The sequence below is a fragment of the Shinella sp. S4-D37 genome (assembly GCF_040812195.1).
Taxonomy (GTDB): Bacteria; Pseudomonadota; Alphaproteobacteria; order Rhizobiales; family Rhizobiaceae; genus Shinella.
In genome coordinates this window covers 3920382-4082808 of record NZ_JBFNXL010000005.1, presented here as the reverse complement: position 1 = coordinate 4082808, position 162427 = coordinate 3920382, and the positions used below count along the sequence as shown (strand labels likewise).

Sequence of the window (162427 nt, the reverse complement as noted above, 5' to 3'; positions counted from 1 at the left end):
GTTTTGCTTAGAGCGCTTCGGAATCGGTTTCGCCGGTGCGGATGCGCACGGCATGGTCGATCGAGTAGACGAAGATCTTGCCGTCGCCGATCTGGCCGGTCTTGGCGGCGGATGCGATCGCTTCGACGGCCTTGTCGACGACGTCGCCGGGCACGGCGATCTCGACCTTCAGTTTCGGCAGGAAGCTGACGGCATATTCGGTGCCGCGATAGATTTCCGTATGCCCCTTCTGGCGTCCGTAACCCTTCACCTCGGTCACGGTCAGGCCCTGGATGCCGACAGCGGTGAGGGCCTCGCGCACCTCATCGAGTTTGAACGGCTTGATAATGGCCATCACAATTTTCATCTGGTTTCCCATCCTTCGTGCTTGTCCCCAGCCGGGGCCATCTCTCCTCATCGTTGGCGACATCGCGTCGGCCACGACTGGGAACTACACATTCAAGGGGCGTGCCAGATTCGAACGGGAAATCTAAGACATTGAAATAAAACGAATAAAATTTGAATACATGCGACGGCGCAAAAAATCGCCACCGCATATGGCCAAAAAATAGGCGCGAATAGGATGTTGAGTAAAAATTAGTCAGTTGCCTTTTTCCGAATCAGCCCTTCCTGGGCGACGGAGGCAATGAGGGTGCCGTCACGGGTGAAAATCGCGCCGCGGGTCATGCCGCGCCCGCCGGAGGCGGAGGGACTGTCCTGGCTGTAGAGCAGCCAGTCGTCGACAACGGGCCGGCGGTGGAACCACATGGCATGGTCGAGACTGGCGACCTGCAACGAGCGATCGAGCACCGAGGTGCCGTGCGCGAAGAGCGAGGTATCGAGCAGCGTCATGTCCGAGAGATAGGCGAGCACGGCGGCCTGCAGAGGACGCTCGGCCGGCACCGGACCGGTGGTGCGCACCCAGATGTTCTGCCGCGGCTCCAGCTTCTCGCGCGAGAAATAATGGTCGAGCGAAACGGGCCGCAGTTCGATCGGCCGCGGGCGCTGCCAGTAGGCGCGGATATGCTCCGGCGCCTCGGTCATGAAGCGCTCCTTCAGATCCGCCTCGCCGATGAGGCTTTCCGGCGGCGGCACGTCCGGCATCGCCGCCTGGTGCTCGAAACCGTCCTCCTCGTCCTGGAAGGACGCCGTCATGAAATAGATGGGCTTGCCGTGCTGGATGGCGACGACACGGCGCGTGGCGAAGGAACCGCCGTCGCGGACGTTCTCCACGTCGTAGATGATCGGCACGGACGGATCGCCCGGCCGCACGAAATAGGCGTGCAGCGAATGGGCGAAGCGGCCCGCCTCCACCGTGCGGGTCGCCGCGACCAGCGCCTGGCCGATCACCTGCCCGCCGAACACCCGCTGCCAGCCGACCTGCGGGCTCTTGCCGCGAAACAGCCGGCTTTCCAGGCGCTCCAGGTCCAGCGTCTCCAAAAGGACATCCATGGCGGGGTTCTTCGCAGGCTGACGCGACATTTGGACGTGGCTCCGACGGTAGGAATACGGTTCCTCCTCCTCTATATAGAGGGGCAGAAGACCTCAAGCGGCCAGGAGTGCACCATGCCCGAAGCAACCATGCTCGACGTTCTTGTCGCCGGCGGTGGTTATGTCGGCCTGTCGCTGGCCGTCGCCATCAAGAAGGCCGCCCCGCACCTTGCCGTCACCGTGGTCGACGGCGCACCGGACCATGCCTGGCAGAAGGACGAGCGCGCCTTCGCGATCGTGGCGGCTGCCCGCAACCTCCTCGACGTCATCGGCGTGTGGCCCGAGATCGCCCCCGAGGCCGAACCGATCCGCCGCATGGTCATCACCGATTCGCGCACGGCCGATCCCGTGCGCCCCGTCTTCCTCACCTTCGACGGCGCCGGCTCCGGCGACGACGGCGAGCCCTTCGCCCATATGGTGCCCAACCGCGCCGTGACGCGCAGCCTGCTCGGCCAGGCCGAGGCGCTCGGCATCCCCGTGCGCTGGGCGACGTCGGCGGAGGGTTTTGCCACCGGCCAGCACGCCACGACGGTGCGCCTGTCCGACGGGACCGAATGCCGGACCCGCCTCCTCGTCGCCTGCGACGGCGTGCGCTCGAAACTGCGCGACATGGCCGGCATCAAGACCGTGCGCTTCGACTACGGCCAGTCCGGCATCGTCACGACGGTCGAGCACGAACGTCCGCATGAAGGCACGGCGGAGGAACATTTCCTGCCCGCCGGCCCCTTCGCCACGCTGCCGCTCGCCGGCAACCGCTCCTCGCTCGTCTGGACCGAGCGCACGGAGGATGCCCGCCGCCTCGTCGAGAGCGACGACCTCGTCTTCGAGGAGGAACTGGAGCGCCGCTTCGGCCACAAGCTCGGCGCGCTGAAGGTCGTCGGCGGTCGCCGGGCCTTCCCGCTCGGCCTGACGCTCGCCCGCGCCTTCGTCGCGCCGCGCTTCGCGCTCGCAGGAGACGCCGCGCACGGCATCCACCCGATTTCCGGCCAGGGCCTCAATCTCGGCTTCAAGGACGTGGCGGCACTCGCCGAGACCGTCGTGGAAGCCGACCGCCTCGGCCTCGATATCGGCGCGATCTCCGTGCTGGAACGCTATGAAAGCTGGCGCCGCTTCGACACGGTGCGCATGGGCGTCACCACGGACGTGCTGAACCGCCTGTTCTCCAACGACGCAACGCCGCTGCGCGTGCTGCGCGACGTCGGCCTCGGCGTCGTCGATCGCCTTCCGGGGCTGAAATCCTTCTTCATCCGCCAGGCGGAGGGCACCGCCGGCAGCGGGCATCCGCGCATGCTGGTCGGGCAGCGGATCTGATCGGCCTCATCGGCCGCCCGCGGCCTAGTCCTTGATTTCCCGCGCCTCGGAAATCAGCATGATCGGGATGCCGTCGCGGATCGGATAGGCGAGCTTCGCCTTTTCCGAAACGAGTTCGCCCGCGGCGGCATCATAGGTCAGGCGCCCCTTGGTCAGCGGGCAGACGAGAAGCTCGAGCAGCTTGGGATCAACGCGGCTGGTGCTGGAATTCATCACGACCGCCCTATTGCAGCATCGTGTCGACGTCGCCGTAGCCGCGCGCCAGCACGATCTCGGTGATGGCGATCAGCGTCTCGGCCCGCGTCCTCAGATCCGGCGCCTCCAGCAGCGCCTGCTTTTCCGCAGGGCCATAGGGCGACATCATCGCCATGGAATTGACGAGCGTCGCGTTGCTGGCGCGCTCCACGCTCTCCCAGTCGGCCTCCAGCTTGTTGGCGTCGAGATAGGCCTTGAAGGCGGAAAGCAGCGCCTCGCGGTCGACGCTCTGCTCGTCGTCGCGCCCCGAAAGGTCGGTGATGAAGGGCGCAATGCGGAAGCTGCGATAGGACCTGTCGCTGCGCAACTCCTCCAGCAGGCGGTAGCGGCAGACGCCGGTGAGCGACACGATGTAGCGCCCGTCGCCGGTCTCGGCGAAGGACGTGACGCGGCCGATGCAGCCGACCTGGCAGAGGGCCGGCGTCCCGCTCGCCACGTCGTCCACCCGCTCGGTGCCGAAGACGGGCTGCACCATGCCGATCAGCCGGTGGGTTGCGAGAGCGTCGTCGAGCATGGAGAGGTAGCGCGGCTCGAAGATGTTGAGCGGCAACTGGCCACCCGGCAAGAGGAGAGCGCCCGTCAACGGAAAGACGGGGATGGCCTCAGGCAGGTCCTCCGGCTTCAGGTAACGCGCATTTCCCACATGCATGACGGTGCCTTCCCATTGCGCGCGGCGCGGCGAACCGGCTTTCGCCCCCATCGACGCGCCTCCCCCGAATGTGGGGTAGGCGCGGCATTTCTCAAGGGATGCCGCGCCGTTCTCCCGGAAAAAGCCTCAGGAAAACAGGATCGACGACAGCTTGCGCCGCGCGGCGATCGTCGCCGGATCCTTCGGGCCCCAGACGTCGAAGAACTGCAGAAGCTCCCGGCGCGCGCCGTCGTCGTCGAAGGCGCGATCGCGCTTCATGATAAAAAGTAGGTGGTCGGCGGCCGCCTGCCGGTCGCCCTCGACATTGCGGATCTTGGCGAGCTTCAGCCGGGCCGCATGATCGTCCGGATCGAGCGCCAGCGCCTGTTCGAGCGCCGCGGGATCGCCGAGCTTGCGCGCCTCCTCGATCTGGTCGAGCTTCTTCAGCACCGCCGCGACGGCCGGATCGGCCGCAACGGCCTCCGGCAGGCTGCCGAGGATCTGGCGGGCGTTTTCCGGCTGGCCGGCGGCGATCATGCATTCGGCGATGCCGGCAAGGGCTACCGGATTCTCGGGATCGGCCTGCAGCAGCGCGCCGTAAAGATCGGCCGCGCCGGCAAGGTCGCCCGCGTCGAACAAAGTCTTCGCCTCGGCCAGCAGCGCCTCGATCTCGGCCTTCTCATCCGCGCCGGCGGGACCTGCGACCTTGTCGATGAAGTCGCGGATCTGGCTTTCCGGCACCGCGCCCATGAAGCCGTCGACCGGGCGGCCGGCGACGAAGGCGACGACGGCGGGGATCGACTGGATGCCGAGCTGGCCGGGAATGGAGGGATGATCGTCGATATTGAGCTTGACGAGCTTCACGCGGCCCGCACTCTCCCGCACGACCTTCTCGATGACCGGCTGGAGCTGCTTGCAGGGGCCGCACCAGGGCGCCCAGAAGTCGACGAGAACGGGCTGCTGGCGCGAGGCCTCCAGCACGTCGCGGGAAAAGTTCGCCGTCGTCGTATCCGTGACGAGGTCATCCGCCGGCGCAGCGCCGCCGAAGCTCGCCGAGACGTTCATCTGGCCGCCATAGGACGATGCGTAGGGGTTGTCGCCTGCACTCATGGGTCTCTCCTGTGGCGCCGAGCGCCTCGATGTCGTGTCTGTACCCCAGATCGTATGTCAGGCCGTGACTTTCAAGACAAGCGGCGCGTGGCCGGTCGCCTCGATGAAGCGCAGCAGGTCCTTCGAAGCGATCGAGGTCGTCGCGTCGTTCCTGAGCGGATGGCCGTTGATCGTGTCGAAGGCCATCAGGTCTGCGTCGACGATGATCTTCACCTTGCCTTCCGTGTCGTTGATCACCCCGAAGGCGGTGACGGCGCCGGGAATGACACCGAGATATTCCATCAGCTTCTCCGGCCTGCCGAAGGAGACGCGGCTCGCCGCGCCGATGAGCGAATGCACGGTCTTCAGGTCCACCGTCGCATGCTCCTCGACGGTCATCAGGAAATAGTTGTCCTTCTTGTCCTTCACGAAGAGGTTCTTCGTGTGGCCGCCGGGGATCTCGTCGCGCAGCGCCACCGATTCGGCGACGGTGAAGACCGGCGCATGCTCCTTCGTGCTGTGGGCGATGCCCAGATCGTCGAGAAACCGGAAAAGATCCCTGTCGGTCTTCGGCTGCGCTTCACTCATTGTCCTGCTCGTCCCCGCTCCGTTGCTGTCCTTCCGCTGATAAGGCTTCGCCCCCGCAAGCGCAACCGCCCGGAAATCCGGGGCTTTGAAACTCTCTCCATTTTTTTCTTCAAAATCCGACATTTCCCTGTTGCATTTGAAAAAGCCTTGGGCCATATACCGCCCGTCGCCGCAACGCAGCGACCTTCGGCCACCAACTACCCCAGGCCGTCGACGATGAGCGGGTGTAGCTCAGGGGTAGAGCACAACCTTGCCAAGGTTGGGGTCGAGCGTTCGAATCGCTTCACCCGCTCCATTTTCTCCAAGATGTCGCAAGCCTCGGTTCGCCGGGGCTTTTGTGTTTTCTGCGGCTGAAAACCTTGCCGGGTCTCACCCGGCCTACGTCGCGGACGGCCTGAAGGACTCTGATCCGCAACGAAGAAGGGCCGGTGACTGAACCGGCCCTTCTTCGTTGCGTTGCGGGACTGCGCCCTACGCGGCCCGACGCTGGTAGCTGGCGCTGGCCGATGCCTCGCCGATATGGAACTGCGAAAGCGCGGTCTGGAGCTGGGCGGCTTCGCTGGCGAGCATCTGGCTTGCGGCCGTCGTCTCCTCCACCATGGCGGCGTTCTGCTGGGTCATCTGGTCCATCTGGTTGACGGCCGTGTTGATCTCGCCGAGCGCTGCGGACTGCTCCTGCGCCGCGCGGGTGATCGAGACGACATGATCGTTGACGCGGTTGACGAGGTCCTTGATTTCCGAGAGCACGTCGCCGGTCGACAGCACCAGCGAAACCCCGCCCTTCACCTCGCCGGCCGAGGCGTTGATCAGCGTCTTGATCTCCTTGGCGGCATTGGCCGAGCGCTGGGCAAGCTCGCGCACTTCCTGGGCGACAACCGCAAAGCCGCGGCCGGCCTCGCCCGCGCGGGCCGCCTCGACGCCGGCATTCAGCGCCAGAAGATTGGTCTGGAAGGCGATCTCGTCGATGACGGAGATAATCTGGTTGATCTTCTGCGAGGACTGCTCGATGCGGCCCATGGCGTCGATGGCGTTCTGGACGATACTGCCGGACTTGTCGGCACTGTCCTTCGCCTCGCGCACGATCTCGGAGGCTTCGAGGGCGCGGGCCGTCGAGGTCTTCACCGTGGTGGTGATCTCCTCCAGCGCGGCGGCGGTCTCCTCCAGCGAGGCGGCCTGCTGCTCCGTGCGGTGGGCGAGCTGGCCGGCGGCGGCCGAAAGCTCGCGGGAATTGCCGGTGATCGTGCCGGCGGTGGACAGGATGCCGGTCATCGTGCTGCGCAGCGTCAGCATGGCGCCGTTGACGTTTGCCTGGAGCTCGGCGAAGTCGCCCTCGAAATGGCCGGCCATCTCCTGCGTCAGGTCGGCATGGGAGAGCGAGGCGATCACGCGGCGCACTTCGCTGACGCCCCGATCGACATTCTCGACCAGGTCGTTGACGCCGGTGGCGAAGCGGCGAAGGTCCTCGTCCTCGTAGGACTTGGTGATGCGGCGGGAGAAGTCCCCGGCGGCAGCGGCGGCGACGATCGTGCTGATGTTCGATTGCAGGTCCTTGCTCTGCGTCTGCAGGGCCGCTTCCTGCGCCTCCATCTCGCGCATCTGCATCTCGTTGGCGCGGAAGACGTCGAGCGTGCGCGCCATCGCGCCGATCTCGTCCTTGCGGTCGGTGCAGGGAATGGCATCGTCGAGCTTGCCGGCGGCAAGGTTGGACATCACGCCGGTCAGGAGCCGGATCGGGCGGACGATGCCGTTGCGGGCGAACAGGGTGCTGAACAGCATGCCCGCGACGATGCAGACGAGGGCGGTCGCAAGCAGCACGGCCTGGGTGGTCGTCGAGCGCGAAATGGCGTCGGCGCGCGATTGCGAGAGGGTTTCGGCCGAATAGGTCGTGTAGAGCTTGAGGGCGGCGGTGACGGCCTTCTGGCCTTCCAGCGCCGTGTCGAGCGCGGCGAGCATGGCGGCGCGGTCCTGGCCCTGCGGCGAGCCGGCGACGGCCACCATGGCCCGGATCTGCTCGAAATAGGAGGCCAGCGACGCGCGCACGCCGTCGAGCAGCTTGGTTTCCTCGGCATCGGCGGTCGAGGCGATCTTCGGCAGGCGGTCGAGCATTTCCTTGGAGCGCGTCTCGGTCTCCGCGGCAAAATCGGCCGCCTTTTCCGGCGCAAGCGCGAGCTGGTAGGTCATGCGGCTGATGGCGATGACGTCGATGCGCAGATCCATGGCTTCCCGCGCCACCTCTTCACGCGCACCGGTGTCCTGGAGCGCGGAGCCGAGGGCGCGCAGGCCACCGCCGCCGACGACGGCGATCGTGCCGGCCGCAATGCCCATGAGAAGCACGAGAAGACCGACTTTTCGGGAAATGGAAAGATCCGAGATTTTCATCGACAACGTCCCTTGAGGCCGAGCGGCGCTGTCCTGGCGCGTTCAATCCCACACAACCCGGCGTCATACCGGGTCCATGAGGCCGGTTTTCTGGCACAAAGGTTTCGATTTTGTTGCCTTCCCGTACCCCGATCCGGATTTCATCCCTTGCGGAAGACGTAGTCCGTCTCCTGCCGCACCGTTTCACCGGGCCTGAGGACGGCATTCGGGAAATGGCCGTGGTTGACGGCGTCCGGCCAGACCTGCGTTTCGAGGCAGAAACCGGCGAAAGCGCCGTAACGGCGGCCCTCCAGGCCCGGAACGGCCGGTGCGACCTTGGCGCCGGTATAGAGCTGCACGCCCGGCTCGCTCGTGCGCACCTCCAGCGAGATGCCGGACAGCGGGCTGCGGACCTCGGCGACCGGTCGTTTCGCCTGGCGCTGCGGCGAGAGGCAGAAATTGTGGTCGAAGGCGACCCCGCCCTCCTCCGTCTGCCGGCGCAGCGGCGTCCACTCCCGGAGGTCGAAGGGGGTGCCGGCGACGGCACGGACCTCGCCGGTCGGGATCAGCCTTTCGTCGACGGGCAGGTAGTGCTCCGCCGCGACGCGAATGTCATGGCCGAGCGCGTCGGCGCCGCCGTCGAGGATGAAATAGCTGTGCTGGCAAAGGTTGACAGGGGTCGGCGCATCCGTCGTCGCCTCATAGACGACGGAGAGCACGCCCTCGCCGGAAAGACTGTATGTACAGGTGATGGCGCAATTGCCGGGATAGCCGGCGCGGCCGTCGGGATCGGTCAGCGCCAGGGTGACGGTATCCGGGCCCTGCGCGGCGATCCGCCAGTTCTGCCGGCCGATGCCGTCGCTGCCGCCATGCAGGTGGGTGACGCCGCGCTCGTTGCATTCGAGCTGGAAATCCGCCCCGTCGATCGTGAAGCGCCCGTCCTTGATGCGGTTGGCGCAGCGCCCGGGTGTCGCGCCGAAATAGGGCGAGTGCGCGAGATAGCCGGCAAGGTCCTCGAAGCCGAGCACCAGCGGCGCATCGTGCCCGTCGAGCCTGAGGTCCTGGATGACCGCGCCCCAGGTGAGGACATGTGCCGTCAGTCCGCCGCCGGCAAGGCGGATGCGCTCGACCGTTTCGCCATTCTCCAGCCGCCCGAAGATTTCATTTCCGCTGCGCACGCTTGCCTCTCCTTCACTGCTCGCCCGGTTCCGCGCGGCAACCTGCTGCAATTCCGCTCCATCCGCAACCAAAAAGTCATACTTTTCGACGGTCCTGTTCAGAAGGATTTCTGGTAGACGATGAAGGGCGTCTTGTCGGCGATGCGGTCATAGAGCCGGCGTGCCGTCGCGTTGAACTCCTGCGTCATCCAGTAGACCTCGGGCGAGCCCGCCTCCTTTGCCTTGGCATAGACGCCCTCGATCAGCGCCCGACCGATGCCGGAACCGCGCACGTCGGGATCGGCAAAGAGATCCTGCAGATAGCAGACATTGCCGATCGTCCAGCAGGAGCGATGGAACAGGTAATGCGCAAGGCCCACGGGCTTGCCGTCGAGCGTGGCAAGGAGGCCGCGATACTCGCCCTCCGCCGCCCCGCCCGTCAGCCGGGCGAAGGTGGAGACGTAGGTCTCTTCCGGCAGAACCGTCTCGTAGAAGGCGAGATAGGCTTTCCACAGGCGCCGCCACTCGCCTTCATCATCTTCATGCAACGGGCGAATGACGACACGGCTCATGGGTCAGGCTCCTGTTCCGATCTTTTCCAGGTCATAGGACGTGGTCTGATAGATTTCGTTGATCCAGTTGCCGAAGAGCAGGTGCGCATGGCCACGCCAGCGGTTCTGCGGCGGCAGCGACGGATCGTTGTGCGGGAAATAGTTCTTCGGCAGCTTGATCGGCACGCCGGCCGAGACATCGCGGAAATATTCATCGGCAAGCGAGGTGGAATCGTATTCCACATGGTTGAAGATATAGAGGCGATTGCCGGCCTGCTCGCGCACGAGGCAGACGCCCGTCTCGTCGGAATCGAGCAGGATGTCGAGTTCCGGCACCGCCCGGATATCCTCGATGCGGATTTCCGTCCAGCGCGAGACCGGCACCTCGAAATTGTCGGAGAAGCCGTTGAGATAGACCGAGGACGGCTTGCGGTTGTGATGGCGGTAGACGCCGAAGGCCTTTTCCTCCAGCGTGTGCTTCGGCACGCCGTGGAAATGGTAGATCGCCGCCATGGCGCCCCAGCAGACATTCAGCGTCGAATGGACGTTCGTTTCGGTCCAGTCGAGAATCTGCTTCATCTCGTCCCAGTAGGTGACGTCCTCGTAGTCGAGCGTCTCGACGGGCGCGCCGGTGATGATGAAGCCGTCGAACTTGCGGTGCCGCACCTCCTCCCACGTATCGTAGAAGGCGAGCAGATGCTCTTCCGAGGTGTTCTTCGCCCGGTGGCCGCCGACGCGCACCAGCGACAGCTCGACCTGCAACGGCGAGGCGCCGACGAGGCGGGCCATCTGCACTTCCGTCTTGATCTTGTTCGGCATGAGGTTGAGCAGCCCGATCTGCAAGGGGCGGATATCCTGCCGGATCGCCACCGTCTCGGTCATCACCCGCACCCCCTCCTGAACGAGGGTTTCGAAGGCGGGAAGCGTATCGGGAATCTTGATGGGCATGTCACACTCGATCGAAAAACAAAACCGGCCGCAACAGTGTCGCAACCGGTCCACGGAAGGTTTTTCCTCGCGCGGCCCTTTAGCGACTTGTTTAACGTGGCTGCAAGCCGGCCGGCCAAATCACCACGAGCAATGTAGATAGCGCTCCTTGCGCCCCGAATCAATCCATGGCCGGAAACGGGCAAGGCCCGGATGCGGCGGCATCCGGGCCTTGCTTCTTCGGTAGAAGGCGGGCCGCTCAGTAGTAGTTGTAGTGGCGCTTCTTGTAGTAGACCTTGCCGCCCCAGTCGCCGCCCCAGCGGTGGCCGTAGTAGCCGCCGTAGTGACGCTTGACGCGGTAGTGCTTCTTGTAGCCGTGGTGGCCGTGGCCGTAACTCTTCCAGCCGTAGCTCTTGTGACCGTAGCCGTAGTAGCCGGCCTGCGACGGGGCGGCGAAGGAAACGGCGGCGACGACGGCGACGACGGCCGAAATGATGAACTTGCGCATGGGACTCTCCTGATCTCTTTCGGGTTACAGGATGAGCTCCTCTCATCCAGTGACCAGACTGTCCCACATCGCCGGGCGCGGCGCTGTTTCGGATGGAACAGGGCGCTCAGCCCTCCAGTTCCTCGCGCAGCATCTCCAGTTCCAGCCATTCCTCTTCCATCCTGGCAAGGGAGGCGCGCAGTTTCTCCATCTCCGCCGCCAGCCTGTTGAAGGTGGCGGGATCCCTGGTGAAAAGGGCGGGATCGGCCATCTTCGCCTCGCGGGCGGCGATCTCCTTTTCCACCTTCTCCATTTCCTTCGGCAGGTTCTCGAGGGCGAATTTCTGCTTGTAGGAGAGCTTCGACTTGCCCTTGCTTTCGGCGGCGGGCGGCGCCTCGGCAGCCTTCGCCTTTTCCGCCTTCTCCGCCTTGCGCTTCTCCTCGATCGCACCGCGGCGCTGCGCCATCATGTCGGAATAGCCGCCGGCATATTCGATCCAGCGCCCGTCGGGGCTTTCCGGGTCGGCCGGCGCGATGGTCGAGGTGACGGTGCGGTCGAGGAAGTCGCGGTCGTGGCTGACGAGCAGCACCGTGCCGGCAAAGCCTGCGACGATCTCCTGCAACAGGTCGAGCGTCTCGATGTCGAGATCGTTGGTCGGCTCGTCGAGGATGAGCAGGTTGGTCGGCCGCGACAGGATGCGCGCCAGCATCAGCCGGGCGCGCTCACCGCCGGAAAGGTTGCGGATCGGCGTGCGGGCCTGCTCGGGCTGGAACAGGAACTCCTTCATGTAGCCGGTGACGTGCCGCTGCTCGCCGTTGACGAGCAGCGTCTCGCCGCGTCCGTCGGTCAGGTAGTGGGCGAGCGTGTCGTCGAGGTTGAGGTCCTCGCGGCGCTGGTCGAGCGTGGCGATCTCCAGGTTCGTGCCGAGCTTGACGGTGCCGCTGTCGGGCTCCAACTGCCCGGTCAGCATCTTGAGCAGCGTCGTCTTGCCGGCGCCGTTCGGGCCGACGAGACCGATGCAGTCGCCGCGGTGGACGCGGATCGAGAACGGCGCGACGATGCTGCGCTCGCCATAGGCCTTGGTGATCTTCTCCGCCTCGATGACCAGCTTGCCCGATTCCTGCGCATCCGAGGCGCTGGCCTGCACGCTGCCCTGCGGCCCCTTGTGGCCGCGATAGCGGGCGCGCAGGTCGTGCAGCGCACCGAGACGGCGCATGTTGCGCTTGCGGCGGGCGGTGACGCCGTAGCGCAACCAGTGCTCCTCGCGCTCGATCGCCTTGCCGAGCTTGTGCTGCTCCAGCTCCTCGGCCTCCAGCACCTCGTCGCGCCAGGCTTCGAAATGGCCGAAGCCGCGGTTGAGCCGGCGGGACTGGCCGCGGTCGAGCCAGACGGTGGCGTTGGACACCTTTTCGAGGAAACGGCGGTCGTGCGAGATGACGACAAGGGCGGAGCGGGTCGATTGCAACTCGCCTTCGAGCCATTCGATGGTCGGAAGGTCGAGATGGTTGGTCGGCTCGTCGAGGAGGAGAATATCCGGCTCCGGCGCCATCACCCGGGCGAGCGCCGCCCGGCGCGCCTCGCCGCCCGAAAGCGACTGGGGATCCTCGCTGCCGGTGAGCCCGAGATGTTCGAGCAGATAGGTGACGCGGTAGGGATCGTCACTCGGCCCGAGGCCCGCCTCCGCATAGGCCGCGACCGTATCGTAGCCGTCGAAATCCGGCGCCTGATGCAGGTAGCGGATCGTCGCGGAAGGATGGCGGAAGACCTCGCCGGACTGCGCCTCGGCAAGGCCGGCGGCGATCTTCATCAGCGTCGACTTGCCCGAGCCATTGCGGCCGACGAGCGATATGCGGTCGCCCGGCTCCACCTGGAGGCTGGCGCCGGCAAGCAGCGGCGTGCCGCCGAAGCTCAAGGTGATGTCATCGAGTTTGAGAATGGGCGGTGCCAAGGGTCAGGCTCCTGAAAGGTCATAGGGCCGGGCGACGAGAATGGCGCGGCCGGCGGCGAGCGAAAGGCGGATCGGGCCTTCCGCCACATTGGAGATGGTGCGCGAGGAGCCGAAGGGCAGCGAGAAGTCCTTCAGCGGATAGCGCGCATTGTCGATGGTGAGGCCCGAAAGCGGCGCAAGGCCGAGGATGGAGAAGAGGCTGCCCTTCGGCAGGTCGATCTCGCGGCGGCCCGGCAGCAGCGGCCAGGCCTCCTCCTCGCCGGAGGTGAGCTTGACGGCAAAACCCTGCGCCTCCAGCGAAACGGCATGGAGGAGATGCATCAGCGCATGGTCGCTGCGCTCCCCGCCGAGCGCGCCGGCGAGCACAATGGCGCGTGCCCCGCGCTCGGCCGCGACCGAAACGGCAAGCGCCCCGTCGGTCTCGTTCTTGGCGGCGGGATAGGGCTGGCGCTCGACATGCGGCCAGGCCGCGATGAGATTGGGCGGGGTCGAATCGAAATCGCCGACCCAGAGTTCCGGCAGGGCGTCGAGGCTTTCCGCATGCCGCATGCCGCCATCCGCCGCGATGACGCGCGCCCCGGCCACATCCGTGCGAAGGCGCGGCGTCACCGTGAGCGCGCCCCCGAGAAGGACGACGAATTTCGGGTCTGTCGATACCGGCATGGTCATGGCTGATGCCCTTAGCGCATGTTCTCCCGAAAGGGAAAGATTTTGCGGCCGAAGGCAGGGAACGACCGGCAGGAACGCAAAAAGCGCGGGCTCTACCCGCGCTTTGTCTTGGTGAGGATCGCAGCCCTGTCAGGCGGCCTTGCTCACCGCCGCAGCCTTCGGCGAGAAGAGCAGCCGGTCGGAACCGGCAGTCACCTTGACGGTCGAGCCGTCGAGGATCTCGCCGGAAAGGATCTTCTCGGCCAGCGGATCCTGAAGGTGCTTCTGGATCGCCCGCTTCAGGGGACGCGCACCATAGACGGGGTCGTAGCCCTTCTCGGCCAGCCAGTGCACGGCCTCCTCGTCGAGGTCGAGGACGATCTTGCGATCGACCAGAAGCTTGCGCAGCCGCGCAAGCTGGATATCGACGATCGCGCCCATTTCCGACCGCTTGAGGCGGTGGAACAGGATGATCTCGTCCACCCGGTTCAGGAACTCCGGCCGGAACGCCATCTTCACGACATCCATGACCTGATCGCGAACCGTATCGCTGTCCTCGTTCTCGCCGAGCGCCGTGAGGTACTCCGCGCCGAGGTTCGAGGTCATGATGATCATCGTGTTGCGGAAGTCCACGGTGCGGCCCTGGCCATCGGTCAGGCGGCCGTCGTCGAGGACCTGCAAGAGCACGTTGAAGACATCCGGATGCGCCTTCTCGATCTCGTCGAACAGCACGACCTGATAGGGCCGGCGGCGGACGGATTCGGTGAGCGCACCGCCTTCTTCATAGCCGACATAGCCGGGAGGCGCGCCGATCAGCCGGGCCACGGAGTGCTTCTCCATGTATTCCGACATGTCCATGCGCTGGATCGCCGTCTCGTCGTCGAAGAGGAAGCGGGCGAGCGCCTTGGTCAGCTCCGTCTTGCCGACGCCGGTCGGGCCGAGGAAGATGAACGAGCCGATCGGCCGGTTCGGATCCTGCAAACCGGCACGCGCACGGCGGACGGCGCGAGACACCGCCTGTACGGCATCACCCTGGCCGACGACCCACTTGCCGAGTTCATCTTCCATGCGCAAGAGCTTGTCGCGCTCGCCTTCCAGCATCTTGTCCACGGGGATGCCCGTCCAGCGGGAGACGATATGCGCAATGTTGTCGGGGGTCACGACCTCCTGCACCATCGGATCGACATCGCCGGCATCGCGGCCTTCGGCCTCTTCCAGCTCCTTTTCGAGCTTGGGGATGATGCCATAGGCAAGCTCCCCGGCGCGCTGGAACTCACCCTTGCGCTGGGCAATGGCAAGCTCGTTGCGCAGCTCGTCGAGCTGACGCTTGAGGTCGGCGGCGCGGCCGAGCTTCGACTTTTCCGCCTGCCAGCGCGCGGTGAGCGCCGAGGCTTCCTCTTCCAGCGCGGCAAGATCGATCTCCAGCTTTTCGAGCCGATCCTGCGACGAGCGGTCGGTTTCCTTCTTCAGGGCCTCACGCTCGATCTTGAGCTGGATGATGCGGCGGTCGAGTTCGTCCAGTTCCTCGGGCTTGGAATCGACCTGCATGCGCAGCCGCGAAGCGGCTTCGTCCATTAGGTCGATCGCCTTGTCCGGCAGGAAACGATCCGTGATGTAGCGGTTGGAGAACGTCGCGGCGGCGACAAGGGCCGAATCGGAGATCCGGACCTTGTGGTGCTGCTCGTATTTCTCCTTGAGGCCCCGCAGGATCGAGATCGTATCCTCGACGGTCGGCTCGTCCACCATGACGGGCTGGAACCGGCGTGCGAGCGCCGCGTCCTTCTCGACATGCTTGCGGTATTCGTCGAGCGTGGTCGCGCCGACGCAGTGCAGTTCGCCACGGGCGAGCGCTGGCTTCAGCAGGTTCGAGGCGTCCATCGCCCCGTCCGCCTTGCCGGCCCCGACCAGCGTGTGCATCTCGTCGATGAACAGGATGATCTCGCCGTCTTCCGCCTGCACTTCGGCCAGCACGGCCTTCAGGCGCTCCTCGAATTCACCGCGGTATTTCGCCCCCGCGATCAGCGCGCCCATGTCGAGCGCCATCAGCTTCTTGTCCTTGAGACTCTCCGGCACGTCGCCGTTGACGATGCGCAGCGCAAGGCCTTCGGCGATCGCCGTCTTGCCGACGCCGGGCTCGCCGATGAGGACGGGGTTGTTCTTCGTGCGGCGCGACAGGACCTGGATCGTGCGGCGGATCTCGTCGTCGCGGCCGATCACCGGGTCGAGCCGGCCTTCGCGCGCATCGGCAGTCAGGTCACGGGCGAATTTCTTCAAGGAATCGAAACCCTGCTCGGCGCTCGCCGTGTCGGCGGTGCGGCCCTTGCGGATATCGTTGATGACCTGGTTGATCTTCGCCGGCGTCACCCCGGCCTTCGCCAGGATATCAGACGTCGCGGCGGACTTTTCGATCGCCAGCGCCAGGAGCAGGCGCTCGACCGTGACGAAGCTGTCGCCTGCCTTCTTGGCGGCCTCTTCGGCCGTGGAGAAGACCTTCGCAAGCGGCTGGGAAAGGTAGACCTGCCCGTTGCCGCCGGACACTTTCGGCTGCTTGGCAAGTGCGGCGTCGTTGGCGAGCCGCGCGTCGCGCGCATTGCCGCCGGCGCGCTCGATCAGCGATGCGGCCATGCCCTGCTCGTCGTCGAGCAGCACTTTCAGGACGTGTTCGGGCGTGAACTGCGGATTGCCATCGGCCAGCGCCTTCGTCTGGGCGGATTGCAGGAAACCGCGCACGCGCTCGGAGTATTTCTCAATGTTCATCATTCACCTCCAGGACTCGGCCGGCCCTTTCGAGGCACCGGTCGACGTTTCAGGATAAGGCCCCCGTCAAGGCGAGCCTTTCATGCCTGCGGCCCGCCGGCCTTGCGACCGGCCACCGCCTGAAGCGAATATGGTGGAGGTTTTCGCGAATTAAAGGGAGCGTCCGGCCGCCGGTCGAGATTTTTCGCGGGCGCCTTCGCAAAACGCAAGAACCCGGCGCAAGGCCGGGTTCTGCAAGTCCGGTGGATGCCGTTATTCCGAGGCTTCGAGGGCCGGAGCGGCGTCGTCCGCGGGCTGTGCGCCCTCGCCGGCTGCCTCGGCCTCGCCGCGGCGCGGACGGCGCGGGCGGGGCGTGCTGCGGCGGCGCGCCGGGGCACGGCCGGTGGCGGGAGCTGCCGCTTCGTCCTCGATCGAAACTTCGGCCGGCGTGCCTTCGATCACCGGCTGCGGGCCGGTGCCGTCGATGACGGGCTGCTCGGCGGCAACGGGAGCGGGCGCAACCGGAGCCGGCGCGGCGACCGCGACCGGTGCAGGCTCGTCGACGGCCGTCGAATCGATCTCGTCGGAATCCTGGTCGAAACCGTCACGGTCGTTGAAATCGCTCCGCTCGGCATTGTCCGAACGCTCGTCCCGCGGGAAGCGGTCCTGCATCTGCGCCTGCGCTGCGGCAATGATGCGGTTGTAATGCTCTGCGTGCTGCAGATAGTTTTCCGCCATGACGCGGTCGCCGGCGCTATGGGCGTCACGGGCAAGCGCTGAATATTTCTCGGCGACATGCTGGGCCGTGCCCCTGATCTTCACGTCCGGACCCGAACTGTCGTAGGTCCTCGTCAGGGGATTTCCACCCTTGCGGTGGTTATTGTTGTTATTGTTATTGTTGTTACTATTGTTGTTGTTACGCCCGCGGCCGCGCTTGTTTTGCTGTCCTGGCCTCATATGTCACTCACCTAACGTATCGTGTCTTGATGATCATGTGTCTTGACGCCTGATCGGGCCACGCCAGATCAAGCATCCTTACCCGCGGGCAAACCACGCCGGTCGGTGGTCCTGTCGCCGTAAGACGTCAAATTAACAGGTACCCGCACTAGGCAGTCTTCAACCCTAGCAACTCTTCGAGAGAGCAATCCTCGCGATCGGGTCATGCAGGAACGAATCCTCTGTGTCATGACCGCTTGCCCAGTGCGTGCCCGCAACCTAGCCCGCTTCCTTCCCGATTCCAAGCCTTTTCTTTGCAGTCGCAGAATTTGCTGTGCTCACGCAGCAAAATCACAGGACAGCGGCTTTCGTAAAGAGAAGAGCACGGTCGTTGCCGCCGAAATCCTTGATCGCTGCAATCGGCGAGAAACCCTTCTCGCGCATGATCGCGGTGACCTGGTCCTTCTGGTCGTAACCGATTTCGTAAGCCACCAGGCCGTTGTCCCTGATATGATCGCCCGCCCCGGCGGCGATGGCGCGATAGGCGTCTAGCCCATCTTCCCCGCCATCCAGCGCCAGTATCGGATCGTGGAGCCGGACCTCGTCGTCCAGCGTTCCGACCACGGAGCGGACGATATAGGGGGGATTTGACACGATGATGTCGAACACCCCGGTCACGGCTGCAAACCAGTCGCTCTCGATCGTCTCGAAGCGGTCGGCGATACCGTTGATATCGGCATTGCGGCGCGCGGTTTCAAGGGCCCCGGCCGCAAGATCCGCGCCGACCCCATGCGCGCCGGGCACGAGATCCAGCAGGGCGAGACAGATCGCACCCGTTCCGGTTCCAAGATCGAGGATGCGGCAGCCACCCGTCGCGCGCACGATCCGCTCCGCATGGGGCACGAGCGCATCGACAAGCACCTCGGTGTCCGGCCGCGGCTCCAGCGTCTGCGGCGACAGCGTCAGGTCGAGCCGGGAAAAGGCCCGGCGGCCGAGGATGCGATGGACAGGCTCGTGTGCGATACGGCGAGCGATCGCACCGTGGATCGCCTGCCGCTCGGCCTCCCCCAGGGCGCGATCGCCCTCGGTTATGAAGGATGTCGGCGTCAGGTCCAACAGGCCCATGAGCAGGGTTCGCGCATCGCCGGCTGGGTCGGTGATGCCCGCCTCGGCAAGCCGGCGCCGCGCGGCGGCCAGCACCTCGGCGAGCGTCGCGCCGTTCATCGGCCCTGTTCGCCGAGTTGCGCGAGGAGGCCCGCCTGGTAGTCGGCCACCAGCGCATCGACCACCTCGTCGATCTCGCCGACCATCATGCGGTCGAGCTTGTAGAGCGTCAGGTTGATGCGGTGGTCCGTGACGCGACCTTGAGGGAAATTGTAGGTGCGGATGCGCTCGGACCGGTCGCCGGAGCCGACCTGGCTCTTGCGGTCGGCGGAGCGCTCGCTTTCCGCCCGCTGCCGCTCGATGTCGTAGAGCCGCGAGCGCAGCACCTGCATGGCCTTGGCGCGGTTCTGGTGCTGCGACTTCTCCGAACTCGTCACGACGAGGCCGGTCGGCAGGTGGGTGATGCGCACGGCCGAGTCGGTCGTGTTGACGTGCTGGCCGCCGGCGCCCGAGGAGCGCATCGTATCGACGCGGATATCCTCCGGCCGGATCTCGATGTCGATCTCTTCGGCTTCCGGCAGCACGGCGACGGTCGCCGCCGAGGTGTGGATGCGCCCGCTGGCCTCCGTCTCCGGAACGCGCTGGACGCGGTGCACGCCCGATTCGAACTTCAGCTTGGCAAAAACGCCGCGCCCGGTGATCGTCGCAATGATTTCCTTGAAGCCGCCCGCCTCGCCCTCGCTGGAGGAGAGCACCTCCACCTTCCAGCCATGGGCCGCTGCATAACGCTCGTACATGCGGAAGAGGTCGCCGGCGAAAAGCGCGGCTTCCGAGCCGCCCGTACCGGCGCGGATTTCGAGGATCGCGCTCTTCTCGTCGGCCGCGTCCTTGGGAAGAAGCAGGATCTGCATCTCCTTTTCAAGGCCCTCCAGCCGCTCCCTCAGTTCCGGCAGCTCCATGTCCGCAAGGTCGCGCATCTCGCGGTCGGTCGCCTTGTCGGAAAGCAGTGCGTCGAGGTCGGCGATCTCGCCGCTGACCTTCTGGTATTCGCGGATCTTCGCGACGACCGGCTGAAGCTCGGAATATTCGGAGGCGAGGCGCACATAGGTCTCTGAATCCGGCCCCGCCGACATGCGCGCCTCGATCTCGCCGAAACGGCGTTCGAGTTCGCGCATCTTTTCAACGGGAAGCTTCGCCACCGTTCAAACTCCCGTTAAAACAATCAAAGCGGAACGCCGTTCTCGGCCGCGAAATCGGTGAGAATCTGGCGGATCGAGGCCGTCGGTCTGGTATCGTCGAGCGCCGGCGTCAGCACCGCCTCCAGCTTTGCCGCATCGAGCGACAGCAGCATGGACTTGACCGGGCCGATCGCCGCCGGCGACATCGAAACCGAGCGGAATCCGATGCCGATGAGCGCCATGGCGGAGATCGGCTTGCTCGCCATCTCGCCGCACAGCGTCACCGACGTGTCGTTGCGGATGCCGGCCCTGACGATATCGCGCAGGATGCGCAGGAACGGTCGGCCGAGCGTGTCGAAGCGATCGGAGACGCGGGCATTGCCGCGGTCGACCGCCATGGCGAACTGGAAGAGGTCGTTCGAGCCGACGGAGACGAAATCGACCTCCGCCATCAGCTCGTCGAGCTGCCAGAGCAGCGCCGGCACTTCCAGCATGGCGCCGAACTGCAGCTTCTTCGGCAATTGCTCGCCGATCTTCGATTGCCGCTGAATCTCCTTCTGGAGAAGATCGCGGACCTCCTTCAGCTCGGAAACCTCGGTCACCATCGGCAGCATCAGCCGGAGATCGGCACCGGCCGCGGCGCGCAGCATGGCGCGAAGCTGGGTGCGCAACAGGCCCGGCCGGTCGAGCGACAGGCGGATGGCCCGCCAGCCGAGCGCCGGGTTCTCCTCTTGCGCCGCGCGGAAATAGGGCACGACCTTGTCGCCGCCGATATCGAGCGTACGGAAGGTCACGGGGCGGCCGCCGGCCTGTTTCAGCACATTGCGGTAGAACGCCTCCTGCTCCTCCGCCTTCGGCATGGTCGAGGCGATCATGAACTGGAGCTCGGTGCGGAAGAGGCCGATGCCGGATGCGCCGGATTCGTTGAGATGCGGCAGGTCGACGAGCAGGCCCGCATTCATCTGGAGATTGATCGCGCAGCCGTCCTTCGTCATCGGCTCGACGGCGCGCAGCGCCCGGTACTGCTCCTGCCGGCGGGCACGGAAGCGCACCTTTTCCTCATAGGAGCGCTGGAGATCCGGCAGCGGCCGCAGATGCACCCGGCCGTCGTCGCCGTCGATGATGATCGGATCGCCATTCTCCGCCAGCGCCACGGCGCCCACCGCCTGGCCGACCACGGGAATGCTCATGGCGCGCGCGACGATCACCACATGGCTGGTGACGGCACCCTCCTCAAGAACGAGGCCGCGCACGTTCTGGCGCGGATAATCGAGCAGCTCCGCCGCGCCCATGGCGCGCGCCACGACGATCGCATCGTTGGGGAAGCTGCTGGCCGAGAGCTTCGCGCCGTAGCCGGTGAGCTGGCGCAGCAGGCGATTGGCGAGATCGTCGAAATCGTGCATGCGCTCGCGAAGATACGGATCCGTCAGGCGGATCATGCGCGCCTTGGTCTCGCTCTGCACCCGCTCGACCGCCGCTTCCGCGGTCAGGCCGTTGCGGATCGCCTCTTCGAGCTTGCGCACCCAGCCGCGGTCATGCGCGAACATGCGATAGGTTTCCAGCACCTCGCGGTGCTCCCCCTCCATCGACACCTCGCGGCGCGACAGCATGTCGTCGATGGAGATGCGCAGCGACCCGAGCGCTTCGGCAAGCCGGCCGAGCTCGTGCTCGGAATCCTCGTTCAGAAGGTTGGTGACGACGATGCGCGGCTCGTGCAGCACGACATAGCCGAGGCCGATCCCCTCGCCGAAGCTCGATCCCTCGATCGCGACGGGGCGGGACAGGTCCAGCTCGAGGCCGGGCTTGGTGAGCTTCTTCAGCTCGCCGGTCGCCACCATTTCCGCAATCACCATCGCCGTCGTCTCGAGCGCCTCCAACTCGTCTTCGCGGTAGGTGCGGCTCGCCTTGTTCTGCACGACAAGCACGCCGAGCGCCCTGCCGGTGCGCAAGATAGGAACGCCGAGGAAGGAGTGGTAGATCTCCTCGCCCGTTTCCGGCAGGTAGGTGAAGGCGGGATGCGACTGGGCGTCGGACAGGTTCAGCGGCCGCGCCGAGGCGGCAATCGTGCCGACGAGGCCCTGGCCCATCTTGAGCTGGGCAAGGTGGACGGCACCGGGATTGAGACCTTCGGTCGCATAGAGTTCGAGGACGCCGTCGGAACGAAGCACGTAGACGGAACACACTTCCGCGACCATGTTCTGCGCGATCTGGCGCACGATCTGGTCTAGGCGCTCCTGCGGCTCGAGTGGCTCCGCCATCAACTCGCGCAGCCGCTTGAGAAGAACGCGCGGACCCGCGGAGAGGTCTCTCATCGCGTGGCGTCTCCCGAAAATGACATTACCCTGCCGGCGCGGGCCACGCCAGCGATCCCTGGGATCGGCGCCGAGTCGGCCGGTCCCTACTTCTTATCGAGACCGTAGACGGAATGCAAAGTCCGAACGGCGAGTTCGGCATAGGCGCCGTCGATCAGGATGGAAATCTTGATCTCGGACGTGGTGATCGCCTTGATGTTGATGCCCTTCTCGGCCAGCGCCTGGAAGGCGGAGGCGGCGACGCCCGCATGGCTGCGCATGCCGATGCCGATGACGGAGACCTTGACGAGGCCCGTCTCGTGCTGGATCACGTCGAAGCCGACCTGCTCCTTGGCGCCTTCGAGCACCTTGAGCGCCTTCTCCATGTCGCCCGAGGGGACCGTGAAGGTCATGTCGGTCTTGGAGCCGTCCTCGGAGATGTTCTGGACGATCATGTCGACATTGATGTGGGCTTCGGCGAGCGGGCCGAAGATCGCGGCCGAAACGCCCGGCCGGTCGGCGACGCGGCGGAGCGAGATCTGCGCTTCATCCTTGGCATAGGCGATGCCGGTTACGACTTCCTGTTCCACGATCTCATCCTCATCACAAATCAGCGTACCGGGCGGGTTCAGAAGATCGCCCATGCCCGGCGCATCGGGATCCACGAAAGACGAGCGGACGAAGGTGCGCACCTTGTGCACCATGGCAAGCTCGACCGAGCGCACCTGCAGCACCTTGGCGCCGAGCGAGGCCATTTCGAGCATTTCCTCGAAGGCGATCTTCTTCAGGCGCCTGGCCTTCGGCTCGATGCGCGGGTCGGTCGTGTAGACGCCGTCGACGTCGGTATAGATATCGCAGCGGTCGGCCTTGACGGCGGCGGCGATGGCGACGGCCGACGTGTCGGAACCGCCGCGGCCGAGCGTCGCCACGCGATTGTCCGGGCCGAGGCCCTGGAAGCCGGCGACGACGGCCACCTGGCCCTCGCCCATGCGGCGGACGATTTCGCCGCCCTCGATGTCGAGGATGCGCGCGGCGCCGTGGGCGTTGTCGGTGCGGATCGGGATCTGCCAGCCCTGCCAGGAACGGGCATTGATGCCCATCGACTGGAGCGCGACGGCCAGAAGGCCGGCGGTCACCAGTTCGCCGGAGGCGACGATCGCGTCATATTCGCGCGCATCGTAGAAGGGCGAGTTGGCGCCCGTCACCTTCGGCATGCCCTGCACCCAGGCGACCAGCTCGTTCGTCTTGCCAGACATGGCGGACACGACGACGGCCACCTCGTGGCCGGCCTCGACCTCGCGTTTCACATGGCGGGCCACATTGTGGATACGGTCGAGGTCAGCGACGGACGTTCCGCCGAATTTCATCACGATGCGTGCCATGGCTGTGTACCGCTATTTTCGAAGTTCGCGCGCGAGCGCGGGAGAAACCGCGGGGTCTCTTAGCGGAAGACCCAGCGCTGCGCAATGCAGGAATCCCTCGAAACGAAAAGACCCGCGCGCCTTGCGGCACGCGGGCGAGAGAATGACGACCGCGGGCGAACTCGCGCCCGCGGTCAAAGGATCGAGAGGGCCGCCTTACTTCTGCCAGCTCTTGACGAGTTCGTCATAGTTAACTGTGAGCGGCTTTTCCTTCTCGTTCTCGATCTTGAGCTGCGGCGCGAGGTTGCCCTTCTCGACGGCATCCTTGTTCCAGTATTCGAGATCGTGCTCTTCGGCGAGCTTGGGACCCATGTCGCCCATGACGCCGGCGCGCTCGAGACGCTCCAGCACCTTCTCCTGCTCGGCGCACAGCGAATCCATGGCTTCCTGCGCGGTCTTGGCACCAGAGGACGCATCGCCGATCGCCTGCCACCACAGCTGGGCCAGCTTCGGATAGTCCGGGATGTTCGTGCCGGTCGGCGACCACTGCACGCGGGCCGGCGAACGGTAGAACTCGATGAGGCCGCCGAGCTTCGGCGCCCGTTCCGTGAAGGACGGGTGGGCGATCGAGGATTCGCGGATCAGCGTCAGGCCGACATGGCTCTTCTTGACGTCGACCGTCTTGGAGACGACGAACTGCGCATAGAGCCAGGCGGCCTTGGCGCGGTCGTCCGGCGTCGACTTCAGAAGCGTCCAGGAACCCACGTCCTGGTAGCCGAGCTTCATGCCGTCCTTCCAGTAGACGCCGTGCGGCGACGGGGCGAAGCGCCATTTCGGCGTACCGTCCTCGTTGACGACCGGCAGGCCTTCCTTCACGAAGTCGGCGGTGAACGCCGTATAGGTGAACATCTGCTGGGCGACCTCGCCCTGCGAGGGGACCGGGCCGGATTCGGAGAAGGTCATGCCGCCGGCAGCGGCCGGTGCATAGGCCTTCAGCCAGTCGAGGTACTTCTGGATGGCGTAGACGGAAGCCGGGCCATTGGTGTCGCCGCCACGAGCGACGCACGAGCCGACCGGACGGGAGTTCTCGTCGACCTTGATGCCCCATTCGTCCACCGGCAAGCCGTTCGGGATGCCCTTGTCGCCGTTGCCGGCCATCGACAGCCAAGCATCGGTGAAGCGCCAGCCGAGCGACGGGTCCTTCTTGCCGTAGTCCATGTGGCCATAGACCTTCTTGCCGTCGATCTCGCGGCCGGTGAAGAACTCGGCGATGTCCTCGTAAGCCGACCAGTTGACCGGGACGCCGAGGTCATAGCCGTACTTCGCCTTGAAGTCCGCCTTGTTCTTCTCGTCATTGAACCAGTCGTAGCGGAACCAGTAGAGGTTCGCGAACTGCTGGTCGGGCAGCTGGTAGAGCTTGCCGTCCGGCGCCGTCGTGAAGGACTTGCCGATGAAGTCGTCGAGGTCGAGCGTCGGGTTGGTGACGTCCTTGCCTTCATTCGCCATGAAGTCGGTCAGCGAACGGGCCTGCTGGTAGCGCCAATGGGTGCCGATGAGATCCGAATCGTTGACATAGGCGTCGTAGATGTTCTCGCCCGACTGCATCTGCGTCTGGAGCTTCTCGATGACGTCGCCTTCGCCGATCAGGTCATGGGTGATCTTGATGCCGGTGATCGCGGTGAAGGCCGGAGCCAGCACCTTGGATTCGTATTCATGCGTGGTGATCGTTTCGGAAACGACCTTGATCTCCATGCCGGCGAAGGGCTTCGCGGCATCGATGAACCACTGCATTTCGGCTTCCTGGCCGGCGCGGTCGAGCGTCGACAGGTCGGCGATCTCCGCATCGAGGAATTTCTTGGCGGCATCCATGTCCGCGAATGCGGAGCCGGTGAACGCCAGCAGCAGGACTGCCGTCGTCGTCAGAAGTTGCTTTCGCATATCGATCCTCCCTTGGGGTTTTTGCGATTGCATGCGTGAGGGCCCCCAAAATTCTCCCCGGGGCCCCCATTCCTTTGCCTTACACGAAGCGGAAAACGCCGATGGCGTAGACCACGGACAAGGCAAGAGCCCACCACAGGTTGGGTCCAATAAGGCCCAGCCATGCGAGATGAATGAACGCCGAGCCGAGCAGCGACACGAAGAGCCGGTCGCCGCGGGTCGTCTCGAAGCGCAGGATGCCGACGCGCGGGGACCCGCCCGGACGGGCATATTCCCAGACCGCCATCAGCGCGATCAGCGTGAAGATCGTCAGGAAGAACATGGCCGTCGGGAACGACCAGGCCATCCAGCCGCCCGGGATGAGCGAGGCGAACCAGTCGCGCGCACCCTCCTTGACGGGAACGGCCACGACGAGGAGGCCGACGATGACGGCATAGGCGACGAGCACGGCGGCGAGCGCCACCGGCCAGCGGTTGGTGCGGCTTGCGACAGCGGCCATCGGACCCTCCCCTTCAAACCCGGCCAAGGGCAAAACCCTTGGCGATGTAGTTGCGGACGAAATAGATGACGAGCGCGCCGGGAATGATGGTGAGCACGCCGGCTGCGGCAAGTACGCCCCAGTCCATGCCCGAGGCCGAGACCGTGCGCGTCATCGTGGCGGCGATCGGCTTGGCGTCCGTCGTCGTCAGCGTACGGGCGATCAGCAGTTCGACCCAGGAGAACATGAAGCAGAAGAAGGCGGCGACGCCGATGCCCGAGGCGATCAGCGGAACGAAGATCTTGGCGAAGAACTTCGGGAACGAATAGCCGTCGATATAGGCGGTCTCGTCGATCTCCTTCGGCACGCCGGACATGAAGCCCTCGAGGATCCAGACGGCGAGCGGCACGTTGAACAGGCAATGCGCGATGGCGACGGCGATGTGCGTGTCGATCAGGCCGAAGGCCGAATAGAGCTGGAAGAACGGCAGCGCGAAGACGGCCGGCGGCGCCATGCGGTTGGTCAGGAGCCAGAAGAACAGGTGCTTGTCGCCGAGGAAGCGGTAGCGCGAGAAGGCATAGGCCGCCGGCAGCGCCGCGCAGACCGAGATGACCGTGTTCAGAACCACATAGAGGATAGAGTTGATATAGCCGGAATACCAGGCCGGATCGGTGAAGATCACGGCATAGTTCCGGAGCGTCGGCGACTGCGGCCAGAGCGAGAAGACGCCGGTGATCTCCTGGTTCGTCTTGAAGCTCATGTTGACCAGCCAGTAGATCGGCAGCATCAGGAAGACGATGTAGAGCGTCGGCACGAGCCAGGAAAGGCTGCGCCTGGAGCCGGCGCTGCTGGCGCTGACCGGCTGGACGGTACTTGCGGTGATTGCCTGTGCGGTCATGGTTTCCTCCCTCACGCCTGTTCGTCGCTGCTGGTCATGACCGTGTAGAAGATCCACGACAGCAGGAGGATGATCAGGAAGTAGATGATCGACATGGCCGCGGCCGGGCCGAGGTCGAACTGGCCGATCGCCATCTTGACGAGGTCGATGGACAGGAATGTCGTCGAGTTGCCGGGGCCGCCGCCAGTGACGACGAAGGGCTCGGTATAGATCATGAAACTGTCCATGAAGCGCAGCAGGAAGGCGATGAGCAGCACGCGCTTCATCTTCGGCAACTGGATGTAGCGGAACACGGCCCAGCGCGACGCGCCGTCGATCTTGGCGGCCTGGTAATAGGCCTCCGGGATCGAGACGAGACCGGCATAGCACAGCAGCACGACGAGGCTCGTCCAGTGCCAGACGTCCATGACGATCAGCGTCATCCAGGCATCGAAGACATTGTTGACGTAGTTGTAGTTGATGCCGAGCGCATCGAGCGTACGGCCGAGCAGGCCGATGTCGACGCGGCCGAAGACCTGCCAGATCGTGCCGACGACGTTCCACGGAATGAGCAGCGGCAGCGCCATCAGGACGAGGCAGACAGGCACGCCGAGACCCTTCTTGGGCATGTTGAGCGCGATCAGGATGCCGAGCGGGATCTCGATGGAAAGGATGATGCCGGAGAAGAGAAGGTTGCGGCCGAGCGCCTGCCAGAAACGGTCGGATTCCAGGACGTCCGAGAACCAGCCGACGCCGTTCCAGAAGAACTGGTTGTTGCCGAACGTGTCCTGCACCGAATAGTTCACCACCGTCATCAGCGGGATCACCGCGGAGAAGGCGACGAGCAGCAGCACGGGCAGGACCATGAACCAGGCCTTGTTGTTCCAGGTCTTGTTCATCGTCAGTCCTCCCTGCCGACACGCCAACTATCGGCGTAGATGTTGATGGCCGCGGGATCGAAGGTCATGTGCGGGTCGGCCGGGATTTCGCCGTCCTCGGGCACGACGATGGCGATCGGCCCGCCGGCGAATTCGGCGCGCACGATCTTCTGCCGGCCGATATCCTCGACCTTGCCGATCGTGACCGGCATGCCCTCGCGCGACAGCGAGATGAATTCCGGGCGGATGCCGAGTTCCGTCTTCGCGCCGGCGGCGACCTGCGGCGCATAGCCGAGGTCGAGCCTCGTTTCGCCAACCCTGATGCTGCTGCCCTCGATGGAGGCCGGCAGCACGTTCATGCCGGGCGAGCCGATGAAGTAGCCGACGAAGGTGTGGCTCGGCTTTTCGAAGAGTTCGGCCGGCGTGCCGATCTGGACGATCTGGCCGTCATACATGACGACCACCTTGTCGGCGAAGGTCAGCGCCTCGGTCTGGTCGTGCGTGACATAGACCATGGTGAAGCCGAACTGGCGGTGCAGCTTCTTCAACTGCGAGCGCAGCACCCATTTCATGTGCGGGTCGATGACGGTCAAGGGCTCGTCGAAGAGGATCGCGTTGACGTCGTTGCGCACGAGGCCGCGGCCGAGCGAGATCTTCTGCTTCTGGTCGGCGGTCAGCCCGCGTGCGGTCTTCTTCGCCCAGCCGGCAAGGTCGATCATCTCCAGTATCTCGCGCACGCGGCGGTCGACTTCCGGCTCCGCCACGCCGCGGTTGCGCAGCGGGAAGGCCAGGTTGTCGTAGACCGTCATCGTGTCGTAGATGACCGGGAACTGGAAGACCTGGGCGATGTTGCGCTGCTGCGTCGACAGATAGGTCACGTCCTTGCCGTCGAACAGGATGCGCCCTTCGGACGGCTGCAGGAGGCCCGAGATGATGTTGAGCAGCGTGGTCTTGCCGCAGCCCGAGGGGCCGAGCAGCGCATAGGCGCCGCCGTCGTTCCACTCGTGATGGACTTCCTTCAGCGCGTAGTCCGCTTCGGATTTCGGCTTTTCGCCGTAGGCGTGACGGATATGGTCGAGGGTGATGCGTGCCATGGTCTTCTCCTCAGGCCGCCGCGGCCGCGGGTTGCGCGATCGCCCTGCCGTGCGTGCCGAAGGCCATCAGGTGGCGCGTGTCGACATGGACGGTGATGACCGCGTCCGGCTCGATGTCGTGGATGCCCGGAGAGAGCATGACCCAGTGGCTGCCCTCGAATTCGATGTAGATGAAACTTTCGGACCCGGCGATTTCCGAGATCACCGTCCGGGCCTGAACGCTCGCCGAAGCCGGATTCTGGCTGGCGAGCGACAGGTGATGCGGATGGAAGGCGATGGTGCAGGGACCATCCTCAAGCGCGGCAAGATGCGCCGGAACCGGCAGCACCGGCCTGTCGCCGATTTCGAACTGCGCGCCGTTCTTCAGCACCTGCATCGTGTTGAGCGGCGGATCGGCGAAAGTGCGCGCCGTCAGCAGGTCGCGCGGGCGGCGATAGACGTCGATGGTGCGGCCGAACTGGGTGACGCGGCCTTCGGAGAGGGTCGCCGTATTGCCGCCGAGCAGCAGCGCCTCGGAGGGTTCCGTGGTCGCATAGACGAAGATCGCGCCGGACGCGGCGAAGATCTTCGGCAGTTCGAGGCGCAGTTCCTCGCGCAGTTTGTAGTCGAGGTTGGCGAGCGGCTCGTCGAGCAGAACGAGGCTGGCATTCTTGACGATGGCGCGGGCGAGCGCCGTGCGCTGCTGCTGGCCGCCCGACAGGTTCAGCGGCGTGCGGTCGAGATAGGGCGTCAGCTTGAGAAGGTCGGCCGCCTTGCGCACTTCGCGGTCGACGCTCGGGCTGTCGGCGCCCTTGATGCGCATGGGCGAGGCGATGTTCTCGTAGACGGTCAGCGCCGGATAGTTGATGAACTGCTGGTAGACCATGGCGACGCCGCGATCCTGCACGCGCACGCCCGTCACGTCCTTGCCGTCGAACCAGACGGAACCGGATGTCGGCTTGTCGAGGCCGGCCATCAGCCGCATCAGCGAGGTCTTGCCCGAGAGCGTCGGGCCGAGCAGCACGTTGAGCGAGCCGCGCTCGAACGCGAGGCTGGTCGGATGGATGTGCGTTTCCGCCCCCGCCACCTTCGCGATGTTCCTGAGTTCCAGCATTCCTGTCTCCGTTGTTCCTCCCAGCCACCGGAAAGGGTCGCTAGTGGGGGGCCGCCCGTGCGGCCGCCATGTAGTCTTCCAGCGCCGCCGCTTCGTCGGCCGTCAGATGCAATCCGCGTTTGGTCCGCCGCCACAGCACGTCCTCGGCGTGCTGGGCCCACTCCTCCTTCATCAGCCAGCGCACCTCGCGTTCATGGAGGTCGCTGCCGAAGTGCCGGCCAAGATCGTCTATCCCCGTCGCGCCGTCCAGCATCGCCGCCGCTCGCGTGCCGTAGAGCCGCACGAGCCGGCGGGCATGGGCCGGCGCAAGGAAGGCGAACCGCGCCGAAAGCGCCTTCACCTCGGCATCGAACCCGTCGACCTTGAAATCGCCGCCGGGCAGGCGCGAGCCGGCCGTCCAGCGCGCCCCCTTCGCGCCGATCGCATCCCCGATCTTCTCCAGCGCCGATTCGGCGAGGCGCCGGTAGGTGGTGAGCTTGCCGCCGAAGATGTTGAGCAGGGGCGCCTGGCCGTCGCCGCCCTCGACCTTCAGCACGTAGTCGCGCGTCGCCTCCTGCGCCTTGCTGGCGCCGTCGTCGAAGAGCGGGCGCACGCCGGAATAGGTCCAGACGATATCGTCCCGCACGACGGGTTCGGCGAAATACTCGCTCGCCGAGGCGCAAAGATAATCGATTTCCGCGTCGCTGATGCGAACATCTCGGGGATCGCCCTGATAGTCCCGGTCGGTCGTGCCGATCAGCGTGAACTCTTCCTGATAGGGAATGGCGAACATGATGCGCCCGTCCGGGTTCTGGAAGAAATAGGCGCGCGGGTCGGAGAATTTCTTCTTCACGACGATGTGGCTGCCCTGCACGAGGCGGACATTGTGCACGTCGTTGCGCACGAAGGCGGAGGACAGCACCCTGTCCACCCAGGGACCCGCCGCATTGACCAGCATGCGCGCCCGGAAATTCTCGCGCGTGCCCGTCTCGACATTCTCGGTCTCGACGGTCCAGTGGCCGTTTTCGCGGCGCGCATTGACCACCTTGGTGGCGGTGCGGATATCCGCGCCGCGATCGGCGGCATCGCGCGCGTTCAGGACGACGAGGCGCGCATCGTCCACCCAGCCGTCGGAATATTCGAAGGCCTTGCGGAAGAATTTCTTCAGCGGCCCGCCGGCCGGGTCGCGGGCAAGATCGAGCGTCGCCGTCGCCGGCAGCAGCTTCCGGCCGCCGATATAGTCGTAAAGGAACAGGCCGAGGCGGATGAGCCAGGCCGGGCGCAGGCCGCCCTTCTGGAAGGGCAGCACGAAGCGCATCGGCCAGATGACGTGCGGCGCCATCGCCCAGAGCACTTCGCGCTCCATCAGCGCCTCGCGCACCAGGCGGAATTCATAATGTTCGAGGTAGCGCAGGCCGCCATGGATGAGCTTGGTGGAGGCCGAGGAGGTGCCCGACGCAAAGTCCTTCATCTCGGCAAGCACGACCGAATACCCGCGGCCCGCCGCATCGCGCGCGATGCCGCAGCCGTTGATGCCGCCACCGATGACGAAAATATCGCGGATCACGTCGCCGTTCAAAGTCCCCTCCCATTTCGCATCGCACAAATTTGCGCAGTTGCGAAAGCCAGTGGAGTTAAAACGAAAACATTTCGAATGTCAAACGAATGTGCGTAGAGGCATCGTCGCCCCCGTTCAGGCGGGGGAGGAAGTCTCCATGAGACGCACGTCATGCTCCTGGCAAATGCTGCGAATGCCCTCGAAAGGACAGGTGTCGGTGATGAAGGTGTGGACCTGCGAGAGGTGGCCGATGCGCACCGGCGCGGTCCTTTCGAATTTCGTCGAATCCGAAACCAGGATGACGTGGCGCGCATTGGCGATGATCGCCTGCGCCACCTTCACCTCGCGATAGTCGAAGTCGAGCAACGCGCCGTCCTCGTCGATCGCGGAAACGCCGATCACCGCGTAATCCACCTTGAACTGGCGGATGAAATCGACCGCCGCCTCGCCGACGATACCGCCGTCCGCGCCGCGCACGACACCGCCGGCAATCACCACCTCGATCGAGGGGTAGACGCGCAAGCGGTTGGCGACGTTGATGTTATTGGTGATGACCATCAATTCCTTGTGTTCGAGCAGCGCTTCGCCCACAGCCTCCGTCGTCGTGCCGATATTGATGAAGAGCGAGGAATTGTCGGGGATCAGGGCCGCGGCAGCGCGACCGATCGCCTGTTTTTCCGGCGCGGCGATGGAGCGGCGCGCCTCGTATTTCACGTTCTCGTTGCCGCTCGGGAACAGCGCCCCGCCATGGATGCGCGTCAGGACCTTGTTGTCGCAGAGATCGTTGAGATCCTTGCGGATGGTCTGCGGCGTCACGGAGAAGCGCGCCGCGAGGTCCTCCACGAGCACGCGGCCCTCGGCCTTGGCGAGATCGAGGATCTCCGCCTGGCGACCTGTCAGAAACATCGGCTCCTCCCAATTGCTTTCGTTTGCTTTCATAATATGCAAAAACGAAAGCACATCAATTGATCCGCCGTGCCTTCTTGGAGCGCGCCCCGCTTTTTGTGATACTGGGCGAGAGCAGATCGCGGCCAGAATCGGGAGGAAAGCACATGTTTCATCCAGCCTTGTTCAAGGGGGCGAATGTCGTCGTGACGGGCGCGGGGCGCGGCATCGGACTGGAAATCGCCCGGCAGTTCCTCGATTGCGGCGCCCATGTGCTGCTGCATGGCGGGCGGACGCCTTCCGGCTCGTTGCCCGATTTCCTGGAAAACGCCGTCGCCGAGGCCCGCGCCCATGTCGTCCATTCCGACTTCCTCGTCGAAGGCGGCATCGGGGCGATCCTGCAGCGGGTGGACAGCCTCTTCCCGCATGTCGACGTGCTGATCAACAATGCCGGCACGATGGTCGGCCGCTTCCCGGCCGCCGAACTCACGGACGAGCAGTACGAGACGGTCGTGCGCCTCAACCAGACCTCCGTCGTCGAGGTGACGCGCGCGCTGCTGCCCTCGCTGCGCCGGGCGCCCGGCGCCGCCATCGTCAACACGGTCTCGATCTCGGCGCTGACCGGCGGCAGCCCGGGCTCGGCGATCTATTCGGCCACCAAGGCCTTCGTCTCGACCTATTCCAAGGGGCTCGCGCGCGAGCTTGCGCCCGACGGCATCCGGGTCAACTGCGTCTCGCCGGGCACGATCACCACCGATTTCCATTCGCGCTATTCCTCGGCCGAAAAGCTGGAGGCGACGCGCAAGACGATCCCGCTGCAGCGGCTCGGCACGGCGGAGGACTGCGCCCCCGCCTATCTCTTCCTCGCCTCCAAGGCGCTTTCCGGCTACATCACCGGCCAGGTGCTGGAGGTGAACGGCGGCCAGCTCATCTGCTGAGCCCCGTCGAGACGCCGGTCAAGCGTTGACGTCGATGACGACGCGGCCCTTGACCTTGCCCTCCAGGATCCGGCCGGCGAGGTCCGGCAGGTCGGACAGCCGGTGCTCCGCCACCATCGCCTCCAGCTTGTCCGTCGGCAGGTCGGCGGCGATGCGGTTCCAGGCGTCGACGCGCTGGTCGTAGGGCCGCATGACCGAATCGATGCCGAGCAGGCTGACGCCGCGCAAGAGGAACGGGATGACGGTGAAGGACGGCACCGCGGCCCCGGCGGCAAGGCCGACGGCGGCGACGGCGCCGTCATATTTCATCTGCTTGAGCACCCGCGCCAGCATATCGCCGCCGACCGCATCGATGGCGCCGGCCCAGCGCTCCGATTCGAGCGGCTTGCTGCTCGCCTCCGCCAGTTCGCCGCGGTCCACGATGGTTTCGGCGCCGAGATCCTTCAGGTAGCCCGCCGTTTCCGGCCGCCCCGTGACGGCGGCGACGGAATAGCCGAGCCGAGCCAGCAGCGCGACCGCCACCGAGCCGACGCCGCCGGCCGCCCCCGTCACCAGCACCTCCCCCTTCAGCGGCGAAAGGCCGGCCTCTTCCAGCGCGATGACGGACATCATCGCAGTGAGTCCCGCCGTGCCGATCGCCATGGCCTGCCGGGTCGAAAGCTCCTCCGGCAGCGGCACCAGCCAGTCGGCCTTGACCCTCGCCCGCGTCGCATAGCCGCCCCACCAGACCTCGCCGACCCGCCAGCCGGTCAGCACCACCCGGTCGCCCGGCCGGTAGCGCGGGTCGTCCGAGACTTCGACCGTGCCGGCGAAATCGACGCCCGGCACATGCGGGAAGGTACGAACCAGGCCGCCCTTGCCGGTGATGCACAGCCCGTCCTTGTAGTTGAGCGTCGAATATTCGACGGCGACGGTGACGTCGCCGGCCGGAAGCCGCGCCTCGTCCAGTTCCCGGATCGACGCGGAGACCGCACCGTCCGCACCCTTTTCGACCAACAATGCCCGGAACGTCATGGCTTCCTCCTCGTGCGCATCCATGCATTCCAGATATAGGGCGCGGGGCATTGGTGCCGCCACTGTTCTTTTGTATCAAGGGCAAGGAGGCACGGGATGATAGACAAGCTCGAATATTTCATTGCGCTCGTCCGCGAAAAGCATTTTGCCCGCGCGGCCGAGGAGCTCGGCATCTCGCAGCCGACGCTCTCGGCGGCGATCCGCCAGCTCGAGGACCAGCTCGGCGTGATGCTGGTGGTGCGCGGCTCGCGCTACCAGGGCCTGACGCCGGAGGGACAGCGCGTGCTGGAATGGGCGCGCCGCATCGTCGGCGACACCCGCACCATGCGCGAGGAGATGCGCGCGGCGCGCAAGGGCTTGTCCGGCCACATCCGCCTTGCCGCCATCCCCACGACGCTCGCCATGGTGCCGCGCATCACCGCGCCCTTCCAGGAAAAGCATCCCGACGTCACCTTCTCCATCCTCTCGACGACCTCGATCAGGATCCTCGGCCTTTTGGAAAACCTGGAGATCGACGCCGGCCTCACCTATCTTGAAAACGAGCCGCTCGGCCGCGTCACCAGCGTGCCGCTGCTGCACGAGCACTATTGCCTCGTCACCGCCCGCGGCACGCCCTTTGCCGATCGCAAGACGGTGACCTGGCGGGAGGCCAGCGGCGTTAGGCTTTGCCTATTGACCGCCGACATGCAGAACCGCCGCATCATTAACCGGCACTTCGCGGAGGCCGGCGTTTCGGTGGAGCCCTCGCTGGAAGCGAACTCGATGATCGTGCTGTTCTCCCATGTGCGCACGGGACGCTGGGCGAGCATCATGCCGCGAAATGTCGCAAAAACGTTTGGATTTCCTGACGAAATAAGTATAGTTTCTCTTGTCGATCCCGAGCCGCACCACACGGTCGGCCTCGTCGCGACCCATCGCGAACCCTTCACCCCGCTCGTCTCCGCCCTGCTGCACGAAGCGCGCGTGCTGGCCGAGAAGGGGATAGATTGATAGGATTTTCCTATCGACCAACGGCTTTGCTTTATTGACCGGTCGTCTCCCGGCTGAGAAGCTGCTAGGATGATCGCAGGGATCGACGGGGTTCCGGTTTTGGCCGAGCAGTTTCTAAAGGCATCGGCGCCACGGACCCCTTTCGACCTTGCGGTTCATTCGTGTGGGGTGGGAGGCCTGGCCATGAATGTGCACGTATCCGACAGCGACGTCGGCGCAAGAACGCTGGCGATCGTCGGCGAATTGAAGGGGCTCGAAGGGCCGCTTCTGCCCATCCTGCATGAAATTCAGGCAGAGTTCGGCTTTGTCCCGCAGGAAAGCCTGCCGGTGATCGCCCGCGAGCTCAACCTGTCGCGCGCCGAGGTGCATGGTGTCGTCACCTTCTATCACGACTATCGCGACCACCCGACCGGGCGGCATGTGCTGAAGCTCTGTCGCGCCGAGGCCTGTCAGTCGATGGGCGGGGATGATCTGGCCGAGCGCGTCAAGGCGCTGCTCGGCATCGATTTCCACCAGACGACGCTGGACGGCGCCGTCACACTCGAACCCGTCTACTGTCTCGGGCTCTGTTCCTGCGCACCCGCCGCGATGCTCGACGGCGAGGTGCATGGACGGGTCGATACTGATCTGGCGAGGGAACTCGTCGCGGAGGCACGCCGATGACCGTTCGCATCTATATTCCCCGCGATGCCGCGGCGCTGGCACTCGGCGCGGACCGCGTCGCCAAAACCTTCTCCCGCGAGGCGGAGGCACGCGGGCTCGACGTCACGATCGTGCGCAACGGCTCGCGCGGCATGCACTGGCTGGAGCCGCTGGTCGAGGTCGAGACGGCGGAGGGCCGCATCGCCTACGGCCCCGTCAAGCCCGCCGACGTGCCAGCGCTGCTCGACGCCGGCCTGCTGGACGGCAAGGTCCACCCGCTCTGTCTTGGCGGGACGGAAGAGATCCCGTTCCTGAAGAACCAGACCCGCCTGACCTTCGCCCGCTGCGGCGTCATCGATCCCGTCTCGCTTGCGGACTACAAGGCCCATGGCGGCCTCCGCGGCCTTGAAAAGGCCATCGCGATGGCGCCGGCCGACGTCGTCAAGGAAGTCACCGACAGCGGCCTGCGCGGTCGCGGCGGTGCGGGCTTCCCGACGGGCATCAAGTGGAAGACCGTTCTCGATGCGCCGGGTGACCGGAAATACATCGTCTGCAACGCCGACGAGGGGGACAGCGGCACCTTCGCCGACCGGATGATCATGGAGGGCGATCCCTTCGTGCTGATCGAGGGTATGGCGATCGCGGGCCTCGCCACCGGCGCCACCAAGGGCTACGTCTACACCCGCTCCGAATATCCGCACGCCATCGCCGTGATGAACGAGGCCGTCGCCGTCGCCCGCGCCGCCGGCGTGCTCGGCCCGTCCGTGCTCGGCTCGGGCAAGGCGTTCGACATGGAGATCCGCGTCGGCGCGGGCGCCTATGTCTGCGGCGAGGAGACGGCGCTGCTCAACAGCCTGGAAGGCAAGCGCGGCGTCGTGCGCGCCAAGCCGCCCCTGCCGGCCCTGCAGGGTTTCCTGGGCTGTCCCACGGTGGTCAACAACGTCATCTCGCTCGCCTCCGTGCCGGTCGTGATGGACAAGGGCGCGGCCTATTACCGCGATTTCGGCATGGGCCGCTCGCGCGGCACCATCCCGATCCAGATCGCCGGCAATGTGAAGCGTGGCGGGCTCTATGAGACCGCCTTCGGCCTGACGCTCGGCGAGATCGTCGATACGATCGGCGGCGGCACCGCGTCCGGTCGGCCGGTCCGCGCCGTGCAGGTCGGTGGCCCGCTCGGCGCCTATTTCCCGCGCGCCCTGTTCGATACGCCCTTCGACTACGAGGCCTTCGCCGCGAAGGACGGCCTCATCGGCCATGCCGGCATCACCGTCTTCGACGACACGGTCGACATGCTGAAGCAGGCCCGCTTCGCGATGGAATTCTGCGCCGTCGAAAGCTGCGGCAAGTGCACGCCCTGCCGCATCGGCTCGACGCGCGGCGTCGAGACCGCCGACAAGATCGCAAGAGGCATCGAGCCGGAGAAGAACCGCGAACTGCTCGCCGACCTTTGCAACACCATGAAGTTCGGTTCGCTCTGTGCGCTCGGCGGTTTCACGCCCTATCCCGTCATGAGCGCCATGACGCATTTCCCGGAAGATTTCTCGCCGGCGCCGATCGCCGAAGCAGCGGAGTAAGCCCATGCCCCTCGTTTCTGAAATCGACTTCGGCACCCCGGCCTCCCGCGCGGAAAAGATGGTGACGCTCACCATCGACGGGAACGAAATCACCGTTCCCGAGGGCACCTCCATCATGCGCGCCTCGATGGAGGCCGGCATAAAGGTGCCGAAACTCTGCGCCACCGACATGGTGGACGCCTTCGGTTCCTGCCGGCTCTGCCTCGTCGAGATCGAGGGCCGCAACGGAACGCCCGCCTCCTGCACCACGCCGGTGGCCCCCGGCCTCGTCGTCCACACGCAGACGGGCCGGCTGAAGGACATCCGCAAGGGCGTGATGGAGCTCTACATCTCCGACCACCCGCTCGACTGTCTCACCTGCGCGGCGAACGGCGACTGCGAGTTGCAGGACATGGCCGGAGCCGTGGGCCTGCGCGACGTGCGCTACGGCTACGAGGGCGACAACCACGTCAAGGCCCGCAGCAACGGCGAGGCCAATGCCCGCTGGATGCCGAAGGACGAATCCAACCCCTATTTCACCTACGATCCGTCGAAATGCATCGTCTGCTCGCGCTGCGTGCGGGCCTGCGAGGAGGTGCAGGGCACCTTCGCGCTGACCATCGAGGGCCGCGGCTTCGACAGCCGTGTCTCCCCCGGCATGCACGAGCATTTCCTCGAATCCGAATGCGTCTCCTGCGGCGCCTGCGTGCAGGCCTGCCCGACGGCGACGCTGACCGAGAAATCGGTCATCGAGATCGGCCAGCCGGAGCATTCCGTCGTCACGACCTGCGCCTATTGCGGCGTCGGCTGCTCCTTCAAGGCGGAAATGCGCGGCGAGGAACTGGTGCGCATGGTGCCCTGGAAGGACGGCCAGGCGAACCGCGGCCATTCCTGCGTCAAGGGCCGCTTCGCCTATGGCTATTCCACCCACAAGGACCGCATCCTCAACCCGATGATCCGCGAGAAGATCTCGGACCCGTGGCGCGAGGTGACCTGGGAGGAAGCCTATGCCCATGTCGCCGCCGAGTTTCGCCGCATCCAGTACCAGTACGGCCGTGATTCGGTCGGCGGCATCACCTCCTCGCGCTGCACCAACGAGGAGACCTTCCTCGTCCAGAAGCTGATCCGCGCCGGCTTCGGCAACAACAATGTCGATACCTGCGCGCGCGTGTGCCATTCGCCGACCGGCTACGGCCTCGGCCAGACCTTCGGCACCTCGGCCGGGACGCAGAATTTCGACAGCGTCGAGCATACCGACGTCGTCATCGTCATCGGCGCCAACCCAACGGACGGCCACCCGGTCTTCGCCTCGCGCCTGAAGAAGCGCCTGCGCCAGGGCGCCAAGCTGATCGTCATCGATCCGCGTCGCATCGAGCTCGTCTCCTCGCCGCACATCAAGGCCTCCCACCACCTGCCGTTGAAGCCCGGCACCAACGTCGTCGTCGTCACGGCGCTCGCCCATGTCATCGTGACGGAAGGGCTGCACGACGAAAGGTTCATCCGCGAACGCTGCGACTGGTCGGAATTCGAGGACTGGGCCGCCTTCGTCGCCGAGCCGCGCCACAGCCCCGAGGAAACCGAGGCGCTGACCGGCGTACCGGCGGAAACGCTGCGCGCCGCCGCGCGCCTCTTCGCCACCGGCGGAAACGGCTCGATCTACTACGGCCTCGGCGTCACCGAACACAGCCAGGGCTCGACGACCGTCATCGCGATCGCCAACCTCGCCATGGCGACCGGCAATATCGGCCGCGAGGGCGTCGGCGTGAACCCGCTGCGCGGCCAGAACAACGTGCAGGGCTCGTGCGACATGGGCTCCTTCCCGCATGAACTGCCGGGCTACCGCCACATCTCGGACGATGCGACGCGCGAGATCTTCGAGAAGCTGTGGGGCGTGACGCTCAACAACGAGCCGGGCCTGCGCATCAACAACATGCTGGACGCCGCCGTCGAGGGCACGTTCAAGGGCCTCTACATCCAGGGCGAGGACATCCTCCAGTCCGACCCGGACACCAAGCACGTCTCGGCCGGCCTTGCCGCCATGGAATGCGTCGTCGTGCAGGACCTCTTCCTCAACGAGACGGCCAACTACGCCCATGTCTTCCTGCCGGGCTCGACCTTCCTCGAGAAGGAGGGCACCTTCACCAATGCCGAGCGCCGCATCAACCGGGTGCGCCGCGTCATGACGCCGAAGAACGGCTATGCGGACTGGGAGGTCACCCAGAACCTCGCCCGGGCCATGGGCCTTGCCTGGAACTACAGCCACCCCTCCGAGATCATGGACGAGATCGCCGCGACGACGCCGAGCTTCGCCCTCGTCTCCTACGACTACCTGGAGAAGAACGGCTCGGTGCAGTGGCCCTGCAACGAGAAGAACCCGCAGGGCTCGCCGATCATGCACGTCAACGGCTTCGTGCGCGGCAAGGGCAAGTTCATCCGCACGGAATATGTCGCGACGGACGAGAAGACCGGTCCGCGCTTCCCGCTGCTCTTGACCACCGGCCGCATCCTCAGCCAGTACAATGTCGGCGCCCAGACGCGGCGCACCGACAATGTCGTCTGGCACGCGGAGGACAGGCTGGAAATCCACCCGCACGACGCGGAGAACCGCGGCATCCGCGACGGCGACTGGGTACGTCTCGCCAGCCGCGCCGGCGAGACGACGTTGCGCGCCCTCGTCACCGACCGCGTCGCGCCGGGCGTCGTCTACACGACCTTCCACCACCCGACGACGCAGGCCAACGTCATCACCACCGATTTCTCCGACTGGGCGACGAACTGCCCGGAGTATAAGGTGACCGCCGTGCAGATCACCCCGTCGAACGGTCCGTCCGACTGGCAGGTCGAATATGACGAACTGGCCCGCCGTTCGCGCCGGATCACGGGCAAGCTGGAGGCGGCGGAATAGGTAGGGATAGAGGCGTGCCGGGTTTTTCCACCACGACCAAGGTTGCCGAGATCGCCCGCCGCAACGGGCGGCTGGCGGAGGGCGAACGCTTCGTGCCGGAGGAGACCCCGGTCGCCTTCTCCTATGCCGGCTCCACCCATGCGGTGATGATGGCGACGCCCGCCGACCTTGAGGATTTCGCGGTCGGCTTCAGCCTGACGGAAGGTATCGTCACCGGGCCCGGCGAGATCGAGACCATCGAGGTCCTGGCCGAGGACAAGGGCATCGACGTGCAGATTCGGCTGGTGGACGCGCAGAACGACGCGCTGACCGCCCGCCGCCGCCACATAGCCGGCCCGGTCGGCTGCGGCCTGTGCGGCATCGAATCGATCGAGCAGGCCGTGCGGGTGACGCCTTCGGTGCGCGCTTCCTCCCTCACGCTCCGTGCAGACGACGTGGTCGAGGCGGTGCGCCTGCTGAACGGCCAGCAGCCGCTGCACAGGGTGACGCGCGCCGTGCACGGCGCCGGGTTCTACATCCCGGGCAAGGGCCTCATCGCCGTGCGGGAGGATGTCGGCCGGCACAATGCGCTCGACAAGCTCGTCGGCGCGGCGCGGCGGGCGGGGCATGCGGGCGACGCCGGCGCCGTCGTCGTGACGAGCCGCGTCTCCGTCGAGATGGTGCAGAAGACGGCGATCATCGGCAGTCCCTTCATCATCGCCATATCCGCACCGACGGCGCTCGCCATCCGCACGGCCGAAGAGGCCGGCATGACGCTGATCGCGCTGGTGCGCGGCGAGGAATTCGAGATTTTCACCGGCGCGCAGCGCGTCGTGTCCGGCGCGGAACGCCGGATCGGCAATGGTTAGGAGACAGGAATGTCGGAAGGCAGCAAGCTCGTCAGGATGGCAAACCAGATCGCCACCTTCTTTCACTCGCAGCCGAAGAGCGGGGCGGCGAGCGGCGTGGCGACCCATATCAACAAGTTCTGGGAACCGCGCATGCGCCGGCAGTTCTTCGACATCGTCGACAACCACGGCGGCGCGGGCCTCGATCCGCTCGTCCTCGAGGCGGTGCCGATGATCCATCGCCCGCCACCCGCCGAGATTCCGCCCGCGGCCCGGCCGAGCGCGCCCCCGGCGCCCTGACCGAACCCCGAACGCGAACGGCCGGCAGCGATGCCGGCCGTTTCTCATGGTGCGGGCAGACTCAGAATTCTTCCCAGCTCTCCGCGGCCTGCGCCGCGGAGGCGCGTGGCGCGCGCATCGTCCGCGCCACGGCATGAAGCTGCGACGCAGGGGCGGGCGACGGCGCCTGGCGGACCGGCTGGGCGGCATCGCCGGCAAGCTGGAACCGGCGGATGAGGGCATGCAGCGCATCGGCCTCGCGCGCCATGGCATGGCTTGCCGCCGTGCTCTCCTCCACCATGGCCGCATTCTGCTGCGTCGCCTGGTCCATCGCATTGACCGACTGGTTGATCTCGCGAAGCCCCGTCGACTGCTCGCGCGAGGCCTCGACGATCGCCGCCACGTTGGTGTGCACCTCCTGCACCTGCCCGAGGATTTCCCTGAGGGCCCGCCCGGTCTCGTCGACCAGCGCCACGCCGCTCTTGACCTGCTCGCTCGACGTGGTGATCAGCGCCTTGATGTCCTTGGCGGCGCTTGCCGAGCGCTGCGCCAGTTCGCGCACCTCCTGCGCCACGACGGCGAAGCCCTTGCCCGCCTCGCCCGCCCGCGCCGCCTCGACACCGGCGTTCAGCGCCAGGAGGTTGGTCTGGAAGGCGATGTCGTCGATGACGCCGAGGATGTTGGAGATTTCGCGGGAGGACTGCTCGATCTGCCCCATCGCGTCGATCGCCTTCTTGACCACCGCGCCGGATTTTTCCGCGCCCGCCCGGGTCTTGCCGACCAGCGTGCCGGCCTCGTCGGCCCGGCGGCTCGAATCGCCGACCGTGGTGGTGATCTCGTCGAGGGCGGCGGCGGTCTCTTCAACCGAGGCTGCCTGCTGCTCGGTGCGCTTGGCAAGGTCGTCCGCCGCCGAGCGGATCTGCTGCGCGCCCGACGCGATCGCGTTGGCATTGGTCTCGACCGTGCGCATTGCGTCGTGCAGGCCGGCGACCGCCTCGTTGAAGTCCTTGCGCACCGTCTCCATCGACGGCACGAAGGCCATGGCGAGGTTCTGGGTCAGGTCGCCGCCGGCCAGCGCCTTCAGGCCGGCGCCGAGCGCATTGATCGCCGACATGCGCTCGGTCACGTCGGTCGCGAACTTGACCACCTTGTAGACCCGGCCGGAAAGGTCGAGGATCGGGTTGTAGGCCGCCTGGATCCAGATTTCGTTCCCGTCCTTGCCGTAGCGCACGAACTCGCTGGAGATGAAGCGGCCCTCGGCAAGGCTCTTCCAGAAATCCGCATAGGCCGCGCTCTGCACATAGGCCGGATCGCAGAACAGGCGGTGATGCTTGCCGCGGATCTCGGAGAGATCGTAGCCGAGCGCGGCGCAGAAATTCTCGTTGGCGGTGAGGATCTCGCCGGTCGGCGTGAACTCGATCACGGCCTGCGAGCGGGAGATCGCATCGAGCTTGCTGGCATCCTCCGCCGCCCGCTTCTTCGCCTCGGTGATGTCCGTGGCGAACTTGACGACCTTGTAGGGCTTGCCGCCCCGCAAGACCGGATTGTAGGTGGCCTGGATCCAGACCTCGCCACCGTCCTTGCGCAGCCGCTTGTAGCTGTTCGAATCGTATTCCCCCGCGCCAGGCGCGCCCAGAACCGGCGGTACTCCTCGCTCGCCGTGAAGGCGGCATCGCAGAACATGCGGTGATGCTTGCCGACGATGTCCTTCAGTTCATAGCCGAGCACCCGGCAGAAATTCTCGTTGGCGGTGAGGATCGTACCGGTGAGATCGAACTGGATCACGGCCTGCGAGCGCGACAGCGCGTCGAAGATATGGCCTGCATCCATGGATTTTGCGAATGAGAACATGACCTGTCCCTCTGTGCGATGACCACGGCTTCCCTGGGGTCGTGCGGGCGGTGGTCGTCGTGTGTTGCATTCAGGCACGGCGCCCCGACGCCGCGGGCTGGCAATGATGAAAACAGTCTTCGCGAGAGGCTTCATGCCGGAGCGACGAGATACGCATCTACAATCAAAGATGGCGTGACAAGCTTAACAACTGATGAAAACAAAGGGACGAAATTTTATACTTGTTATATAACAATGGCTTACATAGCCACATCGGATGTATCGCTCACGTAACGTAAAGCTATCGCTACATTATAAGCCATTAATTAATGCAAAAGTTGCAGAAAGAATCGGCAATAAAAAACCGCCGTACAATCGCACGGCGGTCTGTATTTCGCAGCGATATGTCGGCCCGATCAGGCCGCCAGGTCTTCCATGTCGCGCTCCTTGAACATGCGCGCCAGGTTGAGGAAGCAGATCATGCCGTTCTCATGGGCGATGATGCCTTCCGCATAGGCCTTGTCGAAGGAGGTCGTCACCTCCGGCACCGGCTGGATCTGCTCGCTGCGGATGGTAAGGATGTCGGAGACGCGGTCGACGACGAGGCCGACGACCATGCTGTGCACTTCGGCGACCACGATGGCGCTGCGCTCGTTCGCCTCGGTGCTCTTCATGCCGAGCTTGTGGGCAAGGTCGATGATCGGGATCACCGTACCACGCAGGTTCATCACGCCGATGACGTCGGGGGGCGAATGCGGGATCGGCGTGGACGGCGCCCAGCCGCGGATTTCGCGGATCGTGGTCGTCTTCACGCAGAATTCCTGCTCATGCAGGCGGAATGCGATGATTTCGAGCGTGTCGCCGGCAAAGCCGGCCGTCTTGATGGATGTCATCGGGATCTTTCCAGTTTCATCTGCTTCATGTCCCGATCCTATGCACGTCCTGGTTAAAATCTTTCAAACATGCCCGGGTTTATCGCGCTCGGGGTGGAAAAGGCCGCGCATGGCCCGGAGCCGCCGGCGGTTCCGGCGATCCCCTCAATATTCCTTCTCGTAGAAGATGCCCGCCCCGGCGCTGCCGCCGCTGCCAGCCTCGCCGCGCAGCTTCAGGCCGCGGCCGACATCGAGGTTGATGACGGCCTTGGCGCCGTTCGTCTCCGGATCCTGCTTCAGCTCGATATAGGTCCGCTCGTTGAGGTATTTTCCCGCCGAGACCGCCGCCCGGCCTTCCGCATCCGTCGTGATGTCGAGGTCGTCGACGCCGAGCTTGCTGCGCAGGCTGTCGAGCAGGCCGGTGGAGCTGCCGCCGGCAAGCTGGCTGGCGGCGGAGGCGAGCTGGGCGATCTGCACCGCAGAGAGGTTCGACATGGAACGGTTGAAGATGAGCTGCGCCAGGATCTCGTCCTGCGGCAGCGAGGGCGAGGAGGCGAAGGTCACCGTCGGGTTGTTGGCAAGGCCCGCCACCGTCACCGTGATTTCCGTCGAGCCCGCCGTGCTGGCGGCCACCAGGTTGACCGTCGGCACCAGACCGCCCGCAAAGCCGATATGGGCGCTGGTGAAATCCAGCCGGCGCGTCAGGATCTCCATGCGTCCGCGCTCCAGCTCGAAGCCGCCGGACACGACCGGCGAGGCGGAGGTGCCGGTGATCTTCAGGCTGCCGCCGAGTTCGGCATTGATGCCGCGGCCGCGCACGAAGAGCTGGCCGGGCGCCTCGATGGTGAGGTCGAGCGCGATGCCGCGCGAGGCGCCGCCGCCGCCCTGCTCGCGCTGCACGTCCGACGTCATGCGCTTGACGTCGGCCGGTGCGTTGCGGTGCTTGATGTCGATCTCGGAGAGCGAGGCCGGCAGTTTCTGCGGAATGGTGACGTTCGCCTTGTTGATGCGCAGCTTGCCGCCGAGCGAAAGCCCCGCCACCGGCCCTTTCAGCGTCAGATCGCCCGTCACGTTCGCCGTCACCAGCGTGCCGTCGACATAGGTGATGTCGCCAAGCTTGATGGCGACATCCACCGGAAAACCGCTCGCCGGGTCGATGCCGACGCGGCCGCTGGCCGAAAGCTGGCCGCCGCTGGCAAGCTTGCCGGAGACCGTCTCGATGACCGCCTGCCGCCCGTCCATGGTGACGCGGATCGTCAGGTTCTCGACCGCAAGGTTGCGGCGCACGTCGACGAGCCGCGCGCCGCCGGCCGTGATGCTGCCGGTGATCGAGGGCGCCGCCGCCGTGCCGCCGATGGTGACATCGACAGCGGCATTGCCGGTCAGCACGAAACCCTGGGCGGAAAGCTGGCCCTGCAAGAGACCGAACGGCACCGTGCCCTTGAATGTGAGCCCGAGCGGCGTCGCCCCCCCGATGCCGACCGTGCCGCCGCCGCGGAAGGACAGGCCGCCGGCGCCCGAAAGCACCGTATCGAGCCGCACCCGGTTGTTCGCGAATTCTCCCTTGGCATTGATGGAGAGCGCGCCGATGCCCGCGCCGCGGGTCTGGCTCGTCACCGCACCGTCCCAGTCCAGCGCATAAGTGACGACGGGCGCCGCCGCGCGGCCCTTCACCGTGACCGTGCCGCCGATCATGCCTTCCGCATCGAGCCCGGCGGCGAAATTGTTGACGAGCGCGGCCGGCAGCGCCGTGAGGCGGACGGAAAGGTCGAGCGTTTCGCCGGCCCGGCCGGAAACCGCGACGGAGCCGCGGCCGGCCTGGATCGTCAGCCCGTCCAGCGTGGCGACACCGTCTGTGACGCCGATCGTCGTCGGCTTGGCCAGCTTCAGGGCGATGCGCCGCGGCGCCGCCTCGAAGGCCCGCAACGCGACATCCAGCCCGCCGTCGCGCTGGATGACCTGACCCTTCGTCAGGAGCGGCGCGCCGTCGAGGCGGCCGGTCAGGTCGAAATTGGTCGCCTGCCCCTCGCGCGAGAAATCGAGCTTCAGCGCTTCGAGCCGGTTCTCGCCCGAGGCGACCTTCTCGGCGCGCACCGTGCCGGTGATCGCCGCGGTGGAAAGATCGAGGACGGTGAGATCGACCGCCGGACCGGTGATGCTCAGCGTATCGCGCCGGATGGCGGAGCCGGACGCCTGGACGGTCGCCGACGTCCGGCCGTTGCCGGTGGCGATTTCCACCTGGCCGGAAAGATCGCCGGCCGCCTGCTGCCCCGCCATGGCGGCGAGCAGGCCGAGATCGGGGAAGTCGAAACGGATCGTGCCGTCCGGCATGAAGTTCTCCGCCAGCGCGAGCGAGCCCTTCAGCGTGTTGGGGCCGATTTCCGCCTCCAGCACCGGCACGGAGATGCGCCCGCCCTCAGAGGTGATGCTGGAGCGCACATTGATCGGCTGGCCGTCGAGCGCGCCGGTCGCCGTCAGCTCGCCGGACGGACTGTCGGCGACGGCCTTGCCGGTGAGCGTCACGACGAGATCGCTGAGCGTGCGGCCGGAAAGGGTCGCCCCGCTCGACGTGACCTTGGCGGACACGTCGAGCCCCGCGACGGGGCCGGTGGCGGAAAGCTCGAAGGCCGCCTCGCCCGCCGCGTCGGCGAGCAGCTTGCCGAGGTCCAGCACCTTGCCGCTCAGCGCTGCGTCGAGCGTGCCGTTGCCGAGCGAGACCGTGCCCGCCGTCTCCAGCGTGCCGGACTTGACCTCCAGCCCGGAGACCTGAACGGCGCCGTCGCCCGCAAGCTCGACCCGCCCCTCCATCGCGATCGTCGTGTCGAACTTGGCGGCCAGAGCCGGCGGCAGCACGGCCGGCAGCGCGAAGAGCCGGAAAGCGACGTCGGCCTCGCGGCTCCTGAGCCCGTAGCGGCCCGACAGCGTGCCGCCGACGCTGGCGCTTTCGAGCGTCGCGGGATCGAAGGCGATCTCGTCGGGCGAGACGGTGAGCGTCGCCACCAGCTTTGCCGGTCCCTTCACCATGCGGTCGATATCGGCGCTGGCAAAGGCGGTCGTGCCGGTTTCGACGACGGCATCGATGCGGCCGGACTGGCTGGCGACGTTGAACGCCTCGCTTCTGGCCGTCAGGCGGATATTCTCCACCCGGCCGGCCGGCAGTTCGGCCGAAACGACCGTGGCATCGGCTTCGAGCGCCGCCGCGGTCGCCTCGCCGGTCAGCGACAGGTCGGCGCCCTCGATCAGCACGCGCGCATCGCCCTCGGCAAGCGGCCAGCGGAAATCGATCGGCCCATCCCTGCCGGAAAGCCTGACGTCGAGATCGTTGGCGCCCTTGGCGCTGACGGTGCCCGAGGCGGTGAGCGTCATGGCGCCCGTCGAGATCGATCCCTTCTCGACGCGCAGCATGTCCGAACCGTCGAAGGCGGCGACGACGTCGATGCCCGTCTCGCCGGCAAAGAGCGGGCGAAGCTGCGGCGGCATCAGCGCGTCGAACGTGCCGCCGCCGCTGAGGGCGATCGTGTGCAAGCCGTTCGCCGAAAGATCGTGGCGCCCGTCGACCCGCAGCATCTCCGTGCCGTCGAGCGCGGCGGACAGCCGGCCCGTCCATTCGGAGAGCGGACCGTCCCCCGTCAGCCGGATCACGACGGCGGGATCGTTCGGCAGCTTGAGCAGCGCCGCGAGCAGCCCGCCCTTCGGCTCGGCGACGTCGGCTTCGAGGCGAAGCTCGTTGTCGGCGGGATCGAAGACGATATCGGCGGCGACGCGCGCATCCGGCCGCGCCTTTTCCGAGGCGGAGAGCTTTATCGCGACGCTCTCGGCGGTCGCATCCCCGCTGCCGGCGACGACGAGGCGCTGGTCGCGGCCGGCCACCGCGCCGGAGACGAGCAGCTCCGGCACGTCGAGCGCATCGACATGCACCTCCACGGGCAGCGTGAACGGGGTGTCGGAGGGCTCGGCATCCGCCTTCGGCTCCGGCAGGCGCAGGAGCGAGACGGAGGAAGCGGAAATGCGCTCGGCGTCGAAGCTGAAGAAAAGGAGTTCGAGCGGCGACCAATCGACGGCAAGATCGCGGATTTCCGCATAGGTGCCCTTCGCATCGCCCAGCGTGATCGTGCCGGCGCGGAGCCTGCCGGTGAGGAGGCCGGAAGGCTCGCTGACCGAGATCACCTGGCCGCTCGCCGCCGCGATCTTCTCCGCCTGCGAGACGGCAAAACGCGCGCCGGCATCGGTAAAGCCGACAAAGCCGACAAGGCCTGCAAGAAGAACCACAAGAACGGCAAGGCCATAACCGATGAAGCGGAGCGTGGCGCGGAGAATTCGGGACAGCCTGTTCATGCGTCATCCATTTCGCGTGCGGGGGAGCGCCGGGGTCGCTCCACAACGTCTTGAATCCGAATCGCGCGAGCGATCAAGAGTCTGGACGAAAATTGGGGCGATAGTCAGAAGGACTGGCCGATGCCGGCATAGACCCCGAAGGACGTTCCACCGGGATATTTCTTCAGCGGCACCGCGACGTCGAGGCGAAGCGGGCCGAACGGCGTCGCATAGCGCAGGCCGATGCCTGCCCCGGCCCGGATATCCTTGAAATCGGGCACTTCGTCTGTCGAGACCGTGCCGACATCGATGAAGGGCACGACGCCGATCGTTTCGGTGACGCCGATGCGCGCCTCTGCCGTGGCCGCGACATAGGAGCGGCCGCCGAGCAGCTTGTTGCGGCCGTCGCGCGGAGAGATCTCCTGGTAGCCATAGCCGCGCACCGTGCCCCCGCCGCCGAGGAAGAAGCGGCGCGTCGCGGGAATGTCGGACAGCTCGTCGCCGCCGATGATCGTGCCGGCGGCGAGCTTCCCGGCCAAGACGAAGCGCTTTTCCTCGCCGAAGGCCTGGTAGCCGGTGATCGCGCCCTCGAAGCTGGAGAAGAAAGTGCCGCGCTCGATCTCGTAGCTCGGCTTGGCATTGATCATCGCGCGATAGCCTTCCGTCGGGTTCAGCTTGTCGTCGCGCGTGTCGCGCACATATTCGATCGGGATGGCGACGGTGAGATAATCGTTCTTGCCGAAGGCGTCCTCGACCTTGCTCCACATGACCTCGCCGCCCGCGCCGACCGTGTCCCTGTCGGAGAGCTCGATGCTGACGCCGGCAGCCGCCGTGGTGGTGAACGCCTTGTAGGCGTCGGGATCGACGATCGAGGCCTTGAGGCTGGCATTGAAGGTCGAGGCCGGGCCGAACGCGCCGGGCTTGGAGAAGAGGATGCCGGCCGAATAGTCGAGATTGCCGATATCCGACTCGCCGATCCGGTTGACCGATCCCTCCACCCGCAGCGATTCGGCCTGGCCGAAAAGATTGCGGTGGCCCCAGTAGCCCTGCAGGCCGAGGCCGTCCGTATTGGAATATTGCGCGCCGACGCCGAAATAGCGGTGCTTGCCTTCCGAGACCTCGATGGTCATCGGCAGCGAACCGTCCGGCGCCAGCTTGTCGGCCTCGCGGATCGTCACGCTGGAGAAGACGCCGAGCGTGCGCAGCCGTTCGGCCGCCTTGCTCAGCGCTTCCGGCGAATAGGGCTGGCCGGCATTGATGCGCGAATAGCGCTGCACGAAGGCCGGATCGACGGTCTTGGTGCCGGAAACGCCGACCGCACCGACGGGCGCGACCGGCCCGCCCTCGGCGGCGATCACCACGTCGACGGTCTGCGTCTTGTGGTCCGCCGTCGCATTGCGCTCGGTGAGCCTTGCCAGCGGCCGGCCCTCGGCCTTGAGGTCGACGACGACCTTCTCGCCGGCCTTCAGGATGAGAGTGGAATCGGCCCGCGCGCCGGGCACCAGCCCGTAGTCGGCCGGATTGCGCCCCTCCGCGTCACCGGAAAAGGCGACTTCGCCGAAGGTGAAGGCCGGGCCGGGCTCGACGCTGATCGTCACCGGAATGGCGCCGCTCTGGTTGAACTCGGGATTGGGCGGCAGCGAATCGAGGTTCTGCCCGCCGATCGTCACGGTCACCACGCCGCCGTAGCGCGCCTTCTCGTAGAGCGCGGCGAGGATGCGGTCGCGGTCGTCGCGCGCCTTGATGACGAGGCCGAGATCGCCGGAGACCGGCGTGCCCTCGTCCTGTTTGAGGCGGGCGGTGTTCTCGATCGCTTCCTTGAGGTCCGCGTCGTCCGTGCCGGGATCGAGCGTCAGCGTATAGTTGACGGGATCGATGACGGCGGCGGCGGCCTCCTCGTCGTCCTCGAAGAACTTCATGCCGAAGATCTCGAAGGCGAAGGCCGGCGCGGCGGACAGGGGGCCGCACACCAAGGCAGCCGCGACCGCAAGCGCGGTGCCAGCTCTCAGAAACGCAAAACTCTTTTCCGGCCGGTTCACTTTATCCCGCATCCGCAGCTATCCGTCGCCTTTCTCCTTCAGGTGCGGTGCGCGCGGCAAACCGACAGCTTCCGTCACAGACTTCGGGCGCCCCGTCTCATACGGAGCTTTCAGGCAGGAAAAGACCCTAACGCGTTAGGTTTTCCGTAGTGTTAACGGCGGTTTTACACGGATGGGAACAAGATTTGAAGCGCTGGAACGGTGATTTTACATCACAGTCCTGAAAGCAAAAGCCCCGGAGAGACTCCAGGGCTTCGCATAGGTTGCATGGTGCGGGTTTCAGTAACCCGAGGGGCAACGGTCGATATAGCGGCGGCCGTAGCGGTCGCGATAGTAGCACTGGCCCGGCTGTTCCGAGACGGAGCCGATGACGGCGCCCGAAACGCCGCCGATAGCCGCGCCGACGGCCGCACCGCGAACGTTGCCCGTGACGGCGCCACCGATGATCGCGCCGGAGACGGCGCCGATACCCGCACCCTTTTCCGTCTGCGTGCAGCTGGCCACGGCCAGACCGACCAGAACGAGCGCAATGACTTTTTTCATGAAGATGTTCTCCAAAGTTGAGCGGCGGCCGCGTTTGCCGGGTCCGCCCTATCCCCTTCTACTCAGGCAACATACCGCGGCCGTCTTCAACGGTGAGGTTTGTCCGGGATCGAAAATATAGCTGGAAATCGGGAAGTCCATGGCATTGAACTATTTTTTTGGGGCGCGAATAAATCTCGCTTCCGCTTCGTTTGATAGGCCCCGACACCTCGACCGGTCACGAGAAATTTCGCGCTCGCCTGAAAGTACCGGTTGATCGCCGCCGCAAAACATCAAATGATATGACTGTTGATGCCGCGCCGGCGGTCGGAGGAACGGCCGGCGGCATCCCGCTACGAATATGCAGTGCACGCGAACAGAATGCTGGTGTCGTTTGATCCCAGGCCCGCGTCGTGAGGACGCCAGCTGCATGTGATGTCGGATCGATCGCCCCAGCGGACAATGAACCGCCAGGGAGGAACGCATGGCGAAAGTGGCAATGACCGTCAATGGCAGGAAGGTGAGCCGCGAGTGCGAGGACCGCACGCTGCTCGTCCACTTCATCCGCGACCAGCTCAGTCTCACCGGAACCCATGTCGGCTGCGATACCTCCCAGTGCGGGGCCTGTGTCGTGCACATGGACGGCAAGGCGGTGAAGAGCTGTTCGATCCTGGCGGCCCAGGCCGCCGGCGCCGAGATTCTCACCATCGAGGGTCTTGCCGCGAACGGCGAGCTGCATCCCGTCCAGGCCGCCTTCAAGGCCAATCACGGCCTGCAATGCGGCTTCTGCACGCCCGGCATGGTAATGACCGCGGTCGACATGATCGACCGCTACGGCGCCAAGCTGGACGAGAAGACGGTGCGCGACAATCTCGAAGGCAATATCTGTCGATGCACCGGCTATCACAACATCGTCAAGGCCATCCTGGCCGCCGCCGAGGAAATGGGCGCGGCAGGCCGGCAGGCGGCGGAATAGGCGTTAGGCAATAAGGCAGTAGCCAATAGGGCGGCCAATTGCGCGACGGTGAAATCCCGAACGCCTATTGGCCAACGCCTGCTGCCTCACTTCTCTGGAGGAGATGAAGATGGGTGTCGAAGGCATCGGCGCGCGCGTCGCGCGAAAGGAAGACAAGCGGTTTCTCATGGGCCAGGGCCGCTACACGGACGACATGTCCGTGCCGGGCATGCGCTATGCGGCCTTCGTGCGCTCGCCGCATGCGCATGCGAAGATCAAGAACATCGATACGGCGGCAGCGGAGGACATGCCCGGCGTCATCGCCGTGCTCAACGGCAAGCAGATGCTCGACGACGGCATCGGCAACCTGATCTGCGGCTGGATGATCCATTCCAAGGACGGTTCGCCGATGAAGATGGGCGCCTGGCGGCCGATCGCGCACGAGACGGTGCGCTATGTCGGCGATGCCGTCGCGGTGGTTGTCGCCGACAGCGTGGGCGAGGCGCGCGACGCGGCCGAGGCCGTGGTGGTCGATTACGAGGTGCTGCCTGCCGTCACCGACGCGGTGAAGGCGCTGGAAGCCGGCCAGCCGCAGCTTCACCCGGAAGCCCCCGGCAACCTCATCTATGACTGGGAGATCGGCGACGGCGCCGCGACCGATGCCGCCATCGCCGCGGCCGCCCATGTCACGGAGATGAAGATCGTCAACAACCGGCTCGCGCCGAACCCGATGGAGCCGCGCGGCGCGCTCGGCATCTACGATTCGGCCGAGGACCACTACACCTGCTACACGACGAGCCAGAACCCGCATGTCGCGCGCCTCGTCATGAGCGCCTTCTACAATGTGGCGCCGGAAAACAAGCTGCGCGTCATCGCGCCCGACGTCGGCGGCGGCTTCGGCTCGAAGATCTACATCTACCCGGAGGAGATCGTCTGTCTGTGGGCCTCCAAGCGCTCGGGCGTGCCGGTGAAATGGACGAGCGACCGCACCGAGGCCTTCCTGACCGACGCGCACGGCCGCGACCATGTCTCGACCGTCAAGATGGCCTTCGACGCAAACAACCGCGTCACGGCCCTGAAGGTCGACACGATCGCCAATTTCGGCGCCTACATGTCGCTGTTCTCCTCGGCCGTGCCGACCTATCTTTATGCCACGCTGCTTTCCGGCCAGTACGATTTCCCGGCCATCCACGCCAATGTGCGTGCGGTCTACACCAACACCGTCGCCGTCGACGCCTATCGCGGCGCCGGCCGGCCGGAAGCGACCTATCTCCTCGAACGCACCATGGAGACGGCGGCGCGCGAACTCGGCGTCTCGCCGGCGGAGCTTCGCCGCATCAACTTCATCCGCTCCTTCCCCCACCAGACGCCCGTCATCATGAACTATGACGCGGGCGACTACGAGGCCTCGCTGGAAGCGGCCATGGCGGCCGCCGACTGGAACGGCTTTCCCGCCCGCAAGGCGGAGGCCGCAGGCCGCGGCATGAAGCGTGGCATCGGCATGAGCTGCTATATCGAGGCCTGCGGCATCGCGCCGTCGGCGGCGGTCGGCTCGCTCGGCGCCGGCGTGGGCCTCTGGGAATCGGCCGAGGTGCGCGTCAACGCCGTCGGCACGATCGAGGTGCTGACCGGCTCGCACAGCCACGGCCAGGGCCACGAGACGACCTTCGCCCAGCTCGTCGCCGACCGCTTCGGCGTGCCGATCGACAGCGTCTCCATCGTGCACGGCGACACCGACAAGGTGCAGATGGGCATGGGCACCTACGGCTCGCGCTCGGGCGCCGTCGGCATGTCCGCCGTCGTCAAGGCGCTCGACAAGGTGGAGGCGAAGGCCAGGAAGATCGCCGCCCACCTGATGGAGGCCGACGAGAGCGACATCGTCATCGAGAACGGCGCGCTGAAGGTCGCCGGAACCGACAAATCGGTGCCGTGGTTCCAGATGGCGCTGGCCGCCTATACGGCGCACAACCTGCCCTCCGGCATGGAGCCGGGCCTGAAGGAAGGCGCCTTCTACGACCCGTCCAACTTCACCTTCCCCGCCGGCTGCTACATCGCGGAAGTCGAGGTCGACCCCGAAACCGGCAAGACGACGATCGTCCAGTTCGTCGCCGCCGACGATTTCGGCAACATCATCAACCCGATGATCGTCGAGGGCCAGGTGCATGGCGGCATCGCCCAGGGCATCGGCCAGGCGCTGCTGGAGGGCGTGCACTACGATCCGGAGACGGGCCAGCTTCTGACGGCAAGCTACATGGACTACACCATGCCGCGCGCCGACGACCTGCCCTCCTTCCAGGTCTCCCACCAGGTGACGCCCTGCCCGAACAACCCGCTCGGCATCAAGGGCTGCGGCGAGGCGGGCGCCATCGGCTCGCCCCCGGCGCTGATGAACGCCATCACCGACGCCATCGGCAACAACGACCTCACCATGCCCGCGACGCCCCAGAAGGTCTGGGCGGCGCTGGCAGCCGGCAACTGACGGAGGAAGCCATGTACGCCACGAACTACCATCGAGCCTCCTCGGTCGACGAGGCCGTCAAGCTGCAGTCGTCTTCCGGCGAGGCGAAATACGTCTCCGGCGGCATGACGCTGATTCCCACCATGAAGCAACGGCTGGCGGCGCCGTCCGACCTCGTCGACCTGCGCCACATAGCCGACCTCAAGGGCATCTCCGTCAACGGCAGCCGGGTGCGCATCGGCGCCGGCACAACGCATTACGAGGTGTCGACCTCGGCGGAGCTGAAGGCGGCCTGCCCGGCGATCTGCCACCTCGCCTCCCATATCGGCGACCCGCATGTGCGGCACATGGGCACGATCGGCGGCTCCATCGCCAACAACGACCCTGCCGCCGACTACCCTTCCGCCATGCTGGCGCTGGGTGCGACGATCGTCACCAATGCCCGGGAGATCCCCGCCGACGACTTCTTCACCGGCCTCTTCGAGACGGCGCTGGAGGACGGCGAGATCGTCGTGGCGGTGACCTTCGACGCACCGGCAAGGGCTGCCTATTCCAAATTCCCCAACCCGGCCTCGCGCTATGCCATGGCCGGCGTCTTCGTGGCGAAGGCGGGCGACGGCAGCGTGCGGGTGGCGGTGACGGGCGCCGGCTCTGACGGCGTCTTTCGCCATGCGGGGCTGGAAAGCGCGCTTGCCGCCGACTGGTCGGCCAATGCCGCGGCAGGCGTGTCCGTCGATGCCGGCGACCTGCTTTCCGATATCCACGGCAGCGCGGAATACCGCGCCAATCTCGTGAAAGTCATGGCCAAGCGGGCCGTCGCCGCCGCCTGACCCCTCGAAAAACTGAAACAGTTCGATTAAAAGGGCGGTTGAGGCCGTCCTTTTTTCATGCAGACTTGACATGCATCAACAGGGAATGGCCTTTTGGGGCTTAAGATACATTGGAATGGTTCAAAGGTGGCGCCGATTTGCCGCAGCACGGGACGTTGCGGGAACAGGGCGTCTGATATAGCCGATTGAACGACCGCCAACGACGATGATGTCCGGGTTTCCGCCGGACAGGAGACTCTGGATGGACTTCGAGACCTACTTCAAGAACGAACTGGACGGCCTGCATCAGGAAGGCCGCTACCGCGTTTTCGCCGACCTGGAACGCCAGAAGGGCAATTTCCCCAAGGCGACCCGCCACACGGCGAACGGGCCGCAGGACGTCACGGTCTGGTGCTCGAACGACTATCTCGGCATGGGCCAGCATCCCAAGGTGACCGAGGCGATGAAGCTCGCCATCGACCACTGTGGCGCCGGTGCCGGCGGCACCCGCAACATCTCCGGCACCAACCATTACCACGTCCTCCTGGAGCGCGAACTCGCCGACCTGCACGGCAAGGAATCCGCGCTGCTCTTCACCTCGGGCTACGTGTCCAACTGGGCCGCGCTCAGCACGCTCTGTTCGAAGATTCCCGGCATCATCTGTTTCTCCGACGCCGGCAACCACGCCTCGATGATCGAGGGCATCCGCCACTCGAAATGCGAGCGGGTGATCTTCAAGCACAACGACCTGAAGGATCTGGAAGCCAAGCTTTCCGCCGCCGACCCGAAGGCGCCGAAGCTGATCGCCTTCGAATCGGTCTACTCCATGGACGGCGACATCGCCCCCATCAAGGAGATCTGCGATCTCGCCGACAAATACGGCGCGATGACCTATCTCGACGAAGTGCACGCCGTCGGCATGTACGGCCCGCGCGGCGGCGGCATCGCCGAGCGCGAAGGCCTGATGCATCGCCTCACCCTCATCGAGGGCACGCTCGGCAAGGCCTTCGGCGTCATGGGCGGCTATATCACCGGCTCGGCGGCGCTCTGCGACTTCGTGCGCTCCTTCGCCTCCGGCTTCATCTTCACGACCTCGCTGCCGCCGGCGATCGCCGCCGGCGCGGCCGCGGCCATCCGCCATCTCAAGGAAAGCCAGGTGGAGCGCTTCGCCCACCAGGAGCGCGTGCGCAAGCTGCGCGGCCTGCTCGACCGCAACGGCATCCCGCACATGCCCAATCCGAGCCATATCGTGCCGGTGATGGTGGGCGATGCGGCCAAGTGCAAGTGGATCTCGGACCTGCTGCTCGACAATTTCGGCATCTATGTCCAGCCGATCAACTATCCGACCGTGCCGAAGAAGACCGAGCGCCTGCGCATCACGCCGACGCCGCTGCATTCGGATGCGGATATCGAGCACCTCGTCGGCGCCCTGCATTCGCTCTGGTCGCGCTGTGCGCTCGCCCGCGCCGTCGCCTGACGGCACGGCGCAAGCGAGAACTATCCGACGAGCCCGGCGGCCACCCGCCGGGCTTCTTCGTCCGCGGCGAAGACATCGTCCATGGACGCGGCCGGCGGCAGGTGGGTGAGCCGGTCCATCACCGCCTCGGCGATATCGGCCATCGCGAGGAAACCGATGCGCCCCGCGACAAAGGCATGGAACGCCACCTCTTCGGCCGCATTCATCACCGCCCCCTGCAGGCCGCCGCGCGTGAGCGCCGTGCGGGCCAGCCTCAGCGCGGGGAAGCGCTCCTCGTCCGGCGCCTCGAAATCGAGCCGCGACAGTTTTGCGAAATCCAGCCGATCGACATCGAGCGGCGAGCGCTCGGGATACGTCAGCGCATAGCCGATCGCCGTGCGCATGTCGGGCGCGCCGAGCTGCGCCAGCACCGACCCGTCGACATAGCCGACCATCGAATGGATAATCGACTGCGGATGCACCACCACTTCGATCTGCTCCGGCCTGACGTCGAAGAGGTGCTTCGCCTCGATCATCTCCAGCGCCTTGTTGAACATGGAGGCGCTGCCGATCGAGATCTTCAGCCCCATCGACCAGTTGGGATGGGCGCGGGCGATATCGGCGGTGACGCCCGCCATCTGTTCGCGGCTCCAGGTGCGGAAGGGCCCGCCCGAGGCCGTCAGCACGATACGCTCGACCGCGTGGCGCTGGTCGTCCTCCAGCGCCTGGAAGATCGCGCTGTGCTCGCTGTCGACGGGAATGAGCCGCCCGCCGCCCTTCGCAACGGCCTCGACGAAGAGATCGCCGGCCGAGACGAGGCATTCCTTGTTGGCGAGCGCGATATCCGCGCCCCGCTTCGCCGCCGCCAGCGTCGGTGCAAGACCCGCCGTGCCGACGATCGCCGCCATCACCCAGTCCGCCTCGCCGGAAGCCGCATCCAGCAGCGCCGAGCGTCCGGCTGCCGCTTCGATGCCGCTGCCGGCAAGCGCGTCTTTCAGCGCGCCGTAGCGGCTCTCGTCCGCCGTCACCGCCATCCGCGCCCCGCAATCCTTCGCCTGCGCGGCGAGAAGATCGACATTGCCGTTGCCGGTCAGCGCCAGGACCTCGTAGCGCTCCTGCCCGCCAAGCTGGCGCACCACGTCGAGCGTGCTGGTGCCGATGGAGCCTGTCGAGCCGAGAATGGTGATACGGCGCTTTTGCCGCGCGTCGGGAGCCATGGTGAAGTCCGCGATTTTCTTGTTATCGACAAAAGGCTCTACAGGCGAAAGACGCCTGCAACAAGTCATGGAAATACTGTAAAGCGAAGGCTGCACCCGTCTTCGCAAACCCGCGCTTGACCTTTTCGCCCGGACGGCCATAACGTCCCGGCAAAGCGGTCTTCCGCCCCGACGCGATTGGAGAAATCTGTGTACCGACGCCTGAGAGTATGGACCCTCGCCTGCCTCGCCTTCGCGGCGGCAGCTCCGGCCTATGCCGAGGAGCCGGTCCCGGGCGGTCTTAGCGGCACCTGGCTGGCCGAGGACATCGGCGGCGACGGTGTGATCGACGACCTGCAGACGACGCTGGAGGTCAAGCCGGACGGGTCCTATGGCGGCAATGGCGGCTGCAACACCTATCGCGGCAAGCTGAAGGTGCAGAACGGCAACATCGCCTTCGCCCCCGCCGCCGCCACGCGCAAGATGTGCGCGCCGGCCATCATGGACCAGGAGCAGAAGTTCTTCGATGCGCTCGGCACCGTCACCTCCTGGAAGCTCGAGAACGGCATCCTGCACCTGACGGGCAAGGAAGGCGCCCCCGCGATCCGCCTTGCCGGCCTCAAGAACAACACCGACATCGTCATCCGCCTGCCGGGCCCGGAACAGAGCGTGGCGCGCGAAACGATCAACTACCAGTGCGACGCCGAGCAGCGCGTCGTCGTCGAATATATCAATGCCGGCAGCAATGCGCTCGCCGTCTTGAAGATCGGCGAGGAGACGGTCATCGCCGCCAACGTGCTGTCGGCCTCGGGCGCCAAATATGCCGGCGGCCGCTATGAATGGTGGACGAAGGGCGACGAGGCGACGCTCTACGACCTGACCAAGGGCGGCGAGAACGCGCCGGGCGTCAACTGCCGCAAGACCGGCTGAGCCGGCGGCCACTGGAGGGGGACATCGCATGCCCACGTTCCGCGTCGGACAGAAGGTCGTCTGCATCAACGACCGCTTCAAGAACGTCTCGATCGACCAGGGCATCCGCAAGGGACAGGTCTACACCGTCCGCTGGACCGGCCATTACCGCCACTATGTCGACGGCGACTTCTACGGCATCAAGCTGGTGGAGATCTACCGCGGCAAGGACGACGGCCCGGAAGGCTACGGCGCCGACGACATGCCCTTCCGCGCCACCCGCTTCCGCCCGCTGGTCAGCGACCGGATCCGCAGCATGCTCGGCATCAAGGCCCCGCAGCCGAAGGTCGTCGCCAAACCCTCCACCATCCCCTCCGTCCGCCCGAAGCCCCGCATCGCCATGCCGGAGCGCGAGAAGGAAGACGTCTGACATTTCCTTTGGGGGCGCGGCGGCAAGCCGCCGCATCGACAGGCAAGCGCAGACAAAACCCGTCCGACGGAGAGCCCATGCGCCCCATCCTTCTCCTTGCCATCCTCGCCTCGCTCGGCGCCTGCGCAACCGACCGCACGGCAAACTGCATCGTCACACCCGCAGACCTCGTCGAGTGCCAGGCAAATTGAGAGCCTCGCCCGAACGGGAAGGCCAGGGCGCACGACAAGAAAGAGGGTTCAGGAGCAAGTGGTGATCCCGCCGCGATTCGAACGCGGGACCCCCAGATTAGGAATCTGGTGCTCTATCCTGCTGAGCTACGGGACCACTGACTGCACCCATACAAAAGCCGGGGCTTTTAGCCAAGCGATTTTCAGGCGGGAAGGCGGCTTTCGGCGAGCTTGACCCAATAGCTCACTCCATGGGGTATCGCATCGTCGTTGAAATCGTAGGCCGGGTGGTGGAGGCCCGCACTGTCGCCGTTGCCGAGGAAGACGAAGGCGCCGGGGCGGGCGAGCATCATGTAGGAAAAGTCCTCGCCGCCCATCATCGGGTCGAGCGCCGCATCGACCGCCGCCTCGCCGGCGATCTCGCGCGCCACGGCGACGGCGTGGCCGGTCTCCTCGGGGTGATTGGCGGTGACGGGGTAGTTGCGATGATAGCCGACCGTGATCTCGGCGCCGTGCGCGGCGGCAAGGCCGCCGCAGATCTGGCGGATGCGGGCCTCGGCCTCCTCGCGCATCTCGGCGCTGAGGGTGCGCACCGTGCCGGCAAGCTGCGCCGTCTCGGGGATGACGTTATGGGCGAAACCGGCGTTGAACTTGGTGACGGAGACGACGAGGGAGGCGATCGGATCGGCAACGCGCGAGACGATCGTCTGCAGCGCCGAAACCACCTGTGCGCCGATGACGATCGGATCGACCGTCTTGTGCGGCAGCGCGGCATGGCCGCCACGACCTGTCACCGTGATGGTGAACTCGTCGGTTGCCGCCATGATCGGCCCGGGGCGCGTGCCGAAAGAGCCGACCGGCATGCCTGGAAGGTTGTGCATGCCGTAGACCTCGGATATCCCGAAGCGCTCCATCATGCCGTCCTTGACCATCTCGTTGCCGCCGCCGCCGCCCTCTTCGGCCGGCTGGAAGATCACCGCGACATTGCCGGAGAAATTGCGCGTCTCTGCGAGATATTTCGCCGCGCCGAGCAGCATGGCCGTGTGGCCGTCATGGCCGCAGGCATGCATCCTGCCCTTGACGGTCGAGGCCCAGGGCCTGCCGCTCGTCTCCTCGATGGGCAGCGCGTCCATGTCGGCACGAAGGCCGATCGTGCGGCCCGCGCCCGTGCCGCGGATGAGGCCGACGACGCCGGTGCGGCCGATGCCGGTGACGACGTCGTCGACGCCGAACTCGCGCAGCTTCTCGGCCACGAAGGCGGCGGTCTTCTCCACCGCGAAGAGGATTTCCGGCTGCCGGTGGAGGTGCCTGCGCCATTCGGCGATTTCATCCTGCATCTGTGCGGCGCGGTTGAGGATGGGCATGCAACACTTCCTGTCATTTCGGCCGCAAAACGGACCATCTGCATTCGATGGCTTTGCCATCACGGTGCCATATAGGTTAAATAGGGCGACGGTTCGAGACAACTCCCGATTTCGAGGACACAGCCTTGCAGATGAACGGACGAACGACGCGCCGGAGCGCATGGTCTTTGGGCTCCGGCCTGCTGCTCGCAGCCTCCCTCCTGGCAACCGCGGCAACCGCCGCCCCGCGCATCCTGGTGGACGTCAACTCGCTGAAGGTCATCGAGCACGAGGATGCCTTCCAGCGCTGGTATCCGGCCTCGCTGACCAAGCTGATGACCGCCTATACCGTGTTCCGCGCCGTCAAGGCCGGCGAGGTCTCGCTGGAAAGCACGGTGACGATGACGAAGAACGCCGCCGCCGAGCCGCCGAGCAAGATGTATTACAAGCCTGGCCAGAAGATGACGCTCGATAGCGCGCTGAAGATCATCCTCGTCAAATCGGCCAACGACGTCGCCGTGGCGATCGGCGAATCGATCGCCGGCTCGGAGCAGGCCTTCGTCGCCCGCATGAACGCCGAAGCCGCCCGCATCGGCATGAGTTCCTCGCATTTCATCAATCCGCACGGCCTGCCCGGCAAGGGCCAGTACACGACGGCGCGCGACCTAGCCGTGCTCGCCGTGACGCTGAAGCGCGAATTCCCGCAATACGCCTCCTATTTCGCGCTGGAAGGCTTCACCACCGGCAAGAAGCAATATCCCAACTTCAACATGCTGATCGGCCGCTTCGACGGCGCGGACGGCATGAAGACCGGCTTCATCTGCGCATCCGGCTTCAACCAGGTGTCGTCTGCCACCCGCAACGGCCGCAGCGTCGTCTCGGTCGTACTCGGCTCCGACAGCCTCGGCGCGCGCGCGGATATTTCCGCCGGCATGCTGGAAAAGGGCCTGACGATGCGGGCGGGCAATGTGCCGACCCTCGGCCAGCTGCGCCCCTATGGCGAGACGCGCGACATCGTCGCCGACGTCTCGAAGGAGATCTGCTCGAAGCACGCAGCCAAGGTGCGCAGCGAAAGCCGCGACGAGGCCGGGCGCCAGAAGCTCGTCTCGCCCTATATCCACGAATTGAACCGGCCGCTGAAGCTGGTCTTCGCCGGCCTCATGGGTGGCGACACGGCCAAGCCCGCCGGCAACGACGAGGTCGCCGCCGGCGACACCGGCCTTGCCAACGTGCCGATCCCGATCCCGCGCCCCACGACCTTCTGATTGGAAAAGACCATGACCCTTGCTGAGCGGCGCGTGCCGGTTTCCGTGCTGACCGGATTTCTGGGCGCGGGCAAGACGACCCTGCTCAACCGCCTCCTGAAGGATCCGACGCTCACGGACACGGCCGTCATCATCAACGAGTTCGGCGAGGTCGGCATCGACCATCTGCTCGTCGAGCAGTCGAGCGACGGCGTCATCGAGCTTTCCGACGGGTGCCTGTGCTGCACGATCCGCGGCGAACTGGTCGATACGCTTGCCGACCTGATGGATCGCATGCAGACGGGCAGGATCCAGCCGCTGAAGCGCGTGGTGATCGAGACCACCGGCCTTGCCGATCCCGCCCCGGTGCTGCAATCCGTCATGGGCAATCCGGTGCTCAGCCAGTCCTTCAGCCTCGACGGCGTGATCACCGTGGTCGATGCCGTCCACGGCCTGTCGACGTTCGAGAACCATCCCGAGGCGGTCAAGCAGGTCGCCGTCGCCGATCGCGTGCTGATCAGCAAGGTGCCGCTTGCCGATGCCGCGGCGGTGGAAGCGGTGAAGCGGGAGATCGCCGCGCTCAATCCGCGGGCGAGCGTCTCGGACATCGATACGCCCGGCCTCGTCGGCCCTGCCCTTCTCGCCAACGGGCTCTACGATCCCGGCAGCAAGATCCCCGACGTCCGCCGCTGGCTGCACGAAGAGGCGCACGACCATCATGATCATCACCATCATGGCCATGACCACGGGCATCACCATGGTCACCAGCACGCCCATGACGTGACCCGCCATGACGCGACGATCCGCTCCTTCAGCATCGTGCACGACCGGCCGATCGACCCGATGGCGCTGGAAATGTTCATCGACCTCCTGCGCTCGGCGCATGGGGAAAAGCTGCTGCGCATGAAGGGCATCGTGCTGATGGCCAACACACCGGAGCGGCCGCTGGTGCTGCAGGGCGTGCAGAGCGTCTTCCATCCGCCCGAGCGGCTTTCCGCCTGGCCCGACCCGGCCGACCGCCGCACGCGGCTGGTGCTGATCACCCGGGACCTGCCGGAGGCCTTCGTGCGCGATCTCTTCGACGCCTTCACCGGGACGCCGAAGATCGACCGGCCGGACCGCGCCGCGCTGTCCGACAATCCCCTCGCCATACCGGGCCTGCGCCTCTGATCCGGACGGGGCGGCAGGCAGCCCCGCCTCCCCAAGCCCCTAGAAGCGGGCGCCGGCGAAATGGGCGATCTGCGCGCCGAGTTCGTAATAGCCCTCGCGCATCGCGCGGAAGGACTGCGCCTCGGGCTCGCTTACCGGCAGCGGCAGGTCCCCTTCGGTGACCGCGCCGGAAACGAGGTCCGCCAATGTGCGGCCGAAGACGGTGCCCGGTGCGATGCCGCGGCCATTGTAGCCGGAAAAGCCGATGACGTTCTCGGCAAGGCGGTGGAAGCGCGGCAGGTTGTCCGTCGTCATGCCGATCTTGCCGTACCATTCCGCCTCGAAGGCGACGTCGCCGATAGCGGGGAAGAGCTTTTTCAGTGCGCGCCGCGCCCAGGCCTTGTGGATGCCGGTGCCCGCGCCGCGCAGCGCCCCGACGCTGCCGAAGACCAGCCGGCCACGCGTGTCGAAGCGGAAGGAGGAGAGCACCTCCTTCGTGTCCCAGGCGCCCTGCCGCTCCGGCAGGATCTTCGCCTGCATCTCGGGCGAAAGCGGCACGGTGGCGAAGTTGAAATAGGGCAGGTGCACGAGTTCGGTCCGCACCTCGTTCCAGGGCGCGACCGTATAGGCATTGGTGGCGACGACCACCCAGTCCGCCGTGACGGCGCCGCGCGCGGTCTTCACCGTCCAGCGTTTTCCCATCCGCTCGGCGCCCGTCACCGGGCTTGCCGTGAAGACCGCAGCGCCGGCCGCGATCGCCGCGCGGGCAAGACCGCGCACATAGGCGAGCGGCTGGATCGTGCCGGCCCGCATGTCGAGAAGCGCACCCGAATAGGCCTCGGTGCCCACCTTCGCCGCCGTCTCGGCGGCATCCAGCAGGCGCACCGGCGCGCCGCGGCGGGCCCATTGCTCGGCGCGCTGCTTCAGTTCGTCGAGGCCCGCGGTTCCGACGGCGCAATGCAGCGTGCCGGCCGGATTGATCTCGCAGTCGATGGCATGCTTTTCCACGAGGTCGAACACCGCGCGGGGCGCATTGCCGAGAAGCTCCAGCAGCCGGCTGCCGTAGAGGTCGCCGAGCACGCCGGGCAGTTCGTCCGGCATCACCCACATGCCGGCATTGACGAGGCCGACATTGCGGCCCGAACCGCCATAGCCGATCTCCGCCGCTTCCAGCAGGATGACTCGCGTGCCGCGCTCGGCAAGGTGCAGCGCGGTCGAGAACCCCGTATAGCCGCCGCCGACGATGACGACATCCGCCTCCGCCGTGCCCGAAAAGGCCACGGTTTCGGGGGCAGGCGGAGCGGTCATCTCCCAGAGGCCATGGGAGCGGGGATCGTTGAGCATGGGCGTCGGTCTTTTCCGGAGGAGGAGGGTTTCTCACCGCACAATCGGCGATGCGGCACCGCGACTAAAGCAAAAAATGAGAACGGGGTCATGCCCCCGCCGCATGATCGGCCGCGAAAATCCTATGCCGGGACCTGCCGGGAGATCCAGGCCCGAAACGCCTGGCTCAGCGGGTTTTCGAGCTTTCCTTCCGGCACGACGAGATAATAGCTGTTCTCCGTCTCCATCGGCCGGTCGAAGACGACGGCGAGCCGGCCGCTCGCCAGCTCCTGCTCGATCAGGTAATGCGGCAGGAGCGCGAAGCCGAGCCCGGCGACGGCCGTCTCGATGACCATGGAGAACTGGTCGAACCGATGGCCGCGATAGGCGGTATCGGCCACACCGCCGTTCAGCTCGAACCATTGCGCCCAGAGCTTCGGCCGGGTCGCAAGATGCAGGAGCGGCGCCCTTTCCAGGTCCTTCGGCTCGGCAAGGTTCCAGGATTTCACCAGCTCCGGGCTCGCGGCGGGCAGGATGACCTCGCTGCACAGATAGGAACAGGCCGCCCGCGCCCAGACCGGCTGGCCGTAGTGGATCGCAAGGTCGAAATTCTCCTCGTCGAAATCGAACGGCGCCGAGCGCGAGGCGATGTTGACGATCGTGCCCGGATTTTCCGCAAGGAAGCCCGGAATGCGCGGCGTCAGCCAGCGGCTGCCGAAGGTCGGCAGCGTGGCGATGGAGAGGCTGTGCTCGGAGGAGGCCGACGCCATGGCGCGCAGCATGGTCTCTTCCGTCTGGTGCAGGAGCTTGCGAACCTCCGGCAGGAAGCGGCGGCCGTCGTCGGAGAGCACCACACGCTGGCGCACGCGCTCGAAGAGCAGCACGCCGAGCTGTTCCTCCAGGTCCTTGATCTGGCGGCTGACGGCGCTCTGGGTGAGGTTGAGCTCATGGGCCGCCTGCGTGAAGCTGCCATGGCGGGCAGCGCATTCGAACGCCTGCAGCGTGGTGACGTCAGGGATCAGCCTACGACTGAGCTTCATTCTTTCCTCGCATCAACATAGTCAGAACGGTCGCGATCGCTTGGAAAAACGATCGGTTATGATCCGTTTTGAGAATGAACAGGGCCTTCCCACCCTTGTAGGATGAGACCGCTTCCCATGAAAGCAAATTCGTATGTTTGCGCGGACAAGATCCGCTCGGATTTCTCTGCCGCCATGTCCGCGATGTATCGCGACGAGGTGCCTGCCTATGGCACGCTGATGGCGCTGGTCGCCACGGTCAATGCCGAGACGCTTGCCGCCGACCCCGCCCTCAAGGCGCGCCTCGAGGCGACCGACACGCTGGAGCGCATCTGCGAGGAGCGCCACGGCGCCATCCGCCTCGGCACGCCGGACGAGCTTTCCATGATGCGGCGCGTCTTCGCCGTCATGGGCATGTATCCGGTCGGCTACTACGATCTCTCCACGGCCGGCGTGCCGGTGCATTCCACCGCCTTCCGCCCGATCGACGCCGAAAGCCTCAACCGGAACCCCTTCCGCGTCTTCACCTCGCTGTTGCGCCTCGATCTCATCGCCGACGAGAAGCTGCGGCAGGAAGCGGCCGAGGTGCTCGCTGCGCGAAAAATCTTCACGGACGAAGCCGTCGATCTCGTCGGGAAGGCCGAGCGCGACGGCGGCCTCGATGCGGTCGATGCCGCCCGTTTCGTCACCGAAGTGCTGGAAACCTTCCGCTGGCACGACCAGGCCATCGTCAGCGCCGACATGTACAAGCGCCTGCACGACGCCCATCGCCTGATCGCCGACGTCGTCTCCTTCAAGGGTCCGCACATCAACCACCTGACGCCGCGCACGCTCGATATCGACAAAGTCCAGGCCCGCATGCCGGAAGACGGCATCGCGCCCAAGGCCGTCGTCGAGGGCCCGCCGACCCGCGCCTGCCCGATCCTCCTGCGCCAGACCTCGTTCAAGGCGCTGGAAGAGGCCGTCTCCTTCATCGGCGCCGACGGCGCCTGGCAGGAAGGCTCGCACACGGCCCGCTTCGGCGAGATCGAGCAGCGCGGCGTGGCGCTGACGCCGAAGGGCCGCGCGCTCTACGACAGGCTGCTCGCCGAGACCCGCGCCCGCGTGCACCCCACTGCCGACGGCTCCAACGCCGCCGAATACGAAGCTGCACTCGCCGACGTCTTCAAAGCCTTCCCCGACGACTGGGATGGCATCCGCAAGGCGGGCCTTGGCTATTTCACCTACGCCCTGACGGAGAAGGGCAGGTCCGCCACCGGCCGCAACGCCGATCTCGAAACGGCGATCGAAGCCGGCCTCATCCGCTTCGACCCGATCGTCTACGAGGATTTCCTGCCGGTCAGCGCCGCGGGCATCTTCCAGTCGAACCTCGGCGACGACGCCACCCAGGACTTTGTCGCAAGCCCGAACCAGGTGATGTTCGAGCGCGATCTTGGCAGCGCCGTGCTCGACGAATTCGCCCATTATGCCACCATCCAGCGCGCATCGCTTGAAATGTGCCTTGGCATCGTCAACATGGCTGCCGCTGCGGAGTGACGAAAGAGCGCATGATCGAGGCACGCCATATCGAAGCGCTGAAGGGCCTTGCCGGCGAGAAGGGTCTTCTCACCGAAGAGGCCGACATGGCCGCCTACGAGACCGGCGCGCGCTACGACAAAGGCCGCGCCGCCTTCGTCGTCCGCCCGGCCACCACGGCCGAGGCCTCCGCCGTCGTCTCCTATTGCGTGCGGAACGCCATCGCGCTCGTGCCGCAGTCCGGCAATACCGGCCTCGTCTCCGGCTCGACGCCCGACGGGAGCGGCCGTCAGGGCGTGCTCAGCCTCGACCGCCTGACCGCCCCCTTCGACCTCGACCGGGTGAACCGCTCGGTGAAGGCCGGGGCGGGCCTGCGCCTTTCCGACCTCAACGGCCGGCTGGAAGACAGCGGCCTGTTCTTCCCGATCGACCTCGGCGCCGATCCGCGTCTCGGCGGCATGATCGCGACGAACACCGGCGGCTCGCGGTTCCTGCGCTACGGCGACGTGCGCCGCAATGTTCTCGGCCTCACCGTGGTGCTCGCCGACGAGGCCGGCACCGTGCTCGACCTTTCCTCGGACCTGCGCAAGAACAATACCGGCGTGGACTGGAAGCAGCTCTTCATCGGCACGTCGGGCGCCTTCGGCATCGTCACCGAATGCGTGCTGAACCTCGAACCCGCCCCGAAACAGTCCGCCGCCGCCTTGCTCGTGCCCTCCTCCGCCGAACAGGTAGCCCCCCTCCTCGTCGCCATGGAAGACGCGCTCGGCAGCTACCTTTCGGCTTTCGAGGGCATGTCCGGCAATGCTGTCAGCGCCGCGCTCGATCATGTGCCGTCACTCCGCAATCCCTTCCGGGGCGGCGTGGTGCCCGATTTCGTCATCCTCGCCGAAATCTCCCGCTCGACCCCGCCGCGCGAAGGCGAACAGCCGCTCGACGCGGTGCTGGAGGAGGTGCTCGCCGCGATCTGGGAGCGCGAGGACGCGCCGCTCGCCGACGCCTTCGTCGGCCCGCCGCACGAGACCTGGGCGCTGCGCCATGCGCTGTCGGAGGGCGTGAAGCATCGCGGGCGATTGATCGCCTTCGATCTGTCCTTCCGGCGGGGTGACATCATGCCCTTCCTCGCCCATATGAAGGCGCAGATGCCTGACCACTTCGAGGATGTGACGATCTGCGATTTCGGCCATATCGGCGACGGCGGCGTGCATTTCAATCTCGTCGTCGCGAAAGACGATCCGCGGCTTGCCGATCCCGATTTCGAGGCGGACCTGCGCGACTTCGTCTTCACCATGGCGGTCGAACAGTTCGGCGGCAGCTTTTCGGCGGAACACGCCATCGGCCGCAAGAACCAGGCCTTCTACGACAGATACACCCCGGAAAAGATCCGCGACCTCGCGGCCGGGCTGAAGACCATCACCTCGCCGGGACCGCTCGGCGCCATCGAATTCTAGAAACCGACAGGGAGACACCCCATGACGAAAGTCGACGTGAAACAGGAAACCGCAGCCCTCCTCGACAAGCTCGGCGTCGCCAGCAGCGCGTGGAAGGGCGGCGACATGGCCTCCTACAGCCCCGTCAGCGGCGAGGAGATCGCAAAGCTGAAGACCGTCTCGGCCGCCGGGGCAGACAAGGCCATCGACGCCGCCCACGACGCCTTCAAGGCCTGGCGCCTCGTGCCCGCCCCCAAGCGCGGCGAACTCGTGCGCCTGCTCGGCGAGGAGCTGCGCGCCGCCAAGGCCGATCTCGGCCGTCTCGTCTCCATCGAGGCCGGCAAGATCACCTCCGAAGGCCTCGGCGAAGTGCAGGAGATGATCGACATCTGCGATTTCGCCGTCGGTCTCTCCCGCCAGCTCTACGGCCTCACCATCGCCACCGAGCGCCCCGGCCACCGCATGATGGAAACCTGGCACCCGCTCGGCGTCGTCGGCATCATCTCGGCCTTCAACTTCCCGGTCGCCGTCTGGTCGTGGAATGCCGCGCTCGCGCTCGTCGCCGGTAATTCCATCGTCTGGAAGCCCTCGGAAAAGACCCCGCTGACGGCGCTCGCCTGCCAGGCGATCTTCGAGCGTGCGCTCGCCCGCTTCGGCGATGCCCCGGCAAACCTCAGCCAGGTCCTCATCGGCGACCGCACGATCGGCGAAGCCCTCGTCGACAACCGCAAGGTCGCGCTCGTCTCGGCCACCGGCTCCACCCGCATGGGCAAGGAAGTCGGCCCGCGCCTGGCAAAGCGCTTCGCCCGCTCGATCCTTGAACTCGGCGGCAACAATGCCGGCATCGTCTGCCCGTCGGCCGACCTCGACATGGCGCTGCGCGCGATTGCCTTCGGCGCCATGGGCACCGCCGGCCAGCGCTGCACCACCCTGCGCCGCCTCTTCGTGCATGACAGCGTCTACGACCAGCTCGTGCCGCGCCTGAAGAAGGCCTATACCAGCGTTTCCGTCGGCAACCCGCTGGAAACCTCGGCCCTCGTCGGCCCGCTCGTCGACCGCCAAGCCTTCGACGGCATGCAGAAGGCTCTCGCAGCCGCCAAGGCCGAAGGCGGCACCGTCACCGGCGGCGAGCGCGTCGCAGAGGCCGGCAAGGACACCGCCTATTACGTCAAGCCCGCCATCGTCGAAATGCCGAAGCAGGCCGGCCCGGTTCTCGAAGAGACCTTCGCGCCGATCCTCTATGTCATGAAGTATTCCGACTTCGACGCCGTGCTGGATGACCACAACGCGGTGGCCGCCGGCCTCTCCTCGTCGATCTTCACGCTCAACGTCCAGGAGGCCGAGCGCTTCCTGTCGGTCGACGGTTCGGATTGCGGCATCGCAAACGTCAACATCGGCACCTCGGGCGCCGAGATCGGCGGCGCGTTCGGCGGCGAGAAGGAAACCGGCGGCGGCCGCGAGAGCGGCTCCGACGCCTGGAAGGCCTATATGCGTCGCGCCACCAACACGGTGAACTATTCGAAGGCCCTGCCGCTCGCCCAGGGCGTCTCCTTCGATATCGAGTAAGCCGCGATGGACAGCCAGAACAAGACAGAGGAGGCGGGCTTTACGCCCGCCTCGCGCATCGCCGCCATCGGCGTCTCGAAAATCCTGCAGATCGGCGCCCGTGCGAACGCCATGAAGAAGGACGGCCTGCCGGTCATCATCCTCGGCGCCGGCGAACCCGACTTCGACACACCTGATAACGTCAAGGCAGCCGCCAAGGCCGCCATCGACCGTGGCGACACCAAGTATACCGCGCTCGACGGCACGCCGGCGCTGAAGAAGGCGATCTGCGAAAAATTCCGCCGCGAAAACAACGTCGACTACACGCTCGACGAAGTCACCGTCGCGACGGGCGCCAAGCAGATTCTCTTCAACGCCTTCATGGCGACGATCGATCCGGGCGACGAGGTGATCATCCCGACGCCCTACTGGACCTCCTATTCCGACATCGTGGAGATCTGCGGCGGCGTGCCGGTGCTGATCCCCTGCGATGCCGAAGCCGGCTTCCGACTGAAGGCCGAGCAGTTGGAAAAGGCGATCACGCCGAAGACCCGCTGGATACTATTCAACTCACCCTCGAACCCCTCGGGCGCCGCCTATAGCAAAGCTGACTACCGTCCGCTCCTCGACGTGCTGCTGAGGCATCCGCATGTCTGGTTGATGGTCGACGACATGTACGAACACATCGTCTACGATGGATTCAAATTCGTCACCCCCGTCGCCATCGAACCGCGCCTGAAAAGTCGCACGCTGACCATCAACGGCGTCTCCAAGGCTTATGCCATGACCGGCTGGCGTATCGGCTATGCCGGCGGCCCGAAGGCGTTGATCAAGGCCATGGCCGTGATCCAGAGCCAGGCGACCTCCTGCCCCTCCTCCGTCAGCCAGGCCGCCTCGGTCGAGGCCTTGAATGGCCCGCAGGATTTTCTGAAGGAGCGGCAGGCGAGCTTCAAGCACCGCCGCGATCTCGTCGTCTCGGCGCTGAACGCCATCCCCGGCCTTGCCTGCCGCACGCCCGAAGGTGCCTTCTACACCTTCTCCGGCTGCGCCGGCGTGATCGGCAAGGTGACGCCCAAGGGCAAGCGCATCGAGGCCGACAGCGACTTCACGGACTATCTCCTGGAAGACGCCCACGTCGCCGTCGTGCCGGGCTCTGCCTTCGGCCTCTCCCCCTATTTCCGCATCTCCTACGCGACATCGGAAGCGGAACTGGCGGAGGCGCTGAAGCGTATCGCGGACGCCTGCGCCCGGCTCGCCTGATCAGCAGCAAAAAGCCGGCAAAAGAAAAGGGGCCTCGCAAGAGGCCCCATTTTTATGTGTCCGCGCCTTTCCGGCGTTCTCTACTTCCCCGCGGCCGAGCCACAAATGCGAAAACGCCCCGGCCTTTTTGACCGGGGCGTCTGATGGCTTGGAAAATCAGGCGGCGCGGGCGCCGTGGTGTTCCTGGGCGTAGTAGTGGCCGAAACGGTTGGCGAGGAAGGTATCGAGAGCGATTTCCTCCTGGCGGACGAAGCCTGCCGCGCGCAGCGAGCCGTCGGCGAGCATGTCGAGCACGGCGCAGATCGAGCCGGCCGTGGTGATCTGGATGGCCGAATGCAGGCTGCCGGCGACGGGGGCGCTGTAGACCTTGTTGGCGTAGGTCTCCTGGATCAGGCGGCCGCCCTTGCGGCCCGAGACGGTCACGAAGATGATGACCACGTCCTGCGTGGTGGTCGGCAGGGCGTTCTCGAAGATGTCTTTCAGGACTTCGCGGCGGTGACGCAGGCCGAGGTCGTTCAGGAGCGCCTTCATGATGGCGGCGTGGCCGGGATAGCGGATCGTCTTGTAGTTCAGCGTACGCACCTTCCCCTTCAGCGTCTCGCAGAGCGTGCCGAGGCCGCCCGAGGTGTTGAAGGCTTCATAGGTCACGCCGTCGAGCGAGAATTCCTCACGCTCCTCGAGGGCCGGAACCTCGATCAGCGCGCTCTCGACGATGGCCTCGCAGGGCTCGATATATTCGTTGATGACGCCGTCCGTGCTCCACGTCAGGTTATAGTTGAGCGCGTTGGACGGGTACTGCGGCAATGCGCCGACGCGCATACGCACGCTTTCGAGCGAATCGAAACGGCTGGCGAGGTCGTTGGCGACGATGGAGATGAAGCCCGGCGCAAGGCCGCACTGAGGGATGAAGGCCGTCTTGGCGTTTTCCGCGATGCGCTTGACCTGGCGGGTGGATTCGACGTCTTCCGTGAGGTCGAGATAGTGCAGGCCGGCGTCCGCGGCAGCTTCCGCGATGGCGACCGTCAGGTGATAGGGCGCGGCGGAGAGGACGGCGAACTTGCCGGCAAGGAGCGCGCGGAGTGCAGCACCGTCGGCAATGTCGACCGCGGCGGTCGAAACGGCATCGTGGCGCTCGATGGCGGCGAGCTGCTCGTCCGAACGGTCCGCGACGGTGACGCGGTAATCCCCGCTGTGAGCCAGCATGCGGGCGATGGTCGAGCCGATCTTGCCTGCGCCGATGACGACGATGTCCTTCATGTGATTTCCCTCCGGCATGAATTGATGCTGATATTTTGAGGGCCAGTGGTGTCGATTTAAAGCGCCGTATCCGGCATAATACATTATCGGTATCGGCAGAATGACGGTGAAAATGAGCATTTCGACGCTAGGCGCCAAGGATCGGGAGCTGCTCGCCATCCTCAGCGAGAACGCCCGCGAACAGACCGCGACCATCGCCCGCAAGCTGGGCCTGTCGCGTACGACCGTGCAGGCGAAGATCGACCGGCTGGAGCGGGACGGGGTGATCGCCGGCTACGGCGTGAAACTGTCCGACGCCTATGAGAGCGGCATGGTGAAGGCGCATGTGCTGATCACCATCGCGCCGAAGACGCTGGCACGCATCACCACGGAGCTGCGTGCCATCTCGGCCGTGCGGACGCTGCATTCGGTCAGCGGCAGTTTCGACCTGATCGCCGTGGTCGAGGCCGCCTCGATCGCCGAACTCGACCACCTGATCGACCGCATCGGCGCCATCGACGGCGTGGAACGCACGCTGTCGTCCATCATCCTGTCGACGCGGATCAGGCGATGAACCGCTCCGGCCGGTAAGGCCCGATATTGATCACCGTGCGCTCGCCCAGCATCTTTTCCGCCAGCACGCGGCCGGTGATGGGTCCGAGCGTCATGCCGTGATGGGCGTGGCCGAAGGCGAACCAGAGGCCGGCATGGCGGGGGGCCTTGCCGATGATCGGCATCATGTCGGGCGTGCAGGGGCGGCAGCCCATCCAGGGTTCCTCGTCGCGCCGTTCGGCGAGCGGGAAGAATTCGCGCGCCACCTTTTCCGCCCGGCGAAGCTGGACGGGCGTCTTGCGGGTATCGCGCCTGGCGAATTCGGCACCGGTGGTCAGGCGAATGCCGCGCTGCATGGGTGCGAGGAAGTAGCCGCGCTCGGCATCGAGCACCCAGTTGTTGAGCTTCGCGCCCTCTTCCGCGCCGTAATGCATGTGGTAGCCGCGCTTGACGGCGAGCGGGAAGCGGTAGCCGAGCTTGCGCGTCACCGTATCGGCCCAGGGGCCGAGCGCGACCACGACTTCCTTGCCTTCGAGCAGGCCCTCGGGCGTTGCGATGCGCCACCCCTCGCCTTCCAGCACATGCTCGATGGTCGCCGCGTCGCCCGATTTCAGTTCGCCGCCCAGCGACTGGAAATAGGCGAGGTAGCGTTTCAGGAGGCTCTGCGGATCGAGGATCGACCACGGATCGGTCCAGCGCAGGCCGCCAGTGAGGTCGGCGCGAATGGAGGGCTCGGCCTCGGCCACCTCCGCCGTCGTCAGCTTCTGGTGATTGACGCCGAAATTGGCGGACAGCTTCTCTGCGTCCGCATAGGCCTTGTCCCTCTCCTTCTCCGTGCGAAAGACCTTCATCCAGCCGTCCTTGCGGATGAGGTCTTCCGCGCCCGAGGCGGCGATGAGGTCGGCATGCTCGGAAATCGAGTTCTCGATGAGCGGCGCATAGAGATGGGCGATGCTCTGGTGCTGGCGAAAGCCGGAATGCCACCAGTAGCGGGCGAGGAACGGGATGATGCCGGGGATCGCCGAGGGGTGGTAATGCGCGTCGATCGTGTTGTTCAGCGCATAGCGGAAGAGCGCCCCAAAATCGTGCGGGAAGCCGTAGGGGAAGACGCCCTCGCGCTGGATGAGGCCGGCATTGCCATAGGAAGTCTCTTCCGCCGCTCCGCGCCGGTCGACGAGCACCACCGACCGGCCGCGCCGGATGAGATGGATCGCGGTCGATATGCCGATCACGCCCGCGCCGAGAACAATGACATCCGTCTTCATGAGCCTGCCCCAAGGAAATTTTCGTCTGCGCATCAATGCATGCGGGCTGCCGGCAAGGCAAGGCGCCGGCTATTGGCCCGCCAGCCGCAGCAGGTTCTCGATCGCCGCCCGCTCGAAGCCACCGATTCCCTCGGAAATATCGGCCTTGATCGCCGCCGCAACGGCATCCTCGTCACGCTTGCGCAGCGCCACGATGGCCTCCTGGTGGCGGTCGACGAAATAGAGCTGGGCGACATGCTCCATGGCGATGCCGAGGAAGGGGCCGAGCTGGAGCCAGACGCTCTCCACCATCGGCAGGATCACCTGCTCGGGATTGGCGGTGTAGAGCGTGCGATGGAATTCCTGGTTCAGCAGCAGGGCATTGGCATTGTCCTTGCGGGCGATCGCCTCGTCCTGCGCCTTGTCGATCTCCTCCAGCTTGTCGATCCGGCGCTCCGTGATATGCGGGACGGCCCGGCGGGCGGCGTGCTGCTCCAGCACGGAGCGCAGCGAGACGAGTTCGCTGAACCGGTCCGCGGTCATGCGCGGCACCATGATGCGGCGGTTGTCCAGCACGCGCAGCGCGCCTTCGGACGAAAGGCGGCGCAGCGCCTCGCGCACCGGCGTCGGGCTACTCTCCATCGCTTCGGCGATACCGCGGATCGTCAGCGATTCCCCCGGCCGGATCGAGCCGACCATGATCGCCTGGCGCAGGCGCCGATGCGCATATTCATGCGTCGTCATGCCGTCCGGCCGGTCAAGCGGCTCAAGCGCCAAATTGCCCAATCCATCCCTCCTCAAAGGCTGCGACCTGCTACCCTGTCCATTGTGACAGGTTCTAGCAGCTTGACCCCCGACAAGAAAGTGTGCATATTTTGAAAATGTGATCACAAAAATAATTATGTGATACGGAAGGGAACCATGACTCCGAACGACGATGCCAATTGGCTGATCAATGCCGACGGCGTGGAGAGCATCCAGGCCGTGGTCTGCGACCTGAACGGCATCCTGCGCGGCAAGCGCGTGCCCGTGGGGCAGGCGGAAAAGGTGCTGAAGGGCGGCATCCGCATGCCGCTTTCCATCGTGGGCGTGGACGTGTGGGGCGAGGATATCGTCGGCTCCAGCCACGTCTTCGCCTCGGGCGACATGGACGGCATCTGCAGCCCGACCGGCCGCGGCGCGCTGCCCGTCAACTGGACGCTGAAGCCGTCGGCCGTCGTGCCGCTCTGGCTGTTCAAGGAGGACGGCAACCCCTTCCTCGCCGATCCGCGCCAGGCGCTCGCCCATATCGTGCGGCAGTACCATGAACTGGGCCTGCACCCCGTCGTCGCCTCGGAAATGGAATTCTACCTGATCGACGCCGAGCCCGACCACGCCGAGCCGCCGATCTCGCCCTATACCGGCAAGCGGCTCGATTCCGACGCCATCCTCTCGATCGACGAACTCGACGATTTCGGCCAGTTCTTCTCCGACGTCTATGCGGAATGCGAGCGGCAGAACGTGCCGGCGGATTCGGCCGTCGCCGAAAACGGCATCGGCCAGTTCGAAATCAACCTGATGCATTCCGACGACCCCTTGAAGGCCGCCGACGACGCGCTGTTCTTCAAGCGCATCATCAAGGGCGTCGCGCGCAAGCACGGCTTTGCCGCCACCTTCATGGCAAAGCCCTACGGCATGCGTTCGGGCAGCGGCATGCACATGCATTTCAGCCTCATCGACGAGGACGGCAACAACGTCTTCGACAACGGCACGCCGGAAGGCTCCGACATCATGAAACACGCCGTCGCGGGCCTGACGCGCGGCATGGCGGAATCGACGCTGCTCTTCGCGCCGCATTTCAACTCCTATCGCCGCCTGCGGCCGGACACGCACGCGCCGACCTCCGTCTCCTGGGGTTATGAGAACCGCACCGCCGCCATCCGCATTCCCGGCGGCAACAACAAGGCACGGCGCATCGAGCACCGCGTCGCCGGCGCGGACGCCAATCCCTATCTGGTCATGGCCGGCATTCTCGGCGCCGCCCTCGTCGGCATCCGCAACAACTGGGAGCCGCCGGCGCCGGTCTCGGGCCGCGCCTATCTCTCGCAACTGCCGCGCATTCCCTCGGAATGGGGTTCGGCCGTCACCGCCTTCGAGAACGGCTCGATCGTCTCGGAGATCTTCGACGCCGACCTCCGCTCCATGCTGATCGCCTGCAAGCGGCAGGAAATCGCCGGCTTCGCCGAACAGGTGACCGACTTCGAATTCAGCGCCTACCTGGAAATCGTCTGATGGCCAACAACGTCTCCTATGCCGGCAACGGCGCCTATCCCGACAGCTACTACGCCGCCTCCCGCAACATCATCCGCACCCCGAAGGTGCTGGAGGGCGCGGTCACGGCCGACGTCGCCGTGCTCGGCGCCGGCTATTCCGGCCTTTCCACCGCCATCCACCTTGCCGAGAAGGGCTACAAGGTGGTGATGGTCGAGGGTGCCGGCATCGGCTGGGGCGCCTCCGGCCGCAACGGCGGGCAGGTCGTCAACGGTCTCAATGCCAGCCTCGACACCATCAGGCGCCGCTACGGCGATGAAGCCGGCGCCTTCGTCGGCGGCCTGGTGCAGGAGGGCGGCAGGATCATCCGCCGCCTGGTCTCGCAGTATGATATCGATTGCGACCTGAAGGACGGCAACATCTACGCCGCCTACACGCCCGCCCACATGAAGGAGCTGGAGCAGAAGAAGGCCCTGTGGAAGAGCTACGGCATGGACGACCACCAGATGCTCGACAAGGCGGCGATCCAGAAGCTGGTGAAGACCGACGCCTATATCGGCGGCATGCTGGACACGACCGGCGGCCACATGCATCCGCTCAACCTAACGCTCGGCGAGGCCAGGGCGCTGGAGACGCTCGGCGGCGTCATCTACGAACAGTCGCCCGTCACCCGCGTCGAGCACGAAGCGGAAAAGCCCGTCATCCACACGGCGAAAGGCAGCGTGACGGCCAACGTCGCCGTCATCTGCGGCAATGCCTATCTCGGCCATGTCGTGCCGAAACTGGTTTCGCGCGTCATGCCCGTCTCCACCCAGATGGTCGCCACCGAACCACTCGGCGCCGAACGCGCCGACGCGCTGATCCCGAGCGACATGTGCGTGGAAGACGTGCGCTACATCCTCGATTATTTCCGCCTGTCGGCCGACAAGCGCATGATCTTCGGCGGCGGCACCGTCTACGGCGGCACGGACCCAGCTGACGTGCGCGCGAAAATCCGCCCGAACCTCGAAAAGGTCTTCCCTTCGCTGAAGGGCGTGAAGATCGACTATGCCTGGAGCGGCAATTTCGCGCTCTCCTTCTCGCGCGTGCCGCAGATGGGCAAGATCGGCAGGAACACCTATTTCGCCCACGGCTACAGCGGCCACGGCGTGACCGGCTCTCACCTTTTCGGCCGCATCCTCAGCGAGGCGGTCGACGGCGACCTTTCTCGCTTCAGCCAGTTCGAGAAGCTGCCCTGGATCCCCTTCCCGGGCGGGCGCCTGTTCCGCGCACAATATTCCACCATCGGCTCCTGGTGGTATCAGTTCAAGGACGCCTTCGGTCTTTGAGGCCTCACACATTTCAGAACGACAGGGCCGGCGTTCCCGCCGGCCTTTTGTTTGCAACGCCACCGACCGCCAAACCCCTTGCGCACCGCCGCAAGCGGGATTATGCCTTGCCTTGCTCTAACGGGGTGCCCGCGGGTTTCGATCCACCGGCTGAGAGGCGATTTCGCCAACCCGAAGAACCTGATCCGGCTCGTACCGGCGGAGGGATTAGACGGCACATCCAGCGCCCTACTCCCGTTTTGTGAACAGCAAGGAGGCGCAGATGCGCAAGACCCTTTTCTCCACCATCGCGGCACTCGCCGTTTCCCTCGCGTCTCCCGCGCTCGCGCAGGAAAAGACGCTGACCATCTATACCTATGAGAGCTTCGTCGCCGAATGGGGGCCTGGCCCCAAGGTAAAGGAAGCCTTCGAAAAGACCTGCGACTGCACCGTCGAATGGGTCGGCGTCGCCGACGGCGTGGAACTGCTGACGCGCCTGAAGCTTGAAGGCGAAGGCACGAAGGCCGACTTGGTGCTCGGCCTCGACACCAACCTCATCACCGAGGCCAAGGCGACCGGCCTCTTCGAGGCGCATGGCCTTTCGCCGGCCGACCTCACCGTGCCGGGCGGTTTCTCCGACGACACGTTCCTGCCCTACGACTACGGCCATTTCGCCGTCGTCTATGACAGCGAGACGCTGAAGACCCCGCCGGCGAGCCTGAAGGACCTCGTCGAAGGCGACCCGTCGCAAAAGATCGTCATCGAGGACCCGCGCACCTCGACGCCGGGCCTCGGCCTGCTGCTCTGGGTGAAGTCGGTCTATGGCGACAAGGCGGGCGAGGCCTGGGGCAAGCTCAAGGATCGCGTGCTGACCGTCACGCCCGGCTGGTCGGAAGCCTATGGCCTCTTCACCAAGGGCGAGGCGCCGATGGTGCTGTCCTACACGACCTCGCCGGCCTACCACGTCATCGCGGAGAAGAGCGAGCGCTACAAGGCCGCCGCCTTCTCCGAAGGCCATTACGTGCAGATCGAGGTCGCCGGCCTGACGCGCACCGCCGACGACAAGGATCTCGCCCGCCAGTTCCTGACCTTCATGACCGGCCCGGAGTTCCAGTCCATCATCCCGGAAACCAACTGGATGATGCCGGCCGCCAAGACGAAGGACCCGCTGCCTGCCGCCTTCGACGCGCTGGTGAAGCCGGAAAAGACCTTCCTGATGCCCTCGGACGAGGTCGCGGCCAACCGCAAGGCCTGGATCGACGAATGGCTGACGGCGATGAGCGCCAAGTAACGTGATCTTCGCGCGCGCCGAACGACGGACGCTGCGTGTCGCCGGGGGCCTTGCCCTCGGCACCGTGGTCGCTTTCGTCGGCGCGGCGACGGCCGTGCTTCTCGCCTATGCCGGTCCCGGCGCCGGTGCGCCGCTGTTCGATGCCTATATCGGGCGCGTCGCGCGGTTCACACTGCTGCAGGCGACGCTCTCGACGCTGCTCTCACTCCTTCTCGCCATTCCCGTCGCCCGGGCGCTCGCCCGGCAGCGGGATTTTCCGGGCCGCGTCTGGATCATCCGGCTTTCCGTCGTGCCGCTCGGGCTACCGGCGCTGGTCGCCGCGCTCGGCGTCGTCGAGATCTGGGGCCGGCAGGGCGTCGTCAACGACCTCCTGGGGCTTGCCGGGCTGCAGAACCCCGTCAGCGTCTACGGGCTCGCCGGCATCCTGATCGCCCATGTCTTCTTCAACCTGCCGCTCGCCGCGCGCTTCCTGCTGGCGGCGCTTGACCGCATTCCGGCGGAATACTGGCTGACCTCCGCCAATCTCGGCATGGGCGGCGGCGCGGTCTTCCGGCTCATCGAATGGCCGGTGATCCGGCGCATCCTGCCGGGCATTGCCGGGCTCGTCTTCATGCTCTGCGCGACGAGCTTCACCATCGTGCTGACGCTCGGTGGCGGGCCGGCGGCAACGACGATCGAGGTGGCGATCTACCAGGCGCTGCGCTTCGATTTCGATCCCGAGCGCGCCGTGCTGCTCGCCGTCCTGCAGATCCTCGTCACGGCGAGCCTGCTCTGGCTGATCTCGCTGTTCGGCCGGCCGCCGGAGGAGGGCATGACGGCCGGCCGCACCATCCGCCGTTTCGACGGGCGCCGGCGCCGCCTTCCCGACGGTCTCGTCATCCTCGTCTTCACCCTCTTCACCGCCGCCCCGCTCGCCGCCACCCTCGTCTCGGGCCTTTCCGCCGATCTCGGCCGGCTGGCGCTCGATCCGCTGCTGCACCGCGCGCTCCTCACCAGCCTTGCCATCGCCTTCGCCTCGGCCTGGCTCAGCCTTGCGATCGCGCTGCCGATCGTACTCGTGCCGCGGCTTGCGGAAACGGGCGAGGCCGGCATCGCGACGCGGCTGATGGGCCGCGCATTGCCGGCGGTCGGCTCGCTCATCCTGCTCGTGCCGCCGGTCGTCGTCGCCACGGGCTGGTTCCTCGTGCTGCGGACCTTCGGCGAAACCGGGCGCTTCGCCCCCGCCGTCGTCACCGTCCTCAACGCGCTGATGGCGCTGCCCTTCGTCGTGCGCGTGCTGGAGCCGGCCTACCGCACGCATCTTGCGCGCACCGCCCGGCTCGCCCTCAGCCTCGGCGTCACCGGACTGCATCGCCTGCGATGGATCGACCTGCCGGCCCTCCAGAAGCCGCTGCTCACCGCCTTCGCCTTCGCCATGGCGCTGTCGCTCGGCGATCTCGGCGCCGTCGCCATCTTCGGAGCGGAGGGGTTCACCACCCTGCCCTGGCTGCTCTTTTCCCGCATGGCGAGCTATCGTACCGCGGATGCCGCCGGCATCGCCCTGCTGCTCGGCACGATATGCCTTCTCCTGACGCTGCCCTCGACGGCGGCGGAGCGCCCGACCGAAAGACAACGCGCCGATGCCTGACCTCGCCATCCGCCTCACCGATGTCACCGTCCGCTTCGAGGAGAAGCGGCTGTCCTTCGACTGCGCCATTCCCACCGGGGCCGCGGTCGCCGTTTCCGGCCCCTCGGGCGCAGGAAAATCGACGCTGTTCAACGTCATCGCCGGCTTCCAGGCGTCGGCCTCCGGCGCCGTCCGGCTGCTCGGGAAAGACATGGCGGGGCGGGACCCCGCAGAACGGCCGGTCTCGATCGTCTTTCAGGACAACAATCTCTTCGCGCACCTGACGATCGCCGACAATGTCGGCCTCGGCATCGATCCGGCCTTGCGACTGGATCCGCCGGCACGCCAGCGCGTGTTCGCCGCGCTGGCCCGCGTCGGCCTCGGCGGCTACGAGCGGCGCCTGCCGGGCTCGCTCTCCGGCGGGGAACGGCAGCGCGTGGCACTCGCCCGCGCCCTCGTGCGGCGCCGGCCGATCCTGCTGCTCGACGAACCCTTCGCCGCGCTCGATCCGGCCATGCGGGCGGAGATGGCAAAACTCCTGGCGGAGCTGCGCCGCGAGACGAAAAGCACCATGCTTTTCATCACCCACCAGCCCGAGGACATCCGCCGGCTGGCCGACCGGGTGATGTTCCTCGAAGCGGGCACGGTCCTTCTCGATGAGCCCGCCGACGATTTCCTCTCGCGGCGGGAGCCGCCGGCCGTTGCGAAATTCCTCGGTCATTCCACGCTTTAGCGGCACGGCCGGCACCGCGCCCCGGCGATGCGCCACAATTTGGACGCCCCCCTGTGTCACCGGAGCCACAAGGGAAGCGTTTGTCGAATCGGGAGTTGCCGGCCAGGTATGGTGCGTCTATCTCATCCATTCGAGGACCCGGTTCGGGCTATGGGCAAGAGATATGGCGAGAGCAATGCAGGACGCTGCAATGGTACGCGGGCGCCGGGTTTCAAAACCCGTTGCGGCGCTGATGCTTGCCGGCATGCTGCTTTCCGGCTGCCAGTCGATCATCGAGCAGACCTATGAGCCGACGATCTCGCCCTCCTCCAATCCGCAGATCGTCGAAGAGGTGCAGAAGAACGACCCGCGCGCCCAGATGGGCGCCCGCGAGCACCCGCGCATTGTCGCAAGCTACGGCGGCGAATACAAGGACGCCAAGACCGAGCGGCTGGTCGCACGCATTGCCGGCGCGTTGACGCTCGTTTCGGAAAACCCCAACCAGTCCTACCGCATCACCATCCTGAACTCGCCCGCGATCAACGCCTTCGCGCTGCCGGGCGGCTATCTCTATGTCACCCGCGGCCTGCTGGCGCTGGCCAACGACGCCTCGGAGGTCGCCGCCGTGCTGTCGCACGAAATGGCGCACGTCACCGCCAACCACGGCATCGAGCGGCAGAAGAAGGAAGAGGCCGAGGTCATCGCCAGCCGCGTCGTGGCTGAGGTTCTTTCCAGCAACATCGCCGGCAAGCAGGCTTTGGCGCGCGGAAAGCTGCGCCTTGCCGCCTTCTCGCGCAACCAGGAGCTCCAGGCGGACGTCATCGGCGTGCGCATGCTGGGCGAGGCGGGCTACGACCCCTATGCCGCGGCGCGCTTCCTCGATTCCATGGCGGCCTATGCCCGCTTCACCGCCGTCGATCCCGACAGCGACCAGAGCCTCGACTTCCTGTCGAGCCATCCGAACGCGCCGCAGCGCGTGGAACTGGCCCGCCTGCACGCCCGCGCCTTCGGGGCGGAAGGCTCGATCGGCGACCGCGGCCGCGACTACTACCTCGCCGGCATCGACGGCCTGCTCTACGGCGACGCGCCGGAGGAGGGCTATGTGCGCGGCCAGACCTTCCTGCACGGCAAGCTCGGCATCCGCTTCGACGTGCCGGCCGGCTTCCAGATCGACAACAAGGCCGATGCGGTGCTGGCGACGGGACCCGGCGATGTCGCGATCCGTTTCGACGGCGTCGCCGACAGCCGCAAGCAGGGCCTCGTCAACTATATTTCGAGCGGCTGGGTGACCGGCCTCCGGCCGGAGACCATCCGGCCCGTCATGATCAACGGCCTGGAGGCGGCGACGGCCAAGGCTGCGGCCGACCGCTGGGAGTTCGACGTCACGGTCGTGCGCATCGACAACCAGATCTACCGCTTCCTGACCGCCGTGCCGATGGGCTCGAAGGCGCTGGAGCCGACCGCGGCGATCCTGAAGGCCTCCTTCCGCAAGCTGACGCCGCCCGAGGTCGCCTCGCTGAAGCCGCTGCGCGTGCGCGTCGTCACCGCGCGGGCGGGCGATACGATCGCTTCGCTCGCCGGACGGATGATGGGCACGAACCGCAAGCTCGACCTCTTCCGCCTGATCAATGCGATGACGGCGACAAGCACCATCCGCCCGGGCGAAAAATTCAAGATCATCAGCGAATAGCGCGATCCCGGCCGAATGGCGCCGTCAGGGCGCCAGATGCGCGAAGGCCGCGACGACCTCCTCGTAGACCTTGCGCTTGAAGGGCACGATGAGGCCCGGCAGGTCGCGCATCGGCTTCCACTCCCAGGCGTCGAATTCCGCGTCATGGCCGCCCGGCGGCGGGTTGATCGCAATCTCGTCCTCCGCGCCTTCGAAGCGGAAGGCATACCAGCGCTGCGTCTGGCCGCGATACTTGCCCTTGAGGCCGATGCCGATCAAATGCGGGGGCAGGTCGTAATTGATCCAGCGGCCGGCATCGCCGAGCAGCGAGACGTTGCGGATGCCGGTTTCCTCATAGAGTTCGCGGTAGGCGGCTTTCAGCGGGTCCTCGCCCTTGTCGATGCCGCCCTGCGGCATCTGCCAGAGCTGCGGCGAGCCGTCATATTCGGAATTGCCCACGGGAATCCGCCGGCCCGCCCAGACCTTGTTGTCGGCGTTCAGCACCATGATGCCGACACAGGGGCGGTACGGCAGGTCCTCGGCCCGAACCACCCTGTCCTTTTCCTTGCCCATCGAAATGTCCTATTGCTTGGCGGGAACGGCTGCGAGCGACGCGACGCCGACGATCTCGATGCCGCGGCCGCCTGCTTCCTCGCACCATTCGCGGATGGCGTCCACACTTTCGTCGAAGGCCGAAGCCATGCCGATCGCCGTGCCGTTGCGCCGGGCGATGCGTTCGAGCTCGTCGAGCTTCTTCAGGATCGCCTCGCGCGAAAGGTCGCCGTCGAGCTGGAGGTCGGCAAAGGCATGCGGGGCCTCGACGGCGCCGGCAAGCGTGCCGGACAGCGACTGCGCCGAACTGCCGTCGTCGAGGAAGAGGAGGCCGCGGCTGGAAATGTCGCGGATGACGGGTTCCAGCGCGTCGGCATCGGAGAGGAAGCGGCCGCCCATGAAATTGACGATGCCGGTATAGTTGGTGATCTGCGCCATGGCGCGGTGCAGTTCCGCAAGGTTTCCGGCTTCGCCACGATCGGTGCGCAGCGTGTAGGGACCGGGATCGTTCTGCGGATAGTCGAAAGGCTCCAGCGGCATCTGCAGCAGGATCTCGTGGCCACCGCGGCGCGCCTCCTGCATCCAGCGCGGCAGGCTGTTGCCGCTGGCGGCAAAGGCAAGCGTCACCTCGCCCGGCAGTTCGCGGATGGCGCGTTGCGTGCCCGTCTGGCTGAGGCCGAGCCCGCCGACGACGATGGCGAGGCGCGTGCCGCGCGCCCCGGACCAGGGCCGCGCGTACTGATCCATCGGCCGCGTGCCGTCGAGGCCGATGATCGGGATCTTGCCGTCGGAGGTTTCCTCCAAGAGATCCTCGTTGGGGAAGGCGGCGGAGCGCGCGTCCTGGCCGATGCGGTTCGCCTCGATGATGAGGGGGCCGGTGCCGCTGCGCGTGCCCGGCGTGTAGGTGCGCACCACATTGCCGTCGTCGGTCAGCGTTTCCTCGACGCGCGCGCCGGAAAGGCCGTTCGCACGGCGTACCCCGTTGCTCGCCTCGGCCGTCTTGCGGTCGGCCTTGTCATTCGCCTCTGCGGCGGCGTCTTCCGCCGAGACGGTGTAGGGGGTGGTGCCGAGGCCGCTCGGGGCGGTTGCGGTCCAGCCGGAAAAGCCGAGGAGCGCGAGGACGGCAAGGGTGAACAGCACGGTGCCGGCCGAAAACCGCGAGGGTCCCGCCGATCGGGGCCTTGCCTTGCGGTCCTGGCCGAGAGGTGCGTGAATGTCTGTGCCCAAGGTCAGTCCGCGATCGCGACAGGCGTCTGGTGCAGGGGGAAATCCGGGCCCGTGCGGTAGCGGGCCCGGAGGAGGCGGGTTACTTGTTCAGCTCGGCCTTTTCCGGATTGGCCGGGAAGGCCTTGTCGGTCTTCTGGCCGCGCAGCAGTTCCAGCGCGTACTGAAGCTGGAGATCGTCCTTGGCTTCCGGCGGGACATAGGCGGAAGAACCGGAGCCGGCCTCCGTCTCGCTCTGGCCCTGGATGTGACCGCGCAGGTTCGATTCGCCGGCGGATTCCAGCTTGCCCTGCAGTTCGGGCGGCAGCGGCTGCTCGACGGCGATGTCCGGCGTGATGCCGGTGCCCTGGATCGACTTGCCGGACGGCGTGTAATAGAGCGCCGTCGTCAGGCGCAGCGCGCCGGCATCGCCCATCGGGATGATGGTCTGGACGGAGCCCTTGCCAAAGGAGCGCGTGCCGAGCACGGTGGCGCGGCGCAGGTCCTGCAATGCGCCGGCGACGATTTCCGAGGCCGAGGCCGAGCCGCCATTGACCATGACGATGACCGGCTTGCCATCGGTGATATCGCCCGGCGTTGCGTTGAAGCGACGGGTCTCGTCCTCGTTGCGGCCGCGGGTCGAAACGACCTCGCCGCGCTCCAGGAAGGCGTCGGAGACGTTGATCGCCTGGTCGAGCAGGCCGCCCGGGTTGAGGCGCAGATCGAGCACGTAGCCCTTCAGCTTGTCGGCGGGGACCTCTTCCTTGATCTTGGTAATCGCGGCTTCCAGGTCGTCATAGGTCTTCTCCGTGAAGGAGATGACGCGCAGGTAGCCGACATCGTTCTCGACGCGGGACTTGACCGCCTTCACCGCGATGATGTCGCGCACGACGGTCAGCTCGATCGGCTTGTCGGCGCCCTTGCGGATCAGCGTGAGCTTGATCGGCGTGTTGACAGCGCCGCGCATCTTCTCGACCGCTTCCTCCAGCTTCAGGCCGCGCACGTCCTGGCCGTCGATTTTCGCGATGAAGTCGCCGGCAAGGACGCCGGCGCGGGCGGCCGGCGTGTCGTCGATCGGGGTGATGACCTTGACGAGCTCGTCCTCCATCGTGACCTCGATGCCGAGGCCGCCGAATTCGCCGCGCGTCTGGGTGCGCATGTCCTCGGCGTCCTTGGCATTCATGTAGGAGGAATGCGGGTCGAGCGAGGTGAGCATGCCGTTGATGGCATTCTCGATGAGCTGGTCTTCCTTGGGTGGCGTCACATATTGCGCGCGCACGCGCTCGAAGACGTCGCCGAAGATGGAAAGCTCGCGATAGGTCGACGAGCCGGCGGCTTCGGCCGGCAGGGTGGCCGTGTTGATGACGCTCATCGCCGTGGCACCCATGAGTGCACCGACGAGAACAAGAGAAGCCCTACGTATCATTGCGTGCCTTTCCAGAATTTTTTGCGGACCACCACGGCCGGGAATCAACCGGTTTTCCGTTCTTTCGGAATTCAATGTAAAGTGTCGGCTTGTCCGTTTCCAGCGTCAAAGCGTTGACACTCGCCACCCTTTTTTCACCCATCACGGCGAGCGGCTCTCCCGCCACGACGAACTGACCCTCCCGCACGCTTACCCGGTCCATGCCCGAAAGGACCAGATGGTAGCCCTCCCCGGCGTTCAGGATGATCATGCGCCCATAACTGCGGAACGTGCCAGCGAAGACGATCCATCCATCGGCGGGGGCCGTGACGAGCGCGCCCGGATTGGCCGCCAGCGTCAAGCCTTGCGAATCATGGCCGGTGCCGTCCGCTTCGCCGAATTGGCGCAGAACGTCGCCGGCCACGGGAAAGTCCAGTTTCGCCTGCAGTTCGGAGAATTCATATGCCGGAGCAATGCGGTTTTTGTCGGGCACGCTGTCGCGGGCGAGCGCCCGCGCCCTCTCCCGCTCGGCCTCGCTCTGGCTCCGCCGTTCCTCTTCTTTCGCCCGGGCGAGCGCGGCGGCGTCGCGCACCGAACCGATGTCGCGCTCCAGGCTGCTTATCAGCCCTTCCAGGCTGGTCGCGCGGGCGGCAAGCTCCTCGGCGCGGCGGCGCTCGGCGGCGAGCGTGCGGTTGTTGGTCTGCGCCAGCGCCTCGTTCTGCGCGACCAGCAGTTCGGAGCGCTTCTCCTCCTGGATGCGCAATTGCATGGCATCGGTCAGTTCCGTGCGCTCGCGGTCGATGTCGCTCTTGATCTCCATCAGCGCCGCCAGGTCGTCGACCAGCTCATCCGTCTCCCTGCGGATGCCCGGCACGACCGCGCCGAGGAGAATGGCGCTGCGGACCGAAGAGAGCGCGTCCTCCGGATTGACGAGCAGGGCCGGCGGCGGGTTGCGCCCCATGCGCTGGAGCGCGGCCAGCACTTCCGCCAGCAGGCCGCGGCGCTCGTGCAGGGAGGCGCGGACGCCCGCTTCCCGCTCGCGCATGCCTTCCAGGCGCTTCTCGCCGGCAAGAATCTTCTCCTCCATGCTCTTGCGCGTGGCGGCCGACTTGACGATTTCCTCGCGCAGGGTCTGGCGGGTCTTCTCCAGCTTGGCGATCTCGGCTTCCAGCTCTTTCGTCTTCTCCTCGGAAACCGTGATCGACTGGGAGAGCGTTTCGAGTTCGCGGCGCGTGCTGTCGCGGCGCAGCGCCAGGGCGGCGGCGGGATCGGGCTCGGCCCTCGGCAGCGATCCCGTCTTTTCCTGCGCGATGCCGGTCTCGTCCGGCTCGGCGGCGACCGGGTGGGAAAGAAGCGCCAGCACCAGGGCAGCACAAAGCCCCGCCGGCCGCAGCAGGCGGCCGACGCCTTTCCCCGGATCGACTGTGTCGGCTTTCCTCATCGCTCCCCGAACGTGTTTCCCTACCGCTCTATGCTGATTTGCTGCTTTCGCCAAGAATGTCCCTTGGCCACAAACCGCGCCGAAAATACGGCTGCGGCCCATCCTGCGCCTCCAGCCTTGCGCGGCGGTGATGCTTGCGCCGTCAGCTGCGGTGATAGGGGTGCCCGGAAAGGATGGTGACCGCGCGATAGAGTTGTTCGGCGACGAGGATGCGCACGAGCTGGTGCGGCCAGGTCATCTTGCCGAGGCACAGCGTGGCGTCGGCGCGCTCGTAGAGGGCGGGATCGAGCCCGTCGGCACCGCCGATGGCGATCATCAGGTCGCGTTTTCCCCCATCGCGAAAGCCGCCGATGAGATCGGCGAAAGCGGGGGAATCGAGCGCCTTGCCACGCTCGTCGAGCAGGATCAGAACGGCGCCGTCGGGCAGCGCCTTTAGCAGCAGGGCCGCTTCCTCGCGCTTGCGCGTCTCGGCATTGCCGGCACGGCTTTCGCCGACCTCGGCAAGCCTGCCGAGGTCGAGGCCGATCGCCGGGCCGGCCTTGGCGAAACGGTCCATGTAGCGGGCCGCAAGATCCTTCTCAGGGCCGGCCTTCAGCCGTCCAACCGCAAAAAGTCCAACCCGCATCGACCCAAGCCCTGTCCGTTCGGGTGACACTCAAGCCGCGTCACCGTTTTTCCTCGCCGGACAGGCGCCCGGCGTCATCTCAATGGACGGTGCCGTCCTCGATCTCGGGAGCCGCCCACATCCGTTCGATGTTGTAGAACTCCCGGACTTCCGGCCGGAACACGTGAACGATGATATCGCCCGTGTCGATCAGCACCCAGTCGCCCGCCTCGAGACCTTCGACGCGGGCATTGCCCAGGCCCTCGTCCTTGAGATCGGAGATGAGGTGATCGGCAATCGCCATGACATGACGGTTCGAGCGGCCGGATACGACCACCATGTAGTCGCCCAGCGCCGATTTGCCGGCAATGTCGATGGTAACGATATCTTCTGCCTTCGAGTCCTCGAGGCTTGCGAGGACCAGTTGAAGGGCACGGTCGGCGGCATCGTCGCCCCTTCCCGCGCTCCTGGAGAAAACGCCGATGACGTTTCCCTTCGCGTGCACTGTTGTCAGGTTCGTTCCTTTCTGTGTAACAGGACAAGCACGTCTTGTACCGGCGTGTCGGGCCGGCACCTACCAAATGTAGGCATCAAAGGTTACCACTTTCAAGACGTCACTTCTGAGGGATGGTTTTCTCTAGCGCCGCCTGGCTGCGCAGCGCCGTGGAACTGAGCGGCGAGCGAGGGCCGTGGATGAAGGTCCAGGCCGGCGCCCGGTGGCGGGCAAGCGACATCGCATCCTCCTCGTCGATGCGCGCATAGTCGAAGGTTTTCGCCATGCGCGAAGAGAGATAGGCGAGCGTCGAGCCGGGCCGGTCGATGACGGCGATGGGGAAGGTGCAGGCGATCTTCTGCCAGTTCTGCCAGCGGTGGAAGGTGCCGAGATTGTCGGCCCCCATGATCCAGACGAAATGGACGCCGCGGTTCAGCGCCTGCACGCGCTGGAGGGTCCTTGCCGTATAGCTCTGCCCGAGCCGCTTCTCGAAGGCCGTCACCTTGACGCGCGGGCCGGGAGCGATGTCCTCGCTGAGGCGGATGCGCTCGGCGAGCGGGGCGAGCTCGCGGTGATCCTTCAAGGGGTTGCCGGGCGTCACCATCCACCAGAGCTGGTCGAGGCCGAGGCGGCGCAGGGCGATTTCCGCGACCAGCGCATGACCCTGGTGCGGCGGGTTGAACGAGCCGCCGAACAGGCCGATCGCCATGCCCTTTTCCGCATGCGGCATTCTCAGGTAGCGCTCTGCAACCGCGTCCGACGTCACTTAGGGCCGCACCTGTCCGGTGCCGCGCACGCGGTATTTGAAGGAGGTGAGCTGCTCCACGCCGACGGGGCCGCGCGCATGCATCTTGCCCGTCGCGATGCCGATCTCGCCGCCCATGCCGAACTCGCCGCCATCGGCGAACTGGGTGGAGGCGTTGTGCAGCAGGATCGCCGAATCGATCTCCGTGAAGAAGCGTTCCACGACGTCGGGATCCTCGGCGATCACGGCTTCCGTATGGGCGGAGGACCAGCGGTTGATATGCTCGATCGCGCCGGAAATGCCGTCGACGAGCGAAACGGAGATGATGGCGTCAAGATATTCCGTCGACCAGTCCGCCTCCGTCGCGGCAACGAGATTTTCGATGCGGGCGCGAATCTCGTCCGTCGCGCGCACCTCGCAGCCGGCGGCGGCGAGGCCTTCGAGAAGCGGTGCGAGATGCGTGTCGGCGACAGCGCGGTCGACCAGCAGCGTCTCGGCAGCGCCGCAGATGCCCGTGCGGCGCATCTTCGCGTTGACGACGATCGTCTTCGCCATGTCGAGATCGGCGGATCTGTCGACATAGATGTGGCAGAGGCCTTCGAGATGGGCGAAGACCGGCACGCGCGCCTCGCTCTGCACGCGGGCGACGAGGCTTTTTCCCCCGCGCGGCACGATGACGTCGATGGTGCCGCCGAGACCGGACAGCATGGCGCCGACAGCGGCGCGGTCCGTCACGGGCACGTACTGGATCGCGTGTTCCGGCAGGCCGGCGGCCTTGAGGCCGGCGACCAGGCAGGAATGGATCGCCTGCGATGAATGCACGCTGTCCGAGCCGCCGCGCAGGATGACGGCATTGCCGGCCTTGAGGCACAGCGCCCCGGCATCCGCCGTCACGTTCGGCCGGCTCTCATAGATGACGCCGATGACGCCGAGCGGCGTGCGCACGCGCTCGATATGCAGGCCGTTCGGCCGGTCCCATTCGGCGGTGACGTCGCCGACCGGGTCCTTGAGGCCCGCGATATCGCGGATCGCGCTCGCAATGCCCTCGATGCGCTCGGCCGTCAGCGTCAGCCTGTCGATGAAGGCGGCGGCGACGCCGCTCTCCCGGGCATTGGCGAGGTCGATGGCATTGGCGGCGAGGATGGCATCGCGGCCGGCGAGGATTTCCGCGGCCATCGCTTCCAGCGCACGGTTCTTCGCATCGGCGGTGGCGATGGCCAATGGCCGTGCTGCCGCGCGGGCATCGCGGCCGATCCCGGCCATCAGGCTGTCGATGTCGGTCCTGACCTGGTCAAGCATGGCTGACGTCCTTTTCCGCCTCGACGGCGAACGGCGCGGAAAGGCCGGTCACCACGAGGTCATCCCTGTGCACCATGGCGGCGCGGCCGGCATAGCCGAGGATGGCGGCGATCTCCGCCGATTTCTTGCCGATGATCATGCGGGCCTCGTCCGCATCGTAGCCGGCAAGCCCGCGGGCGATCTCGCGCCCGCTCGTGCCGTAGATCGAGACCGTGTCGCCGCGCGAGAACGTGCCCCGGACGCCGCGCACGCCGGCGGGCAGCAGGCTCTTGCCCGAGGTCAGCGCCGTTTCGGCACCGGCGTCGATCTCCAGCCGGCCGGCCGGCTGGAGCTGCCCGGCGATCCAGGTCTTGCGCGCCGTCACCGGCGAACCCGAAGGCGCGAACCAGGAGGAGCGTGCACCGTCTTCGACGGCACGCAGCGGATGGTCGACCTTGCCGGACGCGATGATCATGGCGCAGCCCGCGCCCGTCGCGATCTTGCCGGCATCGATCTTGGTGCGCATGCCGCCGCGCGACAGTTCGGAGGCAGCACCGCCGGCCATGGCCTCGATCTCGGGCGTGATCGCCTCGATCGTTTCGAGGAAGCGTGCCTCGGGGTCGAGATGCGGCGGGGCGGTATAGAGCCCGTCGATATCGGAGAGCAGCACCAGCAGGTCGGCGCCGGTCATGGTGGCGACACGGGCGGCGAGCCGGTCGTTGTCGCCGTAGCGGATCTCCGTCGTGGCGACCGTGTCGTTCTCGTTGATGATGGGCACGGCGCCGAGCTTCAGGAGCTGGTTGATCGTCGCGCGGGCGTTGAGGTAGCGTCGCCGCTCCTCCGTGTCGCCGAGCGTCAGGAGAATCTGGCCGGCGACGATGCCGTCCGTCGAGAGGCTCTCCGACCAGGCGCGGGCGAGCGCGATCTGGCCGACGGCGGCCGCCGCCTGGCTCTCCTCCAGCTTCAAGGCACCCGCGGGCACCTTCAGCACGGAGCGGCCGAGCGCGATGGCGCCGGAGGAGACGACGAGCACCTCGGTGCCGCCGGCCCGCAGCGCCGCGATATCGCGGCACATCGCGTCGAGCCACGCCTTCTTGAGGCCGCTCGCGCGGTCGACGAGCAGGGCCGAGCCGATCTTGATCACAATCCGGCGGTGTTTTCCGAGCGGTTTGCGGTGCTTCGTCATCTCAGTCGTCGGATCCGGAGTTCTTCGCCTCAACGATGACGTCGCGTAGCGCCCTCAGCGTGCTCGTCATGCCGACATGGGCGACGGCCGAGATCTGGAACGGCGTCTGGCCGCTCGCCTTCTGGAGCGCCTTGGTCTTCTTCTTCAGTTCGTCCTCGTCCAGCAGGTCGATCTGCGACAGCGCGACGATCTCCGGCTTGTCGGTGATGCCGCCGCCATAGGCTTCCAGCTCGTGCTTGACCGTCCTGTAGGCCTTGGCGACGTCCTCCTCCTGCGCGGAGACGAGGTGCAGCAGCACGCGCGTGCGCTCGACATGGCCGAGGAACCGGTCGCCGAGCCCGATGCCGTCATGCGCGCCCTCGATGAGGCCGGGAATGTCGGCGAGGATGAACTCGCCGCCGTCGATCGTCGCGACGCCGAGGTTCGGGTGCAGCGTGGTGAAGGGATAGTTGGCGATCTTCGGCCGGGCCCGCGTGCAGGTGGCGAGGAAGGTCGATTTCCCGGCATTCGGCAGACCGACGAGGCCGGCATCGGCGATCAGCTTCAGCCGGAGCCAGATGGTCTTCTCGTCGCCCTCCAGGCCCGGATTGGCCCAGTTCGGCGCCTGGTTCGTCGCCGACTTGAAATGCGCGTTGCCGAAGCCGCCATTGCCGCCGGCGGCCAGCTTGAAGCGCTGGCCTTCCGCGACGAGATCGACGATCAGCGTCTCGTTGTCTTCTTCGAAGATCTGCGTGCCGACCGGTACCTTCAGGGTCACGGAGGCGCCGTTCGCGCCGGTGCGGTTGCGGCCCATGCCGTGCGTGCCGGTCGCGGCCTTGAAATGCTGCTGGAAGCGGAAGTCGATCAGCGTGTTGAGGCCGTTGACGGCCTCCACCCAGACATCGCCGCCGCGCCCGCCGTCGCCGCCGTCGGGGCCGCCGAATTCGACGAATTTTTCACGACGGAACGAGACAGCCCCTGCCCCGCCGTCACCGGACCGGATATAGACTTTTGCTTCGTCCAGGAACTTCATCGGCTCGCCGTTCGCTTTTCTCGTATTTTCATAGTGCCGTCTTCGATATAGCCGCTTCCGTGAGAGGTCAAAGACTATCGTGAAATTCGTCAGCTACAACGTTCAGTACGGCATCGGTCTCGACGACCGCTTCGACTTGCCGCGCATCGTCTCCAGCATCCACGGCGCCGATATCATCGCGCTGCAGGAAGTCACCCGCGGTTTTCACCGCAACGACCACGTCGACATGGTTGCCGAGTTGCAGACGCTGCTGGCCACCCACCATTCCGTCTTCGGCGCGGCCTGCGATCTCGATGCGGGCTCGGCGATCGAGCAGGGCCGCGTGGTCAACCGCCGTTTCCAGTTCGGCAACATGATCTTCTCGCGCTGGCCGATCCTGTCGACCCGCACCATCCTTTTGCCGCGCACGCGCACCCTCGACAAGCTGAACCTGCAGCGCGGCGCGACCGAGGCGGTGATCGCGACACCCAGGGGGCCGCTCCGCGTCTATTCCGTGCATCTCGACCATGTCCACCGCGACGAGCGCATCGCGCAGATCCGGTATCTGAAGGACCGCGCCCAGCTCTACCCCGTCGAGGGCGGGGCGATTTCCGGCGCCCACGAATTCGATCTTGCCGAGCCGCCGGTGCCGGAGGACTACGTGCTGATGGGCGATTTCAACATGGTGCCGGAATCGCCGGAATATTGCGAGATGGTCGGCGGCGTCGACGCGCTCTACGGCCGGCAGATCCGCGCCACCCATCCGGTGGACGCGCTGGCCGGACTCGGCAAGCGCCATGCCGCCAGCTACAGCTGGGTCGATCCGAAGAACCATGCCGAACGCCTCTTCCTCGATTACTGCTTCCTCAGCCACGGCCTCGTGGAGCGGCTGACGGACGCCTGGGTCGACGAGACCGCCTTCGGTTCGGACCACATGCCGGTCTGGTTCGAACTGTCGTGAGCGTCAGGGCCGGGACGGATCGCTCCGCCCCGCTCCTTTTCAATGCCGGGGTGCCGCCGGGCGGAAATCGCCCGGCTCCAGCCGCGTTTCGATATGCGGCACCATCGCGCCGCGGGCGACGCAGAAGAGATCGCTGCATCCGGTGATGCGGAAACCCGCCTTCTCCTGCACCCTGAGCGAGGCGACGTTGTCGGCGAAGATGCCGGAACGGATATCCGTGCCGGGCATCCGCATCAGGAAGCGCGCCGTCGCGGCATGCACGGCCTCGCTCATATAGCCCCGCCCCCAGTAGAAGCGGTTCAGCCAGTAGCCGAGCTCCCAGCCGCCGCAGTTGCGCTCGAAGGAGAGGCAGCCGATATGCACGTCGTCGCCCGCCGTGATGGCGAAGGCCCAGCCCTCGTTGAGATCGCTGGCGGCGACGGAAAGCCATTCCGTCGCATCCTGCCGGTCATAGGGGGCGGGCACCCGCGCCAGCATGCGCGAGACCTGGAAGTCGTTCAGCGACTGGGCGATCGCGTCCGCATCGCCCATACGGTGCGGGCGCAGGACGAGGCGGGGCGTCGCGACGGTCGGGCAGGGCCCGGGGCCGGTGACGCGCTCGCGTTCGATCCGGGTCTGCATGGCGTTCATCGCATGCCTCCCCAGCTCTTCAGCGAGACCCAGGTCTTGCGGTCCAGCCTGTACCATTCGACGGGCACCATGCCGCCAACGGCAAGGCTCTGCACCATGCCGGTCGCCTGGAACTGGAAGCCGCACTTCTGGATGACCCGGCGCGAGGGGATGTTCATGACCCGGCAGCGCGCGTCGATCTGCTCGATATCGCGGGTGCGGAAGACCATGTCGATCAGCGCGTGCGCCGCCTCGGTGACATAGCCCTGGTTCCAGTAGGGCTCGCCCAGCCAGTAGCCGAGTTCGACGGTGCGTCCGTCCTCGTGCGGCTCGATCCCGCAGCAACCGAGGAAGGCGCCGTTATCGGCTTTCGTAATGGCATAGACGCACTTGCCAATCGCGCCGGCGCGTGTGCGTCGCACGAAATCGGCAGCATCCGCGACCGTATAGGGGTGCGGCATGCGGGCGACCATGTTGGCGATATTGGCGTTGTTGGCGAGATGGGCAAGGGCGTCGATGTCGTCTTCGTGCGGGGCTCTCATGACGAGCCTCTGCGACAGCAAGATCGGGCAATCGGTCCTCGACCGTTCGGGCCTCAGCCGTTCCTTGGGAGACCGTGATTGGTCTTCCCGTAACAATTCGGTCTGCATGGCTCAGTCCTCCAGAGCAAAAAGGGGAGATAAGGTCTTGCCTCATCTCCCCTTTTTTCTTCAGGCCTGAACCTGTAGCGTCAGCCGGGTCGATGAGACGCCGGCTGTTTTAGAGCGCTACCGGCTTATTCCGCTGCTTCCGCTTTCGGGGCTACAGACACGTAGACGCGACCGTTGGCCTTCGTACGGAAATTCACATTGCCAGCTGTAAGGGCGAAGATCGTGTGATCCTTGCCGAGGCCGACATTGGCACCGGGATGCCACTGCGTGCCGCGCTGGCGAACGATAATGTTGCCTGCGAGGACGGCTTCGCCGCCGAACTTCTTCACGCCGAGGCGCTTGGACTGGGAATCGCGACCGTTGCGCGAGGAGCCGCCAGCTTTTTTGTGTGCCATGGGAGTTCTCCTTTACCTGTCCGGATTATTCGGCTGCAGCTTCAGCGGCGGCTTCGGACTTCTTGGAAGCCTTCTTCGCCTTGCCGGCTGCGGCGATGTCGATGATGCGGACGGTCGTGTTGTGCTGACGATGGCCGCGCGAGCGCTTCGAGTTCTGGCGGCGGCGCTTCTTGAAGGCGATGACCTTCTTGGCGCGGCCATGCTCGACGACTTCGGCCGTCACGACGGCGCCTTCGACGAAGGGCGCGCCGATCGTGGCGTCGGCGCCGACGCCGACCATCAGCACTTCGGTGAATTCGATCTTGGCGCCTGCGTCGCCCGACAGCTTTTCAATCGTCAGGACGTCGTTGGCGGCCACGCGGTACTGCTTACCGCCGGTCTTGATGACTGCGAACATATTTTATCCTTTCATGTTCGTGCCGGCTCTTTGTCCCGAAAAGGGCAAGGCCGTCTTTTTGTCAGTCGGTGATGGCGATGCATTGGCGCACCGCCGGCTCAATCGGTTCGTTGTAAACAGCCGCATGGCGTGGCACAAAGAACCAGCGTCGCGGCACAAGTGAGACCTGTGCCACTGCACCTTGCGCAATAGGTGAGGCGATGAAAACTGTCAAGGGGATTTCCGTCACCATGACAAATAGATGAACTTTCGGTCGCCTGGCCCCCTTGCAAGGCCGCCCGACACCCGCTATGTACCGCCCGCGCTCAAAAGGCGCCGACCCGATGCGGAGAGGTGGCAGAGAGGTCGAATGCACCGCACTCGAAATGCGGCATACCTGCAAGGGTATCGTGGGTTCGAATCCCACCCTCTCCGCCATTTTCCTTGATTTCATTGCATTTTTCGGGATTTTTCGCCGATTGCCATAACCTTGAAAGAAAGGTCGGCCAGCGCGCGTCGAGTGCGGGTGACGTGGTATCGCGCTGGCCTGTGGTAACTAAATAAAAGGCGGCGACGGCGATCTTCTTCAGCGCCCATATGTCGAAGCACATAAGGCCCCTTAAGTACTTCTATCCGGTAGTTTGAAAATCATAACGTGGCGTCCGGCTGCGCCTATGTCGCAATGCCACCGCCCTCCATGGCGACGCGCTAGGGCCCGCGCCAATTGCTCCGCGAGTTCTTCCGGCGTCGGCTCATCCACCTGATCGCCTTGATGGGCGAGCGCCCCAGCGCCTGCCCAAGGACCCAAAACTCCCGCACCTAGTGCGCAGAGTGCTTTGCGTCTGCTCCCATTCATTTTGTTCCCCCTTTGTGCTGAAAACAATACCGTCTGGCCGCCCTCTCAATGTTGAGGAGCTGCGGCGCGCGGCCGCTTCCCGACCGGATATGAATACGGTCGGGAAGGAACTGGAGCCCCTGGCGAGATTCGAACTCGCATCATCCGTTACGGCTTCGCGGGGTAGAACTCCCGGACCGGTACAGGGGCGATAGGTTTAGGAAGCGGGATAAACCGCGTATTCGGCGCGCTCGACCCAGGCATATGCGCGGTCGCCCGCACGATTCTCCTCGACCCACTCGTCGACGGCTTCCTTCGCGTGCTCGAAGCTGAGCGCGACACCAAGGCAACCGACCTGACCGTTGCGGCACGTCATCATCACGAATCTCGGCTGGGTCATGCCGTCACCTCCGGATACTTGATTCCACTCGCAATCACCGGAACGTATTCCGGGGCGATCGTCATGACACGCTGGTCGCCTCTGTAGAGGTCGACGCCGAGGTCATGCTCGTTGTGACGCAGCATGTACTGCTCGCGGCCGATGAAGACGGTGCTGCCTTCTGGATACCAATCGCGCCAGTTCATGCCGTCACCTCCCTGTAAATCTCGCCCGCACGGACGGTCTTGTACGTCAGCCAGTCCATTGCGCCGCGACCGGTGTTGCATTCGCTGCAAGCCAGCGCGAGGTTGTCGGGAGCGTTTGTCCCGCCATCGGCCTTGCGGCGCAGGTGCTCGATCGTTTCGCTCGAAGGATGTGGCTTTTTGTTCTTGTGTGGCGGCCCCATCTGGCGAGCGCAGTAGCAGCACATCCCGCCCTGCGCTTCGCGGAGGCGGCGGCGTACCCTCATGAACTTTGCCATCAGGCTGCCTCCTCTCCGCACAACATCCCGAACCCCTGCTCGATCAGCCCGTCGTGGTCGGCGATGCCGCGTTCGGAAGGATCCTCTTCCCGCTCGTCGTCCTCCAGATCCGGATCGCCGTCAGCGGCGTCCAGGAGCGCTATGAGAATGTCGATGGCCTTTTCGATCTTGTGGCGGTGCAGGACGGTGGTCATGCTGCGACCTCCTCGACCGGCAGACCGACGAGCGCGCGGTACATTGCGATGGTCTCCTCGCTGCTGGCTTCGACCTTCGTGATCCGCAGCGCTTCGAGCGTGGCGACCTTGAGGCGAACCAGATGCGGATTTCCGTCATAGCAGATGACGTCGGCGGCATCGCCGCGGATGCCCAGGATCATCAGGGGCCACTTGCGGCCGCCCTCCTTTTCGAAGTCGACGACATCACCGGCCTGGAACTTCGGCGGGTTCTGGCATCGCAGATGACGCCGGAAGGCGGCAATCGACTTCGGGTTGTTGGCGTTCCTTAACGGACTGGTAACTGCGTTTCGTTTCGGCATGGGACACCTCGTTGCGTCTTTCGTATCTAGGTGATACCTTTAGATCACGACGATCCCGATGTCAATACCAAAAGGTCATAGTGATACCAATGGATCAGAATAACCTATCTGGCCGACAACTTGCGGCGGCAAGAACGCTCCTCGGAAAGACGCAGGCTGAGATTGCCTCGGCGGCGAAAATCAGTGTGCCCACTTTGAAGCGAATGGAGGCGAGTGAAGGAAGTGTGTCAGGCATGACGAACAACGTCGCGGCTGTTGTTGCCGCCCTGCTAGACCTTGGAATCGTCTTCATCCCGTCCAACGGCAACGGCCCAGGCGTGCGTCTGAGGGATCGGCAGGAATAGCCTCGCGCGTGCGCGCGAGGTGAGACGGCCCGCCGCAAGGTGCTGTATGAGTTGGAATTTCCTGAGACTAAGCAGGGGGCCAGCGGAGGAAGCAACGCTGGCAAGAGCAGGAGTGAAGTCGCCATTGTGGCGAGTTCGGTTGATCGCTTCACCAAAACCGCCGCCATCCCCTTGATTCTAAACGGCACGGATCGGTGCCATCCCCTTGGTTTCCAACCACAACGCAAAATTGCATTGAATGCTCAGCCCAAAACCGGACTCACCCCACCATCCGCAATGCCTCCTCCAGATCCGGGCAGACGGGCCGCGCCAGCCCTCGTGTCGCCTCGACGGCCACGCGCAGCAACTCGGCTTCCTGCACCGCACTGAGCGGCGCAGGTCGCGACGGCTCCCCGACTCGCGGGATCGACAGCACATAGCCGTCGCCACGGCGGATCAGCGCGCAGCCAGGAAGCACCAGTTCGCCGACTTCCGCCGTGAAGGTCGCCGCCACTCGGCCGCGCGCCTGATGTAGATTCGATATCTTGATCATGCGGCAAGCACCCTATGGAGACCTGCGTCGTCGGCTTCGTGCCGGTCCAGCCAGTTGGAGATGACCGGCCTGGTCGGAGCATCCGACTTGTTCCAGCCGGTACGCAGGCGCTCGCCGGTCAGGGATGCATGCATGTCGACGGCCATTTGCAGGATCGCCGAATAGCCGCGGTGGGTGAAGTTGCAGACGCGCGCGCCAGTGTATTGCGCCTTCGGTATTCGCACGAATCCGTCGGCCGCGCGCTGCCGGTGACGGCAAAGCATGAGCCCCATGATGGTCAGGTGGCCGAATGCAAGGTCAAACGTTGCGACGACGCTGTTGACCTCTTCGGCCGGCTGGTTCCAGTTTTCGATCTTCATCCTGTCAGTCCTTTTATCCAGTCGCTTTCGATCACCCGCGGCCTTGGTGCGGCCTGGGGTTCCATGCGGAGCTCGGAGGCCCGCTGATCCCAGTTGATATTGAGGGTCTTGTGCGCGGCCATTCCGTAGACCACGCAGTCCAAAACTTCATGCCTGCGTCCGGCAACGGGCACGAATTCGAGCACCTTCACGCCCGCCTTGCGCTTTTCGACCAGGCGCTCGCCGTTCAGCTGCTCGAAGAATTCGAGATCCAGGTCTTGTGAGAAGCGATAGAAGCCGCCAGCCTTGAGGCGTTCAAACAAGGCCCCCTTGATGCCGTCGACGCCTACCTGCCATAGCGTGCCGGCGCGCTTGCGCTGCGCGTGGGCGACGATCCACGGTACGTTACCGGCGCGGCCCTTGATGGCCATCACCTTGCGGCGCCAGCGTGGAAAGCAGAAGTCATAGACGCGATCCATGGTCGTACCGTCGGAACTATCCACGCAGGCCGCATCGACACCTATGGAGCCGCCCAGCGGGTGTTTCCAGCGCGACTTCAGGAGAGCATCAAGCTCCAGCCAGGTTTCGTTATCGTCCCACCGGCCATAGATGATCCGGTGCGCGAGGATGTACGCGACGCCATGCCGGTCATATCCGATCAGCGTCACCTCGAGACGGTCGTGCTGGACGTCGACGCCGCAGACGATGGCGAGCACGTTTTCCGGAATGGCGTCGAGGCCGAATCCCTCACGGCTGTTGAAGAGCGCGGTTTCGTCGACGCCTTCGCCTTCAGCAGCATCCCAACCCTCACCTATGATGGTGTTGAAAAACGCCTGCAGAAGTGTCGGATCCTTGCCGCACCGCAAGAACTCGGTGGCAATCTTCGCCCAGGTGGCCTGCGGCAAAGGGCTAATCAGCGCGTTGACCTTGAAGCCGGCATGCCCGATCACTTCCGGCTTGGTCGCGCGCCAGCGGCCCTTCTCGATGAGGTCTAACTTCTGATCCTCTTCGACGACCGTGCCGCAGCATGGCGTGCACCAGAACGCTTTGCTCGGTTCATCTTTCGGCCATTTGATGTCCTTCCACTCGATTTCGCAGTGGTCTCCGCAGCCGGGGCACGGCACTTCGTATATGCGACGGTCGGATTCGTTATAGGCCGCGATGACGAAGCTGGTCTGCGTGAACCTAGGTGTCGAACCGACGAGGATCTTACGGTTCCGGAAGGTCAGGGTGCGCTTCTCGGCGAGCGCGAGCGGGGAGCCTTCGACGGTGGGCTCCATTCGGTCCACCTCGTCGGCGATAACGATCCGGCTGGTATGTGCATCCAGATGACGAGGAATGGCAGAGACGGCCCGCAACTCGCCGCCTGGGAATCGCTTCGCCAGGATGCGGTTGCGGCTCTTCCGGCTCTTGTCGGCTTGAAATGCGTTCCGTAGGGAGGGAGAAGCCGCGAACATCGGCTCGAGGTCGGAGACAACAAACCGGCTTGCTGCCTCATCGGTCGGAAAGACCGAAAGCACGTTCGCTGGGTCGTTGACCACGAAGTTCGCAATCGCGACGGACAGCAACATACTGTAGCCGATGCGGGCAGATTTTAGGATCGAGATCCGTTCGTATTGCGGGTCGGTGATGGCGTCGGCGATGCCGCGCTGGTAGGCGTAGAGGCGGAGCGGGCCAGGGACAGCAGTGCCGGCAGGAAGCCGAATGTTCTGCTCAGCCCACTCGCTCAGCCTCAGTTTCATCGGCGGCCGGAGGCTGGCTGCGGCCAGTCGGCGAGCCCTCCTCATAGTCGGCAAGCTCATTAAGACTCTCTCGAATTTCGCGGTCAAAGGCCTGCGTGATGTCGGCGGGAACTGACATGCGGGCCGCGACACGGTCGCCGACGGCGACCAGTCTTGCGGTGAAGCGGCGGTAGATGTCCGACCATGTGGCGACCACCTCGTCGACATGCAGAAGCTCAGCGCGTAGCTGCGCGTTCTTCAATTCTTGACCATCCGCCTGTTCTTTCGCCAGGCGGGCGCGTTCGGCTGTCAGGTCAAGGATTTGACGCTCGCCACCGCGGCCGGCGGAGACTTCGCGAAGATGGCGGACGTGGTTGATGATAGACTGCTTCAGATCGTAGCGGCCGCGGCCAGTCCGGACCGCGATCCCCTTTTCGGCAAGCTCGCGCACCGTTCTTTCGGACGTGTCGAGCCATTCGCCGAGCGCCTTGGCGCTGACGTTGCTTCCGGTCATTGGCGGCGGAACCCCCTGTAGGTGTTTCGGCGGGTAGCGATATTCGGCACTCGCGCTGACCCGCTCCCCCCGCCGCTGGGGAGGACCCGTTGGCAAGGGGATGGGTGTTGCCTCAGCGCAACAGCTTGGTGATGGCCTTGTCGACGCGCTCTTGAAGGAGAGGTGCTGCGATCTTATCGAAGGCCGCACCAGTTGCACCCGTCGTCATCTCATCGGGGATGACGACGCCCGATCGAACGAACGTGATCTTCGTGCCGCGCGGATTGAGGCGGTAGAAGGCGTGGCCCTTGAAGCGAGGCACGTCGGTACGGTTAGGGAATACCCCTCCCTTCATGAAGGCGCCTTCATAGGTGGCCGTCTGCCCGAAGGGCTTGGCAACCACGCCATCTTCGGTTTCCTTAGCGTTGAGGTACTTGACCCTGATGTTACCCCCACGGGTGATCATCTCGTAGGAGAGCTTCCCCCCATGCGCACGGCGAGGATCACCGACGGCGGCAACGATGACCCTGCGATCCAGGCCGGTCTGCTTGGTCAATGTGCGAATAACCTGCGTCTTTGCCCGGTCCCCCACCTGATTGACGATGCGGGGCAGGACTTTGGGGAATTCGCGACTGAGACGGTCGATGTCCTTGGCGAACTGCATAAGGTGCTTGTCCGCCCATTTGATGCTTATGGTCATATTATGTCCCCATCCCAGGATTCTATTACAGCCTTGCTGCTCTGCCCAAGCTCCGCGACAGTGCGCTTCGCGAACTCCTCCGGATCGATGGCGGACGTCACGTTCATGACGGGTGCCATCGTGAGGTAGTAGTTTTTGGTGGACGCTTGCTGATTAGCGGCAGCGCCGGCAGAGGCTGCCCTGTAGGCTGCATGCGGCGAGATCGCACCGGAACGGCCTGGCGAGAACAACTCCGGCCCGCGCTCGCCCACCAGGTATGTCTTGCCTGCTCCAACAGGCCCACCCTTGGCGCGTGCGCCGTCGACGGCGGGTTCGGAAGATCCGCCGAAGAGGGAGGGCATCTTGGGCCAGCTGATGATGCCCGACAGGTCAATTCTACCGACAGCCTCGCGGATCTTGCTTGGAAGATCGCGAAACCAGTTCAGGAGTTCCGTAGCCTTTGCCGTGACGCCATCGATTACTGACTGGATCATGTCAATGCCCGCCTGGAACATGGCGGAGTTCACGGCCTTGAAAGCCGCTATGACTTTCCTTGTCGTGCTGTAGGCCGAATCCTCCAGCATCATTTCATGCTGTCTAGTTAAATCGTCCCGCTGGAAGAGCGAGCCGAACCAGGTCGCCAATTCTTTGACTTGCTGCCACGCCCACTGGGCGCCGTCACCGAGGGCGCGGAAGGACTGGGCGAAGGGGTCAATGACTGGTTGCAGGAAGTCGATCACAGGTTTGAGTTCGTCGCCAAGCGCACGCGCGACACCTATTACTGTGCTGCTAACCCTATCCCAGTTTCGATAAAGCCATGCACCGGCCGCACCAACGACGGCAACGGCCGCACCGATAGCAAGGAGGGCGGGTGCGGACACAGCAGCAACGGCAGCGCCAAGGGCGGTGAGCGCCCCAGACACGCCGGTGAGAATAGCCGACGCACCGCCAAGTGCGCCGATGCCAGCAGATAGGACCGAGCCGAACGCGAAGAGGCCAGCGAACCGCAGAGCAGTAACAGCAACGCGGAGAGCGATGAAAGCGCTCGTTATGCCGACAATAGCCTGCGTGGCGACAGGGAAACGCTGCGCCAGACTCGAGATGTCGGTGACGATCGGACCGATCTTCTCCAGGATACCATTCAAGGCTGGCAAGAGCGCGTCGCCAACACTGATGCCGAGATCGTTCGCGCGGTTCTTGAAGAGCTGCAGGGCGTTCGCGGTGCGCTTGCTGGCAACCGTGTACTCCTTGCTGGCGGACCCTGCATATTTGCTCTGATCGGATATGAGGGCGAGCGTGTCGGCCAGAAGCTTGCCGTTGCTTATCAGCGGACCGAGAGCGCGTGCTTCGTCGCCGAAAAGGTCGGAGATAGCCGCGGCGCGTGTCTCGGCAGGGAGCTTGTTGATCCTCGCCAGCACGTCCTGCAGCGTCCCGACGGCGTCTTTCTGCATCGTCTTCGCGACGGTCTTCGCCGACAGCCCGAGCTTCTTAAACGCCGCGACCTGCCTGTCAGATGCCGACCCGCCTTTCGTCAGCGCCTTGCCCATATTGAGGATCGACGTCGCTGCCACTTCGCTGCCGAAGCCGGAACCGGTCATTGCGGCGCCAAGGGCGGCGACCTGCTCGGCTGTCATGCCGAACTGGCTGGCCATCGGGGCAACGCGCTTGACGACGTCAAGGATCTGCGGCGCGCTGGCTGCGCTGTTATTACCAAGATGGTTGATGGCGTCGGCGAGCAGGCCAGTGTCTTCGACCGATCGACCAAGCGCGGTCTTCAGCTTGGCCATCGACTCGCCGGCCTCGCCTGCGGTGATATCCCACGCGACGCCGACCTTCGCGGCCATTTCGGCAAACTTGGTGAGCTCGTTAGTCGCAATGCCGGACTGGCCGGCGGCGGCAACGATCTGCGCCAGGCCGTCGGCGGCAATGGGGATTTCGAGCGCCATGCCACGGATATCGGCGCCCATCTTTTGGAACGCTTCAGGCGTCGGAAAGTCTACAACCTTCTTGACGTCGGCCATCGCCGACTCGAATTCGATAGCCGCATTCACGGGTGCGGCCAGCCCCTTATAGAGCGCGTAACCGGCGCCGACGGCGTCGAGCATTTGCCCGCGGACGGCGTCCAGCCGGGCCGCGTTTGTTGCGGCTAGGGCATTCATGCGACCCATTGCGGACGAAATCGCACGGGATGGACCCGTCAGCCTGTCGAGCAGGCTGACGATAAGTTTGCTTTCACGGACCGCCATCGGATGCTCCCGCCTTTGCCTTGATCAATTTCTCGGCAGCGCCGAAGTACCGGATTGCCTTCTCCGGCGGCCACGCTTCGACCACCGGAATAGGCGTGGAGAGTTCGCTAGCGACGACTGCTATTATGTCGGTCCAGCCGCCGCTGCCGGCTCCCCCATAAGCGGGGCCACCTGCGCCATCAGCGGGCCGAGGTCGCGGGCGCGGATCTTCTTGACAACCTGGATAGGCACATCGGCCAGGCTGGCGATGATGGCGAATGACTTGTTCATGTCACCCGTCACCATGTCAGCAGCGGCGAGATCGCCGGCCAGTGCTTCGCGAAGAGTCAACGTGGTGTAGGTCGTGCCGCCATGTTCGACGGCCTTGGACAATGCGAAAGTTACGGTTTCATCGGTCATGCGTTTTCTCCTTTGAGAAGGCGGGCAATTGTGGCCGTGTCATAGACAACGGCTTCAGGGTCGGGCTCGGGGAGGTACTTGCGCCACCCGTTGATGAGCTCGGCGAAGCGGTTCACGGCGGCGAAGATGTCGGGGCCGGCGATGGAGATGGCGACCGCCGAGTCCGGGAAGTCGATGGTGGCGTCGAGTTGCGCGCCGTCCTCGTCTTCGATTGCCTCAAGGTGCCAAGTGGGTTGGTTGGTCATGCTTCGGTGAGCTCCAATATGATAATGCCGGAGTGCCGGTCCGAGATCTTTGAGACTTCGTACCAGGGGCTGCCAGGCCGGGCAGTGGCGCGGACCTTGTCCTTGCTGCGCAAGACGATGTTGGGATAGGCGGCGCGGCTTATGACCAGGGCGTGCGCGCTGGCCGACACCGTCGTGATCATCCCATTGCCCAGCGAGATCGAGCCGTCGACCGAAGGGCTATGAAGGATGGCCATAAGGTCGGTCAGCGGGCGGGATGGGTCGGCCGTGCCGCTTTTCATTGGTGCATGACGGACGAGCTCCGCGAAAGCGGAGGAGACGGCCGCGTCAACGGCCGCCTCTACAGATTGCCAGTCCATTATGCGTCGCCGGCGTCCATCTGGGCGGCAGACGGTGCGGCGAAGATTCCATTGAGCCTGACGATGCCTGTGTCCGACGGGTTGGCGGCGACGGCGAGGTTGACGCCGATCAACTTGTTGGTCGAGGCCGTGGTCGTGACCACCTTGCCGCTTGCGTCCCAGTAAATCGGAAGGCCGACAGAGGCCCACGCCTGCGCGCTGGTCTTGGCTAGTTCCCAGACCTCGTCGACCTTGATCTCGACAGGCGCACCCGAAAGCGCGTCATGCTGAGCTACGCCGAAGATGTCGCCGACGAGAACGCCGCCGCCCGAAAGAACGTCTGCGGGGGCGACAACAGTAATCGTGCTGCCGCGCTGAATATGGTTTTTTGCCATTTTAGAATCCTGACTTGAAAATTGGGAGGAACGTGGTGACGCGCTTGCCCTGGAGGGCGGCGATGTCACGATCGATGGCAGCGATTGCCCGCTCGATTTCCGCAATGCTGCGGAAGATCAGCCGGCGGCGCGTGCCACCGGACGTAAACTCGACTTCGAGCTGGCCACTGCCACGGGCCGCCACAAGGGCGACCCGTTGAGCTAGCAGGGCTTCCATTAAGCGCCGACGTTGCGCTGAAATGCGCGCCAGTCGATAAAGCCGGCGCCGAAATCGGTACGGGCTTTGATCTGAACGCCATCGACTTCCCAGCCGGCGCGGGTCTCTACCTGGACACCCTCTTCGCCTTCGAGGTACGCGTATTCCAGGCCATCGACGCTAGCCGGATCAGCAGCGAGGTAGTAGCCGGTGGCCGAGACGAAGCGGGGTTCGACGACGATCTCAAGAGAGCGCATCGATTCCGGTGCGGCATTGGCGCTTGCGGCCGGGTAGAGAACGGTGCGCAGCTTCTGTTCCGCTGTCGTTTCCAGGTCAGCCGGGATGATCAAGAATTTCGGCTCGATGGCGATGAGTTCGCCGGTCAGGCCGACCTGCTTGCGCATGGCGGTTCGCATGATCGACAACGGGGCAATGTCGAACGCTGCCGCCGTCTGAAGGTTCTTGTGGTCGGCATGCCAGACTGCCTTGCCGTCACTCATTGTCGGGCCGGCGCCGGAGTTGGCGAGCCAGAGATCGACCAGCAACTGCGCTTCCGTCGCTGCTGCTGCCTGACCCATACGTCGCGCCAGGTCGTTGAACGCGCCCAAATCGTCGTTGATAATCGCCTGACGGGTAATCCCAAACATCTTCCCGTAAGTCGCGAGACGGTACGACTCTTTTGCCTCCGTCAGGGTTCCGCTCTTAAATTCTCCCGACTCTCCCACCTTCTCCAGGCGAGGAGCTTCGGAGAGCTGCAGGCGGTGCTTGTCCTTGAAGTCCTTGGCCGTGGTCTGGCGGCCGACACGCTTCAAGCCAGACGGCGCGGCGTTGTATCCGGCGCGCAATGTGCGGCCTACGCTGTCCCCAAGAATGAGGCTGAAATCGGAAGCGCTGTGAAGCGCGCGCTCGACGATGGCCGATGCGGACATGCCGGTCGTGACGATACCGGCGTGACGCAAGGACTCGCGGGCGAGATCAACGGTCCCCATGCCGACGAAAGCGCGGGCCTGTTCAGAGAGTTCGTGTCCGCGATTGGTGCGGGCATAGAGAGCTTCACCGGCGGCGCGGACACGGACTTCAGGATTGTCGATCGTCGTCTCGTTATGCGGCGCACGCACGGTCGCGGTGACGATCGTCCGAGCCTGCATCGCGGCAAGGGCGGCAGCGCGTACCGAGTTCAGGTCGATTTCGTCTGCGTCCGTCTGGGCATTGACCCAGTCCTGGGGCAGGCCGGTCTTGGCCGCAATGGCGCGAACCTCGGCTGCCAGTTCGGCGCGAGTCTGGGTGGTGGTGGTTTCGGTGGTCTGGGTGGTCATAGGTTCACTCCGAAGGCCGGCGCCGCGATCTGCGGGGACGGTTGTGAGACTGGCTTCAAGAAGCTCTAGGGTTTGGGCAGTCAGCGTTCGCTTGCCGCCCGGTTTGCTTTCCGCCCATTTGGTGACGGAGTAGCCTATCGAGACGGCATAGGTGGCGCCGTCGCTTAGTTCTGCCGCTACGCGCTTGGCGCGCTCGTTGTGGCGGGAGAGCTTAACCAGGCCGACGACCTCACCGTTTACGGTGCGGATGTCGACAACCTCGCCGAGGCGATCGTCCACTGAACCCCTCGAGTGAGAATCCAACAATGGGATACTCGCGGGCCAGGTCTGGTTGAGGTCGAGGACCTCCTGGAATTCGCCGCGGCTGTCGTATCGAGTGACAGCCGCGCCGGTGGATAGCACCGCCTGGACGGTGTATTTTTCCGCGTCCCATGTGGAGGCGCGCAGAGGCGCGGCGCGGGTGAGCACGCCGTTCTGATCGGTCATGTTATGCTCCGATGATTATGCCGCGATGGCGGCGGGAGGGGTGTTGTCGTTTGCCGGTGGCGTGCCGAACGTGAGGCCGAGTCCGTCGGCACGGGCCTTGTCCGCGGCCATCTCCGCGTCCAGCGCCTCAATGTCGAGCCCGCGGCTTGCGACGATTTCCCGCCTCGACTTCATGCCGTTGTTGAACAGAAGGATTTCCGCTTCAGCGTCCTTGAGGGGATCCACCCATGCCTGCCTTGGTGTTACCCATATGGCTGGTAGAGCGGCATCAATTGTCGTGGACACCTTACCGTCCAGCACTTCGAGCGTCACCCAGCGCTCGTAAACACGCCGCAGAAACTGGAATACCAGGACTGAGTGCTGAAGAGCCTCGACGCGCTCACGGAAGGATATCAAGCCCGCCCGGATCGAGCTGTAATTCACGTCGCTCAAGTCGCCGTTGAGCAGGTAGGCAGGGACGCCCAAGCCTACGGCGATCTCCTTCTCCGTGAGCCGCATGAATGCTATCGCATCCATGCCGATCGTCGGTGGGCTGCTGAATACGATTTCCTCGCCGGGTGCCAAATATTTCAGCGTGCCGGGCTCGAGGCCACCGACGAGAGTGTTGCCCGCCTGCTCGCCGTCCATGGGCGGACCAGAGGCATCCGTCGAGCGAATGAAACCTGCTAGAGCAGCCCCGACACGTTGCCTGACCTGCTGCGAATCCCGGCTTCCTTCGTGATCGGCCATCCGCAACAGAACGGGAGCGAAGAAGCTTATCCCGCGTATCTGCCCCGGCCAAAGGGGCCGGTAGAGATGGCAAATGTCATCAGATGGGATACGACTGCGCTGGCGGGTGAAGCCCGTCATATGGCCTGGTCGATCGACGAAGACGTGGTAGGCGCGACGCTTGCCCTCTGCGTCCATCTCGACGCCCTGGACAACCTGCCCGCCATCGGAGAGAGCAACCGTATAGCTGCTGTCGACCTGTTCCGGATCAAGGAGCCTGAGCCTCAGGCCGCTAGCAGTGTTGAGCATGAGGATGAATGCCTCGCCGGCAACAATCATACTTCGGACAGCCGAAGCCTGGATGCCGTAAAAATCGGTCGCCTCATCCGCGTCCGCTGAATCTGTCCAGGCTTCGAAACGAGCCGAAAGGGTTTCGCGGATCGACGTGTCGGCGTGCCGCGATTGCATCTTCACGCCGGTTCCGACGAGACTCGTCACCCAGCTTTCAAGGCCGGAACAGGCCAACGGATTGTTGGCGACGGCGAACCTGGCGCGAGCGGCTAGGGTATGACGGGCAGCATGTGCGGACGAAACCGGCGCCGGCATAGACTGCGCACCGGACCAGCGCCTGCCGCCCGCTGCGCCGGTGTAGCTGCGCTTGCCGGTGAAGAATGAACGTAGGCGATTAAGCATGGGCAGTACCATGCGTCTTAGTTGCCCATGCCCTCACTGCCGTCCAGCAAAGCCAGGCTGGCACGGTCAGGCTGGCATCGTCATCGAAGACCACCCAGTCACCATTGCAGGGAACCGGCCGTGGACCGGGAAGGCCGGCAAAGCCGAACGCTGCCACGACCACGTCCGCATTGATCCGAACGCGCCGGATACGCAACTTCGCCAAAAGCGACAGGGCGAACACGGTATGGCAAGAGTAGCTGATGCGGTTCCCGCTGTGGTCGCCGACCTCGAGGCCAGCAGCGCGAGCCAGGGTCAGCCAGTAGCTTACGGTGCTGATCGGCATCCCGAGGAATTGCGACACCTCAGAAAGATTGAACGTGGGCTTCGTCCACCAAGCAGGCACGACGAAGCAGCCGCCAGAAGGCGGTGAAGGGTGGGCCACTACAGCCTCCTGTCATTTATTGGTTGAAAGATAGTTCGCTAAAAAAAGCCGCAGGCCGAAGCCTGCGACTGGATTGATGCCGGTCGTGTCGGCGAACCAAACACGACCGGCTATCCCACCGGAAGGACCAACCGCCGGGAGGGAACTGAAGCTGGCCCGGATCGCCGTGAGGCGCTCGACGGGCTGATCGCGCCGGAGGAGAATGACAACGGCGGCGATGCTGGAAACTAATTTGGGGGATCTCACTAATACCGCACGGGACGGCAATCAGGTTATACCCTCTAACCCCTCGGGGAGTTGAATGCGAGTGGCGGTCCCTACATGGATACTCACCATGGGGCGGCGGGAAATCGTATCCCTTCACTGATACACCCGGCGAGATCGCAAAAAGTGTACATTTCGAAGGAAAAAAGTAGTGGCGCAAGCGACCGACTATCAGTGAATGTTGCGGGAATGCAACAAGTGCGCTACGGCACCCGCTATCTACCTCACCCCTCGGGGACCTGAGTGCGCATGGCATACGGTCAATGATACTCACCATGGCAAGGGCAGAAAGTGCCACCCCTTCACTAATACACCCGGCGAAAAGGGCGATTTCCTACCCCTCACTGGAAAGTTTCGGGCATTCGGCGCATGCGTGCGGTTCTCCGTGGGTGGTTGTCGTTGGCGGCTTCTAGGACTTTGCCAGAAGCCAGCCTGTAGGCGCCATTGCGATCCTCGTTGGTGGCGCAATTTGAGCCACCAACGGCCAGCCGCCTCAGCTCGGCGACCAGTTCCGACTTCTCCTCGTGGAAGCGGTGCGGATCCCGATGGCTAGGTGCCAGCCTCGCCAGCCGATCGGCAAGGTCCATAAGTTGTGTTTTCGCGTCATGCATCAAAAAGTTTCCACACCACCACTTCTGTATTTTCCCTACACCACACCCACCCACCCCACCATAAAGGTGAGGTGTGGGTGGTGTGGAGTGCAGTTTTACCCACACCTCCACACCTGCTCCACACCTCAATCACTCGAGGTGTGGAAGACTGGAACGAGGCACGGGCGCTCGACGCCCTTGTAGTCCGGTCGCTGCTCGATGGTGAAATGACCTTGCCGCTTCCACGCTTCCAGCATGCGTCGCACCTCCTTCTTCTCGGCGGGATTGGCCATGTTCATCTGCAAAGCTTCAGCGACTTTGTACCCTGCCCACTGCGACGACTGGACATTGTCGCGGCAATCAGAGCCGTTGATTTTGCGCTTGATGGCGTGCAGCGCTTCTTCGGAGACGCCTGCCACCGCGTCCGCCGCCGCCGGCCAGCGCCACGCCTCTACCACGCCTATCTCGTCGCCTCTATCGAGCAGCCCTGAGCCGTTCATCAGCGGCACGTTCGCGAATCGGCGCCACTCGGAACGGCCCGATGCAACAAGGTTGACCTTACCGTTGTCGATCCGGAAGTACCCGTCCGGCGTGTCAAGGCCAGCCTTGTCGGCTTCCTCGCGAGTCATTGCATTGATAACCCGCATGCCACGCGTCTTATCCTTCAGCGCGCCGCCTCCACGGGCCGAATCCGCAGTGACCTCACCGCTGTTTTTGACGACGTGGTGGATGACCTCGACGCAGCAGTTGCCGCGATCGGAAACCTCGAGCCAAGCCTTCGCAACTCGCTGCATCGCGCCGTTGTCATTCTCCGGCACCTCATGGGTCGAAACCAGGGGGTCGACGATCACAACGTCGATCTCTCGACGCCTGATCTCTGACACCATCTCGTCGATGAGCGGCTGGCAAACCTTAAGGTCGCGGCCCTCCTGGCGCATAATGACGAACTCCTGATCTCGACCCGAGTCCGTGTACAGGCGATCAGCGATCTGATCAGGCGTGACATCAAAGTGTTTTGCAGCCGCGTGGAAGCGGCGATCGATTTCCTCTTGGGGGTCTTCGGCATTGATGTACCAGACCCGCAAAGGCTTCGTGAGTGGTCCTTCTGGATCCAGCAGAGGCCGGCCAGTCACCATCGCCAGGATCTCCGATATTGAGTGCGCGGACTTGCCGCCACCACCAGCGCCTACGGTCGAGGTAAGGAACTTACGGATGTAGTGCCGAGCAAAGAGCCAATCACGCGCGGGCAGGCTCGATGGGTCGCGTAGCGCGAACGGCGTTGCCTTGATCGCTGGCCGAGGTTGGGTGGCATAAGCCTTGAACCTAGGTTGGCCATCTGGGCCAATCTCCGCAACGCCGACCTTGCCGTCATGCTTGCAGTTGGCGAGGAAGTGCTTACCCGTGTTCTGGTCCACGCCCATTTGACCATCGCCGAAGAGCTCACGTAGGCGAGCATCATCCGTGCGATTGTCGTTTGCCGGCGAGGGCGGATCGACACTCAACTCTTCGAGCCGGCGCCGGGCCTCGCGTTCAAGCCATTTCGGACGGTGCCCTGCAGAATAGCCCTTCTGGTATGCCAGCTTCTCGATTTCAGCCTCCAGCGGCGGAAGGCCGACCCACTTCTCGGAGAGTGCTTTCTCACCTGTAATAGCGTCCATGACCAAGTCCGTCACGGCCTCACAGGGGGCGCCGTCGATCTGCCTGACCAGTGGGGCTCCATCCCGCCAGATCGCGATGACGGATGCGTCCTGGCCCTCGTCGATGAAGCGGAAGAAAGAGTCGGTCAGTACGGCGAGACGCGGAATGTCCGCATCCGTCATGTCGGACCAGTGCGAAATTTTCGTCAGATCGTCGCGAGTTACGTCGTCGATATTATCGGGGTCTGGCACTAGCACCACATCGCCGGCGAGTTTCCATTGAGCAATGGAGCTGATTTCTCGGAAGGCGGCCTGATGTGGGCGCGGGTCGGCTTCAGGCTGCTTGCTGAGTAATGCCATCTTGGTGGATCTCTCCCATAGCCAACGCAATCAGCGCGGCGGAAATTTCAGGTGTGAAAGTGACCGCAGCCGAGCCGAATGCCGACGGCGCAAAGACGCGCAGGCCAACGCCCGTTTGTTTTAGCGAAAGGTTGAATAATCTCATGCCGTCTAGCTGCACGTCGAAACGCGCGAGGGTCTTGCCGCCCGGCCCCGCCGGGCGGATTGATATGATTTTCATGGTGGTCCTATTTGTTAGGCGGCGCGCTCGTACATTTCGGGATCGTCAAACATGTCGTGCATTTCCTGCATCATGCGCGCAGCTTCAGTTATTCGCGCCATGTCGCGGTGCAGGACTTCACGATCGACCATGTCGGCAACATCTTGGTTGTGTGTGCCGTCTAGGTTGAGGATGTTTTCCCAACCACCAAACTCAACAGCGCGCAGAAGCGAATCGGCCTTCGTTCTCTTTGATATGAAAGCCAGCGCAGCCTTGATGCCTCCCAAATCGGACACGGTGTCCGATTTCAGTCCCGATTGAGCAAGCTGCATTAGCCGCCGTGCCTGACGTTCATGGACCCCGGCTCGTTCGAGGAACGGCAACCACTGACCATGCGGGCATTGCTCCTTGGCGGAAACCAGTGAATGACCGGCCTCGATGGATTTCTCTACCGAGGTGCGCGCCGCGGCGTCGGCTTCCGCGATTTGCTCCTTGATTACGTCGGCGGCGAGGGTCAGCGAGTTCGAGAGGATAGGGCTCATGCTGCAGACCTCGCTGCAATGGTACGATCAATCCACGCTTCGACCTCGGCGCGTACATAGGCGGTGCGACGCTCTCCAATCTTCACGGGGCAGGGGAACCGACCCTCCTTCGCCATCAGCGACAGGAGCACGCGCGACATGGTCGTCGATGCCGCTGCTTCCTTGGGCGACATGAGGCGGGGAACGTTGTCATTGTCGTGCTTCAATTTTTTTCTCCTCTGGGGTTGACATTGATGTCAAAAACTGCGACTTTCATTTGACGGTGAGATTAACATCGTCGTACACGTGTAAACGTGAATTACCATTGTAGTACCGTTTGACATTTTTGTCAATGAGGTAAACTCGGTTTATTTTACCGGCGAGCAGAACGCCGCCCAATCCTCCATCAACGCCCGCCGCTTCTCCAACGCATCGCTACGGCGATAGGCTTGCTCAACGGCATTGCCAACGATGTGGGCGAGGGCAGCTTCAGCTACATCTCTGGGATGGTGCGTTGCATCGCCGGCCCAGTCCCTGAAGCTGCTTCTCAGGCCGTGCAGGGTGGCGCCGCCCGCGCCAGCAGCGCGCAGAGCCTTCACCATTGCCGTGTCGCTGATGGCCGAGCCTTCCTTGCCGCCCTCAAAGACCAGATCACCGGTAGCGACCTGCTTGCGCGCCTCCAGGATCTCGATCGCTCGCTCCGTCAACGGCACTCTGTGCTCGCGTCCCGACTTCATCCGTTCGGCTGGCACCACCCATAACGAATCGTCGAAGTTAATCTCGGTCCAGACCGCGCCACGCGTCTCACCGGATCGGGCAGCTGTGAGGCACGTGAACTCCACGGCACGCGCCGAGACACCAGATGCCTCTCGAAGTTTCGCTATGACGGCGGGGAGCTCACGATAGTCTAGTGCTGCATGGTGACCACGTGAGAGCTTCCTACGTGCGGGCAGCAGTTCCTTCAGGCCACCCCGCCAGTCCGCCGGATTGTCGCCCGTGTAGAGCCCGCGCGCCTTCGCATGATCGATCACGGCAGCGATGCGCATCCTCGTCCGGTCAGCTGTCTCGGGGACCTTCGTCCAGATCGGCTTGAGGGTATCTACAACATCGTCACGAGTTATATCGGCGATCGGCATTTTATGCAGATGCTTCGTATATTGGCGCAGCGTCATGATCCACTGCGCGCGGTGCTTGTCGTTCCGGAAGCTGCCCTCCTTCACGGCGAGAACGTCCTCCATGACATCCGAGAAGGTCTTTCGCTTGGCGATGTCCTCGCCTCGCGCGAGCCGCTCCCTGATCCCTTCAGCCTTCTCGCGTGCCAGCGCCAGCGACACTGGCGCCGTTCCCTGGCCGTATCCGCCTAGGCCGATCTCGGTGCGCTGACCTGAACGCTTGTAGATGAAGAACCATTGCTTTGATCCGCCAGCCCTTACGCGAAGGAAGAGTCCGTCGCCGTCGCTGTAGATCCCAGGCTTGCTGAGGGTTCGAATCCGTGTTTCCGAAAGCTTGTTCCGCGCCATCACATTTCCCGGTGCCATAACTTAATAAAAGAAATTAGGGAAAATACGGCAATTTGCAACGGAAACCGCTCAACAATTTCAATAGTTTACAAGTACAGGCGGACACCCTCTCCGCCATTTTCCCTTCCCGAGCTTTCTTTGCCCGCTTTCCTGCCGCGGGCGCATGGACTTGGTGCGGTGCGTCGTGGCATAGGGCGCGGGACACGACGAGGCCCGGTTTTTCATGATCCGCATCGAGAATATCAGCAAGTCCAACAGCCATCGCATTCTCTTCATCGAGGCCGCCGCCGCTTTGAACCGTGGCGAGAAGATCGGGCTTGTCGGGCCGAACGGCGCCGGCAAGACGACGCTCTTTCGCATGATCACCGGGCAGGAGGCGCCGGACGAAGGGCAGGTCTCGGTCGAGAAGGCGGTCTCGATCGGCTATTTCAGCCAGGATGTCGGCGAGATGGAAGGGCGCAGCGCCGTCACCGAGGTGATGGACGGGGCGGGACCGGTGAGTTCGGTCGCCGCGGAACTGCGCGAACTTGAGGCGGCGATGGTGGATCCGGACCGGCTCGACGAGATGGACGCGATCATCGAGCGCTACGGCGAGGTGCAGGCGCGCTACGAGGAACTCGACGGTTACGGGCTGGAGAGCCGGGCGCGCGAGGTTCTGGCGGGCCTCAGCTTCAGCCAGGAGATGATGGACGGCGATGTCGGCAAGCTCTCGGGCGGCTGGAAGATGCGCGTGGCGCTGGCGCGCATCCTCCTGATGCGGCCGGACGTCATGCTGCTCGACGAGCCGAGCAACCATCTCGATCTCGAAAGCCTGATCTGGCTGGAGCAGTTCCTGAAGGGGTATGACGGGGCGCTTTTGATGACCTCGCACGACCGCGAGTTCATGAACCGCATCGTGACGAAGATCATCGAGATCGATGCCGGGTCGCTGACGACCTATTCCGGCGACTACGGCTTCTACGAGCAGCAGCGGGCGCAGAACGAGAAGCAGCAGCAGGCGCAGTTCGAGCGCCAGCAGGCGATGCTCGCCAAGGAGATCAAGTTCATCGAGCGCTTCAAGGCGCGCGCCTCCCATGCCGCGCAGGTACAGAGCCGGGTGAAGAAGCTCGACAAGATCGAGCGCGTGGAGCCCCCGCGCCGCCGCCAGACGGTCCTGTTCGAGTTCCAGCCCGCGCCACGCTCCGGCGAGGACGTCGCCAACCTCAAGAATGTCGACAAGGCCTATGGCAGCCGCGCGATCTACCGGGATTTCAGCTTCCTCATCCGCCGGAAGGAGCGCTGGTGCGTGATGGGCGTCAACGGGGCCGGCAAGTCGACGCTCCTGAAGCTCATCGCCGGCGCGACGAACCCGGACCAGGGCAGCGTGACGATCGGGGCGAGCGTGAAGGTCGGCTATTTCGCACAGCATGCTATGGATCTGCTCGACGGGGACCTCACCGTCTTCCAGTGGCTGGAAGCGGAGTTTCCGCGCGCGGGGCAGGGGCCGCTGCGCACGCTGGCCGGCTGCTTCGGCTTTTCCGGCGACGACGTGGAGAAGAAATGCCGGGTGCTGTCCGGCGGCGAGAAGGCGCGGCTGGTGATGGCGGCGATGCTGTTCGATCCGCCAAATTTCCTGATCCTCGACGAGCCGACCAACCATCTCGACCTCGACACCAAGGAAATGCTGATCAAGGCGCTTTCCGAATACGAGGGCACCATGCTTTTCGTGTCGCACGACCGCCATTTCCTCGGCGCGCTGTCGAACCGCGTGCTGGAGCTCAACGGCGACGACGTGCATCAATATCCGGGCGGCTATACCGAATATGTCGCCCAGACCGGCCACGAGGCGCCCGGCCTACCGAACTGATCCAAAGGGGCGGGCGGACGGTTCTCAGGCCTTGCCGAGATATTGCGCGTCCGTCACCTGCTCCAGCCAGGTCACCGGGGAACCGTCCTGTGCCTCGGCGATGGCGACATGGGTCATCGCGGTCCTGTCCGTCGCGCCGTGCCAGTGTTTCTCGCCGGGCGGGAACCAGACGACGTCGCCCGGGCGGATCTCCTCGATCGGCCCGCCCTCGCGCTGCGCCCAGCCGAGGCCGGCAGTGACGATGACGGTCTGGCCGAGCGGGTGGGTGTGCCAAGCGGTGCGGGCGCCGGGCTCGAAGGTGACGATGGCGCCGCCGGCGCGGCCGGGGGCTTCCGCCTTGAAGGGCGTGTCGAGGCGCACCTTGCCGGTGAAATACTCGGCCGGGCCCGGCGTCGAGGGGCTGCTGCCGTTGCGCTTGATGTCCATGTCCGTCTCCTGATTCTGCTCTGCGCACTATATACCGGCACGAACGCTGGCGGAGCCGCCGGGAACGATTTATGAGAACGGCGCAGGGTTTCAAGGCGGATGCGGAATGGACAAGCGGCGCATAGGGATCGTCGGTGGCGGGCCGGCCGGGCTGATGGCCGCGGAGGTGCTTTCGGCGCGCGGCCATGCAGTGCGCGTGCTGGAAGCCATGCCGACCATCGGGCGGAAATTCCTGCTGGCCGGGAAATCGGGCCTCAACATCACCCATTCCGAGCCCTATGACCGTTTCGCCGCCCGCTTCGGCGCAGCGGGCGCGCATCTGCGGGCGGCGCTCGATGCTTTCACGCCCGCGGATCTGCGGGCCTGGGCGGAGGGGCTCGGGACAGAAACCTTCGTCGGGTCCTCCGGGCGGGTGTTCCCGGTCGCCATGAAGGCCTCGCCCTTGCTGCGGGCCTGGCGGGCGCGGCTGGAAGCGCAGGGCGTCGATATCCGCGTGCGCCATCGCTGGACGGGATTTGCGCCGGAAGGGCTGCGTGTCGAGACGCCCGAGGGCGCCGCCGTGATGGCGTTCGATGCGGTCCTCATGGCGCTCGGCGGCGCGAGCTGGCCGCGGCTCGGCTCAGATGCGGGCTGGGTCGATTGCCTTGCGGAACGGGGCATCGGCATCGCGCCGTTCCGCCCGGCCAATTGCGGCTTCGACGTGGACTGGACGCCGTTCCTCGTCGAGCGTTTTGCGGGCGCACCGGTCAAGGGCGTGACGGCGCGGTCCGCGGCGAGTGCGATCCCCGGCGAGTTCGTCATCTCGAAGACCGGCATCGAGGGCAGCCTCGTCTATGCCCATGCGGCGGCACTGCGCGACGCGCTGGAAGCGACGGGCGCGGCATGCCTCACGCTCGACCTTGCGCCCGGGCGGAGCGCCACGCGGCTTGCCGCCGATCTCGCCCGGCAGGGCGGCAAGGCGAGCTTTTCCAGCCGGCTGCGCAAGGGGGCCGGCCTCGATGGGGTCAAGGCGGCCCTGCTAAGGGAATGCGTCCGGGATGTGCCGGCCTTGCCGCCGGACGCGCTGGCCGCGGCGATCAAGGCCCTGGCCATCCCCCTTGTCCGGCCGCGGCCGATCGCGGAGGCGATCTCCGTGGCGGGCGGCATCCGGTTCGATGCCATCGACGCGGACTATGGGCTGAAGGCCCTGCCGGGCGTTTTCGCAGCCGGCGAAATGCTCGACTGGGAGGCGCCGACCGGCGGCTACCTGCTGACGGCCTGCCTTGCGACCGGCCGGGCAGCTGCGGAAGGGATCGATCGCTGGCTATCCAATCGGGCGGATTGAGCCGGTACGGTCAGCCGCGCTTCGGCCGCGTCGGCGCCTGGCTGAGGCTGGCGGCGGCGTCCTTGAGGCAGGCAAGATAGCGGTCGCGGTTGGCAAGCCCGTCGTCACGCGGGGTGACGAGGCAGAGCGTGGCGGCGGCATGCCCCTCGTCCATGACCGGCACGGCGAAACAATGGGTGAAGCTGTCGACGATGCTGTTGAAGGTGAAGAAGCCTTCGCGTTCGGCCTGGCGCACCTCGGCGAGGAAGGCCTGCGGATCGAGCCATTCGCCGCCCGGCAACTGGAAATCCTGCGGCGGGATGAAGGCGAGGATCTCCTCGTTCGTCATATGCGCAACGAGCAGGCGGCCCGAGGCCGTCCACGGGATCGGCACCGACTGGCCGATATCGGTGGAGATGCGGAAGGGCCGCGCGCCCTCGCGCATGCGCACGACGGTGTATTTGTCGCCGTCCAGCATGCAGAACTGCGCCGTCTCGCGCGTTTCGTCCGCCAGCCGCTCCAGCGCCGCCTCGCATTCGCGGGTGAAGTCGAAATGGTTCTCGTAGGCCGCGCCGAGGAAATAGAGTTTCCGCCCGAGATAGACGCGGCCGTCGCCGCCGGTGAACTCCAGGATGCCGTTGCGCAGGAGGAGGTTCACCAGCTCGTAGACCGATGAGCGCGGCGCACCAATCTGCGCGGCGATCTCGTTCGGCTTCAGCGCCTGCCGCTTGCGACGCAGGAAATCGAGGATTTCGAAGGCGCGATCCAACCCCCGGGCCCGCTTGCCGCCTGCATCGTCCACAATAGCATCCATCTCGTCCGTCCTTGCCCTTCGTCCCCGTCAAGCTTCTCTCGCCGCCCGCGCGATCTGTCAACGCGCAAGGGTCCGCCATCGCCGTGCCGCGAAATTTCCGAAGCCCCCTCTTGCGAGGCGGGAAATTCGGCATAAGATCACGCAAGTCCGATATAAAGATCATATGTTCGATATATTGGACAAAGACGGATGGCAAGCCCGTACCTGCTGCCGCAAAAAAGGGGAACGACATGAAAACGATTCAAGACAATCCGACCGTTTCGCGGAGCTGCCGCCTTCTTGCGGGTGCCGCCGCCGCTGCAGCCCTCCTCGTCCTTTCCGCCGGCACAGCCTCTGCCGCTGCCAATTGCATCAAGGGCGACCGCACGGCGCCCTATACGGTCGGCTGGGCGAACATCTATTCGGTGCCGACCTGGATGAAGCAGACGGAAGGCACCATTTCCGCCGAGGTCGAGGCGCTGAAGACGGCCGGCCTCGTGAAGGACCTGATGATCACGGACGCGCAGGGCAACGCCCAGACGCAGATCCAGCACATCCAGTCGATGATCGACGCCAATGTCGATGCGATCGTGGTCATCGCGGGCTCCTCCAACGCACTCGACCGCGTCATTTCGGATGCCTGCGACAAGGGTATCGCGGTGGTGAACTTCGACAGCCTCGTCAACACGGACAAGGTGACGGCGAAGATCAACACCGATTCCGGCGAATGGGGCGCGGGCGCCGCCAAGTGGCTTGCCGACCAGCTCGGCGGCAAGGGCAAGATCATCGTCATGAACGGCCCGGCCGGCATTTCCGTCAGCGATGACCGCCGCAAGGGCGCCCAGCCGGTGCTCGACGCCAATCCGGGCCTCGAAATCATCACCGAGACCAACACGGAGTATAATTCCGCCCCCGCGCAGGAGGCGATGACAAGCCTGCTCTTCGCCAATCCGGAGATCGACGGCGTGCTCTCGCTCGGCGGCGCGATTTCGGCCGGTTCCGTCATGGCCTTCGATCGCCAGGGCCGCGAGCAGGTGCCGATCACCGGCGAGAACGCCCGCCAGTTCCTCGAACTGTGGAAGGAGAAGGGCCTGAAGGGCTGGGCCACCATGCAGCCGAACTGGCTGGGCGCGCTCGCCGTCTACACGGCCGTGCAGGCGCTGGAAGGCAAGGACGTTCGGGCCTTCGTCAAGGTGCCGCTGCCCGTCATCGACGACAGCACCATCGACACCTACCTCGCCCGCGCCGACCAGTTCCCGGCCGACGGCTACATCTACTCGGATTACGACAAGGCGCTGTTCGACAAGCTGCTCGCCCAGTAATTTCGTGCCCGTAATTCCGTGAAGGATGCCGTCATGACGGAAACACGACCCCTGCTGGAGGCCCGGCAGGTGTTCAAGGGATTTTTCGGCAATCCCGTTCTGAAGGGCGTCGATATCGCCCTTCACCCGGGCAGGGTGCATGCCCTGCTCGGGGAGAACGGCGCGGGGAAATCCACGCTGATCAATCTCCTTTCCGGCGCTCTCCAGCCGGACAGCGGCGCCATCCTCGTCGACGGCCGGCCGGTCGGGCGTTTCAGCCCGGCCGCCGCGCGCTCGGCGGGCATCGCCGTGGTGCAGCAGGAGCTGAGCCTTGCCGCCGACCTGTCGATTGCCGAGAATATCGGGCTCGGCGCCTTTCCGCGCCGTTTCGGCCTCATCGACTATGCCGCGCTTCACAGGGGCGTGCGGGAGGTCTGCGCCATGGTGGGACTCACCGAGCCGCTCGACATGCCGGTCGCCGATCTTTCGCTCGGCCGCCGGCAGATGGTGGAGGTCGCCAAGGCGCTGTTCCGCAAGCCGCGCGTGCTGATCCTCGACGAGCCGACCTCCTCGCTTTCCGCGCATGAGGCCGGCATTCTCGCCCGCCTCGTCGAAACGCTGCGCGATCGCGGCACGGCGCTCCTCTACATCTCCCACCGGCTCAACGAGGTGCAGGCGCTCTGCGCCCATGTCACGGTGCTGAAGGACGGCGGCGTCACGGCGGACCAGTCGCTGGCCGGCATCGACGGCGAGGGCCTGGTGCGTCTCATGGTGGGCCGCGAGACGGGCGATCTCTTCCCGCCGCGCCCGGCGCTCGAACCCCGCGCGACGCGCATCAGCGTCGAAAAATTCTCGGCCGGCCTCGTGCGCGAGATCGGCTTTTCCGCCCGTGCCGGCGAGATCGTCGGCATCGGCGGCCTTGTCGGGCAGGGGCAGGAAGACCTGCTTCTCGGCCTTTACGGCGCCATTCCCGCGCGGGCCGGCCAGGCCGAGGTCTGCGGCCTTCCCCGCCTGCCGGCCCATGTCGGTGAGGCGAATGCCGCGGGCATCGTCTATGTGCCGGCGGATCGCAAGCATGAGGGGCTGGTCCTGCCCCATTCCATCGCGTCCAATCTCATCCTGCCCTCGCTCGGCCGCCTCGCCCGCCGCGGTTTTCGCGACCGCGCGGCGGAGGCCGGGCTGATCGCCTCCCTGGCGCGGCGCCTGACGATCAAGGGCGACACCGCCCGGCCGGTGCAGGCGCTCTCCGGCGGCAACCAGCAGAAGGTGGCACTCGCCAAGTGGCTGCCGCTCGATCCGTCCGTGCTGCTCCTCAACGATCCGACGCGCGGCGTCGACATCGAGACCAAGCGGGAGATCTACCTCATGCTGCGCGCGTTTGCCGCCGAAGGGCGGCTCGTCATCCTCGCCAGTTCCGACACGCCGGAACTCGTCCACCTCTGCGACCGCGTCGTCGTCTTGCGCGAGGGGCGCGTCGCGGCCCGGCTTTCCGGCACGGCGATCACCGAAGAGGCCATCGTCGGCGCTGCCATGGGCATCCACGAACAGAAAGAGACCGCATGAGCGCCGTTCCGTCTTCCGGCTGGCTCTACGGCGCCATCCAGCGCGGCCGCAATCGCGGCCTCGGCGGCCTCTATCTGGTCGTCGCCGCCTTCCTCGTCCTCTATGCGGTGCTCTTTCCGGGCCTTCTCACGGTTGGCGGCTTTTCCAAGTTCACGCAGAACTGGTTCCCGCTGGCACTCGTCACCATGGCGCAGGCACTCCTGATGCTGAACGGCGGCATCACGCTCGCCATCGGCCCGCTGGTGAGCCTTGGCGCGGTAATCGCGGCGACGACGATGGGCGGCATGCTCGGCGTGCCCGGCGGCATTCTCGCCGTCGCGCTTGCCGGCCTTGCCATCGGCGCCGTCACCGGCGCCATCGTCGCCCATCTGCGGCTGCCGGCCATCATCGTCACGCTGGCCGGTTCCTTCATCATCACCGGCGTCGCGCTGATCCTCCTGCCGCGTCCGGGCGGCTTCATTCCGGACTGGCTGTCGACGACGCTCGCCGGCCATACGCCGGTCGCCTTCCTGCTGCTCGTCCTCGTCCTCCTCGCCTGGAAGGGGTTCCTGGCGACGCCGCTCGGCATCGGCATCTATGCCGCCGGCGACAACCCGATCGGCGCCTTCCGCTCCGGCGTTCCGGTCGAGCGGGTCAAGATCGTCGCCTTCGCGCTGTCCGGCCTGCTGACGGCGCTGGCCGGTCTCTTCGTCGCGGCGCAGACGGGCTCGGGCGATCCGGTCATCGGCACGCCCTTCACGCTGAATTCGATTGCGGCGGCCGTGCTCGGCGGCGTCGGCTTCCTCGGCGGCAAGGGCACGATGCGCGGCGCGATCTGCGGCAGCCTGCTGCTCTCGGTCATGATCAACGTGATGTTCTTCCTCGGTTTCCCGCCAGTGGCCCAGTACGTCGCACAGGGCCTGATCATCGTCGGCGCCGTCGCGGTGCCGGAACTCTTGCAGCAATGGAGGAGAAGGCGATGAAGGCCGTGTTCCGCAATCCGCCGCTCCTGACCTTCCTCCTGGTGGCGCTCGTCTGGCTCGTCGCCAGCCTCACCCTGCGCGGCTTCGGCGCCTACGGGCACCTGCGCTACCTCCTGGAGCTTGCCGCCGTCATCGGCATCGTCGCGGCCGGGCAGACGCTGGTCATCCTGATGGGCGGCATCGACCTCTCCGTCGGGGCCGTCATCACCGTCACGGCGATCCTGCTGCCGCTGATCTCGCCGGCCGCCGACCCGACAGGCCTCGTCGGGATCGTGCTCGCCCTTGCCATCGCCACCGGCATCGGCCTCCTCAACGGGGCGGGCGCGGCCTATCTGCGCGTGCCGCCGATCATCATGACGCTCGCCATGGCAACGCTTCTCCAGGGGCTGCTCGTCATCGTCGCCGGCGGCAGCGCCGTCACGCTCGGCAATCCGGCGGTCATCCTGCTCGGCCAGGCCCGTCCCCTCGGCATTCCCGCCGGCATCCTCCTGTGGATCGCCGTCTCGGTCGTCGTGCTCCTCATCATCCACCGCATGCCGCTCGGCGCGCGCTTCCTCGCGCTCGGGGCCAATCCGCTGGCCGCCCGGCTTTCCGGCGTCAGCGTGGCCAAGAATACGCTGCTTCTCTATGCGCTGTCCGGTTTCTTCGCGGGCCTTGCCGGCATCCTCGTGCTCGGCATGAACCGGCAGGGCTATGTCGGCATCGGCGATCCCTATCTCCTCTTGTCGATCGCCGCTGTGGTTCTCGGCGGCACCTCCATCCTGGGCGGGCGCGGCACCTATGCCGGCACCATTCCCGGCGCCATCCTGCTCGTCACCACCACGGCGCTGATCACCGTCGTCAATGCCTCGCCGGGCTGGCGCTCCATCATGTTCGGCTCGCTCATCCTCGGGCTCCTGCTGATTTCGGGCCGCGAGGCGCGCCGATGACGGTGCGTTACGACGGGCCGGTGATCGACCCGCACCACCATCTCTGGGACCTCTCGCTGAAGCGCCATCCCTGGCTGGAAAAGGCGCGGACAGAGGGCGGGGAAATGGTCTACGGCAGCCTCGCGCCGATCCTGCGGGACTACGGCGTGGAAGATTACCGACGGGACGCCGCAAACCAGAACGTGGTCGCCACCGTGCATGTCGAGGCCGGCTGGTCCGACGCCCATCCGCTGGAGGAAAGCCGCTGGCTCGCCGGCCTCGACCGGACGTCCGGCGTGGCGAAACGGCGCATTGCCCGTGTTCCGCTCGATAGCCCCGACGCCGCCCGCCTGATCGAGGCGGAGGCGGCCGATCCCGATGTCGTCGGCATCCGCGATATCGTGAGCTGGCATCCCGAACCGGCGAAGAGTTTTGCATCGCGCCCCCACCGCATGGCCGATCCCGCGTGGCGGGCCGGCCTCGCCCACCTCGCGCGGCACGATCTCGTTTTCGACCTCATGCTCTATCCCTGGCAGATGGTCGAGGCGCTCGACCTCGTGCGCGCCTTTCCGCAGACGCTGTTCGTGCTCAACCATGGCGGCAGCCCGGCCGACCGCAGCGCGGAGGGCATGGCGCTGTGGCGCGACGGCCTTGCGGCGCTCGGCCGCGAGCCGAATGTGCGGCTGAAGATCTCCGACCTCGTCGCCTATGACAACGATTGGACGCCGGAAAGCCTGCATCCGGTGACCGCGCATTGCCTCGCGTGTTTCGGTCCTCACCGCGCGATGTTCGCCAGCGATTTCCCCGTCGCCGGCCTGCATGCCTCGTTCGACGCGATCTACGCCGTTTTCCGTGCCGCGGCCGGACCGCTCTCGCCCGACGAACAGCGCGCCCTCTTCTTCACCACCGCCAACGACACCTATCGCCTCGGGATCGCCGATCCCGTCGCGGCCAGGGGAGGAAACCATGCCTGACCTTTCCGTGACCGGCCCGGACAATCCAGTGCTCAATCCGGTGCTCGACGACCGTATCCGCGGCTTTCCGCCGGGCCATGCGCCCCTCCCCCTCGATGCCGTCGGCAGGCAGGGCTGGAAGCCCTATGACGGCGCGATGGCGCTGCCGCTGATCTCGCTCGACCAGGACGCCTTCGCCGGCAATGTCGCGCTGATGATGGACTATGTGCGCGATCACGGCATCGCGATTGCGCCCCATGCCAAGACGCCGATGTCGGCGGCGCTTGCCGGCGCGCTGCTGGCGGCCGGCGCCTGGGGCACCACGGTGGCCGATATCCGCCAGGCCGCCGTCCTGCTGAAGGCCGGCCAGCGCCGGCTGATCCTCGCCAACGAGATCGGTGGTGCGGCGGCCGCGCGCCGGCTCGCGGCGCTTGCCGCAAACTATCCCGATGCAGAACTGCACGCCTTCGTCGATTCGGTCGACCTGGTCGACGGCCTGCGGGCCGCCTGGCAGGGCCGCGACGGCCTGCCGCCGCTCGGCCTCCTCGTCGAGCTCGGCGCCGGCCGCGCCGGGGCACGCAGCGCCGAAGCGGCGGGTGCGATCCTCGATGCCACCCTTGCCGCGGAAACGCCCGCCTTCCGGCTCACCGGCATCGCCGCCTATGAGGGCGCCGCCGCGACGGCCGACCCGGAAGAGACGCTGCGCCGGATCGACAGGCTGGTGGCGATGACGGCGGCCTTCCTGCCGGAGGTGCGCGCCCGCATCGGCGATGCGCGGCCGCTGATCGTCACGGCGGGCGGCTCGGTCTTCTTCGACCTGGTTGTCGCCGGCCTCTCCGCCGCCGTCGCCGCCGATTCCGACAGCCTGCTCGTGCTGCGCAGCGGGGCGATCTTCTTCCACGACCACGGCGTCTACGAGCGCGGCCTTGCCGGGCTGGATGCCCGTGCGGGCTTCCGCTTCGGCGGTGAGGTCCGCTCGGCCGGCAGCGGCTTCAGGCCGGCGCTGCGGGTCTGGGCCGAGGTGCTCTCGCTGCCCGAGCCGGGCCTTGCGATCTGCGGCATGGGCCTGCGCGATGTCGCGATGGACCAGGGCCTGCCGCGGCCGCTGGCGCTCTATCGCGACGGCGCGCCGCTCGGCCGCCTTGCCGGGGCCGCCGTGCTTCACCTCAACGACCAGCATGCCTTCGTGTCGCTTCCCGCCGGCAGCGACATGCGCATCGGCGACGTGGTGGAGTTCGGTATCTCGCATCCCTGCACCTGCCTCGACCGGCACGCGATCCTCTATGGCCTTGCCCCCGACCACTCGGTCACGGCGGCCTATCCCACCAGCTTCGGCTGACCCTCCCCAGAAGAAAGGAAAACACCCCATGATCCAGCGTTACCAGAAGGGTTCGCGCATGAGCCAGGCCGTCAGCTATGGCGGGCTCGTCTATATTGCCGGCCAGGTCGCGGAGAACCGCAAGGCCGGCATCGAGGACCAGGTACGCGACGTGCTCGGCAAGATCGATGCCCTCCTGAAGGAAGCCGGCACGGATCGCTCGAAGCTGCTCGCCGTCAATGTCTTCCTACCGGCGATCGTCGATTTCGAGGCGATGAACGGCGTCTACGATGCCTGGATCGACCCGGAAAACCCGCCGGCCCGCGCCTGTGTCGAAGCCCGCCTTGCCGACCCGGACCTGCGCGTCGAAATGACCGCCGTCGCCGCGCTCTGACATCCCCCGCCCGAACTGGAGCCCCCATGCACAGCGGCCTCGTCAATCCGATCGATCTTTCCCGGGACGGCCGGCAGGCCGGGCATCTCGCCATCCCCTATTCGGTCGACCGCTCGCCCTACTACCAGATCCGCATCCCCATCCTGCGGCTGAAGAACGGCGAGGGGCCGAGCCTGCTGCTGATGGCGGGCAATCATGGCGACGAATACGAGGGCGAACTCCAGCTCGGGCGGCTGATGCGCCGGCTCGACGTGACGAAAATCCGCGGCGCCGTCACCATCCTGCCGATGGCCAACCTGCCGGCGGTAATGGCGGCGAGGCGTTGCTCGCCCTTCGACGGCGGAAATCTCAACCGCGCCTTTCCCGGAGATCCGGCCGGAACGCCCACGGCGCGGCTGGCGCATTTCCTCGAACACGAGCTGTTCCCGCGCCATGACGCGGTGCTCGACCTGCATTCGGGCGGCACCTCCATGGCGCATCTGCCCTGCACATTGATCGAGCGGGAGGCGGATGCCGGGCGCTTTGCGCGCTCGGTCGCGCTGATGCGGGCGATGGGCGCCGCGCATGCCTTCATCGCCGACAACGGGCCGGCGGCACCGACCTCGATGGGCGCGGCGGGCCGGGCCGGCACGATCGGCCTTTCCGGCGAATTCGGCGGGGGCGGCACGGTGACGCCGCAGAGCATGTCGTTCACCGCGACGGCGATCGACCGGCTGCTCGGCGCGCTCGGCATTGCGGATGCGCCGGTGCTGTCGCGCGCGCCGCTTGCCGCGCCGCCAGCGCTTCAGCTCTTGTCCCTCTCCCGGCACAGCCAGGGCATCTATGCGGACCGGCGCGGCTGGTTCGAGCCCGCAGTGCCGCTCGGCGCGACCGTCTCGGCGGGGGATCTCGCCGGCTGGTATCACGATCTCGAACGGCTGGAGCAGCCGGAGGAAGCGTTGCGCTTTGCAGAAGGCGGCATCGTCATCTCCCACCGGCTGCACTGCGACAGCCAGGCCGGCGACTGCCTGATCCAGGTCGCCGAGCCGATCGACGGCTGAGCCCCTACGCGATCGCGCCGACGGCTTCCTTCACCCAGTCGAGGCGCTTTGCCGGAATGAGCCCGTAATTATAGAAGTTCACGCCGTCGGCGCCGGCCTCGACGGCCGCCTTCGCGCGGGCGGAAAGGATGGCCGGCCCGTCCACCTCGGGATAGAAGACGCGCAGGCCCAGCCCCAGGAACTTGTCCGGACCCAGCATCGCCCGGCCGGTGCGGATGACATCGCCGACGGCCTCCGGCGCCATGTCGTAGCAGCAGAGAATCGCGCCGTCGCAGAGCTTGCCGGCCGCTTCGAGGTCGACGCCGCCGAGCCAGCCGTCCTTCAGGTCGATCAGCACGATGCGCGTCGCGGGGTCGGCGGCCGCCTTGATCTCGCCGATCAGGCTCGTCACCGGCTCGGTGCGCCAGGCGAGGAAGGCGTGCAGTTCCGGGTGGTCCCGGAAGGCATCGATGCCGGCGGCGGGAAAATCGGGGAACTGCCTTTCTGGCACCGCCCGCTCGCACAGTTCGGCGATGAAGCGCGCCAACGTCTTCTGCGCGCCGTCGACCGGTATGCCTGCCTTCCGGGCACGCGCGGTGCAATGGTCGCAGAAGCAGAGCGACAGGAGGAAATCGTCCTCGGCATTGAGGCCGACGCCGTCCTTCTCGTGGTGGTATTCGTGGGCGAAGCCCATGAAATTCGGGCTTTCCAGCTCCAGCATGTCGGGCTTGTGGTTCACCGTGATGTCGCGCACCAGCGTCACGACATAGTCGCGCGCGGCCGGGCTGGAGGGGCAGAGATTGTAGTAGTTGGCATTGCCGAAGGCGTTGCGGGTCACATGGTCGGGATGCAGCATGCCGAGGCGGCTGTTGTGCAGGCAGACCGTCCAGCAGGAGACGGCAAGGCCCGTTGCCCCGCGCGCCCTGGTCAGCGCGTCCAGCATGTCGCCGCGCTCGGTGACGTTGCGCGCCATGAGGGGACGGATTGTCTTACCCTGCCATAAAGCTTCATCCGGCCGGAAATAGACCGTGCCGTCTTCCGGGAAATAGGCCTTCTGCCCGGGGCTGCGCGGCTGGAGGAAGCGGCCGGCGTGATAGGAGGTCGCAAGGCTCACCGTGTTGAGGCCGGCGCGGCCGGAAAGATCGGCGGCGAAAGCCGCGACGCCCTGGTCCTGGATGTCCCAGGGATAGGTCCACATGGAAAGATGCATGGCGTGCTCCCATCGAGTATGTCCGCTTTATAGAACATGCGTCCAGAATAGTGTCCAGGCGGATTTTGGCTCCCGAATCGCCCGGCTTGCATTGATGAAAGAATCGCCGCCTGTATCCGTCAGGCGGGATCGAGCCGGAGGCACCCGACAACCCCGGCGGCGCGTCAGAACGGGCCTATTGGTATTTTCGACGCATTGAATGTCGCGAACCGGAGGGATTCCTTGCAAGAGCGGGGGTAGCTTCTCGCCATTGCAGGGGCTTGCACAGAGGCGAGCGGCCTGAAATATGCGCGAGCCGTCCATGCGGCGTATGAAGAGGGATCCGCCGGTGCCCGCCCGCCGCATCGGCCGAACGCGAGAAACGAACCGATGAAGACCTATGTGCTGACCGTATCCTGCCAATCGACCCGCGGCATCGTCGCCGCGATCACCGGCTACCTGGCCGAGAAAGACTGCAACATCGTCGACAGTTCGCAGTTCGACGATCTGGAGACGGGTCTGTTCTTCATGCGCCTGACCTTCAAGAGCGAAGGCGGCGCGAAGCAGGACGATATCGATGCAGGCTTTGCGCCGGTCGCCAAGGCCTTCGCGATGACCTACGAGTTCCACAACAGCGACGAGCGCATGAAGGTGCTGCTCATGGTCTCGCGCTTCGGCCATTGCCTCAACGACCTGCTCTACCGCTGGAAGATCGGCGCCCTGCCGATCGACATCGTCGGCGTCGTCTCCAACCACTTCGACTACCAGAAGGTCATCGTCAACCACGACATCCCCTTCCATCACGTCAAGGTGACGAAGGAGAACAAGCCGCAGGCCGAGGCGCGGCTGATGGAGATCGTCGAGCAGTCCGGCGCCGAACTCATCGTGCTCGCCCGCTACATGCAGGTGCTGTCCGATGCCGTCTGCAAGAAGATGTCGGGCCGCATCATCAACATCCACCACTCGTTCCTGCCGTCCTTCAAGGGCGCCAACCCGTACAAGCAGGCCTTCGAGCGCGGCGTGAAGCTGATCGGCGCGACGGCACACTACGTCACCGAGGACCTCGACGAAGGTCCGATCGTCGAGCAGGACGTCGCGCGCATCACCCATGCGCAGTCGGCGGACGACTATGTCTCGATCGGCCGCGACGTGGAGAGCCAGGTTCTTGCCCGCGCCGTGCACGCCCACATCCATCACCGCGTCTTCATGAACGGCAACAAGACCATCGTCTTCCCGCCCTCGCCGGGCTCCTACGCCTCCGAGCGCATGGGGTGATTCCAAAAGGCCGGCGGTTTCGCCGGCCTTTTCATTTTCGGCTCAGCGATGCGCCGGCAGGCGCGGCAGGAAGATCGTCAGGATGCCGAGCAGCGGCATGTAGGAGCAGATCCGGTAGACGAAGTTGATGCCGTGGCTGTCGGCGAAGATGCCGAGCACCGCCGCGCCGAGGCCGCCCGCCCCGAAGGCGAAGCCGAAGAAGATGCCGGCGATCATGCCGACGCGGCCCGGGATCAGCTCCTGTGCGAAGACGACGATGGCCGAGAAGGCGGAGGAGAAGACCAGCCCGATCAGCACCGTCAGCACGCCCGTCCAGAACAGGTTCGCATAGGGCAGCAGCAGCGCGAAGGGGATGACGCCGAGGATCGAGAACCAGATGACGAAGCGCGCGCCGAACCGGTCGCCGATCGGCCCGCCCATGAACACGCCGAGCGCCGAGGCTCCCAGGAAGAGGAACAGCATGAGCTGCGCGTCGCGCACGCCAAGGCCGAAATTCTCCATCGTGTAGAAGGTGAAATAGCTCGATATGCTGGCGAGATAGGCGTTCTTCGTCGTCGTCAGCAGCACCAGCACGGCAATCGCCCAGGCGACCTGTCCGCGCGGCAGCGGTAGCGCGCGACTGACGGCGGGCCGGCCGGCCGCAAGGCGCCGTTCGCCGGCATACCAGTTGCCGACCCAGGTGAGGATGACCATGCCGAGAAGCGCGACCGCCGAGAACCAGGCGACGCTCGTCTGGCCGAAGGGCAGGACGATGAAGGCGGCGAGCAGCGGGCCGAGCGCCGTGCCGGCATTGCCGCCGACCTGGAACATGGACTGGGCGAGCCCGTGGCGACCGCCGGAGGCGAGACGGGCGACGCGCGAGGATTCCGGGTGGAAGATCGCCGAGCCGAGGCCGATCAGGCAGGCGCCGACGACCAGCACCGGGAAGCTGTGCGCATAGGCCAGCATGATGAGGCCGACGAAGGTGCTGCCCATGCCGATCGGCAGCGAGAAGGGCATCGGCCAGCGGTCCGTCACGATGCCGACGGCCGGCTGCAGCAGCGAGGCAGTGACCTGGAAGGCCATGGTCAGAAGGCCGATCTGCACGAAATCGAGCGCGTAGTTCTCCTTCAGCAGCGGATAGAGCGACGTCAGCAGCGACTGCATGATGTCGTTCAGCATGTGGCAGGCGCTGACGGCGACGATGATGGAATAGGTGGTGGTGGCGGCGCTGCGGGGCGCTGCGGGAACGACTGTCGACATGATGGCCTCGAATGATGCGCGTGGATTGCGCCCTCTTGTCGCATCCCATACAGGGATTGCCTGCGGCCTGCTTTCGTGCTGAGGTCCACTTCTTACGCGAGTGGGCCAAAGATGGAAAAACTGACCGATGCGCGCCGCAAAGCGCTCGATGACGACCACATCCGCAACCTGTCCCACATGGAACAGGCCAATACGGACGTCCTGGTCCACAGTTCGGACATTCCGGGCGGCTACACCGTGCCGCCGCACCGCCACCGCCGCACGCAGTTCCTCTGCGTCTTTTCCGGCGTGGTGCTGGTGGGGACGAAGCGCGGGCGCTGGATGATCCCGCCCGGCCATGCGCTGCTCATCCCGCGCGGCCTGGAACATTCCGTCGAGATGGTCAGCGACGTCAGCATGCGTTCGGTCTACATCTATTCGCCGGAGGGCCGGGCCGCCTCGCTGGAACCCGCCGTGCTGGAGGTGACCGATCTCGCACGCCACCTCATCGCGGAAACCGTGCGGCATGGCGACCCGGCGGAGGGCCGCGCGCGCAGCGAACTCGTCATGGCGCTGCTGCTCGACGAGATCGGCCGCCTGCCGGAGCGCCGGCTCGGCCTGCCCTTCCCCGCGAGCGGAAGGCTGGCGGGCCTCTGCCGCGATTTCGTCGAGCAGCCCTCGCCGGCGACCAAGATCGACGACTGGGCAAGGCGCCTCAACATGAGCCGGCGCACCTTCACGCGCTTCTTCCGGCAGGAGATGGGCGTCAGCTTCGTTACCTGGCGCCAGCAGGCCTGCCTTTTCGCCTGCCTGCCGCGCCTTGCGGCCGGCGAGCCGGTGACGCGCGTGGCGCTCGATGCCGGCTATGAGAGCGTGCCGGCTTTCACCACCATGTTCAAGCGCATGCTCGGGACCTCGCCGCGGGCGTACCTGACGAGCCGCGCCGCCGCGTGAGTCTCAAAAAGACCGGCAAAGGACGCGATCCGGGGGCTGTTTTCCGCCGGCTTTTGGGATTAGGAAGAGGTGCGGGACCCAACTCGGGCCGCGAACCGGGAGCGCCAGGTCGCACGGGAGACGGGCTTTTGAGAAAGATACTGGTCATCGGGATCGGCGCGGGCAATCCCGAGCACATGACCGTTCAGGCGATAAATGCGCTGAACCGGGCCGACGTGCTGCTCATTCCGACGAAGGGCGACGAGAAGGCCTTTCTGGCCGATGCGCGCCGCGAGATCTGCGACCGGTTCCTCGACAATGCCGCTTGCCTCATCCTCGACTATGCCGTGCCGGTGCGCCGCGCCGACGGCAGCTACGAGGACGGCGTCAACGACTGGCACCGCGCCATCGCCGCCATCTACGAACGCACCCTCTTGAACGACGTCGGCGAGGACGAGACGCTCGGCCTGCTCGTCTGGGGCGATCCGATGCTCTACGACAGCACGCTGCGCATCATCGACCATGTGCGCACGGCCGGCCGCGTCGCCTTCGAGATCGAGGTCATCGCCGGCATCACCAGCGTCCAGGCGCTCTGCGCCAGCCATGCCATCACGCTCAACCGCATCGGCCTGCCCGTAGAGATCACCACCGGCCGGCGCCTCGCCGCGGCCGGGCCGGACGCCGCGCGCGACGCGCTCGTCATGCTCGACGGCATCGAGGCCTTTCGCACGGTGGAGGATCCGGGCGCGGAAATCTGGTGGGGCGCCTATCTCGGCACGCCGCACGAGATCCTGCTGTCCGGCCGGCTCGCCGAGATCGCCGACACCATCAGCGAGACCCGCCGCCGGGCGCGTGCGCAGCACGGCTGGATCATGGACACCTACCTGATCCGCCGCCCGGCGCCCGTGGGCGAGGAGGGCGGGTCATGACAGCGACCTGCGCGATCCTCCCGTCGTCCCTCGGCGACACCGGCACGCTGCGCCGCGGCGCCTGCCCTTCCATCGCCGCCCCGATGCGGACCGGCGACGGCCTTCTGGTGCGCCTGCGCCCGGCCGCGACAGCGCTGACGGTACAAGACCTCCTTGCCCTCGCATATCTGGCCCGGGCACATGGCAACGGCCTCGTCGAGATCACCGCGCGCGGCAATCTCCAGCTTCGTGGTCTTACCGAGACCTCCGTCCCGCCCCTTGCCGCCGGCCTTGCCGCGGCCGGCATCGTCCCGCAGAGGGGCGTCGCCATCGAAGTGCCGCCGCTTGCCGGCATCGATCCGACCGAGCTTGCCGATGCCGCGCCGATCGCCGATGCGCTGCGTGCGGCCCTCGCCGATGCCGCCCTTTCCCTGGCGCCCAAGCTCGCCGTCGTCGTCGACGGCGGGGGCGTACTGTCGCTTGCCGACATGGTCGCGGATATCCGCCTCGACACGGTCGCCGGCACGCAAGGCCTTGCCTGGCGGCTTTCCGTCGGCGGCGATCGAGTGACGGCGCGGCCCGTTGCGCTGCTCCCCCGCGAAAGGGTCGTCGAGGGCGTGATGGCAACCGCCGCCGCCCTTGCCGCCATCGGCCCGGCGGCGCGCGGGCGCGATCTTGATCCGGCGGTGCTGGCCGCCGCACTCGGCGCGGATCCGGCGCCGCCGCTTGCCGCCGTCGCGCCCGCTCATCCGCTCGGCGCGCACCGGATCGGCACCGAAACCGTACTCGGGCTCGCCCCGGCCTATGGCCAGATCCACGCCGACCGGCTTGCCGCGCTGGTGCACGCGCTTGCCGGCTGCGGCGCGACGGAATTCCGCCTTGCGCCGCACCACACGCTGCTGGTGCGCGGGCTCAGCACAGAAACGCTCGCCGCCGCCGAGGCCGCCGCGATGCGGGAACATGTCTGGAGCACGCGCGAAGCGCCCGGCCGCACCGTTTCCGTCTGCACCGGCTCTGCCGGCTGCGCCTCGGCCAGCTTCGATACCCATGCCGCCGCCGATGCCCTCGTGGCGGAGGCCGGCGATCTCTTGGACGGCTCCTTCGACGTGCACGTCTCCGGCTGCCCGAAGGGCTGCGCCCATCCGGCCGCCGCCGCCGTCACGCTCTGCGGCACCGCCGCCGGCGTCGGCCTCGTTCTCGGCGGACGGGCGGGCGATGCCGCCGCCGCGATCCTGCCCGCCGGGGCGCTGGCGCCCGCCCTCGCCCGTCTCGGCACGCTCCTGCGCGCGCGCCGCGCCGACGGCGAGACGGTGGGAGGCCTCATCGACCGCACCGCGCCCGACACCCTTGCTTCCGCTTATCAAGGCCGACAATGACCGATTACGACTACATCAAGGATGGCACGGCCATCTATGAGAAATCCTTTGCGATCATCCGCGCCGAGGCCGATCTCTCGCGCTTTTCCGAAGAGGAATCCGATGTTGCCGTGCGGATGATCCATGCCGCCGGCCTTGTCGAGGCGGCGCCGCATTTCGTGTTCTCTACGGGCTTCGTCACGGCGGCGCGCGGTGCGCTGCAGGCCGGCGCGCCGATCTTCTGCGACGCGGAAATGGTCGCACGCGGCGTGACGGCCGCCCGCCTGCCCGCCGGCAACGACGTGCTCTGCACGCTGCGCGACCCGCGCACGCCGGACCTGGCGAGGGAGACCGGCAACACCCGCTCGGCCGCCGCCATCCGCCTGTGGCTGGAGCGCCTGGCCGGCTCCGTCGTCGCAATCGGCAACGCGCCGACGGCGCTGTTCTACCTGCTCGAACTCCTGCGGGACGGCGCACCGAAACCGGCGGCGATCCTCGGCATGCCGGTCGGCTTCGTCGGCGCGGCCGAATCCAAGGATGCGCTGGCCGAGAATTCCTACGGCGTGCCCTTCGCCATCGTGCGCGGCCGCCTCGGCGGCAGCGCCATGACGGCCGCCGCGCTCAATTCGCTGGCGAGGCCGGGGCTATGAACAGGATGGCGACGGTGACGGGACGACTTTACGGCGTGGGCACGGGACCGGGCGATCCGGAACTCTTGACGCTCAAGGCGGTGCGGGCGATCGGCGAGGCCGATGTGCTCGCCTATTTCGCCAAGGCCGGCCGCGCGGGCAACGGACGGGCAATCGTCGAGGGCCTCCTGAAGCCCGGCATGGCGGAACTGCCGCTCTACTATCCGGTGACGACGGAGATCGACAAGGAGCACGACGACTACAAACGCCAGATCACGGCCTTCTACGACGCCTCGGCCGAGGCCGTCGCGGCGCATCTTGCCGCCGGCCGCACCGTCGCCATCCTCTCGGAAGGCGACCCGATGTTCTACGGTTCCTACATGCATCTCCATGTGCGGCTCGCCGACCGCTTTCCGACCGAGGTCGTTCCCGGCATCACGGCCATGTCCGGCTGCTGGTCGCTGTCGGGCCTGCCGATCGTGCAGGGCGACGACGTGCTCTCCGTGCTGCCCGGTACGATGGGCGAGGAGGCGCTGTCGCGCCGCCTTATCGACACCGAGGCCGCCGTCATCATGAAGGTCGGCCGCAACCTGCCGAAGATCCGCCGGGCGCTGGAAAAGGCCGGCCGGCTCGGCGAGGCGATCTATGTCGAGCGCGGCACCATGCCGGCAAGCCGCTCCATGCGGCTTTCCGAAAAGCTCGACGACAGCGCGCCCTATTTCTCGCTGGTCCTCGTGCCGGGCTGGAGCGACCGCGCATGACCGGCCGGCTCTTCGTGATCGGCACCGGGCCGGGCAATCCGGACCAGATGACGCCGGAGGCTCGGCAGGCCGTCGAGGCCGCGCGCGAATTCTTCGGCTATTTCCCCTATATCGACCGGCTGAACCTGCGCCCCGACCAGATCAAGGTCGCTTCCGACAACCGCGAGGAGCTGAACCGGGCCGAGGCCGCGCTGAAGCGGGCGGCGGACGGCATCGATGTCTGCGTCGTCTCGGGCGGCGATCCCGGCGTCTTCGCCATGGCGGCCGCCGTCTGCGAGGCGATCGATGCAGGGCCGGACGAATGGAAGACGGTCGATCTCACCGTCGTGCCCGGCGTCACCGCCATGCTGGCGGTCGCCGCGCGCATCGGCGCGCCGCTCGGCCACGATTTCTGCGCCATCTCGCTCTCCGACAACCTGAAGCCGTGGGAGATCATCGAGAAGCGGCTGCGCATGGTGTCCGAGGCAGGGCTTGTCGTCGCACTCTACAACCCGATCAGCAAGGCGCGGCCCTGGCAGCTCGGCCGGGCCTTCGAGATCCTGCGCGAAACGCTGCCGGCGACGACACCCGTCATCTTCGGCCGCGCCGCCGGCCGGCCGGACGAGCGCATGCTGGTCATGGCGCTCGGCGAGGCCGAGGCGGAGCGCGCCGACATGGCGACCTGCGTCGTCATCGGCTCGCCGGAAACGCGCGTCATCTCCCGCCCGGGCCTGCCGGATCTCGTCTATACGCCGCGCTTCCTCGAAGAGCCGACGAGATGATCGGCGAGCCGCACCGCATCCTCGACGGTTCCGGCATGGTGGAGATCCTGCGTCTCTGCCCGTTCGACCAGGACGACGGGCAGGCCGAGGATGCGCGCGGCGACGATCTTGCCATAGGTGGCCTCGCCGCCGGAATTCTTGCTGACGACGATATCGATGCGATGCTCGCGCAGGAGCGCGACCTCCGCCTCCACGGCAAACGGGCCGCGGGCGAGCAGGTATTGCACATCGCAGGCATCGAGCGGCGGATCGACGGGATCGACACTGCGCACGAGATAATGGTGCTGCGGGGCGGCGTCGAAGGCCTTCGCCTCCTGGCGGCCGATGGCGAGGAACACGCGGCGCGGCGCTTCGCCGAGCGCGGCGACGGCACCGGCCATCGAGGCGACGCGCGTCCAGCGGTCGCCCTCGGCCGCCTCCCAGCCGAGCCGTTCGACGCGCAGGAGCGGAACGCCGGTCGCGGCGCTGGCGGCGCGGGCATTGGCGGAAATCTGCCGGGCGAAGGGATGGGTCGCGTCGATGAGAAGGTCGATCGCTTCCTTTTCCAGATAGGCCGCCAGCCCGAAGGCGCCGCCGAAGCCGCCGGTGCGCACCGGCACGGGCTGCGGGGCGGGATCGAGCGTGCGGCCGGCGAGCGACAGCGTGACGGCAAGGTCGGCCCTGCCGGCGAGCACACCCGCAAGGTCGCGCGCCTCCGCCGTGCCGCCCAAGATGAGGATGCGTCGCTTGTCCACGCCTGATCAGCCCCTTTCGACAGCCGCCCCCTGGCTTTCCATCATCGGGATCGGCGAAGACGGTCTAGCGGGTCTCGGCGACGAGGCCAAGGCCGCGATCGGCCGCGCCGAAATCGTCTTCGGCGGCGCACGCCACCTGGAGCTTGCCGATGCGGCGATCCGCGGCGAGCGCCACGGCTGGCGCAGCCCCTTCGAGCGCTCGGTGGAGGCGGTCCTTGCCGCGCGGGGCCGGTCCGTCGTCGTGCTCGCCTCGGGCGATCCCTTCTTCTACGGCGTCGGCGTCACGCTCTCGCGGCGCATCGCACGCGCGGAGATGCGCGTCTTCCCGGCGCCATCCGCCTTCAGCCTTGCCGCATCGCGCATGGGCTGGGCGCTGCAGGACACGGCCTGCGTCTCGCTGCACGGCCGCCCCGTCGATCTCATCCGCCCGCACCTTCACCCCGGCTGGCGCATCCTGGCGCTGACCTCGGACAGCGACGGGCCGGCGGCGCTCGCGGCCTTGCTGACGGAAAGCGGTTTCGGGGCCTCGGCCCTCACGGTGCTGGAAGCGCTCGGCGGGCCGCGCGAGCGGGTGAGCCGCCATCAGGCCGCGCGGTTTACCCTTGCCGATGCCGATATGCTGAATGTCTGCGCGGTGGAGGTTTCCGCCGGAGACGGCGCGCGGGTGCTCGCCTGTACGCCGGGCCTCGACGACGGGCTGTTCGAGCATGACGGCCAGATCACCAAGCGGGAGGTGCGCGCGCTGACGCTGTCCGCCCTTGCGCCGCGCCGCGGCGAGCTTCTCTGGGATATCGGGGCCGGCTCGGGTTCGATCGGCATCGAATGGATGCTGGCCGATCCGTCGCTCCGGGCCATCGCCATCGAGGGCCATGCGGATCGCGCCGCCCGCATCCGCCGCAATGCCGGGCGCTTCGGCGTGCTGGGCCTTGCCGTGGTCGAGGGGGCGGCGCCGGAGGCGCTTGCCGGATTGGCCGCGCCGGACGCGATCTTCATCGGCGGCGGCGGCAGCGAGGCGGGCGTCATGGCAGCGGCGATCGACGGCCTGAAGCCGGGCGGCCGGCTTGTCGCCAATGCGGTGACGACGGAAATGGAAGCCGTGCTCCTTTCCCTTCACGCCCGGCTCGGCGGCGCGCTGATCCGGATCGACATCGCGCGGGCATCGCCCGTCGGGCAGATGACGGGCTGGCGACCGGCCATGCCGGTCACGCAATGGCGCTGGATGAAGCCGGCTAAACAAATCGAGGATTGAGGGATGACCGTTCATTTCATCGGCGCCGGCCCCGGCGCTGCCGATCTCATCACCGTGCGCGGCCGCGACCTCATCGCCGCCTGCCCGGTCTGCCTTTATGCCGGCTCCATCGTGTCGCCGGAACTGCTGCAATATTGCCCGCCGGGGGCGCGCATCGTCGATACGGCGCCGATGTCGCTCGACGAGATCGAGGCCGAGTATCTGCGCGCCGCCGCGGCGGGCGAGGATGTGGCGCGGCTGCATTCCGGCGACCTCTCCGTCTGGAGCGCCGTCGCCGAGCAGATCCGCCGGCTGGAAAGACACGGGCTCGCCTACACGCTGACGCCGGGCGTGCCCTCCTTCGCCGCCGCCGCCGCCGCGCTCGGCCGCGAACTCACCATTCCCGCCATCGCGCAGAGCCTCGTGCTCACCCGCGTCTCCGGCCGCGCCTCGCCCATGCCGAACCGCGAGACGCTGGAGAATTTCGGTGCGACGGGCGCGACGCTGGCGATCCACCTCGCCATCCATGCGCTCGACAAGGTCGTCTCGGACCTGACGCCGCTCTACGGCGCGGATTGCCCCGTGGCGATCGTGGTCAAGGCCTCCTGGCCGGACGAGCGCGTGGTGCGCGGCACGCTGGCCGATATCGCGGCCAAGGTCGCCGAGGAGCCGATCGAGCGCACGGCGCTGATCTTCGTCGGCCGCACGCTCGGCGCGCAGGATTTTCGCGAGAGCGCGCTCTACGATCCCGCCTACCAGCGGCGGTTCCGGGGGCGTGAGGGGCTTTAGGCTGTGGTGACGATTTAACTATTTGATCCATAACATGATGCTTGCAAGCTTGATGAAGCCTAAGAAATTGGCGGCAAGCTTGTCGTAGCGTGTTGCGATGCGCCGCCATTGTTTGAGCTTGGCGAAGAAGCTCTCGATACCCCACCGTTGGCGGTAAGCGATACGATCGTAAGCGTGCTGGTATTTGCGATGACGACGCGGCGGTATGACCGGTTCGCCGCCTTGGTCCAGAATGACGTCATGCAGACTGTCGGCATCGTAAGCTCTATCAGCGAGCACCTGCTTGGCTGGCAGCCCTCGAACAAGGTCGCAAGCCGGTGCCATGTCGTTTTGTTGTCCGGGACCGATCCGAAAGCGAACGGGCAATCCCAGCGCATCGACTACAGCATGGATCTTGCTGCCGAATCCACCACGGGAACGGCCGAGCGCCTGGGCTTGCGCTCCCCCCTTTTTCGAAGTCCGCCAGCGGCTTGCGCCTGCGCCCGGATAACTGTGGCGTCGATGGACAGCCATTCCATGTCTGGGTCTGCAGCGACGGCTTCGAAGATCTGGTCGAATATGCCCTGTTCGATCCAGCGGTAGTAGCGCCGCTTAATCGTCTGATAGGGGCCGAAGCGATCTTCAGGCAGATCGCGCCAGCGTGCGCCAGAACGGGCAAGCCACAGTATTGCGTCGAAGAAACGGCGACCATCGCTGCGCGGACCGCGCCTGCCCTTACGACCACCGGGTACAAACGGCTTCAGCAACTCCCATTGGTCGTCTCGAAGTATCTCCCCATCCATCGCCAAACTCCAAAAGCCAGCGTTGAATCTGATTTGAGACGCAAAGGGAACCTCAGATCCTTAATTTGTCACCACAGCCTAGAGCATTTCCGCATTTCCGGACGCAAAACCGCTTCGCACTTTTGCTGGAAATGCTCTAGATTCTTGTTTGTATCGCATTATCCGACGCCGAAGCGATCTCGCTTCGACTGGAAATGCTCTAGGCCGCGTTTTCCCGCGCGGTCACCGGCACGTAGTTGAGCACGGGCCCGAGCCAGCGTTCCACCTCCGCGACGGCCATGCCCTTCCGGCGCGCGTAATCCTCCACCTGGTCGCGTTCCACCTTGGCGACGCCGAAATAGTAGCTTTCGGGCGAGGCGATATAGAGGCCGGAAACCGACGAGCCGGGCCACATGGCATAGCTTTCGGTAAGCTCCACGCCGATTTCCTTCTCTGCGTCGAGCAGGCGGAAGAGCGTCGTCTTTTCCGTATGATCCGGCTGGGCGGGATAGCCCGGCGCCGGGCGGATGCCGGCATAGGGCTCACCGATCAGTTCGGCCGGCGTGAAGGTCTCGTTCGCCGCGTAGCCCCACAGTTCCTTGCGCACATATTCGTGCATGCGCTCGGCGAAGGTCTCGGCGAAACGGTCGGCCAGCGCCTTGACGAGGATCGAGTTGTAATCGTCGTTCGCCCGCTCGAAGCGCTCGGCGATGGCGATCTCGCCGATGCCCGCCGTCACGACGAAGCCGCCGAGATAATCCTGCCTGCCGCTGTCGACGGGCGCGACGAAATCGGACAGCGCCACGTTCGGCCGCCCGTCGCGCTTGGAAAGCTGCTGGCGCAGGGTGAAGAAGGTCGCAAGCTCCCTGTCGCGCGCCTCGTCGGTGAAGAGGCGGATATCGTCGCCCACGCTGCCCGCCGGCCAGAAGCCGACGACGGCCTTCGGGGTGAACCACTTTTCCGCGATGATCTTCTCCAGCATCGCCTGCGCGTCGGCAAAAAGCTGGCGCGCCGCCGGGCCCTGCTTCTCGTCGTCGAGGATCCTCGGATAGACGCCCTTCAGCTCCCAGGTCTGGAAGAACGGCGTCCAGTCGATATAGCGGGCAAGCTCCGCCAGGTCCCAGTCCTGGAAGACGCGGGTACCGAGGAAGGAAGGCGTCTTCGGCGTATAGGCCGACCAGTCCGCCCTGAACGCATTGTCGCGGGCCCTGGCGATCGGCAGGCGCTGCTTCTCCGCCTCGTTCCTGGCGTGAGCCTCGGCGACCTTGCGGTATTCCGCCTTCAGCGTCTCGACGTAACCGGGCTTCATCTCCGCCGACAAGAGGCTGCTCACCACGCCGACGGCGCGGCTGGCATCGGTGACGTAGACGGCCTGGCCGCGCTCGTAGCGCGGATGGATCTTGACGGCGGTGTGCACGCGGCTCGTCGTCGCCCCGCCGATGAGGAGGGGAATGTCGAACCCCTCGCGCTCCATCTCTGAGGCGACATGCGCCATCTCGTCGAGCGAGGGCGTGATGAGGCCGGACAGGCCGATGATATCCACCTTCTCGGCCTTGGCCGTCTCGAGGATCTTCGTCGCCGGCACCATGACGCCGAGGTCGACGATCTCGTAATTGTTGCAGGCGAGCACGACGCCAACGATGTTCTTGCCGATATCGTGCACGTCGCCCTTGACGGTCGCCATCAGGATCTTTCCCGCGCTCTGCCGTTCGCCACCGCCGCCATTGGCAAGCTTCTCGGCCTCCATGTAGGGCAGCAGCACGGCGACGGCCTGCTTCATCACGCGGGCGGACTTCACCACCTGCGGCAGGAACATCTTGCCCGCGCCGAACAGGTCGCCGACGACGTTCATGCCGGCCATCAGCGGGCCTTCGATGACATGCAGCGGACGCTCGGCGTTCTGCCTTGCCTCTTCCGTGTCTTCCTCGACGAATTCGGTGATGCCGTTGACCAGCGCATGTTCCAGCCGCTTTTCGACCGGCCATTCCCGCCAGGCGAGGTCGCGCTCCTTGGCCTCCTTGCCACCGGCGCCCTTGAAGCGCTCGGCGATCTCCAGCATGCGCTCCGTCGCCGTGCCGCCGACCGTAGGCACGCGGTTGAGTACCACGTCCTCGCAGGCCTCGCGCAATTCCGGCTCGATCGTGTCGTAGACGGCGAGCTGGCCGGCATTGACGATGCCCATGTCCATGCCCGCCTGGATGGCGTGGTAGAGGAAGACGGCGTGCATCGCCTCGCGCACCGGCTCGTCGCCTCGGAAGGAGAAGGAGAGGTTGGAGACGCCGCCGGAAATATGGACGTGCGGCAGGCGCGCGGTGATCTCGGCCGTCGCCTCGATGAAATCGACGCCGTAATTGTCATGCTCCTCGATGCCGGTGGCGATCGCGAAGATGTTCGGGTCGAAGACGATATCCTCCGGCGCAAGGCCGGCGACCTCGGTGAGCAGCCTGTAGGCGCGGGTGCAGATCTCCACCTTGCGCGCCTTCGTGTCGGCCTGGCCCTTCTCGTCGAAGGCCATGACGACGACGGCGGCGCCATAGGCGCGCACGAGTTTCGCGTGGTGCAGGAAGGCTTCCTCGCCCTCCTTCAGCGAGATGGAATTGACCAGCGGCTTGCCCTGCACGCATTTCAGGCCCGCCTCGATCACCTCCCATTTCGACGAATCGATCATAACGGGGACGCGGGCGATATCCGGCTCGGCGGCGATCAGGTTGAGATATTCCACCATCGCCCTGGTGGAATCGATCAAGCCCTCGTCCATGTTGATGTCGATGATCTGCGCGCCGTTCGCCACCTGGTCGCGGGCGACGTCCAGCGCCGCGGCGTAGTCGCCGGCGGTGATCAGCTTGCGGAATTTGGCCGAGCCGGTGACGTTGGTGCGCTCGCCGACATTCACGAAGGGAATGGCCTCGGTCAGCGTGAAGGGTTCGAGGCCCGAAAGGCGCATGTGGCGCGGGATATCCGGGATCTCGCGCGGCTTGTGGCGCGTGGCGGCCTCGGCGATGGCGCGGATATGGTCCGGCGTCGAGCCGCAGCAGCCGCCGACCACGTTGACGAGCCCGTCGCGCATGAAACCCTCGATCTGGGCGGCCATCTCCTCCGGGGTCTCGTCGTACTGGCCGAAGGCATTGGGCAGGCCGGCATTGGGATAGGCGCAGACGAAGGTCTGGGCGACGGACGAGATTTCCGCGAGATGGGCGCGCATGGCGTTGGCGCCGAGCGCGCAGTTGAGGCCGACGGAGAAGGGGTCGGCATGGCGCACCGAATTCCAGAAGGCCTCCGGCGTCTGGCCGGACAGCGTGCGGCCGGAAAGGTCGGTGATCGTGCCCGAGATCATGACGGGCAGCTCGATGCCCTTTTCCTCGAAGATCGCGCGCGTCGCGAAGATCGCCGCCTTGGCGTTCAGCGTGTCGAAGATCGTCTCGATCAGGATGATGTCGGCGCCGCCGTCGACGAGGCCGCGCACCTGTTCGGCATAGGCGACCCTGAGATCGTCGAAGGTGACGGCGCGGTAGCCGGGATTGTTGACGTCGGGCGAGATCGAGGCGGTGCGGTTGGTCGGCCCGAGCGCGCCGGCGACGAAGCGGCGGCGGCCGTCCTTTTCCTGTGCCCTGAGGCCGGCGCGGCGGGCAAGGCGCGCGCCGTCACGGTTCAGCTCATAGACCATGTCCTCCATGCCATAGTCGGCCTGGGCGATGGTGGTGGAAGAGAAGGTGTTGGTCTCCAGGATGTCGGCGCCCGCCAGCGCGTAGCGGTAGTGGATGTCCTCGATCGCGCCCGGCTGGGTCAGCGTCAGGAGGTCGTTGTTGCCCTGCTGGTGACAGGCGCAATCGCCGAAGCGTGCTCCGCGGAAATCGTCCTCGGCCAGCTTCAGCGTCTGGATTTCCGTGCCCATGGCGCCATCGAGCACCAGGATGCGCTCGCGCGCGGCGGCCTGGAGAGCAGCGCGAATCTCGCCTCCGTCGCGCGGCGGTAGTTCGGGTCCGAACAGGGTCTCCAGGTGCGATTTGGCCATGGCAAAGCCCTCCGGTGCAGCAATCCTGCACCGGAGATCACATAAAGATATCTTTATGTCAATATGTCTTTATGCGTTTCCGATCAGTGCATCGACCGGTCCGAACCCGCCAGCGAGGCGAAAAGCGCCTTCAGCCGGGCAATATCGGGATCGACCTTTTCGTAGCGCGCCAGCTTCTGCACCTCCTTCAGCGCCTCGCTGGCAAGGTCGACGCCGCGCGGCTGCCAGAGCAGCCAGGAGATGAAGATGGATTCCGGCCTTCCAGCGCCGGCAAGATCGTCATTGATGATGGCAAGCATTTCTTCCCCAATCGGAAAATTGGGGGATGACCGGACGCACGCTGCTGGAACGTCGCCGAAAGGCGACAGCAAGCGCACCACTGGGACACCCCGCCCATGGACGTTACGACTGTCAGGGCAGGTCTCCTGGCTTGCGGGTCATCGCGTCTGTCTCGCCTTCCCGGTGAAGATCCACCAGTGGCATGGAGCGACAGCAGCTCGCCGTTCACAGTTGCGGGGGCAGCGCCGGTCTTGGCGCTCCTTTCGGAGCATCGCACCGGCTTCCCTCTTAGCCTCCGAGCCGAATTGACCCGGAAGACCCTGACGGCGCCAGAGTGGCGTGGCGAAGGCGACAAGTCAATGGCGCGAAAGCCTCCTGGGACGGGTTGGACACAAGCTGGAGCGCCCGCAGGACAGGGCCGGGAACTTTTCCCCGCCTCGCCCATTTGGCATTTTCCTGCTTCTTGCGTCCGCTCGCCTCGTGCGAGAGGCGTGCGATTCACCAAAACCGCAGATGAGGGTCGATGCTGCGCCATCCGGTCATGTTGACATGTTGCAAGTCTCTGTCCTTACGGCTAAAAAATGCCGTTTTCATGCACCACGCGGCCAGGATGCCGATCAGCGTGTCGCTTGAGCCATGTCCACCCCGATCGCGCCGTCCTGGCGCTGTTTGGTCGCATGGCTGATCGCGGCACCGAGATGAAGCCTGCCCGCAAAAAACCGTTCGGCGCAATGGCCGTCGCCGGATGGTTCAACATGGCCGGATCCAGAATCAGAAACATGCCCCTTCATAATACGCCGCAAGCCTCCTCGCGCGATGCTGACGCCAAGCAGATCGACTATAACGATTCGATCCGCGCCACCTATCTGACGCTGGAGGAGCTGGCCGATTGCGGCGAGGCGCTGGCGCGCGACAAGCGCGCGCCGCTGCCCGGTTTCCATCCCTTCGAGTTCCGCGCCCGGCACAAGGAGAACGAGAAGGAAATCTTCCGCGTCTACCGCGCGACGGCCAAGGACGTCGAGGCGGGTGCGCAGATCACGCCGGCGGCCGAATGGCTGCTCGACAACTACTATGTCGTCGAGGAGGCGATCCAGGAGGTCCGCCGCGACTTCCCGCGCCGTTTCTATCGCCAGCTTCCGACCATCGAGGTCGAGGGACAGGTGATGCCGCGCACGCTCGCGCTCGCCTGGCTCTATGTCGCCCATACCCACAGCGGCGTCTCGCACGAGGGCCTGACGGCCTTCGTGCAGGGCTTCCAGAAGGTCGACGCGCTGAAGATCGGCGAGCTGTGGGCCCTGCCCTCCTTCATCCGCTTCGTGCTGCTGGAGAACCTGCGCCGCATTTCCAGCCGCGTCGAGCGCTCGCGCAAGATGCGCTTCAAGGCCAACGAGGTAGCCGACGAACTGGTCCGCCTCAACGATCCGGAAAAGTCCATCGCGCATCTCCAGACGCTGGAAAGCTTCATCGCGGACAACACCTTCGTCATCCAGCTGCTCTATCGCCTGCGCGACGGCCTTCAGGCCTCCGGCGCGGTGATCCAGTGGCTGGAGCGCAAGATCGAAAGCCGCGGCAGCGACCTGGAAGAGCTGATCGTGGCGGAGAACAACCGCCTCTCCTCGGGAAACGTCACGATGAGCTCGCTCATCAAGAGCCTGCGCGCGGTCGACGATACCGAATGGCCCGTCTGGTTCGAGAGCGTCAGCCGCCTCGACGAGGCGCTGCGCCAGGGGTCGGACTACAGCGACCTCGACTTCGGTTCGCGCAACAAGTATCGCAACACGATCGAGCGCTTCGCCCGCCGCTCCGGCAAGACCGAGCTGGAAGTGACCGAGACGGCGCTGGCGATGACAGCGGAAGACGCCGCGGCGCATGTCGAGGACCTCGACTACGAGGCCAATGTCGCCGCCTTCCTCGTCGGCAAGAAGCGCAAGCTGCTGGAAAAGCGCATCGGCTACCGCCCGTCGATCGTCCAGCGCGCCGTTCGCTTCGGCCGCAAGCTCGACTGGTTCGCCATCGCCGGGCCGAACATCATCCTGACGCTGCTCGCGATGATCGCGGTCTATTATTTCCTCGACCAGATCGACATTCCCGACGGCGCCTGGCTGATCATGCTGGTGCTCTTCGCGCTGCCGGCCTCCGAGGGTGCGACGGGCCTCTTCAACACGCTCGTCACCTTCTTCGTCACGCCCTCGCGCCTCGTCGGCTACGAGTTCAAGGACGGCATTCCCGAGGATGCCCGCACGCTCGTCGTCGTGCCCTGTCTGATCTCCAAGCGCGACCATGTCGACGAACTCGTGCGCAATCTCGAAGTCCACTACCTCGCCAATCCGCGCGGCGAGATCTATTTCTCGCTGCTCAGCGACTGGGCCGACAGCGAGGCGGAGGAGACCCCCGCCGACCTCGACGTGCTCGACTATGCCAAGCGCGAGATCGCGACGCTTTCGGCGCGCTATGCCTATGACGGCCGCACGCGCTTCTACTTCCTGCACCGCCGCCGCCTCTACAATCCCTCCGAAGGCTGCTGGATGGGCTGGGAGCGCAAGCGCGGCAAGCTGCACGAGCTGAACCTTCTCCTGCGCGGCGACGGCGACACGACTTTCCTGCCGGGCGCCAACATCGTGCCGGCGGACGTGAAATACGTCATGACGCTCGATTCCGACACGCGCCTGATGCGCGATGCGGTGACGAAGCTCGTCGGCAAGCTGCACCACCCGATCAACCGTCCGGTCATCGACGCGGAAAAGGGCGAGGTCACCGCCGGCTACAGTATCCTGCAGCCGCGCGTCACCCCGTCGCTGACGACGGGCAAGGAAGCCTCGACCTTCCAGCGCATCTTCTCCGCCGACCGCGGCATCGATCCCTATGTCTTCACCGTCTCCGACGTCTACCAGGACTTTGCCGGCGAAGGCACCTTCACCGGCAAGGGCCTCTATCACGTCGACGCCTTCGAGGCGGCGGCGAAGGGCCGCATCGAGGAGAACTCCGTCCTCAGCCACGACCTGCTCGAAGGCTCGCTGGCGCATTGCGCGCTGGTGACGGATGTCGAGTTGGTCGAGGACTTCCCGACCCGCTACGGCACCGAAACCTCGCGCCAGCATCGCTGGGCGCGCGGCGACTGGCAGTTGCTGCCCTACATATTCGGCCCGTCGAGCGGTATTTCCATGCTCGGCCGCTGGAAGATGTACGACAACCTGCGCCGCAGCCTCATCCCGATCGGCTGGCTCGTCGCCTCCGTCATGGGCTGGTACTACATGGAGCCGCGTCAGGCGCTGGTCTGGCAGCTCGTGCTGATCTTCCTGCTCTTCGTCGCCCCGACGCTCTCGCTGATCTCCGGCGTCATGCCGCGCCGCAACGACATCGTCGCGCGCGCCCATGTCCATCGCGTGATCTCCGATATCCGCGCGGCGAACGCGCAGGTCGCGCTGCGCATCGTCTTCATCGCCCATTCGGCGGCGCTGATGGCCGATGCCATCGTGCGCTCGCTCTACCGCACCGTCATCAGCCGCAAGCTGATGCTGGAATGGCGCACCGCCGCGCAGGCCGACAGCACCGCGCGCGGCGGCATCGCCGCCCACTACAGGTCGATGTGGCAGGCGCCGGCGCTTGCCGTGCTTTCCGTGGCGCTCGCCATGATCTCGGATACCGGCCTTCCCTATATCGGCATTCCCTTCGCCCTCGTCTGGGCGCTGTCGCCGATGATCGCCTGGTATGTCAGCCGGACCGCCGAGACCGAGGACCAGCTCGTCGTCTCCGACTATGTGGCGAGCGAACTGCGCAAGATCGCGCGGCGCACCTGGCGCTATTTCGAGACCTTCGTCACCGCCGAGCAGCATTTCCTGCCGCCGGACAATTTCCAGGAGACGCCGCAGCCGGTGCTGGCCGAACGCACCTCGCCGACCAATATCGGCGTCTATCTCCTCTCGGTCATCTCGGCCCGCGATTTCGGCTGGATCTCGTTCGAGGAGACGGTACGCCGGCTCGAACAGACGATCGCCACGATCGACGGCATGCCGAAATATCGCGGCCACCTCTACAACTGGTATCGCACCAACACGCTGGAAACGCTGGGTCCGCGCTACGTCTCGGCGGTCGACAGCGGCAACCTGGCCGGCCATCTCATCGCCGTCTCCTCCATGTGCCGCGAATGGGCGGAAGCCCCCTCGGCCCATCTCCAGGGCAGCCTCGACGGCATCGGCGACGTCGCCTCGATCCTGTCGGAGACGCTGAAGGACCTGCCGGACGACCGCAAGACCGTGCGCCCGCTGCGCCGCCTCATCGAGGAGCGCATCACCGGCTTCAAGAATGCGCTGGCCGCCGTCAAGCGCGAGCACGAATTCGCCTCCATCCGCGTCATCAACCTCTCGGTGCTGGCGCGCGACGTCAACAAGCTGATCGTCAACTTCGACCACGAGATCAAGTCGGCCGAGAGCGGCGAGCTTGCCAAATGGGCGGGCGCGCTGGTCGCCACCTGCGAGGCGCATATCGCCGACAGCGTGTTCGACCTCGGCAGCATCGAGGGCCTGCGCGACCGCCTCGTCGTGCTGCGCGACCGCACGCGCGACATCGCCTTCTCGATGGATTTCGGCTTCCTCTTCCGCCCGGAACGCCGCCTCTTGTCGATCGGCTACCGCGTCGAGACGAACGAGTTGGACGAGGCCTGCTACGACCTGCTCGCCTCCGAGGCGCGCCTCACCAGCCTCTTCGCCATCGCCAAGGGCGACCTTCCGACCGAGCACTGGTACAAGCTCGGCCGCCCGGTCGTGCCGGTCGGCTCGCGCGGGGCGCTGGTCTCCTGGTCGGGCTCGATGTTCGAATACCTGATGCCGCCGCTCGTCATGCAGGAGCGCCAGGGCGGCATCCTCAACCAGACGAACAATCTCGTCGTGGTCGAGCAGATGAACCACGGCCGCCGCCTCGGCACGCCCTGGGGCATTTCGGAAGCGGCCTTCAACGCCCGCGACCACGAACTGACCTACCAGTACACCAATTTCGGCGTGCCGACACTCGGCCTGAAACGCGGTCTCGGCCAGAACGCCGTCATCGCACCCTATGCCTCGCTTTTGGCGACGCAATATGCGCCGAAGGCAGCGCTGGAAAACCTAGAACGCCTGCGCAAGCTCGGCGCGCTCGGGGTCTACGGGTTCCACGATGCCGTCGACTTCACGCCGACCCGCGTGCCCGAGGGCAAGACCTGCGCCGTCGTGAAGAACTACATGGCGCACCATCATGGCATGTCGATCGCCGCCGTCGCCAACGTCGTCTTCAACGGCGCGCTGCGCGAGCGCTTCCACGCCGATCCCGTCATCGAGGCGGCCGAACTGCTGTTGCAGGAAAAGGCGCCGCGCGACATTCCGGTCATCAATGCCAAGCGCGAGCCGGAGACCGTCGGCAGCACGCAGGCCGACCTGTTGCGCCCGGAAATCCGCATCATCAAGGAACCCTTCCTGAAGGAACGCGAGACCGTCTTCCTGTCGAACGGCCACTATGCCGTGATGCTGACGGCGACGGGCGCGGGCTATTCGCGCTGGAACGGCCAGTCCGTCACCCGCTGGAAGCCCGATCCGACCGAGGACCGCTGGGGCTCCTTCCTCTTCCTGCGCGACACCGCGACGAACGACTGGTGGTCCGCCACCGCCGAGCCGAGGCGCGCGGAGGGCGAGGTGACGAAGACCCAGTTCGGCGACGACAAGGCCGAGTTCATCAAGACGGTCGGCACGCTGACCAGCGAGGTCGAGTGCATCGTCGCCACCGAGCACGATGCCGAAGGCCGCCGCCTGACGTTGCTCAACACCGGGCCGGAAGACCGCTTCATCGAGGTGACCTCCTACATGGAGCCGGTCATCTCGACCGATGACGCCGACAACGCCCACCCGCTGTTCTCGAAGATGTTCATCAGGACGGAGATCGGCAAGCGCGGCGACGTCATCCGCGCCGAGCGCCAGAAGCGCAATCCGAACGAACCGGACATGGTGATCGCCCACCTCATCGTGGACAATGCCGGTCCCTCGCGCCGCACCGAGATCGAGACCGATCGCCGCCGCTTCATCGGCCGCGGCCGTTCGCTGGCGACCGCCGCCGCCTTCGATCCGGGCGCGCAGCTTTCCGGCACGGACGGCTTCACGCTCGATCCGGTCCTGGCGCTGCGCCGCGTCGTGCGCGTGCCGGCGGGCAAGAAGGTCAAGGTCATCTTCTGGACCATTGCCGCGCCGAGCCGCGCGGAGGTGGACGCCGCCATCGACCGCTACCGCCATCCGGACAGCTTCAACCACGAGATGATCCATGCCTGGACGCGCTCGCAGGTGCATATGCGCCATGTCGGCGTCACCTCGCAGGAGGCGGCGAGCTTCCAGATGCTCGGCCGCTACCTCACCTATCCGGACATGCACCTCAGAGCCGACACCGGCACGATCGAGAACGGCCTTACCGCCCAGTCGGCGCTCTGGCCGCTGGCAATCTCGGGCGATTTCCCGATCTTCGTGCTGCGCATCAACGACGAGATCGACGTGGAAGTCGCCCGCGAGGCGCTGCGCGCGCAGGATTACCTGCGCCATCGCGGCGTCGTCGCCGACCTCGTCATCCTCAACGAACGCGCCGCCTCCTATGCGCAGGACATGCAGCACACGCTCGACCATATGTGCGAGAACCTGCGCATCCGCAGCCAGTCCGACGGTGCGCGCCAGCATGTCTTCACCGTGCGCCGCGACCTGATGGACGTCACCACCTGGCAGGCGCTGCTGGCGACGGCCCGCGCCGTCTTCCATGCCCGCAACGGCACGCTCTCCGACCAGATCGCCCGCACGGTCTCCCTCTTCGCGACACCCCGCGGCGAGGAGGAGACGAAGGCGGAAACGGCACCGGCACTACCCGCGCCGAAGCCGCCGGCTCCCGCAGGCGAGCCGGTGGAGATCGACGGCAAGGGCCTTGCCTTCTGGAACGGCTTCGGCGGCTTCAACGAGGAACGCCGGGAATATGCCGTGCGCCTTCGCGGCGGCGAGGCGACGCCCCAGCCGTGGATCAACGTCATCGCCAACCCGCATTTCGGCTTCCACGTCTCGGCGGAGGGCGCGAGCTACACCTGGAGCCGCAATTCACGCGACTTCCAGCTCACCCACTGGACCAACGATCCGGTCATCAACCGCCCCGGCGAAGCCTTCTATGTCAGGGACAACGAGCGCGGCACGGTCATCGCGCCCTTCGCGGCCCTGTCGCGCAGGAACACCGTGAAGTTCGAGACCTGGCACGGCCTCGGCTACACGGCCTTCCGCAGCTGGGAGGACGGTATCGAGCTCGATCTCGTGCAGACGGTCGATCCCGAGGAGCCGGTCAAGTATTCCCGCCTCGTCGTCAAGAACACCGGCGACACGGAACGCAGCCTGACGGTCTACGGCTATGTCGAATGGGTGCTGGGCAACAGCCCGGCGAAAACCGCGCCCTTCGTTCTGACCAGCCATGACGAGGAGAGCGGCGCGCTCTTGGCCACCAATCCCTACAGTTTCGATTTCGCCGGAAGGACGAGCTTCTTCGCCGTCGATGCGCCGGTCGCCAGCTTCACCGCCCGGCGCCGCGATTTCATCGGCCGCGGCGGCGATATCGTACTGCCGGATGCCGTCGCGGCCGGGCAGCCCCTTTCGGGATCGGCCGAAGGCATCGGCGATCCCTGCGCGGCGCTTGCCGTCGATATCGCGCTGAAACCGGGGGAGAAGCGCGAACTCGTCTTCGTGCTCGGCGACACCGACGATGCGGAAGGCGCCCCGGCGCTTGCCGAGAAAAGCCGCAAGACCGATTTCGACGCCGTCATGGCCGCCGTGCGCACCTATTGGAGCGATTTCACCGGGACATTGCAGGTGAAGACGCCGGATGCCGCGCTCGACCGGATGGTCAACGACTGGCTGCCCTACCAGGCGCTCGGCTGCCGCATCCAGGCCCGTTCGGCCTTCTACCAGGCGAGCGGCGCCTTCGGCTTCCGCGACCAGTTGCAGGATACGCTGGCCTTCGTCCTGCACCGGCCGGAGCTTGCCCGCCGCCAGATCCTCAACGCGGCCGCGCGCCAGTTCGTCGAGGGCGACGTGCAGCACTGGTGGCTGCCCGACAGCGGCGCGGGCGTGCGCACCATGATCTCCGACGACGTGGTCTGGCTTGCCCATGCGGTGGAATATTACTGCCGCACCACCGGCGACCGGGCGATCCTCGACGAGACGCTCGCCTTCATCGAAGGCGCGCCGCTTGCCGAAGGCCAGCACGACGCCTTCTACACGCCGGAGCGCTCGGCCGAGGAAGCGCCGCTCTACGAGCATTGCGCCCGGGCGCTCGACCTCGCGCTTTCCCGCACCGGGGAGAACGGCCTGCCGCTCATTCTCGGCGGCGACTGGAACGACGGCATGAACCGCGTCGGCCAGGCGGGCCGCGGCACGAGCGTCTGGCTCGGCTGGTTCCTGGCCGGCACGCTTTCCGGCTTCATCTCCGTCGCCCGCGAGCGCGGCGACCATCAGCGCGCCGACCGGTGGCAGGAACATCTCGGCCATCTCAAGGTGGCGCTGGAAACCGCGGGCTGGGACGGCGCCTACTACCGCCGCGGCTATTTCGACGACGGCACGCCGCTCGGTGCGGCCGAAAATGCCGAATGCCGGATCGATTCCATCGCCCAGAGCTGGAGCGTCCTGTCCGGCGTCGGCGATGCGGCACGCTCGCGGCAGGCGATGGATGCGGTCATGGACCAGCTGGTCGACCGGGAGGCCGGCATCATCCGCCTCTTCGCCCCGCCCTTCGTCGAGACGCCGCAGGACCCGGGCTATATCAAGGCCTATCCGCCGGGCGTGCGGGAAAATGGCGGACAATATACCCATGCCTCGACCTGGGTCGTGCTGGCGCTCGCCCGCCTCGGCCGGGCGGAGGCTGCCTGGACCTGCTTCAACATTCTCAACCCCGTCAACCACACGCTGACGCCGGAAGCCGCCGAGCTTTACCGCGTCGAACCCTATGTCGTCGCCGCCGATGTCTACGGCGAAGGCGAGCGCACGGGCCGCGGCGGCTGGTCCTGGTACACGGGCTCGGCCGGCTGGCTCTACCGCGCGGCCGTCGAGGGCATCCTCGGCATCCGCAAGGAAGGCGGCCGCCTCTTCGTCGATCCGGTGCTGCCGGCGGCGTGGGACGGCTACGAGGCGACGCTCGATCTCGACGGCCGCACGCTGTCGATCCGGGTGGAGCGGGCCGACGGCGGTGGATGGCGGACGAGCGTGAACGGCACTGTCATCAAATCTTCAAGCGAGGGCTATTTGCTCTGATCCACGCCATCCGGATCAGAGCATCATGACAGACGGACATGGACCGACGGGCGTCGTGCCGCGGCAACGCGACACGCGCCTCGACGTCTTCCGGGCCCTCGCCCTCCTGACGATCTTCGTCAATCACGTTCCCGGCCAGTACCTGGAGCACCTGACGCACAAGAATTTCGGCTTCTCCGATTCGGCCGAGGCCTTCGTGCTGATCTCGGGCATGTCGGTGGGCCTTGCCTATGGCGCGCGCTTTGCCGTCGGCGAACGGCTGGCCGTGACGCTGCGCATCCTTCGCCGGGCGCTCACGCTCTATGTCGCCCATATCATGACGAGTGTCATCACCTTCGCCATCTTCGCCGGCGGCGCGCTGTGGTTCGCCCGGCCGGACCTATTGTCGGAAATCAACCTGCGCGCCGTCGTCGACCGCACGGAGCAGGGCGTCGTCAGCATGGTCCTGCTCGGCCACCAGTTCGGCTACAACAACATCCTGTCCATGTATGCCGTGGTGTTCCTGATGCTGCCCGGCTTCCTCTGGCTCTACCAGCGTAGCGCCCTGCTGCTGCTCGCCGTCTCCGGCACGCTCTGGCTGTGCGCCGGCATCTGGCAGATCGCCCCGTCGAATTTCCTCGACGACGGCTATTGGTTCCTCAACCCGCTGTCCTGGCAGTTCCTCTTCGTCATCGGCTTCGTCGGCGTGCTGCGGGCGAGGGGCAAGGGATTTCCGCGCAACACCGTCCTTTCGGCGCTGTCGGCCGCCTATCTCGGCCTCTCCTTCGCCTGGGTCGTCTTCTCCTGGTGGAACATCGACTTCTCCCACGGCCTGCCGGCGGTGCTGACGGGCTTCGACAAGACCTTCCTCTCGACGACGCGGCTGCTGCATGTGCTGGCGGGGGCCTATCTGGTCGCGACGATCCCTGCCCTGTCCAACTGGGCCGCACTGCCGCTTTCCCATCCGCTCGCCGCGATCGGGCGGCATTCGCTGGCGATCTTCATCTTCGGCACGATCCTCGCCATGGCCGGGCAGGTGATGCTGTTCGTGACGGGCAGGGACCCCGTCATCGGCACGCTCTATGCGCTCGTCGGCATCGCGCTGCACGTCGCCTATGCGCGCTATCTCGACTGGCAGGCCGCCGTCATCGCCGAGAACGCGAGACGGCAGGGCCTGAAGGCCCTGCCGGTCAAGGGGAGCGATGCGCCGCCGTAAGGGCGGCTCAGGCGGCCGTGTGGCTCCGGCGCACGTCGTCGTCCGTCAGGATGCCGCTGGCGCGCAGCAGGGCGGCGAAGCGGCCGTTGCTCTGGCTGAGATCGTCGAACGTACCCATCTCGGCGATCTTGCCGTGGTCCATGAAGACGACAAGATCGGCCTCGCGGACCGTCGACAGACGATGCGCGATGATGAAGGTCGTGCGGTTTCGGCGCAGGGAATCGATGGCCGCCTTCACGCGCGCCTCCGTCTCCACGTCCAGCGCGCTCGTCGCCTCGTCCAGCACGAGGATCGGCGCGTTCTTGAGGATCGCGCGGGCGATCGCGATGCGCTGGCGCTCGCCGCCCGACAGGCGGTTGCCGCGTTCGCCGACATGCGTCTCGTAGCCACCCTGGCGCGAGGTGATGAAGTCGCCCGCCGCGGCCGCTTCCGCCGCCGCCTCGATCTCCTCCTGCGTCGCGCCTTCGCGGCCGAGGCGGATATTGTCCGATATCGAGCGGTTGAGCAGGCCCGCATCCTGGAAGACGGTGGCGATCGAGCGGCGCAGGGACCGGCGCGTCACGGTCGAGATATCGACGCCGTCGATGAGGATCTGGCCGGATTTCGGCTCGTAGACACGTTGCAGGAGGTTGACGAGCGTCGTCTTGCCGGCGCCCGTCGGGCCGACGATGGCGACGGTCTGGCCGGCCTCCACCGTGAAGGAAACGTCGCTGACGCCCTGGGTGGCGTTGGCGAAGTCGAAATCGACGTTGCGGTATTCGACCTTGCCCTTGACCTCGCCGAGATCGCCGGCGCTGGTCGGCTCCTCGCGCTCCTTGACGGCGTCCTCCAGCGAGAAGAAGTCCTCCAGCTTGGCGCGGGCCTCGAAGATCTGCGTGGCGAAGGCCTTCATCTGGTCGAGGCGGCCGATGAGCAGGCCGGCGAAGCCGATGAAGGCGATGACGTCGCCCACCCGGATCTCGCCCTGCTGCACGAGCACCGTGCCGATGACGAGGATCGTCATCATCGAGATCGTCGAGGCGATGCGGTTGAGGGCGCTGGCCAGCGCCCACCAGTCGAGCACCGGATATTGCGCATTGATCAGCCGTTCGGCAAAGCGCTTCAGTTCCCGCGTTTCGGCCTCGATGCGGTTGTAGCTGTGCACCACCGAGACGTTGCTGATCGAATCGGACACATGGGAAAAGACGGTGTGATAGTGGTTCTCGACCGAAGCCTGGCCTTCGCGCGTGCGGTTCATCACCACCTTGCCGATGATGACATAAAGTATGCCGAGCACCACGAGCACCAGCGAGAGGCGATAGTCCATCGCAAAGGCCGTGGGGATGAGCAGGACCAGCGCGACGGCCGTAGCAAGGTGCGTGCGCATGAATTCGAGCCAGAGGCCGAACAGCGTCTCGCAGGCGCGCAGCAGCGTATGCAGCGCATTGGACGTGCCGCGCTGGCTATGCCAGGCGAGCGGCATGGAGATGATGCGGCCGAAGGCTTCCGTCAGAAGGCTCGCCCGCCGGCCATGGGCCAGCCGGTCGGCCTCGCGCGCGACGAGCACGAAGGCGATCGTGTTGAACAGGCCGAAGCCTGCCCACAGGAAAAGCATGGGCGTCACGTCGCCCTTGGTGGAGATGGCGTCGATGATGCGGCCGAACAGGATCGGCTCGGCGATGGCGATCACCGCGAGCACGATATTGGCCGCGACGACCGAGCCGACGCGCAGCTTGTAGACGCCGAGATAGCGGAGGGCTCTTGTATAGACCTGAAACAAAGACACGAATGCGGGCCTTTCCGGCGATACCTGTTGTGCGGTGCAGCGTTGGCACCCTCTGTCCCTTGGCTCAGCCTATTAATCAGTGGAAGGGGCAAAAGTTCTTCACGGGCGAGCAAATTTCATGACTCGCCTGAAATCTTGCGTGATTGTACGATTTCAGGTCAGCCATGCGTGCAAAACGATTGATTTTCGCACCACCTTCCTGCCATCTATCAGACGGGGACGATGAACGGGGCGCTTGGGCCGATTGCGGCCGGGTTCAGCTTTATCAGTTGGTTAACAAAGCTATTCAAGCGCGGGGCACATGAAGATCAACTTGCTGGTGCAGTTTCTTGCACTGATCGACGAACTGCGCGGCCGGGAGGAAACCACGGCGGAGTTCGAGCGTCTCATCAAGTTGTACGGGTTCGACTACTACGGCCTTCTCCAGGCGCCGAGGCCGGTGGAGAGCCCGCCGGGTCTGCTGCTTGCCGGTCATTGGCCCAATGGCTGGCCGGAAACCTACCTGCGCAAACGCTATATGCAGGTCGATCCGACGGTGCGCTATCTCGGCCATGCGCAGGCGGGTTTCCGCTGGCGCGACACGCTGGGCGCGTTCCGCCTCAGCCCGCATCGCAAGCGCATGGAGCGCATGATGGTGGATGCCCGCCAGAACGGGCTGGAGGACGGCTATGTCTTCCCCGTCCATGGCCGGCGGGGGCTTCTCGGCAGCCTCAGCCTCGGCGGCAAGCCGGTCGACCTGGAAAGCGTGGAGGTCGGGCTGTTCGACAGCATCGCGCGGCGGCTCTACTGGAAGCTCATCCATGCCGCCGATCCTGAGGCCGCCGAGCGCCTTTCCGCCATCGTGGACGTGGAATTGACGCGCCGCGAGATGGAGGCGCTGAGCCTGCTTTCCGAAGGCATGACCTCCCACGACATCGGCCGGGTGCTCGGCATTTCCAGCCACACGGTCGACTGGTACATGAACGGCATCCAGGAGAAGCTGGGCGCGCGCAACCGCCACCACGCCATCGCCATCGCCTTCCGGCTGGGCCTCGTCTCCTGAGACCTTGCCGCACCGCGCTTTAGGAAAACGCCGTGTCCCGCCCCCGCTGCGCAACACCGTTGCGCCGGCTGCGGACGCGCCTTCGCGGAAATTGCGTCCATCGCTGCAAATCTTTTGCCCGATGACGACTCCAAAATTGAACTTTGAAAATAACCCGCTAATAATTCTCTTCGCGGGTGCAGCATTTCCCGCTTCCAAGTCATTGAGGAGTCCGACTTGCCCATTTCCAAGATCCTTGTCGCCAACCGTTCAGAAATCGCCATTCGCGTGTTCCGCGCGGCCAATGAACTGGGGCTCAAAACGGTCGCGATATGGGCGGAAGAGGACAAACTGGCACTGCACCGTTTCAAGGCGGACGAGAGCTACCAGATCGGCCGCGGCCCGCATCTTTCCCGCGATCTCGGGCCGATCGAGAGCTATCTGTCGATCGACGAGGTGATCCGCGTCGCGAAGCTCTCGGGAGCCGACGCCATCCACCCCGGCTACGGCCTTCTGTCGGAAAGCCCGGAATTCGTCGATGCCTGCGATGCGGCCGGCATCACCTTCATCGGCCCGCGGCCCGACACGATGCGCCAGCTCGGCAACAAGGTGGCCGCGCGCAATCTCGCCATTTCCGTCGGCGTTCCGGTCGTGCCGGCGACCGATCCGCTGCCGGACGACGAGGCGGAAATCCACCGTCTCGCCGCCACGATCGGCTACCCCGTCATGCTGAAGGCCTCCTGGGGCGGCGGCGGACGCGGCATGCGCGCCATCCGCGATGCCAAGGACCTGATCCGCGAGGTGACGGAAGCCAAGCGCGAGGCCAAGGCCGCCTTCGGCAAGGACGAGGTCTATCTCGAAAAGCTCGTCGAGCGCGCCCGCCATGTCGAAAGCCAGATCCTCGGCGATACACACGGCAATGTCGTCCATCTCTTCGAGCGCGACTGCTCCATCCAGCGCCGCAACCAGAAGGTCGTCGAGCGTGCGCCCGCGCCCTACCTTTCCGAGGCGCAGCGCCAGGAACTGGCCGGCTATTCGCTGAAGATCGCCCATGCCACCAACTATGTCGGCGCCGGCACGGTCGAATACCTGATGGATGCCGACAGCGGCAAGTTCTACTTCATCGAGGTGAACCCGCGCATCCAGGTCGAGCACACGGTCACGGAGGTCGTGACCGGCATCGACATCGTCAAGGCACAGATCCACATCCTCGACGGCGCGGCGATCGGCACGCCGGAATCGGGCGTGCCGGCGCAGGACGATATCCGCCTCAACGGACACGCCTTGCAGTGCCGCATCACCACGGAAGACCCGGAACAGAACTTCATCCCCGACTACGGCCGGATCACCGGCTATCGCTCGGCCTCGGGCTTCGGCATCCGCCTCGACGGCGGCACGGCCTATCCGGGCGCGGTCATCACCCGCTTCTACGATCCGCTGCTCGTCAAGGTCACGGCCTGGGCGCCGAACCCGCTGGAAGCCATCACCCGCATGGACCGCGCGCTGCGCGAATTCCGCATCCGGGGCGTCGCGACCAACCTCACCTTCCTGGAAGCGATCATCGGCCACGAGGCCTTCCGCCACAACAGCTACACGACCCGCTTCATCGACACGACGCCGGAGCTCTTCCAGCAGGTCAAGCGCCAGGACCGCGCGACGAAGCTCTTGACCTACCTCGCCGACGTCACCGTCAACGGCCATCCGGAGGCCAAGGGCCGCCCGAAGCCGCCGGCCGACGTCGCAAAGCCCGCCGTGCCCTTCATCGAGGGCGAGATCGTCGCCGGCACCAAGCAGAAGCTCGACGAGCTTGGGCCGAAGAAGTTCGCCGAATGGGTGCGCGGGGAAACCCAGGTCTTCCTCACCGACACGACCATGCGCGACGGCCACCAGTCGCTGCTGGCGACGCGCATGCGCACGCACGACATCGCCCGCGTCGCCGGCACCTATGCGCGGGCGCTTCCGCAGCTCTTCTCGCTGGAATGTTGGGGCGGCGCCACCTTCGACGTCTCCATGCGGTTCCTGACGGAAGACCCGTGGGACCGCCTCGCCCGCATCCGCGAGGACGCGCCGAACCTGCTTCTCCAGATGCTGCTGCGCGGGGCGAACGGCGTCGGTTACAAGAACTATCCCGACAATGTCGTGAAGTATTTCGTCCGCCAGGCGGCGAAGGGCGGCATCGACGTCTTCCGCGTCTTCGACTGCCTGAACTGGGTCGACAACATGCGCGTCTCGATGGACGCGGTTGCAGAAGAGAACCGGATCTGCGAGGCGGCGATCTGCTATACCGGCGATCTCCTCAACTCCGCCCGTCCGAAGTATGACCTGAAATACTATACCGCGCTTGCGAGCGACCTGGAAAAGGCCGGCGCGCACATGATCGCGGTCAAGGACATGGCGGGCCTCCTGAAGCCGGCCGCCGCCCGCGTGCTCTTCAAGGCGCTGCGCGAGGCGACCGACCTGCCGATCCATTTCCACACCCATGACACGTCGGGCATTGCCGCCGCGACCGTCCTTGCCGCCGTCGAATCCGGCGTCGACGTGGTGGATGCCGCCATGGACGCGCTGTCGGGCAACACCTCCCAGCCCTGCCTCGGCTCGATCGTCGAGGCGCTGAAGGGTTCCGAACGCGATCCGGGCCTCGATCCGGAATGGATCCGCCGCATCTCCTTCTACTGGGAGGCCGTGCGCTTCCAGTACGCCGCCTTCGAGAGCGACCTCAAGGGGCCGGCCTCGGAGGTCTATCTCCACGAGATGCCCGGCGGCCAGTTCACCAATCTCAAGGAACAGGCCCGCTCGCTCGGCCTCGAGACCAAGTGGCACAAGGTCGCCCAGGCCTATGCCGACGCCAACCGGATGTTCGGCGACATCGTCAAGGTGACGCCGTCCTCCAAGGTGGTGGGCGACATGGCGCTGATGATGGTCTCCCAGGACCTCACCGTCGCCGATGTGGAGAACCCGGCGAAGGACGTCTCCTTCCCCGAATCCGTCGTCTCCATGCTGAAGGGCGACCTCGGCCAACCCCCGGGCGGGTGGCCGGCAGCACTCCAGAAGAAGGCGCTCAAGGGCGAGCAGGCCTATACCGCCGTGCCGGGCTCGCTGCTGCCGCCGGCCGATCTCGATGCCGAGCGCAAGGCCATCGAGGACAAGCTGGAGCGCAAGGTCGACGATTTCGAATTCGCCTCCTACCTGATGTACCCGAAGGTCTTTACCGACTACGCGCTGGCCGCCGATACCTACGGCCCGGTCAGCGTGCTGCCGACGCCGGCCTATTTCTACGGCCTTGCGCCGGGCGAGGAGCTCCAGCCGGAAATCGAGAGGGGCAAGTCGCTCGTCATCCTGCACCAGGCGAGGAGCGAGCCGGATGCGCAGGGCATGGTGAAGGTGTTCTTCGAGCTGAACGGCCAGCCGCGCCTCATCAAGGTACCGGACCGCAACCGCGCGGCCACCTCGGCCGTCCGCCGCAAGGCCGATACCGCCAATACCGCCCATCTCGGCGCGCCGATGCCGGGCGTCATCTCGACGGTCTCGGTCTCGGCCGGCCAACAGGTCAAGGCCGGCGACGTCCTGCTCTCCATCGAGGCCATGAAGATGGAGACGGCGCTGCATGCGGAAAAGGACGGCACGGTCTCCGAGGTGCTGGTCAAGGCCGGCGACCAGATCGACGCCAAGGACCTCCTCATCGTCTACGGCGCCTGAGCGGCTGAAAAACATGGATAAGGATGTGGGATGGGCGCGCCATTCCACATCCGTCTCTTGTCTTCGGACGATTTCGGAGGCAAAACCGGCGCTCGCTTTTCCCGAATTCTGTCATGAACCTGAGGCTTCCGTGAGCTTCGTCATCCGCACCGCCGCCCTTGGCGATATCTCCGCCTTCACCGAGATCTATCGCGACTCCGTGCTGAACGGGGTGGCGAGCTACGAGATCGACCCGCCGTCGCTCGACGAGATGGAGACGCGCTTCAAGGCGATCACCGACAAGGGCTATCCCTATATCGTGGCCGTCGAGCAGACCGGGCTCATCCTCGGCTATGCCTATGCATCAGCCTTCCGCACGCGGCCGGCCTATCGCTGGCTGGTGGAGGATTCGGTCTATCTGGCGCCGGAAGCGCGCGGCAAGGGTGTCGGCAAGGCGCTGCTGGCCGAACTGATCCGCCGCGCGACGGAACGCGGTTTCCGGCAGATGGTGGCCGTCATCGGCGGGGCGCACCCGGCCTCCATCGCCGTGCACAGCGCGGCGGGTTTCGAACACAGCGGCCGCATGACGGCGACCGGCTTCAAGCACGGCCGCTGGCTCGACACGGTGTTCATGCAGCGCGCGCTCGGCGAAGGTGCGGGAACCGAACCGTCGGCGACGGATTTTCCGGGAACGCTGGTGTAGAGCATTTCCAGCCGAAGCGTGATCGCTTCGCGTCGGACAATGCGGCAAAAACAAGAAGATAGAGCCGTTACGTCTCGACGAGGCGCAGCACCTTGTCGAAGACCTTCAGCACCTGCTTCAGCTCGTGGCCGCGCTTCAGGATGGTGCCGTGCGTGTTGATGACGCTGTAGGCGCCCTGCTTGGCGGCGAGCTTGGGGTTCTTCTCGATGCGGTAGAGCGGCATTTCGCCGGAGCGCTTGAAGACGGAGAACACCGCCCTGTCGCGCAGGTGGTCGATAGCGTAGTCGCGCCATTCCCCTTCACCGACCATGCGACCATAGACCCAGAGGATTGCGTCGAGTTCCCGTCGATGGAAGGTTACCGGCAAGGGATCCTTGTTGTTCCGGTAGTCCATGAGGTCGACCACGACGTTGGAAGCCTGCAAATCCGGCTGATCGGTCATCGAATCTCCGCGCTTCCTCCATGACGGCTCGATGACAGTGTGCCTGAGCGGTGTCGAAATGCAAGGCGGATGGTCGGCGCGGGCGTTTTCGCAAAAATCCGTCTCGCCGCAATTCAGACAAACAGACGCCCAAATTAAAAGCGAGAGTTCGGCCGTCGCAGCCTGTACCGGCCCGCTGCCTTGTGCGGGAAGCCGGCCTGTCCGGGAAGCGTCTGTCGAAGTCGCCCCTGTATTCCGTTGCCGGTGACTTCGTCCAGGTCCGGTCCGTCTTTCTTCGAACCCTCAAGCCCCAAGCCCCTCGAAGAAGCCGGACCGGACCTCCCCTGAACGCTTGCGCGCCCCGGGTTGTTCGTTT

Annotated in this window: 143 protein-coding genes, 4 tRNA genes, 1 pseudogene and 3 riboswitches; of the genes and pseudogenes, 55 read left to right on the top strand and 93 right to left on the bottom strand. The window is 65.7% G+C overall.

The window, feature by feature from the left end:
- Window positions 1-7 precede the first annotated feature (7 nt).
- Complete coding sequence (locus AB3G45_RS27435; RefSeq protein WP_367833530.1) at window positions 8-358, bottom strand: P-II family nitrogen regulator; 351 nt, start codon at window positions 356-358, stop codon at window positions 8-10.
- Between the two features lie 218 nt (window positions 359-576).
- A complete protein-coding gene (gene tesB, locus AB3G45_RS27430; RefSeq protein ID WP_367833529.1) occupies window positions 577-1461 on the bottom strand; it encodes an acyl-CoA thioesterase II in 885 nt (294 codons plus the stop codon).
- A 99-nt stretch (window positions 1462-1560) separates the two neighbouring features.
- Between tesB and AB3G45_RS27425 the strand changes: the two genes are divergently transcribed.
- Window positions 1561-2781 (top strand): ubiquinone biosynthesis hydroxylase, encoded by a 1221-nt coding sequence (locus AB3G45_RS27425; protein ID WP_367833691.1) that lies wholly within the window; start codon window positions 1561-1563, stop codon window positions 2779-2781.
- Window positions 2782-2805: 24 nt separating this feature from the next.
- Here the strand turns inward: AB3G45_RS27425 and AB3G45_RS27420 are convergent, their stop codons facing one another.
- From AB3G45_RS27420 to AB3G45_RS27405, 4 genes are all read right to left on the bottom strand, one after another.
- Complete coding sequence (locus tag AB3G45_RS27420; protein ID WP_367833528.1) at window positions 2806-2994, bottom strand: Trm112 family protein; 189 nt, start codon at window positions 2992-2994, stop codon at window positions 2806-2808.
- Between the two features lie 10 nt (window positions 2995-3004).
- On the bottom strand, window positions 3005-3685 hold the full coding sequence (locus tag AB3G45_RS27415; RefSeq protein WP_367833690.1) for an LON peptidase substrate-binding domain-containing protein: 681 nt from the start codon (window positions 3683-3685) through the stop codon (window positions 3005-3007).
- 126 nt (window positions 3686-3811) lie between these two features.
- Complete coding sequence (trxA, locus tag AB3G45_RS27410) at window positions 3812-4774, bottom strand: thioredoxin (RefSeq protein WP_367833527.1); 963 nt, start codon at window positions 4772-4774, stop codon at window positions 3812-3814.
- Between the two features lie 57 nt (window positions 4775-4831).
- The gene (locus AB3G45_RS27405; RefSeq protein ID WP_367833526.1) at window positions 4832-5341 is read right to left on the bottom strand and encodes a prolyl-tRNA synthetase associated domain-containing protein; all 510 of its coding nucleotides are present in this window, start codon (window positions 5339-5341) and stop codon (window positions 4832-4834) included.
- A 220-nt stretch (window positions 5342-5561) separates the two neighbouring features.
- On the opposite strand from AB3G45_RS27405, the gene AB3G45_RS27400 reads away from it, so the two are divergent.
- Window positions 5562-5636, top strand: a tRNA-Gly gene (locus AB3G45_RS27400).
- Between the two features lie 176 nt (window positions 5637-5812).
- On the opposite strand, the gene AB3G45_RS27395 is transcribed toward AB3G45_RS27400, so the two are convergent.
- The 21 genes from AB3G45_RS27395 to AB3G45_RS27295 form a co-directional block, all read right to left on the bottom strand.
- The gene (locus AB3G45_RS27395) at window positions 5813-7720 is read right to left on the bottom strand and encodes a methyl-accepting chemotaxis protein (RefSeq protein WP_367833525.1); all 1908 of its coding nucleotides are present in this window, start codon (window positions 7718-7720) and stop codon (window positions 5813-5815) included.
- A 140-nt stretch (window positions 7721-7860) separates the two neighbouring features.
- A complete protein-coding gene (locus tag AB3G45_RS27390) occupies window positions 7861-8877 on the bottom strand; it encodes an aldose epimerase family protein (RefSeq protein ID WP_367833524.1) in 1017 nt (338 codons plus the stop codon).
- 98 nt (window positions 8878-8975) lie between these two features.
- Complete coding sequence (locus AB3G45_RS27385; RefSeq protein WP_367833523.1) at window positions 8976-9428, bottom strand: N-acetyltransferase family protein; 453 nt, start codon at window positions 9426-9428, stop codon at window positions 8976-8978.
- 3 nt (window positions 9429-9431) lie between these two features.
- A complete protein-coding gene (gene metA / locus AB3G45_RS27380) occupies window positions 9432-10355 on the bottom strand; it encodes a homoserine O-succinyltransferase (protein ID WP_367833522.1) in 924 nt (307 codons plus the stop codon).
- Window positions 10356-10414: 59 nt separating this feature from the next.
- Window positions 10415-10492: riboswitch (SAM riboswitch) on the bottom strand.
- A 101-nt stretch (window positions 10493-10593) separates the two neighbouring features.
- Window positions 10594-10842 carry a hypothetical protein gene (locus AB3G45_RS27375; protein WP_367833521.1) on the bottom strand — a complete coding sequence of 83 codons (249 nt, stop codon included), beginning with the start codon at window positions 10840-10842 and terminating at the stop codon, window positions 10594-10596.
- 106 nt (window positions 10843-10948) lie between these two features.
- A complete protein-coding gene (locus AB3G45_RS27370; protein ID WP_367833520.1) occupies window positions 10949-12769 on the bottom strand; it encodes an ABC-F family ATP-binding cassette domain-containing protein in 1821 nt (606 codons plus the stop codon).
- A 3-nt stretch (window positions 12770-12772) separates the two neighbouring features.
- Window positions 12773-13432 (bottom strand): thiamine diphosphokinase, encoded by a 660-nt coding sequence (locus tag AB3G45_RS27365; protein WP_367833689.1) that lies wholly within the window; start codon window positions 13430-13432, stop codon window positions 12773-12775.
- Between the two features lie 135 nt (window positions 13433-13567).
- Window positions 13568-16174 (bottom strand): ATP-dependent chaperone ClpB, encoded by a 2607-nt coding sequence (gene clpB / locus AB3G45_RS27360; protein ID WP_367833519.1) that lies wholly within the window; start codon window positions 16172-16174, stop codon window positions 13568-13570.
- 252 nt (window positions 16175-16426) lie between these two features.
- The gene (locus AB3G45_RS27355) at window positions 16427-17110 is read right to left on the bottom strand and encodes a DUF4167 domain-containing protein (RefSeq protein ID WP_367833518.1); all 684 of its coding nucleotides are present in this window, start codon (window positions 17108-17110) and stop codon (window positions 16427-16429) included.
- A 330-nt stretch (window positions 17111-17440) separates the two neighbouring features.
- Window positions 17441-18313: a peptide chain release factor N(5)-glutamine methyltransferase gene (prmC, locus tag AB3G45_RS27350; protein WP_367833517.1), complete on the bottom strand. Its 873-nt coding sequence runs from the start codon at window positions 18311-18313 to the stop codon at window positions 17441-17443.
- Window positions 18310-19392, bottom strand: a complete 1083-nt coding sequence (gene prfA / locus AB3G45_RS27345) for a peptide chain release factor 1 (protein ID WP_367833516.1) — start codon at window positions 19390-19392, stop codon at window positions 18310-18312. Before prfA ends, prmC begins: the two co-directional genes overlap by 4 nt.
- 23 nt (window positions 19393-19415) lie before the next feature.
- On the bottom strand, window positions 19416-21683 hold the full coding sequence (gene ptsP, locus AB3G45_RS27340; RefSeq protein ID WP_367833515.1) for a phosphoenolpyruvate--protein phosphotransferase: 2268 nt from the start codon (window positions 21681-21683) through the stop codon (window positions 19416-19418).
- Window positions 21684-21769: 86 nt separating this feature from the next.
- Window positions 21770-23044 carry an aspartate kinase gene (locus AB3G45_RS27335; RefSeq protein WP_367833514.1) on the bottom strand — a complete coding sequence of 425 codons (1275 nt, stop codon included), beginning with the start codon at window positions 23042-23044 and terminating at the stop codon, window positions 21770-21772.
- Between the two features lie 195 nt (window positions 23045-23239).
- Window positions 23240-24961, bottom strand: coding sequence for an ABC transporter substrate-binding protein (locus AB3G45_RS27330; RefSeq protein WP_367833513.1), 1722 nt, complete (start codon window positions 24959-24961; stop codon window positions 23240-23242).
- Window positions 24962-25040: 79 nt separating this feature from the next.
- On the bottom strand, window positions 25041-25460 hold the full coding sequence (locus tag AB3G45_RS27325; RefSeq protein ID WP_367833512.1) for a DUF2160 domain-containing protein: 420 nt from the start codon (window positions 25458-25460) through the stop codon (window positions 25041-25043).
- 13 nt (window positions 25461-25473) lie between these two features.
- Window positions 25474-26337 (bottom strand): carbohydrate ABC transporter permease, encoded by an 864-nt coding sequence (locus tag AB3G45_RS27320; RefSeq protein ID WP_367833511.1) that lies wholly within the window; start codon window positions 26335-26337, stop codon window positions 25474-25476.
- 11 nt (window positions 26338-26348) lie between these two features.
- Window positions 26349-27215 carry a carbohydrate ABC transporter permease gene (locus AB3G45_RS27315; protein WP_367833510.1) on the bottom strand — a complete coding sequence of 289 codons (867 nt, stop codon included), beginning with the start codon at window positions 27213-27215 and terminating at the stop codon, window positions 26349-26351.
- Between the two features lie 2 nt (window positions 27216-27217).
- Complete coding sequence (locus AB3G45_RS27310; RefSeq protein WP_367833509.1) at window positions 27218-28288, bottom strand: ABC transporter ATP-binding protein; 1071 nt, start codon at window positions 28286-28288, stop codon at window positions 27218-27220.
- 10 nt (window positions 28289-28298) lie between these two features.
- Entirely contained in the window at window positions 28299-29381 is a 1083-nt protein-coding gene (locus tag AB3G45_RS27305; protein ID WP_367833508.1) for an ABC transporter ATP-binding protein, read from the bottom strand.
- 40 nt (window positions 29382-29421) lie between these two features.
- Window positions 29422-30939, bottom strand: a complete 1518-nt coding sequence (gene glpD, locus AB3G45_RS27300; protein ID WP_367833507.1) for a glycerol-3-phosphate dehydrogenase — start codon at window positions 30937-30939, stop codon at window positions 29422-29424.
- A gap of 114 nt (window positions 30940-31053) precedes the next feature.
- A complete protein-coding gene (locus AB3G45_RS27295) occupies window positions 31054-31824 on the bottom strand; it encodes a DeoR/GlpR family DNA-binding transcription regulator (protein WP_367833506.1) in 771 nt (256 codons plus the stop codon).
- 146 nt (window positions 31825-31970) lie between these two features.
- On the opposite strand from AB3G45_RS27295, the gene AB3G45_RS27290 reads away from it, so the two are divergent.
- Window positions 31971-32741, top strand: coding sequence for an SDR family NAD(P)-dependent oxidoreductase (locus tag AB3G45_RS27290; RefSeq protein WP_367833505.1), 771 nt, complete (start codon window positions 31971-31973; stop codon window positions 32739-32741).
- Between the two features lie 18 nt (window positions 32742-32759).
- Here the strand turns inward: AB3G45_RS27290 and AB3G45_RS27285 are convergent, their stop codons facing one another.
- The gene (locus AB3G45_RS27285; protein ID WP_367833504.1) at window positions 32760-33755 is read right to left on the bottom strand and encodes an MDR family oxidoreductase; all 996 of its coding nucleotides are present in this window, start codon (window positions 33753-33755) and stop codon (window positions 32760-32762) included.
- 96 nt (window positions 33756-33851) lie between these two features.
- Here AB3G45_RS27285 and AB3G45_RS27280 point away from each other — a divergent pair, with 96 nt between their 5' ends.
- The 6 genes from AB3G45_RS27280 to AB3G45_RS27255 all read left to right on the top strand — a co-directional run bounded on the left by AB3G45_RS27280 (window position 33852) and on the right by AB3G45_RS27255 (window position 40972).
- Complete coding sequence (locus AB3G45_RS27280; RefSeq protein WP_367833503.1) at window positions 33852-34745, top strand: LysR family transcriptional regulator; 894 nt, start codon at window positions 33852-33854, stop codon at window positions 34743-34745.
- Window positions 34746-34928: 183 nt separating this feature from the next.
- Entirely contained in the window at window positions 34929-35408 is a 480-nt protein-coding gene (locus AB3G45_RS27275; protein ID WP_367833502.1) for a formate dehydrogenase subunit gamma, read from the top strand.
- On the top strand, window positions 35405-36961 hold the full coding sequence (locus AB3G45_RS27270) for a formate dehydrogenase beta subunit (protein WP_367833501.1): 1557 nt from the start codon (window positions 35405-35407) through the stop codon (window positions 36959-36961). The genes AB3G45_RS27275 and AB3G45_RS27270 overlap by 4 nt, the downstream gene beginning before the upstream one ends.
- A 4-nt stretch (window positions 36962-36965) precedes the next feature.
- The gene (fdhF, locus tag AB3G45_RS27265; protein ID WP_367833500.1) at window positions 36966-39845 is read left to right on the top strand and encodes a formate dehydrogenase subunit alpha; all 2880 of its coding nucleotides are present in this window, start codon (window positions 36966-36968) and stop codon (window positions 39843-39845) included.
- Between the two features lie 14 nt (window positions 39846-39859).
- Entirely contained in the window at window positions 39860-40693 is an 834-nt protein-coding gene (fdhD, locus tag AB3G45_RS27260) for a formate dehydrogenase accessory sulfurtransferase FdhD (RefSeq protein ID WP_367833499.1), read from the top strand.
- A gap of 9 nt (window positions 40694-40702) precedes the next feature.
- Complete coding sequence (locus tag AB3G45_RS27255) at window positions 40703-40972, top strand: formate dehydrogenase subunit delta (protein ID WP_367833498.1); 270 nt, start codon at window positions 40703-40705, stop codon at window positions 40970-40972.
- Window positions 40973-41033: 61 nt separating this feature from the next.
- Here AB3G45_RS27255 and AB3G45_RS27250 read toward each other — a convergent pair.
- The 5 genes and pseudogenes from AB3G45_RS27250 to AB3G45_RS27230 all read right to left on the bottom strand — a co-directional run bounded on the left by AB3G45_RS27250 (window position 41034) and on the right by AB3G45_RS27230 (window position 50549).
- Window positions 41034-42802, bottom strand: a pseudogene (locus AB3G45_RS27250) (methyl-accepting chemotaxis protein).
- Window positions 42803-43197: 395 nt separating this feature from the next.
- Entirely contained in the window at window positions 43198-43674 is a 477-nt protein-coding gene (locus AB3G45_RS27245; RefSeq protein WP_367833497.1) for a chemotaxis protein CheW, read from the bottom strand.
- A gap of 144 nt (window positions 43675-43818) precedes the next feature.
- On the bottom strand, window positions 43819-47988 hold the full coding sequence (locus tag AB3G45_RS27240) for a translocation/assembly module TamB domain-containing protein (protein ID WP_367833496.1): 4170 nt from the start codon (window positions 47986-47988) through the stop codon (window positions 43819-43821).
- A gap of 104 nt (window positions 47989-48092) precedes the next feature.
- Window positions 48093-50018 carry an autotransporter assembly complex family protein gene (locus AB3G45_RS27235; protein WP_367833495.1) on the bottom strand — a complete coding sequence of 642 codons (1926 nt, stop codon included), beginning with the start codon at window positions 50016-50018 and terminating at the stop codon, window positions 48093-48095.
- Between the two features lie 267 nt (window positions 50019-50285).
- Entirely contained in the window at window positions 50286-50549 is a 264-nt protein-coding gene (locus AB3G45_RS27230; protein ID WP_064331830.1) for a YMGG-like glycine zipper-containing protein, read from the bottom strand.
- 463 nt (window positions 50550-51012) lie between these two features.
- On the opposite strand from AB3G45_RS27230, the gene AB3G45_RS27225 reads away from it, so the two are divergent.
- From AB3G45_RS27225 to hemA, 4 genes are all read left to right on the top strand, one after another.
- Complete coding sequence (locus tag AB3G45_RS27225; protein WP_367833494.1) at window positions 51013-51504, top strand: (2Fe-2S)-binding protein; 492 nt, start codon at window positions 51013-51015, stop codon at window positions 51502-51504.
- 109 nt (window positions 51505-51613) lie between these two features.
- On the top strand, window positions 51614-53962 hold the full coding sequence (locus AB3G45_RS27220; protein ID WP_367833493.1) for a xanthine dehydrogenase family protein molybdopterin-binding subunit: 2349 nt from the start codon (window positions 51614-51616) through the stop codon (window positions 53960-53962).
- Between the two features lie 11 nt (window positions 53963-53973).
- Window positions 53974-54771: a xanthine dehydrogenase family protein subunit M gene (locus AB3G45_RS27215; protein ID WP_367833492.1), complete on the top strand. Its 798-nt coding sequence runs from the start codon at window positions 53974-53976 to the stop codon at window positions 54769-54771.
- 241 nt (window positions 54772-55012) lie between these two features.
- On the top strand, window positions 55013-56227 hold the full coding sequence (gene hemA, locus AB3G45_RS27210) for a 5-aminolevulinate synthase (protein WP_367833491.1): 1215 nt from the start codon (window positions 55013-55015) through the stop codon (window positions 56225-56227).
- A 20-nt stretch (window positions 56228-56247) separates the two neighbouring features.
- Here the strand turns inward: hemA and dxr are convergent, their stop codons facing one another.
- A complete protein-coding gene (gene dxr / locus AB3G45_RS27205; RefSeq protein ID WP_367833490.1) occupies window positions 56248-57423 on the bottom strand; it encodes a 1-deoxy-D-xylulose-5-phosphate reductoisomerase in 1176 nt (391 codons plus the stop codon).
- A 189-nt stretch (window positions 57424-57612) separates the two neighbouring features.
- Between dxr and AB3G45_RS27200 the strand changes: the two genes are divergently transcribed.
- Together AB3G45_RS27200 and AB3G45_RS27195 are read left to right on the top strand one after the other, a co-directional pair.
- On the top strand, window positions 57613-58332 hold the full coding sequence (locus tag AB3G45_RS27200) for an META domain-containing protein (RefSeq protein WP_367833489.1): 720 nt from the start codon (window positions 57613-57615) through the stop codon (window positions 58330-58332).
- A 28-nt stretch (window positions 58333-58360) separates the two neighbouring features.
- Entirely contained in the window at window positions 58361-58741 is a 381-nt protein-coding gene (locus AB3G45_RS27195) for a CAP-Gly domain protein (RefSeq protein WP_367833488.1), read from the top strand.
- A gap of 250 nt (window positions 58742-58991) precedes the next feature.
- Here AB3G45_RS27195 and AB3G45_RS27190 read toward each other — a convergent pair.
- Together AB3G45_RS27190 and AB3G45_RS27185 are read right to left on the bottom strand one after the other, a co-directional pair.
- Window positions 58992-59068, bottom strand: a tRNA-Arg gene (locus AB3G45_RS27190).
- A 46-nt stretch (window positions 59069-59114) separates the two neighbouring features.
- Window positions 59115-60275: a M20 aminoacylase family protein gene (locus AB3G45_RS27185; protein WP_367833487.1), complete on the bottom strand. Its 1161-nt coding sequence runs from the start codon at window positions 60273-60275 to the stop codon at window positions 59115-59117.
- Window positions 60276-60406: 131 nt separating this feature from the next.
- On the opposite strand from AB3G45_RS27185, the gene AB3G45_RS27180 reads away from it, so the two are divergent.
- Both AB3G45_RS27180 and AB3G45_RS27175 read left to right on the top strand, forming a co-directional pair.
- Window positions 60407-61519 carry a D-alanyl-D-alanine carboxypeptidase family protein gene (locus AB3G45_RS27180; RefSeq protein WP_367833486.1) on the top strand — a complete coding sequence of 371 codons (1113 nt, stop codon included), beginning with the start codon at window positions 60407-60409 and terminating at the stop codon, window positions 61517-61519.
- Between the two features lie 12 nt (window positions 61520-61531).
- A complete protein-coding gene (locus AB3G45_RS27175; protein WP_367833485.1) occupies window positions 61532-62668 on the top strand; it encodes a GTP-binding protein in 1137 nt (378 codons plus the stop codon).
- 39 nt (window positions 62669-62707) lie between these two features.
- Here the strand turns inward: AB3G45_RS27175 and AB3G45_RS27170 are convergent, their stop codons facing one another.
- Together AB3G45_RS27170 and AB3G45_RS27165 are read right to left on the bottom strand one after the other, a co-directional pair.
- Window positions 62708-63991 (bottom strand): NAD(P)/FAD-dependent oxidoreductase, encoded by a 1284-nt coding sequence (locus AB3G45_RS27170; protein WP_367833484.1) that lies wholly within the window; start codon window positions 63989-63991, stop codon window positions 62708-62710.
- 122 nt (window positions 63992-64113) lie between these two features.
- Entirely contained in the window at window positions 64114-65010 is an 897-nt protein-coding gene (locus AB3G45_RS27165; RefSeq protein WP_367833483.1) for a LysR family transcriptional regulator, read from the bottom strand.
- Between the two features lie 117 nt (window positions 65011-65127).
- Here AB3G45_RS27165 and AB3G45_RS27160 point away from each other — a divergent pair, with 117 nt between their 5' ends.
- Genes AB3G45_RS27160 through AB3G45_RS27145 form a run of 4 tightly spaced genes read left to right on the top strand, consistent with a single transcriptional unit; the run spans window position 65128 to window position 70739 of the window.
- Window positions 65128-66525 carry a VOC family protein gene (locus AB3G45_RS27160; protein ID WP_367833482.1) on the top strand — a complete coding sequence of 466 codons (1398 nt, stop codon included), beginning with the start codon at window positions 65128-65130 and terminating at the stop codon, window positions 66523-66525.
- An 11-nt stretch (window positions 66526-66536) separates the two neighbouring features.
- A complete protein-coding gene (locus AB3G45_RS27155) occupies window positions 66537-67955 on the top strand; it encodes an FAD-binding oxidoreductase (RefSeq protein ID WP_367833481.1) in 1419 nt (472 codons plus the stop codon).
- A gap of 21 nt (window positions 67956-67976) precedes the next feature.
- A complete protein-coding gene (locus AB3G45_RS27150) occupies window positions 67977-69500 on the top strand; it encodes an aldehyde dehydrogenase family protein (RefSeq protein ID WP_367833480.1) in 1524 nt (507 codons plus the stop codon).
- A gap of 6 nt (window positions 69501-69506) precedes the next feature.
- Window positions 69507-70739: a pyridoxal phosphate-dependent aminotransferase gene (locus AB3G45_RS27145; protein ID WP_367833479.1), complete on the top strand. Its 1233-nt coding sequence runs from the start codon at window positions 69507-69509 to the stop codon at window positions 70737-70739.
- 156 nt (window positions 70740-70895) lie between these two features.
- Here AB3G45_RS27145 and AB3G45_RS27140 read toward each other — a convergent pair whose 3' ends face one another.
- Window positions 70896-71996 carry a saccharopine dehydrogenase NADP-binding domain-containing protein gene (locus AB3G45_RS27140; protein WP_367833478.1) on the bottom strand — a complete coding sequence of 367 codons (1101 nt, stop codon included), beginning with the start codon at window positions 71994-71996 and terminating at the stop codon, window positions 70896-70898.
- 112 nt (window positions 71997-72108) lie between these two features.
- Here AB3G45_RS27140 and AB3G45_RS27135 point away from each other — a divergent pair, with 112 nt between their 5' ends.
- Window positions 72109-72549 carry an Lrp/AsnC family transcriptional regulator gene (locus AB3G45_RS27135; RefSeq protein ID WP_367833477.1) on the top strand — a complete coding sequence of 147 codons (441 nt, stop codon included), beginning with the start codon at window positions 72109-72111 and terminating at the stop codon, window positions 72547-72549.
- Here AB3G45_RS27135 and AB3G45_RS27130 read toward each other — a convergent pair.
- Both AB3G45_RS27130 and AB3G45_RS27125 read right to left on the bottom strand, forming a co-directional pair.
- Window positions 72539-73792, bottom strand: coding sequence for an NAD(P)/FAD-dependent oxidoreductase (locus tag AB3G45_RS27130; protein WP_367833476.1), 1254 nt, complete (start codon window positions 73790-73792; stop codon window positions 72539-72541). The genes AB3G45_RS27135 and AB3G45_RS27130 overlap by 11 nt on opposite strands.
- Window positions 73793-73861: 69 nt before the next feature.
- A complete protein-coding gene (locus AB3G45_RS27125; protein ID WP_367833688.1) occupies window positions 73862-74515 on the bottom strand; it encodes a GntR family transcriptional regulator in 654 nt (217 codons plus the stop codon).
- A gap of 177 nt (window positions 74516-74692) precedes the next feature.
- On the opposite strand from AB3G45_RS27125, the gene AB3G45_RS27120 reads away from it, so the two are divergent.
- The 6 genes from AB3G45_RS27120 to AB3G45_RS27095 all read left to right on the top strand — a co-directional run bounded on the left by AB3G45_RS27120 (window position 74693) and on the right by AB3G45_RS27095 (window position 82627).
- Window positions 74693-76042 carry a glutamine synthetase family protein gene (locus AB3G45_RS27120; RefSeq protein ID WP_367833475.1) on the top strand — a complete coding sequence of 450 codons (1350 nt, stop codon included), beginning with the start codon at window positions 74693-74695 and terminating at the stop codon, window positions 76040-76042.
- Complete coding sequence (locus tag AB3G45_RS27115; RefSeq protein ID WP_367833474.1) at window positions 76042-77349, top strand: NAD(P)/FAD-dependent oxidoreductase; 1308 nt, start codon at window positions 76042-76044, stop codon at window positions 77347-77349. The genes AB3G45_RS27120 and AB3G45_RS27115 overlap by 1 nt, the downstream gene beginning before the upstream one ends.
- A 111-nt stretch (window positions 77350-77460) precedes the next feature.
- Window positions 77461-77573, top strand: a riboswitch (TPP riboswitch).
- Window positions 77574-77611: 38 nt separating this feature from the next.
- Window positions 77612-78619 carry a thiamine ABC transporter substrate binding subunit gene (gene thiB, locus AB3G45_RS27110; protein ID WP_367833473.1) on the top strand — a complete coding sequence of 336 codons (1008 nt, stop codon included), beginning with the start codon at window positions 77612-77614 and terminating at the stop codon, window positions 78617-78619.
- 1 nt (window position 78620) lies between these two features.
- A complete protein-coding gene (gene thiP, locus AB3G45_RS27105; protein WP_367833472.1) occupies window positions 78621-80246 on the top strand; it encodes a thiamine/thiamine pyrophosphate ABC transporter permease in 1626 nt (541 codons plus the stop codon).
- A complete protein-coding gene (gene thiQ / locus AB3G45_RS27100) occupies window positions 80239-80958 on the top strand; it encodes a thiamine ABC transporter ATP-binding protein (RefSeq protein WP_367833471.1) in 720 nt (239 codons plus the stop codon). Before thiP ends, thiQ begins: the two co-directional genes overlap by 8 nt.
- 190 nt (window positions 80959-81148) lie before the next feature.
- Window positions 81149-82627, top strand: coding sequence for a M48 family metalloprotease (locus tag AB3G45_RS27095; protein WP_367833470.1), 1479 nt, complete (start codon window positions 81149-81151; stop codon window positions 82625-82627).
- Window positions 82628-82651: 24 nt separating this feature from the next.
- Here the strand turns inward: AB3G45_RS27095 and AB3G45_RS27090 are convergent, their stop codons facing one another.
- The 10 genes from AB3G45_RS27090 to obgE all read right to left on the bottom strand — a co-directional run bounded on the left by AB3G45_RS27090 (window position 82652) and on the right by obgE (window position 92525).
- Window positions 82652-83179 (bottom strand): RNA pyrophosphohydrolase, encoded by a 528-nt coding sequence (locus tag AB3G45_RS27090; protein WP_367833469.1) that lies wholly within the window; start codon window positions 83177-83179, stop codon window positions 82652-82654.
- A gap of 9 nt (window positions 83180-83188) precedes the next feature.
- Window positions 83189-84385: a divergent polysaccharide deacetylase family protein gene (locus tag AB3G45_RS27085; protein WP_367833468.1), complete on the bottom strand. Its 1197-nt coding sequence runs from the start codon at window positions 84383-84385 to the stop codon at window positions 83189-83191.
- A gap of 79 nt (window positions 84386-84464) precedes the next feature.
- On the bottom strand, window positions 84465-85787 hold the full coding sequence (locus tag AB3G45_RS27080; protein ID WP_367833467.1) for a S41 family peptidase: 1323 nt from the start codon (window positions 85785-85787) through the stop codon (window positions 84465-84467).
- Window positions 85777-87207: a murein hydrolase activator EnvC gene (locus AB3G45_RS27075; RefSeq protein WP_367833466.1), complete on the bottom strand. Its 1431-nt coding sequence runs from the start codon at window positions 87205-87207 to the stop codon at window positions 85777-85779. Before AB3G45_RS27075 ends, AB3G45_RS27080 begins: the two co-directional genes overlap by 11 nt.
- A 142-nt stretch (window positions 87208-87349) precedes the next feature.
- Window positions 87350-87832 carry a 23S rRNA (pseudouridine(1915)-N(3))-methyltransferase RlmH gene (gene rlmH, locus AB3G45_RS27070; RefSeq protein ID WP_367833465.1) on the bottom strand — a complete coding sequence of 161 codons (483 nt, stop codon included), beginning with the start codon at window positions 87830-87832 and terminating at the stop codon, window positions 87350-87352.
- Between the two features lie 79 nt (window positions 87833-87911).
- Window positions 87912-88316 (bottom strand): ribosome silencing factor, encoded by a 405-nt coding sequence (gene rsfS, locus AB3G45_RS27065; RefSeq protein WP_367833464.1) that lies wholly within the window; start codon window positions 88314-88316, stop codon window positions 87912-87914.
- A gap of 109 nt (window positions 88317-88425) precedes the next feature.
- Window positions 88426-89034 carry a nicotinate-nucleotide adenylyltransferase gene (locus AB3G45_RS27060; RefSeq protein ID WP_367833687.1) on the bottom strand — a complete coding sequence of 203 codons (609 nt, stop codon included), beginning with the start codon at window positions 89032-89034 and terminating at the stop codon, window positions 88426-88428.
- Window positions 89035-89070: 36 nt separating this feature from the next.
- Complete coding sequence (locus AB3G45_RS27055) at window positions 89071-90348, bottom strand: glutamate-5-semialdehyde dehydrogenase (RefSeq protein ID WP_367833463.1); 1278 nt, start codon at window positions 90346-90348, stop codon at window positions 89071-89073.
- Window positions 90341-91513: a glutamate 5-kinase gene (proB, locus tag AB3G45_RS27050; RefSeq protein ID WP_367833462.1), complete on the bottom strand. Its 1173-nt coding sequence runs from the start codon at window positions 91511-91513 to the stop codon at window positions 90341-90343. The genes AB3G45_RS27055 and proB overlap by 8 nt, the downstream gene beginning before the upstream one ends.
- Window position 91514: 1 nt before the next feature.
- Window positions 91515-92525 carry a GTPase ObgE gene (gene obgE, locus AB3G45_RS27045; protein WP_367833461.1) on the bottom strand — a complete coding sequence of 337 codons (1011 nt, stop codon included), beginning with the start codon at window positions 92523-92525 and terminating at the stop codon, window positions 91515-91517.
- A 79-nt stretch (window positions 92526-92604) separates the two neighbouring features.
- Between obgE and AB3G45_RS27040 the strand changes: the two genes are divergently transcribed.
- The gene (locus AB3G45_RS27040) at window positions 92605-93465 is read left to right on the top strand and encodes an endonuclease/exonuclease/phosphatase family protein (RefSeq protein WP_367833460.1); all 861 of its coding nucleotides are present in this window, start codon (window positions 92605-92607) and stop codon (window positions 93463-93465) included.
- A gap of 39 nt (window positions 93466-93504) precedes the next feature.
- On the opposite strand, the gene AB3G45_RS27035 is transcribed toward AB3G45_RS27040, so the two are convergent.
- From AB3G45_RS27035 to AB3G45_RS27015, 5 genes are all read right to left on the bottom strand, one after another.
- Complete coding sequence (locus AB3G45_RS27035; RefSeq protein WP_367833459.1) at window positions 93505-94095, bottom strand: GNAT family N-acetyltransferase; 591 nt, start codon at window positions 94093-94095, stop codon at window positions 93505-93507.
- On the bottom strand, window positions 94092-94724 hold the full coding sequence (locus tag AB3G45_RS27030; RefSeq protein ID WP_367833458.1) for a GNAT family N-acetyltransferase: 633 nt from the start codon (window positions 94722-94724) through the stop codon (window positions 94092-94094). The genes AB3G45_RS27035 and AB3G45_RS27030 overlap by 4 nt, the downstream gene beginning before the upstream one ends.
- Window positions 94725-94849: 125 nt before the next feature.
- The gene (gene rpmA / locus AB3G45_RS27025) at window positions 94850-95119 is read right to left on the bottom strand and encodes a 50S ribosomal protein L27 (RefSeq protein WP_023515222.1); all 270 of its coding nucleotides are present in this window, start codon (window positions 95117-95119) and stop codon (window positions 94850-94852) included.
- Between the two features lie 25 nt (window positions 95120-95144).
- Entirely contained in the window at window positions 95145-95516 is a 372-nt protein-coding gene (rplU, locus tag AB3G45_RS27020; protein WP_367833457.1) for a 50S ribosomal protein L21, read from the bottom strand.
- A 61-nt stretch (window positions 95517-95577) separates the two neighbouring features.
- Complete coding sequence (locus AB3G45_RS27015) at window positions 95578-95730, bottom strand: hypothetical protein (RefSeq protein WP_367833456.1); 153 nt, start codon at window positions 95728-95730, stop codon at window positions 95578-95580.
- A gap of 113 nt (window positions 95731-95843) precedes the next feature.
- Between AB3G45_RS27015 and AB3G45_RS27010 the strand changes: the two genes are divergently transcribed.
- Window positions 95844-95933: transfer RNA gene (locus tag AB3G45_RS27010), tRNA-Ser, on the top strand.
- A gap of 529 nt (window positions 95934-96462) precedes the next feature.
- Here the strand turns inward: AB3G45_RS27010 and AB3G45_RS27005 are convergent.
- The 6 genes from AB3G45_RS27005 to AB3G45_RS26980 form a co-directional block, all read right to left on the bottom strand.
- Window positions 96463-96540: transfer RNA gene (locus tag AB3G45_RS27005), tRNA-OTHER, on the bottom strand.
- A 7-nt stretch (window positions 96541-96547) separates the two neighbouring features.
- Window positions 96548-96730, bottom strand: a complete 183-nt coding sequence (locus AB3G45_RS27000; protein ID WP_367833455.1) for a hypothetical protein — start codon at window positions 96728-96730, stop codon at window positions 96548-96550.
- Window positions 96727-96915: a hypothetical protein gene (locus AB3G45_RS26995; RefSeq protein ID WP_272805565.1), complete on the bottom strand. Its 189-nt coding sequence runs from the start codon at window positions 96913-96915 to the stop codon at window positions 96727-96729. The genes AB3G45_RS27000 and AB3G45_RS26995 overlap by 4 nt, the downstream gene beginning before the upstream one ends.
- Window positions 96912-97190: an HNH endonuclease gene (locus AB3G45_RS26990; protein WP_367833454.1), complete on the bottom strand. Its 279-nt coding sequence runs from the start codon at window positions 97188-97190 to the stop codon at window positions 96912-96914. The genes AB3G45_RS26995 and AB3G45_RS26990 overlap by 4 nt, the downstream gene beginning before the upstream one ends.
- Window positions 97190-97384: a hypothetical protein gene (locus AB3G45_RS26985; RefSeq protein ID WP_367833453.1), complete on the bottom strand. Its 195-nt coding sequence runs from the start codon at window positions 97382-97384 to the stop codon at window positions 97190-97192. The genes AB3G45_RS26990 and AB3G45_RS26985 overlap by 1 nt, the downstream gene beginning before the upstream one ends.
- Complete coding sequence (locus AB3G45_RS26980) at window positions 97381-97725, bottom strand: hypothetical protein (RefSeq protein ID WP_367833452.1); 345 nt, start codon at window positions 97723-97725, stop codon at window positions 97381-97383. Before AB3G45_RS26980 ends, AB3G45_RS26985 begins: the two co-directional genes overlap by 4 nt.
- An 89-nt stretch (window positions 97726-97814) precedes the next feature.
- Here AB3G45_RS26980 and AB3G45_RS26975 point away from each other — a divergent pair, with 89 nt between their 5' ends.
- A complete protein-coding gene (locus AB3G45_RS26975; protein WP_272805568.1) occupies window positions 97815-98069 on the top strand; it encodes a helix-turn-helix transcriptional regulator in 255 nt (84 codons plus the stop codon).
- A gap of 259 nt (window positions 98070-98328) precedes the next feature.
- Here the strand turns inward: AB3G45_RS26975 and AB3G45_RS26970 are convergent, their stop codons facing one another.
- The 20 genes from AB3G45_RS26970 to AB3G45_RS26875 all read right to left on the bottom strand — a co-directional run bounded on the left by AB3G45_RS26970 (window position 98329) and on the right by AB3G45_RS26875 (window position 114369).
- Window positions 98329-98601 (bottom strand): hypothetical protein, encoded by a 273-nt coding sequence (locus tag AB3G45_RS26970; RefSeq protein WP_367833451.1) that lies wholly within the window; start codon window positions 98599-98601, stop codon window positions 98329-98331.
- Entirely contained in the window at window positions 98598-98960 is a 363-nt protein-coding gene (locus AB3G45_RS26965; protein ID WP_367833450.1) for a hypothetical protein, read from the bottom strand. Before AB3G45_RS26965 ends, AB3G45_RS26970 begins: the two co-directional genes overlap by 4 nt.
- Entirely contained in the window at window positions 98957-100681 is a 1725-nt protein-coding gene (locus tag AB3G45_RS26960; RefSeq protein WP_367833449.1) for a phage terminase large subunit family protein, read from the bottom strand. Before AB3G45_RS26960 ends, AB3G45_RS26965 begins: the two co-directional genes overlap by 4 nt.
- Window positions 100653-101174 carry a hypothetical protein gene (locus tag AB3G45_RS26955; protein WP_367833448.1) on the bottom strand — a complete coding sequence of 174 codons (522 nt, stop codon included), beginning with the start codon at window positions 101172-101174 and terminating at the stop codon, window positions 100653-100655. Before AB3G45_RS26955 ends, AB3G45_RS26960 begins: the two co-directional genes overlap by 29 nt.
- Window positions 101175-101286: 112 nt before the next feature.
- On the bottom strand, window positions 101287-101853 hold the full coding sequence (locus tag AB3G45_RS26950; protein ID WP_367833447.1) for a hypothetical protein: 567 nt from the start codon (window positions 101851-101853) through the stop codon (window positions 101287-101289).
- The gene (locus tag AB3G45_RS26945; RefSeq protein WP_367833446.1) at window positions 101850-104078 is read right to left on the bottom strand and encodes a phage tail tape measure protein; all 2229 of its coding nucleotides are present in this window, start codon (window positions 104076-104078) and stop codon (window positions 101850-101852) included. Before AB3G45_RS26945 ends, AB3G45_RS26950 begins: the two co-directional genes overlap by 4 nt.
- A gap of 123 nt (window positions 104079-104201) precedes the next feature.
- Complete coding sequence (locus AB3G45_RS26940) at window positions 104202-104477, bottom strand: phage tail assembly protein (RefSeq protein WP_367833445.1); 276 nt, start codon at window positions 104475-104477, stop codon at window positions 104202-104204.
- Window positions 104474-104722 carry a hypothetical protein gene (locus tag AB3G45_RS26935; protein ID WP_367833444.1) on the bottom strand — a complete coding sequence of 83 codons (249 nt, stop codon included), beginning with the start codon at window positions 104720-104722 and terminating at the stop codon, window positions 104474-104476. The genes AB3G45_RS26940 and AB3G45_RS26935 overlap by 4 nt, the downstream gene beginning before the upstream one ends.
- Window positions 104719-105081, bottom strand: a complete 363-nt coding sequence (locus AB3G45_RS26930; RefSeq protein ID WP_367833443.1) for a hypothetical protein — start codon at window positions 105079-105081, stop codon at window positions 104719-104721. The genes AB3G45_RS26935 and AB3G45_RS26930 overlap by 4 nt, the downstream gene beginning before the upstream one ends.
- Window positions 105081-105455 carry a DUF2190 family protein gene (locus AB3G45_RS26925; protein ID WP_367833442.1) on the bottom strand — a complete coding sequence of 125 codons (375 nt, stop codon included), beginning with the start codon at window positions 105453-105455 and terminating at the stop codon, window positions 105081-105083. The genes AB3G45_RS26930 and AB3G45_RS26925 overlap by 1 nt, the downstream gene beginning before the upstream one ends.
- Window position 105456: 1 nt before the next feature.
- On the bottom strand, window positions 105457-105672 hold the full coding sequence (locus tag AB3G45_RS26920) for a phage head-tail joining protein (protein WP_367833441.1): 216 nt from the start codon (window positions 105670-105672) through the stop codon (window positions 105457-105459).
- Window positions 105672-107453, bottom strand: a complete 1782-nt coding sequence (locus AB3G45_RS26915) for a prohead protease/major capsid protein fusion protein (protein ID WP_367833440.1) — start codon at window positions 107451-107453, stop codon at window positions 105672-105674. The genes AB3G45_RS26920 and AB3G45_RS26915 overlap by 1 nt, the downstream gene beginning before the upstream one ends.
- A gap of 15 nt (window positions 107454-107468) precedes the next feature.
- Entirely contained in the window at window positions 107469-108866 is a 1398-nt protein-coding gene (locus AB3G45_RS26910; RefSeq protein ID WP_367833439.1) for a phage portal protein, read from the bottom strand.
- Window positions 108847-109278 carry a hypothetical protein gene (locus tag AB3G45_RS26905; RefSeq protein ID WP_367833438.1) on the bottom strand — a complete coding sequence of 144 codons (432 nt, stop codon included), beginning with the start codon at window positions 109276-109278 and terminating at the stop codon, window positions 108847-108849. The genes AB3G45_RS26910 and AB3G45_RS26905 overlap by 20 nt, the downstream gene beginning before the upstream one ends.
- A gap of 605 nt (window positions 109279-109883) precedes the next feature.
- Window positions 109884-110153, bottom strand: a complete 270-nt coding sequence (locus AB3G45_RS26900) for a hypothetical protein (protein WP_367833437.1) — start codon at window positions 110151-110153, stop codon at window positions 109884-109886.
- A gap of 125 nt (window positions 110154-110278) precedes the next feature.
- The gene (locus AB3G45_RS26895) at window positions 110279-112129 is read right to left on the bottom strand and encodes an AAA family ATPase (protein ID WP_367833436.1); all 1851 of its coding nucleotides are present in this window, start codon (window positions 112127-112129) and stop codon (window positions 110279-110281) included.
- On the bottom strand, window positions 112104-112349 hold the full coding sequence (locus AB3G45_RS26890; RefSeq protein WP_367833435.1) for a hypothetical protein: 246 nt from the start codon (window positions 112347-112349) through the stop codon (window positions 112104-112106). The genes AB3G45_RS26895 and AB3G45_RS26890 overlap by 26 nt, the downstream gene beginning before the upstream one ends.
- 14 nt (window positions 112350-112363) lie before the next feature.
- The gene (locus tag AB3G45_RS26885) at window positions 112364-112870 is read right to left on the bottom strand and encodes a DUF3102 domain-containing protein (protein ID WP_367833434.1); all 507 of its coding nucleotides are present in this window, start codon (window positions 112868-112870) and stop codon (window positions 112364-112366) included.
- On the bottom strand, window positions 112867-113076 hold the full coding sequence (locus tag AB3G45_RS26880; RefSeq protein WP_367833433.1) for a helix-turn-helix transcriptional regulator: 210 nt from the start codon (window positions 113074-113076) through the stop codon (window positions 112867-112869). The genes AB3G45_RS26885 and AB3G45_RS26880 overlap by 4 nt, the downstream gene beginning before the upstream one ends.
- Window positions 113077-113217: 141 nt before the next feature.
- Window positions 113218-114369, bottom strand: a complete 1152-nt coding sequence (locus tag AB3G45_RS26875) for a tyrosine-type recombinase/integrase (RefSeq protein WP_367833432.1) — start codon at window positions 114367-114369, stop codon at window positions 113218-113220.
- Window positions 114370-114592: 223 nt separating this feature from the next.
- Between AB3G45_RS26875 and AB3G45_RS26870 the strand changes: the two genes are divergently transcribed.
- Entirely contained in the window at window positions 114593-116215 is a 1623-nt protein-coding gene (locus AB3G45_RS26870; RefSeq protein ID WP_367833431.1) for an ABC-F family ATP-binding cassette domain-containing protein, read from the top strand.
- Between the two features lie 24 nt (window positions 116216-116239).
- On the opposite strand, the gene AB3G45_RS26865 is transcribed toward AB3G45_RS26870, so the two are convergent.
- A complete protein-coding gene (locus AB3G45_RS26865; RefSeq protein WP_367833430.1) occupies window positions 116240-116641 on the bottom strand; it encodes a cupin domain-containing protein in 402 nt (133 codons plus the stop codon).
- 106 nt (window positions 116642-116747) lie between these two features.
- Here AB3G45_RS26865 and AB3G45_RS26860 point away from each other — a divergent pair, with 106 nt between their 5' ends.
- Window positions 116748-117965: a TIGR03862 family flavoprotein gene (locus AB3G45_RS26860; protein WP_367833429.1), complete on the top strand. Its 1218-nt coding sequence runs from the start codon at window positions 116748-116750 to the stop codon at window positions 117963-117965.
- A gap of 10 nt (window positions 117966-117975) precedes the next feature.
- Here the strand turns inward: AB3G45_RS26860 and AB3G45_RS26855 are convergent, their stop codons facing one another.
- Entirely contained in the window at window positions 117976-118758 is a 783-nt protein-coding gene (locus AB3G45_RS26855) for an IclR family transcriptional regulator (protein ID WP_367833428.1), read from the bottom strand.
- A 230-nt stretch (window positions 118759-118988) separates the two neighbouring features.
- On the opposite strand from AB3G45_RS26855, the gene AB3G45_RS26850 reads away from it, so the two are divergent.
- The 8 genes from AB3G45_RS26850 to AB3G45_RS26815 are packed head-to-tail and all read left to right on the top strand — an operon-like array spanning window position 118989 to window position 127176.
- Window positions 118989-120059, top strand: a complete 1071-nt coding sequence (locus AB3G45_RS26850) for an ABC transporter substrate-binding protein (protein WP_367833427.1) — start codon at window positions 118989-118991, stop codon at window positions 120057-120059.
- A 33-nt stretch (window positions 120060-120092) separates the two neighbouring features.
- Window positions 120093-121601, top strand: a complete 1509-nt coding sequence (locus AB3G45_RS26845; RefSeq protein WP_367833426.1) for a sugar ABC transporter ATP-binding protein — start codon at window positions 120093-120095, stop codon at window positions 121599-121601.
- Entirely contained in the window at window positions 121598-122563 is a 966-nt protein-coding gene (locus AB3G45_RS26840) for an ABC transporter permease (protein ID WP_367833425.1), read from the top strand. Before AB3G45_RS26845 ends, AB3G45_RS26840 begins: the two co-directional genes overlap by 4 nt.
- Entirely contained in the window at window positions 122545-123492 is a 948-nt protein-coding gene (locus tag AB3G45_RS26835; RefSeq protein ID WP_367833424.1) for an ABC transporter permease, read from the top strand. Before AB3G45_RS26840 ends, AB3G45_RS26835 begins: the two co-directional genes overlap by 19 nt.
- Window positions 123489-124445 (top strand): amidohydrolase, encoded by a 957-nt coding sequence (locus AB3G45_RS26830; protein ID WP_367833423.1) that lies wholly within the window; start codon window positions 123489-123491, stop codon window positions 124443-124445. The genes AB3G45_RS26835 and AB3G45_RS26830 overlap by 4 nt, the downstream gene beginning before the upstream one ends.
- A complete protein-coding gene (locus tag AB3G45_RS26825) occupies window positions 124438-125763 on the top strand; it encodes an alanine racemase (protein ID WP_367833422.1) in 1326 nt (441 codons plus the stop codon). The genes AB3G45_RS26830 and AB3G45_RS26825 overlap by 8 nt, the downstream gene beginning before the upstream one ends.
- Window positions 125764-125791: 28 nt before the next feature.
- Window positions 125792-126136 (top strand): RidA family protein, encoded by a 345-nt coding sequence (locus AB3G45_RS26820; RefSeq protein WP_367833421.1) that lies wholly within the window; start codon window positions 125792-125794, stop codon window positions 126134-126136.
- 26 nt (window positions 126137-126162) lie between these two features.
- Window positions 126163-127176, top strand: a complete 1014-nt coding sequence (locus AB3G45_RS26815) for a succinylglutamate desuccinylase/aspartoacylase family protein (protein ID WP_367833420.1) — start codon at window positions 126163-126165, stop codon at window positions 127174-127176.
- 4 nt (window positions 127177-127180) lie between these two features.
- On the opposite strand, the gene AB3G45_RS26810 is transcribed toward AB3G45_RS26815, so the two are convergent.
- A complete protein-coding gene (locus tag AB3G45_RS26810; protein WP_367833419.1) occupies window positions 127181-128365 on the bottom strand; it encodes a hypothetical protein in 1185 nt (394 codons plus the stop codon).
- Between the two features lie 369 nt (window positions 128366-128734).
- Here AB3G45_RS26810 and purU point away from each other — a divergent pair, with 369 nt between their 5' ends.
- Window positions 128735-129619, top strand: coding sequence for a formyltetrahydrofolate deformylase (purU, locus tag AB3G45_RS26805; protein ID WP_367833418.1), 885 nt, complete (start codon window positions 128735-128737; stop codon window positions 129617-129619).
- A 42-nt stretch (window positions 129620-129661) separates the two neighbouring features.
- On the opposite strand, the gene AB3G45_RS26800 is transcribed toward purU, so the two are convergent.
- On the bottom strand, window positions 129662-130861 hold the full coding sequence (locus tag AB3G45_RS26800) for an MFS transporter (RefSeq protein ID WP_367833417.1): 1200 nt from the start codon (window positions 130859-130861) through the stop codon (window positions 129662-129664).
- A 111-nt stretch (window positions 130862-130972) separates the two neighbouring features.
- Here AB3G45_RS26800 and AB3G45_RS26795 point away from each other — a divergent pair, with 111 nt between their 5' ends.
- The 6 genes from AB3G45_RS26795 (at window position 130973) to AB3G45_RS26770 (ending at window position 136187) form a co-directional block, all read left to right on the top strand.
- Window positions 130973-131794 (top strand): helix-turn-helix domain-containing protein, encoded by an 822-nt coding sequence (locus tag AB3G45_RS26795; protein WP_367833416.1) that lies wholly within the window; start codon window positions 130973-130975, stop codon window positions 131792-131794.
- Between the two features lie 128 nt (window positions 131795-131922).
- The gene (gene cobF, locus AB3G45_RS26790; protein WP_367833415.1) at window positions 131923-132702 is read left to right on the top strand and encodes a precorrin-6A synthase (deacetylating); all 780 of its coding nucleotides are present in this window, start codon (window positions 131923-131925) and stop codon (window positions 132700-132702) included.
- Window positions 132699-134057 (top strand): precorrin-3B synthase, encoded by a 1359-nt coding sequence (cobG, locus tag AB3G45_RS26785; protein WP_367833414.1) that lies wholly within the window; start codon window positions 132699-132701, stop codon window positions 134055-134057. The genes cobF and cobG overlap by 4 nt, the downstream gene beginning before the upstream one ends.
- Window positions 134054-134686, top strand: a complete 633-nt coding sequence (locus tag AB3G45_RS26780) for a precorrin-8X methylmutase (RefSeq protein WP_367833413.1) — start codon at window positions 134054-134056, stop codon at window positions 134684-134686. The genes cobG and AB3G45_RS26780 overlap by 4 nt, the downstream gene beginning before the upstream one ends.
- A gap of 5 nt (window positions 134687-134691) precedes the next feature.
- A complete protein-coding gene (locus AB3G45_RS26775) occupies window positions 134692-135426 on the top strand; it encodes a precorrin-2 C(20)-methyltransferase (protein WP_367833686.1) in 735 nt (244 codons plus the stop codon).
- Complete coding sequence (locus tag AB3G45_RS26770; protein WP_367833412.1) at window positions 135423-136187, top strand: precorrin-3B C(17)-methyltransferase; 765 nt, start codon at window positions 135423-135425, stop codon at window positions 136185-136187. Before AB3G45_RS26775 ends, AB3G45_RS26770 begins: the two co-directional genes overlap by 4 nt.
- Here the strand turns inward: AB3G45_RS26770 and AB3G45_RS26765 are convergent.
- Window positions 136151-136921: a cobalt-precorrin-6A reductase gene (locus AB3G45_RS26765; RefSeq protein ID WP_367833411.1), complete on the bottom strand. Its 771-nt coding sequence runs from the start codon at window positions 136919-136921 to the stop codon at window positions 136151-136153. The genes AB3G45_RS26770 and AB3G45_RS26765 overlap by 37 nt on opposite strands.
- On the opposite strand from AB3G45_RS26765, the gene cbiE reads away from it, so the two are divergent.
- Window positions 136914-138170, top strand: a complete 1257-nt coding sequence (cbiE, locus tag AB3G45_RS26760; protein ID WP_367833410.1) for a precorrin-6y C5,15-methyltransferase (decarboxylating) subunit CbiE — start codon at window positions 136914-136916, stop codon at window positions 138168-138170. The two genes, AB3G45_RS26765 and cbiE, sit on opposite strands and share 8 nt — an antisense overlap.
- A gap of 3 nt (window positions 138171-138173) precedes the next feature.
- Window positions 138174-138938, top strand: coding sequence for a precorrin-4 C(11)-methyltransferase (gene cobM / locus AB3G45_RS26755; RefSeq protein WP_367833409.1), 765 nt, complete (start codon window positions 138174-138176; stop codon window positions 138936-138938).
- 18 nt (window positions 138939-138956) lie between these two features.
- Here cobM and AB3G45_RS26750 read toward each other — a convergent pair.
- From AB3G45_RS26750 to AB3G45_RS26735, 4 genes are all read right to left on the bottom strand, one after another.
- Window positions 138957-139720, bottom strand: a protein-coding gene (locus tag AB3G45_RS26750; protein ID WP_367833408.1) for an IS5 family transposase whose coding sequence is annotated in 2 segments (ribosomal slippage) — window positions 138957-139396 and window positions 139396-139720 — 765 coding nt in all. Because the reading frame shifts where the segments join, the coding sequence is not laid out codon by codon here.
- A gap of 199 nt (window positions 139721-139919) precedes the next feature.
- Window positions 139920-143711, bottom strand: a complete 3792-nt coding sequence (gene metH, locus AB3G45_RS26745) for a methionine synthase (protein WP_367833407.1) — start codon at window positions 143709-143711, stop codon at window positions 139920-139922.
- 83 nt (window positions 143712-143794) lie between these two features.
- Window positions 143795-144010 (bottom strand): hypothetical protein, encoded by a 216-nt coding sequence (locus AB3G45_RS26740; protein WP_367833406.1) that lies wholly within the window; start codon window positions 144008-144010, stop codon window positions 143795-143797.
- Window positions 144011-144108: 98 nt separating this feature from the next.
- Window positions 144109-144328: riboswitch (cobalamin riboswitch) on the bottom strand.
- A 236-nt stretch (window positions 144329-144564) separates the two neighbouring features.
- On the bottom strand, window positions 144565-144771 hold the full coding sequence (locus AB3G45_RS26735) for a hypothetical protein (RefSeq protein WP_367833405.1): 207 nt from the start codon (window positions 144769-144771) through the stop codon (window positions 144565-144567).
- On the opposite strand from AB3G45_RS26735, the gene AB3G45_RS26730 reads away from it, so the two are divergent.
- Together AB3G45_RS26730 and AB3G45_RS26725 are read left to right on the top strand one after the other, a co-directional pair.
- Window positions 144770-153271 (top strand): glucoamylase family protein, encoded by an 8502-nt coding sequence (locus tag AB3G45_RS26730; RefSeq protein WP_367833404.1) that lies wholly within the window; start codon window positions 144770-144772, stop codon window positions 153269-153271. The two genes, AB3G45_RS26735 and AB3G45_RS26730, sit on opposite strands and share 2 nt — an antisense overlap.
- A 25-nt stretch (window positions 153272-153296) precedes the next feature.
- Window positions 153297-154466, top strand: coding sequence for an OpgC family protein (locus tag AB3G45_RS26725; protein ID WP_367833403.1), 1170 nt, complete (start codon window positions 153297-153299; stop codon window positions 154464-154466).
- A gap of 7 nt (window positions 154467-154473) precedes the next feature.
- Here AB3G45_RS26725 and AB3G45_RS26720 read toward each other — a convergent pair whose 3' ends face one another.
- A complete protein-coding gene (locus AB3G45_RS26720) occupies window positions 154474-156231 on the bottom strand; it encodes a glucan ABC transporter ATP-binding protein/ permease (protein ID WP_367833402.1) in 1758 nt (585 codons plus the stop codon).
- Window positions 156232-156532: 301 nt separating this feature from the next.
- Here AB3G45_RS26720 and AB3G45_RS26715 point away from each other — a divergent pair, with 301 nt between their 5' ends.
- The 3 genes from AB3G45_RS26715 (at window position 156533) to AB3G45_RS26705 (ending at window position 161630) form a co-directional block, all read left to right on the top strand.
- Complete coding sequence (locus tag AB3G45_RS26715) at window positions 156533-157273, top strand: LuxR family transcriptional regulator (RefSeq protein ID WP_367833401.1); 741 nt, start codon at window positions 156533-156535, stop codon at window positions 157271-157273.
- Window positions 157274-157489: 216 nt separating this feature from the next.
- On the top strand, window positions 157490-160948 hold the full coding sequence (gene pyc / locus AB3G45_RS26710; protein WP_367833400.1) for a pyruvate carboxylase: 3459 nt from the start codon (window positions 157490-157492) through the stop codon (window positions 160946-160948).
- A gap of 130 nt (window positions 160949-161078) precedes the next feature.
- Window positions 161079-161630 (top strand): N-acetyltransferase family protein, encoded by a 552-nt coding sequence (locus AB3G45_RS26705; RefSeq protein ID WP_367833399.1) that lies wholly within the window; start codon window positions 161079-161081, stop codon window positions 161628-161630.
- Window positions 161631-161697: 67 nt separating this feature from the next.
- Here the strand turns inward: AB3G45_RS26705 and AB3G45_RS26700 are convergent, their stop codons facing one another.
- Window positions 161698-162072 (bottom strand): DUF2794 domain-containing protein, encoded by a 375-nt coding sequence (locus tag AB3G45_RS26700; protein ID WP_367833398.1) that lies wholly within the window; start codon window positions 162070-162072, stop codon window positions 161698-161700.
- Window positions 162073-162427: the final 355 nt, after the last annotated feature.

Coding starts and splice junctions, on each gene's coding strand:
- AB3G45_RS27145 (WP_367833479.1), top strand. CDS start 69,507: ATGGACAGCCAGAACAAGACAGAGGAGGCGGGCTTTACGCCCGCCTCG.
- metA (WP_367833522.1), bottom strand. CDS start 10,355: ATGCCCATCAAGATTCCCGATACGCTTCCCGCCTTCGAAACCCTCGTT.
- AB3G45_RS27315 (WP_367833510.1), bottom strand. CDS start 27,215: ATGAACAAGACCTGGAACAACAAGGCCTGGTTCATGGTCCTGCCCGTG.
- AB3G45_RS27425 (WP_367833691.1), top strand. CDS start 1,561: ATGCTCGACGTTCTTGTCGCCGGCGGTGGTTATGTCGGCCTGTCGCTG.
- AB3G45_RS26870 (WP_367833431.1), top strand. CDS start 114,593: ATGATCCGCATCGAGAATATCAGCAAGTCCAACAGCCATCGCATTCTC.
- AB3G45_RS27090 (WP_367833469.1), bottom strand. CDS start 83,179: ATGGGCAAGGAAAAGGACAGGGTGGTTCGGGCCGAGGACCTGCCGTAC.
- hemA (WP_367833491.1), top strand. CDS start 55,013: ATGGACTTCGAGACCTACTTCAAGAACGAACTGGACGGCCTGCATCAG.
- fdhF (WP_367833500.1), top strand. CDS start 36,966: ATGCCCCTCGTTTCTGAAATCGACTTCGGCACCCCGGCCTCCCGCGCG.
- AB3G45_RS26965 (WP_367833450.1), bottom strand. CDS start 98,960: ATGAAGATCGAAAACTGGAACCAGCCGGCCGAAGAGGTCAACAGCGTC.
- AB3G45_RS26730 (WP_367833404.1), top strand. CDS start 144,770: ATGCCCCTTCATAATACGCCGCAAGCCTCCTCGCGCGATGCTGACGCC.
- AB3G45_RS27235 (WP_367833495.1), bottom strand. CDS start 50,018: ATGCGGGATAAAGTGAACCGGCCGGAAAAGAGTTTTGCGTTTCTGAGA.
- AB3G45_RS26890 (WP_367833435.1), bottom strand. CDS start 112,349: ATGAAAATCATATCAATCCGCCCGGCGGGGCCGGGCGGCAAGACCCTC.
- AB3G45_RS26990 (WP_367833454.1), bottom strand. CDS start 97,190: ATGGCAAAGTTCATGAGGGTACGCCGCCGCCTCCGCGAAGCGCAGGGC.
- metH (WP_367833407.1), bottom strand. CDS start 143,711: ATGGCCAAATCGCACCTGGAGACCCTGTTCGGACCCGAACTACCGCCG.
- AB3G45_RS27240 (WP_367833496.1), bottom strand. CDS start 47,988: ATGAACAGGCTGTCCCGAATTCTCCGCGCCACGCTCCGCTTCATCGGT.
- AB3G45_RS27155 (WP_367833481.1), top strand. CDS start 66,537: ATGATCGAGGCACGCCATATCGAAGCGCTGAAGGGCCTTGCCGGCGAG.
- rlmH (WP_367833465.1), bottom strand. CDS start 87,832: ATGCGGGTTGGACTTTTTGCGGTTGGACGGCTGAAGGCCGGCCCTGAG.
- prmC (WP_367833517.1), bottom strand. CDS start 18,313: ATGAACGGCGCGACGCTCGCCGAGGTGCTGGCCGCCGCGCGGCGCCGG.
- AB3G45_RS26860 (WP_367833429.1), top strand. CDS start 116,748: ATGGACAAGCGGCGCATAGGGATCGTCGGTGGCGGGCCGGCCGGGCTG.
- AB3G45_RS26925 (WP_367833442.1), bottom strand. CDS start 105,455: ATGGCAAAAAACCATATTCAGCGCGGCAGCACGATTACTGTTGTCGCC.
- AB3G45_RS27395 (WP_367833525.1), bottom strand. CDS start 7,720: ATGAAAATCTCGGATCTTTCCATTTCCCGAAAAGTCGGTCTTCTCGTG.
- AB3G45_RS27180 (WP_367833486.1), top strand. CDS start 60,407: ATGAACGGACGAACGACGCGCCGGAGCGCATGGTCTTTGGGCTCCGGC.
- AB3G45_RS27375 (WP_367833521.1), bottom strand. CDS start 10,842: ATGCGCAAGTTCATCATTTCGGCCGTCGTCGCCGTCGTCGCCGCCGTT.
- AB3G45_RS27125 (WP_367833688.1), bottom strand. CDS start 74,515: ATGACGACGCATGAATATGCGCATCGGCGCCTGCGCCAGGCGATCATG.
- AB3G45_RS27405 (WP_367833526.1), bottom strand. CDS start 5,341: ATGAGTGAAGCGCAGCCGAAGACCGACAGGGATCTTTTCCGGTTTCTC.
- AB3G45_RS26975 (WP_272805568.1), top strand. CDS start 97,815: ATGGATCAGAATAACCTATCTGGCCGACAACTTGCGGCGGCAAGAACG.
- AB3G45_RS26825 (WP_367833422.1), top strand. CDS start 124,438: ATGCCTGACCTTTCCGTGACCGGCCCGGACAATCCAGTGCTCAATCCG.
- AB3G45_RS26995 (WP_272805565.1), bottom strand. CDS start 96,915: ATGAACTGGCGCGATTGGTATCCAGAAGGCAGCACCGTCTTCATCGGC.
- AB3G45_RS27150 (WP_367833480.1), top strand. CDS start 67,977: ATGACGAAAGTCGACGTGAAACAGGAAACCGCAGCCCTCCTCGACAAG.
- AB3G45_RS27420 (WP_367833528.1), bottom strand. CDS start 2,994: ATGAATTCCAGCACCAGCCGCGTTGATCCCAAGCTGCTCGAGCTTCTC.
- AB3G45_RS27140 (WP_367833478.1), bottom strand. CDS start 71,996: ATGAAGGACATCGTCGTCATCGGCGCAGGCAAGATCGGCTCGACCATC.
- AB3G45_RS27060 (WP_367833687.1), bottom strand. CDS start 89,034: ATGCCGCATGCGGAAAAGGGCATGGCGATCGGCCTGTTCGGCGGCTCG.
- AB3G45_RS27095 (WP_367833470.1), top strand. CDS start 81,149: ATGGTACGCGGGCGCCGGGTTTCAAAACCCGTTGCGGCGCTGATGCTT.
- AB3G45_RS26830 (WP_367833423.1), top strand. CDS start 123,489: ATGACGGTGCGTTACGACGGGCCGGTGATCGACCCGCACCACCATCTC.
- AB3G45_RS26920 (WP_367833441.1), bottom strand. CDS start 105,672: ATGGAAGCCCTGCTAGCTCAACGGGTCGCCCTTGTGGCGGCCCGTGGC.
- ptsP (WP_367833515.1), bottom strand. CDS start 21,683: ATGAGAGACCTCTCCGCGGGTCCGCGCGTTCTTCTCAAGCGGCTGCGC.
- AB3G45_RS26740 (WP_367833406.1), bottom strand. CDS start 144,010: ATGCTTGCCATCATCAATGACGATCTTGCCGGCGCTGGAAGGCCGGAA.
- AB3G45_RS26795 (WP_367833416.1), top strand. CDS start 130,973: ATGGAAAAACTGACCGATGCGCGCCGCAAAGCGCTCGATGACGACCAC.
- AB3G45_RS26780 (WP_367833413.1), top strand. CDS start 134,054: ATGACCGATTACGACTACATCAAGGATGGCACGGCCATCTATGAGAAA.
- AB3G45_RS27170 (WP_367833484.1), bottom strand. CDS start 63,991: ATGCTCAACGATCCCCGCTCCCATGGCCTCTGGGAGATGACCGCTCCG.
- AB3G45_RS27080 (WP_367833467.1), bottom strand. CDS start 85,787: ATGATACGTAGGGCTTCTCTTGTTCTCGTCGGTGCACTCATGGGTGCC.
- AB3G45_RS27215 (WP_367833492.1), top strand. CDS start 53,974: ATGTACGCCACGAACTACCATCGAGCCTCCTCGGTCGACGAGGCCGTC.
- AB3G45_RS26960 (WP_367833449.1), bottom strand. CDS start 100,681: ATGAAACTGAGGCTGAGCGAGTGGGCTGAGCAGAACATTCGGCTTCCT.
- rpmA (WP_023515222.1), bottom strand. CDS start 95,119: ATGGCACACAAAAAAGCTGGCGGCTCCTCGCGCAACGGTCGCGATTCC.
- AB3G45_RS27120 (WP_367833475.1), top strand. CDS start 74,693: ATGACTCCGAACGACGATGCCAATTGGCTGATCAATGCCGACGGCGTG.
- AB3G45_RS27435 (WP_367833530.1), bottom strand. CDS start 358: ATGGGAAACCAGATGAAAATTGTGATGGCCATTATCAAGCCGTTCAAA.
- thiQ (WP_367833471.1), top strand. CDS start 80,239: ATGCCTGACCTCGCCATCCGCCTCACCGATGTCACCGTCCGCTTCGAG.
- AB3G45_RS26725 (WP_367833403.1), top strand. CDS start 153,297: ATGACAGACGGACATGGACCGACGGGCGTCGTGCCGCGGCAACGCGAC.
- AB3G45_RS26915 (WP_367833440.1), bottom strand. CDS start 107,453: ATGACCGATCAGAACGGCGTGCTCACCCGCGCCGCGCCTCTGCGCGCC.
- AB3G45_RS26945 (WP_367833446.1), bottom strand. CDS start 104,078: ATGGCGGTCCGTGAAAGCAAACTTATCGTCAGCCTGCTCGACAGGCTG.
- purU (WP_367833418.1), top strand. CDS start 128,735: ATGAAGACCTATGTGCTGACCGTATCCTGCCAATCGACCCGCGGCATC.
- AB3G45_RS26940 (WP_367833445.1), bottom strand. CDS start 104,477: ATGACCGATGAAACCGTAACTTTCGCATTGTCCAAGGCCGTCGAACAT.
- AB3G45_RS26770 (WP_367833412.1), top strand. CDS start 135,423: ATGACCGGCCGGCTCTTCGTGATCGGCACCGGGCCGGGCAATCCGGAC.
- AB3G45_RS27355 (WP_367833518.1), bottom strand. CDS start 17,110: ATGAGGCCAGGACAGCAAAACAAGCGCGGCCGCGGGCGTAACAACAAC.
- AB3G45_RS26810 (WP_367833419.1), bottom strand. CDS start 128,365: ATGCATCTTTCCATGTGGACCTATCCCTGGGACATCCAGGACCAGGGC.
- rplU (WP_367833457.1), bottom strand. CDS start 95,516: ATGTTCGCAGTCATCAAGACCGGCGGTAAGCAGTACCGCGTGGCCGCC.
- AB3G45_RS27320 (WP_367833511.1), bottom strand. CDS start 26,337: ATGACCGCACAGGCAATCACCGCAAGTACCGTCCAGCCGGTCAGCGCC.
- AB3G45_RS26955 (WP_367833448.1), bottom strand. CDS start 101,174: ATGACCGGAAGCAACGTCAGCGCCAAGGCGCTCGGCGAATGGCTCGAC.
- AB3G45_RS27220 (WP_367833493.1), top strand. CDS start 51,614: ATGGGTGTCGAAGGCATCGGCGCGCGCGTCGCGCGAAAGGAAGACAAG.
- AB3G45_RS27245 (WP_367833497.1), bottom strand. CDS start 43,674: ATGACATCCATCAAGACGGCCGGCTTTGCCGGCGACACGCTCGAAATC.
- AB3G45_RS26840 (WP_367833425.1), top strand. CDS start 121,598: ATGAGCGCCGTTCCGTCTTCCGGCTGGCTCTACGGCGCCATCCAGCGC.
- AB3G45_RS26735 (WP_367833405.1), bottom strand. CDS start 144,771: ATGTTTCTGATTCTGGATCCGGCCATGTTGAACCATCCGGCGACGGCC.
- AB3G45_RS27290 (WP_367833505.1), top strand. CDS start 31,971: ATGTTTCATCCAGCCTTGTTCAAGGGGGCGAATGTCGTCGTGACGGGC.
- AB3G45_RS27295 (WP_367833506.1), bottom strand. CDS start 31,824: ATGTTTCTGACAGGTCGCCAGGCGGAGATCCTCGATCTCGCCAAGGCC.
- AB3G45_RS27305 (WP_367833508.1), bottom strand. CDS start 29,381: ATGCTGGAACTCAGGAACATCGCGAAGGTGGCGGGGGCGGAAACGCAC.
- AB3G45_RS26950 (WP_367833447.1), bottom strand. CDS start 101,853: ATGACCATAAGCATCAAATGGGCGGACAAGCACCTTATGCAGTTCGCC.
- AB3G45_RS26885 (WP_367833434.1), bottom strand. CDS start 112,870: ATGAGCCCTATCCTCTCGAACTCGCTGACCCTCGCCGCCGACGTAATC.
- clpB (WP_367833519.1), bottom strand. CDS start 16,174: ATGAACATTGAGAAATACTCCGAGCGCGTGCGCGGTTTCCTGCAATCC.
- AB3G45_RS26820 (WP_367833421.1), top strand. CDS start 125,792: ATGATCCAGCGTTACCAGAAGGGTTCGCGCATGAGCCAGGCCGTCAGC.
- cobG (WP_367833414.1), top strand. CDS start 132,699: ATGACAGCGACCTGCGCGATCCTCCCGTCGTCCCTCGGCGACACCGGC.
- obgE (WP_367833461.1), bottom strand. CDS start 92,525: ATGAAGTTCCTGGACGAAGCAAAAGTCTATATCCGGTCCGGTGACGGC.
- AB3G45_RS26855 (WP_367833428.1), bottom strand. CDS start 118,758: ATGGATGCTATTGTGGACGATGCAGGCGGCAAGCGGGCCCGGGGGTTG.
- AB3G45_RS27075 (WP_367833466.1), bottom strand. CDS start 87,207: ATGAGGAAAGCCGACACAGTCGATCCGGGGAAAGGCGTCGGCCGCCTG.
- AB3G45_RS27280 (WP_367833503.1), top strand. CDS start 33,852: ATGATAGACAAGCTCGAATATTTCATTGCGCTCGTCCGCGAAAAGCAT.
- AB3G45_RS27225 (WP_367833494.1), top strand. CDS start 51,013: ATGGCGAAAGTGGCAATGACCGTCAATGGCAGGAAGGTGAGCCGCGAG.
- AB3G45_RS27000 (WP_367833455.1), bottom strand. CDS start 96,730: ATGACCCAGCCGAGATTCGTGATGATGACGTGCCGCAACGGTCAGGTC.
- AB3G45_RS27330 (WP_367833513.1), bottom strand. CDS start 24,961: ATGCGAAAGCAACTTCTGACGACGACGGCAGTCCTGCTGCTGGCGTTC.
- trxA (WP_367833527.1), bottom strand. CDS start 4,774: ATGAGTGCAGGCGACAACCCCTACGCATCGTCCTATGGCGGCCAGATG.
- AB3G45_RS27365 (WP_367833689.1), bottom strand. CDS start 13,432: ATGCCGGTATCGACAGACCCGAAATTCGTCGTCCTTCTCGGGGGCGCG.
- AB3G45_RS27335 (WP_367833514.1), bottom strand. CDS start 23,044: ATGGCACGCATCGTGATGAAATTCGGCGGAACGTCCGTCGCTGACCTC.
- AB3G45_RS27255 (WP_367833498.1), top strand. CDS start 40,703: ATGTCGGAAGGCAGCAAGCTCGTCAGGATGGCAAACCAGATCGCCACC.
- tesB (WP_367833529.1), bottom strand. CDS start 1,461: ATGTCGCGTCAGCCTGCGAAGAACCCCGCCATGGATGTCCTTTTGGAG.
- AB3G45_RS26815 (WP_367833420.1), top strand. CDS start 126,163: ATGCACAGCGGCCTCGTCAATCCGATCGATCTTTCCCGGGACGGCCGG.
- AB3G45_RS26835 (WP_367833424.1), top strand. CDS start 122,545: ATGGAGGAGAAGGCGATGAAGGCCGTGTTCCGCAATCCGCCGCTCCTG.
- proB (WP_367833462.1), bottom strand. CDS start 91,513: ATGACGAAGCACCGCAAACCGCTCGGAAAACACCGCCGGATTGTGATC.
- AB3G45_RS27030 (WP_367833458.1), bottom strand. CDS start 94,724: ATGCAGACCGAATTGTTACGGGAAGACCAATCACGGTCTCCCAAGGAA.
- AB3G45_RS27135 (WP_367833477.1), top strand. CDS start 72,109: ATGAGCATTTCGACGCTAGGCGCCAAGGATCGGGAGCTGCTCGCCATC.
- AB3G45_RS27035 (WP_367833459.1), bottom strand. CDS start 94,095: ATGAACGCCATGCAGACCCGGATCGAACGCGAGCGCGTCACCGGCCCC.
- AB3G45_RS26845 (WP_367833426.1), top strand. CDS start 120,093: ATGACGGAAACACGACCCCTGCTGGAGGCCCGGCAGGTGTTCAAGGGA.
- AB3G45_RS26910 (WP_367833439.1), bottom strand. CDS start 108,866: ATGGTACTGCCCATGCTTAATCGCCTACGTTCATTCTTCACCGGCAAG.
- AB3G45_RS27175 (WP_367833485.1), top strand. CDS start 61,532: ATGACCCTTGCTGAGCGGCGCGTGCCGGTTTCCGTGCTGACCGGATTT.
- AB3G45_RS26980 (WP_367833452.1), bottom strand. CDS start 97,725: ATGCCGAAACGAAACGCAGTTACCAGTCCGTTAAGGAACGCCAACAAC.
- AB3G45_RS27325 (WP_367833512.1), bottom strand. CDS start 25,460: ATGGCCGCTGTCGCAAGCCGCACCAACCGCTGGCCGGTGGCGCTCGCC.
- AB3G45_RS26985 (WP_367833453.1), bottom strand. CDS start 97,384: ATGACCACCGTCCTGCACCGCCACAAGATCGAAAAGGCCATCGACATT.
- AB3G45_RS26930 (WP_367833443.1), bottom strand. CDS start 105,081: ATGGACTGGCAATCTGTAGAGGCGGCCGTTGACGCGGCCGTCTCCTCC.
- AB3G45_RS27165 (WP_367833483.1), bottom strand. CDS start 65,010: ATGAAGCTCAGTCGTAGGCTGATCCCTGACGTCACCACGCTGCAGGCG.
- AB3G45_RS26715 (WP_367833401.1), top strand. CDS start 156,533: ATGAAGATCAACTTGCTGGTGCAGTTTCTTGCACTGATCGACGAACTG.
- AB3G45_RS27310 (WP_367833509.1), bottom strand. CDS start 28,288: ATGGCACGCATCACCCTCGACCATATCCGTCACGCCTACGGCGAAAAG.
- thiB (WP_367833473.1), top strand. CDS start 77,612: ATGCGCAAGACCCTTTTCTCCACCATCGCGGCACTCGCCGTTTCCCTC.
- AB3G45_RS27195 (WP_367833488.1), top strand. CDS start 58,361: ATGCCCACGTTCCGCGTCGGACAGAAGGTCGTCTGCATCAACGACCGC.
- AB3G45_RS27415 (WP_367833690.1), bottom strand. CDS start 3,685: ATGCATGTGGGAAATGCGCGTTACCTGAAGCCGGAGGACCTGCCTGAG.
- dxr (WP_367833490.1), bottom strand. CDS start 57,423: ATGGCTCCCGACGCGCGGCAAAAGCGCCGTATCACCATTCTCGGCTCG.
- AB3G45_RS26800 (WP_367833417.1), bottom strand. CDS start 130,861: ATGTCGACAGTCGTTCCCGCAGCGCCCCGCAGCGCCGCCACCACCACC.
- AB3G45_RS27275 (WP_367833502.1), top strand. CDS start 34,929: ATGAATGTGCACGTATCCGACAGCGACGTCGGCGCAAGAACGCTGGCG.
- AB3G45_RS26850 (WP_367833427.1), top strand. CDS start 118,989: ATGAAAACGATTCAAGACAATCCGACCGTTTCGCGGAGCTGCCGCCTT.
- AB3G45_RS27130 (WP_367833476.1), bottom strand. CDS start 73,792: ATGAAGACGGATGTCATTGTTCTCGGCGCGGGCGTGATCGGCATATCG.
- AB3G45_RS27270 (WP_367833501.1), top strand. CDS start 35,405: ATGACCGTTCGCATCTATATTCCCCGCGATGCCGCGGCGCTGGCACTC.
- AB3G45_RS26775 (WP_367833686.1), top strand. CDS start 134,692: ATGGCGACGGTGACGGGACGACTTTACGGCGTGGGCACGGGACCGGGC.
- AB3G45_RS27160 (WP_367833482.1), top strand. CDS start 65,128: ATGAAAGCAAATTCGTATGTTTGCGCGGACAAGATCCGCTCGGATTTC.
- AB3G45_RS26865 (WP_367833430.1), bottom strand. CDS start 116,641: ATGGACATCAAGCGCAACGGCAGCAGCCCCTCGACGCCGGGCCCGGCC.
- AB3G45_RS27285 (WP_367833504.1), bottom strand. CDS start 33,755: ATGACGTTCCGGGCATTGTTGGTCGAAAAGGGTGCGGACGGTGCGGTC.
- AB3G45_RS26875 (WP_367833432.1), bottom strand. CDS start 114,369: ATGGCGCGGAACAAGCTTTCGGAAACACGGATTCGAACCCTCAGCAAG.
- AB3G45_RS27115 (WP_367833474.1), top strand. CDS start 76,042: ATGGCCAACAACGTCTCCTATGCCGGCAACGGCGCCTATCCCGACAGC.
- AB3G45_RS26900 (WP_367833437.1), bottom strand. CDS start 110,153: ATGCATGACGCGAAAACACAACTTATGGACCTTGCCGATCGGCTGGCG.
- AB3G45_RS27385 (WP_367833523.1), bottom strand. CDS start 9,428: ATGAGCCGTGTCGTCATTCGCCCGTTGCATGAAGATGATGAAGGCGAG.
- AB3G45_RS26895 (WP_367833436.1), bottom strand. CDS start 112,129: ATGGCATTACTCAGCAAGCAGCCTGAAGCCGACCCGCGCCCACATCAG.
- AB3G45_RS26970 (WP_367833451.1), bottom strand. CDS start 98,601: ATGATCAAGATATCGAATCTACATCAGGCGCGCGGCCGAGTGGCGGCG.
- AB3G45_RS27230 (WP_064331830.1), bottom strand. CDS start 50,549: ATGAAAAAAGTCATTGCGCTCGTTCTGGTCGGTCTGGCCGTGGCCAGC.
- cobM (WP_367833409.1), top strand. CDS start 138,174: ATGACCGTTCATTTCATCGGCGCCGGCCCCGGCGCTGCCGATCTCATC.
- AB3G45_RS27055 (WP_367833463.1), bottom strand. CDS start 90,348: ATGCTTGACCAGGTCAGGACCGACATCGACAGCCTGATGGCCGGGATC.
- AB3G45_RS27185 (WP_367833487.1), bottom strand. CDS start 60,275: ATGCCCATCCTCAACCGCGCCGCACAGATGCAGGATGAAATCGCCGAA.
- AB3G45_RS26935 (WP_367833444.1), bottom strand. CDS start 104,722: ATGACCAACCAACCCACTTGGCACCTTGAGGCAATCGAAGACGAGGAC.
- AB3G45_RS26700 (WP_367833398.1), bottom strand. CDS start 162,072: ATGACCGATCAGCCGGATTTGCAGGCTTCCAACGTCGTGGTCGACCTC.